The sequence below is a fragment of the Arthrobacter sp. JUb119 genome (assembly GCF_024807995.1).
Classification (GTDB): Bacteria; Actinomycetota; Actinomycetes; order Actinomycetales; family Micrococcaceae; genus Glutamicibacter.
In genome coordinates this window covers 1-213,777 of record NZ_JANUFE010000006.1, presented here as the reverse complement: position 1 = coordinate 213,777, position 213,777 = coordinate 1, and the positions used below count along the sequence as shown (strand labels likewise).

Annotated in this window: 223 protein-coding genes, 2 tRNA genes, 1 other RNA gene and 2 pseudogenes; 104 read left to right on the top strand and 124 right to left on the bottom strand. The window is 61.4% G+C overall.

Going from position 1 to position 213,777, the window contains the following annotated elements; genetic code table 11:
- A partial coding sequence (locus M2368_RS16015; protein WP_498724710.1) for a fatty acid desaturase family protein occupies nt 1-390 on the top strand: 390 nt, incomplete at its 5' end.
- Between the two features lie 22 nt (nt 391-412).
- On the opposite strand, the gene M2368_RS16010 is transcribed toward M2368_RS16015, so the two are convergent.
- From M2368_RS16010 to M2368_RS15980, 7 genes are all read right to left on the bottom strand, one after another.
- Complete coding sequence (locus M2368_RS16010; protein WP_498724709.1) at nt 413-829, bottom strand: META domain-containing protein; 417 nt, start codon at nt 827-829, stop codon at nt 413-415.
- A 45-nt stretch (nt 830-874) separates the two neighbouring features.
- Nucleotides 875-2,431 carry an MFS transporter gene (locus M2368_RS16005; RefSeq protein WP_332488224.1) on the bottom strand — a complete coding sequence of 519 codons (1,557 nt, stop codon included), beginning with the start codon at nt 2,429-2,431 and terminating at the stop codon, nt 875-877.
- 98 nt (nt 2,432-2,529) lie between these two features.
- Nucleotides 2,530-3,285, bottom strand: a complete 756-nt coding sequence (locus tag M2368_RS16000) for a TetR/AcrR family transcriptional regulator (protein ID WP_105662609.1) — start codon at nt 3,283-3,285, stop codon at nt 2,530-2,532.
- A 63-nt stretch (nt 3,286-3,348) separates the two neighbouring features.
- Nucleotides 3,349-4,338: a hypothetical protein gene (locus M2368_RS15995; protein WP_332595165.1), complete on the bottom strand. Its 990-nt coding sequence runs from the start codon at nt 4,336-4,338 to the stop codon at nt 3,349-3,351.
- Nucleotides 4,339-4,439: 101 nt separating this feature from the next.
- Nucleotides 4,440-5,354, bottom strand: a complete 915-nt coding sequence (locus M2368_RS15990; RefSeq protein WP_105658448.1) for a sugar ABC transporter permease — start codon at nt 5,352-5,354, stop codon at nt 4,440-4,442.
- Nucleotides 5,354-6,949 carry an ABC transporter permease subunit gene (locus M2368_RS15985; RefSeq protein ID WP_498724708.1) on the bottom strand — a complete coding sequence of 532 codons (1,596 nt, stop codon included), beginning with the start codon at nt 6,947-6,949 and terminating at the stop codon, nt 5,354-5,356. Before M2368_RS15985 ends, M2368_RS15990 begins: the two co-directional genes overlap by 1 nt.
- Nucleotides 6,950-7,065: 116 nt before the next feature.
- Nucleotides 7,066-8,334 (bottom strand): sugar ABC transporter substrate-binding protein, encoded by a 1,269-nt coding sequence (locus tag M2368_RS15980; RefSeq protein WP_498724707.1) that lies wholly within the window; start codon nt 8,332-8,334, stop codon nt 7,066-7,068.
- A gap of 266 nt (nt 8,335-8,600) precedes the next feature.
- On the opposite strand from M2368_RS15980, the gene M2368_RS15975 reads away from it, so the two are divergent.
- Both M2368_RS15975 and M2368_RS15970 read left to right on the top strand, forming a co-directional pair.
- Entirely contained in the window at nt 8,601-10,289 is a 1,689-nt protein-coding gene (locus tag M2368_RS15975; RefSeq protein WP_498724706.1) for a glycoside hydrolase family 13 protein, read from the top strand.
- A 112-nt stretch (nt 10,290-10,401) separates the two neighbouring features.
- Entirely contained in the window at nt 10,402-11,409 is a 1,008-nt protein-coding gene (locus tag M2368_RS15970; protein ID WP_105658460.1) for a LacI family DNA-binding transcriptional regulator, read from the top strand.
- 199 nt (nt 11,410-11,608) lie between these two features.
- On the opposite strand, the gene M2368_RS15965 is transcribed toward M2368_RS15970, so the two are convergent.
- On the bottom strand, nt 11,609-12,949 hold the full coding sequence (locus M2368_RS15965) for an MFS transporter (protein ID WP_498724704.1): 1,341 nt from the start codon (nt 12,947-12,949) through the stop codon (nt 11,609-11,611).
- Nucleotides 12,950-13,216: 267 nt separating this feature from the next.
- Between M2368_RS15965 and M2368_RS15960 the strand changes: the two genes are divergently transcribed.
- Nucleotides 13,217-13,912, top strand: coding sequence for an IclR family transcriptional regulator (locus tag M2368_RS15960; protein WP_400290815.1), 696 nt, complete (start codon nt 13,217-13,219; stop codon nt 13,910-13,912).
- 115 nt (nt 13,913-14,027) lie between these two features.
- Here the strand turns inward: M2368_RS15960 and M2368_RS15955 are convergent, their stop codons facing one another.
- The 3 genes from M2368_RS15955 to M2368_RS15945 all read right to left on the bottom strand — a co-directional run bounded on the left by M2368_RS15955 (nt 14,028) and on the right by M2368_RS15945 (nt 19,671).
- Nucleotides 14,028-15,302 (bottom strand): MFS transporter, encoded by a 1,275-nt coding sequence (locus M2368_RS15955; RefSeq protein WP_105658442.1) that lies wholly within the window; start codon nt 15,300-15,302, stop codon nt 14,028-14,030.
- A 113-nt stretch (nt 15,303-15,415) separates the two neighbouring features.
- Nucleotides 15,416-18,508: an AAA family ATPase gene (locus tag M2368_RS15950; protein ID WP_498724703.1), complete on the bottom strand. Its 3,093-nt coding sequence runs from the start codon at nt 18,506-18,508 to the stop codon at nt 15,416-15,418.
- Nucleotides 18,505-19,671 (bottom strand): exonuclease SbcCD subunit D, encoded by a 1,167-nt coding sequence (locus M2368_RS15945; RefSeq protein ID WP_388025326.1) that lies wholly within the window; start codon nt 19,669-19,671, stop codon nt 18,505-18,507. The genes M2368_RS15950 and M2368_RS15945 overlap by 4 nt, the downstream gene beginning before the upstream one ends.
- 51 nt (nt 19,672-19,722) lie before the next feature.
- Here M2368_RS15945 and M2368_RS15940 point away from each other — a divergent pair, with 51 nt between their 5' ends.
- Nucleotides 19,723-20,661, top strand: coding sequence for a hypothetical protein (locus M2368_RS15940; RefSeq protein ID WP_498724702.1), 939 nt, complete (start codon nt 19,723-19,725; stop codon nt 20,659-20,661).
- Between the two features lie 77 nt (nt 20,662-20,738).
- On the opposite strand, the gene M2368_RS15935 is transcribed toward M2368_RS15940, so the two are convergent.
- The 5 genes from M2368_RS15935 to M2368_RS15915 all read right to left on the bottom strand — a co-directional run bounded on the left by M2368_RS15935 (nt 20,739) and on the right by M2368_RS15915 (nt 24,653).
- A complete protein-coding gene (locus M2368_RS15935) occupies nt 20,739-21,740 on the bottom strand; it encodes a 3'-5' exonuclease (RefSeq protein WP_105658459.1) in 1,002 nt (333 codons plus the stop codon).
- Between the two features lie 227 nt (nt 21,741-21,967).
- Nucleotides 21,968-22,465 (bottom strand): SRPBCC family protein, encoded by a 498-nt coding sequence (locus M2368_RS15930; RefSeq protein WP_498724700.1) that lies wholly within the window; start codon nt 22,463-22,465, stop codon nt 21,968-21,970.
- Between the two features lie 189 nt (nt 22,466-22,654).
- Nucleotides 22,655-23,350 carry a hypothetical protein gene (locus M2368_RS15925; protein ID WP_105658437.1) on the bottom strand — a complete coding sequence of 232 codons (696 nt, stop codon included), beginning with the start codon at nt 23,348-23,350 and terminating at the stop codon, nt 22,655-22,657.
- Nucleotides 23,347-24,264 carry an ABC transporter ATP-binding protein gene (locus M2368_RS15920; protein WP_498724699.1) on the bottom strand — a complete coding sequence of 306 codons (918 nt, stop codon included), beginning with the start codon at nt 24,262-24,264 and terminating at the stop codon, nt 23,347-23,349. Before M2368_RS15920 ends, M2368_RS15925 begins: the two co-directional genes overlap by 4 nt.
- A gap of 29 nt (nt 24,265-24,293) precedes the next feature.
- The gene (locus tag M2368_RS15915; protein ID WP_181148913.1) at nt 24,294-24,653 is read right to left on the bottom strand and encodes a GntR family transcriptional regulator; all 360 of its coding nucleotides are present in this window, start codon (nt 24,651-24,653) and stop codon (nt 24,294-24,296) included.
- A 383-nt stretch (nt 24,654-25,036) separates the two neighbouring features.
- Here M2368_RS15915 and M2368_RS15910 point away from each other — a divergent pair, with 383 nt between their 5' ends.
- Nucleotides 25,037-26,164 (top strand): HNH endonuclease signature motif containing protein, encoded by a 1,128-nt coding sequence (locus M2368_RS15910; protein WP_332488199.1) that lies wholly within the window; start codon nt 25,037-25,039, stop codon nt 26,162-26,164.
- 66 nt (nt 26,165-26,230) lie between these two features.
- Here the strand turns inward: M2368_RS15910 and rdgB are convergent, their stop codons facing one another.
- From rdgB to M2368_RS15895, 3 genes are all read right to left on the bottom strand, one after another.
- Complete coding sequence (rdgB, locus tag M2368_RS15905; RefSeq protein ID WP_105658434.1) at nt 26,231-26,863, bottom strand: RdgB/HAM1 family non-canonical purine NTP pyrophosphatase; 633 nt, start codon at nt 26,861-26,863, stop codon at nt 26,231-26,233.
- Nucleotides 26,860-27,594, bottom strand: coding sequence for a ribonuclease PH (rph, locus tag M2368_RS15900; protein ID WP_498724698.1), 735 nt, complete (start codon nt 27,592-27,594; stop codon nt 26,860-26,862). The genes rdgB and rph overlap by 4 nt, the downstream gene beginning before the upstream one ends.
- A gap of 89 nt (nt 27,595-27,683) precedes the next feature.
- Nucleotides 27,684-28,340, bottom strand: a complete 657-nt coding sequence (locus tag M2368_RS15895; protein WP_498724697.1) for a helix-turn-helix transcriptional regulator — start codon at nt 28,338-28,340, stop codon at nt 27,684-27,686.
- 88 nt (nt 28,341-28,428) lie between these two features.
- Between M2368_RS15895 and M2368_RS15890 the strand changes: the two genes are divergently transcribed.
- Entirely contained in the window at nt 28,429-28,893 is a 465-nt protein-coding gene (locus M2368_RS15890) for a hypothetical protein (protein WP_286134697.1), read from the top strand.
- A gap of 228 nt (nt 28,894-29,121) precedes the next feature.
- Here the strand turns inward: M2368_RS15890 and M2368_RS15885 are convergent.
- The 4 genes and pseudogenes from M2368_RS15885 to clpS form a co-directional block, all read right to left on the bottom strand.
- A pseudogene (locus M2368_RS15885) lies at nt 29,122-29,916 on the bottom strand (MBL fold metallo-hydrolase); the annotation flags it as partial.
- Entirely contained in the window at nt 29,913-30,836 is a 924-nt protein-coding gene (gene murI, locus M2368_RS15880) for a glutamate racemase (protein WP_105662596.1), read from the bottom strand. The gene murI and the pseudogene M2368_RS15885, both read right to left, overlap by 4 nt.
- A 3-nt stretch (nt 30,837-30,839) precedes the next feature.
- On the bottom strand, nt 30,840-31,418 hold the full coding sequence (locus M2368_RS15875; protein ID WP_105662595.1) for a DUF2017 domain-containing protein: 579 nt from the start codon (nt 31,416-31,418) through the stop codon (nt 30,840-30,842).
- 2 nt (nt 31,419-31,420) lie between these two features.
- The gene (clpS, locus tag M2368_RS15870; protein WP_105658428.1) at nt 31,421-31,705 is read right to left on the bottom strand and encodes an ATP-dependent Clp protease adapter ClpS; all 285 of its coding nucleotides are present in this window, start codon (nt 31,703-31,705) and stop codon (nt 31,421-31,423) included.
- Between the two features lie 142 nt (nt 31,706-31,847).
- Here clpS and M2368_RS15865 point away from each other — a divergent pair, with 142 nt between their 5' ends.
- On the top strand, nt 31,848-33,146 hold the full coding sequence (locus M2368_RS15865; protein ID WP_105662594.1) for a nicotinate phosphoribosyltransferase: 1,299 nt from the start codon (nt 31,848-31,850) through the stop codon (nt 33,144-33,146).
- A gap of 104 nt (nt 33,147-33,250) precedes the next feature.
- Nucleotides 33,251-33,844, top strand: a complete 594-nt coding sequence (locus M2368_RS15860; RefSeq protein WP_105658426.1) for an isochorismatase family protein — start codon at nt 33,251-33,253, stop codon at nt 33,842-33,844.
- A 78-nt stretch (nt 33,845-33,922) separates the two neighbouring features.
- Here M2368_RS15860 and M2368_RS15855 read toward each other — a convergent pair whose 3' ends face one another.
- The 6 genes from M2368_RS15855 to M2368_RS15830 all read right to left on the bottom strand — a co-directional run bounded on the left by M2368_RS15855 (nt 33,923) and on the right by M2368_RS15830 (nt 41,354).
- A complete protein-coding gene (locus tag M2368_RS15855) occupies nt 33,923-35,689 on the bottom strand; it encodes a DEAD/DEAH box helicase (protein ID WP_105658425.1) in 1,767 nt (588 codons plus the stop codon).
- A gap of 55 nt (nt 35,690-35,744) precedes the next feature.
- On the bottom strand, nt 35,745-35,996 hold the full coding sequence (locus M2368_RS15850; protein ID WP_105658424.1) for a DUF3039 domain-containing protein: 252 nt from the start codon (nt 35,994-35,996) through the stop codon (nt 35,745-35,747).
- Between the two features lie 301 nt (nt 35,997-36,297).
- Nucleotides 36,298-37,863 (bottom strand): transporter, encoded by a 1,566-nt coding sequence (locus M2368_RS15845; RefSeq protein WP_105658423.1) that lies wholly within the window; start codon nt 37,861-37,863, stop codon nt 36,298-36,300.
- The gene (locus M2368_RS15840; RefSeq protein ID WP_105658422.1) at nt 37,845-38,603 is read right to left on the bottom strand and encodes an ABC transporter ATP-binding protein; all 759 of its coding nucleotides are present in this window, start codon (nt 38,601-38,603) and stop codon (nt 37,845-37,847) included. Before M2368_RS15840 ends, M2368_RS15845 begins: the two co-directional genes overlap by 19 nt.
- A 139-nt stretch (nt 38,604-38,742) precedes the next feature.
- On the bottom strand, nt 38,743-39,654 hold the full coding sequence (locus tag M2368_RS15835) for a co-chaperone YbbN (RefSeq protein ID WP_105662593.1): 912 nt from the start codon (nt 39,652-39,654) through the stop codon (nt 38,743-38,745).
- 5 nt (nt 39,655-39,659) lie between these two features.
- Nucleotides 39,660-41,354, bottom strand: coding sequence for a hypothetical protein (locus tag M2368_RS15830; RefSeq protein WP_402697280.1), 1,695 nt, complete (start codon nt 41,352-41,354; stop codon nt 39,660-39,662).
- Nucleotides 41,355-41,515: 161 nt separating this feature from the next.
- Between M2368_RS15830 and M2368_RS15825 the strand changes: the two genes are divergently transcribed.
- Entirely contained in the window at nt 41,516-42,883 is a 1,368-nt protein-coding gene (locus tag M2368_RS15825) for an AI-2E family transporter (protein ID WP_105662591.1), read from the top strand.
- Nucleotides 42,884-42,907: 24 nt separating this feature from the next.
- On the opposite strand, the gene M2368_RS15820 is transcribed toward M2368_RS15825, so the two are convergent.
- Nucleotides 42,908-43,279 carry an Rv1322 family protein gene (locus tag M2368_RS15820; protein WP_402697277.1) on the bottom strand — a complete coding sequence of 124 codons (372 nt, stop codon included), beginning with the start codon at nt 43,277-43,279 and terminating at the stop codon, nt 42,908-42,910.
- A 59-nt stretch (nt 43,280-43,338) separates the two neighbouring features.
- Between M2368_RS15820 and nucS the strand changes: the two genes are divergently transcribed.
- From nucS to nagA, 3 genes are all read left to right on the top strand, one after another.
- On the top strand, nt 43,339-44,034 hold the full coding sequence (gene nucS, locus M2368_RS15815) for an endonuclease NucS (protein ID WP_105662590.1): 696 nt from the start codon (nt 43,339-43,341) through the stop codon (nt 44,032-44,034).
- Between the two features lie 176 nt (nt 44,035-44,210).
- A complete protein-coding gene (locus M2368_RS15810; protein WP_146112977.1) occupies nt 44,211-44,957 on the top strand; it encodes a DUF4126 domain-containing protein in 747 nt (248 codons plus the stop codon).
- A 129-nt stretch (nt 44,958-45,086) separates the two neighbouring features.
- Nucleotides 45,087-46,295, top strand: coding sequence for an N-acetylglucosamine-6-phosphate deacetylase (nagA, locus tag M2368_RS15805; RefSeq protein ID WP_402697275.1), 1,209 nt, complete (start codon nt 45,087-45,089; stop codon nt 46,293-46,295).
- Between the two features lie 23 nt (nt 46,296-46,318).
- Here nagA and M2368_RS15800 read toward each other — a convergent pair whose 3' ends face one another.
- Entirely contained in the window at nt 46,319-47,305 is a 987-nt protein-coding gene (locus M2368_RS15800) for an NAD-dependent epimerase/dehydratase family protein (RefSeq protein WP_483561362.1), read from the bottom strand.
- On the opposite strand from M2368_RS15800, the gene M2368_RS15795 reads away from it, so the two are divergent.
- Complete coding sequence (locus M2368_RS15795; RefSeq protein WP_181148912.1) at nt 47,304-47,441, top strand: hypothetical protein; 138 nt, start codon at nt 47,304-47,306, stop codon at nt 47,439-47,441. The genes M2368_RS15800 and M2368_RS15795 overlap by 2 nt on opposite strands.
- A gap of 131 nt (nt 47,442-47,572) precedes the next feature.
- On the opposite strand, the gene M2368_RS15790 is transcribed toward M2368_RS15795, so the two are convergent.
- The 20 genes from M2368_RS15790 to argS all read right to left on the bottom strand — a co-directional run bounded on the left by M2368_RS15790 (nt 47,573) and on the right by argS (nt 69,026).
- Nucleotides 47,573-48,001: a DUF2550 domain-containing protein gene (locus M2368_RS15790; protein ID WP_105658413.1), complete on the bottom strand. Its 429-nt coding sequence runs from the start codon at nt 47,999-48,001 to the stop codon at nt 47,573-47,575.
- Between the two features lie 8 nt (nt 48,002-48,009).
- On the bottom strand, nt 48,010-48,279 hold the full coding sequence (locus M2368_RS15785; RefSeq protein WP_038990466.1) for a F0F1 ATP synthase subunit epsilon: 270 nt from the start codon (nt 48,277-48,279) through the stop codon (nt 48,010-48,012).
- A 2-nt stretch (nt 48,280-48,281) separates the two neighbouring features.
- Complete coding sequence (gene atpD, locus M2368_RS15780; RefSeq protein WP_133834459.1) at nt 48,282-49,727, bottom strand: F0F1 ATP synthase subunit beta; 1,446 nt, start codon at nt 49,725-49,727, stop codon at nt 48,282-48,284.
- A 35-nt stretch (nt 49,728-49,762) separates the two neighbouring features.
- The gene (locus M2368_RS15775; protein ID WP_133834460.1) at nt 49,763-50,656 is read right to left on the bottom strand and encodes a F0F1 ATP synthase subunit gamma; all 894 of its coding nucleotides are present in this window, start codon (nt 50,654-50,656) and stop codon (nt 49,763-49,765) included.
- A 76-nt stretch (nt 50,657-50,732) separates the two neighbouring features.
- Entirely contained in the window at nt 50,733-52,370 is a 1,638-nt protein-coding gene (gene atpA, locus M2368_RS15770) for a F0F1 ATP synthase subunit alpha (protein WP_133834461.1), read from the bottom strand.
- Nucleotides 52,371-52,495: 125 nt separating this feature from the next.
- The gene (locus M2368_RS15765) at nt 52,496-53,308 is read right to left on the bottom strand and encodes a F0F1 ATP synthase subunit delta (protein WP_133834462.1); all 813 of its coding nucleotides are present in this window, start codon (nt 53,306-53,308) and stop codon (nt 52,496-52,498) included.
- A complete protein-coding gene (locus M2368_RS15760) occupies nt 53,308-53,862 on the bottom strand; it encodes a F0F1 ATP synthase subunit B (protein ID WP_013348622.1) in 555 nt (184 codons plus the stop codon). Before M2368_RS15760 ends, M2368_RS15765 begins: the two co-directional genes overlap by 1 nt.
- An 80-nt stretch (nt 53,863-53,942) precedes the next feature.
- Complete coding sequence (locus tag M2368_RS15755; RefSeq protein ID WP_013348621.1) at nt 53,943-54,155, bottom strand: ATP synthase subunit C-like protein; 213 nt, start codon at nt 54,153-54,155, stop codon at nt 53,943-53,945.
- Between the two features lie 107 nt (nt 54,156-54,262).
- Nucleotides 54,263-55,054 carry a F0F1 ATP synthase subunit A gene (atpB, locus tag M2368_RS15750; RefSeq protein WP_105658410.1) on the bottom strand — a complete coding sequence of 264 codons (792 nt, stop codon included), beginning with the start codon at nt 55,052-55,054 and terminating at the stop codon, nt 54,263-54,265.
- Nucleotides 55,055-55,339: 285 nt separating this feature from the next.
- Nucleotides 55,340-55,720 (bottom strand): hypothetical protein, encoded by a 381-nt coding sequence (locus M2368_RS15745; protein WP_133834463.1) that lies wholly within the window; start codon nt 55,718-55,720, stop codon nt 55,340-55,342.
- A gap of 223 nt (nt 55,721-55,943) precedes the next feature.
- The gene (locus M2368_RS15740) at nt 55,944-57,065 is read right to left on the bottom strand and encodes an MraY family glycosyltransferase (RefSeq protein ID WP_498724696.1); all 1,122 of its coding nucleotides are present in this window, start codon (nt 57,063-57,065) and stop codon (nt 55,944-55,946) included.
- A complete protein-coding gene (locus M2368_RS15735; RefSeq protein WP_105658407.1) occupies nt 57,062-57,745 on the bottom strand; it encodes an L-threonylcarbamoyladenylate synthase in 684 nt (227 codons plus the stop codon). The genes M2368_RS15740 and M2368_RS15735 overlap by 4 nt, the downstream gene beginning before the upstream one ends.
- A gap of 34 nt (nt 57,746-57,779) precedes the next feature.
- Nucleotides 57,780-58,637, bottom strand: coding sequence for a peptide chain release factor N(5)-glutamine methyltransferase (gene prmC / locus M2368_RS15730; protein ID WP_498724695.1), 858 nt, complete (start codon nt 58,635-58,637; stop codon nt 57,780-57,782).
- A gap of 7 nt (nt 58,638-58,644) precedes the next feature.
- Complete coding sequence (gene prfA / locus M2368_RS15725; protein ID WP_105658405.1) at nt 58,645-59,718, bottom strand: peptide chain release factor 1; 1,074 nt, start codon at nt 59,716-59,718, stop codon at nt 58,645-58,647.
- Nucleotides 59,719-59,906: 188 nt separating this feature from the next.
- A complete protein-coding gene (gene rho, locus M2368_RS15720) occupies nt 59,907-62,168 on the bottom strand; it encodes a transcription termination factor Rho (RefSeq protein ID WP_402697268.1) in 2,262 nt (753 codons plus the stop codon).
- Between the two features lie 335 nt (nt 62,169-62,503).
- A complete protein-coding gene (gene thrB / locus M2368_RS15715) occupies nt 62,504-63,436 on the bottom strand; it encodes a homoserine kinase (protein ID WP_105658403.1) in 933 nt (310 codons plus the stop codon).
- A gap of 129 nt (nt 63,437-63,565) precedes the next feature.
- Entirely contained in the window at nt 63,566-64,666 is a 1,101-nt protein-coding gene (thrC, locus tag M2368_RS15710; RefSeq protein ID WP_105658402.1) for a threonine synthase, read from the bottom strand.
- 1 nt (nt 64,667) lies between these two features.
- On the bottom strand, nt 64,668-65,954 hold the full coding sequence (locus M2368_RS15705) for a homoserine dehydrogenase (protein WP_105658401.1): 1,287 nt from the start codon (nt 65,952-65,954) through the stop codon (nt 64,668-64,670).
- Entirely contained in the window at nt 65,955-67,376 is a 1,422-nt protein-coding gene (lysA, locus tag M2368_RS15700) for a diaminopimelate decarboxylase (RefSeq protein ID WP_498724694.1), read from the bottom strand. It abuts the gene before it with no gap.
- Between the two features lie 6 nt (nt 67,377-67,382).
- Entirely contained in the window at nt 67,383-69,026 is a 1,644-nt protein-coding gene (argS, locus tag M2368_RS15695; RefSeq protein ID WP_105658399.1) for an arginine--tRNA ligase, read from the bottom strand.
- 166 nt (nt 69,027-69,192) lie between these two features.
- Between argS and M2368_RS15690 the strand changes: the two genes are divergently transcribed.
- The 4 genes from M2368_RS15690 to M2368_RS15675 all read left to right on the top strand — a co-directional run bounded on the left by M2368_RS15690 (nt 69,193) and on the right by M2368_RS15675 (nt 71,997).
- Nucleotides 69,193-69,268 (top strand) — tRNA-Arg (locus M2368_RS15690).
- 181 nt (nt 69,269-69,449) lie between these two features.
- Nucleotides 69,450-70,286, top strand: coding sequence for an SDR family NAD(P)-dependent oxidoreductase (locus M2368_RS15685; RefSeq protein ID WP_332487232.1), 837 nt, complete (start codon nt 69,450-69,452; stop codon nt 70,284-70,286).
- 276 nt (nt 70,287-70,562) lie between these two features.
- Complete coding sequence (locus tag M2368_RS15680; protein WP_146112314.1) at nt 70,563-71,045, top strand: hypothetical protein; 483 nt, start codon at nt 70,563-70,565, stop codon at nt 71,043-71,045.
- A gap of 826 nt (nt 71,046-71,871) precedes the next feature.
- Entirely contained in the window at nt 71,872-71,997 is a 126-nt protein-coding gene (locus M2368_RS15675; RefSeq protein ID WP_286134315.1) for a hypothetical protein, read from the top strand.
- A gap of 261 nt (nt 71,998-72,258) precedes the next feature.
- Here M2368_RS15675 and M2368_RS15670 read toward each other — a convergent pair whose 3' ends face one another.
- The 3 genes from M2368_RS15670 to M2368_RS15660 all read right to left on the bottom strand — a co-directional run bounded on the left by M2368_RS15670 (nt 72,259) and on the right by M2368_RS15660 (nt 75,055).
- Nucleotides 72,259-73,050, bottom strand: a complete 792-nt coding sequence (locus tag M2368_RS15670) for an ABC transporter ATP-binding protein (RefSeq protein ID WP_133834474.1) — start codon at nt 73,048-73,050, stop codon at nt 72,259-72,261.
- Nucleotides 73,043-73,960 (bottom strand): ABC transporter permease, encoded by a 918-nt coding sequence (locus M2368_RS15665; protein ID WP_133834475.1) that lies wholly within the window; start codon nt 73,958-73,960, stop codon nt 73,043-73,045. Before M2368_RS15665 ends, M2368_RS15670 begins: the two co-directional genes overlap by 8 nt.
- A 99-nt stretch (nt 73,961-74,059) precedes the next feature.
- Nucleotides 74,060-75,055: an ABC transporter substrate-binding protein gene (locus M2368_RS15660; protein WP_105658395.1), complete on the bottom strand. Its 996-nt coding sequence runs from the start codon at nt 75,053-75,055 to the stop codon at nt 74,060-74,062.
- A gap of 398 nt (nt 75,056-75,453) precedes the next feature.
- On the opposite strand from M2368_RS15660, the gene hrpA reads away from it, so the two are divergent.
- Nucleotides 75,454-79,413: an ATP-dependent RNA helicase HrpA gene (hrpA, locus tag M2368_RS15655; RefSeq protein ID WP_498724693.1), complete on the top strand. Its 3,960-nt coding sequence runs from the start codon at nt 75,454-75,456 to the stop codon at nt 79,411-79,413.
- Here hrpA and M2368_RS15650 read toward each other — a convergent pair.
- Together M2368_RS15650 and M2368_RS15645 are read right to left on the bottom strand one after the other, a co-directional pair.
- On the bottom strand, nt 79,408-79,731 hold the full coding sequence (locus M2368_RS15650) for a branched-chain amino acid transporter permease (RefSeq protein WP_332504321.1): 324 nt from the start codon (nt 79,729-79,731) through the stop codon (nt 79,408-79,410). The two genes, hrpA and M2368_RS15650, sit on opposite strands and share 6 nt — an antisense overlap.
- Nucleotides 79,721-80,497: an AzlC family ABC transporter permease gene (locus M2368_RS15645; protein ID WP_105658392.1), complete on the bottom strand. Its 777-nt coding sequence runs from the start codon at nt 80,495-80,497 to the stop codon at nt 79,721-79,723. Before M2368_RS15645 ends, M2368_RS15650 begins: the two co-directional genes overlap by 11 nt.
- An 81-nt stretch (nt 80,498-80,578) precedes the next feature.
- Here M2368_RS15645 and M2368_RS15640 point away from each other — a divergent pair, with 81 nt between their 5' ends.
- On the top strand, nt 80,579-81,013 hold the full coding sequence (locus tag M2368_RS15640; RefSeq protein ID WP_105658391.1) for an Lrp/AsnC family transcriptional regulator: 435 nt from the start codon (nt 80,579-80,581) through the stop codon (nt 81,011-81,013).
- Here M2368_RS15640 and M2368_RS15635 read toward each other — a convergent pair.
- From M2368_RS15635 to M2368_RS15615, 5 genes are read right to left on the bottom strand one after another with little or no spacing between them, the layout of a single operon-like run.
- Complete coding sequence (locus M2368_RS15635; RefSeq protein ID WP_498724692.1) at nt 81,010-81,390, bottom strand: hypothetical protein; 381 nt, start codon at nt 81,388-81,390, stop codon at nt 81,010-81,012. The genes M2368_RS15640 and M2368_RS15635 overlap by 4 nt on opposite strands.
- Before the next feature lie 3 nt (nt 81,391-81,393).
- On the bottom strand, nt 81,394-81,822 hold the full coding sequence (locus M2368_RS15630) for an HIT family protein (RefSeq protein WP_105662573.1): 429 nt from the start codon (nt 81,820-81,822) through the stop codon (nt 81,394-81,396).
- Between the two features lie 29 nt (nt 81,823-81,851).
- Nucleotides 81,852-82,688, bottom strand: coding sequence for a sulfurtransferase (locus M2368_RS15625; RefSeq protein WP_105658388.1), 837 nt, complete (start codon nt 82,686-82,688; stop codon nt 81,852-81,854).
- Nucleotides 82,685-82,942, bottom strand: coding sequence for a hypothetical protein (locus M2368_RS15620; protein ID WP_498724691.1), 258 nt, complete (start codon nt 82,940-82,942; stop codon nt 82,685-82,687). Before M2368_RS15620 ends, M2368_RS15625 begins: the two co-directional genes overlap by 4 nt.
- A gap of 9 nt (nt 82,943-82,951) precedes the next feature.
- Entirely contained in the window at nt 82,952-83,389 is a 438-nt protein-coding gene (locus M2368_RS15615; RefSeq protein ID WP_498724690.1) for an MBL fold metallo-hydrolase, read from the bottom strand.
- 152 nt (nt 83,390-83,541) lie between these two features.
- Between M2368_RS15615 and M2368_RS15610 the strand changes: the two genes are divergently transcribed.
- Both M2368_RS15610 and M2368_RS15605 read left to right on the top strand, forming a co-directional pair.
- Nucleotides 83,542-83,967 (top strand): Fur family transcriptional regulator, encoded by a 426-nt coding sequence (locus tag M2368_RS15610; protein WP_105658386.1) that lies wholly within the window; start codon nt 83,542-83,544, stop codon nt 83,965-83,967.
- 114 nt (nt 83,968-84,081) lie between these two features.
- The gene (locus tag M2368_RS15605) at nt 84,082-85,542 is read left to right on the top strand and encodes an HNH endonuclease (protein WP_498724689.1); all 1,461 of its coding nucleotides are present in this window, start codon (nt 84,082-84,084) and stop codon (nt 85,540-85,542) included.
- 45 nt (nt 85,543-85,587) lie between these two features.
- Here the strand turns inward: M2368_RS15605 and M2368_RS15600 are convergent, their stop codons facing one another.
- The 5 genes from M2368_RS15600 to M2368_RS15580 all read right to left on the bottom strand — a co-directional run bounded on the left by M2368_RS15600 (nt 85,588) and on the right by M2368_RS15580 (nt 90,509).
- Nucleotides 85,588-86,217 (bottom strand): maleylpyruvate isomerase family mycothiol-dependent enzyme, encoded by a 630-nt coding sequence (locus M2368_RS15600; RefSeq protein ID WP_133834480.1) that lies wholly within the window; start codon nt 86,215-86,217, stop codon nt 85,588-85,590.
- A 78-nt stretch (nt 86,218-86,295) separates the two neighbouring features.
- Complete coding sequence (locus M2368_RS15595) at nt 86,296-87,153, bottom strand: metal ABC transporter permease (RefSeq protein ID WP_105658383.1); 858 nt, start codon at nt 87,151-87,153, stop codon at nt 86,296-86,298.
- 9 nt (nt 87,154-87,162) lie between these two features.
- Nucleotides 87,163-87,996 carry a metal ABC transporter ATP-binding protein gene (locus tag M2368_RS15590; RefSeq protein WP_105662569.1) on the bottom strand — a complete coding sequence of 278 codons (834 nt, stop codon included), beginning with the start codon at nt 87,994-87,996 and terminating at the stop codon, nt 87,163-87,165.
- A 130-nt stretch (nt 87,997-88,126) separates the two neighbouring features.
- The gene (locus M2368_RS15585; protein ID WP_166650811.1) at nt 88,127-89,200 is read right to left on the bottom strand and encodes a hemolysin family protein; all 1,074 of its coding nucleotides are present in this window, start codon (nt 89,198-89,200) and stop codon (nt 88,127-88,129) included.
- The gene (locus tag M2368_RS15580; RefSeq protein ID WP_498724688.1) at nt 89,193-90,509 is read right to left on the bottom strand and encodes a hemolysin family protein; all 1,317 of its coding nucleotides are present in this window, start codon (nt 90,507-90,509) and stop codon (nt 89,193-89,195) included. Before M2368_RS15580 ends, M2368_RS15585 begins: the two co-directional genes overlap by 8 nt.
- 429 nt (nt 90,510-90,938) lie before the next feature.
- On the opposite strand from M2368_RS15580, the gene M2368_RS15575 reads away from it, so the two are divergent.
- The 3 genes from M2368_RS15575 to M2368_RS15565 all read left to right on the top strand — a co-directional run bounded on the left by M2368_RS15575 (nt 90,939) and on the right by M2368_RS15565 (nt 95,691).
- The gene (locus M2368_RS15575) at nt 90,939-94,697 is read left to right on the top strand and encodes a multifunctional oxoglutarate decarboxylase/oxoglutarate dehydrogenase thiamine pyrophosphate-binding subunit/dihydrolipoyllysine-residue succinyltransferase subunit (RefSeq protein ID WP_105658380.1); all 3,759 of its coding nucleotides are present in this window, start codon (nt 90,939-90,941) and stop codon (nt 94,695-94,697) included.
- Between the two features lie 215 nt (nt 94,698-94,912).
- Nucleotides 94,913-95,518, top strand: coding sequence for a GDSL-type esterase/lipase family protein (locus tag M2368_RS15570; RefSeq protein ID WP_105658455.1), 606 nt, complete (start codon nt 94,913-94,915; stop codon nt 95,516-95,518).
- A gap of 98 nt (nt 95,519-95,616) precedes the next feature.
- Entirely contained in the window at nt 95,617-95,691 is a 75-nt protein-coding gene (locus M2368_RS15565) for a 50S ribosomal protein bL37 (RefSeq protein WP_369299107.1), read from the top strand.
- A gap of 72 nt (nt 95,692-95,763) precedes the next feature.
- On the opposite strand, the gene rsrA is transcribed toward M2368_RS15565, so the two are convergent.
- Nucleotides 95,764-96,024 carry a mycothiol system anti-sigma-R factor gene (gene rsrA / locus M2368_RS15560; RefSeq protein ID WP_105658379.1) on the bottom strand — a complete coding sequence of 87 codons (261 nt, stop codon included), beginning with the start codon at nt 96,022-96,024 and terminating at the stop codon, nt 95,764-95,766.
- 1 nt (nt 96,025) lies between these two features.
- Nucleotides 96,026-96,679 carry a sigma-70 family RNA polymerase sigma factor gene (locus M2368_RS15555; protein WP_166650812.1) on the bottom strand — a complete coding sequence of 218 codons (654 nt, stop codon included), beginning with the start codon at nt 96,677-96,679 and terminating at the stop codon, nt 96,026-96,028.
- Between the two features lie 295 nt (nt 96,680-96,974).
- Here M2368_RS15555 and aroA point away from each other — a divergent pair, with 295 nt between their 5' ends.
- The 7 genes from aroA (at nt 96,975) to crcB (ending at nt 102,245) form a co-directional block, all read left to right on the top strand.
- Nucleotides 96,975-98,291, top strand: coding sequence for a 3-phosphoshikimate 1-carboxyvinyltransferase (gene aroA, locus M2368_RS15550; protein ID WP_498724711.1), 1,317 nt, complete (start codon nt 96,975-96,977; stop codon nt 98,289-98,291).
- Nucleotides 98,291-99,382 (top strand): ribosome small subunit-dependent GTPase A, encoded by a 1,092-nt coding sequence (gene rsgA, locus M2368_RS15545; protein WP_105658377.1) that lies wholly within the window; start codon nt 98,291-98,293, stop codon nt 99,380-99,382. Before aroA ends, rsgA begins: the two co-directional genes overlap by 1 nt.
- A 14-nt stretch (nt 99,383-99,396) precedes the next feature.
- Nucleotides 99,397-100,203, top strand: a complete 807-nt coding sequence (locus M2368_RS15540; protein ID WP_105658376.1) for an inositol monophosphatase family protein — start codon at nt 99,397-99,399, stop codon at nt 100,201-100,203.
- A gap of 14 nt (nt 100,204-100,217) precedes the next feature.
- Nucleotides 100,218-100,847 (top strand): metal-dependent transcriptional regulator, encoded by a 630-nt coding sequence (locus tag M2368_RS15535; RefSeq protein WP_105658375.1) that lies wholly within the window; start codon nt 100,218-100,220, stop codon nt 100,845-100,847.
- 74 nt (nt 100,848-100,921) lie between these two features.
- Nucleotides 100,922-101,407 carry a universal stress protein gene (locus M2368_RS15530; RefSeq protein WP_166650813.1) on the top strand — a complete coding sequence of 162 codons (486 nt, stop codon included), beginning with the start codon at nt 100,922-100,924 and terminating at the stop codon, nt 101,405-101,407.
- Entirely contained in the window at nt 101,404-101,865 is a 462-nt protein-coding gene (locus tag M2368_RS15525; RefSeq protein WP_105658373.1) for a CrcB family protein, read from the top strand. The genes M2368_RS15530 and M2368_RS15525 overlap by 4 nt, the downstream gene beginning before the upstream one ends.
- Nucleotides 101,865-102,245 carry a fluoride efflux transporter CrcB gene (gene crcB / locus M2368_RS15520; protein ID WP_105658372.1) on the top strand — a complete coding sequence of 127 codons (381 nt, stop codon included), beginning with the start codon at nt 101,865-101,867 and terminating at the stop codon, nt 102,243-102,245. Before M2368_RS15525 ends, crcB begins: the two co-directional genes overlap by 1 nt.
- A 47-nt stretch (nt 102,246-102,292) precedes the next feature.
- Here the strand turns inward: crcB and M2368_RS15515 are convergent, their stop codons facing one another.
- The 14 genes from M2368_RS15515 to M2368_RS15450 form a co-directional block, all read right to left on the bottom strand.
- Entirely contained in the window at nt 102,293-102,766 is a 474-nt protein-coding gene (locus M2368_RS15515; protein WP_166650814.1) for a DUF2568 domain-containing protein, read from the bottom strand.
- A 177-nt stretch (nt 102,767-102,943) separates the two neighbouring features.
- Nucleotides 102,944-103,312: a transfer-messenger RNA gene (gene ssrA / locus M2368_RS15510) on the bottom strand.
- Between the two features lie 113 nt (nt 103,313-103,425).
- Nucleotides 103,426-103,905, bottom strand: coding sequence for an SsrA-binding protein SmpB (smpB, locus tag M2368_RS15505; RefSeq protein WP_105658370.1), 480 nt, complete (start codon nt 103,903-103,905; stop codon nt 103,426-103,428).
- A 54-nt stretch (nt 103,906-103,959) separates the two neighbouring features.
- A complete protein-coding gene (locus M2368_RS15500; RefSeq protein WP_498724687.1) occupies nt 103,960-105,423 on the bottom strand; it encodes a peptidoglycan DD-metalloendopeptidase family protein in 1,464 nt (487 codons plus the stop codon).
- Between the two features lie 53 nt (nt 105,424-105,476).
- Nucleotides 105,477-106,391 carry a permease-like cell division protein FtsX gene (ftsX, locus tag M2368_RS15495; RefSeq protein WP_105658368.1) on the bottom strand — a complete coding sequence of 305 codons (915 nt, stop codon included), beginning with the start codon at nt 106,389-106,391 and terminating at the stop codon, nt 105,477-105,479.
- Nucleotides 106,388-107,185: a cell division ATP-binding protein FtsE gene (ftsE, locus tag M2368_RS15490; protein WP_105658367.1), complete on the bottom strand. Its 798-nt coding sequence runs from the start codon at nt 107,183-107,185 to the stop codon at nt 106,388-106,390. Before ftsE ends, ftsX begins: the two co-directional genes overlap by 4 nt.
- 280 nt (nt 107,186-107,465) lie before the next feature.
- Entirely contained in the window at nt 107,466-108,581 is a 1,116-nt protein-coding gene (gene prfB, locus M2368_RS15485) for a peptide chain release factor 2 (RefSeq protein WP_105658366.1), read from the bottom strand.
- Nucleotides 108,582-108,972: 391 nt separating this feature from the next.
- Complete coding sequence (locus M2368_RS15480; protein ID WP_133834484.1) at nt 108,973-109,428, bottom strand: hypothetical protein; 456 nt, start codon at nt 109,426-109,428, stop codon at nt 108,973-108,975.
- Complete coding sequence (locus M2368_RS15475; RefSeq protein ID WP_105658364.1) at nt 109,421-109,867, bottom strand: hypothetical protein; 447 nt, start codon at nt 109,865-109,867, stop codon at nt 109,421-109,423. Before M2368_RS15475 ends, M2368_RS15480 begins: the two co-directional genes overlap by 8 nt.
- On the bottom strand, nt 109,860-110,279 hold the full coding sequence (locus M2368_RS15470; protein ID WP_402697262.1) for a TadE family protein: 420 nt from the start codon (nt 110,277-110,279) through the stop codon (nt 109,860-109,862). Before M2368_RS15470 ends, M2368_RS15475 begins: the two co-directional genes overlap by 8 nt.
- A 141-nt stretch (nt 110,280-110,420) precedes the next feature.
- Nucleotides 110,421-111,845, bottom strand: a complete 1,425-nt coding sequence (locus tag M2368_RS15465; protein WP_498724685.1) for a recombinase family protein — start codon at nt 111,843-111,845, stop codon at nt 110,421-110,423.
- Nucleotides 111,846-111,935: 90 nt separating this feature from the next.
- Nucleotides 111,936-112,337, bottom strand: a complete 402-nt coding sequence (locus M2368_RS15460) for an ImmA/IrrE family metallo-endopeptidase (RefSeq protein ID WP_498724684.1) — start codon at nt 112,335-112,337, stop codon at nt 111,936-111,938.
- Between the two features lie 75 nt (nt 112,338-112,412).
- Nucleotides 112,413-113,645, bottom strand: coding sequence for a hypothetical protein (locus M2368_RS15455; RefSeq protein ID WP_498724683.1), 1,233 nt, complete (start codon nt 113,643-113,645; stop codon nt 112,413-112,415).
- A 44-nt stretch (nt 113,646-113,689) separates the two neighbouring features.
- Nucleotides 113,690-114,313 (bottom strand): hypothetical protein, encoded by a 624-nt coding sequence (locus M2368_RS15450; protein ID WP_498724682.1) that lies wholly within the window; start codon nt 114,311-114,313, stop codon nt 113,690-113,692.
- A 248-nt stretch (nt 114,314-114,561) separates the two neighbouring features.
- Here M2368_RS15450 and M2368_RS15445 point away from each other — a divergent pair, with 248 nt between their 5' ends.
- From M2368_RS15445 to M2368_RS15370, 16 genes are read left to right on the top strand one after another with little or no spacing between them, the layout of a single operon-like run.
- Entirely contained in the window at nt 114,562-114,825 is a 264-nt protein-coding gene (locus M2368_RS15445; RefSeq protein WP_498724681.1) for a helix-turn-helix domain-containing protein, read from the top strand.
- Nucleotides 114,822-115,199, top strand: a complete 378-nt coding sequence (locus M2368_RS15440) for a hypothetical protein (protein WP_498724680.1) — start codon at nt 114,822-114,824, stop codon at nt 115,197-115,199. Before M2368_RS15445 ends, M2368_RS15440 begins: the two co-directional genes overlap by 4 nt.
- Nucleotides 115,196-115,519 carry a hypothetical protein gene (locus M2368_RS15435; RefSeq protein ID WP_498724679.1) on the top strand — a complete coding sequence of 108 codons (324 nt, stop codon included), beginning with the start codon at nt 115,196-115,198 and terminating at the stop codon, nt 115,517-115,519. Before M2368_RS15440 ends, M2368_RS15435 begins: the two co-directional genes overlap by 4 nt.
- Nucleotides 115,520-115,531: 12 nt before the next feature.
- Nucleotides 115,532-115,666 carry a hypothetical protein gene (locus M2368_RS15430; protein WP_498724678.1) on the top strand — a complete coding sequence of 45 codons (135 nt, stop codon included), beginning with the start codon at nt 115,532-115,534 and terminating at the stop codon, nt 115,664-115,666.
- On the top strand, nt 115,663-115,980 hold the full coding sequence (locus M2368_RS15425) for a hypothetical protein (RefSeq protein WP_498724677.1): 318 nt from the start codon (nt 115,663-115,665) through the stop codon (nt 115,978-115,980). Before M2368_RS15430 ends, M2368_RS15425 begins: the two co-directional genes overlap by 4 nt.
- Entirely contained in the window at nt 115,973-116,428 is a 456-nt protein-coding gene (locus M2368_RS15420) for a hypothetical protein (RefSeq protein ID WP_498724676.1), read from the top strand. The genes M2368_RS15425 and M2368_RS15420 overlap by 8 nt, the downstream gene beginning before the upstream one ends.
- Nucleotides 116,425-116,724, top strand: coding sequence for a hypothetical protein (locus M2368_RS15415; RefSeq protein WP_498724675.1), 300 nt, complete (start codon nt 116,425-116,427; stop codon nt 116,722-116,724). Before M2368_RS15420 ends, M2368_RS15415 begins: the two co-directional genes overlap by 4 nt.
- A gap of 5 nt (nt 116,725-116,729) precedes the next feature.
- Entirely contained in the window at nt 116,730-116,939 is a 210-nt protein-coding gene (locus tag M2368_RS15410; protein ID WP_498724674.1) for a hypothetical protein, read from the top strand.
- A 44-nt stretch (nt 116,940-116,983) separates the two neighbouring features.
- On the top strand, nt 116,984-118,492 hold the full coding sequence (locus tag M2368_RS15405) for a ParB/RepB/Spo0J family partition protein (RefSeq protein ID WP_498724673.1): 1,509 nt from the start codon (nt 116,984-116,986) through the stop codon (nt 118,490-118,492).
- A 2-nt stretch (nt 118,493-118,494) separates the two neighbouring features.
- Complete coding sequence (locus tag M2368_RS15400) at nt 118,495-118,779, top strand: WhiB family transcriptional regulator (protein ID WP_498724672.1); 285 nt, start codon at nt 118,495-118,497, stop codon at nt 118,777-118,779.
- Nucleotides 118,780-118,788: 9 nt separating this feature from the next.
- Entirely contained in the window at nt 118,789-119,532 is a 744-nt protein-coding gene (locus tag M2368_RS15395) for a hypothetical protein (RefSeq protein WP_498724671.1), read from the top strand.
- A gap of 49 nt (nt 119,533-119,581) precedes the next feature.
- Nucleotides 119,582-120,373, top strand: a complete 792-nt coding sequence (locus M2368_RS15390) for a BRO family protein (protein ID WP_498724670.1) — start codon at nt 119,582-119,584, stop codon at nt 120,371-120,373.
- Complete coding sequence (locus M2368_RS15385) at nt 120,370-120,648, top strand: glutaredoxin family protein (protein ID WP_498724669.1); 279 nt, start codon at nt 120,370-120,372, stop codon at nt 120,646-120,648. Before M2368_RS15390 ends, M2368_RS15385 begins: the two co-directional genes overlap by 4 nt.
- On the top strand, nt 120,645-120,878 hold the full coding sequence (locus M2368_RS15380; protein ID WP_443437701.1) for a hypothetical protein: 234 nt from the start codon (nt 120,645-120,647) through the stop codon (nt 120,876-120,878). The genes M2368_RS15385 and M2368_RS15380 overlap by 4 nt, the downstream gene beginning before the upstream one ends.
- Nucleotides 120,875-121,138, top strand: a complete 264-nt coding sequence (locus tag M2368_RS15375; protein WP_498724668.1) for a hypothetical protein — start codon at nt 120,875-120,877, stop codon at nt 121,136-121,138. Before M2368_RS15380 ends, M2368_RS15375 begins: the two co-directional genes overlap by 4 nt.
- Entirely contained in the window at nt 121,117-121,557 is a 441-nt protein-coding gene (locus M2368_RS15370; RefSeq protein ID WP_498724667.1) for a hypothetical protein, read from the top strand. Before M2368_RS15375 ends, M2368_RS15370 begins: the two co-directional genes overlap by 22 nt.
- Nucleotides 121,558-121,611: 54 nt before the next feature.
- Here the strand turns inward: M2368_RS15370 and M2368_RS15365 are convergent, their stop codons facing one another.
- The gene (locus M2368_RS15365; protein WP_105661338.1) at nt 121,612-121,872 is read right to left on the bottom strand and encodes a GlsB/YeaQ/YmgE family stress response membrane protein; all 261 of its coding nucleotides are present in this window, start codon (nt 121,870-121,872) and stop codon (nt 121,612-121,614) included.
- A 109-nt stretch (nt 121,873-121,981) separates the two neighbouring features.
- Between M2368_RS15365 and M2368_RS15360 the strand changes: the two genes are divergently transcribed.
- Nucleotides 121,982-122,281, top strand: coding sequence for a hypothetical protein (locus M2368_RS15360; protein WP_498724666.1), 300 nt, complete (start codon nt 121,982-121,984; stop codon nt 122,279-122,281).
- Nucleotides 122,282-122,349: 68 nt separating this feature from the next.
- Nucleotides 122,350-122,562, top strand: a complete 213-nt coding sequence (locus M2368_RS15355; protein ID WP_498724665.1) for a hypothetical protein — start codon at nt 122,350-122,352, stop codon at nt 122,560-122,562.
- A gap of 381 nt (nt 122,563-122,943) precedes the next feature.
- Here M2368_RS15355 and M2368_RS15350 read toward each other — a convergent pair whose 3' ends face one another.
- A complete protein-coding gene (locus tag M2368_RS15350) occupies nt 122,944-123,951 on the bottom strand; it encodes a DUF4062 domain-containing protein (protein ID WP_498724664.1) in 1,008 nt (335 codons plus the stop codon).
- 161 nt (nt 123,952-124,112) lie between these two features.
- Here M2368_RS15350 and M2368_RS15345 point away from each other — a divergent pair, with 161 nt between their 5' ends.
- The 24 genes from M2368_RS15345 (at nt 124,113) to M2368_RS15230 (ending at nt 143,440) form a co-directional block, all read left to right on the top strand.
- Nucleotides 124,113-125,495 carry an HNH endonuclease gene (locus M2368_RS15345; RefSeq protein ID WP_498724663.1) on the top strand — a complete coding sequence of 461 codons (1,383 nt, stop codon included), beginning with the start codon at nt 124,113-124,115 and terminating at the stop codon, nt 125,493-125,495.
- Complete coding sequence (locus M2368_RS15340; RefSeq protein ID WP_498724662.1) at nt 125,495-125,851, top strand: VRR-NUC domain-containing protein; 357 nt, start codon at nt 125,495-125,497, stop codon at nt 125,849-125,851. Before M2368_RS15345 ends, M2368_RS15340 begins: the two co-directional genes overlap by 1 nt.
- Nucleotides 125,838-126,575, top strand: coding sequence for a hypothetical protein (locus M2368_RS15335; protein ID WP_498724661.1), 738 nt, complete (start codon nt 125,838-125,840; stop codon nt 126,573-126,575). Before M2368_RS15340 ends, M2368_RS15335 begins: the two co-directional genes overlap by 14 nt.
- Before the next feature lie 117 nt (nt 126,576-126,692).
- Complete coding sequence (locus M2368_RS15330; RefSeq protein ID WP_498724660.1) at nt 126,693-127,025, top strand: hypothetical protein; 333 nt, start codon at nt 126,693-126,695, stop codon at nt 127,023-127,025.
- Between the two features lie 270 nt (nt 127,026-127,295).
- On the top strand, nt 127,296-127,811 hold the full coding sequence (locus M2368_RS15325; RefSeq protein ID WP_498724659.1) for a hypothetical protein: 516 nt from the start codon (nt 127,296-127,298) through the stop codon (nt 127,809-127,811).
- A 262-nt stretch (nt 127,812-128,073) separates the two neighbouring features.
- A complete protein-coding gene (locus M2368_RS15320) occupies nt 128,074-128,838 on the top strand; it encodes a hypothetical protein (RefSeq protein ID WP_498724658.1) in 765 nt (254 codons plus the stop codon).
- Nucleotides 128,835-129,425, top strand: a complete 591-nt coding sequence (locus M2368_RS15315) for a terminase (protein WP_498724657.1) — start codon at nt 128,835-128,837, stop codon at nt 129,423-129,425. The genes M2368_RS15320 and M2368_RS15315 overlap by 4 nt, the downstream gene beginning before the upstream one ends.
- A gap of 16 nt (nt 129,426-129,441) precedes the next feature.
- On the top strand, nt 129,442-130,896 hold the full coding sequence (locus tag M2368_RS15310) for a phage portal protein (protein ID WP_498724656.1): 1,455 nt from the start codon (nt 129,442-129,444) through the stop codon (nt 130,894-130,896).
- Entirely contained in the window at nt 130,893-132,128 is a 1,236-nt protein-coding gene (locus M2368_RS15305; RefSeq protein WP_498724655.1) for a hypothetical protein, read from the top strand. Before M2368_RS15310 ends, M2368_RS15305 begins: the two co-directional genes overlap by 4 nt.
- Before the next feature lie 54 nt (nt 132,129-132,182).
- Complete coding sequence (locus M2368_RS15300) at nt 132,183-132,878, top strand: hypothetical protein (protein ID WP_498724653.1); 696 nt, start codon at nt 132,183-132,185, stop codon at nt 132,876-132,878.
- A 54-nt stretch (nt 132,879-132,932) separates the two neighbouring features.
- Nucleotides 132,933-133,889 carry a major capsid protein gene (locus M2368_RS15295; RefSeq protein ID WP_434690848.1) on the top strand — a complete coding sequence of 319 codons (957 nt, stop codon included), beginning with the start codon at nt 132,933-132,935 and terminating at the stop codon, nt 133,887-133,889.
- Nucleotides 133,890-133,901: 12 nt separating this feature from the next.
- Nucleotides 133,902-134,219: a hypothetical protein gene (locus M2368_RS15290; RefSeq protein ID WP_498724652.1), complete on the top strand. Its 318-nt coding sequence runs from the start codon at nt 133,902-133,904 to the stop codon at nt 134,217-134,219.
- A gap of 27 nt (nt 134,220-134,246) precedes the next feature.
- Nucleotides 134,247-134,633 carry a hypothetical protein gene (locus tag M2368_RS15285; protein WP_434690851.1) on the top strand — a complete coding sequence of 129 codons (387 nt, stop codon included), beginning with the start codon at nt 134,247-134,249 and terminating at the stop codon, nt 134,631-134,633.
- A 3-nt stretch (nt 134,634-134,636) separates the two neighbouring features.
- The gene (locus tag M2368_RS15280) at nt 134,637-135,029 is read left to right on the top strand and encodes a DUF6093 family protein (RefSeq protein WP_483561397.1); all 393 of its coding nucleotides are present in this window, start codon (nt 134,637-134,639) and stop codon (nt 135,027-135,029) included.
- Nucleotides 135,026-135,421: a hypothetical protein gene (locus M2368_RS15275; RefSeq protein WP_498724651.1), complete on the top strand. Its 396-nt coding sequence runs from the start codon at nt 135,026-135,028 to the stop codon at nt 135,419-135,421. Before M2368_RS15280 ends, M2368_RS15275 begins: the two co-directional genes overlap by 4 nt.
- Nucleotides 135,418-135,843 carry a hypothetical protein gene (locus M2368_RS15270; RefSeq protein ID WP_483561399.1) on the top strand — a complete coding sequence of 142 codons (426 nt, stop codon included), beginning with the start codon at nt 135,418-135,420 and terminating at the stop codon, nt 135,841-135,843. The genes M2368_RS15275 and M2368_RS15270 overlap by 4 nt, the downstream gene beginning before the upstream one ends.
- A gap of 18 nt (nt 135,844-135,861) precedes the next feature.
- A complete protein-coding gene (locus tag M2368_RS15265; RefSeq protein WP_483561400.1) occupies nt 135,862-136,038 on the top strand; it encodes a hypothetical protein in 177 nt (58 codons plus the stop codon).
- The gene (locus tag M2368_RS15260; RefSeq protein ID WP_483561401.1) at nt 136,035-136,547 is read left to right on the top strand and encodes a phage tail tube protein; all 513 of its coding nucleotides are present in this window, start codon (nt 136,035-136,037) and stop codon (nt 136,545-136,547) included. The genes M2368_RS15265 and M2368_RS15260 overlap by 4 nt, the downstream gene beginning before the upstream one ends.
- Nucleotides 136,548-136,649: 102 nt before the next feature.
- On the top strand, nt 136,650-137,234 hold the full coding sequence (locus M2368_RS15255; RefSeq protein ID WP_498724650.1) for a hypothetical protein: 585 nt from the start codon (nt 136,650-136,652) through the stop codon (nt 137,232-137,234).
- 41 nt (nt 137,235-137,275) lie between these two features.
- Nucleotides 137,276-137,572, top strand: coding sequence for a hypothetical protein (locus tag M2368_RS15250; RefSeq protein ID WP_498724649.1), 297 nt, complete (start codon nt 137,276-137,278; stop codon nt 137,570-137,572).
- 15 nt (nt 137,573-137,587) lie between these two features.
- Nucleotides 137,588-140,683: a phage tail tape measure protein gene (locus tag M2368_RS15245; RefSeq protein WP_498724648.1), complete on the top strand. Its 3,096-nt coding sequence runs from the start codon at nt 137,588-137,590 to the stop codon at nt 140,681-140,683.
- The gene (locus M2368_RS15240) at nt 140,676-141,422 is read left to right on the top strand and encodes a phage distal tail protein (RefSeq protein ID WP_498724647.1); all 747 of its coding nucleotides are present in this window, start codon (nt 140,676-140,678) and stop codon (nt 141,420-141,422) included. The genes M2368_RS15245 and M2368_RS15240 overlap by 8 nt, the downstream gene beginning before the upstream one ends.
- 8 nt (nt 141,423-141,430) lie before the next feature.
- Nucleotides 141,431-142,498, top strand: a complete 1,068-nt coding sequence (locus M2368_RS15235) for a hypothetical protein (RefSeq protein ID WP_498724646.1) — start codon at nt 141,431-141,433, stop codon at nt 142,496-142,498.
- Nucleotides 142,499-142,510: 12 nt separating this feature from the next.
- The gene (locus tag M2368_RS15230; RefSeq protein WP_498724645.1) at nt 142,511-143,440 is read left to right on the top strand and encodes a hypothetical protein; all 930 of its coding nucleotides are present in this window, start codon (nt 142,511-142,513) and stop codon (nt 143,438-143,440) included.
- Here the strand turns inward: M2368_RS15230 and M2368_RS15225 are convergent, their stop codons facing one another.
- On the bottom strand, nt 143,441-143,839 hold the full coding sequence (locus M2368_RS15225; RefSeq protein WP_498724644.1) for a hypothetical protein: 399 nt from the start codon (nt 143,837-143,839) through the stop codon (nt 143,441-143,443).
- Nucleotides 143,840-143,860: 21 nt separating this feature from the next.
- Here M2368_RS15225 and M2368_RS15220 point away from each other — a divergent pair, with 21 nt between their 5' ends.
- From M2368_RS15220 to M2368_RS15200, 5 genes are all read left to right on the top strand, one after another.
- On the top strand, nt 143,861-144,043 hold the full coding sequence (locus M2368_RS15220; RefSeq protein ID WP_498724643.1) for a hypothetical protein: 183 nt from the start codon (nt 143,861-143,863) through the stop codon (nt 144,041-144,043).
- A 29-nt stretch (nt 144,044-144,072) separates the two neighbouring features.
- Nucleotides 144,073-144,531 carry a hypothetical protein gene (locus M2368_RS15215; RefSeq protein ID WP_498724642.1) on the top strand — a complete coding sequence of 153 codons (459 nt, stop codon included), beginning with the start codon at nt 144,073-144,075 and terminating at the stop codon, nt 144,529-144,531.
- A 4-nt stretch (nt 144,532-144,535) separates the two neighbouring features.
- On the top strand, nt 144,536-146,425 hold the full coding sequence (locus M2368_RS15210) for an SGNH/GDSL hydrolase family protein (RefSeq protein WP_498724641.1): 1,890 nt from the start codon (nt 144,536-144,538) through the stop codon (nt 146,423-146,425).
- An 11-nt stretch (nt 146,426-146,436) separates the two neighbouring features.
- Nucleotides 146,437-146,619, top strand: coding sequence for a hypothetical protein (locus M2368_RS15205; protein WP_498724640.1), 183 nt, complete (start codon nt 146,437-146,439; stop codon nt 146,617-146,619).
- 90 nt (nt 146,620-146,709) lie between these two features.
- Entirely contained in the window at nt 146,710-147,138 is a 429-nt protein-coding gene (locus tag M2368_RS15200; RefSeq protein ID WP_498724639.1) for a DUF2746 domain-containing protein, read from the top strand.
- Between the two features lie 8 nt (nt 147,139-147,146).
- On the opposite strand, the gene M2368_RS15195 is transcribed toward M2368_RS15200, so the two are convergent.
- Nucleotides 147,147-147,668 (bottom strand): hypothetical protein, encoded by a 522-nt coding sequence (locus M2368_RS15195; protein ID WP_498724638.1) that lies wholly within the window; start codon nt 147,666-147,668, stop codon nt 147,147-147,149.
- A 103-nt stretch (nt 147,669-147,771) separates the two neighbouring features.
- Between M2368_RS15195 and M2368_RS15190 the strand changes: the two genes are divergently transcribed.
- The 4 genes from M2368_RS15190 to M2368_RS15175 all read left to right on the top strand — a co-directional run bounded on the left by M2368_RS15190 (nt 147,772) and on the right by M2368_RS15175 (nt 150,396).
- Complete coding sequence (locus M2368_RS15190; protein ID WP_498724637.1) at nt 147,772-147,906, top strand: hypothetical protein; 135 nt, start codon at nt 147,772-147,774, stop codon at nt 147,904-147,906.
- 2 nt (nt 147,907-147,908) lie between these two features.
- Nucleotides 147,909-148,847 (top strand): VldE C-terminal domain-containing protein, encoded by a 939-nt coding sequence (locus M2368_RS15185; protein ID WP_498724636.1) that lies wholly within the window; start codon nt 147,909-147,911, stop codon nt 148,845-148,847.
- 13 nt (nt 148,848-148,860) lie between these two features.
- Nucleotides 148,861-149,103 carry a hypothetical protein gene (locus tag M2368_RS15180; protein WP_498724635.1) on the top strand — a complete coding sequence of 81 codons (243 nt, stop codon included), beginning with the start codon at nt 148,861-148,863 and terminating at the stop codon, nt 149,101-149,103.
- A 303-nt stretch (nt 149,104-149,406) separates the two neighbouring features.
- On the top strand, nt 149,407-150,396 hold the full coding sequence (locus M2368_RS15175) for a hypothetical protein (protein WP_498724634.1): 990 nt from the start codon (nt 149,407-149,409) through the stop codon (nt 150,394-150,396).
- Between the two features lie 317 nt (nt 150,397-150,713).
- On the opposite strand, the gene M2368_RS15170 is transcribed toward M2368_RS15175, so the two are convergent.
- Nucleotides 150,714-151,520 carry a hypothetical protein gene (locus M2368_RS15170; protein WP_498724633.1) on the bottom strand — a complete coding sequence of 269 codons (807 nt, stop codon included), beginning with the start codon at nt 151,518-151,520 and terminating at the stop codon, nt 150,714-150,716.
- A 78-nt stretch (nt 151,521-151,598) separates the two neighbouring features.
- Here M2368_RS15170 and M2368_RS15165 point away from each other — a divergent pair, with 78 nt between their 5' ends.
- The gene (locus M2368_RS15165) at nt 151,599-151,763 is read left to right on the top strand and encodes a hypothetical protein (protein WP_498724632.1); all 165 of its coding nucleotides are present in this window, start codon (nt 151,599-151,601) and stop codon (nt 151,761-151,763) included.
- A gap of 216 nt (nt 151,764-151,979) precedes the next feature.
- On the opposite strand, the gene M2368_RS15160 is transcribed toward M2368_RS15165, so the two are convergent.
- From M2368_RS15160 to M2368_RS15150, 3 genes are read right to left on the bottom strand one after another with little or no spacing between them, the layout of a single operon-like run.
- Entirely contained in the window at nt 151,980-152,921 is a 942-nt protein-coding gene (locus tag M2368_RS15160; RefSeq protein WP_105662566.1) for a type II secretion system F family protein, read from the bottom strand.
- Nucleotides 152,918-153,769, bottom strand: coding sequence for a type II secretion system F family protein (locus M2368_RS15155; protein ID WP_105662565.1), 852 nt, complete (start codon nt 153,767-153,769; stop codon nt 152,918-152,920). The genes M2368_RS15160 and M2368_RS15155 overlap by 4 nt, the downstream gene beginning before the upstream one ends.
- A 2-nt stretch (nt 153,770-153,771) precedes the next feature.
- A complete protein-coding gene (locus M2368_RS15150; protein WP_105662564.1) occupies nt 153,772-154,992 on the bottom strand; it encodes a TadA family conjugal transfer-associated ATPase in 1,221 nt (406 codons plus the stop codon).
- Nucleotides 154,993-155,241: 249 nt separating this feature from the next.
- Between M2368_RS15150 and M2368_RS15145 the strand changes: the two genes are divergently transcribed.
- From M2368_RS15145 to M2368_RS15135, 3 genes are all read left to right on the top strand, one after another.
- Nucleotides 155,242-159,051: an FHA domain-containing protein gene (locus M2368_RS15145; RefSeq protein ID WP_498724631.1), complete on the top strand. Its 3,810-nt coding sequence runs from the start codon at nt 155,242-155,244 to the stop codon at nt 159,049-159,051.
- 638 nt (nt 159,052-159,689) lie between these two features.
- Entirely contained in the window at nt 159,690-159,938 is a 249-nt protein-coding gene (locus M2368_RS15140) for a WhiB family transcriptional regulator (protein ID WP_013348560.1), read from the top strand.
- A 202-nt stretch (nt 159,939-160,140) separates the two neighbouring features.
- Entirely contained in the window at nt 160,141-162,357 is a 2,217-nt protein-coding gene (locus M2368_RS15135) for a Stk1 family PASTA domain-containing Ser/Thr kinase (RefSeq protein WP_105659068.1), read from the top strand.
- 71 nt (nt 162,358-162,428) lie between these two features.
- Here the strand turns inward: M2368_RS15135 and M2368_RS15130 are convergent, their stop codons facing one another.
- Both M2368_RS15130 and M2368_RS15125 read right to left on the bottom strand, forming a co-directional pair.
- Nucleotides 162,429-163,832: a class II 3-deoxy-7-phosphoheptulonate synthase gene (locus M2368_RS15130; protein WP_105659067.1), complete on the bottom strand. Its 1,404-nt coding sequence runs from the start codon at nt 163,830-163,832 to the stop codon at nt 162,429-162,431.
- Nucleotides 163,833-163,903: 71 nt separating this feature from the next.
- Nucleotides 163,904-164,575 (bottom strand): lysophospholipid acyltransferase family protein, encoded by a 672-nt coding sequence (locus M2368_RS15125; RefSeq protein WP_105659066.1) that lies wholly within the window; start codon nt 164,573-164,575, stop codon nt 163,904-163,906.
- 135 nt (nt 164,576-164,710) lie between these two features.
- Between M2368_RS15125 and M2368_RS15120 the strand changes: the two genes are divergently transcribed.
- The 3 genes from M2368_RS15120 (at nt 164,711) to M2368_RS15110 (ending at nt 167,840) form a co-directional block, all read left to right on the top strand.
- Nucleotides 164,711-165,484 carry an alpha/beta hydrolase gene (locus tag M2368_RS15120; RefSeq protein ID WP_105659065.1) on the top strand — a complete coding sequence of 258 codons (774 nt, stop codon included), beginning with the start codon at nt 164,711-164,713 and terminating at the stop codon, nt 165,482-165,484.
- Complete coding sequence (locus M2368_RS15115; protein WP_105659064.1) at nt 165,481-165,915, top strand: hypothetical protein; 435 nt, start codon at nt 165,481-165,483, stop codon at nt 165,913-165,915. Before M2368_RS15120 ends, M2368_RS15115 begins: the two co-directional genes overlap by 4 nt.
- A 113-nt stretch (nt 165,916-166,028) precedes the next feature.
- Nucleotides 166,029-167,840 (top strand): AMP-dependent synthetase/ligase, encoded by a 1,812-nt coding sequence (locus M2368_RS15110; RefSeq protein WP_105659063.1) that lies wholly within the window; start codon nt 166,029-166,031, stop codon nt 167,838-167,840.
- On the opposite strand, the gene M2368_RS15105 is transcribed toward M2368_RS15110, so the two are convergent.
- Entirely contained in the window at nt 167,813-168,355 is a 543-nt protein-coding gene (locus M2368_RS15105) for a hypothetical protein (protein WP_332487293.1), read from the bottom strand. The two genes, M2368_RS15110 and M2368_RS15105, sit on opposite strands and share 28 nt — an antisense overlap.
- Nucleotides 168,356-168,453: 98 nt before the next feature.
- Nucleotides 168,454-171,906: a pyruvate carboxylase gene (locus M2368_RS15100; protein WP_332487295.1), complete on the bottom strand. Its 3,453-nt coding sequence runs from the start codon at nt 171,904-171,906 to the stop codon at nt 168,454-168,456.
- Between the two features lie 351 nt (nt 171,907-172,257).
- Between M2368_RS15100 and M2368_RS15095 the strand changes: the two genes are divergently transcribed.
- Nucleotides 172,258-173,073 (top strand): ParA family protein, encoded by an 816-nt coding sequence (locus tag M2368_RS15095; RefSeq protein ID WP_105659072.1) that lies wholly within the window; start codon nt 172,258-172,260, stop codon nt 173,071-173,073.
- A gap of 93 nt (nt 173,074-173,166) precedes the next feature.
- Here M2368_RS15095 and M2368_RS15090 read toward each other — a convergent pair whose 3' ends face one another.
- From M2368_RS15090 to M2368_RS15075, 4 genes are all read right to left on the bottom strand, one after another.
- Nucleotides 173,167-173,760 carry a MerR family transcriptional regulator gene (locus tag M2368_RS15090; protein ID WP_105659060.1) on the bottom strand — a complete coding sequence of 198 codons (594 nt, stop codon included), beginning with the start codon at nt 173,758-173,760 and terminating at the stop codon, nt 173,167-173,169.
- Nucleotides 173,761-174,002: 242 nt separating this feature from the next.
- The gene (locus tag M2368_RS15085) at nt 174,003-174,485 is read right to left on the bottom strand and encodes a bifunctional nuclease family protein (RefSeq protein ID WP_105662558.1); all 483 of its coding nucleotides are present in this window, start codon (nt 174,483-174,485) and stop codon (nt 174,003-174,005) included.
- A gap of 40 nt (nt 174,486-174,525) precedes the next feature.
- Nucleotides 174,526-175,281, bottom strand: a complete 756-nt coding sequence (gene ftsR / locus M2368_RS15080) for a transcriptional regulator FtsR (RefSeq protein ID WP_286134412.1) — start codon at nt 175,279-175,281, stop codon at nt 174,526-174,528.
- A gap of 74 nt (nt 175,282-175,355) precedes the next feature.
- Nucleotides 175,356-175,808: an FHA domain-containing protein gene (locus M2368_RS15075; RefSeq protein WP_105659058.1), complete on the bottom strand. Its 453-nt coding sequence runs from the start codon at nt 175,806-175,808 to the stop codon at nt 175,356-175,358.
- A 267-nt stretch (nt 175,809-176,075) separates the two neighbouring features.
- Here M2368_RS15075 and M2368_RS15070 point away from each other — a divergent pair, with 267 nt between their 5' ends.
- Complete coding sequence (locus M2368_RS15070) at nt 176,076-176,438, top strand: DUF488 domain-containing protein (protein ID WP_133834491.1); 363 nt, start codon at nt 176,076-176,078, stop codon at nt 176,436-176,438.
- Nucleotides 176,439-176,674: 236 nt separating this feature from the next.
- Here the strand turns inward: M2368_RS15070 and M2368_RS15065 are convergent, their stop codons facing one another.
- A complete protein-coding gene (locus M2368_RS15065) occupies nt 176,675-178,564 on the bottom strand; it encodes an FAD-binding monooxygenase (RefSeq protein ID WP_105662555.1) in 1,890 nt (629 codons plus the stop codon).
- A 211-nt stretch (nt 178,565-178,775) separates the two neighbouring features.
- Nucleotides 178,776-179,087 (bottom strand): hypothetical protein, encoded by a 312-nt coding sequence (locus tag M2368_RS15060; protein ID WP_332487303.1) that lies wholly within the window; start codon nt 179,085-179,087, stop codon nt 178,776-178,778.
- A 36-nt stretch (nt 179,088-179,123) separates the two neighbouring features.
- Here M2368_RS15060 and M2368_RS15055 point away from each other — a divergent pair, with 36 nt between their 5' ends.
- Nucleotides 179,124-179,576 (top strand): hypothetical protein, encoded by a 453-nt coding sequence (locus tag M2368_RS15055; protein WP_332487305.1) that lies wholly within the window; start codon nt 179,124-179,126, stop codon nt 179,574-179,576.
- Here the strand turns inward: M2368_RS15055 and abc-f are convergent.
- The 10 genes from abc-f to M2368_RS15005 all read right to left on the bottom strand — a co-directional run bounded on the left by abc-f (nt 179,569) and on the right by M2368_RS15005 (nt 189,574).
- Nucleotides 179,569-181,275 carry a ribosomal protection-like ABC-F family protein gene (gene abc-f / locus M2368_RS15050; protein ID WP_332487307.1) on the bottom strand — a complete coding sequence of 569 codons (1,707 nt, stop codon included), beginning with the start codon at nt 181,273-181,275 and terminating at the stop codon, nt 179,569-179,571. The two genes, M2368_RS15055 and abc-f, sit on opposite strands and share 8 nt — an antisense overlap.
- A gap of 209 nt (nt 181,276-181,484) precedes the next feature.
- The gene (locus M2368_RS15045; RefSeq protein ID WP_400343255.1) at nt 181,485-182,327 is read right to left on the bottom strand and encodes a PhzF family phenazine biosynthesis protein; all 843 of its coding nucleotides are present in this window, start codon (nt 182,325-182,327) and stop codon (nt 181,485-181,487) included.
- A 100-nt stretch (nt 182,328-182,427) separates the two neighbouring features.
- Nucleotides 182,428-182,501: transfer RNA gene (locus M2368_RS15040), tRNA-Pro, on the bottom strand.
- A gap of 101 nt (nt 182,502-182,602) precedes the next feature.
- Nucleotides 182,603-184,135: a ribosome biogenesis GTPase Der gene (gene der / locus M2368_RS15035; RefSeq protein ID WP_105659051.1), complete on the bottom strand. Its 1,533-nt coding sequence runs from the start codon at nt 184,133-184,135 to the stop codon at nt 182,603-182,605.
- A gap of 65 nt (nt 184,136-184,200) precedes the next feature.
- Nucleotides 184,201-184,896 carry a (d)CMP kinase gene (cmk, locus tag M2368_RS15030; RefSeq protein ID WP_105659050.1) on the bottom strand — a complete coding sequence of 232 codons (696 nt, stop codon included), beginning with the start codon at nt 184,894-184,896 and terminating at the stop codon, nt 184,201-184,203.
- A complete protein-coding gene (locus M2368_RS15025) occupies nt 184,878-185,978 on the bottom strand; it encodes a prephenate dehydrogenase (RefSeq protein WP_133834497.1) in 1,101 nt (366 codons plus the stop codon). The genes cmk and M2368_RS15025 overlap by 19 nt, the downstream gene beginning before the upstream one ends.
- Nucleotides 185,979-185,981: 3 nt before the next feature.
- On the bottom strand, nt 185,982-187,091 hold the full coding sequence (locus M2368_RS15020; RefSeq protein ID WP_105659048.1) for a pseudouridine synthase: 1,110 nt from the start codon (nt 187,089-187,091) through the stop codon (nt 185,982-185,984).
- A gap of 101 nt (nt 187,092-187,192) precedes the next feature.
- Nucleotides 187,193-187,783 carry an SMC-Scp complex subunit ScpB gene (gene scpB, locus M2368_RS15015; protein ID WP_105659047.1) on the bottom strand — a complete coding sequence of 197 codons (591 nt, stop codon included), beginning with the start codon at nt 187,781-187,783 and terminating at the stop codon, nt 187,193-187,195.
- Nucleotides 187,776-188,678, bottom strand: a complete 903-nt coding sequence (locus M2368_RS15010) for a segregation and condensation protein A (RefSeq protein WP_332498103.1) — start codon at nt 188,676-188,678, stop codon at nt 187,776-187,778. The genes scpB and M2368_RS15010 overlap by 8 nt, the downstream gene beginning before the upstream one ends.
- Entirely contained in the window at nt 188,678-189,574 is an 897-nt protein-coding gene (locus M2368_RS15005; protein ID WP_013348536.1) for a ParA family protein, read from the bottom strand. Before M2368_RS15005 ends, M2368_RS15010 begins: the two co-directional genes overlap by 1 nt.
- Before the next feature lie 186 nt (nt 189,575-189,760).
- On the opposite strand from M2368_RS15005, the gene M2368_RS15000 reads away from it, so the two are divergent.
- The 3 genes from M2368_RS15000 (at nt 189,761) to M2368_RS14990 (ending at nt 190,776) form a co-directional block, all read left to right on the top strand.
- Nucleotides 189,761-190,141: a hypothetical protein gene (locus M2368_RS15000; RefSeq protein WP_498724630.1), complete on the top strand. Its 381-nt coding sequence runs from the start codon at nt 189,761-189,763 to the stop codon at nt 190,139-190,141.
- A 44-nt stretch (nt 190,142-190,185) separates the two neighbouring features.
- Entirely contained in the window at nt 190,186-190,356 is a 171-nt protein-coding gene (locus M2368_RS14995) for a maleylpyruvate isomerase N-terminal domain-containing protein (RefSeq protein ID WP_133834507.1), read from the top strand.
- 69 nt (nt 190,357-190,425) lie between these two features.
- Nucleotides 190,426-190,776: a VOC family protein gene (locus tag M2368_RS14990; protein WP_402697187.1), complete on the top strand. Its 351-nt coding sequence runs from the start codon at nt 190,426-190,428 to the stop codon at nt 190,774-190,776.
- Nucleotides 190,777-190,792: 16 nt separating this feature from the next.
- On the opposite strand, the gene M2368_RS14985 is transcribed toward M2368_RS14990, so the two are convergent.
- The 3 genes from M2368_RS14985 to M2368_RS14975 all read right to left on the bottom strand — a co-directional run bounded on the left by M2368_RS14985 (nt 190,793) and on the right by M2368_RS14975 (nt 193,270).
- Nucleotides 190,793-191,236 (bottom strand): cytidine deaminase family protein, encoded by a 444-nt coding sequence (locus tag M2368_RS14985; protein ID WP_105662547.1) that lies wholly within the window; start codon nt 191,234-191,236, stop codon nt 190,793-190,795.
- Nucleotides 191,237-191,245: 9 nt separating this feature from the next.
- The gene (locus tag M2368_RS14980) at nt 191,246-191,857 is read right to left on the bottom strand and encodes a DUF459 domain-containing protein (protein WP_402697185.1); all 612 of its coding nucleotides are present in this window, start codon (nt 191,855-191,857) and stop codon (nt 191,246-191,248) included.
- 114 nt (nt 191,858-191,971) lie between these two features.
- Nucleotides 191,972-193,270, bottom strand: a complete 1,299-nt coding sequence (locus M2368_RS14975) for a cation:dicarboxylate symporter family transporter (RefSeq protein ID WP_105659041.1) — start codon at nt 193,268-193,270, stop codon at nt 191,972-191,974.
- 167 nt (nt 193,271-193,437) lie between these two features.
- Here M2368_RS14975 and M2368_RS14970 point away from each other — a divergent pair, with 167 nt between their 5' ends.
- Entirely contained in the window at nt 193,438-195,144 is a 1,707-nt protein-coding gene (locus M2368_RS14970) for a sensor histidine kinase (RefSeq protein ID WP_166650818.1), read from the top strand.
- Nucleotides 195,145-195,158: 14 nt separating this feature from the next.
- Nucleotides 195,159-195,908: a response regulator gene (locus tag M2368_RS14965; RefSeq protein ID WP_332503127.1), complete on the top strand. Its 750-nt coding sequence runs from the start codon at nt 195,159-195,161 to the stop codon at nt 195,906-195,908.
- A gap of 13 nt (nt 195,909-195,921) precedes the next feature.
- Here the strand turns inward: M2368_RS14965 and M2368_RS14960 are convergent, their stop codons facing one another.
- Complete coding sequence (locus M2368_RS14960) at nt 195,922-197,838, bottom strand: AMP-binding protein (RefSeq protein ID WP_332498096.1); 1,917 nt, start codon at nt 197,836-197,838, stop codon at nt 195,922-195,924.
- Nucleotides 197,839-198,026: 188 nt separating this feature from the next.
- Between M2368_RS14960 and M2368_RS14955 the strand changes: the two genes are divergently transcribed.
- The 6 genes from M2368_RS14955 to M2368_RS14930 all read left to right on the top strand — a co-directional run bounded on the left by M2368_RS14955 (nt 198,027) and on the right by M2368_RS14930 (nt 203,248).
- Nucleotides 198,027-198,680 (top strand): GntR family transcriptional regulator, encoded by a 654-nt coding sequence (locus M2368_RS14955; protein ID WP_332487334.1) that lies wholly within the window; start codon nt 198,027-198,029, stop codon nt 198,678-198,680.
- Nucleotides 198,677-200,194 carry an MmgE/PrpD family protein gene (locus M2368_RS14950; protein ID WP_498724629.1) on the top strand — a complete coding sequence of 506 codons (1,518 nt, stop codon included), beginning with the start codon at nt 198,677-198,679 and terminating at the stop codon, nt 200,192-200,194. The genes M2368_RS14955 and M2368_RS14950 overlap by 4 nt, the downstream gene beginning before the upstream one ends.
- Before the next feature lies 1 nt (nt 200,195).
- Complete coding sequence (gene prpB / locus M2368_RS14945; protein WP_332487338.1) at nt 200,196-201,125, top strand: methylisocitrate lyase; 930 nt, start codon at nt 200,196-200,198, stop codon at nt 201,123-201,125.
- 95 nt (nt 201,126-201,220) lie between these two features.
- A complete protein-coding gene (locus M2368_RS14940) occupies nt 201,221-202,360 on the top strand; it encodes a bifunctional 2-methylcitrate synthase/citrate synthase (RefSeq protein ID WP_498724628.1) in 1,140 nt (379 codons plus the stop codon).
- 178 nt (nt 202,361-202,538) lie between these two features.
- Nucleotides 202,539-203,036, top strand: coding sequence for a DUF2975 domain-containing protein (locus tag M2368_RS14935; protein ID WP_105662543.1), 498 nt, complete (start codon nt 202,539-202,541; stop codon nt 203,034-203,036).
- A complete protein-coding gene (locus M2368_RS14930) occupies nt 203,036-203,248 on the top strand; it encodes a helix-turn-helix domain-containing protein (RefSeq protein ID WP_105659032.1) in 213 nt (70 codons plus the stop codon). The genes M2368_RS14935 and M2368_RS14930 overlap by 1 nt, the downstream gene beginning before the upstream one ends.
- A gap of 14 nt (nt 203,249-203,262) precedes the next feature.
- Here M2368_RS14930 and M2368_RS14925 read toward each other — a convergent pair whose 3' ends face one another.
- The 10 genes and pseudogenes from M2368_RS14925 to M2368_RS14880 all read right to left on the bottom strand — a co-directional run.
- Nucleotides 203,263-203,769, bottom strand: coding sequence for an 8-oxo-dGTP diphosphatase (locus M2368_RS14925; protein ID WP_388025414.1), 507 nt, complete (start codon nt 203,767-203,769; stop codon nt 203,263-203,265).
- A complete protein-coding gene (gene xerD, locus M2368_RS14920; protein WP_388025416.1) occupies nt 203,769-204,692 on the bottom strand; it encodes a site-specific tyrosine recombinase XerD in 924 nt (307 codons plus the stop codon). Before xerD ends, M2368_RS14925 begins: the two co-directional genes overlap by 1 nt.
- Nucleotides 204,689-205,333: an NUDIX domain-containing protein gene (locus tag M2368_RS14915; protein ID WP_105659029.1), complete on the bottom strand. Its 645-nt coding sequence runs from the start codon at nt 205,331-205,333 to the stop codon at nt 204,689-204,691. Before M2368_RS14915 ends, xerD begins: the two co-directional genes overlap by 4 nt.
- Nucleotides 205,334-205,453: 120 nt before the next feature.
- Nucleotides 205,454-207,133 (bottom strand): CTP synthase, encoded by a 1,680-nt coding sequence (gene pyrG / locus M2368_RS14910; RefSeq protein WP_332487349.1) that lies wholly within the window; start codon nt 207,131-207,133, stop codon nt 205,454-205,456.
- A gap of 107 nt (nt 207,134-207,240) precedes the next feature.
- A complete protein-coding gene (gene recN / locus M2368_RS14905; RefSeq protein ID WP_498724627.1) occupies nt 207,241-208,995 on the bottom strand; it encodes a DNA repair protein RecN in 1,755 nt (584 codons plus the stop codon).
- Nucleotides 208,996-209,112: 117 nt separating this feature from the next.
- On the bottom strand, nt 209,113-210,138 hold the full coding sequence (locus M2368_RS14900; protein ID WP_105659026.1) for an NAD kinase: 1,026 nt from the start codon (nt 210,136-210,138) through the stop codon (nt 209,113-209,115).
- Nucleotides 210,139-210,212: 74 nt separating this feature from the next.
- Complete coding sequence (locus tag M2368_RS14895) at nt 210,213-211,001, bottom strand: TlyA family RNA methyltransferase (RefSeq protein WP_105659025.1); 789 nt, start codon at nt 210,999-211,001, stop codon at nt 210,213-210,215.
- A gap of 172 nt (nt 211,002-211,173) precedes the next feature.
- Nucleotides 211,174-212,181 carry an HAD-IIA family hydrolase gene (locus M2368_RS14890; protein WP_105659024.1) on the bottom strand — a complete coding sequence of 336 codons (1,008 nt, stop codon included), beginning with the start codon at nt 212,179-212,181 and terminating at the stop codon, nt 211,174-211,176.
- A 48-nt stretch (nt 212,182-212,229) separates the two neighbouring features.
- Complete coding sequence (locus M2368_RS14885; protein ID WP_498724712.1) at nt 212,230-213,069, bottom strand: hypothetical protein; 840 nt, start codon at nt 213,067-213,069, stop codon at nt 212,230-212,232.
- Between the two features lie 318 nt (nt 213,070-213,387).
- Nucleotides 213,388-213,777 (bottom strand): annotated as a pseudogene (locus tag M2368_RS14880) (DEAD/DEAH box helicase); the annotation flags it as partial.

Sequence of the window (213,777 nt, the reverse complement as noted above, 5' to 3'; positions counted from 1 at the left end):
GGCGTCTACATGGGTGCCTCCTTCGCCCCGAACCACAAGGGCATGCCGATGGTTCCCCAGGACGCCCGCATCGACTTCTTCTCCCGCCAGGTACTGACCGGACGCAATGTCATGGCCAAGTCCAGCTGGGGAAACCGCGTGCTCTCCCACGTCTACGGCGGATTGAACTACCAGGTGGAGCACCACCTGTTCCCGTCCATGCCGCGCGCCAACCTGGCCGGCGTCTCGCGCATCGTGCGCCAGTACTGCGACGAGCACCAGGTCCCGTACACCGTGGCCAGTGTCCGCGAATCCTACGCACAGGTGATCACCTACCTGAACAAGGTCGGGCTATCGGCCCGGGATCCTTTCGAGTGCCCGATGATCTCCGGTTACCGCGTCAGCGCATAGTTCAGGCTGAAGCAGCAAAGAGCTAGGATCCCTTGCCACCAAAGGCAAGGGTTCCTAGCTCTTTCCCGTCTGCGTCAAGGACAAGCATCTTTTCGCCGTCCTCCAGCTTGGCGGAGGCAGCGCGCGAGAGCCAGTCATCCACGCCTTCGCAGAACATCTTGGTCGAAGCCAGCGCGGCGAATTCCAGGTCTTCGGATGCACTCCAGGTACCGGCGAGGCGGTTGCAGCCATCGCTGCCGGTGATCTTGCCGTCTTCGGCAAGCGCCAGCCACGGCTGGCCTTGCTCCTTGCTGCCCCACAAGCCGACCGGATCCTGGAGTATCACGCTGGTCTCGCTTTCAGTTGGCTGGCTGGCGCCCGGCTCGCCCGGGGTCGCCCCGCAGGCGGCAACACCGAAAGCCAAAGACAGTGCCGCGGTGCGCAGGAAGAATCGCTTCATATCCCCCAGCCTAGGTCTTCGGCCCACCCGCTGGCCAGTACCGGATTACGGCTGGGAGTCTACTGGCTGGGTAGGCTCCTTCGGCCCGACAACCTCGATTGCCCCGGTCACCGTACGCTGCACGCCGGTGCTGACGGGAACGACTTCTTCGGCAACTGGCTTGCTGCGGGCAGCATGGCTATGGCGCAGATCAAGGATACCGACCAGCAAGGTGGCCAGGACCAAGAGGGAAATGGCAGCGAATGAGAGCGCCATGGCGATCGAGTACCCGGCTACGTGGTTCATGCCGTAGAAGACAGCGGTAATCACCGCAATGCCCACCGCAGTGCCCACGCGCTGGGAAGTCTGCATCAAGCCGCCGGCACTGCCGGAGTTGGCCACGGGAACTTCCATGAGGGTCAGCGCCTGGTTAGGCGAAATAATGAAGCCCTGGGCTACGCCGATGAAGGCCAGCGAAAGCAGCATCCACCAGATGTTCAGCAGCCCGCGATCCTCCAGGACCACCACGGCAATGGTGGCCAGCAGGCCGAACAGGGCGCTGAGAATGCCGCCGATGACCATTTTTCGCCCCACGGTCATGACATAGCGTCCGGCGATGTCGGAGCTGAAGGCGGAGAGCAGGGCCGCGGGAAGGCAGATCAGCCCTGCCTGCAGGGCACTGAAACCCTGGGATTGCTGGACGTAAATGGCCACCAGCACCCAGACGCTGGAAACACCCATGAAGTACAGGCCCGCAATGAGCGTGCCGTTGGTGAAGCTGCGGATCTTGAACAGGGCCAATTCCACCATTGGTTCGCGCCCGAGCTTCTTGTACTTCTTCTCCCACCAGACCCAGAGCACCATGACCAGCACTGCCAAGGCCAGCAGCGACCAGAGCCATGGGGTTTCGCGGCCCTGGACGAATGGCAGGAGCAGGGCGAAAATGCCAACCGCCAGCAGGAGGCCGCCAACCGGGTCCAGATCCACCTTGCCCGCTGGCTTGTTGAACAGCGGCTTAGGCAGCCACAGCAGCGCCAGGACAATAGCCAGCACGCCGACCGGGACGTTGATCAAGAAGGTGGCGCGCCAGCCGGCGTCTTCGCCAAACCAGTTGATCAGCAATCCGCCCAGCACCGGCCCAATAGCTACCGAGAAGCCGACGGCGGTGCCCAGCAGCCCGTAGGCCCGGCCGCGGGCCGCGCCACGGAAGTGCTGCTGGATCATGCCCATCACTTGGGGGTTGAGCAGGCCTGAGCCAACGCCCATGATGAAGCGGGCAATGTTCAATACCAGTGGATCCGCGGCCAGCCCTGCGAGGATGCTGGCGGCTGTGAAGATCGCCAAACCCGCCACGAACATCACGCCACGGCCCAGCAGGTCGCCGGCGCGTCCGGCAGCAACCAGCACCACGCCGAAGGTCAGCGCATATCCGGCCAATACCCACTGCAGGTCCGCTTCGGTGGCGTGCAGGGTGGAACCGATGGCAGGAAGAACCACGTTGACGATGCTGACCGAAACCAGCGACATGAACATCGCTGCCAGCAGCACGCCCAGCAATCGCCATCGTGCTCCGGCCGAGAGTTCTTCAGCAACTGGTACCGGATGCGGCTTGCTCTGGGACATGGGCCAACTTTCAAACGAATTCCAGGCCGCACAATCCTGCGGTCCTTCAACCTACAGCGTTGGCCAGCTGGCTAATATTCCCTGTCGAGGTGCTTATTTCACTCTTTGTGGTCTTCGGCGGCCCGGTTGAGCTCGAGCATCTGCGCAATAGCCAGCAACCGCAACTCGACGACTTCCCCGAAAAGGTCATCGCTGTCCTGCTGCGGCAGCTCGAGCGCTTGGCGTGCCAGCGGTGTCGGAACTTCCGGGTAGGCGTCAAGCAATTGGACCGGCACCAGCGAGCTCACGTAGTCCGGGCTGTCCTTCGAGCGGCGGTCATAGTAGTAATCCACATGCATCACGAAACCCAGGACATCCCGTTCCAGGGCGCGGACCATGGCCACTGCCTGCTTGAGCGTCAGCCCGATATCCACGAAGAAGGCGAGGATCCGTTCCATCAATTCATTGCGGAACGGGCCGGGCTCCACCTTGAGCTTTTCGTCGAGCGTCAATTGCGAGGCCCGGGGGTAGGCCCGGTAGGCCCGGCGCGTCGCGTTGTACGCTTCGGTCACCCCGAGCTTCCAGTCGTTGCAGTCGAACTCGATCAGCGGATTGATCGAGATGAAGCGCCCCACCGCCAGGTTGATGACTTCTTGGCGATCCGCCACGTAGTTGTACAACGCCCGCGGGGTGACATTGAATTCGGCCGCAAGACGGTGCATGGTCAGCGCGTCGTAGCCCTCGGCACCGGCGATTTCCAGAGCCTTCTGGGCCAGCTGCTCTTTGCTCAGGGACTGGAATTCAGAGTCCTTGCGCGGGCGCCCGCGACCACGTTTTGTCGGTTCAGGAGAGGAATTTTCCTTATTCTCGGCCATGTCACGAGGATATACGCATTTTCTCTGTAAATTCCCATTAAGCGCCTACAAGTATTGAAACTCCTAAAACAGGGCCAGCAATTTCCTGGCTCGTTCGTGCCACATGCCGGCAGCTAGCGCGAGATGTCCTACGGCGAAGCTCATGCCGCCAGCCAGCCACGGCCAGGCCAGGACCGCCCCGTAGGTTCCTGGCAGCGCAGCGACGAATCCAGCGGCCATCACCAGCAGGCCGGCTGCGACCAGCGCAATATGAGCCAGCTTCCAGCGGAAGGGCAACAGCATCGCCAGCACGGCCAGCAGCGCGGCCGGAGCCAGGATCAGCCATGGCGCAGCGCTGAAGCTGGCCAGGCCTTGGTAGCTGGCATACCCCAGGACCAGGATCAGCAGCACCGCCGCGCACACCAGCCAGCCGGGCCCGGGGCTTGCCATGGAACCGCGCATCATCAGCAGCGGGGTGAAAACCTGTGCCCAGAGCAGCACGGTCACCGGAATGAAAAAGAGCGAGAGCTGTCCGCCACCGGCCGCGCAGATAACGGTCATGATCACAGCCCCGAGGATGTGGATGGTGGTGCCGGCACTATTGGGCAGCCACAAGGGAACCAGGCTGAGGATGACCGGAATGAACGCCAGCCAAATCAGCTGGGATCCGATCAGCAATTCGAGTTGCCCCAGCAGCCCGCCAACTCCCCCGGCAACAAAGCCGAAGCTCTGTTCGTTGGCCAAGGCGGCTTGCGGCGGGGCGAAAAGCACCACCATCAGGGTCAGCAGTGCGAGAGCGAAAATTGGCCACGCCAGAATACGCGTCAAGAAGTACTTGCCGCTGCCCACTTCCAGGGCTTCGGGCTCATGGCGTTCGAATTTGAGCGCGCGCGAGGCAGGCTCGCCGAGCAAGCGGATCAAATCGCTCTTGCGGCGTCCGCCGCCAGGCAGGCGGAGAATCTCCTGCTTGGTGGTTTCAATGACTTCGTTGCGTTCTTGCAAAGACAAGAAATCCAGCGCACGGCGAAGTTGCTCCAAGTAGTTGCGGGCGGCGCGCGGCAAGTAGGGCTTCATGCCTTTTACTCTACGTGCTCCGGCCCATGGGCTGACGCAGGCAAAATGGGGCAACGCCAGTGGCGTTGCCCCATCTGCCCGAAGCGGTCAGTTGCTGCGGGCTACTTGCCTGCGCCGGCGGTCAGGCCGCCGACAATGTACTTCTGCAAGAACAGGAACAATGCCATCACCGGGATCGCTGCCAGTACCGCACCGGCAGCGAAGACCGACCAGTTGGAGGTGAATTCCTCCGAGACGTAGGAGTACAGTCCCACAGCCAGCGTCTGGTTCTCCGGGGAGACCAGGATGACCGAGGCGATCACGAAGTCCGAGGTGCTGGAAATGAAGGACAGCAGGCCCACGACGGCCAGGATCGGTGCCACCAGGCGCAGGATCATGGTGAAGAAGATGCGGGCATGGCCAGCACCATCGATCTTCGCCGCTTCATCGATTTCCACCGGAATGGTGTTGAAGAAGCCGTACATCAGATAGGTGTTCACACCCAGTGCCCCGCCCAGGTACACCATGATCAACGCGATCTGGTTATCGATGCCCAAGACCGGGAAGACATCTCCCAGCGAGGTGAGCAGGATGAAGATCGCCACTACGGCCAGCAGCTGCGGGAAGATCTGCACAATCAGCAAGCTGACCAGGCCCACGCGGCGGCCGGTGAAGCGCATCCGCGAGAAGCTGTAGGCAGCCAAGGCGCCGAGGAACACCGAAGCGGCCGCCGTGGTCAGGCCGATCACCAAGGTGTTGATGAACCAGGCGCCGAAGGGACGCTGCTGATTCTGGAACAGCTCCACATAGCTGTTGAAGCCGATGGTGGTGAACAATCCATTGGAAGACAGCAGGGTTCCATTGGGGTTCAGCGAGGCCGAGAGCACGTAGAGCAGCGGGAAGGCCGCATAGATGCACAGGGCCACGCCGATCAGGTGGCGCCAGCCGGTGGAGGCGAACCATTTGCCCAGGCCCTGGCGCCCCGCGCGTCCCTTGGGTGCGCCGGCTACCGGCCTGCCGGTGATTTCGGTGCTCATTAGTTCAGCTCCTCCAGTGCCTTGGTCTGCTTGAAACTGATAATCGAGATGATCGCGACGATCACGAAAATGATGATGGAGAAGGCGCTGGCCAGCCCATAGTCGCGCTGGGAGCCAACGAAGGCCACCTTGTAGACCATGGAGATCAGGATGTCGGTGGATCCCACGTTCAGTCCTGCATCCTGCATGCGCGGCCCGCCTTCGGTGAGCATGTAGATCACGTTGAAGTTGTTGAAGTTGAAGGCGAAGGAGCTGATCAGCAGCGGAGCCACCGAGACCAGCAGCAGCGGCAGCTTGATCAACCGGAAGATCTGGAACGGCTTCGCCCCGTCGATGGTGGCCGCTTCGGAGAGTTCATTCGGAATGGACTGCAGCGCCCCGGTGCAGACCAGGAACATGTACGGGAATCCGAGCCACAGATTCACCCAGAGCACGGAGAACTTCGCCAGCCACGGGTCGGTCAGCCAAGGGATCTGCGCTCCGCCCAGGAGCACCTGGTTGACGAACCCGAAGTCGCGGTTGAGCATGCCGGCCCAGACCAGCCCGCCCAGGAACGCAGGGAATGCGTAAGGCAGGATCGAGATGACGCGGTAGACCTTCCGCCCCTTCATGCGCATGTCGTTGAAGACAATCGCCAGGAACAGCCCGAGGAAGAAGGTGGTCGCCACCGACAGGAAGGCGAAGGCGAAGGTCCACACGGTGACAGAGAACAGGGCGTTGCGGATCGAGGAATCGGTGACCGCACGGGTGAAGTTCTCGAAGCCCACGTTGATGGACCAGCCGGGCATCAGCTGCGAGCCGTCTTGCGCGGTATACGCGCCCACGCCGGTGTCCCGGTACACCACGCCGGTCTGCTGATCGGTCATGGTGTCCGCGGCTTCATCATGCTTGATGGAGGAAGTGTACTGGTAGGCGGTGCGGCCATCGCTGGTGCGCACGGTGCCATCTGCCGGGTTCTCGGTGAATGGAACGGCCAGCGAGGTGACTTCCTGCTGGCGGCCCAGCAAATCGGCGAAAGCCAGTTCGGAGTAGTCCCCCAGGCCAGCGGGGTCTACCGGGACGAAAGGATCATCCGCATCGCCGAGCAGCTGCTGGCCATCGCGCTCAATGAGCATCGCCAGCCCGTCTTGCCCCTCGAGGATGGACACCGGGTAGCCGGCTGATCCCTCGACGCGGTTCTGGTTGGATTGCAGCAGCGCGCTGATCGCGTCATCCTTATCCGAGTTGTGCCCCGAACCGTAGTTGGTGAAGGCGATATACCCGGTGTAGCCGATCACGAAGACCTGGAAGATCAGCAGGAAGATGGTGCCCGGCAGCAGGTACTTTGCCGGCAGCCATCCGCGCTTGAAGTAGACCACGTTGATCAGCACGGTAATGGCCGCGATCACCGCGGCGATCGCCCAGGCTTCGCGCCCCAGTGCGGTGAAGACCGCGAAGAGCGCGGTCGCATCGACGATCGCCACCAGGATGATCTTGGCGAGCATGGCCCCAATGGAGGTGCTTGTGGCATTCGCGAAGCGCCTAGCTGCCGGTGACAGCTTGGGCTTCGTCTCCTCGGTGCCGGGTTGCGGCCCTTGGCGGGCGGTCTTTGTCATCTTCCAGATATCCCTGTCGATCAAGTGCAGTTAGCGCTGGTGAATTGCAGGCGCTGGGGCCCGGAAGAGTTCCTCCCGACCCCAGCGCCCACCGTTGTGCCTGGTGGCAGGTGTTCCTACTTCGAGATGGCCTTTTCGATATCCGAGGTCATCTGCTTCCAGCGCTTGGCTGGATCAGCCTTGCCGGTGATGATCTCGGCCTCGGCTACGCCCCAGAACTCCCATACGGCAGCCATTTCCGGGATGTTCGGCATCGGCACACCGTTGGCGCCGACCTCGCCGAAGGCAGCGATGGTTTCATCGGCCTTGGCCGCTTCGAATGCCGCGTTGTTTGCCGGCGGGCGGTTGCCTACCTCGTACAGTTCGGTCTGGACTTCTTCGGTGCCGATGTAGTTGGTCAGGAATTCGGTAGCGGCCAGCAGGTTCTCGGTCTTCGCGGAAACGAAGAAACCCTGCACGGCGACGAATGGCTGGGCCTGTTCTCCACCGGCCGATGGAATCGGGTCGATTTCCAGGTTGATCTCAGCTTCTTCCACTGCTTCCACGTTCCATGGACCGGTCAGGAAGAATGGCGAGTCGCCGGAGATGAACTTCTCCTTGGCAATGTCCCCGTCGAGGCTGGTCTTCAGGTTGCCTTCTTCGCCCTCTTCAGCCAGCCACTTGGCGAACTCGATGCCGCCCTCGTTGCCGATCTGCAGATCTGCCGGGTCGTAGGCGCCCGTATCATCGGTGCCGAACACCGGTGCGCCGAAGGAGGTCTGGAACGGGTAGGCGTGGAATGGGTCGCCGACATCAGAGACCTGCACCAGGAACGGGAATTCGGTGCCGGCCTTCTCGCCGGCGGCAATCATGTCATCGAAGCTCGTCGGAGCTTCCTTGACCAAATCCGCATTGCGCAGCAGGGCCAGGTTCTCGGTGGCGTAGGGAACGCCGTAGGTGTTGCCCTCGTAGCTCATGGCGTTGACGGCGACGTCCTGGAATTCGCCGGCCTTGTCGCCCAGCTCAACTGGCTGCACGACACCGTTGTTGACCAGGTTGCCCAGCCAGTCGTGGGCGCCGATGGTGATATCCGGGCCTTTGCCGGTAGGAACCTGGCGCAGGAAGTCTTCCTGGATCTTGGAGAAGTCCTTGATCACCAGGTCCACCTTGACCCCGGACTGCTTCTCGAAGTCCGCCGCGGCCTCCTTCAGCACTGGTTCGCGGTTGGCATCCACCCATACGGTCAGTTCGCCGCCGGAGGCGGCTGCCGGGGAGGATTGCGCCGCTGCGGGGCTGGAAGAAGCTGCTGGCTCGCTGGTGCCAGACCCGCCGCAGGCGGTGAGCGAGAGTGCGGCAATGGCCGTCAGTGCTCCGCCGAGAAGCCAAGGGTGCTTATTCACCTTCATGGGATGTCCTTTCGTGACAACTGTGTCATCAGGGACCGGGTCGGCCGCGATTTCCGCTGAACCTGCCGGTCGGGTCTTTAGTGGTGCGAGTAACACATTGATTGTAAGCGTTTACAGCGTGGCACAGATCATGAAAATTGACAACAATGCCGATAAAATCAGTTTTATCGGCCGAGGCGCGAATTCTGACCTCACCATGGAACGAAGGCTTTGAAGCATAATTGCAAGCGTTTACAAACTCTGGTGAATCATTTATCGTTACCGTCATGACTTCAATTCGTTCAGCAGCTGATTCCCTTGTGCAATCCGAAGACTCGCAGTGGTGGCGCTCCTCGGTGATCTACCAGATCTACCCGCGCTCCTTCGCCGATTCCAATGGCGATGGGATGGGCGATCTGCGCGGCATTACCCAACGCCTGGAAAGCATCGCTCAGCTTTCGGTCGACGCGATTTGGCTGTCGCCATTCTTCACTTCCCCGCAGAAGGACGCCGGATACGACGTATCGGACTACTGCGATGTGGATCCGCTGTTTGGAACCCTGGAGGACTACGACGCGATGGTCGCCAAGGCCCACGCATTGGGCCTGCGCGTCATCATCGACCTGGTTCCGAACCACTGCTCGGACCAGCACCCGTGGTTCCAGGAAGCGCTCAAGGCGGCGCCCGGTTCCCCCGAACGCGACCGCTTCATCTTCAAGGACACCCCGGCAACCGGGCGCCCGAATAATTGGGATTCGGTCTTCGGCGGCCCGATGTGGACCGAAACCAGGAATCCTGATGGCAGCGCCGGCCAGTCCTACCTGCATATCTTCGACTCCTCGCAGCCGGACTTCAATTGGCACAACGAGGAAGTGCGCGCGATGTTCCGCGACGTCCTGCGCTTCTGGCTGGACCGGGGCACCGACGGCTTCCGCGTTGACGTGGCCCACGGGCTGATCAAGGCCGAGGGCTTGCCGGACTTCACCCCGGACCCATCCGGAGCTTCCATGGGCGGCACCGACGAACTGGCTCCGTGGTGGGGCCAGGATGGCGTGCATGAGATCTACCGCGACTGGCGCAAGGTCATGGACGAGTACGACGGCGAGCGCGTGCTGTGCGCCGAGGCTTGGGTCAATCCCCTGTCGCTGATGGCCAAGTGGGTGCGCGAGGACGAGATGCACCAGGCTTTCAACTTCCCTTACCTCTCCTGCGACTTCGATGCCCAGCAGATCCGCGAAACCATCGACCAGTCCCTGGAGGAGTTCGGCAAGGTCGGCGCCCCGAGCACCTGGGTGCTCTCCAACCATGACGTGGTGCGCCATGCGACCCGCTTGGCGCTGACCGATGAGAACCCGCAAGGCGAGGGCATCGGCCTGAACACCCCGAACCTGCCGGAAGCTGCCGTGGGATTGCGTCGCGCTCGTGCTTCCAGCGCGTTGATGCTGGCCCTGCCAGGTGGCGCCTACATCTACCAGGGCGAAGAGCTGGGCCTGCCAGAAGCCGTTGAACTGCCAGATGAGGCGCGCCAGGATCCTACCTGGTTGCGCACCAATGGCGAGCGCTACGGACGTGACGGCTGCCGGGTGCCCTTGCCTTGGGAAAGCGGCAAGCCCGCTTTCGGCTTCAGCGCGACCGGTGAAAGCTGGCTGCCGCAGCCGGAAGGCTGGGATTCCTATGCCCGCGATGCGCAGGTCGATGACCAGTCTTCCACGCTGAACCTGTACCGCCGCCTGTTGCAGCTGCGCCAGGATCACGCACTGGGCACCGGCACCCTGGATTGGGTCGAAGGCACTGCGGATGATGTTCTGGCTTTCACCAACGGCACTGTGCTGGTCGTGGCCAACTACGCTGCAACTGCACAGCCCTTGCCTGCCGGTGCGCAGGGCGCCACCGAACTGGTGCGCAGCCAAAGCGAGATTTCGGCGGAACCGGGAATGATTCCGGGCGAAACCACGCTCTGGTTCCAGTTGCCGTAGCCGGCCATCTGATGACCGGATGCAGCCGCACCGGGTAATGTTGGGCAGGAGCCGTGGCCAGGGGAAGGAATTTCCCCTAGCCACGGCTGTGCCCATGAAGGAAGGAAGAGAAGTGGCCGGGATCAAAGACGTCGCACAAGCCGCTGGCGTATCCATTGCCACCGTCTCGCGCGCATTATCTGGCCGGGGTTCTGTCTCCGCGTCCGCGCAGGAGGCTGTGCAGCGCGCCGCCACTGAGCTGGGCTATGTGGTCTCATCTTCCGCGTCCGGGCTGGCCTCGGGACGCACCCGCAACATCGGCGTGCTCGTTCCGGTGATCAACCACTGGTTCTACGCTTGCGTGCTGGAAGGCATTTCCAGCCGCTTGATGGACGAGGGCTATGACACCACCCTCTATCAGCTGACCAAGGACCGCACCCAGCGCGAGAAGATCTTCTCCGATTTCCTGCTGCGCCAGCGCGTGGATGCGGTGATCGCGGTCAACGTCGAGTTGGCTGGGGACGAGGTCCAGGCGCTGCTGGCCATGGACAAGCCCCTGGTTGGCGTGGGAGGACCGCTTCCCGGTGTGCCGACCCTGCACGTGAATGACGAAGCGATTTCTGCCCTCGCGACCGGGCACCTCATCTCCCTGGGCCATGAACGCATTGGCTTCATCGGCGGCAACGCGGAAACCGATGTGGATTTCATGGTGCCCACCCACCGCCGCACCGGCTACGAGCGGGCGCTGGCCGAGGCTGGACTTGAACTGGATGAGTCGCTGTTCGCCAGCGCGGACTTCTCCATGGCCCAGGGCTACGCGGTGGCCAAGCAGCTGCTGGGCAACCCGGCATCCCGTCCGACGGCAGTGTTCGCAGCCAGTGATGAAATGGCCATTGGCGCGATCCTGGCCGCCCGCGATCTCGGTTTGCAGCTGCCCCATGACCTGTCGGTCATCGGCGTGGACAATCACGACCTGGCCGAGCTCTTCGGCTTGACCACCGTCGAGCAGCGTCCGCATGAGCAGGGGCAGCTGGCGGTCGCCATGCTGCTGCGTGCTATCCGCGGCCAGGAACCGGCGCAAGCCCACGAGTTGGGTCATCGGCTGATCGTGCGCTCCTCCACCACCCGCCCCGCCCAATAACCGGCCCAGGAATTCCCCGGGCCCAAACGCCGGCGGCCTAGGTGCAATCGATGGCGGTGGCCGGAATTTGGCCGTGCAGCAAACTGCCCGCTGCATCCGCCCACTGATCGGCAAACCACCGGTCGCCAGACGCGCAAATGCCCGCGCGGGCCAGGATCGCTTGATCGCTTGCCTGCGCGGGCATTGTACTGCCGCGAAACTAGTGCGCCACGCGCGAGTCGGCCTGTTCGCCCTCGATTTCTTCCACGTGCAGGTTGCGTCCACGAGTCTCGCCCACCCAGAGCACCGCTGCCACGGAAATGATGGTCAGCACCATGATGTAGATGGCAATCGAGATCGAAGAACCTGTGGTCTCCAGCAGGATCTGCGCCACGGTGGCCGCGAAGGCACCGCCCAAAATAGCGCCAATGGCGTAGCCAATGGAGATGCCCGAGTAGCGGATCTGCGCCGGGAACATCTCCGCGTACATCGCCGACTGCGGGCCGTAGGACAAGCCCAGGCCAACGGTCAGCACGAAGATCGCAATGGTGTACAGCACGATGTTTCCGGTGTCGACCATCAGGAACATCGGGATCATCCAGATGAACACCAGCGCGTAGCCGATCACGAAGGTATTGCGGCGCCCGATCTTGTCCGAGAGCCAGCCGCCGACCAGGGTGAAGATCAGCCAGCCCACCGAACCGATGGTGGTGGCCAGGAGGATCGGCGCCACCGGCATCTCGAGGACCTTGGTGGTGTAGGAAATGAAGAACGCGATCACCAGGTAGCCGGCGGCGTTGTTCGAGATGAAGATCAGCGCGGCCTGCAGGACCTGCTTGGAATGGCTGGTCATCAGCTCGCGCAGCGGGGTGTGCTCGGAAGCCTTGCGCTGGGCGAGCTGCTTGAAGACCGGGGATTCCTCAACCGCACGGCGGATCATGTAGCCCACGAAGATCAGCGCAATGGAGAGCAGGAACGGAATGCGCCAGCCCCATGCGGCGAACTCTTCCGGGCTCATGGCAACGCGCAGGATGTAGAGCAGGCCTGTAGCCAGGATCATGCCGATGGGCACGCCGATCTGCGGGTAGGCGCCGAAGTAGCCGCGGCGATCCTTTGGTGCGTGCTCTACCGCCATCAAGGCCGCACCGCCCCATTCGCCACCGGCCGAGAAGCCCTGGACCACGCGCAGGAGCACCAGCAGGATTGGCGCGGCCACGCCGATGGCCGCGTAGGTTGGCAGCAGGCCGATGGCCGCGGTGGCAACGCCCATGAGGATCAGGGTGAGCACCAGGATGCGCTTGCGTCCGTAGCGGTCGCCCAGGTGGCCGGCAACCACTGCGCCCAGGGGACGGAAGAAGAAGGAGATGCCAATCATTGCGAAGGAAAGGATCTGCGCGACACCCGGATTCGACTGCCCCAGGGGCTCGAGGAACAACGGGGTCAGCAGGGTCGCGGTGAGCTGGGCGAAAATGAAGAAGTCGTACCACTCAATGGTGGTGCCCACCAGGGTGCCGGCAAGAACCCGGCGCTCCTCCTGGGTGCGAGTGACAGTCGATGACATGGTTTGGCCTTTTTGCGAGTTGTTTACCGACCGTTCGGACGGTTTATGTCGCACACCATCATATGCCCACAGTGAAGCAGATCACAAGATCTATCCAAATCGTGACCAGCTCCAGCCAGGCACTCTCTCCCGCAACGGGCTGGGAATTCGGTGTTCTAATAGAGAACGACTAAAATCGGATATAGATCACCGACCGCCAGGTCCCCCGGTTCACTACGAAGGCCCTCGACGACGTTCCAGCAGCGCCGCACGCCAGATTGAAGAACAATGCCTACCTCCCAGACGCTTTCGCGTGGAATCCGCGTCCTTGAAATCGTCGCCAATTCCCCGGTCAATCTTTCCATCGCGGAAATCGCCGCGAAACTGGAAGTCCACCGCTCCATTGCCTACCGCATCATCCGCACCCTGGAGCAGCATCACCTGCTCAACCGCGATGAGGCCGGGCATATCCGTTCCGCTTCCGGCTTGGCCGTGCTCGCCCGCTCGGTCCAGCGCGACCTGCAGGCGGCCGCCACCCCGGAACTCACCGCGCTGGCCAACGAGCTGTCGATGACTGCTTTCGTGGCCGTCTGGGAACACGACCTGTGCACCACCTTGCAGTCGGTCTCCCCGTTGAACTCCCAGCGCGCGATCGTCCACCGCCCGGGCTCGGCGCACGGCATGGATGTGGGAGCAGCCGGCATCGCGATCCAGTCGCGCTATGCCAAGGCCGAGTGGGATGCCCTGGACACGGGCATCGAGTACCGCGAAGCTGCCGTCGCGGCCCGGGTTGACGGCTATGCCACCAGCGAGAACGAAGTCATCCAGGGCGTGACCTCCATTGCCGTTCCGATCCAGCATTCCGGGCAAACCCCGGCGGCCTTGGCCGTCGTCTTCGCCGCCAGCACGGTCGGCGGGTACGAACGCATGATCGAGGAACTCAAGCACGCAGCAGCGCGCATCAGCGAAAAGCTCGCGCACTAGCAATTCCCGGCGGGGAAAGAAGCATCCCGCTGCCTTTCGCCTGCTGGGCGAGGTGCAACGGGATGCTTCTTATCCAGCTTTGCTGGCCGGCCGCAAGATGCGCAGAGTTCTTGCCCTAGCGGACGCGGGCCAGCGACGGGGACTTCGCGACAACGATCTTCATCGCCACAGCGGCCAGGAAGATCACCAGTGCGCCACCGGTGGAGACCCAGAAGGCGCCGAGGTAGCCCAGGGTCTCGGCGAAGACGCCGGCCAAGCCGTTTCCGATCGCGGTTCCCACAACAATGCCGGCAGAGAGCATGGTCATCACGGTGGACAGGCGCTGCGGCGGAGCGACTTCGCCGCCCAGGGTCATGACCGTGACGATCACCGGCCCTACCGCAAATCCTGCGATGAACAGGGCAACCAGCATCAGCGGGACATTGCCGGCCACGTGCAGGCCGAAGCTGAGCACGGTCAGTGCTGCGCCGCACAGGATCCAGCGGTTGATCTGCTTGAAGGCCTGCGGCCAAGCGGCCACGGAGATCGCGGCAATCGCGCTGGAGAAGCCCATAGCGCCATAGAGCAGGCCGCCGGAGTTGGAATCGCCCTGCGCCCCGGCAAAGGCCAGGGTACCGGCCGCCGAGGAACCGAAGACCGTGCCCAGCGCCATCATGCCCAGGACCAGGGCACCGATCGCGGCAACCTGCGCGCCGCTGATCGAGACCTTGGGAGTGTGCTCGGCGGTTCTCGCCGGCTTCACCGCATTGCCGGTACGGTGCGAGGCGAACACCGGCACCAGCACCAGGGTCAGCAGGGCGGCAAGGTAGAGCGGCAGCACCGGATCCACCAGGGAGGCCAGCAGACCCACGGCAACCGGGCCGAAGACGAAGCCCAGTTCATCGAACATGGACTCCAGGCTCAGTGCCGCCGAAAGGACCTTGTGGTTCTTCTTCTGCTGGCGGGTGATTGCAATCCAGCGGACGCGGGACATCGGGCCGACCTGCGGGCCGGTAGCACCGGCGGCCAGGCACATGATCGAGAGCAAGGCCGCGGACATGTCCGGTCCCGAATCGGCAAACAGCGTCAGGGCAACCAGCAGGATGGTGTGGATGACCGCGACAGTGGTCAATACCGGGCGCTGGCCCACCCGGTCAGCCAGATAGCCGATGCTCGGACCGCCAATGGCGGACCCCAGGCCAACCATGGCCGCGGCCAAGCCGCCCATGGCATATGAGCCGGTGGTAGCAGTTACCAGGGTCATGGACCCGATGGTGAGCATCGCCAGTGGGAGGCGTGCAAGGAAAGTAAGCGGCAGGAAGGGTGCTCCCACCAAAGGAACTAACGCGGAGTATCCGGACATCTTCTCGGATTCCTCACTGTTTTCCTTCGACAAAGTAGGCTGAGTCAACAAAACTCCATGAAGAAGCGTGCGTCGTCCCACACCCCCCGACGCACAAAATTTCCCAGGCATGCCTGATGGCACTACTTTCAAGATAGCTACTGCCCTGGGGCAAGTCCAATCTATCCAGCCAAGATCACAGTGCCATCGCGTTCAATGGTGGAACCGTGCTGGGTCTTGCTGACCGAAATCCGATTGGTGATGCGCTGCTTCATTTCTGCCACGTGGGAGACCAAGCCGATGGTCCGTCCCCCGGCACGCAAGTTTTCCAGCGCCTGCATGACTTCTTCCAGCGTCTCGGCATCCAGCGAACCGAAGCCTTCATCGACGAAGAGCGTCTGCATGTCCACTGCCCCGGAATGGTGCGAAATGACATCCGCCAGGCCCAGTGCCAGGGCCAGCGAGGCCATGAAGGTCTCGCCTCCGGAGAGCGTCTGGGTCTCCCGGCGCTTCCCGGTCCACGAATCGAGCGCCTGCAGCCCCAACCCGGACTTCGAATTGCCCTGCTTGGAATCATCATGGTGCAGCGAGTAGCGGCCGCCGGACATCATGCCCAGGCGCTGCGTTGCGGCGATGGCCACTTCCTCCAGCCGGGCAGCGAGCACATAGGTGCTCAGCGTCATCTTGTAGAGGTTCTCTCCCCCGCCACGAATCACTTCAGCCAATCCGCGCAGCCGGCGGTAGGCTTCGATGACCGGGCCTGCCTCGGTCCGCTGGCGTTCAAGATCAGTGGCTGCTTGCTCGTGGCGAACCAGCTGGGTCTGCGCCAGCACTTCTTGTTCCCGCGCCGCTTCGAAGCGTTCTTCGGCGAGGGAAGAGAGCAGCTTCGCTTCGGCAATCCCTTCTTCGCTTGGCCCTTCTAGGCCCTGCGCGGATAATTCCTGGGCCTTGAGGCAGTCCTGCGACGCTTCAAGCGTGGCAATGGCACTGGCCAGGTCGGCATCGGCACGCTGCAGCTGGCGCAGGCGCTCGCGTTCGGCGCTGTCCAGCAAGGCGGCCTCGAAGGCAGCCGGATTCTCGAAACCGGCGGCCGTGCGCTGGCTATTCCAGGTGGCCTCGGACTTCTCCAGCGCCTCGTCCGCCTCGAGGAAACGGCGCAGGTTCTGCACCGCACTGGCCAAGCCCTGGGACGTAGCGGACAGCTGCGCCACAAGTTCGGCCAGGTTCTCCCGGCCTTGGCGCAGCTGCTCCAGCTTGGCGTCGAGTTCTGCCAGCTGGGTTTGCAGGGACTGCGCACGCTGCTTCGCGGTGGCGTGCTCGAGTACCGCCTGGGATGCCCGCGCGTTCTGCTGCTCGGTACGCTGGCGCACCGCATCCAGCTTTGCCACGCGGGCAGCGATTTCTCCTTGCTGCTTCTGCTCCCGTTCCAGCCCGGCCTGCGCCGTGGCAAGCTCCGTCCGCAGGTCCGCGACCGGGGCATCGCCAGCGGCTTCCTGCGCGGCCTGGAACTTGGCCATCAGGGTGTCGCGCGCCTGCGCGGCCCGTTGCCCGGCAGCTCTTGCCGCAGCCACCGCGGCTTCCAGCGCCTGGATCTGCTCATCGTCGATCAGCGGCGCATCGGCATCCGCCCGGGCCGGGGCGGGATGCTCTTGCGCACCGCAGACCAGGCACGGTTGCCCGTCTTCCAGCGCGGCAGCCAATCGCAAAGCGCTCTGGGCCAGCTGCTCGGTACGCAGGTCAAGCAAGGTATTGGCTACGCCTACAATCTCCAGCTCTTGTGCGCTGGACTGCTCCCGTGCGGCCAGCGCCTGCTTCTCCAGGGTGTCGCGCTCGGTGGCATGCTGGATCCTGGTCTCCAGCCCCTTCACCTGTTCCTTGGCCTGCTGGACCTTGCCGCCGGCGGCTACCTGGTCGAGGTCCGCGGCTTCCAGCGCAGCACGTTCGGCCTTGAGCAAGGCAACTTCGGCTTCGGCCTGGGCACGGGTCTCTTCCTGCGCAGCGGCCAGTTCGGCGGCCTTGCGTGCCTGGCCGGCCAGGACGCCGCGGCGCTTTTCATCGTCCAGGCCCGCCTTGGCCACCGCTAGTTCTTCGGCCGCTTGCTGCGCCGGCAGGCGCAGCTGCTCCAGACCGGCAGCGTCGGCGCTGGGGTCCAGCCCCTGTTCGGTTTCAAGCCACAGCTTGCTGTCCAGCCAGGTTGCCTTGGCCTGCTCCTGGGCGACGGATGCCTCCTGGAGCTGGGCCTGGTAGGCACGCACCGCGCCTGCCTTGGCATCGCTGTCCAAGCGCGCGGCAGCCGCTGCGGCCGCTTCATGGTTCTGGGCATAGCCGGCCTGCATGCCGCGCAGCTCGGCCAGGCGCGCGAAGATCCGGCGGCGTTCCTCCAGGGCCTGCGCCTGCTCGCGGGTGCGGGTCATCTCGGTGCGCAGTTTGGCCGCTTCTAGGGCCGAGTCCCGGTGAACCGCCGCGATCCGGCGGTGATAGCCGGCGAACTGCTCGGCACTGCTCAGGTCCACCGCCGCGGCCTGTCCAGCGCCATCGGCGTCGGCGTTCGCTTCGCCGTCGGCCTCGGCGGGCTCATCGCTGGCTTCGCGGCCAGCGAGGAACGCCCGGGCAGCGGAATGGATGGCCTCTTCGCTGGCGCTCAGGCGTGCTTCCAGGCTCTCGGTTTTCTTGCGCTCTTCGGCCAGCCGAGCGGCGAATTCATCCTCGATCCGCGCATAGCCGCTGGTATCGAAGAGATTCGCCAGGAGATCTTCGCGGTCCTTGGCCTTGGCCCGCAGGAAGTCCGCAAAGCCGCCCTGCGGCAGCATGACTACCTTGGTGAACTGCTCGCGGTCCAGACCCAGCAGGCTGCCCAGGACGTGGCCCACCTCGTCGTTGCGGGTGGACAGTTCCTTCCAGCCCGAACCGGTGAACTCGCGCAGGAAGCTGGCGGCCTTCTGCTCGGTGGTCTTGTTCTTGCCGCGCTTGGACGGGCGCATCCAGGCCGGCGAACGGGTGACCTCGAAGCGCCGGTCGCCGATGGTCAGCTCGCAGACCACTTCCGGAGCCAAACCGGCCGGGGCATGGTCCGAACGGATCTGCCGGCTGCCGGCGCGGCTTCCGGGCAACGCACCGTACAGGGCGTAGCAGATCGCATCCAGGATGCTGGACTTGCCGGCACCGGTGGGGCCATCAAGCAGGAACAGCCCGCCTTCGGCCAATTCATCGAAGTCGATCTCTTCGGTGCCTGCGAAGGGCCCGAACGCCTGGATCTGGAGTTTGTGGATTCTCACTGGCTGGCCTGTGCCTCTCGGGTGGCTTGGATGACGGCGCCGATGACTTCCCGTTCCAGTTCATCGGCCGCGCGTTCGCGGACATGTTCCATGAAGTCCCCCACCACTTGTTCGGTGCTGGCGGCCTTGGCCATGCGCTCGGCATAGCTCGCCGGCTTGGCATCCCCGCCGGCGTGATCGGGGGCGAAATTCAGCACCACGGTGTCGGGGAAACGGGTTCGAATCGTTGCCATCGCGTCGGCGGGGCGCTCGCTATCGGTCAGCGTGACCTGGCACCATGCATCGACGGCGGATTCCAGTTCCGGATCCGCCAGGAGCTCAGCGAGCTTGCCCTTGAGGATGGCCAATTTCTTCGGCACCGGAAGCAGGACTTCCTGCACGGACTCTATGCCCCGGGCGTTGGTGTCGATCAGCCATACGCCCTTGCGCTGCGTTGCCTCGGAGAAGGAGTATGCCAGCGGAGAGCCCGAATAGCGCACGTGCTCCTTGACCTTCTGCCGTCCATGCAGGTGCCCCAGCGCCGAGTAGTCGAAGCGCTCGAAAAGCTCTGCCGGAACCACGTCGAGGTTGCCGGTGCTCAGCTCGCGTTCGGAGTCGCTGCCGTAGCCGCCGGCGGCGAACAGGTGGGCCATCGCGATGGAAACTACCGGTTTTTCCCCTGCCCGCAGTTGCGCAAGATCTTCTTCGATCTGCGCGATGGCCGCACGGACCACCGCTTCGTGGCTGGCCTTTTCCACGCCCAGGCGTTCCATCACCATGCGCGGTTCCAGGTACGGGATGCCGTAGATGGCCACCCGGTGATCGCCGGCATCGTGGATAACCGGCAGCAGCATGCGCTGGAGGTCGGCGATGATGTGCACCCCGGCGCTGTCCAAGAGCTCTGCGCCGAAGCCCAGACGGGAGGCCGAGTCGTGGTTGCCGCTGGTGACCACGACGGCGGCCCCGGTGGCGCGCAGCTCGCGCAGCACCCAGTTGCACAACTGGACGGCATCCACATGCGGCAGCGCGCGGTCGTAGATGTCACCGGAAATCAGCACCGCATCAACCTGCTGATTAATCGTGATGTCGATGATTTCCTGCAGCACTGCGCGCTGCGCTTCGATCAGGGAGGCCCCGTGGAAGGTCCGTCCCAAATGCCAGTCCGAGGTGTGAAGCAATCGCATGTGTCCAACCTTATGCAATGCCGCGGACAACTTGGACATTAGAATGGTGATGTGAATGAAACCGGTGAAACTGCACTCCTGCCAGAGAACTACTCAGACAAGGTGTTTGCGATCCTCCTCGGCCTAGCCGATGGCGCAACCCACGCCCGTGACGAAATTGACCCCGGGGCCACCGAAATCCTCCCGCTCTACCTGGCCGACGGCCTGCTGGAAGCGCTGGAATGGGCCAAGGACGGTGTCGCCAGCGACGAAGCGGCCTGCATGTGGCTTGCGGCCCTGCGCGGCTACAGCAAGATCGCCGGCTCCTTCCCGGAACGCGCCCCGCAACCTCTGGGCCGCTGGATCGACAAGGACTTCGCCAACGTCGAGATCTTCGAGAAGATCCTGGACGGCGATCCGCAGAACCTCGCCGGCCTGGACAGCCCCGACATGGGACAGCCGGGGCGTCCCACCGGCGCTGGCGCCGACTCCACCGGCGTGCTGCCGCGTGCCGCGATTGCCGCGCTGCTGGCTCGGGTCCCTGTGGGCACCACCGAGACCCTGGCCCGTTCGGCCGCCTTCCTGACCCACGACGACCAGGCGGCCAAGACCGCCATTGCCGCGGCGAAGATCATCCGCTCGGCGATGGAACGCTCCGAGGCCGCCGCCGGCGAATGGGCCGAGCTGCTCGTTGGCCTGCAGGGCCCGTCGGCCGATGCGCTGCGCGAGGTGGCCACCAGGATCGCCGAGAACATCTCGCTGTCCCCCGAAGAGGCCTACGCGGCGTACTTCGGCGAGCATTCCGCCGAGCAGGACGGGGACTCGGACATCGAGGCCGCCCCGGCGGCAACCGCCGAAGAAGAAGCTGCCCGGGATCCCGAGGTCGACGCCTACGCTGTAGCGCTGCTGGCTGCCATCTACGGCACCGAAGCCGTCGGCGAGCGCCCCGCGAGCGCACTGGATGACATCATCTCCGAGCTGCATGACCGCTGGATGGCGCTGCTGGTCTAGGAACCGCGCCCAGGACCAAGTGGCAGAAGCCCGGCCGGCACAGATTCGAACTGTGCCGGCCGGGCTTCTGCGGTTTGCTAGGCGGTCAGGCCGAACCCGCCAACCATCTGCATGAACTCGCCTTCGGAGATGATGCTGACCCGCTGGCCCTTTTCGCGCAGCCGGAGTACGTGCTTGGCCTTGTTGGTCAGCCGCCCGTTGGCCAGATCCTCGGGAACGAAGCCGTCTCCGACAACCAGCGCCGTGGTGGCGCGGGTGACCCGCGAGGCGGTCTGCGCGCCGTGTTCGGCGGCCAGTTCCTTGGCCTTGGGGCGCGGCATGGACAGGTTGCCGGTGAACACCATGATCTGGCCGAACAGCGGATGGCTGGGATCCGCGTTGTCGCTCGGCTTCGGGTTCGGCCCTTCCTGCGGCCAGTTGTTGAAGGAATCCTGCGGCGGCAACGGGTTGCCAGCAGCCAGCCAGCCCTGGGCGTCGCGGGTGGCGCGGGACAGTTCGTGGCCTGGCTGCCACGGCTGGGTCAGGCTCAGCCGGACGCCATAGTGGTCTGCCGTCTCCAACACGGACTGCTGTCCGCTGCGCCCGGCGATATCGATCATTGCCCAGGCACAGGCCACAGCGTCAGCCAGGGCCTCGTGGTGGTTTTCGATAGGGTGCCCGGCTTCTTCGGCAACGAACGGCAGCGAGTAGCTGGGCAGATCATAGGCCTTGCGGGAGAGCTTGACGGTGCACAGGTGCGCAATTTCCGGTACCGGCAGTTCGCCGGCTTCGCACGCCGCGCGGATCACTCCGGAATCGAACGACGAATTGTGGGCCACCAGCACGTCGGATCCGATGAATTCCAGCAGTTCCGGAATCCTGTCGGTCACCCGTGGCGCGGCGCTCACCATGTCGGGGGTGATGTGGTGGATCGAGACGTTGCGCGGGTCGAAGTGGTCGAAGCCTGCCGGCGGCTGCATGAGCCACTGTTCGGTTTCGACGATTTGCCCGGAGCGTACCTTGACCAGGCCCACCGAACAGGCGGAGCCGATAAAACCGTTTGCTGTCTCAAAATCTACTGCTGTGAAGTCCAATGCCACGCCCAATAGCTTACTCGCTTAATCGCTGGCACCGGCATGCGTGACATTCGCGCACCGTGCACCGCGCGGTGACCGCCGGGCGATAACGTGCCAATAATTCGCTGCAACCCGATTTTGACCTGTATCGATCAAGTTATCGGCGGCCTGGCTGGCTTGGGCGCAAGGCAGGTCATCTCACAATCATCAGCCGGCCGCATTGAGCGAGTCGAACCCTGCACGCAGGGAACTCAGTGCCCGAACAGCTCCTCGTAATGCTCGCTGAGCGCCGGATAGTAATCGGCCTCGAAGTCCACGCTGTCGGCATCGGCTCCGTTCACCACGGCTGCCAGGCGGTCCAGGTAGTAGTCCCAGCCCGGCCCGACGGAGCCGGCGAGCTGCGGGTCAAGGCCCGGCATCCGGAAGACCAGGGAACTGCCCTCGCCGCAGGACTGCACCGCGAGCTCCAGCCGCCAGGCCGAGGGGCCTGTTCCAAGTTGCACCTGCAGGTGGTGCATGCGCGAATCGCAACGCAGGATTTCGACTCGTTCGGTGGGTGAACCGTCCTCGAGCAGCATCACCACGTCCACCGCGCCGCGCTCCGGGTCCCCGTGCCATGGGCCATACCAGAGCGCCAAGCACTGGGAGTCTGCCAGATAGCGCCAGATCCTGCTCGGGGATTGGGTGAACTCGCGGCGCAATTCCAGCGCTCCGTCTGCGGTTCGAATTCCGGTCGGCGAGGCGCTCATGATTTCTCTCCTGGGTTGCTCCCCTGCCGCCGCGGCACGGGCGGCTCCAGCGCCTTCACCGGCAGTCATTGAAGAATAGCAAATCGCGGTCCCGGGCCGCTGGGCGCCTTCTTGCAAAAGCAGGCACCGGTTCCCTTCCCCCAAGGGAAAGGGAACCGGTGCCCATATGCCCTGCATTTCGGACCCGGGTTAGGCGGTTGCCTTGCGCAAGGTGAGATAGGATCCTCCTGCCATCAGCAGGGCCACCAGGCCGCCCCACAGCGTGATCCCCGCGGCGGTCCAGGTCAAGGCCCAGCTCCAGAACTGGTCCCAGTAATTGCCGAAGGTGAACAGGGCGATGATTCCCAGCACCACCACACCCAGCAGGGTGAAGAAAACCACCATGCCCGTGGTGCGCCACCTCATGTAGATGGTCGCTATCAGGAAGCCGACCATGAACAGCAGCACCATCAGCACGAAGTAGAACAGGATCTGGACCAGCCAGTTGTTATCCGCAATCCATTGCAGGGCGAAGAACTGGCCGCCCATGCCCCAACCACCGGTGGCGACTTCCAGCAATCCAATCAGGTAGTAGAACACCGACAGAACCAGTGCGCAGACGGAGAACAGTGCCACGGTTCCCAGATAGAAGGTACGCCGCGAAATGCTCATGGCCATGGAGAACGGGAAAGTCAGCGTCAGCGCCTGGATACCCAGGGCCAAGAAGTACCACATCGGCGCTTGGGCGCCACCGCTGTACAGCCCTTCGTCGCTGCCGTTGCGCCGGACCAGCCACCAGATGGCCAGTGTGAAGAGGAACGATCCACCCAGGATTATCAGCGGGATTCCAATGAAAGTGGCTTTGTTGATCAGTTGCATGCGGGCGACTTTGATGATGCGGTTCATTTTCTTGCCTCCGTCCGTTCGTCGATCCCTGTTTCGGTGGTGCTGCTCAAGGCGCTGCGGACTACCAGTTGCTGCAGCGAGACCGGACTCAGGTCCAGGCCCATGAGCTTCGCTTGTTCGCGCTGCTCCGAATCCAGCTTGGCCTTGATGGTGACGCTGGCCAGGGCGCCGAGTGCATCACGATGGATTATCTGCGCGGAGCCGATGAATTCCTGGACCTTGGCGTCCTCGCCAGTTACCGTTACCGCTGTGCCGCGCAGCTCTTCGGCATCCGAGTCGATGACGATTCGCCCCTTGTCGATCACGATGACGTGTTCGAGCAGGTTGGCGACTTCATCGATCAGGTGGCTGGAGAGCACGATGGTGCGTGGATATTCCGCGAAGTCTTCGACGAGGCGGTCATAGAAGATCTGCCGCGCTACCGCGTCCAGGCCGAGGTAGGGTTCGTCGAAGAACGTGATGTCCGCCCGCGAGGCCATGCCGATGATCACGCCCACCGCGGACAGCTGCCCGCGGGAGAGCTTCTTGATCCTGCGCCTGGTGGGCAGTGCGAACGCCTCGACGAGATCCTGGGCCAGTTCCTCATCCCAGTTCTCGAAGAACAGGGCTGCGGATTTGAAGGCCTGGTGGACCTTGAAGTCATCGGGGTACTTCTGGGATTCGCGGATGAAGCAGATGCGCGAGAGCGTCGGATCATGCTCGAAGGGGGCGTGGCCGAAGATTTCGGCGGTGCCTTGGTCCGCATAGTTCTGCCCGGTCAGGATGGACATGAGCGTGGTCTTGCCGGCCCCGTTCCGTCCAAGCAGCCCGTAGATACGGTCGTGTTCCAGTTCCAGGCTGACGTTGTCGAGCGCTCGCACGTCCTTGTAGGTCTTGCTCAGCTCGCGTGTGGCGATTGCTGTCGTTCGTGGCATGTCGTTCCTCCCTGCCTAGTAGAGATGTTTCAAGAATCCGAACCGGTCTTGATCATGGCGACCAGCTCATCCAGGCCAATGCCCAGCTTGGAGGCTTCTGCGGTCAATGGGGTGATGAATTGCTGTTGGAATTTCTCGCGGCGCTGTTCTCGCAGCCGCCGCGGTGCACCTTCGGTGACGAACATGCCGATCCCCCGCTTCTTGTAGAGCAGTCCGTCTTCCACGAGCCGGTTGATTCCCTTGGCTGCTGTGGCCGGATTGATCCGGTAGAACGCTGCGAATTCATTGGTTGATGGAACTTGCGCTTCTTCTGCAAGAACACCAGAGATGATGTCGTTCTCAATCAGCTCAGCAATCTGCAAGAAGATCGGTTTTGAATCATCAATCATGCTGGCTCCTCTCCGTGCTCATTTCCACTAGGTTAGTTAGTGGGTTAGTTACTCATGTAACTAACCATAGAACCTCGTTCGGTTCTGTGCAATAGCGGGGCGGCAAAATATCCACGGAAAATCCGGTACCCCAAACTGTCCGCCTCGCTATCTATGCTGGGAACTGTCGACGGGGCTGCCTGGAACGGGCACCGGCGATGGTGCGTTCACCGTGGTGAGCACGGAAATGGAGCTGCAGACCGAGACAACGCATGGCGCAACCCGAAACCGGGAAGGGCTGGCGATGGCTACGAATAATTTGCAGTATCTGGCCCAGGAAAATAGTGATCGCACGCTGGGCAATGACCGCAATCCACGGATTGCAGGCCTTTATGGGAGGGACCATGCAAGAACTTTTCAATCGCCTTGAGGCTCCGGATCCGCTTCTCGGAGCATTGGATCGCCAGATCCTGCTCGGGCTGTACAAGGTGCTTTTCCCCGAATCCACCGGTGAAGAAATGGCCCGCGCTACCCGGCGCGAGCTGATCGCCAGAATCCAGGACTCGCGCGCTGGCACCATGCAGCGTCCCGGCCGCAATATCCTGGACTACCCCTTGCGCCGCCCGAACCAAGCGGCATTGAATCGCGCACTGCTCACCGGCACGAAGGGCCAGCCGGTATATTGGTGCCGCCAGGCAAATGCACTGGCTTCCGCGGCGGCCCTGGGGCAGGAGAACGAGTCATTCCGCTGGAATTTGGAGGAACCCCTGCGGGCAGGCGATCTCGTCCTGACGGCATTGGAGGGCACTCCAGCGTTGATTGCCAGCCTTGAAATCACCGAAGCGGATGAGGCGGAGCGGCTCACCTTCACCAATTTGGCGACCTTCACCGACCCGATCTCCGTGGCTGAGCTCGAGTCCATGATCGGCGCAGAACTTCCAGGACGCTCGCAGTATTTGGCAGATTCCCTTGCCCAGAAGCTTCTGGGCAGCATCGGGGATCTTCTCGAACGCCCCCGCCCGATATTCGTCACCGCCGGACCTTGCACTCCCTCGCAGCCTGCGAAGGCCAATGAGGTGCTGGGCGTAGTGGCCATCCTCCAGAAGGCTTCACCGTATGAACCGCTTGCTTGCGAAATCTGCGATCGGGATATTTCTGCCAGGCCCGAGGTCCACCTGCCGCAGAGCCATCACAACGGCCTGCGTTGGGAGATCCAGGACCATGCCGATGAGGTGGTGCTGCTTTGCCGTGGCTGCCACGACATGGCCCACCAGCCAACCCTGGAACAGCTCCGGAAGTTCGCGAAGCCTGCCTGCCCGGAATGCGGGGAACGCAATCCGCTGAAGATCATCTGGGGAATGCCAAGCTTCATGCCCGATGACGACGAGTACGTCACCGCTGGCTGCATGATGCCTGTGGGGCCTCCCGCACAGTGGCAGTGCCGCGCATGCGAAACCCAATACCTGGTGACCGAGTTCGACGAGCGGCCCTACCTGGCCCTGGCACGGTCCGGCGAGAACTTCCCGCACTAGCGCAAGAACGCCTGCAAATCCGTTTCAGGATTTGCTGGCGTTCTTGTTCTATCCAGGACTTGGAGGCTACTTGGCCAAGGCCTTGGTGACCTCGTCGATAATGCTGGGCAGCAACGCGGCGAAGGCGCGAGCCCGGTGCGAGATCGCGTTCTTCTCCTCCGGAGTGTGCTGGGCCATGGACTTGCCGGCACCGGCCGGTTCGAAGATCGGATCATAGCCGAACCCATGCTCGCCGGCACGCTCGGTGCGCAGCACGCCTTCGACCTTGCCCAGTTCCACGTGCTCGGCACCCTCTGGGGTAGCCAGTGCCGCGGCGCAGACGAACTGCGCTGCGCGGTGCTCGGCAGCAATATCGCCGAGCTGCCCGAGCAGCAGATCGATATTCGCTTCGTCATTGCCGTGCACCCCGGACCAGCGCGCCGAGAAGATTCCCGGCGCTCCCCCGAGCACATCCACGCTCAAACCGGAATCATCGGCCAGCGCCACCAGGCCGGTGGATGCCGAGATCTCGCGGGCCTTTTTCAGCGCATTGCCCTGGAAGGTGACCTGGTCTTCAACCGGATCGGCAGCCCCAGCGGTGGCGGCGTCGATGACCTGGCTGTCAACATCCAAGCCCGGCACCTGCCCGCGCAGCAATTCGCGCAATTCGCGCAGCTTGCCCTGGTTGCGCGAGGCAAGCACCAGTACCGGCTTGCTCATTTGGTGCTGCTCAGGGTTTCACGCTGGATCTCGGCCAGCTCGTTGGTACCGCCAAGGGCCAGGTCCAGCAGGGCATCCAGCTCCTTGCGCTTGAATGGAACCCCTTCGGCGGTGCCCTGGACCTCGACGAAGTCGCCGGATCCGGTGACCACGACGTTCATGTCGGTCTCGGCGCGAACATCTTCCTCGTAGGGCAGGTCCAGCATCGGGGTGCCATCGATGATGCCCACCGAGATCGCGGCGACCGAGTCGGTGAGCACCTTGGCGTTGGCCTTCACGATGCCCTGCGAACGGGCCCAGGAAATTGCTTCTGCTAGTGCCACGTAGGCACCGGTGATGGCGGCAGTGCGGGTGCCGCCGTCGGCCTGCAGGACGTCGCAGTCCAGCACGATGGTGTTTTCGCCCAGGGCCTTGGTGTCCACGACGGCACGCAGCGAGCGGCCGATCAGGCGGGAAATCTCATGGGTGCGGCCCGAGAGCTTACCCCTGACCGATTCGCGGGAGTTGCGGGTGTTGGTAGCACGTGGGAGCATCGCGTATTCAGCGGTGACCCAGCCGGTGCCTTCGCCCTTGAGCCAGCGTGGCACGCCCTCGGTGAAGGACGCGGTGCACAGCACGCGGGTGTTGCCGAATTCGATCAGCGCCGAGCCTTCGGCCTGAGCGGACCAGCCACGGGTGATGGTAATGTCTCGAAGTTGCGCGGCTCCTCGGCCGTCAGCGCGTAAAGTCATGCTTCCATCCTAACCACGCGCACCGCGCGATCTGTACGGGTGAACCCGCGAGTTACGGTGAAATGCACCTCGTGGCGCATCCTTGGCAGCTACTGAGGATGCACCACAACGCAGCATCGCCCGGGACGCGGGCTCAGCTCGGCCCGGCTGCAATCCAACTGGCACCCCTCCAAGACGCCTGAAACCAGTTCATAGTTCATGGAGCAGACCAGTTCGGTCTGCTGCTGCGCGACCAGATGGAAGGGGCAGTTCCCCATGGAGATCTCTCCTCGCTCGTCTGCTTCAGGCGCATAGCCCAGCTCGTCCAGCAGCGGCACGAGCCCGTCACCGGCCTGCCCCAGATTCTGCCCCTCGCCTCGTGCCGCCTGACGCAGCGCCTGGAGCACAACCCCCGAGGCATCGGCACTGGCCGCGTTGGCCAGCAAGCTGCCCAAGAGGCGGTAATTGCGCGCTGGCAAGCTCACGGAGACTTCCTCTTGGGCGAGCGCGTAAAGTTTCGCGGTGCGCCCGGCCCCCGGACCGTTTTTGCCCTCCGGCCGCGCGAAAGTCACCGCCAGCAATCCTGCGCTTGCCAGCCGGTCCAGATGGTAGGCGGCCAGGGTCCGGCTGATTCCTGCGGCCTTGGATGCCGCGTCGCGTCCTGCCGGTTGCGGGCTTTGCGAAATGAATTCGAAAAGTCGCCGCCGAACCGGATCGTTGAGCGATCTGAGGACCGCATCTTGTTGCAAGCTCAGTTTTGTCGACATGCCAGAATTCTATCAACAATGGATATTGACAAATAGGCCCGAGAGGCGAATTCTGGGTATACGTTCAAACCTTTGGAGGGTGATCGCCATGAGCGCCTCATGGAGCGAGAAGCATCCGGTCTCGCACATACGGGCAACAACAGCTGCACGAGTCAACACCGACCCGTCGTTGAGCGCATTCTGGATCCTGCGCATTGGATTTGTCGTCCTGCCCCTGCTGATGGGACTGGACAAGTTCGCGAACGTCATGACCTACTGGCCGGAATACCTGGCCCCGTGGATCATTGACATCATGCCGTTCTCCGCGCAAACCGCCATGCATTTCGTTGGCGTGGTGGAACTGGTTGCCGCCGCATCGATGATCATCAAGCCGCGCTACGCGAGCTATGTGCTGTCACTGTGGCTGCTGGGCATCATCGTCAATCTGGTCTCGATGGGCGTCTTCCTCGATGTCGCCCTGCGCGACGTGGGACTGCTGGTCGCCGCATTGGCCCTGACCCGACTGGCCAGCAAATACGACAAGCCCTGGGGCGCCAAGCACGGCGCCGGCTAGGCTGCTTCCGGGAACGCGAAAAGCACCGGCGCAGAGGATATTTCTTCCTGTCCGCCAGTGCTTTTCTCCGGTTCCGCGTGCCTACTTCTTGCGTTTGAGCAAGGGGAACTTGCGGGTCTTCTCGTACTTGATGGTCGGCATGGTGCCTGTACGGGTCTTCAGGTAGTCGGTACCGCGCTCCCCCTTGAACAGGGCCGGGTCCTTGTCTTCCTTCAGGCTGCCGGAGTACACGCCGTAAGTCACCCCGGAAACGGCAACAGCGATCCCGCCGTCGTAGGTTTCCTTGGCTTCTTCGACTACCTTGTTAATGTCGGTCCATACCGGAATGTGCGTCAGCAGCATGCGCTCGGCACCGGCCGCGGTCGCCATTTCGCCAGCACGCTTGCCCGTCAGGTGCACGCCGTCGATATGGTCATCGCGGCCCTCTTCGAAGGCCGCTTCGCACAGGAACATGTCAGCGCCGCGGGCTGCCTCAACCAGGCCATCGCAGCTGTCGGTGTCCCCGGAATAGGTCAGCACGCTGGTCAGCAGCTCGCCGTCGGGCCCCGGCTCGTGCGCTTCCACGCGCAGCGCGTAGGCTTCCTTGATCGGGTGGCGCACTGGGTAGGGAGTGATGGTGAAGGGACCGATGTTCACCGGCTGCAAGGATTTCCAGACCTGGAAGTCGTAGTCCTTGGCCATGGTGTCGCCATCGGGCAGGGAGTAGGCCGTTTCAATGCGTTCGGCGGTATCTTCCGGACCGTGCACCAGCATCCGGTCCCGGCCCCAGCCCGTCGGATCCCAGCGAATCGCCACATGCAAACCGCAAAGGTCCATGCAGTGATCCGGATGCAGATGGGAAATCATGATCCCGTCAATGTCTTTTAAATCGGTGTAACGCTGAAGCACGCCCAACGCGCCGGAGCCCAGATCCAGCAGGATCTTCCAGTCGCGCGTGCCATCAAAGGCCGACACCAGGTAGCAGGAAGCGGGCGATCCCGGCCCTGGGAATGACCCGGTGCATCCAATGATGGTCAGCTTCATTCGTTACTCGCTTTCGACGCGGCAATCATCTGCGGGGTAATCCGCGAAATAGCTCCGGTCGGATAGTGGGCGGCTACATGGTCCACGTGGCGCACCTGCAGCACCTCGGGTCCGAGGAATCGGCGAGCCAGTACACCAAAGCTATCAGCGTTGCCTGTGGCTAGGAACTCATGACGCGCCGCGGCGCCGTCGTTGCGCACCAGGGCATGGCGGGTCAACGCCCGGAAAACGTCCTTTGCCGTTTCCTCGGCACTCGAAACCAAGCTGACCGAATCCCCCATGACATAGGAGATCACGCCGGTCAGCAACGGATAGTGCGTGCATCCCAGAACCAGGGTGTCTACATCGGCGGCCTGCAGCGGCGCCAGGTATTCCTGCGCGATCTCCAGCAGCTCGGCACCGGCGGTAATGCCGGACTCCACGAACTCCACGAAGCGCGGGCAGGCCACGGTGGAGACCTGCAGGTTCGGCGCGGCCGCAAAGGCGTCCTCGTAGGCGCGTGAACCAACAGTCGCCTGGGTGCCGATGATGCCGATCTTGCCATTCTTCGTGCCGGCTACCGCACGGCGCACCGCCGGCTGGATGACCTCGACGACCGGGATGCCATAGCGCGCGGTATAGCGCTCGCGAGCATCGCGCAGCACTGCGGCAGAGGCCGAATTGCAGGCAATCACCAGCAGCTTCACGCCACCATCTACCAGCTCATCCATCACCCCCAGCGCATTGGCCCGAACCTGGGCAATGGGCAGCGGGCCATAGGGAGAGTTGGCGGTATCCCCCACATAGATCAGCGATTCGCCCGGCAGCTGGTCAATGATCGCGCGGGCCACGGTCAGCCCGCCAACGCCCGAGTCGAAAATGCCGATGGGGGTATTGGCCTCCGGGGCCGAGACCTGCCCGGTAGCAAAGTAGGAATTCATGGATTAGAACTCCGCATCCATCAGTGCAGCCATCAGGGTATCGAGGACCCATGAAATCAGGTTGTACACCAAGGACATGTATTCGTCCGGGGTGTTCACCTCGGATGCATCGAGCACCTCTGCGACCCGGGCCGAATCCTCTTCACTGCGGATTTCCAGGCGCTCTGCGAGCACCAGGCGCACGTCGTTCAGCGCTTGGGCAAAACGCGTCGCGGTGTCCTTGTCCAAGACCAGCTTTTCGGTGTCCAGCAGCATCTGGGCCTCGCGCAGGCGGCCAACCTTTTGCGCGATCAGGTCGGCTTCGGTCAGCCGGCGATGCTCCGCGGCGGCCACTGCGTCATCGCTGGCATCCGGCAGCAGCCTGGCCAGCGCTGGATCGGAAACCGGCGGCAGGTCCATGGACTCGGGCCGCATGCCGGTCAGGGCGTAAAGCGGATCAACATCTTCGGGCAGCTGGTGCAGCTGCGCACGCTCCTCGAGCATTCCAATGACATCGCCGAAGAGTTCGCGGATCAGTTTTCGTTCTGCGGAGTGCAGTGTTCCGGTAATGCCCTTGGAACCGTTCTTGAAGGCCTTCGCCACGTTCAGGCTCCCTGGGTCATCGTTGCGTTCAGGCCGAATCCGTGCATTGCCTGCACATCGGATTCGATAGCTTCGCGGCTGCCGCTGCGCACCGTGCAGAAGCCGTCATGGTGCACCTGCAGCATGAGCTTCTCGGCTTTTTCCGCGCTGAAACCAAAGTAGGAACGGAACACGTAGGATACGTAGCTCATCAAGTTCACTGGATCATTCCACACGACCAAGCGCCAGGGCTTGTCTTGGGATACCAGGGTTTCAAATTCGGAAAGTACATCGGGCATTGCGGTCATGGCTTCCATTTTACGCTTGGAAGCTGAACGCAACACCGGACACGGCAAATATCACCTTGAGCGTGAGCCGTTATACAGTAAAACCGGTCTGCTTTCCCAAGCAGCACCGTATAAGGCCTTTTCCGATCATCAGGAGCGTCACATGCGCACCAGTCTCTTCACCGACCACTATGAGCTGACCATGCTCCAAGCAGCGCTGGGATCCGGTGCAGCTCACCGCCCGTCTGTCTTCGAGGCATTCGCTCGCCGCTTGCCCGAGGGCCGGCGCTATGGCGTGGTCGCAGGTACTGGTCGCGTGCTCGAAGGGTTGGCAAACTTCCGCTTCGATGACGAACAGCTGCGTTTCCTCAGCGACAACAAGGTAGTCAACGCGGAAACCATCAAGTACCTGGAGAACTTCCGCTTCACCGGCAGCATCTCCGGCTACGCCGAGGGCGAGTTGTACTTCCCGAATTCGCCGCTGCTGACCGTGGAGTCGACTTTCGCTGAAGCCTGCGTTATCGAGACTTTCCTGCTCTCGGTCATGAACCATGATTCGGCCATCGCTTCGGCGGCATCGCGAATGATCGCCTCGGCCGGCGAACGCCCATGTATCGAGATGGGCTCGCGCCGCACCCATGAGGAATCAGCAGTGGCTGCCGCGCGGGCCGCCATGATTGCCGGATTCACTTCAACGTCCAATTTGGAAGCCGGTGCCCGCTATGGCTTGAAGACCGTTGGCACTTCGGCCCACTCGTTCACCCTGCTTCACGACACCGAGCGCGCCGCCTTCGAAGCGCAGGTTGCCTCGCTGGGCAAGGACACCATCTTGCTGGTGGATACCTACGACGTGGAGAAGGGCGTACGCACCGCGGTTGAAGTTGCGGGTCCGGAACTAGGCGGAGTCCGGCTGGACTCGGGCGACCTGGTGCAGCAGGCAGGCTGGGTTCGCGAGCTGCTTGATGACCTGGGCAACTGGAACACCAAGATCACCGTGACCTCGGACCTCGACGAGTACGCGATCGCCGCCCTGGCCAGCGCCCCGGTTGACGCCTATGGCGTCGGCACGGCATTGGTCACCGGCTCCGGCCATCCGACCGCGTCGATGGTTTACAAGCTGGTTGCCCGCCAAGACGATTCGGGGCAATGGATTCCGGTCGCCAAGGCCGCGGCGAACAAGGCCAGCGTGGGCGGGCGCAAGTACGCGGTGCGCCAGCTCAATGAACGCAACCGCGCTGTCGCTGAAATCGTCTCCACTTCCGAGTACACCACCGGCGGCCCCGAGCGGGATCTGGTGGTCCCGTTGGTGCGCCATGGCGAGATCGATCAGGCGTACGTGGGTGCAGCTGGCGTCAAGCTCGCCACCGAGCGCCACTTCGCATCGGTCCAGGAACTGCCAGGCGTGGCACGCAAGATGCAGCGTGGCGAACCGGTCATCCCGACCGTCATGATCCAGGACTAGTCGAACACACGAAAATCCCAGCTGCGGGACGTAGGATCCAGATTCAAGGATCCTGCGGTCCGCAGTTTTCCAATCTCTACACTTCCCCCAGCCAGGAGGCAGCGATGAGCAGAGCCCTGTTGATCATTGATGTCCAACCCGACTTCTGCGAAGGCGGAGCCCTGGCCGTGACCGGCGGCAACGCCGTCGCAACGGCCATTGCCGCGGATATTGCCGAACGCCGCGATGCCTACTCGGCAATCGTCACCACCCAGGATTGGCATATCGAGCCCGGGAATCATTTCTCGGAAACCCCCGACTTCATTGATTCCTGGCCGGTGCACTGTGTCGCCGGAACATCTGGCGCCGCCCTGCATCCGCAGCTCGCCGAGGTGCCCCTGGATGCGCACTTCGCCAAGGGGCGCTTCACCGCAGCCTATTCGGGTTTCGAAGCCAGAGTGCTGGATCCATCGGCTGACCAGGCTGATGAAAGCGGAGAACTGCTAGGTCCATGGCTCAAGGCCAGAGGCATTGACTCTGTAGATGTCGTAGGGCTCGCCGCGGATCATTGCGTAAAGGCGACCGCCTTCGATGCAGCTGAAGCAGGATTCACCACGACCATCATTTCTCCGCTGACCGCAGCAGTCTCGCCGGAGAATCTGCCGGCGATACGCGAGGAACTGAGGGCAGCCGGGGTAACGGTGATTTCGCTGGGTTGATGATCCCCCGGAAAGCAGAAACGGCTTTGCTCCTGACCGAATTTTCCGGTCAGGGGCAAAGCCGTTCTCTCGTGGAACCTATTTTCGCCCGACGAACCAGTCCTGCAGCTTGTCAATGCGCGCCTGCAGCTGGTCAGCAGTAGCCTGCGGCACGGCAGGCCCGCCGCAGACGCTGCGCAGCTTGTTGTGGATCTGCCCGTGCGGGGTGCCGGTGCGGGCGGCCCATGCCGAGACGTTCTTCGACAGCTTGGTGCGCAGCTCCATCATGCGGCGGTGATCCGAGACCGGCTCGGGCTTGGTGCCGCCCTTGGAAATCTGCTTGTTCTGCTGCTTGCGCAGCAGCTCGGAAACCTGTTCGGTATCCAGCAGGCCCGGGATCCCCAGGAAGCCGAGTTCTTCTTCACTGCCGATGTCGGCGCCGGTACCGAATTCGCCGCCGTCGAAGAGCACGCGGTCAAAGGAGGCCTGCGAGTTCAGCGCCTCGAACTTGTTGCGCGTCAGCTCGTCGCTGGCCTTGTCTTCCTTGTTCGCCGCTTCCAGCAGCGAATCGTCCAGCCCGTCTTCGTCCTTGGAACCTTCACGGTCCAAGGCGTGGTCGCGTTCGACTTCCATCTCGTTGGCCAAGGCCATCAGGATCGGCACCGAGGGCAGGAAGACCGAAGCCACCTCGCCGCGCTTGCGGCTACGCACGAAGCGGCCGACCGCCTGGGCGAAGAACAACGGAGTGGAGGTGGACGTCGCATAAACGCCCACGCAGAGACGCGGAACGTCCACGCCTTCGGACACCATGCGCACCGCAACCATCCAGCGCGCGTCGGATTCGGAGAAATCGTCGATCTTCTGCGATGCCTTGGGGTCATCGGAAAGAATGGTGGTGACCTTCTCGCCACAGATCGCTTCGAGCTGGGCCGCGTAGCCGCGCGCGTCCTCGTGGTCCGTGGCGATGATCAGGCCGCCGGCGTCCTTCACGGTGCGGCGGACTTCCGAGAGCCGCCGGTCAGCGGCCTGCAGCACCGACGGGATCCAGTCGCCGTGCGGATCCAGCGCGGTACGCCAGGCATGGGCGGTGACATCCTTGGTGAAGCCTTCGCCGAGGTTTGCTTCCATCTCCTCGCCGCCGGAGGTACGCCAGCGCATATTGCCCGAATAGGCCATGAACAGCACCGGACGGACCACGTGGTCGGCCAGGGCGCTGCCGTAGCCGTAGGTGTAGTCCGCCTTGGAACGGCGAATGCCATCGCCCTCGTCCACATACTGCACGAAAGGAATCGGGGCCGCATCGGAACGGAATGGGGTACCGGTCAGGGCAAGCCGCCGGGTAGCCGGTTCGAATGCTTCACGAATGCCATCGCCCCAGGACAGGGCATCGCCGGCGTGGTGGACCTCATCCATGATCACCAGGGTGCGGGCATCTTCAGTTTTCGCGCGGTGCACCGCGGGCTTCAGCGAGACCTGGGCATAGGTCACCACCACGCCCATGTAGTGCGAGCCGTGCCGGCCGTCGGAGTTCTTGTAGTTCGGGTCCAGTGAGATGCCCACACGCGCCGCCGCATCCGCCCACTGCTTTTTCAGGTGGTCGGTGGGCGCGACAACGATCATGCGGTTGATCTTGCCCGAGTCGATCAGCACTTTGGCCAGGCGCAGCGCGAAGGTGGTCTTACCTGCGCCAGGGGTCGCCACCGCCATGAAGTCCTTGGGCTCCGTATCGAAGTACAGAGCCAAGGCCTCGGCCTGCCAGGCACGCAGCTTCGGCCCAGTTCCCCAAGCCGCACGTTCCGGATACGCTACCGGCAGCTTGTCTTCTAGTGGAAGCTTGTCGCCAAAATCAAAGAGTGTCTCGGTCATTTACCTTTTCCCGGCCGCGTGCATTGTGTGAAGTAGTGCTAGTTCATTCGCAGCACTACCCCATCATGGAGTCGTAGACTTCCTTGCACTCGGGGCATACCGGGAACTTCTGCGGATCTCGGCCTGGCGTCCAGACCTTGCCGCACAGAGCGATCACTGGGTCGCCGGTCATTGCCGACTCCATGATCTTTTCCTTCTGCACGTAGTGAGCAAAACGCTCATGATCTCCGGCCTCGACACTCTGGGTTGTCTCGGTACGTTCAATCGTGGCAGTGCCACCGCGGGTTTCTTCAGACTGTTCCACCATGCCTCCAAGTCTAATACGGATTGCCACTGCTGTCCGCGTGGCAAGCATGGGAGCTTGTCCACATTGACTTTGCCGCGCTGCACTAGGCCGCCCCATCGATTTCTTCCTCGCTGCAAGTCAACAACCATTTTTCAATGTTCTTGCGATGCGTTGCGGTGCCGTTGGAAGTCGATATTGCGCCAATTGGGCGCGACCCGATCAATATCCTGTGAACCTCCTTGCACCCAAGGCAGGCAAACGGCCGCCTAGCGGAAAACAGCGTCCCGCTAGACGGCCGGAGGCAGCAATTCGGCTGCTGCGCCTACTTATTGAGGATGACCGACTGCATCAGCTCAGGAGTGCGCTTTTCGTACCATTTGCCACCGAGGGCAATGCCGCCGAGCATCAGCCCGATACCCACGGCCAGGCCCGCGCCCAAGGTGATGAAGCCGAAGGACTGCGACTGCTTCACCCAGCCGATGATGTAGGGAATGAGAACCGGGATCAGCAGGAGGCCCATGGCAAGCATGATTCCCAGCTGGGTCAGCGCAATGCGCATGCCATTGCCCGGAGGGGTCTTCATCGGGTTATCACCCGGCAGCGGCACCGAATAGGTGTAGCGGGCCGAGGACACCGACGCGACGCCCAACGCGATGAGCAGCCCCGCCAGTGACAGGCCCAGGTCTCCCGGGATGCGCCACAGCGCACCGGAGATGAGGCCCGGCAAAATGGCCGCCGCCAGGACCGGAACGATGGCAATCAGGAAACAGGACAGCACTCGCCCTGCCCGATCAGCACGTCCGGAAATACCGGTCAGCGCGTGCAGCGCAAAGGCGGTGTTGTCATAGGAAATGTCGGCCGAGATGGAGAAGCCCATCAAGATGCCGATCAACGGGCCCAGCAGGAACATCATCACGTAGCTGCCGGTCTGGTTGCCGGTGAACCAGAAGAGCAACGGCAGCATCGGCACAATGAGCACGCCAATGGCATAGCGCGGATCCTTGAACCAGTAGGTCAGTGCGCGGGCAGCCACTGCGCCCGTTGGCGTGGCCGGCATCAACTTGAAGAAGCCCAGCCCCTTGGCCGTGGCAGCGCGCTGCTCTGGCGGCGGGGTCACCGTGGCTTTGGCGGTAGCTCGAGCCAGCAGCAGGTAGAGTCCGCCAAGATAGAGCAAGCCCAGCGCCAGATGGATCGCCATCTGGCCGTAGTGCGCCGAGGCAAAAGCCCCGGGAATCGCGGCAAAGGCACCCAACGGGGTGTAGCCCAAGACCGAGGCAATCGGCTGGATCCAGTCGCTCATGCTCTGCGCGGCAGCCAATGCCGAGGTCACGATCGGCCCCAAGGCGATGAGCACCACGAACAGCAGCACGAAGGTCAATTCACGGAATCGGCGCTTGGCCCGCAGTGCGGTCGCCATGATCACCAGATACTGGCAAAGAAGAATCGCCATCACCGCGGTCGCCACCGCTGCCAGCAGGGCCAGCATGAGCGCGCCCGCATCGAAGCGCCACATCAGCGAGGCGCCGAGCAGGCCCGCAATGGTCAGCACCGCGGGAATCGAGATGAAGCCAGCCAGCACCAGCGCTGGCCCCAAGGTCTTTTCCGGAATCCCGAAGTGGACAAAGCGTGAAGGTTCCAGGGTGAGGTCAACACCGGTCAGCAGCGGCGGGATGATGGCCCAGCCCAGCACCACGGCCGAGCCGATCAGGGTGAAGATTTCGCTCTGGAAAGGAATATCGCCGGCGGTAAACCACATGGCCAAGGTCAGCATGGTGATCATGCCCAGTGCGTACAGGCCACCGATAATGACGCCGATGAGCTGGCCGACGGAGCGCTTGAAGCCGTTGGCGAGCAAGCGCAGTTTCAGGCTTAGGACGTGCGCAACCATGACAGCCCCTCATTATTGGCGCGGCCGCCCACCAGATCGACGAAGCGATCTTCCAGGCTCATGCCGCCGCGGACTTCATCCACGGTGCCCTGCGCCTTGAGCATGCCATCGGAAATGACCGCGACATGCGTGCACATGCGCTGGACGAGGTCCATCACATGCGAGGAAACGATGACGGTGCCGCCGAATTCAACGTAGTTATTCAGGATGTCGCGGATATTCGCCGCAGATACCGGGTCCACCGCCTCGAACGGCTCGTCCAGAACCAGCAGCTTTGGCGAGTGGATCATCGCGGTAGCCAAGGAAATCTTCTTGGTCATGCCGGCCGAGTAGTCCACCACCAGCTTGTCGCCGTCATCGAGCAAATCCATCACGCGCAGCAGGTCTTCGGTACGCTGGGCAACTTCTGCGCGTTCCATGCCGCGCAGCAATCCCGAGTAGGTCACCAGCTGGCGGCCGGTCAGCCGGTCAAACTGGCGCACGCCATCAGCCAGGACTCCCAACGTGGCCTTGGCCGCTTGCGGATCAGCCCAGATATCCACGCCGTTGACCAGCGCTTGGCCTGAATCCGGGCGCAGCAATCCAGTGGCCATGGAAAGCATGGTGGTCTTGCCGGCACCATTGGGTCCGACAAGACCGTAGAAGGAACCCGCAGGAACTTGCAGGCTGACGTTGTTCACGGCAATCTTGGCGCCGAATTGCTTGGCAAGACCCCGAATGTCCAGTGCGATCTGATTCATAGCTTAAGGCTAGCAATGCCCCTAGTCAGAACGCATCATCCTTTGGAGTTAAACCCAGGTCTAAGACAACCGCCGCGACCCAGGGAAAAACCCTGGGCCACGGCGGTTGAACTGCTTGGTCCAGTCCCTGGACGTCAGCCTAGAAGAGTACGCGTGCCAGTTTCTGCCGCGAGGCAGCCACGCGTGGATCGCTGTTGCCGATTACCGCATAGAGCTCAATCAGGCGACGGCGGACCCGCTCGCGGTCTTCATCAGCCAGGCGGGAGATCAGCGAAACCAGTCGGGCGAAGGCATCTTCGACATGCCCGCCCACCACGTCCAGATCTGCTACATCCAGCTGGGCTGCGATGTCTTCAGGGTTCTGCGCGGCTTGCTCGCGGGACTTGTTCAGATCCAGGTTGTGCGTACGCGAGAGCAGTCGAACCTGGTACACGCCGATCTGCGCGTCCTTGTCGTTCGGCTTCTCGTTCAACGCTTCCAGGTAGGCGGCCTCGGCGGCGGCGTAGTCCCCGGCATCGATGGCGTCCACGGCCTTCTGGTGCAGCGGCGGCAGCTCTGGTTCAGGTTCGCCGGCCTGCCCGGAGAATGCCGGGGCGGTACCGCTCATGCCCTGCTGGACTGCGAGCTGTTCAAGCTGTGCGAAAACCTGGACAATCTGCTGTTCCTCGGCAGGACCCTGGAACAGCGGCACCGGCTGGCCCTTGATCAGCGCCACCACCATCGGGATCTGCTGGGCCTGGAAGGCCTGGGCGATCTGCGGGTAGGTTTCCGCATCCACCAGGCCGAGGATGAATTTGCCGCCCTTGGCATCCACCAGCTTGCGCAGCGTCGCATCCAGGTCTGCCGAGACCTGCACGCGAGGCGAGCCGAGGGAAACGATGGCAGGTACCTGCTGGGACATGCCGACGAACTGCTGGAACGCAGCCTCATCCAGATTGGTGGTCCAGCTTGCCGGACCAGCCGGCATGCTGCCGGTAGCTTCCGGGCCTTGGCTGGCCAGGGCGGAGAGATCTACCGCACCGCGGGTTGAGGGAATGTTCTGATCAGTCATGGGGGTTAGTCAACTTCCTTCACATCGAGCAGGATCTGGCTTGCAGAGATCAGCTGGATCTTGTCCTTGGAACCGTCGGCTGGCAGGTAGAACATCACCGGTTCGGCGTAGGTGCTTTCCACGTCGCCGTTCGAGGAGCTGGATCCCAGCAGCTGTTCGGTCAGCTTGTCGGTGCTCTTGAGCGGGTCAGCGTCTTCGGTGCGCACGAAGAGCGCCTTGTTGTTCAGCTTGCCGGTAACAATCGCTCCGCCATCCGGGGTGGAAACCACCTTGGTGTCGCCCTTGGTGACCGTGCGGTTGTACTTGACGTCCGCCTCGTTGGCTTCCTTGGACTCATCCTTCTGGGCTGCGTGCACCGCCTTGATGAAGTCCGATTCGGCAAACTTGTCCTTGTCCTTGGCATTGCCATCGGTCAGCACTTTGCCCAGTGCTTCCAGGGCCTTCTCCGGGGTCATCTGCAGGCCCTCGGCGTTGGCAGCAAGCTGCTTGGTCGACGGGTCGCCAACGGCGATGCCCGGGAAGGTGGAGTTCGGCAGCATCTGGCCGGCGAAGACCACCTTGAAGTTATCGCGGGCGTTGGCCTGCACCAGGGTCAGCGCCTGCGGCAGGGTGTCGGCATCATTGTTCTTCGCGGTCACCACGGAGATTACGCGGGGGAACTTGGCTTCATTCGCATTCGGCACAGCGGCCGAGCGGATGACCTGGGTATTGAGCGCCAGCGGCTTGTCTACCTCGAACTTCTCCTTGAGCATGTCGTAGCGCTTATCGCGCAGGTACTTGAACGCACCGGCGGTGCGTGGTTCCAGGGCCTTGGCGTCGCTCTTCTCATCGGCCTTGGCTACCTGCTTCTGGGCATCAGCCAGAACGCGCTTGAGCTGCTCTTCGGTGATGACCGGGAAGCTGGATACTTCTCCAACCGAGGAAGAGGCGGACTCGGAGCCCTTGGCATCATCGGACGCCTTGGCGTCCTGCGACTTCTGCTCGGATTCCGAAGGCTTGGCGCTGGACTCGTCGCTTGGCGCCATGGGCAGAGAAACACCGGAGATCGCCAGGGCCACCACGGCCACGGCGGCGACCGAGTGCTGGGTGTTCGCCCCGCTCTTCGGCTTGCCCGGGCGCATGACCAGCAGGGCCAGTCCGAAGACCAGCAGCAGCGAGCCGGCAATGATCAGCGGCAGGGCAAATGGCATGGCGTCGTCGTTCGCGTAGGTTACCGAGATATCCACCGGAGCGGCATCCTTTCCGCCTGCGGCCAGCAGCAAGGACCAGTCGCCGGAATCCGGAGCGGTCCAGCGGTAGGTCATGGTCTGATCCGCGGTCTGCGAGTCGAAGAAGATGTCATCACCGGCGGGATTAGGCGCATCGGCCTTGCCCTTGGCGTGCTCGGCGATCATCTTGTGGTTTTCGGTGTCGATGCCGGTGACCGATACATGCGATGCATCGCCGATCCACGCCTCGACGTCATAGTCGCGGCCCAAGGAAGCAGTGAATTCACCCTTCGACTTGATCACCAGTTCCACCGGGTCCAGCTTGGGGTCGTTGACCGAGGATTCAATCAAGGTCAGCGGTGCCTCATCAGCTAGTTGCGGCATGCTCGCGGTCACCGTTTCGGGCGGGGCCCAAAAGGTCTTCTGTCCGATGCCGACTACCAGGGCCGCGGCCCCCAGCAGCATCGCGATCACGGAGATTACTTTTCGCACAAGTTCACCTATTCGCCTACGTCTCACAGCTGTTCTTTGACAAGTCTAACGAGTTGCGGCCGATCATGGTTCCGATCCTCGCCTGTGAACTGGCTCAACAACGCAACAGCACGGTGTCTTGAACCACTTAACAGTGGCCGATGCGCGATATGCTCTGACCCATGGAGCCTGATCAGCCGCACCCGCATCGCGATAAGCACGTACCCGAGCAGCGTTCCGACGCTTCGGATCGCTCTTCCGGGCCGGCAACCTCCGGCCCGGAATCCACAGCGCATTCCCAGCCTCATGAGGGCAATTCCCAACCGGAATCACCTGCGGCCGCCAGCGCGCAGGCCCGTTATCCGGGCGCTGCGCCGACGGGCGCTAATCCGTCCCGCGAGGGCTGGTCCAAGAAGATCGCCGAACGCGTGGGCAAGATGCTCAACACCCCGCAGCGCAGTGCGGCCCTGGGCGAGGAACCGGAGCATCCGCTGGATGGCTCGCCGGAACCGATTCCGGCGCTGCACCCTATTTCCATGGGCTTCTTGGGCACCATTGGCGTGGGCATCGCCCTGGGCGGCTACTACCTGCTGACCAACGTCGGTTCGCTGATGACCTGGATTGCCATTGCGCTGTTCATCGCCTTGGGCCTTGATCCGATTGTGCGCTTCATGATGCGCAAGGGAATGACCCGTCCGCTGGCCGTGGCCGCGACCATGGTCAGCTTGCTGGCGATCTTCGGCGGCTTCATGGCCTTGATCATCCCTACCCTGGTCAACCAGATCACCGCCTTCATCACGCGGGCGCCTGAAATCGTGGATGATTTCCTCAATAGCGATTGGGTCCGGGAAATCGACCGGCAATACGCGATTTCCCAGCGCATCACTACCGAGGTCGACCGTTTCTTTGGCGATTCGGGCGCGGTGACCAATGTGTTCGGCGGCGTCCTGGGCGTATCGCAGACCGTCGCCCAGTCCATGTTCGGCGTGCTGATCGTGCTGGTGCTGGCCATCTACTTCCTGGCTTCCCTGCCAGGGATGATGGGCTTCTCGCTGCGCCTGGCCCCGCGCTCCAAACGCGACCGCGTGGCCGAATTGACCGTGCGCATTACCCGCTCCGTGGGCAATTACGTGATGGGCCAAGCCACCGTGGCCATACTGAACTGCCTGGTGGCGCTGGTGCTGATGAGCATTCTGGGTGTTCCATTCACCGCGCTGCTCACCTTGCTGGTGGCGATGCTGGCCTTCATCCCATTGGTCGGCGGGGTGATCGCCGGCGTGCTGGTTACCTTGGTGACATTGTCACTGGGCTGGCAGACCGCCCTGATCTACGCGGTGTGCTACTTCGGCTACCTGCAAGTCGAGGCGTATTTCGTTTCGCCGCGCATCATGCGCCGTGCGGTGGCAGTGCCCGGCGCGGTCGCGGTGATCTCGGTGATTGCCGGCGGCACCTTGGCCGGGGTCACCGGTGCGCTCATGGCCATCCCGGTGGCAGCCAGCGCCATGATCCTGCTGCGCGAAGTCTTCATCGCCCGGCAGGACCGCCGCTAGCACCTGCCCCTCCAGGCAGCTGGCCTAGTAGCGGTAGGAACGGGTTTCCCAGCAGTGCGGATGCCAGTGGCGGCGCGCGTTGGCCGCGGCGTCATCGCCCGACCAGTGGTCCGCGCGCCAGGCAACAACATGGGCAACTCCAACTCCGATGGAACGGTGGCACCCCGGGCAGGAATAGGGCTTGTTGGCGTTCATCGGCGCAATCTTGCGCACATGCCATTGGCCGTCGGGGGCATCCTGGCGCAGCACCACGCCGAAGCGGGCACGCTGCATCCACTCTTCCTGGCCCGAACCGTAGCCCTGCTCTTCATCCCCGGAACCGTAGCCGGAGCCGGATTTCCGGCCTTGGGCGGGTCGGGAATTCTTGGAGCGGCGCGGGCGGTTGGAACGTGGCATGTCTTTAATCATGCCGTATCTCCCGGCACAAGTCGCAACCAGCTAGTAAAGTGTGTGGGGTGCGTTTAGTGGTAGCGAAGTGTTCAGTTGATTACGAGGGCCGTCTTCGAGCCCACCTTCCGTTGGCGACCCGCTTGATCATGGTCAAGGCCGACGGCTCGGTACTCATCCACTCGGACGGCGGCAGCTACAAGCCGCTGAATTGGATGAATCCGCCGTTGATCCTGCGTGAGGCAGATCCCGATGAGGACGCCGCTGCGTTGGGTGCCACCGCTACCTGGACCGTGTCCAGTGCGAAGACCGATGACAAGCTGACCATCCACTTCCATAGCTTCGAGCACGACTCGGCCCACATCCTGGGCACCGATCCGGGGCTGATCAAGGATGGCGTCGAAGCCGACCTGCAGCGCCTGCTGGCCGAGCAGATCGAGTTGCTCGGCGCTGGCCACCAGTTGGTCCGCCGTGAATACATGACCGCCATCGGTCCGGTGGATATCCTGGCCCGTGATGCCAAGGGCGCCACGGTTGCCGTAGAGCTCAAGCGCCGTGGCGATATCGACGGAGTGGAACAGCTGACCCGCTATCTGGAGCTTCTGAACCGCGATCCGCTGCTCAAGCCGGTTACCGGCATCTTCGCCGCCCAGCAGATCAAGCCGCAGGCCCGCACCTTGGCCGAAGACCGCGGCATCCGCTGCCTCACCTTGGATTACGACGCAATGCGCGGAGTCGACGACTCGGCAGGACGCCTCTTCTAGGGTTGCGGGTCCTCCCCGGGCTGCCTGGCCCTGGCGCATCCGCCTCCGGCCGGATGCTGCTGCCTGGCAGCCTTAGCTTGGCCCTGCAGAAAACTGCATCCCGACTGCTAGTCTGATCTCCTCTACCAAAAGCGCTCGGTGCCGCACGGCCCGGGCCGCCAGGCTCGGGAGGTCCATTGGATCCGCTGACAGCTTCGCTCATGGCCATTGGCAGCGGTTCCGCTGCGGGCCTGCGGCCGTATTTCACGGTATTGGCCCTGGGCATCGCGGGACTCGTGATCCCCGATACCGCACCTGACATGATCGCTTCTGCGGCACGGCAGATTCCTGAAAGCATCACCAATCCGTGGGTCCTGGCGATCTGTGCCGTACTTGCCATCGGCGAGGCCGGCCTGGATAAGATCCCTTTCCTCAATCTGTCCATGGAAACCATCTCGGTGTGGCTGCGACCTGTTTTCGGCGCCCTGGTTGGCATCGGCCTTGGCGCCAATTCGGGAGTCGAGGTTGCCGTCCTCACCGGACTGCTCGGTGCGGGCTCCGCGCTGTCGGTGAGCCTGGGCAAATCGTCGATGACCGCGGCGACCAATGCCGTGCCCGAACCCATCACCCAATGGGTGCGCAGCCTGGCAGAAGATCTTGGCGCGCTGGTTCTCGTCTTCGCAGCTGTGCTGGTTCCGGTACTGGCCGCCGTGCTCGGACTCGTTGCCATTGCCATCGGCTTCTTCCTCTACCGCATGTTCCGCCGGGTCTACCGGTCAATGAAGAACCGGGTCGGCAGCATCAGGCAGAACCGGGCCGCCGCGCACTCCGCGCGCGAAGCGCAGCTGGCCTCCGGCACGAAGACCAGTACGCTGCAGGCGCTGCAGGCCCTGGCCACCGGCAACGCGCCGGCTTCCGAAGATCCTGCGGGCAAGGGCAGCTAGCTCCTTGCCGTGGCCAGGCGCCCGGCGCGCTGGGGCTGCTGCGTTCCCGGTTCGCTAAATGCCAAGTCCGCTGAGAAAATAATCCGTCGAGTCGGTGACTGGACGCGTTCTCTCTTCTAAGCTGGGAACATGACTACGACGCGCTACGCCCTTCATGCCACCCTGATTTCCGATGGCCTCAAGGTCACCGATGGCGTGCTCGCCGTGGAAGGCGACCGCATCCGCTTTGCCGGCAACCGCGATGACTTCAACGCCCTGGCCGATGCTGCCGACTACCCGGTACGCGAGGTAGCCCCCGGCTCCATCATCATCCCGGGCCTGATCGACCTGCATTGCCATGGCGCCCTCGGCGCGGACTTCTCGGCACCGGATCATTCGAGCGTCACCGAAGCGGTGGAGTACCTGCACCGCTCGGGCACCACTACCCTGCTCGCGTCGCTGGTCACCGCAGAGCCCTCGTCCATGATCGAGGCCGCCGAGCTGCTCGCCGAGCTGGCGGAGGCCGGCCAGATTGCCGGCATCCATGCCGAAGGCCCGTTCCTCTCCGTAGACCGCTGCGGCGCCCAGGACCCGCGCTTCCTGCAGGATCCGGATCCGGAATTCGTCAGCGAGCTGGTGGCTGCCAGCCGCGGCCAGCTGCGCACCATGACCTACGCTCCGGAATTGGCCGGCAGCGAGGAACTCGTTGAGCAGCTGGTCTCCCACGGCGTGGTCCCGTCGCTGGGGCACACCGATGCCAGCGCCCAGATCACCGCGGATTCCCTGCGCTTTGCCCGCGAACAGCTGCGCAGCGCCGGGGTGGACGGCTTCACCGAACGCCCTACGGTCACCCACCTGTTCAACGGCATGCCTTCGCTGCACCACCGCGAACCCGGTCCGGTGGCCGCCTGCCTGGAAGAGGCGGTGAACCGCAATGCGTTCGTGGAGCTGATCGCCGACGGGGTGCACCTGTCCCCCGATACCGTGCGCCTGGTCTTCCGCTTGGTCGGTGCGGAGAACATCTTGCTGGTCAGCGATTCCATGGCGGCCACCGGCTTGGCCGATGGGCAGTACACCCTCGGCCCGCAGGATGTGAATGTGGCCCTGGGCCAGGCACGGCTGGCCAGCGACAATTCCCTGGCCGGCGGCACCTGCACGCTGCTGGAAATCGTGCAGCGCGCCGTGCAGGCCGGGGTCTCACTGGTCCAGGCGGTCAACTCGGCTACGTCCATCCCCGCCTCGCTGATCGGCCTGGCCGACGAAGTCGGTTCCCTGCACTACGGCTTCGCCGCCGATGCACTGATCCTGGATGCCAATCTGCAGCTGGTCCAGACGATCCGCAACGGGGAATACCTCTAGCCCACTGAAAATCCCGGACTGCGCTAGCCCTGCCGGATCCGCCCGAGCTGGCCGAGCAGCTCAAGCTCCTCGGCCCGGCCGAGGCCAGCACGCCGGGACCGGTCCAGTCCGCGAGCCCGTTCATCGGCCAGCACGTCGCCAAGCAAGTCCTCCAGGTCCCGCTCCGGGCCACCGGCCAAGGCGTACCGCTGGTTGCTGCGCTGGGCGAAGCCGTGGTCCTCCAGCGCAAGCCACAGCGGCAGCGAACGCGCCCCGGCCCAGTAATTGACCTGGCGTTCGCGCAGCCATGCGTCCTGGGCGGTGACCAGTTCCCCGCTGAATCCCGCAATCCGTGCGGCCGTACTGAGGAACTGGGCGAAGCCATGTGATGTTCCGGCCACGTTGAAGGTTCCGGTCAGCGAACGCGCGGTGGCGTCGATAATCCACGCGGCGGCATCGCGCACGTCGATGACCTGCACATGGCGGCCCGCGGTTGGCGGGATGAGGACCTGGCCGGCACCGGCCAAGGCCAAGCGCGAAACCCAGTAGGAAAAGCGGTCGCTGGGATCGCCAGGTCCGGCAATCAGCCCCGGACGGGCAATGAGCAGCCGGTCGGCAACCATCGCCGTGCTGGCCCGTTCGGCAAGGACCTTTGCATGCCCGTAGTCGCCGGGATCGGACGGTTCATGCAGTTGCGCGTCTTCGCCGGCACCGGGCAGCTGCGCGCTGGCATACACCGAGATGGAAGAAACCAGGGTCCAGTGCCGCGCATTCGCGGCCAGGGCCGCCAGCGCTTCGTGCACCCATTGCAGCTCATAGGACAGCTCGATGACCGAGTCGAATCCGATGCCCTGCACGGCATCATAGGCCCCGGGCTGGCTCCGGTCGGCACGCACCAGCTGCGCGCCCTGGGCAACCTCGCCGGAATTGCCGCGCGCCAGGCAGGTGACTTCGTGGCCACTGCGGATCAGCTGCCGCGCCAGCTCGCGGCCGAGCCACGCGGTGCCGCCAAGGATCAAGGTTCGTTTCATGGGAACAGTCAACTACGTCCTGCGCCACGCGCCCAGGCATTTCGCACTCAGCGCAGTTCCTGCCGGCCGTTTCCGGATCGGTGGCTGCGGTGCCCGGGATCCGGAGGTGCTCCCCCAAGCCGCCACGCGCAGCTGAGCAGTGCGCCGAGCACGCAGGCGATCCGCAGCGGCCTCCCCAGCCTGCCAACGCTGCCTGCCAGCATTGACTGGCCAGGGAACGCGAAAACCGCCGCTGCATCTGCAACGGCGGTTTTGCTTTATCAAGTTCTAGATCTGCCAGCTCCCGGCGATCGGCCCGGCTTCGAGCCAGGCCGAGAAGCCGGTGTAGTCGCGGTAGTCCATGGCCAGCAGCAGCTCATCACCGCTGCGCACCAGCATCACGATGATGAATCCTGGCGGGATCCGCGAGGTTTCCTCATCGGTGGGCTGGCGTGTCCCGGTGATATCCAGGCCACGGCGCTCGATCACGAAGCTCGGGACCGGGGAGACAGAGAAAAACCGCAACAGGTCCACATGCGCTCCGCCGTAGCGGCCGATGACCATCATCCATTTGCCCGAAGGCGCCAGGATGGATGCATCGAAGGTGCCCAGCGTGCGCCGCAATTGGATGCGGCGCACGGCCATGGCCCCGAAGAACATGGCGATGCCGATCAGGATCAGCAACGCGATCAGAACTGGTGCGGTTATCTCAAACAATTCATCGCCTACGCTGCGGTACCAAGCACAGCGTTGTCAGCAACGATCACTACGCGATCCGAATCAACAGAGAAGAAGCCTCCGTCGATCTGGACCGAGAAGCGGGACTCGGAAACCGGTTCGATTTCCAGGTCCCCAGCGGCAAGCACGGACAGCATCGGAACGTGACCGGGCAGAACACCGATCTCGCCGTCCACCGAACGAGCCTTGACCAGCTTCGCAGCGCCCGACCACACGAAGTGGTCAGCCGCGACGATTTCGACCTGAAGCTCAGCCATAATTAGCTGGCCTTCTGGATTTCGGCCCACTGGCGCTCGACGTCGTCAAGACCGCCGATGTTGAAGAACGCCTGCTCTGCAATGTGGTCCAATTCGCCATCGCAAATGGCCTTGAAGCCTTCGATGGTGTCCTTGATCGATACGGTCGAGCCCTCGACACCGGTGAACTGCTTTGCGGTGTAGGTGTTCTGCGAGAGGAACTGCTGGATACGGCGTGCACGGGCAACGACGATCTTGTCCTCTTCGCCCAGCTCGTCGATACCGAGGATCGCGATGATGTCCTGCAGTTCCTTGTTCTTCTGCAGAATGGCCTTCACGCGGATGGCTACATCGTAGTGATCCTGGCCAATGTACTGCGGATCCAGGATTCGCGAGGTCGAGGTCAGCGGGTCGATCGCCGGATACAGGCCGCGCGACGCGATTTCACGCGACAGCTCGGTGGTTGCATCCAAGTGGGCGAAGGTTGCTGCTGGAGCCGGGTCGGTGTAGTCATCGGCCGGGACGTAGACAGCCTGCATCGAGGTGATCGAGCGGCCCTTCGTCGAGGTGATGCGTTCCTGCAGCAGACCCATTTCATCGGCCAAGTTCGGCTGGTAGCCCACGGCGGAAGGCATGCGGCCCAGCAGGGTCGACACCTCGGAACCGGCCTGGGTGAAGCGGAAGATGTTGTCGATGAACAGCAGCACATCCTGGTTCTGGACATCGCGGAAGTATTCCGCCATGGTCAGAGCCGACAGTGCCACGCGCAAACGGGTTCCAGGTGGCTCATCCATCTGGCCGAACACCAGTGCGGTGTCCTTCAGGACGTTTGCCTCGTCCATTTCGACCCAGAGGTCGTTGCCTTCACGGGTGCGCTCGCCAACACCGGCGAATACCGAGGTACCACCGAAGTTACGTGCAACACGGGTGATCATTTCCTGGATCAGCACGGTCTTGCCAACGCCGGCGCCGCCGAATAGGCCGATCTTGCCGCCCTTGATGTACGGGGTCAGGAGGTCGATCGACTTGATGCCGGTTTCCAGCATTTCGGTCGAGCCCTCGAGCTCCGAGAACTTCGGAGGCTGGCGGTGGATTGGCCAACGCTCGGTGACCTGGATCTCCGAGTTGTCAACGTCCAGGGCGTCGCCCAGAACGTTGAAGATGTGGCCCTTGACGCCGTCGCCTACTGGGACGGAGATAGCAGCGCCGGTATCGGTCACCGAAGCACCGCGGACCAGGCCGTCGGTGGCCTGCAGCGATACTGCGCGGACCAGGCCCTCACCGAGGTGCTGGCTGGTCTCGAAGGTGATCTTCTTGGTTTCGCCGTTGAGGGTCAGCTCAGCGGTCAGTGCGTTGTAGATAGCAGGCAGTGCGTCGGCTGGGAACTCGACGTCCACGACCGGGCCAGTCACGCGCGCGATGCGACCGATGGCCCCTGCGGTAACCTGCTCGTTGAGTTGGGCAGTCATCTTTCTCACTTCTTGTCTGGTCGGAGTATCGGTAATTAGCTGTTCAGCGCGTCGGCGCCGGCGATAATTTCCGAAAGCTCCTGGGTGATTTCAGCCTGACGGGCATTGTTGAGCAATCGGGTGTACTTCTTGATCAGTTCACCAGCGTTGTCGCCTGCGGCCTTCATGGCGCGCTGGCGGGCAGCGAGCTCGGAAGCAGCGGACTGCAACTGGCAGTTGAACAGTCGAGAATCGATGTAGCGCGGAAGCAGTGCGTCAAGCACTTCTTCCGGCGATGGCTCAAACTCGTACAGTGGCAACAGCTCGTCGGTTGGAGTCTCGGATTCATCCTCGACAACCTCCAACGGCAACAGACGGATGACCGTCGGTTCCTGCGTGACCATCGACTTGAACTGGGTGTAGACGACGTGGATCTCGTCCACGCCACCCTGCTCGAAATCGGTGTCGAAGTCCTCCAGGAGGACATCGCGCAGCTCGCGTGCGGTTTCGAAACGCGGGGAATCAGTTTCCCCGGTCCACACTCGTGCGTACTCGCGTGAACGGAAATCAAAGTAAGCCTGGGCCTTGCGGCCGACCAAGTAGGTCTTGACTTCCTTGCCTTCTTCACGCAGGAGTTCCACGAGGTGCTCTGCCTGCTTCAGAACGCTGGCGGAGTAGGACCCGGCAAGTCCTCGGTCCGAAGTCATCACCAAGACCGCGGCGCGGCGTACCTGCGCCGGCTCGGTGGTCAGTGGATGCTCGACATCGGCCTGGGACGCGACGGCGGTTACTGCACGGGTAATCGCATTGGCATACGGCAGCGAGGCCGAGACACGCGTACGTGCCTTACCAATGCGGGATGCAGCGATCAGTTCCATCGCCTTGAAGATCTTGCGCATCGACTTGGTCGATCCGATCTTCTGGCGGTAGACCCGAATCTGGGCTCCCATGTGTGTCCTTTCCTTATCCCCTACCTCGGGAGGGCGGCGCCGTTACCGGCGCCGCTCCCCCTTGGCAAGGAAATTGTCAGCGCTTCTGCTTGACGATCTTTTCCTGGTCAACGGACTCGGAATCGAGAGCGTCGTGCTCTTCGTGCCCGGCAGCGACAAGCTTGTCGTCGCCTTCGCCGAAGAAGCCGGCCTTGAAGTCCGCAACAGCGGTCTTCATGGCTTCCAGAGTCTCGTTCTCCAGCTTGCCGGTCTGGCCAATCACGGTCAGTACATCGGTGCGGTGGCGCAGGTAGTCGATGAACTCGCCCTCGAAGCGGCGTACATCCTCAACCGGGACATCGTCCAGGTAGCCGTTGGTGCCGGCCCAGATCGAAACGACCTGGTCCTCAACCGGGTACGGGGTGTACTGACCCTGCTTGAGCAGTTCCATCAGGCGCGCACCACGGGTCAGCTGCTGCTTGGAAGCAGCATCCAGGTCCGAGGCGAACATTGCGAATGCCTGCATGTCGCGGTACTGGGCCAATTCCAGCTTCAAGGTACCGGAGACCTTCTTCATGGCCTTGACCTGTGCCGAACCGCCAACGCGGGATACCGAAATACCCACGTCGACAGCTGGACGCTGGTTGGCGTTGAAGAGATCCGACTGCAAGAAGATCTGGCCGTCGGTGATCGAGATGACGTTGGTCGGGATGAACGCGCCCACGTCGTTGGCCTTGGTTTCGATGATTGGCAAGCCAGTCATCGAACCTGCACCCAGCTCGTCCGACAGCTTGGCGCAACGCTCAAGCAGGCGGGAGTGCAGGTAGAAGACGTCGCCTGGGTAGGCTTCGCGTCCTGGCGGACGGCGCAGTAGCAGGGACACGGCACGGTAGGCTTCAGCCTGCTTCGACAGATCATCGAAGACGATCAGAACGTGCTTGCCGCCGTACATCCAGTGCTGGCCGATGGCCGAGCCTGCGTATGGAGCCAAGTACTTGAAGCCGGCTGGGTCGGATGCCGGGGACGCCACGATGGTGGTGTACTCCAGTGCGCCCTGCTCTTCGAGGGTCTGGCGAACGGCAGCGATGGTCGATGCCTTCTGGCCAATTGCCACGTAGACGCAGCGGACCTGCTTGGTCTGATCGCCGGATTCCCAGTTAGCACGCTGGTTCAGGATGGTGTCAACCGCGATAGCGGTCTTGCCGGTCTGGCGGTCGCCAATGATCAGCTGACGCTGGCCACGGCCGATCGGGATCATGGCGTCGATAGCCTTCAGACCGGTCTGCATTGGCTCGTGCACGCTCTTGCGCTGGGTCACGCCTGGTGCCTGCAGCTCCAGGGCGCGACGGCCCTCGGCTGCGATTGGGCCCAAGTTGTCCAGTGGCTCGCCCAACGGGTCGACCACGCGGCCCAGGTAGCCGTCGCCGACTGGAACCGAAAGGATCTCGCCGGTGCGCTCTACCTTCTGGCCAGCTTCGATGCCGGTGAAGTCACCAAGCACAACGACACCGATTTCGCGGGTATCGAGGTTCTGGGCCAGGCCCAGGGTGCCATCTTCGAACTTCAGCAACTCGTTGGCCATGACGGAAGGAAGGCCTTCCACTCTGGCGATGCCGTCGCTCGCGGCGACGACGCGTCCCACCTCGGTGCGCTCTGCCTTACCCGGTTCGTAGGAAGATGCGAACTCGTTTAGGGCATCGCGGACGTCGTTGGCATTGATGGTCAAATCGGCCATCTGCAGTCCCTGCTCTCCTAAATTGTGATCCGGTCCATTGGACCGAATCGAATGTGAATGAAGTCTGTTGTGGTCCTGGCAGCCAGGAACACCAGGCGAAGGATCACTCCCTAGCCCAATGAGTCCTAGCTGGCCAAGGCGCGGCGCAACTCGGCCACGCGTGATGCCACGGAAGCGTCGACAACTTCGTCGCCAACCTTGACTACCAGTCCACCGACCAGCGATGGGTCGGTAGTGGCGTTGAGCTTGAGCTGACGACCGTATAGCTTGTTCAGGCTGGTCTCCAGGCGCGAAAGCTGGGCTTCGGAAAGTTCTACAGAGCTGGTTACCGAGGCAATCCAGCGCTGCTGGCGCTTGGCCACGAGCTCTACGAAACGTCCAACCAAGGCTGCTGGCTTCAAACCGCGGGGGTTCGAAACTGCCTGGGAGATCAAAACCTGCGAGGTCTGCGACGCGTTAGGCACGAGCTTCAGCGCGAGAGTGCGCTTAGCCTCGACTGGGGCCTGTGCATCATCCAACGCACGCTGCAGTTCGTGATTGCCACGCACTGCCTCGATGAAGGAGAACAGATCCTGCTCCAGCTTGTTCAGCCCCGAAGCGCCGTCCTGCTGCTCTGCCACTGCGGTGACCGCAGTGACAGCCAGCGATTCGAGCGCATCGCTAATGTCGCGTTCCGAGCTCCAGCGGGTAGAAGCCAGCTGTGCGACGACGTCCTCGGCGTCAGCCGAGACCTTTCCGTGCAGCAGCTGAGCCAAAAGGCCTGCCTTGTCGGCATTTCCACGGGCTGGGTCAGTCATTGCGCGGCGGAGACCGGCATTTGCATCCAGTACTTCCAGGACCGCGAACAGTTCCTTAGGCAGCTCAATAGATGCCAGTGCCAGCTTGGGTTCCAGGAACGCCAAAGCCTTTGCCAGTGACTCGCTCGATACACTTGCCATTAGTTCGATGCACCTGCGTTCTGCTGAGCTTCCAAATCGGTCAGGAACTTGTCAACCACGCGCTGGGCACGGGCATCGTCCTGCAGAGCTTCGTCAACAACCTTGCTTGCAAGCTCGGTAGCCAATGCGCCCACGTCGGTGCGGAGCGAAGCCAGAGCGGATACGCGCTCAGCTTCGATCTGGCGGTGCGACTGCTCGGTGATACGAGCTGCCTCATCGGTTGCCTTGGTCTTCAGATCCGCAAGGATCTGAGCACCTTCGCTACGAGCTTCCTCACGGATGCGGTTTGCTTCGGTGCGTGCTTCCAGAAGCTGGGCCTTGTACTGTGCCAAGGTCTCCTCTGCTTCCTTCTGCGCTGCTTCAGCCTTCTCAAGGCCACCTTCGATCGCGGTGACGCGATCTTCATAGGACTGCTCGAACTTTGGAGCAATTACCTTGATGACGATGAACAGAAGGACCGCGAAACCAACACCCGTGACGAGAATTTCCCACGGGTTCGGCAACAGCGGGTTGACCGATTCGCTCGCAGCGAGGATGAAATCAGTGCTGTTCATTCTCACTATTCCTTATCTACTAGTTTCCGCTTGTGTGTACGCCTCGCGATAGTGGCGAGGCCACTACAGTTGCGAAAAGACTAGGCGCCGATGACGAAAGCGAAGACCAGGCCCAGGATGGCCAGTGCTTCAGCAAGTGCGAAGCCAAGCATGGCGATTGGCTGCAGGATGCGCTGAGCCTCAGGCTGACGTGCAACACCGTTGATGTAGGCAGCGAAGATCAAGCCAACGCCGATAGCCGAACCGATAGCAGCCAGGCCGTAGCCGATCATATTCAGGGAGCCGTGCAACATGTGATTATGTTCCTTTCAAGATACCGAGCTTTTGCCGGTAGGTTGTGAGGTATTCCTTGAGCGACTCAAGGAAGATCTTTATGGGTTGGAAGAAAAGAAGTGTTGGCCTAGTGGGCGTCGGCTTCGATTGCACCCTGGAGGTAGATCGCGGTCAGCAGGGCGAAAACAAACGCCTGCAGGACCATGATCAGCAGTTCCAGGAAGTACATGGCGACCGAGCCAACGATGACCAGGATGCCAAGGCCGTTCATGGCCAGGGAGTCCTGGACAACGATCAGGTGACGAGCGCCGGCAGCTGCCAGCATCACGATCATGTGACCGGCCAGCATCGTTGCCATCAAACGCAGCGAGTGCGTCAGCGGGCGAACGATGAAGTTAGAAATGATTTCCAACGGAATCATCAGTGGCATGATCCAGCCCGGAACACCGGACGGGACGACGGCCAACTTGAAGTAGCGGATACCGTGGTTCTTCAGGCCTACAGCAATCCAGGTGCCGTAGATGATGATAGCCATCGCGTATGCAGAACCAGCGTGTGAGAACGATGGAAGCTGCAGGAACGGAATCGCGCCGAAGAGGTTGTTCAGCAGTACGAAGAAGAAGGTCGCGAACAGCAGAGGAATCCAAGGACGGAAGTTCTTCTCGCCGATGATGTCGCGGCCAATTCCGTTACGTACAAACGCGTAACCGGACTCAGCGATGTACTGCATCTTGCCTGGAACCAGCTTCGGGTTCTTGATGGCCACGGTGAAGAACCAAGAGATAAGCACGATCGACAAAACGATCATGAGCATCTGCTTGCCGAAACCCGTGCCGTACTCAGCCATCCACGGGAAAAGATCCGGGAGGTGGGTATCGGAAACGGATGGCGGTACGAAGCCGCCTTCTTCTGAGGCCATTGGGAGCGCAAACGCGAACAACGCGCTGTCCTCTCTGCAGTAACGGTCACGGGCAAAAGGCGGTGACTGGCGGTAACTGCCTCTCACCGTGTGAAGAAAAGATCAAACGGGGATCCCATCATGGCCCATGCCAGAAGCATCAACCCTGATGAAGGTCCATCTGCGGGTTACCCCGCGGATGCATATTGCGTATTCCGCCCGCAGTTGAGCGGACGGCCAAAAATGACCCGAAGTAAGCTTATCAAACTCACAGCACCCCACCGACACAAAGTCGCGCGGAATACTCTATTCCTCGTTGTAGATAGCCAGGCGCGCCTTCATGAAAGCACGCACCTCGCCAACCTGCCAGGCAACAAGGGAGATAGCTGCTGCAAGAACGAATCCCTGGCGATTAACCCAATCGGGCAACCCCAGGTTCAACAACACGAAGGCGATGCCAAAAACCTTGATGACAAAGACACCCAAGAACGCGGGCATGGCCCACGAGTGGCGAATTCGCCCTGCAGCTTCGGCAATGAGAATGCCAATCGCGAAAAAGCCAATCACAATCCCGGCAGCCAGCGCGCCAGAAAGCGCGTAGCGAAGATCGGCAACCAACCATGAAATCAGGAAAAATATGGCGGTAGCGATCAGCGAATACACCAGTGACAAGCCAAGAATCGGCAACCAGATGGATTTCGGGGCTGACGAAGCACTGACGCGGGCAGAACCAGAATTCACGTCCGCAACCTTTCTTCGTCAACACCGAGGAACCATCGTGCACCCATCGATGCTGATGAAACTTGAAACTTCCACCTATTCCCTAAAGAGCAGATGAAAGAAGATCCAGATTGAATTCTACACGAGATAGAAACAGATTGCTTGTGCGTTACCCTGCTATTTGATCGGGCTAAGCTTTGCCCATGCGCTTGCGTAAGGCCTCGACCCGCTTGATCACCAGGGGACGCCACGTTGCAACCGCTGCCACTAGGAACAACAGCAAGGCCATCGGGACCACCAGAATGAACGGGATGAAGGCGATGGAAACGACTGAGACTGCAATCACGGCGGCCCACAGGTAGAGCAGAACTACCGATTGGCGCACCGAGTGGCCTTGGGCCAGCATCCGGTGGTGGATGTGCTTGGCATCCGGGGAAAAGGGTGAGCGTTTGTTGGCCAGCCGGCGGAAGACCGAGAGTACAAGGTCCAGTACTGGTAGGAAGACGATCACCATCGGCAGCAGCATCGGCATGTAGGCCGGGATGTTGCGGAAGCGCCGGGCCTCCAGGCCCTGCACATCACCGGTCACCGCCACCGCGGCCACCGAGAGGATCATGCCGATGGCGAGAACGCCGGTCTCCCCCATGAAGATATTCGCCGGGTTGAAATTGTGCGGCAAGAAGCCCAGGCAGGCACCGAGCAGCAAGGCGCAGAGCAAGGCCCCGATGTTCGCGTAGTCATCGGCGCTCACGTGCGTAGCCAGCACATAGGAGTACACGAAGAAGGTCGCCGCGCCAATGGCGGCCAGGCCCGCGGCCAGGCCATCCAATCCATCGGAGAAGTTGATCGCGTTCATGGTCAGCACGATCAGGAAAATGGTCACCGAAATCTGTATCCATTGCTCATCGATCTGCCACGAACCCACGGGCAGGGACTGGATGACGATTCCGTTGGTGGCGACCAGCCAGCCGATCAGGATCTGGCCGGCGAGCTTCAGCCACCACTTCAGGTCGAACATGTCATCGGCCAGGCCCATGAGCACGATGACGCCCAGGGCGTAGGCGATTCCGCGGATGGCGTCGTCATTGCCGAAGACCCCGCGGAAGAAGTGGAAGTTGCTGGCCAGCCATAGCCCTGCGGCGAAAGCGGCGATAATCGCCAGGCCGCCGAACTTCACGATCGGTTTTTCGTGCTGGTCGCGTTCGCGCACCAGCTGGTTGCCGGTGAAACGGTGGCCAAGGGTGCGGATGATCGGGGTGAGCAGGAACGAAACCGTAAAGCTGAATGCTATGAGCAGTACGTATGTTCTCATGCGCCGGTTTCCGGTGCGTCCTGTCCCAAATCGAGAATGCCAGGGACGACCACGCGCAATTCCTCAATGGAAATCGCGCCCGAGCGAACCACCTGCAGGTTCTGGCCGGTGCAATCGATGATGGTCGATGGCAGGACCTCTTCCCCGGCCTCGCCGCGCGGGCCGCCGTCGAGGTAGACATCCACCGACTCCCCGAGCTGCGCGAAAGCCTGCTCGACATCCAGCGCCGCCGCGTTGCCGGTGCGGTTGGCCGAGGACACGGCCAGCGGGCCGGTCTGGCCCAGGAGTTCCAGGGCGGTGTCGTCGTTGGGCACGCGCAGCGCCACGGTGCCGCGGGTCTCCCCCAGATCCCAGGTCAGCGAAGGCTGGGCCTGCAGGATCAGGGTCAGTCCGCCTGGCCAGAACGCTTCGGCCAGCTTGCGCGCGGCCTCGGGGATGTCCCTGGCCAATCCGTCCATGGTGGAACTCTGGGCGATCAGCACCGGCGGGGGCATGGTGCGGTTGCGGCCTTTGGCGGCCAGCAGCATCGCCACGCCCTGGGCGCTGAATGCATCGGCGCCGATCCCGTAGACGGTATCTGTAGGCAAGACGATGCAGCGCTTGTCCGCCAGCGCGGCCTTGGCTGCGGCGATGCCTTCAGCGTGTTCCTGCTCGTTGCTTACCGAAAATGTTGTGCTCACGGGATCATTCTTTCATGCACTGGGTGTGGTTTGGTTATTGCGGCGCGTAGCCGGATGTGGCGCGGGCGCGCCCGGTCAAATCTTCATGGCCAGCCACCTGCGTGAAACCGGCCGCGCGCAGCATGGCTGCCGCGGTTTCGCGCTGCACTTCGGCGTGTTCCATCACGTAGTAGCCGCCGGGACGCAAGAGCTTCATGGCTTGGGCGGTAATGGCTCGCGGAATGTCCAGTCCGTCCTCCCCGAGCCCGTACAACGCCATTTCCGGGTCGTGCTCGCGCACTTCCACTTCGCGCGGCACCGCGTTGGGCGGAATATACGGCGGATTGGAGATCACCAGGTCCATGGTGCCTTCCAGCTCCCCGGGAACTTGCGTGGCATCCTGGTGCAGCACGGTGACCCGGTGCGGCTCGCAGTTGGCCCGGGTGTAGCCGATGGCATCCTCCGAGAGCTCCACGGCCCAGACGCTGGCTGCTGGCACTTCGCTGGCCACGGACGCTGCAATGGCGCCGGAGCCCGAGCACAAATCAATGCACCGCGGGGTGCCGATGCCTTGGGCGGCCAGGAAATCAAGGCCGACCTGCACCACGGTTTCGGTTTCCGGGCGCGGGGTGAATACTCCCGGTCCCACCTTCAGCTCCAGGTAGCGGAAGTACGCCACGCCGGTCAGGTGCTGCAGCGGGATGCGGGTGCGCCGGGCGGCCACCAGGGCGGTGAATTGCTCCCGGGATCCAGGGTCGAGGCCCTCGCCACGCAGTTCGCGCAGCTTCAGTTCCGAGCGGTCGATGCCCAGCACGTGGCACAGCAGCAGGTCGACGTCGACGCCGGGGCTTGGCACCCCGGCGTCGGCCAGCGCCGCAATCGCCTGGCGGCGTACGGCAGTGAGTTCTTCCAAGGCGTCGTTACTCGCCCAGCGCTGCCAAGCGCTCTTCCTCGTCCATCTGGATGCAGGATTCAACCACCGGCTGCAGGTCCCCGTCCATCACGGCGTCAAGGTTGTAGGCCTTGTAGCCGGTGCGGTGGTCGGCAATGCGGTTTTCCGGGTAGTTGTAGGTGCGGATGCGCTCGGAGCGGTCCATGGTGCGGATCTGGCTTGCACGCTGGGCCGAGTTCTCCTTGTCGATGATCTCCTGCTGGTGGGCCAGCAGGCGCGAACGCAGCACGCGCATCGCGGCTTCGCGGTTCTGGATCTGCGACTTCTCGTTCTGCATGGCCACCACGATGCCGGTGGGCAGGTGGGTAATGCGCACCGCGGAGTCGGTGGTGTTCACCGACTGGCCGCCGGGGCCCGAGGAACGGTAGACATCGATCTTCAGGTCGTTCTGGTGGATGTCGACTTCTTCGGGCTCGTCCACCTCGGGCAGGACCAGCACGCCGGCAGCCGAGGTGTGGATGCGGCCCTGGGATTCGGTGACCGGCACGCGCTGCACGCGGTGCACGCCGCCTTCGAACTTCAGCTGGGCGTAGACGCCTTCGGCCGGGTCATTCGATTTGCCTTTGATGGCAACCTGGGCGTCCTTGTAGCCGCCGAGGTCGGACTCGTTGAAGGAGATCATCTCCACCTTCCAGCCCTTGTGCTCGGCGAAACGGGTGTACATGCGCAGCAGGTCGGCTGCGAACAGCGCTGCTTCGTCGCCGCCCTCGCCGCCCTTGACTTCGAGGATCACGTCGCGGCCGTCGTTCTCGTCGCGCGGGATCAGCAGGCGGCGCAGCTTCTCCTCGAGCTCTGGCAGGGCGGCGGTGAGGGTTTCCACCTCTTCTGCGAAGTCCGGATCCTCGTCAGCCATTTCCTTGGCTGCTTCCAGGTCCTCGGTGGCGGCGTGCCACTTGTTGTAGGCCTCGACGATGCCGTTCAGCTGTGCCGAGCGGCGGCCGAGCTTGCGGGCCAGCGCCTGGTCGGCGTACACCGCTGGATCCGAGAGCTGCGCCTGGATTGCGGCATGCTCTTCTAGTAGCGACTTGACGGACTCGAACATGGTGGGTGTGCTTCCTTGTTGGCGTTTTCCGCGCAGTGCCGCCGGCTATTGCGGCTGGGGCACTGCTGGAATTCAATTCTAAACGCTGCGCCGGCCGGGGCCGGCGTGCGAGGTGTCACTACGCGCCGATGGCGTCCAGCCAGCTGCCGGTGCGGCAAGCTGGCTGGACGCCATGGCGGTGGGTGGTGCTAATCCTTGTTTGGAGTGGTCTTGTTGACCAGCATCAAGAATTCCGCGTTCGATCCGGTTTCGCGGATCTTCCCGGTGAGCACTTCCAGTGCCTGCTGCGGATCGATGCCCGAGAGCATGCGGCGCAGGCGCCACATGATGCGCACCTCTTCGGCACTCATCAGCTGCTCTTCGCGGCGGGTCGAGGAAGCGTTGACATCCACTGCCGGGAAGATGCGCTTCTCGGCCAGCTGGCGCGAAAGGCGCAGCTCCATGTTGCCGGTGCCCTTGAATTCCTCGAAGATGACCTCGTCCATCTTGGAACCGGTCTCCACCAGGGCGGTAGCCAGGATGGTCAGCGATCCGCCATTCTCGATGTTGCGGGCTGCACCGAAGAAGCGCTTCGGCGGGTACAGCGCTGCCGAGTCGACGCCGCCGGAGAGGATGCGGCCCGAGGCCGGAGCGGCCAGGTTGTAGGCACGGCCCAGGCGGGTCATCGAGTCCAGCAGGACCACGACATCCATGCCCATTTCCACCAGGCGCTTGGCGCGCTCGATGGCCAGCTCGGCCACGGTGGTGTGGTCATCGGCCGGGCGGTCGAAGGTCGAGGCGATGACCTCGCCCTTCACGGTGCGCTGCATGTCGGTGACTTCTTCGGGACGCTCATCAACGAGCACCATCATCAGGTGCACTTCCGGGTTGTTGATGGTGATCGCGTTGGCAATGGCCTGCAGGATCAAGGTCTTGCCGGCCTTCGGAGGCGAAACGATCAGGCCGCGCTGGCCCTTGCCGATTGGCGCGACCAGGTCGATGACGCGCGGGCCGACCAGCTTCGGATCGGTTTCCAGGCGCAGGCGCTCGGTCGGGTACAGCGGGACGAGCTTGTTGAACTCGACGCGTTCGCGGTTGTCCTCTGGCTTCTTGCCGTTGACCGAAGTCAGCTGCACCAGGGCGTTGAACTTCTGGCGGGGGTTCGGGGTCTCGCCCTCGCGTGGCTGGCGGATCGCGCCAACGATGGCGTCGCCCTTGCGCAGGTTGTACTTCTTGACCTGGCCCAGGGTGACGTAGACGTCGTTCGGGCCGGGCAGGTAGCCGGAGGTGCGCACGAAGGCGTAGTTCTCCAGCACGTCCAGGATGCCGGCGATCGGCAATACGACGTCGTCCTCGCTCAGCTGCGGCTCGTCGTCATCACGGCGATTGCGGCGGTTGCGGTTGTTGCGATCGTTGCGGTCGTTGTTGCGATCGTTGCGATCATTGTTGCGCTCGCGGCGGTTGCTGCGGTCATTGCGATCGTTGCGGTCGTTGTTGCGCTCGCGGCGCTCGCGGCGGTCATTGCGGTCGCCACGCTCGGAACGGTCCTCGATGTTCTCCGAGTCGTTCGAGTCGTTGTTGCGCTCGTTGCGATCATTGCGATCGTTGTTGCGCTCAGCACGATCGTTGTTGCGCTCATTGCGGTCGTTGTTGCGCTCGTTGCGGTCGTTGTTGCGCTCGTTGCGGCGGTTGTTGCGCTCGCGGCGCTCTTCGCGGCGGTCGGTGCGCTCTTCAGCGTTCTCCGACTCGGCAACTTCGGTGCGCTCGGTGCGCTCGGTGTTGCGATCGCGGCGGTTGCCACGCTCACGGCGGTTGCCGCGCTCGCGGCGCTCTTCGCGTGCTTCGCCGTTGCTCTCGGCGTTCTCCGCCGGTGCCTCGGCCTGCTCGGCCGCCTGCTCTGCTGGCTGGTCAACCGGCTTGTTGTTCCGCGAGTTGCGGCGCTGGCGTGGAGCCTTGGACTCCTCGGCTGCTGCCTGGTTCTCGGCTGGAGCCTCAGTAGCGGCTTCGTTGGCTTCGGCAGGAGCCGCAACCTTGCCCGAGTCGGTCACACGGCGCGAGGTGCGGCGTGCGCGAGCTGGCTTTTCAGCCGGAGCTTCAGCAGCCGCGCCGGCCTCTGGTGCGCTCTCGGTCTCAGCCTGCGCCTGGGCCGCGGCCTTTGGCGCACGACGTGCACGGGTCTTGGTTTCCTTGGCCTGCTCAGCTGGAGCTTCAGCCTTCGCTGCGGGAGCTTCGGTCTTGGCAGACTTCGCTTCCTGTGCGGCCTTGGCGTCCTTGGCGGCAACGGAACCACCGCGCTGGTGGTCGCCGATGGCCTTGACCAGATCAGCCTTGCGCATCCGCGAACCGCCGGTGATACCCAGCTGCGAAGCCAACTGCTGGAGCTGGGTCATTTTCAAAGAGGCCAGTCCGGCGCTCTTGTTTTCGGAAGTCTTGGTGTCCACGCCTTCGTTGAGGCTCGTGGTTTCGGTCACGAAAGTTCCTTCTGACTCGTAGGATGGGCCGCTTCAAGGCAGGCCCACTATGCCGTAAATGATGTTCAGCAGCCGAAGATTTCGTGGCTACTTCACTTTCTCCCCGCAAGATGGCCCAGAATTCGAGGCAAAACTGCAGTGGATTAGAGAGACTGACATCTCCTAGGCACGAAGACGTACCTGAATGCGGGATATCAAAGTTGCTGCGAACTGCAGGAAGATCCGGGACGGCTGGACGGATGAAATGGGGTTCGAGAACCGAATTTATCCGCATCAACACTGGCCACAAAGGATTCGGACCGGGCTACTGCCCAGCTATCCGGCCTGCCATGGTGTTACAGCACTTCTACTGTAACACCGTTGGCGGCCAGCTTGGGAACTTCAGCACGCCATGACACTGGAGATCCTGCAGAGAATTCATCGATGGCCGCTTGCACGGCAGCGACCTGTTCATCGCAGGCCACCAGGGTCAACACGGTCGGTCCGGCACCGGAAACCACTGCGGCCAGTCCTGCGCCGCGCAGCTTGGCAATCAGCGCCGCGCTTTCGGGCATGGCCGCGGCGCGATAGTCCTGGTGCAGGTAGTCCTTGGTGCCGCCCAGCAGCTGGCGCGGATCGTTGCTCAGCGCATGGATCAGCAGCGCGGCGCTCGCGCTGTTCGCCGCGGCTACCGCGTGGTCGACCTGTGCAGGCAGCGCGCCGCGCGCGACCTCGGTGGACAAGCCGTTGGACGGGATCGCCAGCACTGCGCGCAGGTCCGGGTGCAGGGGCACCTGCACCGAGCTGAAGCTGCCGGCGGCATCGGTGGCAGAGATGCTCAGCCCGCCAAAGACCGCCGGAGCCACATTGTCCGGGTGCCCTTCCCACGCTGCAGCCGCCTGGAAGATCCGCTCGGTCCCGCCACGAGCTGGGGCTGGAAGCAGCGCATCGGCGGCGGCGTAGGCCGCGACAATCGCCGCGGCCGAGGATCCCATGCCGCGCGCGTGCGGGATGTTGTTGTGCGCGACCAGCTGGACGCCAACCGGTTCAAAACCGGCGTCTTTCCAGTAGCGGTGCATTTCCTTGATGATCAGATGCGACTCATCGCGTGGCAGCTCCTGCGCCCCATCGCCGAAAATCTCGACACTGCTGGACCGCGCGGTGCGCACTTCGAGGCGGTCGCGGTATTCCAGGGCCAGGCCCAGCGAATCGAAGCCAGGACCGAGGTTGGCTGAGGTGGCCGGCGGGGAAACGATCAACTTCTGGCCCAGGGCGATCTGCTGCGTCATGGTTCCTTCAAGAATTCGGTGCGATAGGTATCAGGTGCGCAACGGCCCGCCGCGATTGGCTCCCCCGGTCCGGGAGAGCCAATGACGCGGCGGGCCGTCGTGCTGCCGGCGGCTGGCCGGCGAAAGCTGCTAGGCCAGGCCCAGCGCGCCGGCGACCTCGACCACGTCGAAGGCCACCTTCTTCGGCGCAACTTCCGAGCCGTCGGCCTGCTTCAGGGCCCAGTCCGGGTCCTTCAGGCCGTGGCCGGTCACGGTGATCACGATCTTCTTGCCGGTCGGCGCAGTGCCGGCGGCGTGGTGCTTGAGCAGGCCGGCCACACCGGCTGCCGAAGCTGGCTCCACGAAGACGCCTTCGCGGCTGGAAAGCCAGCGGTGGGCTTCGAGGATCTGCTCGTCGGTGACCGAGTCGATCTGCCCGCCGGACTCGTCGCGGGCGGCTTCGGCCTGTTCCCAGGATGCCGGATTGCCGATGCGGATGGCGGTGGCGATGGTATCCGGTTCGGTGATCGGGTGGCCGGCCACGATCGGGGCGGCCCCGGCGGCCTGGAAGCCCCACATGACCGGGTTCTTGGTGGACACCGGCTGCAGTTCCTTGCCGGCTTCGTTGGTCCACTTGGAGGAATACTCCTTGTAGCCCTTCCAGTACGCGGTGATGTTGCCCGCGTTGCCTACCGGCAGCAGGTGGTAATCCGGGGCGTCGCCCAGGAAGTCGACGACCTCGAAGGCGCCGGTCTTCTGGCCCTGGATGCGGGCCGGGTTCACCGAATTCACCAGGAACACCGGGTAGTTCTCGCTGAGCTTGCGCGCAACTTCCAGGCAGTTATCGAAGTTGCCGTCGATCTGGATGATGTCCGCACCGTGGGCGATCGCCTGGGACATCTTGCCCATGGAGATCTTGCCATCCGGCACCAGCACCGCGCACTTCAGCCCTGCCTGGGTAGCGTAGGCGGCGGCCGAAGCGGAGGTGTTGCCGGTGGAGGCGCACACCACGGCCTTGGCGCCGGCAGCCACCGCGGCCGTCATCGCCATGGTCATGCCGCGGTCCTTGAAGGAACCGGTCGGGTTCATGCCCTCGACCTTCAGGTACACCTCGTTGCCGGTCTGCGCCGACAGTGCCGGGGCGTAGACCAGCGGGGTGCCGCCCTCGCCCAGGGTGATGACCTTGGTGTTTTCGTCTACTGGCAGGCGATCGGCATATTCGCGGATCACTCCGCGCCACTGGTGAGCCACGTTAGTTTCCTTCAACTCGCATAACGGATAGAACAGAGTGCACCGCGTCCAGCGCGGTCAGCGCCTCGACGGTGCTGGCCAGGGCCGCTTCGGTGCCCTGGTGGGTCAGGATGCGCAGCTGCGCGCCGGCTTCGGCGTCCACCTGCTGGCTCATCGACTCGATGGAAACCCCGTGCTCGCCGAAGACGGTGGCGATGGCGGCCAGCACGCCGGACTGGTCCTTGACCGACAGGCCAATCCAGTAGCGGGTGTCGATGGCCTCGAAGTCCAGCATCCGTGGCGCCTGGTTAACCGAGCCGTTGGGCAGCGGGGCTCCGGCAGCGATCTGGCGGGCCACGGCAACGACGTCGCCCATGACCGCCGACGCGGTCGGGTTGCCACCGGCTCCAGCCCCGTAGAACATCAGGTCGCCGGCGTTCTGCGCTTCGACGAACACGGCGTTGAACGCGCCATGCACGGTAGCCAGCGGGTGGCTGCGGCGCACCAGGGCCGGGTAGACGCGCACCGAAATCCCAGCTTCGGCCTGCTCGGCGATGGCCAGCAGCTTGATCACGTAGCCGGCGGCGGCCGCGGCCGCGACATCGGCGGCGCTGACTTCGGTGATGCCCTGGGTCCAGACCTGGTCCGAGGACACGGTGGTGTGGAAGGCCAGCGAGGCCAGGATCGCGGCCTTCGCGGCGGCATCGTGCCCGCCCACGTCGGCGGTTGGATCGGCTTCCGCGTAGCCCAGCGCCTGGGCTTCGGCCAGCACGTCGTCGAACGCGGCACCGGTGGTGTCCATGGCGTCGAGGATGAAGTTGGTGGTGCCGTTGACGATGCCCATCACCTTGGTGATGTGGTCCCCGGCCAGCGAGTCAGCAATCGGGCGCAGGATCGGGATGGCCCCGGCCACCGCGGCCTCGTAGCGCAGCTGGGCGCCGTTGTCGGCAGCGATCGCGTTCAGTTCGGCGCCCTTGAGCGCAATCAGCGCCTTGTTGCCGGTGATGACGCTGGCACCCTTGGCAAGGGCGGCGGCGATGTATTCGCCGGCCGGCTCCATGCCGCCGAGCAGTTCGATGACCACATCGGCCTGGGCGATCAGCCCGTGGGCGTCGGTGGTGAAAAGCTCCTGGGGCAGCACTGCATCGCGCTTGGCATCCGGGTTGCGCACGGCAATGCCGATCAGCTGCAGGCCGGCGCCCGAGCGGGCAGCCAGTTCGTTTGCATCTTCCAGCAGGATCCGGGCCACTTGGGCTCCGACCGTGCCGCAACCCAGCAGGGCTACCTTCAGGTTCTTTTCGCCGCTCAATTAAACTCCCATGTCACGGGCCAACAAGTCTGTTTCCGTTTCCCTGCGCACGATCAGACGGGCTTGGCCATCGCGTACCGCTACCACCGCGGGGCGGGTGAGGTAGTTGTAGTTGCTCGACAGCGCCCAGCAGTAGGCGCCGGTGGCCGGAACGGCGATCAAATCGCCGGCCGCCACGTCATCGGGCAGGTAAACGTCCTTCACGACTATGTCACCTGACTCGCAATGTTTCCCAACTACACGAGAAATAATTGCGTCGTTTTGCGTCATACGGCTAGCCAGCACGGCGGTATATTGCGCGTCGTAGAGCACCGGGCGCGGGTTGTCGCTCATCCCGCCGTCCACTGAAATGTAGCGGCGCGGGTGCAGCGCCCCTGAGCCGTCTTCCACCTGGACGTCCTTGCGCACGCCGGCCTCGTAGAGGGTGAAGGTGCTCGGGCCGGCGATGGCGCGGCCCGGCTCGATGGAAATGCGCGGGCATTCCAGCTCGAGTTCGGTGCAGGTCGCCGAGACCACTTCGGCCATCTGGCCGGCCAGCTTGGCCGGGGTGGAGGGGTGGTCCTCGGAGGTGTAGGCAATGCCGTAGCCGCCGCCCAGATCCAGCTCGGGCAGGGAAACACCATGGATCGAGCGGATCTTGGCCAGCAGGCCGAGCATGGTGCGGGCGACCATTGCGAAGCCTTCGGCCTCGAAGATCTGCGAACCGATGTGGGCGTGCAGGCCCAGCAGGTTGATGTTCTGCGCCTCGATCGCCTGGGCGACCGCACGCAGCGCAGGAGAAGTGCCGGAGGCATCGTCCAGGATGGACAACCCGAACTTCTGGTCCTCGTGCGCGGTGGCGATGGCCTCATGGGTGGAGGCGTGCACGCCGGGGGTAATGCGCAGCATGACCTGCGCGCTCTGGCCCATGGCGTCGGCGATCGAAATCACCCGGTCCAGCTCGTCCAGCGAGTCGATGACCAGGCGCCCGACGCCCATTTCGATGGCGCGGGTGATCTCGGCTGCCGACTTGTTGTTCCCGTGCAGCGAGAGGTTGGCAGCGGGCACCTTGGCGGCGTTGGCCACGGCCAGTTCGCCCCCGGAGCAGGTATCCAGGCGCAGGCCCTCGTCGGTCACCCAGCGGGCCACCTCGGTGCACAAGAACGCCTTGCCGGCGTAGTAGACGTCGACTCCCCCGCACAGCTGCCTGAACGCGTCGTCGAAGGCGGTCTTGAAACCCCGGGCGCGGGCGCGGAAGTCGTTCTCGTCGAGCACGAACAGCGGGGTGCCGAACTCGGCGGCCAGCTGGGAGACGGGAAGGCCCTGGATGGACAGTTCGCCGCCAGCCTCGCGGGAAACCCCCGAAGCCCACTCGATCTGTCGAAGTGCGTTGATGTTTTCCGGGAATTGCAGCCATTGCGGGGCTAGCGGCGATACGGCCATAAGGTCTTACATCCTCTCTGGGGCGGAAACGCCCAGCAGTTCCAATCCATTTGCCAAAACGGTGGTGGCGGCGTCGTTCAGCCACAGCCGGGTGCCGTGCACCGGCGCGACCGCTTCGCCTTCGCCCACCGGGGTGATGCGGGTTGCGGCGTACCACGAGTGGTAGGCGCCGGCGACCTGCTCCAGGTAACGGGCAATGCGGTGCGGTTCGCGGAATTCCGCGGCACCGGCAACCACCGACGGGAACTGGCCGAGCACGGCCAGCAGCTCGTTTTCGGTCGGGTCGGTCAGCAGCGCGGCATCGAAGCCGTCACGGGTCACGCCCTTGGCGGCGGCATTGCGGGCCGCGGCGCACGAACGGGCATGGGCGTACTGGACGTAGAACACCGGGTTGTCATTGGTGTTCTTCTTCAGCTGCTCGGGGTCCAGCGCGATCGGCGAATCAGCCGGGAAACGGGCCAGCGAGTAGCGCAGCGCGTCGGCGCCGATCCAGTTGATCAAATCGCGCAGCTCGATGATGTTGCCCGCGCGCTTGGACAGCTTGGCTCCGTTGACGGAGATCAGCTGGCCGATCAGCACCTCGATGTTCTTGTCCTTGTCATCTCCCGCGCAGGCGGCGATCGCCTTCAGGCGGTTGACGTAGCCGTGATGGTCGGCGCCCAGCAGGTAGATCTTCTCTTCGAAGCCGCGGTCCTTCTTGGACAGGTAGTAGGCGGCATCGGCGGCGAAGTAGGTCGGCTCGCCGTTGGCGCGGATCAGCACGCGGTCCTTGTCATCGCCGAAGTCGGTAGTGCGCAGCCAAACCGCGCCCTCCAGATCGAAGATGTGGCCCTGTTCGCGCAGGCGGGCCACGGCGTCAGCCACCGCACCGCCCTCATGCAAGGTGGTTTCGGAGAAGAACACGTCGAAGCTGACGCCGAAGTCGGCCAGGGTGGACTTGATGTCTTCGAGCTGCGCCTTGTAGGCGGCGTCGCGCAGGGCAGGAATTGCTTCTGCTTCGTCCAGCTCGCGCAGCTGCGGGGCTTGGGCCAGGACGGCGTCGCCCAGTTCCTTGATGTATTCGCCCGGGTAGCCGCCCTCTGGCACTGGCAGGCCGTGGATGCGGTTGTACACCGAACGGGCGAAGACGTTCATCTGGTTGCCGGCATCGTTGATGTAGTACTCGCTGGTCACCGAAGCGCCCGAAGCGCGCAGCACGCGGGAGATGGCATCTCCCAGCGCGGCCCAGCGGGTGTGGCCGATGTGCAGCGGGCCGGTGGGGTTCGCGGAAACGAATTCCATGTTGACCACGTGGCCGGCCAGGGCCTCGTTGCTGCCGTAGGCGGAACCCGCCTCGACGATGGTGCGGGCCAGCTCGCCGGCAGCGCCGGCTTCGAGGGTGATGTTCAGGAAGCCGGGACCTGCGATGTCCACGGCGCCGACTCCTGGGACCGAAGCAAGTCGGGTGGCCAGGATCTGGGCGAAGTCGCGCGGGGCCATGCCGGCCTTCTTGCCCAGCTGCAGCGCGATGTTGGTTGCCCAGTCGCCGTGTTCACGGCTTTTCGGGCGGTCCACGCGTACGGTCTCTGGCACCTCGACGGAGATTTCGCCGGCGGCTACGGCTTCGGTGAGGCATGCGGATATTGCTGCGGAGAGTTCTTCAGGAGTCACCGTTCAAGAATACCGGCAATTGCCGTGCTTCTTCAGCATTCATGACTTGCATCGACTGTGAGACTGGCCCGACCCGGTGACTTTTGCAACACATGCGTGCCAAGGTGCTGGAATTGCGCAGATCAAGTGACGACCTGATAGTATTTTTCCTGTTGCCCAGCAACACGCCTCTGTAGCTCAGTGGATAGAGCGTCTGCCTCCGGAGCAGAAGGCCGAAGGTTCGATTCCTTTCAGGGGCACCACCTAAATTGCAGGTCCTGGTTACCAGGGCCTGCTTTTTTTCGCTCTTCTTCTCACGCCGCAGCTCGCGCGAGGCCGCGAACAATCTCCTGTCAGCATTTTCTGGCAGCTTCCCCGTCGCCACAACCTTTAGCTTCGGCTAGGCCCTAAACTCGGATAAACCAACAAGCGCTTAAGGGCACCATGAAAAAAACCATTCTCATTACCGGAGCCAGCGACGGGATCGGGGCCGCATCGGCCCGAGAACTGTCACGACAGGGGCACCAGATTGTCGTTGTCGGTCGGTCGCAAACCAAAACCCAGGCCATCGCCCATGAGCTAGGCGCCAGCTATTTCGTGGCAGACTTCAGCCAGCTCGCACAGGTACGCGGCCTGGCCACGCAGTTGCTCCAGAAGTATCCCCGAATTGATGTGCTGGCTAATAATGCCGGCGGGATCAAGGCAGAGCGCGAACTGACCGTGGATGGATTCGAAAAGACTTTCCAAGTCAATCATCTAGCGCCCTTCCTGCTCACGAATCTGTTGTTGCAACGACTAATCGATTCGGGTGCCACGGTCATTCAGACCGCCAGCATGGCTGCGCGTCTCATGGCCAAATTCGACATTGCGGACCTACAGGGCGAAAACAGCTACTCACCGAGGGCCGCCTACGGCAATGCAAAGTTGGCGAACATTCTGTTCACCTCGGAATTACAGCGGCGCTTTGGCGGTTCCGGGATTAACGCCGTGGCGTTCCACCCCGGGATCGTTGGCACCAGTTTCGCCTCGGACTCCAAGGGGTTATTGAAGTTCCTTTACCACGGTCCGCTTAGGCGCTTCTTCACGGTCGACTCGACCAAGGGTGCCGACCAGCTCGTCTGGCTTGCGGAGGCGAAGCCTGGCGTGCAATTCGAACCGGGCGCCTACTACGAGTCGGGAAAGATCGCATCGAAGGTCAACCCGCTGATCCATGATGAGGTACTAGCGAAGCAACTCTGGGACCGCTCGGCGACCTTGCTTCAAATCCAGAACTGCACATAGGGGATCTCGGAGTCGACCCGACCGGCCTATTCGGGAACTACTGCCGGCATGGACCGGGCTCGTCACCAATCCGAGATGGCGATACCCGCATCAAATTGCCCGCGGCCGCTAACTGCCCACCGCTTGATGGAAAGAGCGATACTCCATCCACTCGACACTGAATTCGCATCGCTACCATTCAAGAGTTCCTCGGCAAACTACCCGAGCGAAAACGCGGGAAATCGAAGTACTCTCATGAACTCTTGATTTTATCCCGCTAAAAGATAATCTTGACACATGACGAAACGCCTCTTTGGAATCATTTCACTTGCTTCTGTGATTGCTTTGGCACTGTCTTCATGCAGCCCTTCGACTTCCCCTGAGACAGCGCTTGGAGAGATTCCTTCGTCAGATACGTCGGGCAGCACCTCGGAATCGCCAGATCCCCTAAAGAAGCATGCCGAATTCCTCGCCCAGAGCGAAGACTCCTTCAAGATTCTCAATGAAACTCATTCCGTGGGCTCGACCACTCTGCGCCTCGGGGATCTTCCCGGAGGATTTGATTCAGTTGGCTTCATAATTTCATGTGATGCAACGTCCCCTTGGGAGATTATCCTGCTAGGTGGATCAAAAACCGGTGCGAGTGGTTGCGATTCGAATTCAGAAATATATACGAGCCTTTCTACCCCGGCACATCAAATCAACACCAATGAGGTACAGCTCGAATTCAAAGTGCCGGTGGGAGTCTGGGTCACTGTTTATGCCACGAATGAAGAATAAACAGGCGTTTCCGATGTTTCATTTGGACACTAGGCGAAAAGCCTAAAGACATCGCGCGGCAGCTGACTGTCCGCGCTAATGATTCGGCGAAAGCCTAACCGGCATTGCCGAGAGGGAACCAAAGCTCCACTTAGAACAATAGCCGGGGAAATTTCGCTTTGTATCGCGCTTACGAGATACCCGGATGCCAAGAATCCTGAATCACTAGAATTGCAAAGCTTAGGGATCAACCGTGGATGACTGGGATGCCGGATGCTCGGGCGCAGCAGGATACAGTTCCTCCGGTAGCCCTATAGTGAATCCTTCCTCACGGATACTATGGCCACCGACCCACAGTGAGTGCCGAGCATACTGGTTACCGTCAGTCAGGTGAACGGATACTGCGCTTCCAAACTGCTCTCCAACCACGACCGACACATTTTCAGGTGTAATGCCGTGGTTCTCTAGAATCTGCCGAGTCTGGCTGACCATCTCGTCATCCAAGTTTCCTCCTGGAAATGGCGAAGTAACCCGGCAAACTCCAGTGCGATCGCCAGCATACGCAGCAACTACCAATTCCGTGCCCGCCTGCTCTAACGAGCTGACGGGTTTGTGGCCATCGCAGGTTTCATCGGAGTATTTCCCAGTCAAAGAGCAACCCGACAGCAATCCAGTGATGAGAGCCAGACCGACGACTCCTGTCGCTGCAGCTATGTACGCGCTACGGGTTCTCAATAGTCCACCATTCGTTTCGCAGAAGGTGTTAATCCTAGGCAGGTTTATAGCAATGCATCTTTAACTGCATGAATATTTCTCAAATTCATATTGAGTATCGAAGATCAGCTGCATGAGTAAACCCATTAATGCCACCTACGATGCCAGAGCTGCGGCCGCGCATGTCGCGCTCTCTCATGAGCTAGCAGTTGAAACGGCAGAAATCGAGTCTTCTAGCATGCCGTACCTCGTGAACTAGGATCTTGACAGCGCAGGCAGGCCGACAGGTGTAGAACTGATCCATCCTGCTGGTCACTGCCCCAGCCATGTCCAGTCTGCTTATCGCCAGCAATGCATGTGCCGAGGCGCTCTATCGCCGTTGCGGGTACCAATGGACAGGACAGCAAGTCATCGACCGGAGCTCGGGACGCGTCGAGCACCGCCTGCGCAAACCGCTGACTTAAACCCGACAGGCCCCGCACCCATCGGGTGCGGAGCCTGCACGGATACTGGCCAGCTGCTACTGCAGCATGGTCTTGTCATCGAGCTGTGCGCCCTTGATCTTGCTGAATTCCTCCAGCAGGCCCTTGACGGTCATCTTGGACTTCTCTTCCTGGTCCAGGTCCAGGATGATCTGCCCGTCGTGCATCATGATCAGCCGGGTGCCCAGCTGCAACGCCTGTTCCATATTGTGCGTCACCATCAACGTGGTCAGCTGGTGGCGTTCGACAATTTCCTTGGTCAGGCGCGAGACCAGCGCGGCACGCTGCGGATCCAGGGCCGCGGTGTGCTCATCGAGCAGCAGGATCTTGGGCTTGGAGAAGGTGGCCATCAGCAAGCTCAGCGCCTGGCGCTGGCCGCCCGAGAGCAGGCCCACCTTGGTCTTCAAGCGGCCTTCCAAACCGAGTTCCAGGCTCTTGAGTTCCTCGACGAACAGCTCGCGCCGCTTGGAGCCTACGCCCAGGCCCAGGCCGCGGAAACGGCCGCGGGCGTAGGCCAGCGCCATGTTCTCCTCGATGGACATGGTCGGCGCAGTGCCGGCCATCGGGTCCTGGAATACCCGGCCGATGTACTTGGCGCGGGTGTAGTCGGCCATCCTGGTGACGTTCTTCCCCGCGATGGACACCGAACCGGCATCGGGCTGCAGCTTGCCTGCAACCATATTCAGCACGGTGGACTTGCCGGCGCCGTTGGAGCCGATGACGGTGACGAATTCACCGTCGGACAGGTTCAGGTTGATGTTGCGCAGCGCCTTGCGCTCGTTGACAGTTCCCGGGAAGAACGTGCGCGACAGATTCTTGATTTCAAGCATTGGTGCGAACCTCTTCCTTGGTTTCAACTTCTGCTGGGGTGCGCTTGAAGTTCTTGATGATCTTCTGGAAGCCCTTCCACTTCGGCAGCAGCAGGGCGACGACGACGAGGACCGCGGAGATCAGCTTCATGTCGTTGACCTCCAGGCCTGCCGACAGGGCCATCTGGATCACCAGGCGGTAGATCACTGCGCCGAAGACCACCGCGATGGCGGCCAGCCAGATGTAGCGCTGGGTGAAGATCGCCTGGCCGACGATGACCGAGGCCAGGCCGATCAGGATCAGGCCGATGCCCATGCCGATATCGGCGAAGCCCTGGTACTGGGCGATGACCGCTCCGGACAGCGCCACCAGGCCGTTGGACAGCGCCAGGCCCAGGATCTTCTGGTTGTCGGTGCTCACGCCGAAGGAACGGATCATTTCCTGGTTGTCGCCGGTGGCCCGCATGGCCATGCCCAGCTCGGTGTGCAGGAACCAGACGATCGCTGCCACGAAGACCAGGCAGACGGCAAAGAGGATGGCCACCGACGCCCAGGAGCCGAGCAGGCCCGAGACGCGCATCGGGCTGATCAGGGTCTCCTCCCCCAGCAAGGGGGTGTTGGCCTTGCCCATGATGCGCAGGTTGATCGAGTACAGCGCGATCATGGTCAGGATGCCGGCGAGCAGGCCGTCGATCTTGCCCTTGGTATGCAGCAGGCCGGTAATGACACCGGCAACCATGCCGGCGAAGAAGGCCAGCACGGTGGCCAGCCAGGGATTCATCCCGTTCACGATGCCCACCGAGGCGACGGCGGCACCGGTGGTGAAGCTGCCGTCGACAGTCAGGTCGGGAAAGTCCAGGATACGGAAGGTCAGGTACACCCCGAGCGCCATGATGGCGTAAATCAGGCCGAGTTCAACCGCTGTGATCATGTGTGGATCCTTGAGTTGTAAGTTTTGCAGGTAATCACGACGAAAGGCGAGGCACCAGGTTATGCGCCTCGCCTTGCGTCGGTAAGTTGTTGCCGGGGCTTAGTAGACCTCTACGGCTTCGGACTTCATCTCGTCGGTGAATTCGATGCCTGCCTTCTTGGCGGCATCTTCATTCAGGTAGAGATCGACCTCGGAGATGGTCTCCACCGGCAGGGTTGCCGGCTCGGCCTCGCCCTTGAGCAGCTTCACGGCCATGGCAGCGGTCTGCGCGCCCAGCTTCTCGTAGTTGATGCCGTAGGTTGCGGTAGCGCCGCGCTTGACGGACTCGCCGTCAGCCGAAATGACCGGCACGCCGTTCTTCTCGGCAACCTGCAGCAGGCCTTCCAGGGCGGAAACGACAGCGTTGTCAGTCGGAACGTAGTACGCGTCGACATCCAGCGAGCTGGCGGCCTGCTGGACTTCGCTGGACGCCGAGACTGCGGCTTCTTCAATGGTCAGACCCAGGCCCTTGGCTGCTTCCTTGGCCATCTTCACCTGGACTGCGGAGTTGGCTTCACCCGAGGAGTAGACAATGCCGACCTTCTTGGCATCGGGCACCAGGTCCTTGAGCAACTGCAGCTGCTCGTCGACCGGGTTCATGTCCGACGTGCCGGTGACATTCGCGCCCGGAGCTTCATTGGAGGCGACCAGCTTGGCATCAACCGGGTCGGTCACAGCGGAGAAGAGCACCGGAACCTTGGTAATCGCCTGCGCCGCAGCCTGGGCCGATGGGGTAGCAATTGCCAGCACCAGGTCGATATCCGAATCAGCGGCGAGCTTGCCGGCAATCGAGGTGTTGGTAGCCTGATCGGTTTCGGCGTTGTTCTCGTCGTAGCTGATCTTCTCGCCGGTGTAGCCGGCTTCTTCCATGCCTGCCTTGAAGCCGGTGACCACTGCGTCCAGCGAAGGGTGCGAGACGAACTGGGAGATGCCGATCTTGACGGCCTCGTCACCGCCCTCCGCGGTGCCCTGCTCGCCACTGCCGCCGCAGGCGGTCAGGGCCAGTGCGCCAGCTGCTGCGATGGCAGCGAATTTCATGGCGGTGAAGCTCTTCATTGAAGTTCCTTTCAAAGTTCCCTTGCGAGTGATTCCCACCGATAGCGCGGAAGCCTGGTTATGAAGCGCAACTGGTGCGCAGCATGCGGGAACCGTCCAGGCATCACATCGATGATTACCCCCGATCTTACATGTGAACGACCTCACCTTGCCTACAATCAAGGTCGATTCCTAGACGTTTGCCTCTTGATACGGATTCTTGTGGACACAAATGCTCCGCCGGGAAGCAGAATCTGGAAGTTTTGTATTTACCGGCCCGAACTTGTCGACAATTGCTTGGACAATCTGAAAATTTGACTCATGGAGCAATGCGTCCGGGAGCACATTTCCTGCCCCGAATCGGGCTTCGGCCCGGCGGCCACCACGAAAATGCGTGGCGCGAATAGAATGGGAACATCATGGCGCTCAGCATTACGTATCCCGAAGCCCTTCCCGTTTCAGCCCGCCGCGAGGACATCCTCGCCGCGGTCCGCGAAAACCAGGTCGTGGTAATCGCCGGCGAAACCGGTTCGGGCAAGACCACCCAGCTTCCCAAGATGCTCATCGAGCTCGGCCTGGCCGAGAAGGGCATGATCGGGCACACCCAGCCGCGCCGCCTGGCCGCGCGCACCGTGGCCGAGCGCATCGCCGAGGAAATGGGCACCGAAATCGGCGAGGAAGTCGGCTTCCACGTGCGCTTCACCGGCGAGGTTTCGCGCAAGACCAAGCTGAAGGTGATGACCGACGGCATCCTGCTAGCCGAGATCAAGCGCGACAAGCTGCTCAAGAAATACTCGGCGATCATCATCGACGAGGCCCACGAGCGCAGCCTGAACATCGATTTCCTGCTGGGCTACCTCAAGCAGATCATGCCCAAGCGCCCCGAGCTGAAGATCATCATCACCTCCGCCACCATCGACCCGCAGCGCTTCGCCGAGCACTTCGGCAAGCCGCTGCCCGGCGGCGGCGTCGAGCCTGCCCCGATCCTGGAGGTTTCCGGGCGCACCTTCCCCGTCGAATTGCGCTACCGCCCGCTGCAGGCCGAGCTCGATGTCGACGCGGACGAGGCCGCGGAGAACACGCTGGAGGAAGAACGCGACCCACTGGATGCGGTCACCGACGCGGTCAAGGAACTGAGCGGCGAAGCGCCCGGGGACATCCTGATCTTCTTCTCCGGCGAGCGCGAAATCCGCGACGCGGCCGAAGCCTTGCGCGCCATGGTCACCGCCAATAAGCGCCTGCCGCGCTATGAGGTGCTCCCGCTGTTCGCCCGGCTGTCGCTGGCCGAGCAGCACCGGGTCTTCCACCCCGGTGGCGCCCCGCGCATCATCCTGGCCACCAACGTCGCCGAGACCTCGCTGACGGTGCCGGGCATCAAGTACGTGATCGATACCGGCACCGCCCGCATTTCGCGCTACTCGCACCGCACCAAGGTGCAGCGCCTGCCCATCGAGCGCGTCTCCCAGGCCAGCGCCAACCAGCGTTCGGGACGTTGCGGCCGCGTGTCGGAGGGCATCGCCATCCGCTTGTACTCGGAGCCCGACTACGAGGCGCGTCCCGAATTCACCGACCCGGAAATCCTGCGCACCAACCTGGCCAGCGTGATCCTGCAGATGATCTCCATGGGCGTGGTCGCTTCGGCCGCCGAGGTGGCCAGCTTCCCGTTCGTCCAGCCGCCCGAAGCCAAGGCCATCACCGATGGCGTGAACCTGCTGCGCGAGCTCGGTGCACTGGAGCAGGACAAGGCCGCGAAGCTGACCGAAACCGGCAGGGCGCTGGCGGTGCTGCCGCTGGATGTGCGCTTGGGCCGGATGATCGTCGAGTCCGCACAGCGCGGGGTCGCCAAGGAAGTGATGGTGCTGGCTGCCGGGCTGAGCATCCAGGATCCGCGCGAGCGTCCCAGCGAGGAAACCGGGCAGCGTGATCGTGCGGTGGAGCTGCATAAGCGCTTCGCCGATGACAAGTCCGACTTCATTGCATTGCTGAATTTGTGGGCCTACCTGCAGGAGCAGCAGAAGGACCTGTCCTCCTCCGCTTTCCGCCGGCTGTGCAAGAACGAGTTCATCAACTACCTGCGCGTGCGCGAGTGGCAGGACCTGTTCACCCAGCTGCGCCAGCTGGCCAAGCCGCTGGGCATCACCATGGCGGCCGCCCCGATCGACCCGGCGGCCAATGAGGACCAGGTGCACAAGTCGCTGCTGTCGGGCCTGCTGGGGCACATCGGGCTCTACGATGAGCGCAAGCGCGACTACCTGGGCGCGCGCGGCACCCGTTTTGCGATCTTCCCCGGCTCGGGCCTGTTCAAGAAGTCCCCGACCTGGGTGATGTCCGCCGAGCTGGTGGAAACCTCGCGGCTGTGGGCCCGCACCAACGCGGCCATCTCCCCCGAATGGGTGGAAGAGCTGGCTCCGCACCTGCTCAAGCGCACCCACTCCGAGCCGCACTGGTCCAAGCGCACCGGTTCGGTCATGGGCTACGAGAAGGTCACGCTTTTCGGCCTGCCGATCATCCCGCGCCGCCAGTTCCACTACTGGCGGGTGGATAAGGACCTGGCTCGCGAGCTGTTCATCCGCCACGCGCTGGTGGAGGGCGATTGGCGCACCCACCATAAGTTCTTCGCCAAGAACCGGGCGCTGCTCGAAGAAGTCGAAGAGCTCGAAACCCGCATGCGCCGCCATGACCTGCGCATTTCCGATGAGGACCTGTTCGCCTTCTACGATGCCCGGGTGGGCGCCGAGGTCTACTCGGAGCGCCACTTCGACCGCTGGTGGAAGAAGGCCCGCGCCACCGATCCCTCGCTGCTGGACTTCGACCCCGAGGCGCTGCTGGCCGAGTCCGATGCGGTTGACGAGGCCGCGTTCCCCACCACCTGGCAGCTGGGCAGCATCCACTTGCCGCTGTCCTACGAGTACAACCCGGCGGCCGCCCCGGGAGAAGGCGATGGCGTGTCGCTCACCGTCCCGGTGGTGTTCTTGAACCAGCTGGATCCCGCGCGCTTCGCCTGGCTGATTCCGGGGTTGCGCCACGAGCTGCTCACCGCGCTGATCCGTTCGATGCCCAAGGCCATCCGCAAGAACTTCGTGCCTGCCCCGGATGTGGCGGCCAAGGCGCTGGCCATGCTGGAGGCGGACTTCGATCCTGCCACCGATGACCTGGCCGAATCCCTGGCGCTGGTGCTGCGCCGGCTGCGCGGCATGGTCATCGAGCCTTCGGTATTCGATTTCTCCACGCTGCCCGCGCACCTGCGCTTCGGCTTCACCGTCACCGATGCTTCGGGGAAGGCGCTGGGCAGCGGCGATGACCTGGCCGCCTTGCAGTACAAGTTCGCCGCGGCCAACCGCGCCGCGCTGGCCAGCGGGGTCAACTCCCCCGGTGTCGCCACCGGCAAGCCGGGGGTGCCTGGCAGGCCTGCGGCCGCGTCGAAGGCGCAGTCCAAGAAGAAGGGCGCCGCGGCCACCGCAGCGGCGGCCACCGGCGCCTGGGACCAGAAGTCGCTGGATCATTGGCCGCAGCTGGAATCATCAGGCGAAACCCTGGGCGATACGCTGCCTGCCAAGGTCACCACCACGGTGATGGGCCAGCAGATCACCGCCTATCCGGGGCTGATGGACACCGGCGAAAAGGTCGACCTGAGTGTTTTCCGCACCCAGGCCGAGCGCGATGCGGCGCACCGCACCGGTGTCATCCGGTTGCTGATGCTGCGCTTGCCGCCTGCCGGGAAGTTCGTGATTTCGCACCTGAAGAACGCTGAGAAGCTGGTGTTCACGCAGAACCCGCACGGGTCCATCGAGAAGCTGATTGCCGATTGCACCATGGCCGCGGTAGACCAGCTGGTGCCCGAGAAGCTGCCGATGAACCGCGCCGAATTCGAGGCGCTGTTCGAGACGGTGCGCGCCGAGCAGATCGACACGGTCTTCACGATTACCGCGATCGTGGCGAAGGTCTTCGGCTCCTCGACCCGGATCAACAAGGATCTGAAGAGCACCAACTCCCTGGCGATGTTCGCGGCAGTCACCGATATCCGCTCCCAGCTCGAGCAGCTGATCTATCCGGGCTTCATCGCGGCCACCGGGGCAGCGAACCTGATGCGCCTGCCGCGCTATGTGCAGGGCATCGAGAAGCGCTTGGAGAAGCTGCGCGCAGGTGCGGTCACCCGTGATTCCCCGGCCCTGGTCGTGATCCAGAAGCTGGAAGACGAATACGATACCGCCCTGGATCGGGTTCCGCCCGGAGCCCGGGTGCCGGCGGACTTGGCCCAGGTGAAGTGGATGCTGGAGGAAATGCGCATTTCGCTGTTCGCCCAAGAGCTGGGCACCGCCTATTCGGTCAGCGAAAAGCGCATCCGCAAGGCGATCAAGGATTCGCTGGCGCAGCTATAGCGGCCAGCTGAGGATCCCAACGTAGACGGCGGTGCCGCCCAGCACGCTGAGCACCGCATTGGACTTGAGCAGGTGCAGCACCACGGTGGAAGCCAGGGCGGTGGCCACCGGCCACGCCACGGCCGGATCCGCAATGCCGGCAGGCACCGTGGAAGCAACCAGCACCACCATGATTCCCAAGGGCATGCGCAGCGCCAGGTAGTTGATGAACGCGTTGCTGCGCAACTTGGCGATGAAGGCGAAGGGCAAGGCGCGCAGCCCGAAGGTCACTGCGGTGCTCAACGCGATGGCCGAGAAGAGGTAGAGGCTATCGGGCATCGGCTGCTTCTCCCGCCTGCTGCCCGCCGGCCTGCTGAGCGGTGCCGGTGCGCCGTCGCAGCAGGTAGGCCGCCGCAAGTCCGGCCAGGAAAATCGCCATGGCTACCACCATCATGCTCTGCGGTGCGATCCAGCTGGCCGCCACGGCGCTGATCAGCGCCAGCATGGACAGCGGCACACTGCGGTAGGCCTTGAACGCTTCGATCGCCAGCACGGCAAACAATGCGGTCACCGCGAATTCCAGGCCCCTGATGGATTCGGGGATCATTGCGCCCAGCAGCGATCCGCCCAGCACGCTGGTGGTCCAGCTTGCATGGAACAGGCTCTGGATGGCCAGGATCCGCGTCGAGGAATAGTCCTTCCGCTCGGCCTGCAGGGTCAGCGCATAGGCCTCATCGGTCAGCGCAAACATGCTGTAGAACTTCGCCCCCTGGCCCTTGACCCGGTGCAGCGGGAAAGAGATCGCATAGAATACGTGGCGGAAATTGACTACCAGCGTGGTCAGGGCGATATGGGACAGCGGCGCCACGGCGGCAAGCAGCCCGATCAAGAGGAATTCCAGGGAACCGGCGAACACCAGCCCGGCAAGCAAGGGAGCTGACCACCAGGGCAATCCCGAGCGCACCAGCAGCACGCCCAGGGCCAGGCCCAATGGCATGACCGCCAGACTGGCGGGAAGCACATTTTTCGCGCCCAGCCTGATCTGCTGCCATCGTCCCTCGTCGGACAAAGGCCGGGAACCTTTAATTGCCAGTTTTTCGCTCATGAAGCAATATTAGGAAATTCCAAGCCAAATATGGTTGCCAATTCTAGCCAACGGACGGGTTGGATCGGCAATAATAGATGCATGGATGATCTTGACCGCGCAATTATTGCCGAACTGGAAAATGACGGCCGCATCAGCAACCTCGAGCTCTCGCGCAGGGTGGGCCTGACCCCCGCTCCCTGCCTGCGCCGCGTCCAGCGCCTGGAGGCCGAGGGAATCATCCATGGCTACAAGGCGATCGTCAATCCCAAGGCCTATGGCAGGGGCTTCGAGGTTACCGTGGCCATTGACGTCGAAATGAACAACGAGCACAGCCTCGACGAATTCGAGAAGGCGGTGGACACCGTTGCCGGCGTCACCGAAATACGCCGCCTCTACGGCCAGCCCGACTACTTCCTGCGCATCCAGGTGGCCGATGCCGAGGCCTACGACCGGGACCTGATTCCCAAGCTGACCGCGCTGCCGGCGGTCCGCCGCGTCACCTCCCACATGACCATGCGCCGGGTGAAGGGCTAGGGCACTGCGGGCGTGGCGATCACCTGCACGTCATCTTCGTAGATGATGGTGCCCGGAGCACTGCTTTCCAGCTTCTCCCAGCCGATCCGGTGCGCGTCGAGCAACCGCAAATACGGCTCGACGCGCTCCAGCAGGTGCTGCGCGCTGCCCTTGAACCACGCCACGGCCCCGGGGTTGATCGCATGATCGTAGATTGCCCGATGGGTGCGGCTCGGGTTCGGATAGGCAGCGTCGTACCAGTCGTTGCCCGCACGCCAGATGGCGTGTTCGGCGGCGCTCAGCTTCCCGCCGTGGCCCAGGGAATTGACCAGCGCGAAAATCCCCAGGTGCACGCCGCGGTGATTGGGCTCGGTGCCCTGGTAGCGGATGAATTGCACCGGCTAGGCCTCGGGCACGAATTCCCCGTGGCCATCTTCGCGCAGGCCCGCGCGAAGCGCTTGCGCGTTCTTGTCCATGGCCACCGGATCCGGGTTATCGGCCGCATTGGACAGGTCGAAGTCCGCCAGCGAGTTGGTCGGCCAGACATGCACATGCAGGTGCGGCACCTCGAATCCGGCGATCATCAGGCCCGCGCGCTGCGCGGAGAACACGCGCTTCTGGGTGCGCCCGATCTTGGCCGCGACCAGGGTCAGGTGCGCAACCAGCTCGTCGGAGGCATCGGTGAACTCGTCGATTTCCTCGCGCGGAACCACCAGTGCGTGCCCGTCGGAGAGCGGCCCGATGGACAAGAACGCCACGCAGGTTTCGTCCTCCCACACGAAGCGGCCCGGGATCTGCCCGTTGATGATCTTGGTGAACAGCGTACTCATTGCTGCCTTTCTTGCTCGATGGCTGAATTCTAGTGGCGGTGCTTCTCGTCGCTCGTAGCGACCGGCGCATCCGGGTAGGAGCAGTATTCGGACCAGCTGCCGGGGAAGAGCCCCAGCGGGATCCCGGCACTTGCCGCGGCCAATACCTGGTGCGCCGCGGTGATCCCCGAACCGCAGTAGGCGGCCGATCCCGGCCTGTGGGCACCCAGCGTCACGAAGCTGGAATGCAGCACCTCCGGCGCCCGGAAACGCATCTGCGCGTCGAGGTTGTCGGTGGTGGGACGGTTCAGCGCACCGGGAATATGCCCGGCCACCGGGTCGATGGGCTCCTCGATGCCCAGGTAGCGCGCGGTGGCCCGCGAGTCGATCAGGGTGCCGGGCAAGGTGTCCAGCTCCTCGTACTCCACCACCGGCATCCGGCCCCACGACAGCGAAACGCTGCCCTTGGCGGCCTGCTCGTAGCCCAGCGCCAGCTCTCCGCCGGCGTCCGTCCAGGCCCCGAGCCCGCCGTCGAGCACCTGCACGCGGTCGAATCCGGCATGGCGCAGCAGCCACCAGGCCCGGGCCGCGGCGAGGGCTCCGGAGTTGTCGTACGCCACCACGTGGCTCTGGGCGTTGATGCCCCAGCCGCGCGCGGCCTGCTCGAAGTCCGCCGGCAAAGGCAGCGGGTGGCGGCCGGTATGCTCGCCCGGCGCACCGGAAAGCTCTTTTTCCAGGTCAGCGAACACCGCGCCGGGGATATGCCCGGCAGCGTAGCTCTGCGCCCCGTCGTCGCGGCCCAGGACCCACCGCACATCGAGCAGCACCGGCTGGCCCCCGGCGTCCAGGATTTCGCGAAGCTGCGCGGCGCTTATCAAGGGGTTCATTCGTTGGTGCCTCCCAGCAACTCGTCGAGATGATGTTCGATTCCAGGTTCCAAGCGCACATAGCTGCATCCTGCCCGCTGGGCGATCGCGCCGAGCTGGCGATCGAAAAGCCCCAGTCCGTCGGCGTTGAGCAGCCCGTCGTGGATCGGCATCCAGCACTTCGCATCCACGGCCACCGCGAAGTCGGCAGCCTCGGCCATCTTGCCCCACGGGGCCATCACCGGCAGCAGCAGCACATCCGGCTGCGCCCCCACCGGCACCTGTTAGCTGTCGCCCGGGTGGAAGACCTCCAGCTGGCCTACCGCGCGGTCCCCCAGGAGGTAGCCCACGTTGGCAACCACTGCAATGGAATGGTGGATGGTGGCGTGGGTGCCTCCGAAAGTCCGTACGCGAATGCCGCCGACAATGAAGTCGGCCCCGGCTCGCACCGTCACCACCTGGGATTGGGCCGCTGGCGGCAGCTGGTCGCGCATCGCCTGCGCCAGCGCGGCCGGCGCGTAGAGCTCCAGGATGGAATTCGCCTCCAGCGCGGCGGCAATGGCCGGCTGGTCGGCATGGTCAGCATGCTCATGGGTGACCAGCACGGCATTGATGCCGTCGAACGCGTCGTCAAGCTGCGAAAATCCGCCCGGATCCAGCAAGACCTTGCCGTCGATCGTGCTCGCTTCCAAGCAGGAATGGCCCCTAAGTTTGATGCGCATATCCTTAGCGTAGGCTCAGCGCCCCGCCCATGCCAGAGCCAGACACGCATTGCAACGCAAAGTTGGCTAAAATTGAGGGAAACCGCAGGTGATTGGCCCAGTTCGCTGGCTCATCGCCGGTCCGCAACAAACTCAAGGAATGGTGCACGTCGATGTCCCAGCCAGAAACCCGGGTCACCAAGCAGCGCCTGGCCGTCACCGAGGCACTGGGCGAGGTCGATGATTTCGCCACCGCCCAGCAGCTGCATCGTTGGCTGCAGGATTCGGAGAAAAAGGTTTCGCTGGCCACCGTGTACCGCCTGCTGCAGTCCATGGCCGACGATGGCCTGGTCGATGTGCTGCGCAGCGGAGATGGCGAAGCCCGCTTCCGCCAGTGCGTCACCGAGGTCCACCACCATCATCTGGTCTGCCGCGTTTGCTCCAAAACCGTCGAGGTACTTGCCCCTTCCGTCGAGCGCTGGGCCGCTCGGGTTGCCGCGGAGCACGACTTCTCCGATCCCGAGCACACCGTGGAAATCTACGGCCTCTGCGCCGACTGCCGTGCCAAAGCCAAGGCTGGCGCCCCCGCTGCCTCGTAGCCCTTTCCGCTGCCTGGACCTGGGTCCAGCGGACTGTTCGGCGCCCCAAGAATTCGGTAATCCACAGCTGAATCATTCGAAGACATATTCGAGCAATGGGCGTATACTAGTACTATGTTCGAAGCAAAGGCGCAAGGAAACAGCCTAGCCCGCCCAGCAGATCAGCCGGATTTCGAATCCCACCTGATCCAGCTGCAGAACGACCTGTCATGGTTCCATGACCACGGCGGCAAGGCCGCGTGCGCCCGGGTTATCGAGTCCGTCGAAGGACTGGTCTCATCCTTGCGCTATCAGCAAGCCGGCCTGGCTCACCAGTTGGAGAAGGAAGTCCTGCGCGAGAATGAAGAGCGCGGCACCAACATCGATGACCAGGTCCGCGGAGCGGCCAGCCGCGTTGCCATCGCCCGCAAGCAGACTCAACGCGGTTCCAGGAACTACCTGGCCAATTGCCGCATCCTCTTCGAGGACACCCCGAATATCGCTGCCGCATTCTCCCGTGGTGAATTCACCGAAGCGCAGATCAACGCAATGCTCACCCCGCTGCAGGAAGTCCGGCCATTGCGCCGCACCGAGTTCGATGCGATCTACGGGCAGAATCCAGACATGTTCGAATCCATGGGCCCCAAGCGCATCAAGGAAACGGTCACCAGCTTCACGATCAAGTACGCATCGGACCGGGAAGACAAGAAGCTGAAGGAAGCCAACCAGCAACGCTACGTTCGCTTCCGCACCGATCGGGAAGCAGGGTGCGTCTTCCTCCAGGCCCGTCTGCCTATCGTTGGCGGAACCGGATTGCAGATGACGCTGCGAAACCAGTCATGCAGGATCAAGCGCAAGGGCGATGCCCGCACCCGCACCCAGATCCAGGCCGATCTGCTGGCCCGCTACATGTTCTTCGATGAAAACAATGAGCAGAAGATCAACGTCCAGCTCGGACTGGTCATGACCGATAGAGCGCTGTTCATGGGTGATCGCGAACCGGCCTACTTGGAAGGCTACGGCTTCATCCCCGCGCAGACTGCGCGGGAACTCATTGGCGGCCACCAGATTCCCAACGAGCTGACCTTCGCGGAAATGGAAGCCGAACTCGCCCCCGAGAATATTGAGCGGATCGAAGTGATGACGGAGATAACTCGTCTCTACACCGCTCCCGGGGACCAGGAACTAATCGCGATGGATTCCAAAGCCCGGATCTTCCCGGATAAGCTCAAGAGGTTCATCGGGATTCGCGATCGGCATTGCCGAACGCCCTTCTGCGACGGGCTGGTCGAAGAAACAGACCACGTGCTCCAGTATGCACGTGGCGGCAAGACGACCGTGGCCAATGCCTCGGGCCGTTGCGCGACCTGCAACAAGGCAAAGCAGGCCGACGGCTGGTACGAGTACACCGCTTTCCGCGATCGGCACTCGATGATGATCTGTCCGGGCTCGGCGATGTCCTATCGATCCACTGCGCCACCGGCAACTGGATTCATGCACAAGCCATTCCCGCAACTAATGCGCGACTCGAAATGGTTCGCTGATTTCAAGGAACGGCTCACCGGGCCCGACGGACCAGGAACTACTGAAACCTAGGCAGCGGCGCGCGTTCTGCCGCGCGGCCCCTCCCTATTCTGCAATTTACCGCACGAGGGCCAGCCCCGGACCCGTCAGGCCCACAGCGTGCTTGCCTCGGCCTGAAACCAGCATCAGCAGTTCAAGGCGCGGTCCTGCGATCTGCGGGCCGATGCCCAGCCGGAAGTCTTCGTCTTCGCTGCACAGCTGGACCCTGCTCGCTAATTCCTTGGCACCCCCGACACCCTGCGGGGTCGCTGCCTGGTATTTGATTGCTGGCTCCAGGGATTCTGCAGGATAGGCCCGTTTCAGGCCCACGGCACGACGGATGTCTTCCCCATGGGCGATTTCCTCCACCAACCTGCTGGCAAGCGGAACCGGTGGAGTGGCCCGCAAAGCCGCGACCTCGACGAGCCTGCGCAATGTCCCATCGGGAGTCGCGGCCTTCTCGGCGGCCACGCCATTGTCGTTCTGGCGGTCCAAGCTGAATCCGGCCTTGGCCATCCCGGCAAGCAGGCGGAAGAAAGTCGCACGCGCGTTATCTGCCAAATGAGCAGCCACGTCATGGACGCTCCACCCATCGCACAGGGAGGGAACTTCCCACTGATCCGGATCCAAAGTTCCCAGATCGTCGATCAGGGCCAGGCGTTCGGCATGCACCAATGGCCAGATCTCACTGGCTGGAATTTTGCTCATGCTCCAGCTTGGAGGTTCGGCTGCTTGCTAGTCAACCGGGCCCGGAACCAGCGGGGGCGCGCTGGCCGAATGCAGCTCCTAGACTTGGTGGCGGCGAGGGGAACGCACCGCTTCGATTCCGCGGCAGACCACATAGATCACGAACGAAATCGTGGTCACATATGGACTGATCGGCAAGGAACCAGCCAGGGCAAGAAGGATGCCGCCCACGACAGCCAGTTCCGCGAACACGATGGAGAGCACGACGGTGATGACCGGATTGGAGCTCACGCGCATGGCGGCTGCGGCGGGCGTGATCAGCAGCGCCAGCACCAGCAAGGCACCGACCACTTGAATCGTCACCGCTACAGCCAGCGCCAGGATCATCATGAAGACGATGGACAGGCCAGCAGTGCGCACGCCCCGGGCATTGGCAACCACCGGGTCCACCGAAGCGAAGGTCAGCGGACGCCAAATAACCAGCAGCGCGATCACTACCACCGCCGAAAGGACCAGCATTCCTGTCAATTGCACGTCATCCACGGCCACGATCTGGCCGGTCAGCAGGCCAAACTTATTGGCGCTTCGCCCTTCATACAGCGACAGGAACAAGATGCCCAGGCCAAGGCCGAAAGGCATCAGCACGCCGGTGATGGAATTTCGATCCCGCGCCCGGGTTCCGAGAATGCCAAGGATCAGCGCCGCGATCATGGACCCGAACACCGAGCCAGTCACCACGTCGGCGCCGATGAGCAAGGCGAAGGCCGCCCCCGCAAAGGACAGCTCAGCGATGCCGTGCACGGCGAAAGCCATGTCCCGCATCATGATGAAGATGCCGATCAGACCGCCAACCACGCCCAGGACTGCACCGGCAATCAGGGAATTGGTCACCAGCGGAAGCAGCAGTCCGTAATCCTGGAAGTTGAACGCCTTCTCGATGAGATCCGAAAAGTCCATGTCCTGCTCCTACTTTCCGGTCTCTAGATCGATTTCTTCAACGTGGTCGTGCCCATCGGCCGGCAATGCCCGGTTGCCATCGCCCGAGACCACCACGATGCGGCCATTGACCCGCAGCACCTCGACCGGAGCACCGTAAAGTTCGGTGAGCACCGCAGACTGCATGACTTCATCCACGCTGCCCAGATGGAAGCGACCTTCGGCCAGGTACAAGACGCGGTCGACATAGGGCAGGATCGGGTTTATCTCGTGCGTCACGAAGACTACCGCGCTGCCGCGCTCTGCGGCCTGGCGGTGAATCACTTCGCTGATCGCCTGCTGGTGATTGAGGTCCAGGGAGAGCAGCGGCTCGTCGCATAGCAGGACCCGGGGATCGCTGGCCAAAGCCTGCGCTGCGCGCAGGCGCTGCTGCTCGCCTCCGGAAAGGTCGGACACCGCACGGTTGGCGTAGGCGGTAGCGCCGACCAGTTCCAGCAGTTCGTCGACCTTGTTGCGCACGGCCCTGCGGGCCACGCGAATCCCGGGCCGGGTTCCATCCAGTCCCAGTGCGACCAGGTCGCGAGCGCGCAGGGGAACGTTGTCCCCGAAGGGGCGCTGCTGCGGGATCAACCCCACGGCAGCCGACCCCCGGCGCACGGCCTCCCCGGCGATCGAGACCCTGCCTCGATTGAGCGCGGTGGTGCCGAGCATCGTGTTGATGAAGCTGGTCTTGCCCGAGCCGTTGGGCCCTAGAACTGCAAGGAACTCCCCCGCCGCTATGGATAGGTTGAGTTCATCCCAGAGCACGCGGGAGCCATAGGCAAGGCGCGCGTCTTCAAACCTGACGATGGGGGTCTCTGTCATTGACTGCTTTCTGGATTGCGCTGGCTGAGGATGGGCCGGCAACGAAAAACTGCGGCACCCGCAATGGGTGCCGCAGTCAATCGTATCAGTTGCGAGTCATTCGCAATATGCACTCAGGGGTGAGCTTGAGCTAATTTGCCCGTTTTTCGCTGCGAGGCGGGTTGACGCGTTTTCGCGTGGTATCGGTGATTTCACCGACCAGCACCTCGATCACGTCCTCCAGGAAGAGCACGCCGAGCGTTGCCCCCGACTCGTCGACAACCGCCGAAAGGTGGTTGCCTTCCTGCCGCATCGCTTCCAGGGCGGCCTCGATTTCGGTGTCCTGCTCCAACCGGCCCAGCGGGTGCAATGGCAAATCAAGCAGTGGCTGCGTGGAGTGGGCATCATCGATGAGCATCACGTCCTTCACATGCCAGTAGCCCACCGGAACCTCGTTCTTGGTGATCACCATGCGCGAGAATCCGGTCTTGCCGACCTTCTTCTCGAAAGCGCGCGCGGTCGTCTGCCCGTATTCCAAGGTGAACAGGTCATCCAGCGGAACCATGCAGCTGCGCGCGGTAACCGAGGAGAATTCCAGCGCTTTGGTCAAGCGTGCGGCATCGTCCTCATCCAGCGCGCCTTCCTCGGATGAAGCATCGATGATCGATCGGACTTCAGCGGCGGTATACGAGCTGGCCACCTCATCCTTCGGTTCGATACCGAAGGCGTGCAGCACCAGGTTCGCGACGCCATTGAGCGACGCCGTAATCGGCTTGAGCACCTTGGACAGGCCGACCAGTGGCATGGCCAGCAGCAGCACGGCCTTGTCCGCAACGGAAACCGAAATGTTCTTCGGCACCATTTCGCCGAAGGTCACGTGCAGGAAGGTCACCAGGATCAAGGCAATCAGGAACGCTACGGTGTCCGCAGCTGATTCGGCCATGCCGATCATGGTCAGCGGTTCGGCCAGCAGGTGGTGGATCGCCGGCTCCGAAATATTCAGGATCAGCAGCGAGCAAACGGTAATGCCCAACTGGCACACCGCGAGCATGATCGAAACATGCTCCATGGCGTACAGCGCGATCTTTGCCCGCTTATTGCCCTCGTCGGCCAAGGGTTCAATCTGCGAACGACGCGCACTCATCACCGCGAATTCGCCGGCAACGAAGAAGGCATTGCCAGCCAGCAAGACAATCAGCCAGACCAGGCCCATGAAGTCATTCATTGCCATCCTCCTGCACTGCTGGTTCGAAACGAACCTGCGAGATGCGGCGGCCATCGAGCTCGGTCACCGTGAAGGTGCCGTGATCGGTGGCGACGCGGTCATTGAGTTCAGCCAAGCGGCCCAGTTCGGCGAGCATGAAGCCGCCGATGGTTTCGTAGGTCGACTCTTCCGGGATGACGTCCGTATCGAAGTTCTCGTTGATCTGGTCCGGGCGGTACATGCCCGGGAACAGCCAGTTGCCGTCGGGCTGGGTGACTGCTTCCTCCTCGTCCTCGTCGTGCTCATCGGAAACTTCGCCGACGATTTCTTCGACCAGGTCTTCAAGGGTCACCAGTCCAGCGGTTCCACCGTATTCGTCCATCACGATCGCGACCTGGAACTCGGCGGCGCGCAACTGCTCAAGCAGCACATCCAGGTGAATGGTTTCCGGAACGTACAGCGCGTCGCGGGCGAACTCGCCGACCTGCAGCGCTGCGCGGCGTTCGCGGGGCACCGAGACAATTGCCTTGACGTGGCAGATGCCTTGGATTTCATCGGTGGAGCCGGTGGTGACCGGGAAACGCGAGAATCCGGTGTCCGCGCTGACCTCGATCAGCTCGGAAAGTGCCGCCTCGGAATCAATGGTGGACATCGAGGTTCGCGGGGTCATCACGTCGGCGGCGGTGCGCTCGGAGAATTCAATGGTGGATTCCACGAAGCGAGCGGTCTGCACATCCAAGGTGCCCAGCTGAGCCGAACGGCGGACCAGCGATGCCAGTTCCTGCGAGGAGCGGGCCGCGGAGATTTCTTCCTTGGCTTCGAGTCCGAAGAACTTGCGCAGTACCGCATTCGAGAAGCCGTTGAGCACGATGATGGCCGGCTTGAAGATGGCGGTGAAAACCAGCTGCGGGCGGGCCAGCAGCTTGCCAACCTTCATCGCCTGGGCAATTGCCATGTTCTTCGGGACCAGTTCGCCGATCAGCATCGAAAGCAAGGTGGCAACGACCATCGAGATCACCACGGCAATGGCCAGCGAGCTTGCGGCCGGAATGCCGAATTGTTCCATCAACGGCTCGAGCAGCGCGCTCATTGCGGGTTCAAGCACGTAGCCGGTCAGCAGCGTGGTCAGCGTAATGCCCAGCTGGCAGCTGGACAGCTGGGTAGAGAGGGAGGTGAGGCACTGCAGCAGCGGCTTAGCGCCACGCTCGCCGTCATTTACGGCACGCTGCACGGTGCTTTTATCCAGGGCGACCAGGGAGAATTCCACGGCCACGAAGAAGCCGGTGCCGAGAATCAGCAGCAGGCCGAAAAGTATTGAGAGCCATTCCATAGGCGTTTACCGCCGCCTATTCACTGGCGTGCGAAGTTCAGTTCCAGTGCCGACAGGGCGGCAACTAGAAGGCTCCAAAAGGGAGGCGGAACTTCCTGAACATGGACTGTTGTGGCCGGCACTGCGCCCTTGGGCGGCACACCGGCTTGGAGAGTGGGATTCCATAGTGCGAATTAGTCTATCGAACGAAGGGCCATTGCGCACCACTTCGACACATGCTCGCCCAGCGGTGCTTTGGATACGCTGAACGGCATGTTAGGCGCAACACTTTCGTGACATTACATACGTGCCGTGGCCAAGTGGGCGGAAAAGTCACTAGACTGGTGCGCAGGTCTAGAAATCTTGTGGGCCGCAGTGGTCGTATCACGTCCTCGAAAGACCACCGGCTCAAGCTAGAACAACGTAGAAATCAGGGAAGAGGCGTTGCACGTGCCAGAGCAAGCACACCACCGACTTACTGAAGAGTTTGGTGGAAACGAGTGGCTAGTAGACGAGCTGTTCGAACAGTATCTCGTCGACAAGAACTCGGTAGATAAGAAATGGTGGGATATTTTCGAATCTCTCGCCGCCGAAAAGAAGGCACCAGCAGCACCGGCAGCGCAGCCGGCGCCAGCAGCGGCAGCACCTGCCGCAGCATCTGCAGCCAACGGGCAGGGCGCGCCACGCGCCGCAGCCCAGGCCCGTGCCTCCGAACCAGCACCGGCTGCCAAGGCAGCACCAGCTCCGGCCGCTGAAGCCAAGAAGGCCGAGCCAGCACCGAAGACTGCGCCGATCCCGGCACAGGCTCCGAAGGCTACGCCGTCCACCGAACTTTTCGGTGAGGAAAAGCGCACCCCGCTGCGTGGACCAATGAAGGCCATCGCAACCAACATGGATGCCTCCCTCACCGTGCCTACGGCCACCACCGTGCGTGCCGTACCGGCGAAGGTGATGATCGACAACCGCATTGTCATCAACAACCACCTCAAGCGCGCTCGCGGCGGCAAGATCTCCTTCACCCACCTGATCGGCTTCGCCGTGATCCGTGCGCTGAAGCAGATCCCGTCGATGAACGTCACCTACGACGTGATCGACAAGAAGCCAACTGCGATCCAGCCAGCCCACGTGAACTTCGGCATCGCGATCGACATGCCGAAGCCGGATGGCACCCGCATGCTGGCCGTGCCGAACATCAAGGCTGCCGAGACCCTGAGCTTCAACGAGTTCTGGGCCACCTACGAAGACCTGATCAAGCGCGCCCGCGGCAACAAGCTGACCGCTGACGACTACGCAGGCACCACCGTTTCGCTGACCAACCCAGGCGGCATCGGCACCGTTCACTCGGTTCCACGCCTGTCCAAGGGCCAGGCCGCGATCATCGGCGTTGGCGCACTGGAATACCCGGCAGAGTACCGCGGCTCCTCGGAGAAGACCGTGGCCGCCCTGGGTATCGGCAAGCACATCACCCTGACCTCCACCTACGACCACCGCGTCATCCAGGGTGCAGGTTCGGGCGAATTCCTGAAGCTGGTCGAGTCGCTGCTGCTGGGCGAGCAGGGTTTCTACGACGAGATCTTCGAGCAGCTGCGCATCCCTTACGAGCCGGTTCGCTGGGCCGTTGACAACCAGGTCGACATCGACCTGCAGGTCAACAAGGTTGCCCGCATCCAGCACCTGATCAACTCCTACCGCGTGCGCGGCCACCTGATGGCCGATACCAACCCGCTGGAGTACGTCCAGCGCAAGCACCCGGACCTGGACATCAATTCCTACGGCCTGACCCTGTGGGATTTGGACCGCGAATGGCTGGCCGGCGGCCTGGGCGGCAAGGACCGCGGCCTGCTGCGCGACATCCTCGGCGTGCTGCGCGATGCCTACTGCCGCACCATCGGCACCGAGTACATGCACCTGCAGAACCCCGAAGAGCGCGAATGGTTCCAGGCCAAGCTGGAGTCCGGCTACGCCAAGCCAAGCCGCGAAGAGCAGCTGCGCATCCTGTCGAAGCTGAACTCCGCCGAGGCTTTCGAGACCTTCCTGCAGACCAAGTTCGTTGGCCAGAAGCGCTTCTCGCTGGAAGGCGGCGAATCGCTGATTCCACTGCTGGATGCGATCATCTCCGACGCAGCCGACGAGCAGCTGGACGAGGTCGCGATCGGCATGGCCCACCGCGGCCGCCTGAACGTGCTGACCAACATCGCCGGCAAGACCTACGCACAGGTCTTCCGCGAATTCGAAGGCACCGCAACCCCGGGCTCGGTCCAGGGTTCGGGCGATGTGAAGTACCACCTGGGCACCGAGGGTTCGTACACCTCGGATGCGGGCAACCAGACCAAGATCTACCTGGCTGCCAACCCATCGCACCTGGAAGCAGTCGATCCAGTGCTCGAGGGCATCACCCGCGCCAAGCTGGACCGCCTGAACCAGAAGAACACCGTGCTGCCGATCCTGGTCCACGGCGATGCGGCATTCGCCGGCCAGGGCGTGGTCTCCGAGGTACTGGCCATGAGCCAGCTGCCCGGCTACAAGACCGGCGGCACCGTCCACGTGATCGTGAACAACCAGATCGGCTTCACCACCGCGCCGAGCTCCTCGCGCTCCTCGGTGTACGCAACCGACGTTGCACGCACCGTGCAGGCTCCGATCTTCCACGTCAACGGGGATGACCCGGAGGCAGTGGTGCACGTGGGCCAGCTGGCCTTCGAGTACCGCCAGAAGTTCGGCAAGGACGTCGTCATCGACCTGGTGTGCTACCGCCGCCGCGGCCACAACGAGGGCGATGACCCTTCGATGACCCAGCCGATCATGTACAACCTGATCGAAGCCAAGCGCTCGACCCGCAAGCTGTACACCGAGGCCCTGGTGGGCCGCGGCGACATCACGCAGGAAGAAGCCGAGAACGTGCTGGCCGAGTACAAGGAGAATCTGGAGCGCATCTTCGCCGAGACGCATGCGGCCCAGACTTCGCCGATCCCGATCATCACCCCGGGCTCGACCATCAACGACCTGGAGAAGCCATTCGCCCAGGCTGCCGACGAGAACACCGTCGACGGCGCACGCGGCTCGGCCATCACCGCCCAGACGCTGGCGAAGATTGGTGCCGCCCACCTGGATATCCCGGCCGGCTTCACCATGCACACCAAGCTGAAGTCGCTGCTCGAGCGCCGCGAGAAGATGTCCCGCGAAGGCGGCATCGACTGGGGCTTCGCAGAACTGGCAGCCCTGGGCACCTTGACCATGGAAGGCGTGCCGGTCCGCCTGGCAGGCCAGGACTCGCGCCGCGGCACCTTCGTGCAGCGCCACGCAGTCTTCCACGACCGCGAGAACGACACCGAGTGGTACCCGCTGCACCACCTGGCCGAAGACCAGGCACCGCTGTGGATCTACGACTCCCTGCTCTCCGAATACGCCGCGCTCGGCTTCGAGTACGGCTACTCGGTAGAACGCCCGGATGCACTGGTCATGTGGGAAGCGCAGTTCGGCGACTTCGTCAATGGCGCGCAGACCGTGATCGACGAGTTCATCTCCTCCGCAGAGCAGAAGTGGTCGCAGTCCTCCTCGCTGGTCATGCTGCTGCCGCACGGCTACGAAGGCCAGGGCCCGGATCACTCCTCGGCCCGCATCGAGCGCTTCTTGCAGCTGTGCGCCGAGAACAACATGGTCGTTGCCCAGCCTTCCACCGGTGCAAACCACTTCCACCTGCTGCGCCGCCAGGCCTACGCCCGTCCGCGCAAGCCGCTGATCGTCTTCACCCCGAAGCAGCTGCTTCGCCTGAAGGCCGCGGCCAGCTCGGTAGAGGACTTCACCACCGGAGGCTTCCGCGAGGTCATCGGCGATGCGTCGATCACCGATGCGAACGCCGTGGACAAGGTGCTGCTGTGCTCGGGCCGCGTCTACTACGATCTGCTGGCCGCTCGCACCAAGGCGAACGACACCAAGACCGCGCTGGTACGCGTCGAGCAGCTCTACCCGGCTCCGGCCGAGCAGATCGCTGCCGAACTGGCCAAGTACCCGAACGCCGAGGTGGCTTGGGTCCAGGACGAGCCTGCGAACCAGGGTCCATGGCCGTTCTTCGGCTTGTACGTTGCACCGGCACTGGAGCAGAAGATCACCTTGATCTCCCGCCCGGCATCGGCTGCGACCTCCGCTGGCAATGCAAAGCGCCACGACGCAGAAAACGCAGTGCTGATCCAGCAGGCCTTCGCCCGCTAGACCGCATCGCCTGAACGCTGCTGGCCAACTGTTGCCGGCGAACTATCCGGGGGTTCCACCTCGGAGGTTCGCCGGCAACAGCGCTTTAACCCCGGCGCTGGTTTTTCGCAGGGAATTGTGGGGTTTAACCAATGACCGCCTCCCCCGATGCCAGCGTTCCGACTGCTAAGGTGGGGAGCGATTCATCATTTTTGAGCCAACGAAAGGTCGCCCAGTTGGAGTTACGCACAATCCGAATTACCGCAATCGGAGATGAGCTACTGGCCGGACATGGCGACCCGCGGGGCCTGGGCTGGTTCGGCCGCGTCGTGGCCCGCACCCAGGATCCGGCCCTGCGCCTGCAGTCCTTCGTCTTGGCTTCCCCGGCCGAGGGATCCGAAGCGCTGGCCGAACGCTGGCTGGGGGAAGCTTCCCGCCGATTCAGCGACCAATACGAAAACCGCCTGGTCATCGCGCTCTCGGACCGCGACGTCGATCTGGATGTCACCACCGCGCGCAGCCGGCTGAACCTGGCCAACATCCTGGATTCGGCCTCGCAGATGAACATCAAGGCCTTGCTGGTCGGCCCGGCCCCGGGCCTGGATGATGCGCGCAACCAGCGCGTGGCAGAACTGAACCGCGTCTACTCGGATGTGGCGCTGCGCCGCAACCACCACTACGTCGATACCTTCACGCCCCTGCGTTCCCATGCCCAGTGGCGTGCCGATCTGAACGCTTCCGGCGGGGTGCCCGGCCAGGCAGGCTACGGGCTGATGGCCTGGCTGGTGCTGCACCGCGGCTGGTATTCCTGGCTGGAGTTGCCTGAGCCAGGCGAGGGCTAGGGACCGCCGGTCCGTTAGGAAAATGGGCCGGAAGTGTGAAAGACTATGAGCCGGCCCGAATTTTCGGGAAGCAATATTGTTCCCTCTAAGGAGTCACCATGTCGAAGCGCGCTCGTAAGCGTCGCGATCGCAAGCGTGGCGGTGCCAACCACGGCAAGCGCCCAAACAGCTAAGCGAAGCGAACAAAAAAGAACCCCGTACCCTTCGAGATCAACTCGGAAGATACGGGGTTTCTCTTTGCCGTGCTAGTGGCCTGATTCCACGCGGATCTGCGAGATCCGCGCGATGATGCTGGCCTTCAAGGTCTGCGGGGCATGCTCCTGGCAGCTGCGGCGCACCACCGAGCGGATGATGCACTCCAGATCGTACTGCTCGGTGCATTCCGGGCAGCCATCCAGATGGGACTTGACCTCCTTGAGGTCATCGAGCGTCAGCGCTCCGTCGAGGTACTCGTAGATGCGGACGATGCGGTCATCGGCGCAATCACCCATTGAATTGCAATCCATCTTATTTCGCTCCTCGGTCAGCCTTGGCGGCACTCTTGCTCTGGGTGCCGGTGGCGATCCCACGATCTGCTGCGTAATCGGCCAGCAGTTCCCTCAAGTTCTTGCGTCCGCGATGCAACCGGGACATCACGGTGCCGATCGGCACGCCCAGGATCTCGCTGGCTTCCTTGTAGCTGAAGCCCTCGACATCCACGAAGTAGACGGCCATGCGGAAATCCTCGCCGATCGACTGCAGCGCGGCTTTCACATCCGAATCCGGAAGGTGGTCCAGCGCCTCGGCCTCGGCCGAGCGCAAGCCGGTCGGCGAATGCTCCATGGCCTGGGCCATCTGCCAATCCTCGACCGTATCGGTGGAAGTGCGCAGCGGCTCGCGTTGGCGCTTGCGGTACAAATTGATGTACGTGTTGGTCAGGATGCGGTACAGCCAGGCCTTCAGGTTGGTGCCCGGCTTGTACTGGTGGAAGGCGGAATAGGCCTTGGTGTAGGCCTCCTGCACCAAATCCTCGGCATCCGACGGGTTGCGCGCCATGCGCAGGGCAGCCGAATAGAGCTGGTCCACGTACTGCATCGCGTCACGCTCGAAGCGTTCGCGGCGCTGCTGCTCGGACTCGGAGGCCACATCGGGCAAATTCTCGTCCACACTCTTGTTGTTCATCACTGCCGAGTCTACGCGTTCGAACGGCTTTATGCGCGTGCCAGCGCGGGCCCGGGCCGGCCGCGGTTGCTCGGCGACGGCGCAAGCGGTGCCGCCGGCGTTTGAAGTGTCCTGTCGTATCGTCACAGTAGGTATAACCAGCGGAGCTAAAGCCTTATTCCCGCACCGATCTCGGCTAGAATTAGGCAGTGGGCGCACAGTACTTGCGGTACTGCCAGCGGCCCCGAATTGAAGCCTCGAGCCTAAGGATCTACCAATCAGCACTGCAAGCGCCCCCGGGAGCCCCCTCGATCAGCTGCACGACGCAGAAAAGAACTGGTGGGCAGCGCCCTATGCCGCCGCCGGACTGGATGCAACCGTCCCGGTGCCAGCTTCGAAGTCGCTGACCAACCGGTATCTGATCCTTGCGGCCCTGGCCTCCTCGCCATCCACGATCCACAACACGCTGATCAGCCGCGACACCGAGCTGATGCTCAGCGCCCTGGCCGGATTCGGGGTCGGGATCAAGCGCACCGAGCAGGCCGACGGCTCCACCACCGTGGACATCACCCCGGGCCAGCTGGCCGCCGGACCGCTGGCGATCGACTGCGGCTTGGCGGGCACGGTGATGCGCTTCGTTCCCCCATTGGCTGCCGTCGCCGGCGCCAAGGTGGCCTTCGACGGCGACGCCGCGGCCCGCGTGCGGCCCATGGCCCCGGTACTGGACGCGCTGGCAGCCTTGGGCGCCCGCATCGACTACGCCGGGAGCACCGGCATGCTGCCCTTCACCATTGATGCCAGCGAGCTGAAGCAGGATGCCGAAGTGGTCATCGACGCGTCGGGCAGCTCCCAGTTCATCTCCGCGCTGCTGCTGGTTGGCCAGGCCCTGCCCGGCGGGCTGAAGCTGCGCGCGGCGCCGGGGCCTATCGCTTCCCCGGACCACATCGCGATGACCGTCCAGACCCTGCGCGATTTGGGCGTAGAGGTAAGCGTCGATGCCGGCGCGCGCGGCTGGAGCATCGCCCCGGGCCAGCTGGCGGGCTTCACCGTCACCGTGGAACCGGACCTGTCCAACGCCGGACCGTTCCTGGCGGCCGCGCTGGCGAGCCATGGCACCGTGAGCGTGCCCTTCTGGCCTGCCAGGACCACCCAGGTCGGCGGCAAGTGGGGAGAAATACTGGCCGCGATGGGAGCGGAAGTCAGCCACGGCGGCGACGGCGTGCTCACCGTGCGCGGAACCGGAGTCATCCGCGGCATCGACTACGCCGATGCCTCCGAGCTGGCCCCTACCCTGGCAGCACTGTGCGTGCTGGCCGATTCGCCGAGCAAGCTGACCGGCATCGGGCACCTGCGCGGCCATGAAACCGATCGGCTGGCCGCGCTGGAAACCGAATTGTCCAAGGTGGGCGCCAGAATCACCGCCACCGCGGACGCGCTGGAAATCGTTCCCGGAGCCCTGCAGGCAGCGGATATCGATTCCTACGAGGACCATCGCATGGCGACCGCCGGTGCCCTGCTGGGCCTGGCCATCGACGGGGTGCGCGTGGAAAACATCGCCACCACCGCCAAGACCATGCCGGATTTCCCGCAGCTATGGTCCCGCATGGCGGCTACCGCAAAGGGCCAGGGCTAATGCGCTACTCCGACTACGACGAATCCTCGGTCCGCGTCCGCCCCAACAAGAAGGGCAGCCGTCCGCGCACCAAGGACCGCCCGGCCTACGAACAGGCGGTCATCGGCCGCATCATCACCGTGGACCGGGGCCGCTACACCGCAATCCTGGATGAGGACACCGCCACGGAGCGCATCGTCATCGCCGCCCGGGCCCGCGAGCTGCGCCGCCAGGCGATCGTGCCCGGGGACCTGGTGGGACTGGTGGGCGACACCTCCGGAAAGCCCGATACCCTGGCCCGGCTGATCCGCATCGAAGAGCGCACCACGCTGCTGCGCCGCAGCGCCGACGACACCGACGCCACCGAGCGCGTGGTCGTCGCCAATGTCGACAAGCTGGTCATCGTCGTGGCCGCCGCCAATCCCGAGCCGCGCACCGGCTTCGTGGACCGCGCGCTGGTCGCCGCCTTCGACGCCGGCATCCAGCCGGTGCTGTGCGTGACCAAGGCGGATGTGAAGGATCCGGCCGACTTCCTCAAGCACTACGAGGGACTGGAGTTCCCCGTGGTCATCTCCCGCACCACCACTGCCGACGCCTCCGGCGTGGACGCGCGCGGCGCCGACGGTTCCAGCGCCCGGCTGGATGCCGGCGCGCTGGCCGAACTCGAAGAGATCCTCTCCGGCTGCGTCTCGGTAGTGCTGGGCCACTCCGGAGTAGGCAAGTCCACCCTGGTCAACGCCCTGACCGGTTCGACCCGCGCCACCGGGCACGTCAACGCGGTCACCGGCCGCGGACGCCATACCTCGTCCAACGCCCTGGCACTGCGCCTGGGCGACACCCCTGGATCCTGGCTGATCGACACCCCCGGCATCCGTTCTTTCGGGCTGGGACTGGTAGACCGGGACAATATCCTGGCCGCCTTCGAGGACCTGGCAGAAATCGCCACCGGCTGCCCGCGCGGTTGCACCCATGCCGCCGGCGAGGCGGGCTGCGCGCTGGAAGCCTGGGCCGAAAATGCCGAAGGCACCCAGGCCGCTGACCGGTTGGCCTCCTACCGCCGGCTGGTCACCACCGAGGAAACCACGCACGAAAAGGAGCTCGGCGCGCTCTAGGCGCCCGCAACACCATGGCTGAATACACCCTGCAGCAAGATCTCGACTTCGCCCTGGCTCTGGCCGGGAAGGTCGACGCCTTCACCCTGGCCCGCTACGGCGCCAACGACCTGGTGGTCGAATCCAAGCCGGACATGACCCCGGTCTCCGACGCCGACCGCGGCGCCGAGCAGCTGATCCTGGCCGAGCTGGCCGCCCACCGCCCCGATGATTCGGTGCTCGGCGAAGAATTCGGCGTGCACGGAACCGGCTCCCGGCGCTGGGTCATCGACCCGATCGACGGCACCAAGAACTTCGTGCGCCGCGTACCCGTCTGGGCCACGCTGATCGCGCTGGAGATCGACGGCGAACCGGTGCTGGGAGTCATCTCCGCCCCGGCCATGACCCGCCGCTGGCATGCCGCGAGCGGCCTGGGCGCGTACGTCACCGAACCGGGTGCCACCGCCGGTACCACCGCCACCCGCCAGATCAAGGTCTCCTCGGTGAGCGAGCTGTCTGACTCCTCGCTGGCCTACGCCTCGCTGAACGGCTGGAAGGAGGCCGGCAAGCTCGAGGGCTTCCTGGAACTGCTGGATACCGCGTGGCGCACCCGCGGCTACGGGGATTTCCTGTCCTACGCGCTGCTGGCCGAAGGCGCGGTCGATGCGGCCTTCGAACCCGAACTGGAGCTCTACGACATGGCCGCCCTGGTGCCGGTGGTACGCGAAGCCGGGGGCCGCTTCACCTCGGTGGCCGGAGAAGAGGGCTGCCATGGCGGCAACGCCCTGGCCACCAACGGCAAGCTGCACGAGGCGATCCTTCCCTACCTGAACCGCAGCTAGGCAGCGCGAGGACGATGGCAACTGCACGACGCGGGCCGGCCGGGCTGACCACCAGCGAAGAGGACTACCTCAAGGCGGTGTACCTGCTCACCGAATGGGAAGACACCGAAGTGGGCACCGGCGCGCTGGCCGACCAGCTGGGCTTGTCCCCTGCCTCGGCCACCGCCATGGTGCAGAAGCTCGCAGCCAAGCACCTGGTCCATCACGTGCCGCGCGGGGCCATTACGCTCAGCGGCACCGGCCGGCGCGAGGCCTTGCGCATGGTGCGCCGCCACCGCCTGCTGGAAACATTCCTGCGTGATGAGCTGGGCTACGGCTGGGATGAGGTGCATGACGAGGCCGAGGCCCTGGAGCACACCGTCACCGACCGCTTCATCAACGCCCTGGAAGCCCGGCTGGGCCACCCGCGCCACGATCCGCATGGCGACGCGATTCCCAGCGCGGAAGGGGAACTGCCGGTCTCCGGGGCCATCCGGCTTGACCGCTTCTCCGGTGCCCGGGCCGTCATCGACCGGATCAGCGATGAAGATCCCCAGTTCCTGCGTCGTGCCGCCGCCCAGGGGCTGGTTCCCGGGGCGGTCATCGAGCTGCCGCATCAGCTGGATTTCATTGAGGCTTCGCTGATCTGGGTGCGCAAAGCCTAGCTGATTGCCGGCTGTGCAAGAATTAAAAGCAGCGACGCGCTGCACGGTGCGCCCCACTGCCAAAGGGAGGGCCATTGGAGACACGACCGATCATCCTGGGCATCCCGGATCGCCTCGATCCCCACGTTCTGGACGCAGCCGCAGACCTCGCAGGCGCGCTCGGAGCGCGGTTGCTTTGCGTCCACGTGGATCCCACCCGCTATCCGCTCGAAGAGCTTCCCGATGGCACCATCCGCAGCGCACCGCTGGATCCCGAATCCGGGGACGAAGCAATTGAGCGCTTCCCGGCACGGCTTCTGCAGCAGCTCGAAGCCCAGCTCGGCGGATCGGGACTGGAATGGCAGGCGCATGCCGCGGCCGGTGGCCCCGGTCAGCAGCTGTCGCATCTTGCCCTGCAGCATGATGCGGCGCTGATTGTGCTCGGGGTTCGGGAGCGTTCCATGGCCAACACTATTGGGGAACTGCTCAACGGTTCGGTAGCGGTGCATCTGACCCATCGACAGCGCCATCCGGTGCTCCTCGTCCCGCCACGCCGCGCAGAACAGATTCGCAATTCATGACCCGTCCGCCAACACCCATGGCCCAGCGCCCCGCGCAGGGTTCCTTCCTCAACCCGCGTTTCCTGCTGCTGGTATTCCTTGGCGGCGCTGCCGGTACTGCCTGCCGGCAAGGCCTGGGCCTGCTGCTGCCAGATCCCGGCGGTTTCCCGATCGCGATTTTCCTAGCCAACATGCTGGGGGCGTTCCTGCTCGGCCTGCTGCTCGAGGCGCTTTCGCATCCCGGCCTCGACGAGGGCAAGCGTCACCGGCTGCGGCTGCTGCTGGGCACCGGTTTCCTGGGCGGCTTCACGACCTACAGCGCGCTGGCCACCGGCAGCATGCAGATGTTCGCATCCGGCGCAGCGCTCCATGCCCTGGGTTACGCACTGTTCACGGTGTTCTTCGGTGCATTGGCAACCTGGTGCGGAATCGCCGCCGGTGCTAGGCGCATGGCCCGGAAATCGGGAGGGCTTCACTAGTGCTCTCCCCCGGCTTATTTCTTATCGTTGCGCTCTGCGGCGGCCTTGGCGCCTGCCTGCGTTTCGTGGTCGATGCCCTGATCAAGCGGTGGCTTCCGGCCCCGCTGCCCTGGGGCACGATCCTGGTCAATCTCTCCGGCTCCTTCGCGCTGGGTGCGCTGACCGGGCTGATGGCCCAGCAGTTGTTGTCGGCGCAATGGCTTGCGGCCATAGGTTCAGGATTGCTCGGCGGCTACACGACGTTTTCGGCGGCCAGTTTCGAAACTGTCCGGCTGCTCCAGGCCGGCCGCCTCGCAGCCAGCCTGGCCAATGCATTGGGGACCCTCGCTGGAGCGGTGCTCGCGGCATTGCTCGGCTACCACGTCGCTGGGCTCTTCTAGCCGCAAACGAAAAATGCCAAGCCTTTCGGCTTGGCATTCCATCAGTTCTAGCGTGCTGCCCGGCGTCCCTTGGGAGCACCCGCTCGTGCCCGGCTCGGAACTTGCTTCGGTGGCTGCTTGGTTCGATCGTGCGGGACCACGTATCCGCCGGTGGCGATGACCAGAATGGCGCTGATGCCGGTCAACGCAAGCATTCCGATGGCCCAAATCTGCGATTGATCGTAGAAGGAATGGTCGACGCTCAGCCACAGCACGTAGGCTCCGATGAGGTAAATGATATGGACCAGGAGCAGACGGGTTCGCAGCCTCAACTTGATGACGGCTTTCGGCGAGAAGAAAATCGACCAGAGGATCAGCAGCGGGACAACTACTACAAGGATTGCTGGAATTGTCGGCCATGGGATGAAAGCGATAGCGGCTAGTGCCGCGGCGAAAAGCAATCCTACTTCCAAGAGGAAGGCAACTGCCGCATAGCTTGCTGAAAGGAAAGGCGATACCCGCTGGGAACTGTTTTTACCCATCGACTTCAATCTCACTCCGTTTCTGCACACGCTGTCGTTTCGAAAGCCTTGGACTTTCATTTCAAGTCTATGTGTAAATTCTCCATCCCGCGAACAGGCTCGCGATGTGACTGCGGACTCCGAAACAAACAAAAAGCTCCGGAGCCAGACCTATGGGCCTGGCTCCGGAGCTGGATATTGTGGAGATGGGGAGAATTGAACTCCCGTCCGATGTGGTGTTGCCAGGTCTTCTCCGGGCGCAGTTTGCTGCGGATTTTCTCTGCCCCAACCATCACGCAAACATGTGGTTGATCCGGGCACAGTTGCCTAAATGTGTATCCAGAAGCGGCAACATCCGCTGGATACATTGGCTATCTAAATGACGTTAGGAACAGGGGCGATAGCGTCCCCTGGCTAACGGACCGTCTGGCTGCTTAGGCAGCGAGAGCGAAGTCAGTGCGCTTTGATTCGGCACTTATTGGTTTGCAAAGGGCGTTTACGAGATAACTTTGCGTCCTCGGCCCGCTTCATCTGTCGCGACTCACACCGTCGAAACCGATCATCCCCGTATTTTGTTGTCAGTCCCGGTCTCCCGGGTACAACCACACCCTAGGGCGTGTCTACCAATCATAGCGCACTGCCCGGGTTTCCCCCAATGCGAAATGCGCCACAAGCTAGCCTTATGCGTTTCCGCGGTTGCGTTCGCGCATGGCACGCAACGCCTCGCGATTATCCTGCTTTTCCCTCAGGGTCTGGCGCTTGTCGTATTCGCGCTTACCGCGGGCAACGCCGATCTCCAGCTTCGCCCGACCGGATTTGAAGTACAAGCTCAGCGGGACGACGGTCAGGCCGGCTTCACTGATTTTGCGTTCGATCTTGAGCAGTTCCTGGCGGTGCAGCAAGAGCTTGCGGCGACGACGGGCCGCGTGATTGGTCCACGATCCATTGAGGTACTCGGGGATGTAGACGTTCTCGATGTACAGCTCGCCACGGTAGAACTGGCCGAAACCGTCAACCAGCGAGGCCTTGCCTTCGCGAAGCGACTTCACCTCAGTACCCGTGAGCACCATGCCAGCTTCGAAGGTGTCGAGTATTTCGAAATCGTGGCGCGCCTTGCGGTTGCTCGCGATTACTCGATCTTCTTGATTCTTCTTAGCCACGTTACTCCTTGCATGTCGCGGGCGGATTCCCGCGCACAGATTACAAGTCTAGCGCTAGAGAAGTCCCAAGGGGTTCACATGTGAACCATTGATGATCGTTTCGAAGTGCAGATGGCAGCCGGTCGAATTGCCGGTGGTGCCAACGTAGCCTATAACCTGGCCCTGCTTCACATGCTGGCCGACGCTTACCGCGATGCGGGACATGTGGTGATAGTTGGTGGCCAGGGCCTTGCCCTTGATGACGCCGTGAGAAACGGTGACCTTGTTACCCGAGGATCCGCCCCAACCGGCCATCCACACTTCACCGGAGGCAGCAGCCGTGATTGGCGAGCCGCACTGGCCGCCGAATCCCCAGTCAATGCCTGCGTGGACATAGCCGCCACGGCCGCCATAGTCGATTGTTCCAGCTGGAGTCGGGCGCCACCCGAAGGTCGAGGTCAATCGGTTACTGGAAGTGGGCTTAACCAAACCCCAGCTGCTTGGCTCGGCATATGTCGGTGCCTTTGGCTCGGATTTGGGTGCTACATAGGCCTTCTTCTTGTAGGCCTTTTTCTCTGCGCGAGCTTCTGCTGCCTTGCGCTCCTGCTCAGCTTCGTAGGCCGCCTTTTCCTCGGCGATGCGCTTTCGCTCGGCTTCTGCTTCGCGGCGCGCTTTTTCTTCTGCCTTGCGCTTGCGTTCGGCAGCTTCCCTGATCAAGCGCTCCTGGCGTTCCTTGATCTGCTGGTTGACCGCGGCGTATTCCTTCTGCTGCGATTGCAGTTTCGCCTGGATACGCGGCTTCTGCGCTTCAAGTTCAGCACTGAGTTCTTCGGTGCTGGCAACCAGCGCATCCAGTTCGTTCTTGGCGTTCTGCGCAGCATCTCGCGCCGCCTGCTCCTGCGCCAAGGCTTCCTCAGCCTGGGCTTTCAGGGAGGAAATTTCCTTTTCAACAGCAACCAGGCGAAGCTTGTTGCTTTCATTGCTGGCTTGTTCCTGGGCCAGGTCATTGTATGCGGCATTCTGGGATTCCATGGCGCGGTTGGCCATGTCCAGGCCATCGGCCATCTTGGTCGCCGAATCCATGTTGAGGATCATGTCCAGCCCGCCAGAAACGCCGCCGCGCTTATAAGCCTCAGAAGCGATCTGCGCCATCGCATCTTGAGCGTCGGAAAGCTTAGCCGCGTTTTCCTCGATCTGCTTAGCCACTTCATCACGAGTCGCTTGCGCGCTGATTAAGCGGTTGTTGAGATCGGAAAGGGTGGCCTGTGCATTGGCTACGCGGCTTTGCGCGTCAGCCAATGCCTGCTGGGCTACAGGAACCTGTGCTTGCTGGTCACGCAATTTCCTGTCGGTTTCTTGAATGTCGGCATCCAAGAATTCCATGTCGTTCTCGAGGGTATCGATGTTCTTTTCGACTTGAGCTTTCTTGTCGTCCAGCTCATCGGCGGCTACCAACCCTGCGGGCAGCGTGAGCGCGAGAGCCATTGCTCCACCGATGGAGGCGCGTAAGAATTTACGTCGCACTGCGTTCGACAGCATAAAGCTCCTTTTAGAAATTGCGTACTTCAGTTCAAGCCTAGATAACGTTTCAGCTAAACCTTCAGGTAACGCTTCAACGTTACCACTGATGAAATTGTGGCCAAAACGATACCAATAATCAAGAGTATCGGAGCAACTAGCCATATTTCGCTGGTGGAGATGAACGCTACACCGACGTTTTCATTGGCCAACTTATCCTCGACGAGGAACTTCAGCAGCAACCACAAGGTGCCAGAAGCCAGCAATCCACCAATCAGCGACGCGATGACTCCTTCGATAATGAACGGCAGCTGAATCGTTGCTTTCGATGCACCAACCAGTCGCATGATCGTTGTTTCGAGTCGCCGGTGCATGGCTGAGAGCTGGATAGTCGTACCGGTCAGCAGCACCGCGCAAACAATCATCACGATTGCAACGACAGCAGCGGCGGCGGATGCCACGCGCACCAACTGGAAGACCTTTTCAAGCAGTTCCCGTTGGTCAATGACCGAGTCAACGCCTTGTACCGTGGAGAACGCTTCGTTGATCACCGGATACTTCTCCGGATCTACCAGTGCGACGCGGAATGATTCGGGCAGCTGCTCAGCAGTGACCTGGTCAACCAATGCCGAGTTCTCGTATTGGTCGAGGAAGTTTTCGTATGCCTGGTCCTTCGACTCGTAGGCGAATTCCTTGATATACGGCGCAAGCTGCTCTGATTTGAGCATCTCTTCAATGCTCTGGCGCTGCTCTTCGGAAACCGCGCTACCAGCGCAGTTGGGCGAAGTGCTCGTGTCATCACAGAGGTACACCGCAACTTCCATGCGGTCGTACCAGTAGCCCTTCATCTGGTTGATCTGGAGCTGCAGTAATACCGAGGCACCGACGAAGGTCAACGATACGAAAGTCACCAGCACCACAGAGACGACCATGACGACATTCTGCCGCAGGCCCTTCGCCGCTTCGCGGAGAATAAATCCTAGTCTCACTGGTCCTCGTCTTTCTTGTCCTCAGCAACCTGTGACTCTTCGTCGTACTCCACGGCGGAATCGCCGACGAGCAGTTCGCGCGAACCGTCCTGGTTCACCACGGTGGTCATCGGGGCGTACTGTCCATCAATTTCATCGCGGATGACCTGCCCGCGACTCAGTTCAATAACGCGGTGGCGGTATTCGCTCACCAGTTCATGTGCGTGCGTAGCCATCAGGACAGTCGTACCGTTCTGGTTAATGCGGTTGAGCACGTTCATGACTTCGATGCTGTTCTTGCGGTCGAGGTTACCCGTAGGCTCATCGGCAAGCAGGATCGAGGGCCTGTTCACAATGGCGCGGGCAATGCCGACGCGTTGCTGCTCGCCACCGGAAAGTTCAGTTGGCTTGCGACGCGCCTTATCTTCAAGGCCGACCATTTTAAGTGCATCTGGCACACGCTCGCGGATCTGGGCCCGTGAAGCTCCAATGACCTCCATGGCGAACGCGACGTTGTCGAAGACCGTGCGCTCGCGCAGCAGGCGGAAGTCCTGGAAAACGAAACCGATGTCACGGCGCAGCTTAGGCACACGGCGGCTCGGAATGCGGTTGAGGTTCTGTCCCGCCACGTAGACGGATCCGTCGGTGGAGCGCTTTTCGCGCAGCACCAAGCTGAGGAAGGTCGACTTACCCGAACCGGATTCGCCAACCAAGAAGGCGAACTCGCCACGGTCTATCTCGATGTTTATATCGTCCAAAGCTGCATTCTGCTGCTTTGGCTCGTAAACCATCGAGACGTTTTCGAATTTAATCATGTCTTCAATCGCTAGTCTTCGTCGGGGCGCGACCCACGAATACCAATCTCGAGATCAAACGTCTTTTGGTGCGCCAGTCTTCCAAACACTATCGGTGCCAGGTAGCTAACCAGCCGAAATATAAGGTGTGTTGCGAGATTCATGCCGTACATACAGCTAACGCAGAATGCCCAGCTTAGGCATGACTAGCTGGAATTAGCGAAACGGAGTTCGTAACGGTGATGATACTTACACCCTCTGTGGCAAAAGCGTTTAGACCAGCTGGAATTCGCGATTTCGCTTACTTACTAGGGCGACGCTGTCCTGCACGCCAGCGGATGCCTGCATCAATGAAATCGTCAATTTCACCATCAAGTACTGCCTGGGTATTGCCGACTTCATGTTCGGTACGCAGGTCCTTGACCATTTGGTACGGATTAAGCACATAGGATCGCATCTGATCGCCCCAAGATGCCTTCACATCTCCGGCGAATTCCTTCTTCTGGGCGTCTTCTTGTTCCTTCTTCAGAAGCAGCAACCGCGATTGCAGAACTCGAAGTGCGGCAGCACGGTTCTGGATCTGCGACTTTTCGTTCTGCATCGAGACGACAACTCCGGTAGGAATATGCGTCATGCGTACTGCAGAGTCGGTGGTGTTAACGCTCTGTCCGCCAGGGCCAGAGGAACGGAAGACGTCCACGCGGATTTCAGATTCAGGGATTTCGATGGTGTCAGTCTGCTCAATCAGCGGCACGACCTCCACTGCGGCAAACGACGTCTGGCGACGTCCCTGATTATCGAATGGTGAAATACGAACCAGACGGTGCGTGCCGGCTTCTACCGAGAGTGTGCCGAAGGCATACGGTGCGTCGATTTCGAAGGTTGCCGATTTAAGGCCGGCCTCCTCGGCATACGAGGTATCCATAACGGTGGCCTTGTAACCACGGCGTTCAGCCCAGCGCAGGTACATGCGCAAAAGCATCTCTGCGAAATCGGCGGCATCAACGCCGCCGGCACCGGAGCGAATCGTGACAACCGCTCCGCGAGCATCGAATTCACCGTTGAGAAGGGTAACAATTTCGAGTTCGGCAAGGGACTTCTGGACGCTGACGAGCTCTCTATCCGCTTCGTGCAACGTATCATCGTCGTCTTCAAGTTCAGCAAGCTCAACCAAGACTTCCAAATCGTCGATGCGGGTCTTCAGCCGGGTCAGCCGTTCCAGCTCAGACTGGCGATGCGATAGCTTGCTGGTAACGATCTGCGCGGCGGCCGGATCATCCCAGAGGTTCGGAACGCCAGCTTCCTCCGAGAGGACTGCGATGTCAGCTTTGATCTGCTCGACATCGCTCACGTCTTCAATTGCGGAGAATGTAGAACGCAGTGAGCGGATTTCAGCGGAGAAGTCAGTTTTTGCCATGGTCCTCTAAGACTACGTCATTTAGCCATTGATCAATGAGTCCGGTGCTATCGCCGAAAAGAAGTTCCAATCAAGGTTTTCACTGAAAATCGCGCTGTGGAACCCCTAGCCAACTTGCAAGGCTTGCATCCACGGGTCGATCGGGAATCCGGCCAGTCAGTTCTCGAACAGTATTTCTGAACTGGGATTTGGAGGTGGGGTCCGCAAGCTTCCAAAGAAGCCCGAACTACCGCAAAAATGATGGATCCGGTTGCGCTGGATCCATCCTTCTTGGATTCCGCTCCTGGGGCATACAGCAGCGTTGCTCGCTGACACGTTCTTTCTCTTGCTTCCCCGTACTTGTGCATTTCCCGCTTCCCTGGAACATCCATGCTGCTCTGCGCGGAGGTGTTCACCTGCTCAGTACAGTTCTTGCTGATGAATCTACAGATATTGGTACTCCGTCTGGAACGATCCACCCCACTATCGGCGGTTGCACCGAGCCCTGCAGCACGAGATTCGCGCCTTGCCCATCAGGCGTGATCTGCACCCGGCCAATGCGTAAATTGTCGACGCGGCCGGCCGCACCCACATCCGAAAGGTACTGTTGCACGGCTTGTTGCACGCGCTGCTGGTCCAACTGAATCCTCGGGTCGCCATTGTCCGCAACAAATTCGAATTCATCCACGGCAGCCACGACCGCCCCGTCGGCAATTGACAACAGCTGACGCGCTTTGAGGTTGACTGCGCTGACTGCTAGCACCACTGAAATTGTCAGCAAAGTGATGGCGCACAAGCCGATTGCCAGCACTAAGGATTGTCCATCCTCGTCCCGTGGATTCAGGGCAGCGCGTTTTGTCCTAGCCAAAGCGATCAGTCCTTTGCGAGGCTGAAGAATCCACGGTGAAAGCAGATACCTCTGCCCAGTCGGAAACGAAAGGAAGGGGAACATCCAACGCTACCGTCACAGTGACGACACTGCCCGGACTCAAGCATTCCTTGTCGCAACTAATCGATGTGCGAGCGTCGGCATATCCAAAGTTGTTCATGGTTCTTCGTACGACTGCGTGCGCATCTGACCTTGCCTGGGCGGGGTTATCGGCGGCGGCGAAAACCTTCGCTGCATGATCAGCAGCTCCAACCACGGCATAGCTACCGCCTTGCAGCTGTCCGACGGCCAGAATCAGGTACACCATGGGAATCAGCAAGACAGTTGAAGCAAAAATAAACTCCACTATCGCGCTGCCGCGATCTTCGGCCCGGATTCTCTTGTGCATCGCGGCAGCGAGATACTTGGCTCTACCCATAACGCACAGCTTCTCCCTGAACCTGCAAATCCCACCCGTTGGGCAAGAACCCGATTAAGGGCACCCTCGTGTTAACCGATACGGTTACCAACTGGCTATCACCAACGCGGGTTGTGCTCACAGCAATGTCACGGGCAAATCCGCCATGCAAGCTTTCGGTGATCAACATCCGAGTTCTGCTTCGAGCGTCGGATACTGACCGATTGGCCAAAGCACCGTAATGGGCGCCGTTCGATGCTGCGTCAATCAGGGTGTTGCGCACATGCAGTACCAACGCGAGTTGGATGAGCGTCATTGCGATGACCACAAGCAACGTTGTGACCATGACAAATTCGGCTACAGCAGACCCGTTCTCGCAATCTACAAGTTCCGCAGATTCCGAATTTCCAGGAGACCCCGCATTCGACCACATGCGCGGTCATCCCAATCCGGAAACTCGATCGATCGCTTGGTTGAACAGGTCCTGCAGCCTAGGCCCTGCAATGGCCAGCAAGGCGGCAACCAGCAACGCGGACATGAGTATGACTAGTATCTGATTGCTCCTAGAGTCTGACTAGGAAGTACTCCCCCAGCGAGGGACGATCTGCACCTGACCACGAGGCCGACCAGGCTTCACCACAATCTTCGCCACCACCCTCGCCAACAGCTCACGCTTCACCTCCGCCGGCATCTCACCCCACTGCTCCATCAGATCAGGAGGCAACTTCACGGGCTCAACCCGGGACTCGACGCGAACCGCCATCAGCTGATCCTCCAGAGACTTCTTCTCGCCAACCCACTGATCACGCATCCGCTCGTACACCTCCTGCGGCACTGTCCCATCCACCAGCTTCTCGGTCAGTGCCTCCAACCTGGACTCCACCTTGATCAGCGCTCGCCGGAGTCCGGGTGTGGGGTCGTGGGGCTTAGGTGCTTTGTGGTCCTGGGTGGCCTCATTGATTTCCTCGGCTAGGTCGGACAACCAGGGAAGTAGAGTGGCTTCGATGGTGCTGTTCATGACGTAGCCGCCGGGGTGGAGTTTCCATTGGGCGGCCCCGCTGCAACGGTATTTGAGGGTGTGGTCTGAGCCAAAGAGGCCGGCGTACATTCCATGGCCGCAGAGCTCGCAGAAGATCAGGCCGGTGTATGGGTATTTGCCTTTGGTGCGGGAGCGGGTGACCCTACGGCTCTTGCGGCGCACCTGGAATTGTTCCCATGTCTCTTCGCTGATCAACGGTTCGTGGATCCCTTGGCGGACTTCTCCTTTGGAGATGAAGCGGCCTGAGGCGAAGGGGTTGTCCATGACGCGGCGTACGGTGTTTGCTGACCAGATGCCGGGCTTCGGCCCTGTGTAGCCTTCCCCGGGCTTGGTGGGTCCTGCGTTGAGGTAGTCGGTAATGTCGTAGAAGGAGGCCCCGGCGACGTATTTGCGGTAACACTCCTGAAGGATCGGGCCTTCGATGGGGTCCGGGGTGAAACCGGTCTTCTTGTCGTACTGGTAGCCGAAGCGTTTCTTGCCAGTGGCCGGCAGGCCCTGCTCGATGCGGCGCCGGTGCGCTTCCTTCCAGGTGTCGCCGATGCGTTCGGATTCGAAGGCTGCGAATTCTGCGAGCATGCCGCGGGCGAAGCGTCCGGTGGACGTGCTGACGTCGACTTGCTCAGTCGCGGATTCGATGCGGCCGCCGGCGGCTTCAACCTTGTCGATGGCCACAGCCCAGTCGAGGCGTGCGCGTGAGAGGCGTGACCATTTCCAGAGGATGATGACGTCGGCTTCCTGGTCTTCGATCATCTTCATGACGCGCAGCACTGCCGGGCGTTTCCATGTTCGGCCGCTGATACCGTGATCGGACTCGACTGCGACTACGTCGTAGCCTGCCTGCGTGGCGTAGCGGCGGCCTGCGTCCTCTTGCAGCTCAAGGCTGATGGATTCCTCCTTGGCCACGGATTGGCGCAGGTAGAGGATAGCTCGGGGTCGTGGCTGAGTCTTCTTTGGATTCATCGGTATCACTCCTGTGCTTCGGAGATGCTTCTACTTTGTGCGTTGACACGAATTTTTGGGCGCGACTAATTTCGGGATGGGGATAAGTGGTTAGGCGATATGTTCGCCTGGCGGCCAGAGCGTCTGGATCTGGTCGCCGTCCAGCGTGGCCAGCCGATCCAGGATGACTTGTTCGGTGACGCCGATTTCCTCGGCCATTTCGACCGGGCAGCGTGACCAGCCTGCAACTTCCTGCAGGCTCTCGAAGCTGACAAGAAAGCGCGCTGCCTCTAGGCATACTTGCCGTTCGATGGCTGGAGGCTGGCAGCCGTTGTGGCCGTGCTGGATATGGATTGCTTCGTGCGCCAGGAAGCACTTCCGCTCCACTGCCGTGAGTTTTGGGTCGATCCAAATGCGCCGGCCGTCTGTGGCCGCGACTATGTCCGGGTACGGACGATTCCAAATAATCATGACGTGCGCGAGTGAGCGCAGCATGCCCCATACGTTCTGCATGATTAGAACATATGTTCTAACAAGTAGTGAGACCAAAAGTTACCACTTGGCACGAAGAACTGTCGTAGAGGACTGCTAGGGGGTTGTTGTTTTGGCAGCCTGCGATTGGGCTTTGGCTAGAGCGTCAATCAGAGATGTCAAATCTGACATGGTAACACCCGAACCTTCATCGGATTTTTCCTTAGTCCCATCTGGTTCCGCTCCGAATACTCTTCGGGCAAATTCAAGTCTCAATTGATCTTTGGATGCATCGCCCGCTACTTGTTCGGTGAATGGTGCGAATGTGCGCAACTGGACCTGCACTGCGTTGCTCCATACGGATAACCGACGATGGTAGGACGCGAGGCGAAGCAGATAGGTGCCCACGCTGGAGCCACCAACTAGCACGGATAGCTTCCAAGTTAGATCCGGCCAGCTAAATCCCCGAGTAAATGCCATGGTTGAAAATTCGAAGGTGTAGAACACAGCAAATATTGCCAAGGCTATAACGGTTCCGATGCCGAACTTGAATAACTTCTTAGAGGCGTTGTCGTGATCCGTTGAGAACGCCCCAAAATGCTCAATAAGTTCACTCGAAGATTTCTCCTCATTGAGTTCATTTAGCTGAGTTCGAGCGGCCTCAAAAGACTCGGCTGCCTTCACGGCAGCGCTCGCCTTGTCATCGATTACAGAAAGTAGATCCTCAAGGGTCTTGGTCTTTCGTGCGTTTTCCTGCTCTAACCGTTGAACTGACTCGACTAAATGAGAAGATTTCGCTAGCTCGGATTTCAGGGATTTTCGCATTGCCTGAACTTCGGAGAGGTTTTCGCGGCTAGAGCCGTTTAGGAGTTCAAGTTCTTCAGCATCCAGCTCCTTGATCACGCGGAGTCGCAACAGCCTGATTTCCGTAAGAAGTTCGGTAAGCTCTCGCTCGTTCGGATTGGTTCCCATAACCGAAAAAGTGCGACGAGCAGAATCGAGCGCCGCAACGAAATCGTTTTCTACCCACTCAACCAGGTCATGGAAGTGATCGAAAGTTAGAGCGCTGTCCAAACGGATTGGACTGTAGGCACCTGCAAAGGTGTTTTCAAGGTGGGAAAAATCAGTAGCCTCAAGTACGCCTACAATATCAAGCGCCGCACGTGCGCTCGAGAGAGTAATTTCAATGCCCTCAACCACAATGCGACTGATATCGTGGCGAACACGGGCCATGGCCGCAGTTCCCGATGATTGATTACCCCACCGAGAAAAATCATCACGGATGCTCTTGAGCGCCAATGTGAATTGGTGAAATGCTGCCTGCGTAGAATTCGGAAGTTCGCCCGCCACGTTAATCGGTCCTATCTCGCGTTAGTCTCAGCGATACATTGAGTTTATTCATCCGAAGAATCCTGGGACTCTTCTCCGCGCTGACCGTTGAGGCGTTCGAATTTCTCATATTCAGTTTCAGATTTCGGGTGCGCTGCTAAGGATTCAATAGGTGGCGCCGGGTACTTCTCAGCTTCGACGCCATGGAGTTCCGTAATGCCATACTCCGGCTCGGTCTTCTGTCCAGGGCGAGCGTCACCCGTGGGCGCCACCGCTCGCAGTGCTGAAGTTTCGCTTGCTTGAGATTGGCTTCGTTGTCCATCAGTGCCACTTTCCGCGTCATGCATCGCGGCTACCAGAGACAAAACTAATCGCTGGTCCCGGACGCTTAGATCCGTTGAATAGCGAAGCGAATTTTCCAAAGATGCATCCTGGGCGTCCATCTGGACCCCCATACTGGCAACGGCCGCATAAGCAACCGCCTGCTCTGTGACACCAAGCACTGAAGCTAGGACTTGAATCTGACTGGCTTTGATTGCAACCACAGGTTCAATCTTCAGCCGAGAAAAATTCGAGTGCTTCATCGAGTAGCCGTTTCGCTCAGCCACCCTCTCCATGTCGCGGGTTGACCAACCTTCACGGTCTTGCGCTGCCTGGATGAGGCGGCCGAGTGGGTGTAATTCGTTCACAGCCATAGTCTTTCCGGATCGCATGGACACGCGCAAACAGTGCGGACACTTCTTGTAAGCATGTCGTGGACACTAAGAACTCTAGCTACAAATTGCAAAGAATGCCTGAATCCACGCGGTTCTAGGTAAATCCGTAAAAAAAGAGTGGACACTAAGGGGTGGTTAATGTAATGATTATCTGGACACTTGGAAGAAAGGCTAGTACAGTGAAGGTCGTAAAGTTCCCGATCCAGTTAGGAGATATCTGGATGAAACTCAAGGACAGGAAGAAGCTCCTGACCATCATGGAGATTCAGGAGGTGTCTCGTCGCGAACTCGCCAGCATCGCGGGGTGGAAGTCCCACAGCTACATGAACCGACTCTGCAATGGTGAGGTTGACACTTTGCAGCCAGAGCCAGCGTTGCGAATTGCGAAATTCCTTGGCGTGGCCGTAGACGATCTTTTTTTGACCAAAGTGGAAGAAAAGAGTGGCCAACTGGAAAATAAGTCAGGAAAGGTACGTGCGGCATGAAAAAGAATCTTTCAGTCCTAGCGGTTTCCGTCCTGGCGCTCGCCGGTTGCGCACCAGCCCAGGCAGACGCGAGCCGGGTTGCCAGCACGGCCGCTGTCGAACATCGCCCGGTCGGCAACACCTCGAACAGCATCACCGAGGTACGCAAAGCATTGGAGCGTGGCGACTTGCGAGCCCAGGTTCACGCGAATTTGGATTCGCTGTTGTCCAGCTCCGAGGCGTACGCGACGTCCTTCGAGTTCGAGCGTGATCTGTTCGTCTGCGAGCAGCTACACCCGGTTCCGGCCGACCACGAGACTGATCACCCGGAGTCAAGGCCACTCGCCAATTGCGTGCGGCTCACCTTCGGGGCGCACCAGGCAGGTCAGTCTTGAGTCGGTACAGCGACAACTGCGACCGGGCCAGCGAGAGCTACCGTGCTGCCCGGAACGATGCCATTGAAGCTAACGAGCTTGTCGGCTCTGCCGCGGTGGATATCGCTGAGCAGGTGTTGAAGACCGGTTCCGCCGACACTGCGGTCCTTGACGTCTACGAGAAAGCCAAGGAACTGGCCGGCCAGAAGTCCAAGGCGGCCCGTGAAGCTTGGGAAGTCTACGACCGGGCATACCGTGTCTGGACCGGCCAGGAAAAGGAAATGCCCTCAGCAGGTGCAACTGCTGAGGGCGATGAAACCAAACATTCAAACGGTAAGTAAGGAGTGATTTCAATGTCCAGTGTATCGAACACTGTTGATAGCACACAGACCGAGGCCCGGCCATCGCGGGAGCAGTGCATCCGTGAGGCAGGAGCCGTGCTGGCCAGCTGGCGCGCCGAGTCCATCGTCCAGGTGGTGGCGGCGTGAACGATCTGATTCTCACCATCATCGGTGCAGGCGTCGGCCTGACCGCGATTGGAACGCTCGGCTCGGGAACGTATTTCTTCCTGACCGGCGCGAAGGCCAACCAGAAGACCGCTGAGTTGCGCGATACCGAAGCGGCGTTGAACCGCACTCGGGTGGAGTCCGCGAAGGTGGCGAACCGCGTAGCGAACGAGATGGGCCGCAAGTTGGCTTCGGTGGAAGGCCTGGGCGAGTTCGCCCTTGGCTTCTCCCCCAACGAAGACGGACCGTGCCAGTGCGGCAAGTGCAAAGCAACAAGAGGAGAGACCGATGTCTAAGTTTTGGTTCCGGAAGAATCACCAGTCAGTTTCCCCCGCACGTCTGGCCGAAGCACAGAATCTGGTTACCCGCCAAGAGGCGTACGACCGTGCGAAGGAAGCCACCGTTCACTTGCTGCTTGCTTTGAAGCAGTGGCCAGGCTTCGACTCCACCGGCAACATCAACGGGGCCATCGACCACACGCTAGTGAACATCGACCGCTTGGACGATGCCCTCGACGAGCTGCGGGACCAGGTCGATAAGTTCCGTGGCCAGCAGGTGGCGGAGATGATGCAGCACTCAGACCATCCGTCCATGCGCTCGCCTGAAAATATGATGGTCCAGCCCAGCGAGCAGGCCATTCGCGTATCTGTCGGCGGCTCGGTGGTGGCCACGCCGAAATCAGCCGCCGAACAGGTAACCAAGAAACTCGACGAGGTCTTGACCCGGAAAGGCATAGTGCTGTGAGTCGGGTGGAGGGCCGCGTGGTGATCAATCCGAAGGGCTCCGGCCGGCCGTCTGCCACGCTGCACACGTCCTGGCTGGACTCGCCAAAGAGCGATCGGGCGAAAGCAGCGAAGACGACGGTGAGCGCGTGGGCGAAGAACAAGTACCGCGGATACAGCGTCTATGTGGAGGTCGGAACCATCGCGGACGGCGACAACGGCGTGGGCCACTTGCACGTGAACGGGATGGAGATCGCGGACTTCTCCGCAGTTCTCGCTCCTCCCCCGGTGCCGGCCCAGTCCTTGTTCGAAGGATGATCGCCATGAGTCCTGCAGACGTTCTTCGTTTCGCGGTTCGCCGCATGTTCTGGGTCCATATGCCGACCATCGGGCTGCTGTTGCTGCTCTGCATGCTGACCGTGCAGTTGCCTTCCGGTTTCAGTGGCTTGTGCGCTATTGCCGCGTTCGGCTGGGTTGTCCTGGCTGTTGGCGACTGGGTGGCATCTGACCTTCGCGCTTTCCGCGCCGCATAACTCTTTCTTTCCAAATCTTTCTTACGCACTAGAGGTGTATTTTCTTGGCTAAATTCATCGGCAGACTTGAAGTTCTTGCCCTTTCCGCAGTGCATCAGCACCCCGATAACATCCGTGAGGACTTGGGCGATCTGACCCAGCTGTCCGGCGAGATCAAGGAGTTGGGGCTGCTCAACCCGCTGCTGGTGTACCCGCATCCGGACCGCGAGGGAGACTTCGTGGTGCAGGACGGTAACCGCCGTCGTGCAGCTGCCGCGCAGGCCGGTCTGACTGAGGTTCCTTGCGTGGTTCTTCCAGTGCCGAAGGCCGATCGTGGCCCGCGCGCTGACATCGAGACGATGCTGACCACCGGCCGCAACCACCGCCCACTGTCCGAAGCTGAGGTATCCAAGGGCATCCAGGGCCTGCTGGATCTGGGCTTGGATATCACGACCGTGGGCAAGAAATTCAAGATGTCCCGCAAGGAAGTCCAGGCTCGCGCCAAGGTCGCCCTGAAGAACGATGGCGTATCCAAGGCCTACTCCGCCGGCCGACTGAGCTTGGACGCGGTACAGCGCTTGCAGGAGCTGGAAGAGAAGTCCGATATCCACAACCTGTACGAACGCGCTGTGGAGCGCATCGAGGATATGCCTAACGGTGCCAGCGTGGAGACCGTTGAGCGCGTCATTGCTGAGACCGAGGTGTCGATCAAAAAGACGCAACGGGAAGCTGAGCTGGAGGCGTTGGAAGCGAAGGCAGGGGATTTCAACATTCAGTACGACGCGTCGTGGTCGAAGGTTGAAGACGATATGACCGACGAGGAGCACAAGGCGGCCGGGCACAGCTACTACTTCAGTTATCGCGATCCTGAACCTACCTGGTACGTCAAGGAGAAGAAGGTCAAGCCCGAGCTGACCGAGCAGGAGAAGCACGACAAGGAAACCCAGAACAAGCTCAAGAGCATGCTCAAGATCGTGCAGCGCTCCCGAATCGCGTTCATCAAGAATGCTTTCGAGACCGTGAAGCCGTCGGAGCAGCTGGCGAAGGAAACCATCGCCAAGAAGATCACGGAGCAGATCCTCTACTCGGATGAAGGACGCACCATTATGGGCGAGGTCGTGGGCATCAAAGCCCCCGAGCTGGACGGAATCACCAGCTCTTCCGAACTCCTGGACCGCTGGAACACTGAAGTGCACAAGCACCTGGCGCGCCAGTCCATGGCTTATCTGGGCATGATGCTGGCCTTCGCTGGTTACATCGGCACCGAAGAATCGCTGGGCAAGCTGTCTGGCTTCGAACGCTCAGGGTTTGAAAACGGCAACTACGGCGCTCGCTGGAAGAACGGTCACGCCTACTACAAGTTCCTTACTGAGCATCTCGGCTATGAACTCGACATCGACGAGAAGCTGGCCATGGAGTACTCGGCCATGAATCTGCCTGGCCGCAATCGCGGTCTGGATCTGGTCCCCCTCCCTGACGAAGTCACCGCCACCTGCGGCGGCTGCAATCAGGAAGTCGTGGCCGACTCCCAGTGGCAGGGCCTGTGCATCGACTGCGACGGGGAGAACGAGTAGCCGTGGCAACCAGAAGCATGGCGAGCATTACCCGCCAAGCCCCGGACATGGCCGCCGACGACCGGGACTGGCGAGCCGAAGCGCTCTGCAAGAACTGGGATTTCAAGAAGAAGGGCGATCCCTGGCACCCGGCCAGCGAATCCCGCGTAGCGGCCATCGAAGGCAAGAACCTCTGCGGAGGATGCAAGGTCCGGTTCGACTGCCTCATTGACGCAGTCCAATCTGATACCCGGTACGGCATCCGCGGCGGAAAGACAGCCGACGAACGAAGAAGGCTCAGGAAGTAGGAACCACGAATGCTGCAATTCACAGTAGACCTCCCCGCTTTCCGGTCCGCCTTGGCATCCACCAAGACGCATGTCTCCAACGACAAGGACGATCTGGTCGGCCGGAGCATCGACTGCACGATTCGCCCGAACCGTGAACTGCTCGTCACCGCCACCAACGGCATGACCGCAGCGATTGCCCGAGTACCCATCGACGAAGAATCCTTCCTCGGCGAACTCGGCCAGTTCACCATGACCCCGGAAATCGCCGGCACCATCATCGACATGTTCGCACCAGGCAAAGAGGACTGGAACGTCCAGCTGGAAGTGACCGTCACCTTCACCCAAGAGCAACGGCCAAAACCAGAAGAAGACCTCACCGTGGCCACCATCAAGGTTCGCCGTCTCGGCCAGCTCTTCGGAGGCGACCAGCTCACCGTCACCACCCCAGTGCAATCCAACAAGCACCTGCCCCGCGTCTGGGCAGCAATCGGCCGCGGAGCTCAGCGCAACCGCGCAATGCTCCCAGCGACCAGGTTCGACTTGAAACGCCTCTCAGTGTTCCGCGCAGCGCAAACCACCTACGGCGACCCGCTCACGGTGTGCGCACTCACGAACAACGCTGGCTCGCTGCTCGTCCTGTGCGGCCGCTACTTCATCGGCATGCTCCACGCCGACCGCGTCGAACTCGAAAACAAGGACAAGGACAACTACGAGAACTTGAAGGAGCACTGGGCCACCGAACTGCCCACACCCTTCGCAGTAGTCAGCTAAAACCTTGTCAGGAAATTAACAAACCAAAGACCTTGTATAGGAGGAAACCATGGCCGAAATCCAGACATGGATCTACCAGGCCGAAGAAGTCCGCACGGTGCTGATTGCCGGAGAACCGCACTTCATCGCCAACGACCTTTGCGCAGTACTCGACATCCGCAACGCACGAGATGCAGTAGCCACACTGGACGACGACGAAAAGGGTGTCGTTAGTACCGACACCCTCGGCGGCACCCAGCAAATGACCTGCGTGACCGAGGCCGGAATGTACTCTCTCGTCCTCCGCTCCCGCAAGCCAGAAGCCAAAGCCTTCAAACGCTGGCTCACACACAAAGTCCTCCCCTCGATCCGCAAAACCGGCGGGTACCAGCGCTCGCCGATGACCGAGGATGACATTGTCGCCCAGGCGCTGCAGATCACCAGTGCGCGGGTCAAGGCGCTGGAGTCCAAGGTTGCACAGGATGCTCCGAAGGTGGACTACGTCGATACGTTCGTGGCCGACGAGGATCTGATTACGATCCGCACGCTGGCCTCTGATCTGAAGATCGGCGAGAACGAGCTGCGCGCGATCCTGCTGGAGCGCAAGTGGATCTACAAGCAGGAGTCCTCGCGCTGGTCGGAGAAGGAGCAGCGCAAGAAGTCGATCTACCGGTACAGCTCGATGGCGGACAAGAAGAACTACTTCCACGCAGTCCTCGCGCACGATGCTCCACGGTTCCGTGGCGAGGTAATGCACACGCTGAAGCTCACACCGGAAGGAGCCGTAGCCGTGACGCGATTGATCAGCCAAATGAGAAGAGCCGCGGACGCGCTCATGAGCGTGAAAGGGCCAGCAGCATGAGCAAGCTAGTCACCTTGTACACGAAGCCAGGAACGTGCAACCAGTGCACCAACACCAAGCGTGCACTGAACACCGCCGGCATCCCTTACCAAGAGATCGTTGTCAACGAGTCAGATAAGCAGTCCATCGACGAGTTGAAGCTGATCGCACAGAAGAAGGGCGTCACGGCAACGATGCCCTACGTCCTGGTCATGGATATGGAAACCAAGGAATCTCACGACTGGTTCGGGTTCCAACCGGACGAAGTCAAAAAGCTGAAGGAGCTGCAGGCATGAGCACTGTCATCGAGGCCCGGCGCCTGAACGGCACCGACACCGGCAAGACCGTCGAGTTTGCGCCGACGAAGGGCACGTTGGAGTCCATCACCCACGGATCCTACGACGTCGAAGGCGGCAAGAAGATGAAGTACGTCGGAGTCATGTTGGACGGCCAGCATCACGTCCTCATGCCATCGGACAAGATCACCATCACCGGCCAGATGAAGAAGCCAGAGGTTCAGTCATGACCGCCCCGAAGTCCTACATCACTGAGGACCTGGTCGAGCAGGTGGCCATCATCTCCTACGAGCAGACCAGGATCCAGAATGGCGAGCTGCCGATGCCCAGTTGGGCTGGCGCTGGAGCTTTCAACCGGTATCAGCACAAGGTGGACATCGCAGAAGCGCTGAAGTTGATCGTTCCGGTCATGATCGAGCAGGGCTGGAAAGCGCCCGAGCCAAGAGACGAAATCCAAGGAGGAACCCAATGCCTAACCAGACCCCGCTAAACCAGGACGCGCTTGCTCGACATCAGTGGGCGCATGACTTCAATAGCTGCGATTGTGGCGAGAGCATTCCGACAATCATAGATAGCGAAAATTGCGTCTATGTCCCTAATGACAAGGCCATGGCAATGCACCAAATCGAGATGGCCACCGTCGCCCAGCCGGTAGTGAGCAGCGTGGAAGAACTCGACGCGCTGCCGACCCAAAGCATTGTTGCTTGCATGGGGATCGCGCCGGGAACGCGAAACGTGCCAGTGACCCTTGTTTGGCAACGCGGATCAGTAGATAACGGGGGCTCCGGTTGGTGTATGCCGGACACGCAAGGGCAGATTACTTCTACGGATGTCTTCTACTTCCTGAACGTCAATGAGCTACGGCAAGAGTTGACCGTCCTGTACCGCCCAGCGGTGAACGATGCCTAGGCATAGCGAACGGGGCCTCACCCCGAAAGGTAAGACCCCGTTCTGTCGCGCAAACTACGCCTTCTTGCGTGTGATCAGACCCCAGATAACGAGGACGATCAGCGAGCCGCCGATGGCCAGCAACCATGTAGACAGATCCCAGAATTCGTTTACTCCGACTCCGAAGATCGCGGATCCAATCCACCCGCCAACAATAGCGCCAACAACACCAAGCACCAGGGTAGCGAGCCAGCCGCCACCCTGCTCACCAGGCTTGATCGCCTTAGCGATCGCACCAGCAATAAGGCCTAAAACAATCCAACCAATGAAACCCATAACTTCCTCCTGTTGGGATCGAGTGACTTCGTTCAGCATCAGGACTGAGATGCACAAGGGAAAACAATACAGGTCGAAGCACAGGAATTACTAATCAAAAACATAGGAGATGATTCCCACGGGCACCAATGAGAAGCACGCGGCTACCTACCACGGCGGGGAATATACGCCGAGCACGGAGGCGGTGCGGTCAGCATTCTCGCATCACCGGGACGCGGGAATGGAAGCGTACAACACCGGACTCTTCGACCGCTGCCTTGAAACCGTCCGCGCCGAAGCGAAAGCAGAAGCGCTACGTGAAGCGGCCGATCAAACGCCAGTCCACTGGGACTTCCCGCCACATGCATCCGCACTACAGATCCGCCCGTGGCTCCGTGACCGCGCTAACCAGTACCAGGAGAAAAAGTGACTGAACCAGCAACCCCGAGACGCCCCAGGAGCGATGGGCCAGTCCCACGTCTCGACCCGCTCCGGGATATGGACGAGATCCAAACCGGCCGCCTCAATAACCTCGACCACTTGGGGCTCCACGCCTGCATCAACATTCCGGGAGAATCGCGACTCTACGGGCGTATCACCTACCTCACCCACCAACTCCACGCCACCGTCGTGGAACTCACCTGGAACGGCGTCCAAATCAAGCACCGCAGCGACCCCGAACAAGTAATAAGAATCGAGGCCCACCAATGATGCTCATAAGAGCGCTCACCGACGACTCGGAAAAGATCTACGTCTGCCGAAACCCGAACACCCGACGCTGGATAACTCTCCAACGCGGCAACGCCCTCGCAGACACCAAACACCCCAAAGAAGCGCTCGCCGTAGCCAGAGCTCAAGCCCGGAAGCTCCCGAAACAGAAAGGGGGACGTGCAGGCCAATGAAAACGACAAGGGCATATATGAAGCGACCAACGGTTAGGTGGTACGTGAAGAACGCCCAAAAGCTTAGTTGGAAAACGAACTCACGTTATAAAACCGGCCAGTTAAACGGCAGGCCAATAGTTATCCGCATTCGTAGCTATAAGCCATTGATCAAGATGGGGAGGCGATGTTCATGAAAGACCAGTTGCTACTAGAGCCGCGCCGTTTCGGGCCCTCGATGAGCACGAAGCCCGAAGAACAAATTGCGGCCTCGCGGGGTCAGCATCCAATGATCAGCAATGATGCGTCCGCCGCTGTCAACAGCGTTTGTCAGGATCCCCGCAGCTACGAACTGAATTCGTACGCTTTCGGCAACTCTGAACGACACGGTGAAATCAGAGTATCCACGTCCTCCGTTAGATTCGGCTGCTTTGTCTTGCAGCCGAGCTGCGATATCTTCATCAACGCCGGCGGTGAAGAATGCAGGGCCGACAGTCGCGAGGATTTCGTTCCACGTCATGGTGATTTCTCCTTTTACGTATTCGTAAAAGTCAGGTTCCTGAGCTTGGAACTCAAAAGTAGCTTTTGCCTCTCCAATAGCCAGATCCTCGAACATCGGCCGGCTGTCCTGATCGAGAGAGTCATGAAGCTTGGATTCCGACTCGACCAGACGGGTTTTCAGATCTGCAATCTCGCTTTCCATCTCCGGGGTCATGGCCTTATCACCGCGAACCCAGCCAACCGCTGGGTTGAACTTACGGAGATTGTTCAAAGCCATGGCAGCCATGCCTGGAAGTTCTTCTTTCTGCGTCCAGAACTTCACAGTGCGACCCGTGCAAGCCTTCTCGCGGAAACTTGCAAGCTTCGCACGGAGATCATCATTCTGGTCGGTCGCTGTACCGGGAAGGCTCTCAGGGCTCTTGTGAGCAAAGACGACGATCGGCTTATTTGTTGCGACAGCATAGTCAAACTCCTTTTCCGTGTAACTGATGCCTGTTTCATCAACCGACCCGTATCGACCTGCGATGATCAGCAAATAGTAATCGGAGTCATCAATGATCGACTTGATCAGTTCCCACTGCGACGCATTCGAGGCCGGAAACAACTCCATTCCAGCGGGAAAACAGTCCGCCTCCAAAAGCCCAAAAATTACAGTGTCTCTAGCTTCCTTCAAGTCCTCATAAGTAGAACTTACAAAGACCTGCTCACGCTTGTTCATACGAAAATCCAACTCCCATTCCAAAACTCACAGATAGGCAAAATCCTAACGGATTAATAAATGACAGATCGAAAAAGCTACCCCATTGCGAACCAAAGAGGACCACCAAACGCACAACCCCAAAAGAAGAAAACGATCCATTGTGAAAGGAGGGAAAAGAATTGCCATTCTTCCAAGTTGATGACCAGCTCCACGTCAACCCGAAAGCCTCAGCGCTCGCCGAAGCGGCGTTGCAGGACGATCTGGTGGGCATGGCAGCGTTAGGGCTCTGGACTATGGCGGGAAGCGTCACGCAGGCCGCGTTGACCGATGGCCTCGTCTCCCACGTGCAGCTGATGAAGATTCTGCTCAATAGTGATGCAGTTGATCTCTTGGCCGCGCGGTTGGTTGAGGTGGGGCTGTGGCACGCGGCCGGGCATTCCTGTGAGCAGTGCCCGAAGGTCAAGGAAGGGCATTATCTTTTCCACGACTGGTTCCAGTTCGGGTATGACAAGGGCGTTGAAGTGCGCCTGGCCAGAGCCAAGCGCAAAGAGCTCAACGATCCGCAGATCAAGGCTGCGGTGTGGGCTCGCGATGCCGAAGACTCGAAGTGTTCCAGGGGAAGATGCCGCTATTGCGGCGATATGGTCTTCAAGAAGACCAGCAAGGGCGATAAGCGCCCTGAAATGGATCATGTTGACCCGACGTTGGCCGTCGGGGTTAGGAATATCGTCCTTTCCTGTGCCCAATGCAATCGGGAAAAGGGCAGACGCACCCCAGAGCAGGCCGGTAAGACCCTGCGCCCAGCTCCAGCCCGTGAAACCGCTTCGAATCCGTCGAGCTTGACGATCGCACCTTCGGGTCCGCAGAACGTCGCTCCGGAGACCGAAGCGGAATCACCAGCTGTTGAGCAGGCGCCGCAGAGTCCAGCCGCTCGCTTCGGCCTCAGCCTCTCCAAAACATCAGCTCCAGCGCCAGCTCCGTCGAGCTTGACGATCGCGCCTTCGGGTTCGCAGAACGTCGCTCCGGAACCAGCTGTAGAAGCAGATGCATTCGAAGGTGGAGAGGCCGACATGCCAGCCTGGGCTGTTGAGGAGGACCCTGATATTCCGGCAGCAATGACCAAATTCTCGACCATCGATGGTCAGGCAAGCGCACCATCGATGGTCGAAGAGCAAGAAGCTATCTACGGGCGCGCGCATACGCGGGCACGGGCTGGCAGGGCAGGGCAGGGTATGGAGGGGTCAGGCTCAGGGTCGGCCATGGGTCAGCCTGAGCCACCCCCAGATTCTCCTAAGCCCACAAGATCTAGATCCAGACGTAGACGAGGAAAGAAGAACTCTGCCTCCGGAAACCAGTCCTCTGCAGCTCTGCCTAATCCAGGACCTGCAGCTATCTCTCATGATGCGGGGGAAGCTCCTGGGGTTCTTGCTGGTGGCAGGTTTGGGTCGAGGTACTACGGGGTGAAGGGGCAGAAGGTGGACGAGCCGAATACGTCGTGTGAGGTCCATGGGTTGCAGTTGCCTTGTCGGAAGTGCCAGGACTTGGCAGAAAGGAATTCCTAATGAAGTACAACCAACAGCCGTTCAAGAACCCTGTCCTCTTGTGGAGTGAATCAGAGTTCCAGTCTCATGTGCAGAACCTTGCGAAGTCCTTGGGCTACACGCAGCAGTACCACACCCATGATTCACGGCGTTCAAATCCAGGCTTCCCTGATCTGGTGCTGGTCCATGGCCGGACGAAGAAGTTGATGTTTGCCGAGTTGAAGGCCCAGGCCGGCCGAGTGAGTCCAGCGCAGGAGTCGTGGCTGAATGATCTTCGTTTGGGTGGCCAGGTTGCTGAGGTGTGGCGCCCATCGGATTGGGTGTCTGGCCGGATTCTTCAGGTGTTGCGAGGAGGTGCGACAGTTGTCAGAGCATAAGGATGCTGCGGATTGCGGTTGCTGGGGTTGCCAGTCGATCGCTCGTGAAGGTGCTGGGGTGTGCGTGGTTCATCTGGTGGCGGAGCAGGACAAGGTTGCACCTGCTGCGTCGGCTGATCTGAATCTCTGCCCTACTTGTGATGACCGGATGCGTGCTGATCTTCATCTGGTGGCTGATCGTTGGGATGAAGCCCAGGACGCGTTGCATCCGTCGCGAGGTGGTGACAGTGAGCGTCACGCCCAGCGCACTGAAGCACCGTTGCCGTTTAACGTTTCGGTTTCGGATGCGTTGATGATCGTGCGCGACAACATCTGGTCAGTGGCGCTCAGGCTGATCGATGATCATCCTGGTCTCTCGTTGCCGGCTGATCAGACCACGCCGAGCTTGGCCGAGTGGCTGGCCCGGTGGCAGATGGTGAAGACCGCGGGAGCCACCGATAAGAGCTTCACCCGCCAGGCGTATTGGTGGGTTGCCGAGGCGGCTGATCAGATCGCAGCCAAGACGTACGGTGTCGAGACTACTGCCAAGCTCCCGGATCAGTACTGCAAGCGCCCCGGGTGCAAAGGTCAGCTGTTCATTGCTGAGAGGTCCGATGGTATGAAGACTGTCCGGTGTGCAGCTGATGCCCATCACGCGGTGCAATGGGACACCTGGTCGAAGATGCTGAAGGCGTCTCGGCCACAGCGCCGAGGCGCTCGACCTCCCCGTCTGGGTCGGGTTTGACGGACTTGACTTAGTGGCGTAAATTTACTGATTGAATGGCCTTACTGGCTCAAGCGATAGCCCCGAATCACAGCAGTGGTTCGGGGCTTCGTCGTACCCGGACGCAGTGAGGTGATCATGACACGCATGCGAGTCTGCACCCAGCATGGCTGCCCCGCACTCAGCACCGAGAAGCGATGCCCCGAGCATGCCCGGGCCTACGAGAAGAAGCGCGGCAGTAGCTACCAGCGCGGATACGATGCGGCACATCAGAAGGAACGCCAACGGATCATCAAGGCTGGAGTCCACAACTTCGCCTGCGCCAAGTGCCGCATTCAGTTCGACCACGACGAACCGTTCCAGCTCGGCCACACCGATGACCGCAAAGCCTGGACAGGTCCTGAGCACATCAGATGCAACACCAGGGCAGCTGGATTCGCCTCGCATGCGGTGTTCGAACGACCTTCGTAAGGGGTGGGGCATACCCCCTTCCCGCCCGGGGTGCCCAGTACCGCCGGGGAGGTCTCTAAATAGTTTGTCAGGTTCAAGGAATTCTGAAAACCCTAGTCAGGTTCAAGTTTTATTGGTCTGCCAGGTTCAAATCTGGTTCTGGATTCAGCATCAAAACCAGTAAATCTGAATCCACGAAATGCATTGAAAAGAGTGGGCGCGATGCCCCTCTCAACACACCGCGCGACGCGGTATGGAAGCAGGTATCTCATGGGAAGTGGAGGAGCACGCGTGAACTCTGGCCCGGCGCCAGATCCGAACGCACTTCGCCGGATGCGCAAGGCCGACTCCTCAGGATGGACCACCCTTCCTGCCGAAGGTCGCAAGGGGAACGCACCAGCATTCCCCTTGGAGAAATGGCGTGACCAGGAAAAGTTCAAACCCGCAGAAGAGCGTGACGAGGCCCTAGCTAAGGCGCTGGACGCACGCGAACTAGCTGTGTGGAGGGAAATCTGGAAGACGCCCCAAGCGGTCGCCTGGGACGGGTTGGGTTGGCGTCACGACGTAGGAATGTACGTCCGAGTCCTGGTTGCAGGCGAACGAGGCAACCTCAAGGCAGCAGGAGAAGCACGACAATGGTCTGATCGCCTCGGCCTATCCCAAACAGCGTTGCTCCGTAACCGTTGGCGAATCTCCACCGACGAACTCGGCGAGAAACGCGAAGAAAAGAAGCAGACGAATAACCGCGCTCGCCGTGAGTCTGCCCGTGATCGCATGCATGTAGTGCGCAATGGATCAGGAAAGTAGCGAGTTTGTTGTCGATTTCCCAACGATAGGGTTCCTTGCCGCGGATTGGATCGAGGCTCATTGCCCGATTCCTACCGGTTTCGACCGTGGATTGCCGTTTGTGCACCGTGACTGGCAGTTGTGGTGCACGGTCAACCACTATCGGGTGAAGCAAAAAGCGATTTGGCGTCCGGAACGTCCGATCTTGGCCCCGGCTTTCGAAAACCGTCGTTCCCAGGTCATTGCACCGCAGAAAACAGGCAAAGGTCCTTGGGCTGCTTCGATGACGTTGAACGAGGCTCGCGGTCCGGCACTATTCGGTGGCTGGGCTCATGACGGTGAAGCATTCGAGTGCTCAACATACGACTGCAGCTGCGGTTTCGTGTACGAGTACGAGGAGGGAGAGGCCAAGGGAATCCCCTGGCCTACTCCCCTGATCCAGCTGTTCGCCACATCGCAGGAACAAGTCGACAACACCTACGGTCCGTTGCAGGGCATGGTCAAGGATGGGCCACTGTCCGAGTTCATACGAACAACCGAGAGCTTCGCCAGAATCGGCGAAGACGGGCTGATCCAAGCGGTCACTTCTTCGGCTCTCTCCCGCCTGGGTAACCCGATCACGTTCGGCCTCTTCGACGAGACCGGAACATTCACCGATACGAACAAGCTGAAGAACGTAGCTAAGACAGCTCGCCGTGGCTTGGCCGGCATCGGTGGCCGAGGCATTGAGACCACGAACGCCTACGACCCGTCGCAGGCTTCGACTGCACAGGAAACCTATGAGTCATCCGCGAAGGACTTGTTCCGTTTCTTCCGCCGGCCGCCGGAGCATCTGAAATTCAAGAATGCTCGTGACCGCCGGAAGATCCTCGAGTTCGTTTATCGCGGTTCACCTTGGGTGGATCTGGACGGCATTGAAGCTGAAGCCATGGAAATGATGGAGAAAGACCCGGAGGAAGCAGAACGCTTCTACGGGAACATCCTGTCCCAGGGCAAGGGCGCGTGGATGCCTGAAGGGCTGTGGAGCCGAACGGAGTCTGTTGCGTGAATATCTGCCTTGCATTCGACGGTTCGGAGAAGCACGACTTCACCGCGATTCGTGCCGAAACTCTGGGTGGCTGGCAGTTCACTCCCACCTACGGGCCGGACCGCCGGCCAACCATCTGGGATCCGGCAGAGTTCGGTGGCCGTATTCCACGCGAGGAAGTGCACGCAGCGGTGGAAGAACTATTCGCGGCCCACAAAGTGGAACGCATGTACTGCGATCCGCCCTTGTGGAAGACCGAGATAGAAGCCTGGTCCTCCAAATACGGTGATGAACGGGTCATCCAGTGGGAAACCTACCGGCAAGCACCAATGCACTCCGCATTGGAGCGATTCATCGTTGATCTGGAATCCGGCGCACTGCTGCACGACGGGTGCCCCATCACCGCGCTGCACATTTCCAACGCGCGAATGTTCGCCCGAACCAACCAGCGCTACATCATCCTCAAGCCCTCGGCCCATCAGAAGATCGATGCGGCCGTGACCTCCGTGCTCGCGCACGAAGCTGCCTGTGACGCTCGCGCCGCGGGCTGGTCCACCGGGTGGAAGCCGCAAGACGGCATCTCCCGGCAAGCCTACGGATTCAACTAGACCAAGGAGGTGCTCTGTGCCTGATGCAGAGGTAATTGCACGTGAGCGCCTGGACGTTGGCGAATGGGAGCTCAAGCAGCAGGAGCAGGACTGGGACTACCGGGAACGCTACATTGCCGGCGACCAGGACCTGCCCTACGCCCCGGAAGGCGTGAATGCCGAGTACCGGCAGCTGCAGGACATGTCCATCGCCAACTGGATGGAAATTGCGGTCAAAGCACCCACGCAGCGACTGCAAGTCGATGGCATCAAGACCGGACGCCAAGACACTGCTGACGAAACTGTCTGGAATGAAATTTGGCAGCCGAACCGGCTGGATTCCCGCCAGGCAATCCCGTTCCAGGAGATGTACACCCACGGCCGCGGCGTCATGTCGGTTTCTGCGAACCCGACGAACAAGAAGACCCCGAAGATCCGTCCCGAAAGCGGCCGGCGAGTCTGGCTTGGTGCCGATGCGGAAGATCCATTCACGCATACCTGGGCGGTCAAAATTTTCAGCGTGCAGGAGCGCCGCGGTTCCTCGCTGATACTTCCATCCTCCGTAAAATACTCGGCGTCGAATCGGATCGCTTTCGTCTACGACGAAAACGAATGGTTCAAGTACGAAGCCGCGGGCGGATCATCCGCCTGGACGCTATCCGACTATGGCCGGCACGGACTGGACGCACTTCCTTTCGTCGGATTCGACTACAACCTGAATGCAGACGGCAAACCGAGAGCAGCCATACAAACGCTGATCCCGCAGCAGGACGCATTAAACACCATACGGTTCAATACCCTGCTGGCCATGCAGTTCTCGGCCTACCGCCAACGAGTCTTCACCGGCTACGACCCGGTCGTTCGAGACAACTCGGGCAACCCGATCATCCGCATGGGCACAGACGGAAAACCAGTGCTAGACGGCAACGGCCTCCCGCTGCCGATGCTCAACAGCCCCGGTCGCCTCGGTGTAGACCGAGCATTGGTATTCCCTGGCTCAGACACCAAGGTATTCGACCTGCCGGAGTCCAACCTGGACAACTACATCAAGGTACTCTCCGAATTCCTCACCGACTTCTTCGCAATCGGCCAGATCCCTCCCCAGTACATGCTCTCCCGCATGGCCAACCTCTCCGGCGATGCACTCGCAGGAGCGGAATCCACGCTGCAGGCACTGGTGAAGGACCTCAAGCGATCCGCAGGCGAGTCACTGGAACAAGTCATGCGCCTGGCAAACCGGGCCCGCGGCGAATCCCACGAGGACGCAGGCAGCGAAATCATCTGGGCGGACACCGAGCCGCGTTCTTTCGCGCAAATTGTTGATGCCATCGGCAAGCTCATTGCCGGCGGCATGGCACGCAAGGACGCATGGCTGATGCTTCCAGGCGCGACGCCACCAGCTGTCAAACAGTGGGTGTCGAACTCCGACGCAGAACGCCAGATACAGGACCTGATGATCAATGACCTGGAACAGAAACTGATCCAACCATGATCACCTATTCTGCTGCAGCTACCGAGCACGACCGCCAAATGCGGCTACTCGCACTCAAAGCACTGCGCGTAACCCGCAACGCCTGGCGGAACATCTCCCTCGTGGACCTCGACCGATCATGGACAGAAACAGCGCCGGAACTCACCAGAAGCGTCCAAGCACTCATGACCGCCGCAGCTACCGAAGGAGCCGCCTTCGGGGCCATGGCGCTCGCCGAGCAGGGCGCGTACGTGTTTCCTCAAGGGTTCGTGAATCCACGGGCGTTCGCTTTGTCTGCGCCTGATGGGCGGCCTTTGGAGTCGTTGCTGTATTCGCCGGTGACGAAGACGAAGAGCTTGATTGGCGCGGGCATGGTGCCTCAGCAGGCTTTGGCTATGGGCGGTAAGGATCTGGACAGGATCACTCGGACGGTCTTGTCCGATACAGGCCGTGGGGCTGCTTCTGTGGACCGCGCGTCTCGTGCAGGTGTCGGTTATATCAGGATGCTCAACCCGCCGTCGTGCAGCCGTTGCGCGGTGCTTGCTGGGCGGTTCTATCGGTGGAATGCCGGGTTCCTCCGGCATCCTCGCTGTGACTGTCGCGGGATTCCCGCGCAGGAGTCCCATGCCGATGATTTGCGAGTTGATCCGTACGAATACTTCAATTCGCTGTCGCCGGCGGAACAGGATAAGCACTTCACGACGGCGGGCGCGCAGGCGATTCGTGACGGTTCGGATTTGTTCCAGGTGGTCAACTCCCGCAGAGGCATGTCCTACGCGGGAATTTCTCAGGACGGTACGAGACGCGGCCAGTCTCTTCTTTCGTTGAATACGGATGAAGGCACGACCAAGCGCGGTGATTTCGGTTCCTCCGAGCGGCTCAGGGCCGATTCAGAGGGCTTCGAGCCGGCGGCTCAGAGCAAGTACCAACGAACAGTGCAGAAGCGCCTGACGCCGGAAGCGATCTACGCGCAGAACCTTCCGCGAGAACAGACGCTTGAACAGCTTCGCCGGTTCGGATATATCCAGCCCGGCGGTCAGAACCCCAACGGTGTCATTGCGAACCCATCTAGGCCTGTCTCCACGATGAGCGAGGCCCAGAAGCGTGTGCAGCGAGCCACCTTGGCATGGGATGCGGTGCAGGAAGGCCGTAACCCGTTTGGTAAAGGACCTCTCACCCCGCAGATACGTGCGCAGGCTGAGACGAACTATCGCCGGTGGATCGGTTCCGCTGGCGAGATTTTCACACGGTAACCCTTCTTCTCGGTGCGATGCCGGGAGGACTAACCCTGCGATAGGGGAAAAGAAATGCCTGAATCTACGACTGCACCTGCATTGATGCACGGGTTCATTGACCCATTTGCACCAGGTGGGCTTGAGCAACTGCTTGCGTTCAACCGCGCCAAGTTCGGTGACGCGGTCATGTCCGCGAACGCCGGCGGTGCCGATGGCGATGCGGGTGGAGCCGCCGGCGGAGACAAGACCGGCGGTGGCGACGCTGGAACGGGCGGTGGTGGCGGCGACGCTGGCACCGGCGGTGATGGCACCGGAAATGACGAGCAGCTGGGAGCACCAGGCATCAAGGCCTTGGCGGCCGAACGGGAAACCGTGAAGCAGCTCAAGGCCCAGCTGGCCGAGCGCGAATCGAAGATCAAGGGTTTCGAGGACGCTGGGAAGACCGACGAGCAAAAGCGCGAGCAGGAGCTTGAAGATCTTCGCAACGGCAAGAGCACCACCGAATCGGAGCTGGCTAAGACCCAACTGGCGGTTCTGCAGTACCAAGTTGCCGCTGCCAAGGGCTTGGATCTGGAAGCGGCCGAGCGCTTGCGCGGCAGTTCCAAGGAAGAACTTGAAGCGGACGCCGACGCATGGATCGCGAAGTGGGGAAAGGCCTCGGGCAACGGTGTTGTCCCGGGCGCTGGCCACATCGGTTCCGGAACGGAAGAAGTAGCTCCCGGCATGGCCCGCATGCGCCTGGGCTACTCGCAGTCACCCAAAAAGTAAGACACCTCGGCCGATGGGCCGCGGTGACACGCAACTCTGAAAGGAGAAGCCACCATGGCTCTCACTCTGCCCGAGGCAGCTAAGCTGTCGACCACCCACCTGCAGCGAGGCGTCATCGAGACCTTCGTCCAGGAATCCTCCATCCTGGACCGCATTCCCTTCATGAACATTGAAGGCAACGCCTACGCGTACAACGCTGAAGGCACCCTGCCAGGCGTTGAGTTCCGTGCCGTGAACGGCGCGTACTCGGAGTCCACCGGTACCGTGAACCAGTCGACCGAGTCGCTGGTCATCCTCGGCGGCGACGCTGACGTAGACCGCTTCATCCAGAAGACCCGCAGCGACCTGAACGACCAGCGCGCGGTGCAGACCGCGATGAAGGTCAAGGCCGCGTCGTACAAGTTCCAGAACTCGTTCTTCAACGGCGACGTGGCGACCGAGCCTCTGGGCTTCGACGGCCTGAAAAAGCGTCTCATCGGAGCGCAGGTGCTGGACGCTGACGTTGATGGCGCTCCGGTGCTTGGTACCAACGGCGACGCAGCGCACGACTTCTTCGACATGCTCGACGCGCTGATTGCCCAGGTACCGGGTTTGAACGGCTCCAACGGCGCCATCTACGCCAACGCGCAGATCTCCGGAAAGATCCGTTCGGCCGGCCGCCGCATCGGTGGCACCGAGATTGTCCGTGAGGACCTGACCGGCAAGCGCGTACTGCAGTACAACGGCATCGCGATCCTGGATCCATCCGACGATGCAGCAGGAAACCTGATCCTGCCGCAGTCCGAGACCATGGGCGCTTCCCTCGACACCTCCTCCATCTACGCCGTGAAGTTCGGCCAGGACGAAGGCGACCGAGGCGTAACCGGCCTGACCAACGGCGGCGTGCAGGTCGATGACCTGGGCGAGCTGCAGGAAAAGCCTTCCTACCGTACCCGCATCGAGTTCTACACCGGGCTGGCACTGTTCGGCGGCAAGGCCGCTGCACGCCTGCGCGGCATCAAGAACGCTTAAGGAGCGACAAACATGGCAACTCAGCCAAAGAAGGAACCGACCGAAGCCGAACTGTACGCAGCTGAGGAAAAGGCCCGCGTAGAGGCTATCGAAGCCCAGAAGGCCAAGGACGAGGACGAAGCGGCCAAAGCCAAGTCCGAGCCGAAGCCGGGAGTCAAGGCTCCCGATGCTAAGGCGGCGTCGAAGCCCGCGGCTAATCGTCGCGCCCCGGCCAAGGCCAAGCCAAAGGAACGCGTCGAAGTGTACGAGCAGCGTGGGCCGAAGGGCTTGTTCAAGGTCACCCGCAACATCGACACCGGCGAGACCACCGCCGACCTGATCGAGGACTAGCAAACTCCGCAGAAGAAAGGGGCCGTCATGCCCGTTAGCGTAACTCCTGAGGACATCGCCGGAGTATGGCGGCCTCTTTCCGAAGCGGAATCTGTCATTGTTCCAGGCCTATCCAACCAGGCATGGATCAGGTTGCTCGTGCCACGCCCGGATCTGGAGCAGCACTTGGCTGACGGCACGGTCTCCTTGGAGTCGGTGGCATCGGCCATGATCTCGATGATCATTCGAGTGCTGAAGAACCCGGACTCGGTACGCCAGCTCGCAAAGTCCTATGACGATTGGTCCCGTTCACAGACGTTCGATAATTCGGTATCGACCGGCGAGCTGTATGTCAACGAACACGAACTGGCTCTGGTGACACCAAAGCCAGCGATACTCCCGGCCGGCGCCTACAGCGTCTCGCTCTGGGGGTAGGCAATGGATCTGTTCGACTCCCAGATGATCGCCGAGGGACGGCGAGACGCGCTCTTCGCGATGACCTCCGAGTGCATCGTGAAGCGTCCAAACGGAACAACCTACGACCCCGCGCTGGGGCACGAGGTGGCCACTTACGACACCATCTACACCGGCCGATGCGCTCTGAAAGTGGAGACCGCACAGCCAACCGATCTCCTGCTGGCAGGCGCTAACTTCCAGATCACCAACATGCTGGCCAAGTTGCCCATTCTCTCCGGAGCTGAAAAGGGCGACCTGGTAGAAATCACTTCTTCCCGATTTGATCTGCCACGTCCGGGCACTAAGGCCGAACTGGTCGAACTTGCTGACGGTACCCACCGCACAGCGGAACGATGGAGGGCGGTGTCCTCGTGAGCCTCGATGACTCGGAACTGCGCATGCTTTCCCAAGAACTTGGACTTGTTCCAGACGGACTAGTCCCTAAGGTACGAGGGGTCGTCAAGAAAGGCGCTCTCAACGTCAAGACCGCGATGCAGCAGGACCTTCGAACGTCTAGCTACTTCAAAGTCGCAGCACGTTCTGTCGACTTCGAAGAAGTCAGCTCCGGCGCATTCGGGCAAACCAATATCGCCGCAGAGATCGGGCCCAACAAATCCCGGCACGCAGCTGCCGGACTCGCCGGCATCGCCTACTTCGGCGGCGCCAACGGCGGTGGCGGCACAGTCCGCGACCCAGCCGAAGCGCTCGCCGATGAAGCTCCGAACTTCGAGAAGTACCTGCTGGATGTCTTGGAGGGGCTGATATGAGTCTTGAAGTGTTCCGCGGCATCGAGGCGATGTTCCCTGCTGGCACGCGGGTGCATATCCACGAAGCGAAGTTGTCCAGTCCTCCGAAGCTCTCCGACTTCCCGTACGTGGTGCTGAACGGAGGGTGGGGCGAGGAAACCTCGGGTGAACGCGGCGACCGTTCCAGCGACGACATTCCGGACCAGACGGCGTTCACGTTGCGTTGCACGGTCGTGGCCTTGTCGCTGGAGGGGCTGAACGCGTTGGCCCGCACTTCACGCACGTCCTTGAACCGTCAGCGTCCGGTGGTAGCCGGCTGGCGGTTCTCTCGTCTTCGCCAAGTCGAAGTACTCACGGCTGAACCGGATAACCGGGTCTCCGTGGAAACCACTAACCCCGTGTATCTCGTGGACGAATACCCGTTCATGGGTTCTCGGGTCTGACCGAAAGGACACAACACCATGGCTAAGCCTGGCTTTGTGGAAGCCCGACCCAAAGGGGGCGGGGGCATCCGGCTAGTTCCGGAGCACTACCTGACCAATCCGGCACTCGGCTTCGTCGAAGTGCCATCCATCCGCGACACCGGCGCCAAGGAGAAAGTCAAGCCGGCAAGCAATGCTGAGGGGGATGCCAAGTGAAGTTTTCTTCTGACGGCAAGAAGAAGTGGGCTCTTTCGCTCACTAAGCCTGCAAGCCCGATCCCGACCGCAACCGAGCTGAATGCCATGATCGATCCATCTTGCATGATCTTGGATTCTGACGTGACGTGGTCGCCTACCGCATCGGATCGTTTCAACGAGAAGACCTCGTGCCAGAAGGGCAACTCCCAGGCATTGGGCGCTTCGAACTACGAGACCGCGCTGACCTTCATCCGCGAATGGCTGACCACCGGCACCGGTGCAGACATTGAAGGTCTGGACGCTGCTTACCAGGCAGTGAAGGTCAAGGACACCACCGTGTGGATCTATCTGCGCGAGACCGATAAGGACTCCACAGAGCCGTGGGCTGCGGGAGATGAAATCTTCCTCGGTGGCGAAGTGAAGACCGATTCGCCAACCCGCCCGGGCAACGATGGCAACATCAAGCGCCGTGTGGAGTTCCTGCCACAAAACATGGTCAGCGAAGTACTGGTACCGGCCGGCGCTTAGCCCGACCAGTTCCTCAATCTAGCCCGGTGACGCGGATGGGCTCCGGCGTCACCGGGCTTTCCCATACCCATAAGAGCCCGCAAACCTGAAATGGAGCCCACCATGACTGAACTGAACCCTGCTGAATTCGATTTCGAAGCGTGGATGGATGATGCACGCCTGCCCGAGGATTCGGAGACCGTGTTCAAGCGCGGCGACCTGGTCGCGAAGATCAATCACCTGGCCCGCCAGATCCGCGTCGAGACCGAGGCCATCCACTACGAAGAAGTCAGCGGCGGATCCCCGCTGATGAGGAAACTAAAGAAGGAACGCGAAGAGCTGATGAAGGCCTTCGCCCGATCCGAGGTCACCTTCTACCTGCGCGCACTCCCCCAGTCCAAGATCAAGGAACTGGTCGATCAGCACCCGCTCGCCGATGATGCATCCCGGGAGGACCAGATGGCCCAGCGCGTCGCGCTGAACCGTGCGCTGCTGGCTGAGTCCATCGTCGCGTTCGAGTCCCCGACATTGGAGAAGCGCGACATCAAAATGACGATCCCGCTGATCGCCACCCTGGAAGCGAAGCTCGGAGCGGCCCAGCTCTCCAAGCTCCTTACCAAGCGCCAGCAGGTGCAGTCCGAAGCGCCAGCCCCGGACGCAGATTTTTTGCCCGATGCCTCTGGTACCAGCCAAGACTCCGGCCAGTAGTCAACGTCCTGCGCACAGCCCGCGCCGTCCAGAAGCCGCCCATGCACTGGTTCACCAGCCAGCGCGGCGACTGGACGGACAAGGACTACCTCCTGTCCTTGGTCCTCACCATCTACGAGGACGGCCTGTGCTCCTGTGGCCAGCCCACCGAGCTGGCCCACCACCCGGACAACGACGGCTGGTACACGGCACACAAGAAGGTCTGCCAGTCCTGCGCGGCCCGTGAGCGTTCCACCCAGGGAATCGGCAAAGAGCAGTACAAGCCCGACCCCGGCGAACGGGTCTACACCAGCTACGACAGGCCAGCGGAAAAGCCAATCCGCGACCTGCCGGGATAACCCGAAGGAGGGCACATGGCCGAACGCCGAGTAGTCGCCAGGCTTGAAGCCGTGGTGTCGAACTTCATCAACGGGTTCAAGGACGCGAAGAAGTCCACCGAAGAACTGACCCAGTCCACCCAGAACGCCAACAAGGCGATCCAGGAGAACTCGCGCTTCTCCGAAGAAGCGGCGAAGAAGATCAAGCTCGTTGCCGACGCTGACCAGAAGGCAGCCAAGGCCGCAGGCCTGCTCTACAACGCCAACGGCCAGCTGGTTAACGCCAATGGGAAGATCGTTTCTTCATCCCAGGCCGCGGCGCACGGCGTCGATGCGTTCTCCGATGCCGTGTACCTGGCCAACGTCGAAGCGCAGGATGCAGCTGCCGCCACCAAAGCGGCCGTGGACAAGCAGGCCGAGGCCTACCAGACCCTCGCGCCTGCCGTCACGATCGCCGGTGGCGCGCTCACTCTCGCCTTCGGCAAGATGCTCACCACTTACGCCGACTTCGACAAGTCCATGTCCGAAGTCCAGGCAGCCACGCACGAGACCGCCGGCAACATGAACCTGCTCCGCGAAGCAGCCGTGGGCGCAGGCGCAGACACCGCCTTCAGCGCATCCGAAGCAGCCGGCGGCATCAAGGAACTCGCCAAGGCAGGCGTGGATACCCAAGCCATCATCAACGGCGGGCTGACCGGTGCACTATCCCTGGCAGCAACCGACAACATCGAAGTGGCCAAAGCCGCCGAAATCGCCGCCTCAGCGATGACCCAGTTCAACCTCGCAGGCGAAGAAGTACCCCACATCGCCGACCTGCTCGCAGCAGGCGCCGGCAAGGCCCAGGGCGGCGTCGAAGACCTCGGCATGGCTCTGAACCAATCCGGACTCGTAGCCAACTCCGTGGGCCTCACCATCGAGGAAACCACCGGAGCGCTCACCGCCTTCGCCTCAGCCGGCCTCACCGGCTCCGACTCGGGCACCAGCTTCAAAACCATGCTGCAGTCCCTGACACCGAACTCCAAGCAGGCCGCAGACCTCATGGACGAACTCGGCATCAGCGCCTACGACGCCCAAGGCACCTTCGTAGGCATGTCCGAATACGCAGGCATCCTCCAAAACGCCCTCAAGGACATGTCCGACGAACAACGCAACGCCACCCTGAAAACGATCTTCGGATCCGACGCAGTCCGCGCAGCCAACATCCTCTACGAACAAGGCGCCGAAGGCATCCAGAACTGGGAAGACGCAGTCAACGACGCAGGCTACGCCGCAGAAACCGCAGCCGCCATGCAAAACAACCTCGCAGGCGACCTCGAAAAACTCGGCGGATCCCTCGACACCGTCTTCCTCCAATCCGGCTCCGCAGCCAACGACGCACTCCGAGGCCTCGTCCAAACAGCCGAAGGCTTCATCGACATCATCGGCAACCTCCCCCAACCAGTACTCGCAGCAGGCGGCATCCTCACCGGAATCGCCGGCGGCGCAGCGCTCGCCGGTGGAGCCCTGATCACGTTCATCCCTCGGATACGCGACACCCGTGCAGCACTGCGGGATCTGGCTCCGGACGGCACACGTGCAGGCCGGGCGCTCGATGGCGTATCCAGAGGGATGCGCGGCGCAGCGCGGGCTGCAGGCGCGGCCGGAACCATAATGGCCGCAGGTGTCGGCATCGCGAAGCTCGCGGAGCTCTCCTACACCGGCGACCTGATTGAAGGCACCGGACACGTCGCAGACAGCATCCAGCGCATCGTCAACGAAGCGCCCGGTGCACGCGTAGCACTGGACAGCGTATTCAAGAACCGCAACGGCGAAGGCATCACCGGCGAAATCGACGGCATCAACTCGGCCATCGACTACCTGTTCGCCGACGACCCCGGCCAGAAATTCAACCGCTGGGGCCAGGACGTCGTCAACTCGCTGACCGGCATCCGTGGCGGCAAGCAGATCGCCGAAGAAACCTTCGGAGGAATTGACGCAGAGCTGGCCAGTCTCGTCTCATCGGGCAACGCCGAAGACGCGGCCGAAGTATTCGGCCAAGTCCAGGACCGCTTGAAAGATGCCGGCGTCTCCGCAGAGCAAGCAGCCTATCTCTTCCCTGCATACTCGGATGCACTCAACCGGGCCTCAGCCGAGACCCAGGGAGCCGCAGACGGCAGCGCGGAACTCACCGGCGCACTAGAAGAAGTCGGAGTCTCAGCCGAAGGCGTAGTTGAGGACATGGAAGAATTCCTCGACATCCTCTTCCAAGCAGGCGTCATCACCCGCGACGAACGCGCAGCCTTCCGAGAGTACCAGGCAGCGATCGACGAAATCGGCGCCTCCATCGAGACCAACGGCAAGTCACTGGACGCGCACACCGAGAAAGGACGCGCCAACCAAGCCGCCCTCGATGCCCTAGCCGAAAGTGGCGAAGGATACGTCCGGGCGCTCGCCGCCGGCGGCGCCACCGAGGAAGAACTGCAGGCGGCAATGTCTTCGACTTATGAGTCGTTGATCGTAGCTGCCGGCCAGTTCGATATCACTGGCGACAAGGCCGACGCGATGGCGCGCGAGATCATGGGCATCCCCGATGATGTCAAGGTCGAGTCTTGGATGTCCGAGGCGGCGAAGAAGACCGCTGAGGAAACCAAGGCCGCGGTTGATGCTGTGGATGGGAAGACGGCTAACGTCTGGATCACCACGCATGAGAAATCCATCTACTCGGAGACGCATGTTTCCACCGGTCGTGGTGGCGGTGGTGGCCAGACGAAGGCTACCGGCGGTGCGATCTTCGGCCCTGGATCCGGGACTTCGGATGATGTGCCGATCATGGCTTCCAACGGCGAGCATATGCTCACCGCCAAGGAAGTTCAGCTCATGGGTGGGCACGACAGCGTCTACCAGTTCCGTGCTGCGCTGAATGCTGGGTCCATCCCTGGCCACGCTACGGGCGGCGAGATTGGAGGCACTCCTGTGGGTATCCCTACGACATCGGTCATGCAGTCCACCGCGGCTCCGGTCATCTCGTCCGGATCGAGCCTGCCTTCGATCAGCGTCCAGATCACAGGGGCGACAGATGCCACTCGGGTTGCTCGTGAAGTAACTGACGCGATCAGCCACAAGCTGGCGAAGGTGGGGATGCGCATTGGCTAACGACCTAGTCACACTCGACGGTTATCCGTTGACTGGGATCACTCGCGATGGGGTGTGGAAGCGCCTGGGATCGATCGAGGGGTGGTGGGACAGCCCGCCACCCCGCCGGCAGCGTGCCGACCGGACGAACGGCGACGGCAGCTTCCGCACTCCGATCGAGTACGGAAATCGCCTGATCACCTACGAAGGCCGGATCATCTCGAAGAACCACGACTACTTGCACCAGGCGGCGGGGATCCTCACCGCGTTGGGACACCGTGGCAACACGAAGTTCCTGGTGCAGGGCCATGGGCCAACGCAGTGGGCAATAGTCGATCCTCGCGATTCGGTGAAGACGAGTTTCGAGACCGACTCGTATCTGAACTTCCAGATCCCGTTGGAGGCGATCGACCCGTTCAAGTACGGAGAGTCGTACACGGTGGCGGGTTCTTCGAGCTCTCCGGCGTCTCTGTACCACCGGGGCACGGTTCCTGCGTGGCCGGTGGTCACGGTGACGGGCACGTCGGCCAGCGGTTACACGCTGTCATTGAATGGTCGGTCTGTCGTGGTGACGCAAGCCCTCTCCTCGGGTTCGCCTCACACGATTGATTTCAGGACTGGAATTTTCCGGGTGAATGGTGCCGTTGCTGGGGCGGGATTGGCCAGCGCGAACTTCTCGCCGATCAATCCTGGGCTGCCTCAGAACATGACCATCACGGCGGGCCTGTTCACGGCTAAATACAGCGACACTTTCATTTAGGGGGCGTAGTGACCTACAGGGTATTCACCGTGTCCACGAGTACATGGAAAGACGTGGTCGAGGTAAAGCCCAAGACCACACCGTGGGGCAGGAAACTGGGCGAAGGATCCGGGTATTCATCGGACTTCGTGCTCTCAGACCCGGACATTGCCGCCACGGTCGGGAAGCTGGAACCCGAGTCCCGGGCGCTGATCGTCGATTACGACGGTGTGATCATGTACTGCGGACTGATCACCGATGACGACTACGACCACGACACCCAGACCTTGAAGATCGATCACGAAGATCTGATGTGGATGCTCATGGAACTGCGGTTGATTGCGCAAGACCGGACCTCGTCCATGCCGTCGTGGAAGCAAACCTACTCCGGGTTGGTGTACGACACGATCATCAAGCGGGTGGTGCAGCTGGCTACCACCGGGGCTGGCCGCGATGTGCCGATGGTCTATGAAGCTGACTACGCCGGTGGCCGGTCACGAACTTACAACGGGTACAACGCAGACTCCGCGCTGGACGCGATCGAAGAGATCATGAATCTGGAGAACGGTCCGGACGTTGACTTCCGTCCACGATGGAACGCTGCACGTGACGGTGTGGAGTTCATCCTCCGAACGGGGTTCATGAACCCGGATGGGAACATGATCGAGGTCAATTTCTCGGCAGATCAGTCCCCTGGCCAGCGGTTGAAGCGCAAGCGTTCCGGACAGGAACGAGCCACCCAGGTCATCGCGATTGGCGAGGGCTCCGGCGTGGATATGAAAGTTCGTTCTGCCGGCAGCTCCGGTGCTTTCGCGTTGGAACGGGCAGAGCAGTCGAAGAACATCAAGGACGGCACGCAGTTATCCGAGTTCGCCCAGGGCGAGCTGTCTACCCGGGGCAGCCTGGTCACGCAGTACTCCTGCGATATCGACATGTCTTCACCAGCAATCAAGACCTTCTGGGACTTGCAACCAGGCACAACACTGCGCTGGTACGTGTCCGGAGATCCGGCAATCACCACTGGGTGGCGTGAATCGACGATCATCGAGTTCTCAGGTGACTTGGAATCGGACTTCGTGCACATCGAGATGCAGTAAGGCGGTGCACGAATGGTGAAACGCACGAACCTGCGAAGCCAAAACGTCACCAAGCGGAATCGCCAGGTAAAAACCTACGGCACACAGACACCGTTGTCTTCGGCTGCGGTGGAGCGTGGGTCTACCCGCTGGTTGTCTGGGTCCCGTGTGGACATCGAGGGCATCCTCAACCTGATCGGTACAGGCAACTTCACGGGCACCGTGAACGTCGGTGGAGTGCTGGATGTAACAGGAACCTTGAACGGTTCCGGTGTGACTAACCTCAGCGGTACGAATAACTTCTCCGGGGTGAATCACCTGACTGGGCCGACTGATGTGGCCGGCAACTTCGAGATCATTGCCGGTGGACAGTTCAAGGCTGGCGAGTCGATCATCTACCCGGACGGTTCCGCGAAGTTCGGTGCCCTGGGTATCGCGTCGGACGGCACCATGCAGGCCGGTCTATTCGAGTTGCGTCCTGATGGGTCGGCGAACTTTGGGACTTTGGAGATCCTCGCCGACGGTACGTTGAACGTCAGCAACGACATCAACGTACTCAACACCGGTAAGATCACCGCCGGGCAGGTAGTGATTGACCCATCCAGCGATGGGGGAAGCATAGGCTTTGGCGCCGGTGGAATTACCGCAGGCCTGTTTGGCATGAGATTCACAGGAACAGCAGGAAACGACGCCATAGTGGAGAGCCTCGGCGGACAAGCCCAACTAACAGGAGGCGGGTCCACCGTGACGGCCCGAACCGGAGGGATCGACTTGACGGCCACGAAAATCTGGGCGCGGGGACAATTCGAAGCTACAGGCGTTGCCCGGGTTCCCCAGCTCTTTGTGGGCACTGCAAGCGAGGTAGCAAATAACCGACTCAGAATTGCGGCACTACCGAATACAACGGTAGCCGCAGCCAACGTCCACGTTGATTCAAACGGCATCTTCTACCGAGTGCAATAGTTACTGCGCGGGGCAAAGAGTAGAAATGGACGCTCCCATAAGGACAATCTCCAATTGCCCCTCAGTTGCGTTCTTGAATGTTGGTCGATCCAGTTCCCCCTCAGCCTGCTGCTCGCAGTAAACCTCGCCGCGCTCAACCCAATATTCCTCAGTCATCTTCTCGGCCGGCAGTTCAGCTTCGAGCGCTTCTTCCTTGCCTGCAATCTGTGCTTCTACAGACTCAATGAAAGCTTCTTCGGTTCCGGCGCTCGCCGGTGCTGCTGTCGGCTGTTCTGTTGCTGTCGGATGGACGGAAATTGGTTCGGGCGAAGTAGCCGGTGTTTCCGCTGAAGAGCAGCCGGTCAAGGCAAGCCCGGCGACAGTGAGCAGGGCAATAAATTTTGGGCGCATATTCCACACAATATTCTAAGGAGCCGAAGAATGGCAGACCAGGGCGGTCAAAACCCCGTAACAGAGGACCAGCAAGCAGTGATCGACAATCTGCGTAACGAACTGCAGATCGCGAATCTCATGCTGGCCGACCTCAGCACACAGCTCGCCGGAGAACGCATCAAGCGCTCTCGTGCCGAGGCAATCAACCAGCTCTCTCAACCCACCGCTTAACCGGTGGGTTTTCTAGTTAAGGAGGCGGCATGGCCGTAGTCACTGGGAACTTGAAGGATATTGGCGGGGCTGCCATGGGCAACCGCAACGGGGTCGTGAAGTTCACCCTCAACGCCGGGAACGTCACCGCTTCGGGCGGTGGGCTCAGGCCGGATAGCACGCAGACTGTCACACCCAGTGCCGATGGGACGTTCTCCACCAACCTCGAACCAACTGTGAGCATGCTCGCGGATGCCTGGTACATGGTGCGCATCGAGTGGCTCGACAACGTCGGAAACTTGATCTCTTATCTGGAGTTCCAGATCCGAGTGCCATCCTCTGGTGGTGTTCTCTCCGACCTGATCGAGCTCGGTGCCGGCGGAGCGAATCCGCTGATTTGGTGGGTAGGGCTGACCGCGCCACCTACACGCCGCTACCTGTGGCTGCACATGAACCCAGCAGACAACACGGACCCCGCTGGGACCGGCGACGTAAGACAATGGAGGTAACCCCATGGCATGGGTGACGATTACTAACGTCAAAGGCCCAAAGGGAGACAAGGGCGATCCTGGGCTCGGCGCAGAAAACGCGTTGCAGTTCAAGACCAGTGTCCCGGCAGGTGATGTTTCGACGTGGACTGGGCTGGCTAACGCCGGGATCAACCGTGTTCCAACGCAGACACAGGTCGATGCCATAACTGGCCGCCCGCTTGGCGCTGATCCGGGCAATGTGCTGGTTAGCCCTGTGGGGTCTACGACGAGCATCGTCACGTGGATGGAATACGGTGACGATGCAAGTATCTGGGATCGCACGGTCTCCACTGATGCCGCTCAGGCTACGGGCTGGGTGCGCCGGGTCAAGACGAAGCGTGTCGGCACATCCCTGACTTTGACCGGTGGTTCAGCAGCGCAGACGCGAACTGACTTCGGCGGCCGTCTCCCGGTGAACTTCGGTGTTGATATCCCACGCTGGCGTGCGCATCTGCGCAACTACAACCTGCGTGACAGCTCAGCCCAAACCGGCTCGCTGAATATCACTGGTCTTTCGATTGGTGAGGCGGAGGTTGATGCGAACGGCCAATACACGGGCAACTGGATCGACGGTACCCAAAAGAACTTGTTCTTCAGTGGTTCCACACCGCCCACAGGCTCAGAACTAGTCACCCCGTTCTTCGACTTCCACTTGGACAAGTCGAAGGCCTACCTGTTGTCGTACGCGTTCACTGGTGCCGCCGGCCAGAGTGTTGTTGAGGCGCAGGGCGGTGGGTTCGTTCTGACCAACGGCTCGGTGGCGGTGCACTCCGTGTCCGTTGCATCGACCATGTCGAAGACGATGCCGCTGATGGTGTGGGTCGAAGCTGAAGTGCCCGAAGCAACGCCAGTGAAGGCCGTTGTAGGCGACTCGCTCAGTGTGGGTGTCTCAGCAACGTTGCCGGTGCATGATTCCTGGCTGGCGAAGCTATGCCGCGCCGAGGGTGCATTGCCGATGTTCTGGGCCGCCTCAGGAGACACGTTGGCGAACTTCGCCAATGACCTTGCGTGGAAGTTCCACCAGTGGAAGGCATTGGCTCGCCCGGACGTCACGTACTTCGCTTTGGGGTCCAACGATATATTTGGTGCGTCCGCAACGTTCGCGGATATGAAGACACGGTTCTACAACTCGTGGTTGAAACTTCGCGCATTCACTGGGCCGAACGTTGTCCTGTGTTCGATCTTCCCGCGTTTCAATGGTTCGGCACCTGAAGAAGCGGTACGCAAGCAGTACAACGACTGGCTGGAAACCAGCTTGCCTGGTGGTGCTTCGTACTTCATCGACATGGCTATGGCGATCACGAACCCTGATGGGTCCACGCTGAGCCTGAAGTACGCTGCATCGTCCACGGACATTCACCTGACTTCACTGGGTTACGCACGCGTCACCCAGTTCATGGTGAGCACCGTGGTCTTCAAGGAGCAGCGGTACGTAGTCCGGGAAACAGCCGGACGCACGGTCCTCGTCTGGGACTACATCAACGGGCGTGAGCAGCTGATCTACGGGGATACCGGCGTGCGAGACGTATCTTCGCTGGTGCCAGCCGGGATCACGGTGACGAACCTGCGCATCAGCAGGACGGGGCGAACCGTGAACGTGTCAGCGCAGGCGGTGACAAGCTCCACGGCAGGGAATATGACTATCTTGGACCTTCCACTTGGCTTCCGACCAGATGAAGGATCACAACGCGCAGGGGTCGCGACCTCCCGTGAGAGCAATATCGTGCGTCCCATTTCACCGTTCACGTCACTGTTGCGAATCCTAGCAATGCCAGCAGGAACTCTGATGGAGTTCGGCTGTTCATTCACCACCGCTGACCCCTGGCCATCAACACTGCCGGGAACCGCAGTGGGAACAATCCCGTACCAGTAAGGAGTAACCCAGTGGACTTTTCAGCACTGAACGACGAAGAGCTCGCCGATCACCTGAACCAGGTACTAGCTGAGCAGGAACGCCGTAAGGCGTTAGCGGAGATTCCGGAGCAGATCAGGGAACTAACCGCCAAGTACGTTGCTGGTGGCGGACAGGCCGAAGACCTGCAAACGGAACAACCAGTCGCCGAATAACAAGATCGAAGCGCCTGTGCGGAGGGCGCATTTTTTATGCCATCCGCTCAGGGACCTGATACATCCCAAGTAACCATTGAGGAGGGCGCGATGCCCGGCTGGCTCACTGAAGCCGTGATTGTGCAAGCCATAACTACCCTCGGCATTATCCTCGCAGCTCTTATCGCTGCTTGGTTCCCGCTGAGTTCGAAGCTCAAAGTGATCGGCAAAGACGCGAAAGAAGCTCGCGAACAAGTTAAGAACTCGCACGATACGAACCTGCGCGAAGAAGGCGACGAGAGGCATGAAGCAACCATGTCCGCACTCAAGGAGCTAGGCAGAGATGTGCGGGGACTGCGCGAGGATCACTATGAAACCCGTAAAGATATAGGCCTGTTACATGCGGAGGATAGGGCGGTCCGACGTGAGACCCAAGCGCTTCGCAAGGATTTCTCCGATCACGCCAGGCAAACTGAGGCCTGGACGCCGATGCTTCGGGACCTGCATAACAAGTATTCTGCGAAGCCACCGGCTGAGTAGTTCCAATGTTAGCTATTTGGTGTAGCTCGGATATCCGGATATTCGAGTCCATCTACGCCAATTTTGGGAATTCGCCCGGCTAGGCCCATGAGAGCGCCCGTGGAACGCCCTATTTCCGCGGCAATTATGCGCAATTGTTCCGTTGACGAAGACTGGAAGTTCGAGTTCTTTTTGCCGAACTTTATTCTCATTAAATCAACAGCTCCGTTACTCCCGGTATCGATCCACATTGAGTGCAGTACCTCGTTGCGAGCTGTGGCAGATTGGGTAATTTTCGACTTTAGAGTTTTCAGATCTTGCGCTAGATCCGGCTGATTGGTGTCTTCAGCGTAAATGAGAGTCAACCTGCTGAATAAGTCCAAAAGGCTATTGAACGAAAGAGTAGCCGTGATCTGGGTTCCAATCCGTTGGTCGACCCCGATTAGGCCCCAAATAAGGAAGGCAAGAAGCGATTCCAGAGTGTTGAAATTTGTCGAGATGCGGCCGATTTCCAGGAGATGAGCTTCGTTCGAAGCGATATTTTCATTCATTTTCTGATGCTAACTCACTGGTCCTTCCTTCACGAAAGATAAGAAGTTCCCGCCCAGACCATATTCGTGTCTGGGCTTTTTCTATGTCCGAAAGGAATGCATCATGTCTGACCGTAACCCGATGGAAGCCATCGACCAGGACAACTACGAGGACCCGAACCCGGAGGAAGTCACCGACCCGGGCCACCCGGATTATGTGGCGCCGGCGAAGGGCATCAAGCCGCTAGGAGACAAGTAAGCATGGCGGTCTACAACGGCTATACCGGCGCGACGTCCTGCACCAAGGGGCCAGCCCAGGGCGCACTCGGTGCGATGGCGTGGTTCCTGGCGAAGTACAAGGAGTTGGGCGGCCGTAACTCCGGCATCTACAACTGCCGGCCAGTGCGCGGATCCAACAGCACCACTTCGCTGCATGGCGAGGGCCGTGCAATGGACTTCGGTTTGAAGTGGTACGACAAGATCGAAATCTTCGAAGAGTTCGCCGAGCAACTGCGCCTGAACTCCAAGGAGCTCGGTATCCAGTGCATCATCTTCAACCGCAAGATCTTCTCCGGCGGGTACAAGAACAAGGACTGGTATAACTACATCGGCGTGAACCCGCACACCGACCACCTGCACGTGGAGTTCTCCTGGTCCGCTGCGCGCCGCGACAAGGACGACACCATTGAGCTGTGGGAGCGGGAGCTGGGCGGCAAGCTGACCGGCAAGCCTGTCCCTGTCATGTCACGTCCGAAGGTCAAGGACCAGTCGCCAACCAACGTTCCGAACGGTTCCACGAACTTCCCGGACAACTACGCCGATCTGAAGATCAACGGCAACTTCCTGTCCTGGGAGGTCGGCGCCCTGCAGATCCTACTGGAGAACGTCGTAAACGGTCTCAACAAGCAGTGGGATGGCAAGTTCGAGAGCCTGACCATCACTGACACCATGACGCTGATGCAGCGCAACGGCTACTACCTCAAGACCCCGTTCGCCGCCCGTGGTGTCAAGAAGGGCACCCCGCTCAAGAAGGACGGCGACGACGGTTACTGGTTCTGGGTCGAGTTCCAGCGCATGCTGGCCGATGACCTGGGCCACCGCGGCAAGGTCTACTACGACACCCGCAAGTGGCGTCTGGACGGCAAGCCGTTGAAGGAAACCGGCAAGGCCATCCAGCGATGGCTCAACGACAACAACTAAGGAGGCACCCCTCATGGGAAAGTACGAAGCACAAGGCACGGGGCTCAGCGACCCGGCCACCCGCAAGAAGCTCTACACGGCCGTGATCGTTCTGGCCGCGCTAGTGCTCACCACCCTGATCACGATGGGCATCATAAACCTAGACCAGATCAATGACTTCGTGTCGTTGCTGGTGGTTGTTGTTGGTATCGTAGGCAGCTTGGTGGGTCTGATATCCGCCGCTCTGGCACGAGCCAACGTAGATCCACCGAAGTAGAAAAGAAGAATGCTCCCCACCTTTTCGAGGTGGGGAGCATTCCGTGTTTAAGCTGGCTGTTCGGTACTCCATATGATCGTGATCAAATCGCGAAGACTGATGTCTGCCCAGGAGTAGGTTGAGTATTCCTCATCGGCTAAGAAGGAGGCCGTGTCCTCGACGCTGAGTCGGCATCCCGTGGCACGTTCGATCGAATCAAGAACCTTTTCAAACGGAACATCACGGGAGGACATATTGCAAGTTTAATCCACAAGAATGTAACTATCGAGAGAAATAGGTGTATTCGAAAGTATTCTCTAAATCATGACTCAATTGCCTGACGATATTGTGCACAAGATCCAGTGGTGCGAAAAGCTTCTTGACGACATCGCCGACATGGTTCAGGAGTTCGCGGACAATTTACCGACCTCGCTGGTAGCTTTTGCGAATCCGACCCTGAATTCAAATAGACCGGATGATGGGATGACGTTATGGCAGCTCAAAACAGTATCCACGCTCAAGCCACCGGCTCAACTAACAATGCTGGTCGGTGATTTCGTTCAGAATCTGAGGAGTTCGTTGGACTATCTTGCCCGTGCGGTGGTCATTGCCACGGGAGGCACCCCTGTCGATAAGGGGGCTGGAACGAGCTACCCGATTCTCTTGAAAACTCCGAAAAAGGCAATCTCAATCACCGGATGCGATCATGAGCTAGTGTCGCTTTTACTCGAAGGAACTCAGCCGTATCAAATCCGTGAACCTATGAGGCATCCGTTGGGGCGGCTGAATTTCTTGGCAAATGAGTACAAGCATCGCGAACTGAGAATAGCCGTGGGTTTGGCTGCATTCCCTTCATTCTTCGCGTTGGCTGACAGATCAAGTAAACCATTTCGCGGCGTCGCAATTGCCAACATGCGATTCATGAGCCACGACGACGTATTAGATCCATTGATGTACCCGTTCACGAAAGGTGTAGTACCCGAGGCGATCGGTGAATTCGATCCACTGTTAACCCTCGACACAACTTATACGCCGATCTTGAGTGTTTGGGAGGAATTGAACTTTTATCTGGCTGTTGTAAGGCACGAGGTAATTCCCTTATACAGAGGCTTCTTCGATGGTGCTTGGCCGGAAGAACTTCGACCTGCCATTCTCCCTCAGCCGTACTATCCGGCACGCGTTCCTAATGTCGATGTCATGATCAATGGGATGAAAACTTTTTACCGAGAGAATTTTGGAGAATTTGGAGATTCAGAAGTAAAGGTAATGCCGATGTATGAGGGGCTCAACACGGAGGAAGGTAGAGGCTGGTGAACCAAATATAGTAACGTGGGGAGATTCGAACTCCCGTTCCGCCTTGATCGAGGTTGGCGCCGTATCCGGTACGCGTACCGGTGCCGCAGGTTTGGCCGCTCACTGCAAACACTCCACCATATTTGATTCTAGGTTCCGTGGGGGGATTCGAACTCCACACGAGAATACGCGTTTCCGCACTGCTCTTCCTGGCGCGTTCGTCCAGGCAGCCACCTTACCTATTCGGTGTCACACGGAACCCCGGGCACATAGCCCGGTACGAATAGTATGGCACTTCCTGACGAAAATTAACACAGCGCACTGCAATCACGCATACGTTATGAGCCAGTGCCGTTGTCTTTTTTCCAGTCGACTCTTCGAGCGATGGCGCGGATGATCTTTTCACATTGTTTTCGGTAGGCAAGCGCAGTGTCCAGATTCATTTCGACTGCAGCAGTGTTGTGAGCAATATCATTCCTGATTCGTCGGAGAGAGTTGATCGAGTCTTGTTCGGGGAGAGTAAGTAACTCACGTTCCGCGAGTTCAGAGAGCAGCTGGACCATTTGTCGCGGTCTATGTGATCCGTAATATTTCTTGTTATCGGGAGAACGAGCATCATATGGCTCAAGGCCGTCCAACTCGTCTAATGCTTCAACGACAAAGGATTCGAGCTGGTTGTATGACTCCAGCGCTATGATTCGTGGATCACTGGTCTCTCGGAAACTTACTGGATAGAAATGCAAGCGACTTGAATAGTCGCGGCTTTGGTCAATTTTGGAAACGCGCCGGTTTGACTCTTCTGAGATGCCAAGTGTTGCCTCATTCTGCCGAAGAGTTTCTTGAATTTGCTCGTCGTGCAATACTGCTTCAACACTTCCGAACTTGAATGACTTGAACGTTTTCGCAACGGCAGCCAATCCAGTAGACAACACTCTTCTAATGCCAGGGAAAAGTAAGGCTCCCAATGCTGCGAATATCAACAGGGGCCACGCAACACTCGCGATGAAATCTAGCGCGAGGGTCCACCAATCGTAGGCGGAAGTGACAGGCTGAACGGAGTCAGTCGTTATTGCAGGTACCTCAGGAGGTTCGGGAAGGTTTGATTGTTTGTGAGGCGGCATGGGTATGGGAATGGTCTTGCTCATAGTATGAGCATATCCATTGCTCTCTTGGAGATCGGAACGATTACGAGCCGTACAGCGTAGGTGGCTAGAATTCGCCTTGTGGAAGTAACAGTGAATTACCTGCAAGACGGCGAACCCGGCGCCGTGTCAGTCATCGGTGATGACTACGAAACAACTCGGGACCAAGCATTCGAGCTAGTGCCCGAAGAGGCCGTGCGTCTCAGCATCATGGTGGACCGCTCGTACGGGGGCAGTAACCAGTAGCAATCGGGGCATACTCATGAGTGTAATCATGACCCATCCGGGCACGTCGCCTCTGCTATCCCTGAGTTTCGGGGAAACCTTACGAAAGAGTAGTTCACCGGTTGCAGTGATTTGCAATACCAGTTTGAGCATCATTTCTTGTATGTGATTCATGACGGCCCTTCTAACTTGCTAAAGGATTTCAAAGTGGGAGATTCAAGCTTTTCTATGCTCCGATCAATAACTCATCTCCAATAACGCCAGACCGGGGAATACGGCGAAAACGATCGTGAGAGGAAGAATTCCGAACACGACCGGTACCAGCATGGAAATCTCGCGTTTTCCTGCAACTTCCATAAGTTCTCGTTTGGACGCATCGCGGACATCTTGTGCTTGGTCTCTGAGCACTTGAGCCAATGGTGTGCCTCGCTCTGTTGCAACAACGATTGCATCGACAAATCGCGTCATGGCTCCAACTTGCATCCGGTCGGACATATTCTGCATCGCTTGGACCATCGGTGTGCCTGCGTGAATGTCGTTCAAAGTCTTGGTGAATTCGTCACCGATCACCCCGTGGCAGATTCGTGAAATTCTTTCGATGGCCCCGGTGGTTGATTCGCCTGCGCCGACAGTTAGCGCCAGCACTTCGGCCACGGTTGGAAACTGAGTCAATATTTTCCTGGCCCGCCGATGGATCTGTTCGCCAAGCCACCAACCACGCAATGCATAGCCAACAATCCCGAAACCAATAACGACTAGCACCGATAGGATCAAAGAGACATGATACTGAACGGCGGCAAAGGCCATGAGCGCAGATCCTGCTACTAGGCCTGCCAGAGCATAAACAATTTCTTGAGACCGGTAGTCAATTACGCTCATGTCCAATCCGGCAGCGTTCAGACGCTTCCGAAGAGTACTTGCCGAAGGACTGTGTAGGCTAGCCAGCTTCTTGATTTGCAGCAACATGGGGGCAGCGAGTTGGCCTAAAGCCGAGTGCCCGGAGTCAGAGTGCCATGAGTCTTCCAGCATGCGTGAGCTTCGAACGCCAACGCGAACATGGGGCGCAATACGATCAGCGAAGGCCATTCTTCGCCAGCCCGGCAGGTTCACAAAGACCAGCCAAAGGCCTATGCCAAGTCCCAAACCGCAAAGCGCCGCCCACGGTGTATAGCTGTTCATGCCAGGACTCGTTCTTCTACTGGCAAGGTGCCCAGCCGGAGCATGATTCGATAGCAAACGAGGGAAACCAGCATGCCCAGGCATAGCACTATCACTCCCCCGAACGTCATATATGCATCCTTCGCAGCTTCCTGGGTGCCCAAGACCAACAGCAAGATCCATGGCGCGGCGACTGCCAAACGCGCTGCCGAGACAATCCATGATTGGCGGGCAGCGAGTTCCCCTCGTGTTCTCACGTCATCGCGCAAGAATGCCGACAAAGTTGTGAGCGTATGCCCCAAGTCGGTGCCCCCGACTTCACGCGTAATCCGCAATGTCGTGAGAATCTTGTCGGCTACCGGGTCTGCCAAGCGTTCGCCCAGCTGGTCCAGCGCCACGGAGAAGTTCGCTGTGGCTCGATAGTCCAATGCGAAATCCCGAAATAGCGGACGCAATACCTGCGGGCCGACGACAGCCAATTGGCTCAATGCTTCGGGAAGAGATAGGCCCGCCCGGATGGCACTTCGCAAGTGATCAACCACCTCTGGCCATTGTTCTTGCAATGCTGTGCGGCGCTTGGTGGCTTGATGGCGCAGGTAGACCCATGGTGCGAATGAACCGAAGATGCTAAACACCAAGGCGAAGAGCCACGAAGCGGTGAGTCCCAACGTCACCAACGCGGAAGTCAGCCCGCAGACCAGGCAAATCACGATGAATTTTGCCGGAGCCAGATTGCTCATTCCTGCATGCAAAAGAGCATTCTTGATGGCCGAGCTACGTTTGGGCGATTTTGCCCACGGGGCGAAGAGCAACCAGTCAACCATGAGGGCAATGCCTAGCCCGCCAAGGAGAGCAAAGAAAGCAACCACCGCTACACCGCCATCAATTCGGCAATATTGATTCCAGCGACATCAAACTTTTCATGGGACCAATCGGCTCCCCGAGCCGGCAGCAGGCGATCGGCTTGCCGCTCGAATAGCGTCGAGGACTCAATTTGCCCTTCCTCCACGCGGTTGCGCACGCTGAGAATCTCGTTGACATAGCGATGGCCCTGTGGACTCCGCACGCAATGAACCACAAGGTCAATGCATGCAGCCACGGTCTTGATGGTGAAGTCGCTGGTGATATTTGGTCCTGCAAGCAACGGCAAAGTGCAAATTTTTGTGATAGCGTCGCGGGCAGAATTCGCATGCAAGGTACATAGCCCCGCGATTCCCGAGTTCAGGGCAATGAGCATATCCAAGGACTCTGCTTCGCGGACCTCGCCGATAATGATCCGTTCCGGGCGCATGCGCAAGGCCTCCTTGACCAGCCGGCGCATCGTGATTTCACCGGTGCCTTCAAGATTGGCGAGGCGAGTTTGCATGGCAACGACATCTCTTAGTGAAAGATTCAGCTCAAAGATTTCCTCGATGGTGATAATGCGTTCCCTGGGGCCGATCGCTGATGCCAGACAGTTGAGCATTGTCGTTTTGCCGGCTTGTGTAGGGCCAGTAACGATGACATTCAGACCGGCACTGATCGCCGTAGAAAGGAACCTCGCTGCTTGTTCGCTCAAGGCTCCCAGCTCAACTAGATCTTCAAGTTTTCCCGCGCGAGCAATGAACTTACGAATGTTGATGGCCCAATGCTCATGGGTGATGTCTGGAATCACGACGTGAAGACGAGACCCATCAGGCAATTGGCAGTCGACGAATGGCTGGGAAAGGTCCAGACGCCTGCCCGACGTTTTGAGCATGCGTTCTACTAGAGCCGCGATTTCTGCCGATTCCATGCGTATGTGGGTCAGTTCGCTTTGGCCACCTCTGGCGCAAAATACTTGATGTGGAGAATTTACCCAGATCTCTTCAACAGAAGGATCATCCAATAAGGGTTGCAGCGCTCCGAACCCGGCCACATTATCGAATACTGAACGTTGGGCGGCCTCTAGCGATCCAAGTGAAGGCACGGCGCCAAGCAATGCGCGTTCGTCGTAGTCGCGAATGACCTCTTCAATAAGTGATCGGATCATCGCTGGCTGCTTTGCCGGGTCCAATCCACGCCGGCGAACCAGCTCGCGTACTTCGTCTTCGACAATGGACAGCGCATCCACGACTGACTCCTTTGGCTTCCCTACTGGAGGATCCCGATCTCGGGGACTATCGGCGAGCGCGTCGTCGGTGCAGCATACCTATTCGTATGACAAGGGATGCTATCTGCAGCAGAGACCGCTTTCAAGAGGTTCCCGAAGTTGTGGATAGTTCTTGGTACTTTCTCCACACCAAGATTCTTATCTTCCAGCGCCGCCCTCAATGCTGGTTTAGATGGGAACGACAACATTCCATTACATTCAGGAGACCTCATGGTCCGCTATGAATTACTTCTGATTTCCCGAAAATTCCAGCATCCGCGGCAATTCGAACTTGTCATGTCCGGACGAATATCGGGCGAGCAGCTCGCCGCACTGCTGCAGCAGCATTTCCCGGGACAACGATGGTATTCGGGAATAACGCGGATAGAAGAGTTGGGGATCCTGCATGCGTCTGAACGTCTTCTGCTCAATGAATTGCCCCAACCTGTTCGCGCCACAAGCACCACAGCTTCGTGCCTCAAGTTATATGTAGTTCGCGGCCCCGACGCTGGTGCCTGGATTCCGCTCACAAAGGGAGAACATGTCATCGGCAGAACCGCCCCATTATGGTTAGAAGATCCGCTGGTGTCCCGGGTTCACGCGAAGTTATTCGTGACAACCCGGAGCTTGCGCCTGGTAGCCTGCTCTGAGCAGCAACTTGCCATGCCAGATGGCAGCCGCTGCGAGTCCGTGGAATTGGAACACGGATCGCGCTTCTTTCTGGGCAACACTGAATTCGCTGTCGGCGATCCATTAACCGCCCAATCCGGTCAATTGGTAACCCCCGAACAATTGGAAATCCAAGTACCTTCCAAGCCCGAGCTGTCCCGCTTAATTGCTCTGGTCCTCGCAGCATTCGTTCCGATCATCTCCGGCGTCTTGCTTGCCTTGGTTACCGGTTCGATGCTCTTTCTGATCTTGAGTGGCGTTTCGGCCCTTATGGGTATGGTGCCTGCCGGTCAACTGTTCGTGGAGCATCGCGAATGGAAAAGGGAAATGGAAGTGCAACGAGCTTCCGCCATTATCGCGAGAAGTAAATATTCTCCGGCTCTCGGAGAATCGTTCGTAGCCGGACTGGATTCCGCTTCTTTGGGACTGTCGCATGCCCGGATACCACCACTGGTTTGGGGCGAGGGACTGTGGTCTCCGCAGGACACCTCTCGTTCTGATCCCACGGGGATCCGCAAAGTATTTCGTAGCCTCAGGAAGACGAAGTCGGACGCGCCCTGGTTCGGTCCAGTATTTTTCCCGAGTACCCCGAGCGTCTGGCAGCTGAATTCTGCACAAGGGCAAAGCGCTGGGGCTATTCTGGCCGCAGTACTTGCACGCTATCTCCCGGCCATACATTCCGGCCAGATACGGCTCGTGCTCGATCCCAGTGTCAGGTGTCTTCCGGCGTCGCTGCTTTTGGTGAGCAACGTTTCCGTGGCCCACCTGTCGATTCCCGAAGAATCGAGCTTCACCAGGAAAGAGGAAACCAACCTGGCGACGTTGTACGTCACTGCCCAGGAACCTCAACCTATTTCCGGCGCCCTGGTGCTGGGCGTTTCACCGGTGCTGGCCGAATCCGTGGAGAATTGGATTGTTCCAAGCCCCGTGTCCTCGCGTTTGCCCGACGAACGCTTAGTGCTGCAGAACCTAAGCACGCTGAGCCTTTCGCGGTTCGACAGGATGGTGCAGCAGTATGTGCAGCTGCAAAAGCAGGCAATAACCAAGAACGCAGAATCCATTGCATCCCCGTCACTAGCCGTACGGGCACATCTGGGCCTCGATGAACAGCAAGAGGACGTGTTCCTTGATCTTCATGAGGATGGTCCGCATGTACTGATTTGCGGCACTACAGGGTCAGGCAAGTCAGAAGCGCTCAGGCGCCTGATTGCTGATTTTGCCCGGAACTACCCGCCGACTCAGCTTGCCTTCGCACTTATTGATTTCAAGGGTGGAGCTGGACTAGGCGTCTATGCAGGTTTGCCCCATGTCCAGCTCTTCGCAAGCGACCTCGATGAGGCAGCGGCTCAGCGCACGTTGGAACAACTAGAACATGAGGTGCGGCGGCGCGAGGAGCTTCTGGCAGCACAAGGCTGCAGCGACATTGCGGAATATCAAGATCTCGACGAATCAGGCCCGATTCTGCCTCGCTTGCTGGTAGTCATTGACGAATTCCGTGTTTTCGTCGAAACGCTTCCTCAAGCCAGCGCCAGAATTGATCGTTTAGCTGCGGTGGGTCGAGCTCTAGGAATCCATCTGATTCTCAGCACGCAGCGTCCGGCTGGCGCTTTGACGGGACAAACCAAGGCGAACTTAAACACGACAATCGCATTGAGGGTAAACGACCCGGGTGAGTCCGTGGAACTGGTGGGCTCCACCGAGGCGTCCAAACTCCTCCACCCCGGACAGGCGATCATCAAGGGCGCTTCCAAGCCCACTAGGAACATGCAATTCCAGCTGGCCATCGAGCCGCCACTGCACGGCGAACTATTCGAGCGGAATCGTCAAGATCTCAGCCTTCGTCCGTTGTGCCGATTCGAAAAGAGCATCGCGTCAGTCGCTGGAGATCGCTTGCAAAACCATGCAGCAGAACTTTCCTCACAGTGGTCCACTTCGGAGCTCCCGGTATCTGGTTTTGCTCCAGCGTTGCCTCGGCCAGCAGAACCAACGCACTCGCCAGATACGTGGGATGGGAAGGAACGAGGAACGATTTACTGCGGCGTTGCAGATAATCTGCATTTGGCCCGGCTTGAACCTTTGATTCTTGACCCTGCCCGTTCACGATCAACATTGATCTGCGGCTTGCCAGAAGCCGGTGCCCGAACCCTGTTCGCTTCCCTCGCCCGTTCGCCCAGAAAAATACTTTGCTTCGGTCCGTCGCCGATCCCGGATGCCACTGAAAACGTCAAGGTTGTCACGGGTGAGGATCCCTATGGCTTTTTCGATGCTGTCGACTTCCTGGAATCCATGCCCAGTGATCCAGCATTGATCATTCTCGTTCATTCACTGGCCCAGTTGCAGTCCAATATCCACCCGCAACATTTCCAACGCCTGGACGAAGCACTCGGTACGCTATTGCGTTTCGGCGGCCCGCAATCGCCTATGGTGATTTGTTCAGTTGACCGCGACCAAAACGCGTTGAAGTCCACCGGTCTTTGTACAGAGCAATGGTTCTTCCCATTCAACGCTACCGAGTCATTAAAGATGATGTGGCCCAAGATCCCGGCCTGTTCGCTTTTGCCGGGTCGAGGGGTCAAGCTGAGTTCGGGGCATCCTCCGCAGGTCTTCCAACTCACCGAAGTTCAATTAGCTGAAATCCCGGGAAGCACCTGGCCCGAAGTGCCTTCGGCTTGGCAGATGCCTTCAGGTTCTGCCCTTCAACCGGCAAACTTTCTGGGATACTCGCCCTTCGATGGTGAGGCGGTCCCTCGACCAGCAGGTCCGATGGTTGTTGTGCTGTGCCCCGATACGCAACAGCGCCGGCAGCTGACTGCCGTACTCGCTGTGCGTTGGAACTCCCCGCATATTTGCGGCCTACCGGACTTTGAACGGTTCGTACGTTCTCTCGAGGACGGCTCGTACCGTGTTCGGCAGGACTTGCTTTGCCTCTTCCTCGAAACCACCAATGACTCTCGGTTGCCACCGCTCTTGAACGCTCTGAATTCGAGGGGAATCGGTGTCGCGCTATTCGTTCCGCCGTCCAGCAGGATGGCCTTCGACCTGGGATTGAGCGCCAACGGGTTCGATGATCGCCAGGTAGTCGCTGTCGAAGCCCATCATCCGCAAGATCTTCAACCGATGAATTGGCAGCCAATCCATCAGGTGCCTCATCAAGGAGCCAAAGACTATTGGTGCGCGGTCATCTCCAAACGAGGCAAACCGCGGATGATTCATATTCCGTACGAATTATCTGCTGGCAATTCAGCGGTTTGGCCGGTCTCCGAGGAATGCGGTGGTCTTCGGCGCGAAGAGCATCACCACAGTGGTTCCGGCGACCACGATGGAAAGTACCGCCGCGGCCGTCACCATCGGGATATTGGAGCTCAGGAATGAAACAGAGAGGATGAGCTGGAATAGTTGCCAAACGACAATCGGAGCACGAGTGAACGCTTTTCCCTTGAAGAAGTTGACAGCTACCGAGCCTTGCCAAACGGCAAGAAGCAAGCACAGGGCCAGCATGAATAACTGCCCGCCCATATTGACTGTTCCGTTGGTGTCGAGGTTCAACATGTAGCTGATGGCGTACGCCAGAACAGCCAGGGCCTCAATTAGGACAAGCGCGGCAACCACGAAAACACTGGTTGGGCGGGACGAGATTGCATTTTCGTTGCTCACATCAACAATTTTCGTTGACCTTCTGCAGGAACTCAAACCGCAACAATTGACTTTTGCTGTTGCTCGCGCCACACCTCTGATAACTAGCGGATCCTAGTGCCAAATGCCATGTGAGAAAGCACTCAGGCATTCAGCAACATTTCGCTACCGTGACTCTTGTTTACTTCCGCGTTACATGAAAACCTTATGTGGTCGGTTAAACGAAGTGCCCGAATGGACTTCTCCGACCTTTCGAGACGCCAGATGTTAACCGCTAGGCAACCAGGATTTCATTTCACTCCTAGTTATTTTTTGCCTGTGTGTTGATTGTCGTTGGTGTTTCACACCCTCTCAGATTTCAAGGAGCATCAATAAGCATGGATTGGCGTAGCCGCGCGGCGTGTCTGGAAAAGGACCCGGAACTGTTTTTCCCAGTGGGAAACACCGGTCCGGCCCTGTTGCAGATCGAAGAGGCCAAGAGCGTCTGCCGTCGATGTGAAGTAACCGAAACCTGCCTGCAGTGGGCTATTGAGTCCGGCCAGGATGCAGGCGTCTGGGGTGGCATGAGCGAAGATGAGCGTCGTGCCTTGAAGCGTCGTGCAGCACGAGCTCGCCGCGCTTCCTAATTAAGCTGCGCTCGAGGTAATTCTCGCAACCCGAGACGCTATACGAAATCCGCCAGAGGTAAACACCACTGGCGGATTTCGAGTTTAAGCGACAAATTGTCAGCTCAGCTAGGTACATTAAAAGTAGTATTCATGTTCGAAAGGATCCGTTAGTGACTCTGGCCCGCTTCGCGTGCACCGTTCAGGCAGGTGCGACCGCAAAATGAGCCCGGCCCTGACCGACCCCAACCTGGGCAAGACGCTGGATGGTCGATACCGACTGGACCATCTGCTTGCCCTGGGTGGCATGTCACGCATCTACCGCAGCATGGACAAGCGCCTGCATCGAGCGGTTGTCGTGAAGATCCTGAACGACAACTTCTCCAGCGAGCATACAGTGCGTGAGCGATTCGAATCCGAAGCTGTCATCGCTGCGAATATCACTCATCCGAATGTGGTCTCCATCCGCGATCACAACGTGAGCGATAATCTGGTGTACCTCGTGATGGAGTATGTTCGAGGACGGAACCTCGAACAGGTCATTGAAGAACGCGGCCGCTTTACTCCGCGTCAGGCGCTAAGCGTCCTTGAACAAATTTGCCACGGTCTCAGCGCCGCGCACAGCGAGGGAATCATCCACCGGGATATGAAACCGGCAAATGTGCTGCTCTCCGATACCGGCGAAGTGAAAGTTACCGACTTCGGCTTGGCCCGTGCTGCCAGCGCCCATACCCAGTCAGCCACGCTCGTCGCCACGCTGTCCCATGTCTCCCCCGAACTAGTTTCAGGGGCACCAGCCGATTCGCGCAGCGACATCTACGCACTGGGCATCATGATCTACCAGATGCTGACTGGACAAGCACCGTATACCGAGACCAATGCCGCTGCATTAATGAAGCATCATCTGGACTCCCCCATGCCCATGCCCTCGGACTTGGTTCCGGGATTGGCCGAAGATCTCGATGAGTTGGTTCGATGGTGCACCGAGAAGGATCCAGAGAAGCGCCCGCAAGATGCTTCGCTGCTGCTGGAGGAGATCATCCAGATCCGCTCAACGCTCAACGATGCGCAACTGGACCTGGGCGCCGAGGACCTCGGCGGGATTGAAGATCTCACCCCGCAAACTATGGCGCAGATGCCCACTACGCTGCAGCAGCGTCTTGATGCGATGCAACGCGAGCGCGAAGATGAGCGTGAACAGCTATGGCTGAAGCGGAATACTGCTCAGCACGAGGACAGCTACGTTATCGATGATGCCCCCGCCGATCCTGACCAGACAACCGTCATTGCCGCGGTTGACGCCACCGAAGTCTTGGATCTTCGCGATGCGCAAGCCACACTGGCCCAGCCTCGTCCCACTGATCTTGCCGCTGATTCTGGCATAGCCGCAACGTCGGTGTACACCCGCGGCCGCGATCTGGAACCGGCCCACGAGAATGACGCCGATTCCGAAGCACCGCTGTCGGTACGTGGCCAAAAGCGTGCGCAGAAGCAGGCTGCAAGAAAGTGGCGCAAGGAAGCACAGGTACCCACCCACCGGTTGCGTCAGCCTCGCTCGGGTACGCAGAAGTTCGTCATCACCGTGATGTGGATCCTCATCGTGGCTCTGGTCGCAGGTGCCGGATGGTTCTTCGGCCGCGGCCCCGGAACCGTCATCCGCATCCCGTCATTGACCGGCATGCTTCAATCGCAGGCAGTCGCGCAAATGGATGGCCAAGGTGTTCCAGTTCGGGTAGGCACGACCTACAACGATGAGATTGCCATCGGCAGGGTGGTCGACTCGCAGCCGGGGACCGGCGAGAACATCATGAAGTTCCAGGGAATCGATCTGATCGTTTCGCAAGGCCCTCAGCTTTTTGCAGTTCCGGATTTCACCGGGAAAACCCTGGATCAGGCCACCAAGTTGCTCGATGAAATCGGTTTCGAAGATGTCCAGGAAGCCGAGGCCTACTCGGAATCGGTGACGAAGGGCGAGATTATCAGTTCCTCCCCTGCCGCCGGCAAGAAATTGCCGCGGAAGAACATCATCACCCTCACTGTTTCCAAGGGACATGCTCCGGTTCCTGTTCCTGCGGTCATTGGTCTTGGCAAGGATGCGGCCAAGGAAAAGCTTGAGTCCATGGGCTTGAAGCTGGAAACCGGTGAATCCGTCCATTCCACGACGACCGAAAAAGGCCTAGTCGCCGTCCAGGACCCGGCCCAGGGCACCGTTGCGTACGGCAGCACCGTGACAGTGAATCTCTCGGAAGGACCAGAATACGTCCAGATCCCATCCGTGCTCGGCATGGGCGTCGAGGAAGCACTCTCTGCACTGGAAGCCGCCGGCTTTTCCGTGAAGACGCACAATGTCTTTGGCGGTTTCAGCCAGACCGTTCGCATGCAGTCTCCATTGCACCAGCAAGCCGTGCGCGGCAGCGAGATCAGCATCTACGCCTTCTGAGGCCTGCGCCGTTCCCCAGGCATAAAAATAATCCGGTTCCCGCTGTCGGGAACCGGATTATTCTCTAGCTGCTAGCGGTTTCGGCTGCGGCTCTGCAGTGCCGAGGAGACCAGGAAGGCCATCTCCAGGGACTGGCGGTGGTTCAGGCGCGGGTCGCACAGCGACTCGTACAGCGAGTCGAAGTCTTCCTCGCGGATCGGATCCGCTCCGCCGAGGCACTCAGCCACATCGTCGCCGGTCATCTCCACATGCAGGCCGCCTGGGAAGGTGCCCAGCGCGTCGTGCACTTCGAAGAAGCCGCGGACTTCGTCCATGACATCTTCGAAGTTGCGGGTCTTGTAGCCGTTCTGGCTGGTGACCGTGTTGCCGTGCATTGGGTCCGTAACCCACAGCACCTGGGCGCCGGAGGCCGTGACCTTTTCGATCAGGTTTGGCAGCTTCTCGCGGATGTTCTTCGCACCCATGCGGGTGATGAAGGTCAGGCGTCCTGGTTCGCGGTTCGGATCGAGCTTTTCGATCAGCGCGAGGACATCTTCCGGATCCGAGTTCGGGCCCAGCTTCACGCCGATTGGGTTGCGCACGCGCGAGAGGAAGTCCACATGTGCGTGGTCCAGCTGACGGGTTCGTTCACCGATCCACAGGAAGTGGCCGGAGGTGTCGTACGGCAGGCCGGTCCGCGAATCGGTACGCGTCAACGCACGCTCGTAGTCCAGCAGCAGTGCTTCATGGGAGGCGAAGAACTCGGTGCGCTTGAGCGCCTCGAAGTCTGCACCGCAGGCATCCATGAAGCGGATGGCCGAGTCGATCTCGCCGGCCAGCTGCTCGTAGGCGGAGTGCGCCGGGTTGGCCATGAATCCGCTATTCCACGAGTGCACGCTGCGCAGGTCTGCGAAGCCGCCCTGGGTGAACGCGCGGATCAGGTTCAGCGTGGCCGATGAGGTGTTGTAGGCCTGCACCATGCGCTTCGGATCGTGGGCACGGGAATCGGGTGTGAAGTCGAAGCCGTTGACGATGTCGCCGCGGAATGCCGGCAAAGTAACACCATCTCGGGTTTCGTCATTCGAGGAGCGCGGCTTGGCGAACTGGCCAGCCATGCGTCCCATCTTGATTACCGGCATCGATGCGCCATAGGTCAGCACCACAGCCATCTGCAAGATGGTGCGAACTCGCGAGGAGATCTTGTCGGCGGTTGCATCGGCAAAGGTTTCGGCGCAGTCGCCGCCCTGCAGCAAGAAGGCCTTGCCCTGGGCTGCTGCGGCCAAGCGTTCGCGCAGTACGTCGACTTCGCCGGCAAATACCAGTGGCGGACGCGAACCCAATTCGTTGATGGAGGACTGATAGTCCTTGTGCTCACGCCAAGTCGGCTGCTGGGCAATTGGCAATTCACGCCACAAATCTAGTTGCGGATCGGTGGCGGGGCCGGCTACGGAGGAGCCTGGCAATGGGGTTCGGTTTTCTTCGCTCACCTTGCCCATTCTACGTGGCATCAGCTCAAAGGACCGCGATGAATGTAACAAGTCGCCGTAACACTGCGCATAGCGGCCTGCTACTTCTTTGGTTTGCGTGGAGCATAGATGTCGACGTAGCTCTGACCTGACAGGACATTGATTGCCTTGCGGATCTCGTCGGCGCAAGCGCGAAGCGTTTCAGGATTCGCGGACCTGCCGTTCAGGTGCTCGAAGGTCAGCGGCTTGCCGATCTTGATCCCGATCCGGCCCGGATGCGGCAGGCTTTGGCCGATGGGCTGGACCTTGTCGGTGCCAATCATTGCAATTGGTATCACCGGGGCACCGGTTTCCAGGGCGAGCTTTGCGACGCCGAGCTTGGCCCGGTACAACCGTCCATCCGGTGAACGGGTGCCTTCCGGATAGATGCCCAGCACCTGGCCCTGCGCCAGTGCGTTCTTGGCACTGGCCAGCGAAGCAGCCGATTTCTGCCCGCCTGAACGGTCCATGGGCAGCTGGTTGATATTGCGGAAGAACCACGCGGTGATCCGGCCCTTGATGCCCTTGCCGTTGAAGTACTCGTCCTTGGCCAGGAAGATCACGGTACGATCCAGCGCCGCTGGGAGGAACACCGAGTCGCTCACCGACAGGTGGTTGGAAGCCAAGATCGCCGCACCGGTTTCAGGCACATTGCCGATGCCCTGGATCTTGACGCGGAAGAAAATTCGTATTAGCGGCCGGACAGCGAAACGCTTGAGGAAGTCGTACAGCACAGCGGGAAAATTCCTTCTTCTAGTTGACCAGCTACGCGGGAAGAGAAACCGCGACCTTACTGGTCGAAGCGCACTCCGCACCCTTCAATTGTGCACTACGCTCGAAGGTGAAGGCAGAAATCCGGAGGGTTCACGATGAAACTTGATGCAGGCAATACTCCGCTGGACGAGCGCAAACGTCCATGTGCAGTACTTATGATCCACGGTTTTACCGGCTCCGCTGTTTCCATGCAGCCATGGGCGGATTCCTTGGAGCAGGCCGGATTCGACACGGACATTCCCCTTTTGCCCGGGCACGGAACGCAATGGCAGGACATGGTCGGTCGAGGTTATGGCCAGTGGATCCACGCTACCGAAGCGGCTTTTGACAGGCTCGCGCGCACGCACGAGCAGGTATTCGCCGCTGGCCTTTCCATGGGTGGCGCCCTGGCCCTGCATCTGGCGACCCGCCGCAATGTAGCCGGTGTTTCGCTGGTCAATCCGGGCCTGGTCGTGGACTCCCCCTTGTCCCCCTATACTCCTTGGCTCAAGCATGTAGTGCGCAGCGTTGCCCCTATCAGCAATGACATCGCCAAGCGCGGTGTCGATGAAGGGGCCTACCCGCGCACCCCGGTAGCAGCCGTAGCCGAACTCCGTTCGCTCTTTGCCCAGACCCGCCGGCGCTTGGAACTGGTGAACGCCCCGGTGCAGCTCTTCCGTTCCACCGTCGACAACGTAGTCTCAGAGCAGTCGGTGCGCGAGCTGGTCGAGGGCCTGAACTCAGGCACCCTGGCCGAGCACCACATGCTCTTGCACTCCAAGCACGTAGCCACACTGGACTACGATGCGGAGCAGATTTTCCACGAATCCGCTCGCTTCTTCGCGCAGCTGGCCGCCACGGAACAGAAGCGCAAGGAGGAGCGCGCATGAATCCGGAAGATGCCCATCCTTCAAACCAGAATGATCCGCAGTGGGATGAGCTAGTCGAGAATTTCCGTCAGCTTGATGCCTCGGCACCCCGCGAACCCAGCGCCGACGAGCGCGCGGCGAGACTGGAGAAGCTCTTCAACACCGGGCCTGCCGCGGTTCGCGGACCGCGCGACTATGTTGCTGAGCAGACCCCGGAAGAGTTCGTTCCAGAAGAACCCGCCGCGCTGGGTTCGGGTGATCCGATGCTGAACCTCGCCTGGGTTGGCGCCGCTGGCGGTCCGCTTGGGTTGCTGCTGTGCGTGGTGTTTTTCCGATCAGCTCCGGTGTTCATCTATTTCGGACTGGCACTCGCCGCCCTGCTCGGAATCGCCTACTTGCTCAAACGTCTTCCCACTGAACGCGATCCGGGAGATGATGGGGCTCAAGTATAGAAAACGGCTTTGAGTACACCACACGGTAGGTTACTCTATAGTAATAAAGATGTGATGCGGGTTACCCGCTATTGCTAATGGGGTCCCACAGAGTTTCAGGAGTTGAAGACCAGATGCGCGAATACAGCTCGCCAATTCGCATTCATTCGCCACAGCAGTCGAATATTACAGATCTGCTATTACGCCACGCGAATTCAGCGGCCAACCCGGCATTGTTCTCAAAGCCGGGAACCGACGGAACGTGGAATGATGTCACGGCATCGCAGTTCGCTGCCGACGCCCGGGCCATTGCGAAGGGGTTCATCGCCAATGGCATCGAAGCTGGCGACCGCATCGCGTTGATGGCCAAGACCCGCTACGAGTGGACGCTGGTTGACTTCGCCATCTGGTTCGCCGGCTGTGTCACTGTCCCCGTCTATGAAACTTCCTCCCCTAGCCAGGTTGCCTGGATCGTTTCCGATTCCGGTGCCAAGGCCGTCGTCGTTGAGGCCGCCGCCCAGGAAGCCGTGGTGCGCCGCGCCGCCCATCAGGAACAGCTCGACGGACTGGATCACGTCTGGCAGTTCGATGGCGGGCTGGAACAGCTCTCCGAAGATGGCCGGAACGTCGATGACCAGTTGCTCGAAGCCCGCCGTTCGGGCGCAGCATTGGATGACATCGCCACGATCATCTACACCTCGGGCACCACCGGCCGTCCCAAGGGCTGCGAGCTGACCCACGGCAACTTCGTGGAGCTGGCGGAGAACGCTGTGGCTACCTTGCCCGGCGCCGTTTACCCGGGCGCATCGACCATCATGTTCCTGCCGCTGGCTCACGTTTTCGCCCGCTTCATCTCGGTAGTCAACATTGCCGCTGGTTGCCGCACCGGGCACACCCCCGATGTCAAGCACCTGCTCGAGGACCTCCAGTCCTTCAAGCCGAACTTCATCCTCGCTGTGCCGCGCGTCTTCGAGAAGGTCTACAACTCGGCCATGCTCAAGGCTGAAGATAGCGGCAAGGGCAAGATCTTCCACGCCGGCGTTGACGTTGCAGTGGCATACTCCCGCGCCAAGCAGGAGGGCAAGGTTCCGCTGGTGCTGAACCTGAAGCACAAGCTCTTCGACGCCCTGCTCTACCAGAAACTGCGCACCGCGATGGGTGGCAACATCCGCCATGCGGTCTCCGGCGGAGGTCCGCTGGGCGAGCGCCTGGGCCACTTCTTCAACGGCATCGGGGTGACCATTCTGGAAGGCTACGGCCTGACTGAAACCACCGCACCGATCACGGTGAACACCCTGGACCGGATCAAGATCGGCACCGTAGGCAAGCCGCTGCCGGGCAACGCCGTGCGCATCGCCGCGGACGGAGAGATCCTCACCAAGGGCATTTGCGTGATGCGCGGCTACCGCAACCGTCCAGAGCTACAGGATGAGACCTTCACCGATGGCTGGTTCCGCACCGGGGATATCGGCGAACTCGACGCCGACGGATTCCTGAGAATCACCGGGCGCAAGAAGGAAATCATCGTCACCGCCAGCGGCAAGAACGTGGTTCCTGCGCTGCTTGAGGACCAGATCCGCGCCGACGCGCTGGTTTCCCAGTGCGTGGTCATCGGCGAGGGCCGCTCGTTCATTGCGGCCCTGGTGACCTTGGATCCAGAAGCCCTGCCAGGTTGGCTGGCCCGTCACCAGATGGACCAGAACCTGTCGCTGGACGAGCTATCGACCCATCCAAAGGTGCTCGAAACCGTGCAGGCGGTCATCGACAAGGCCAACACCTCGGTATCCAAGGCCGAGGCGATCAAGTCCTTCCGCGTTGTGCCTGCTGACTTCACCGAGGAAACCGGTCATTTGACTCCCTCGATGAAGATCAAGCGTGCAGTAGTGCTCAAGGACTACGAGGCCGTGATCGAAGGCATCTACTCGGCGCCCAAGCCGACAGCATAGTCCAGCACTGCATTAGCCAGCTCCCACGATTCGCGAGCTGAGGCGGCCCAAGGCAACTTGAGGCCGCTTTGCTGTGTTCGGGCATAGTAGCTGCGCGGCAATACCACGCGGCTGAATGCCTGGGTGGCGTGATTCTGGTGCTCGTGGCCAAGCACCGCGTAGATCAGGTTCCCAGCCAGGTCCTTGCGGCCATTGGCCAGCAGCCATTCGACCAATTCCATGAGCCGGTCTTCCGAGTCGGCACTGGTATCGCCCACAACCACCAACACGTTGGTGGTTGTGAATTTCCCGTCCATCACCGATTGCACGCGCTGCGGTCCGGCCGTGGCCACCTGGGCCTTGCAATCCAATTCGCCGAATTGTTCGGCCAGGTGCTCTGCGATTTCGCAAAACGGAAGATGCGTGTCGAGGGTGAAGACCAGTACCGTGATCGGCTGGCCCTTGGATCCCAGCTCGGCAACCTGCTGCCTCAGCCGGGCGGGCACAGCCCCGGGCGTCATCTTGCTTGGGCGCATCACAGCTCCTTCTGCTTTGTGGTTCGCACGATTAGTTGGCAGAGCGCAGGGGCCCGCAACCTTGGTCACGAGCCCCCGTGCTCTGGGTACTGCGGATGCTACTTGGGTTCGATCACCAGCAGCAGATCGCCACCCTGTACCTGGCTGGTGCCATTCAGGGTTACCTGGCTGACCACGCCACCCGCGTTGGCAGTGATGCCAGCTTCCATCTTCATTGCTTCGATGGTGGCCACAGACTGGCCGGCCTCGATCAGGTCGCCGACCTTGACGTTCACAGTCACCGCTCCCGCGAAGGGTGCAGCGACGTGGCCGTTGTTGTTCGGATCGGCCTTCGGCGCGGACTTCACGGTGGATTCTACCGATTCGTCGCGGACCTTGAGCTGGCGGGACTGGCCGTTGAGGTTGACCACGACGGTGCGCAGGCCCTTCTCATCGGCTTCCGATACCGATACCAGCCTGACCAGCAATCGAACACCGGTACCCAGCGAAATGACATGCTCAAAGCCGGGAACCAGGCCGTAGAGGTAGTCGCGGGTGTGCAGGACGGACAAATCGCCGTAGTTCTCCACCGACTTCTCGAAGTCACGGGTTGGGCCAGCGAAGAGCAACCGGTTCAGGGTACCGCGAATCGTCTGCGAATCCGCCTGCAGCGCTGTCAGGTCCTCTGCCGAGAGGTCCTCGACATGGGCCTTGACATTGCGTCCCTGCAACGCCTTGGTGCGGAACGGTTCCGGCCAACCGCCTGGAGGGTTGCCCAGCTCGCCCGAGAGGAACTGGATGACCGAATCCGGGATGTCGTAGTTCTGCGGGTTCGCTTCGAAGTCCGCGGCTGGGACTCCGGAACCCACCAGCTGCAAGGCCAGGTCGCCGACGACCTTGGACGATGGAGTCACCTTGACCACATTGCCGAGCATGTCATTGACCGAGGCGTACATCGACTCGATCGCTTCGAAACGCTCGCCCAGGCCCAATGCAATGGCCTGCTGGCGCAGGTTCGAAAGCTGGCCGCCCGGAATCTCGTGCTGGTAGACACGGCCGGTTGGCGCTGGCAGTCCGGATTCGAATGGCTTGTACATGGCGCGCACTGCTTCCCAGTACGGTTCCAGCGACGCCACGGCATCCAGTGACAGGCCGGGATCACGCTCGGTGAACTCCAGCGCTGCGACCAGTGCAGAGGCCGATGGCTGCGAGGTGGTGCCCGCCATGGCCGCGCTGGCCACGTCGACGGCGTCCACACCGGCGTCGATGGCAGCCATCAACGTCGCCAGCTGCCCGCCGGAGGTGTCGTGGGTGTGCAGGTGCACCGGAAGATCGAAGCGTTCGCGCAGGGCCGTGACCAGCTTGGTTGCTGCCGCTGGGCGCAGCAGGCCGGCCATGTCCTTGATTGCGAGGATATGCGCGCCAGCGTCGACGATCTGCTGTGCCAGCTCCAGGTAGTAGTCCAGGGTGTACAGCTTCTCGTTGGCATCCAGCAGGTTGCCGGTGTAGCACAGGGCCACTTCGGCGACTGCGGTGCCGGTGTCGCGTACCGCCTTGATGGCCGGAGCCATCTGTGAAACATCGTTCAGCGCATCGAAGATGCGGAAGATGTCGATGCCTGCGGACGCGGCTTCCTTCACGAAAGCGTCGGTGACCTCGGTTGGGTATGGAGTGTAGCCCACGGTATTGCGGCCGCGCAGCAGCATCTGCAACGGGATGTTCGGCAGCTCCGCACGCAGCAGCTCCAGGCGCTTCCAGGGATCTTCGCCCAGGAATCGCAGGGACACATCGTAGGTGGCACCGCCCCAGACTTCCATGGAGAACAGCTGCGGGACGTTGTGCGCGTAGGCCGGTGCTGCCGCGAGCAGGTCGCGGGTGCGGACGCGGGTGGCCAGCAGCGACTGGTGCGCATCGCGGAAGGTGGTATCGGTGATGCCCACCGCTTTCGACTCGCGCAGGGCCTTGGCGAATCCTTCCGGACCGAGATCCAGCAGCTTCTGGCGCCAGCCATCGGCCGGCACGGCGGACTTGGAGGGGCCATCGAATGGCGAACGCTCTGGCTCGTCGGTCTTGTCACCCGGGAAAGCAGGAAGCTTCTTGCGCGGGTCGATTCCCTCGACACGGCTGCCATTTGGCTGGTTCACCGTGACATGGGCCAGGAAGTTCAGCGCCTTGGTACCGCGGTCCTGGGATTCATTGCCGGTGAGCAGATCCGGGCGGGAGTCGATGAAGTCGGTAGCGACATCACCGGCCAGGAACTGCGGATCACTGAGCACATTCTGGATGAACGGGATGTTGGTGGCCACACCGCGCACGCGGAACTCGGCCAGCGCACGGCGGGCGCGAGCCACAGCCGTCTGGTAGTCACGGCCACGGCAAGTGAGCTTGACCAGCATCGAGTCGAAGTGCGGGGACACCTCGGCGCCGGTGTAGATCGTGCCGCCATCCAGACGGACACCCGAGCCGCCGGCGGAGCGGTAGACGGTAATGGTTCCAACATCCGGACGGAAGCCATTGGCTGGATCTTCGGTGGTGATGCGGGACTGCAAGGCCCAGCCACGCACCTGGATGGTGTCCTGGCTGATCTCCAGATCCTTCAGCGACTCGCCAGCAGCGATGCGCATCTGCGCCTGCACCAGGTCGATGTCGGTAACCTCTTCGGTCACCGTGTGCTCAACCTGGATGCGCGGGTTCATTTCAATGAATACGTGCTGCCCGGCGCGGTCGCCCACGGTATCAACGAGGAATTCGACGGTGCCTGCGTTCTGGTAGCCCAGAGTCTGCGCGAACTTCACGGCGTCCCGGAACAGCGCCTGGCGAATCGATTCATCCAGATTCGGTGCTGGAGCGATTTCGACAACCTTCTGGTGGCGGCGCTGCAGCGAGCAGTCGCGCTCATGCAGGTGGACAATGTTGCCCTGCTCGTCGGCGAGGATCTGCACCTCGATGTGGCGCGGACGCAGCACTGCTTGTTCCAGGAAAACGGTGGGGTCCCCGAAGGCGGTGCCGGCTTCGCGCATTGCCGCGCCCATCAGCTCCGGCAGGTCTTCGCGCTTGTCGACACGGCGCATGCCGCGACCGCCGCCGCCGGCTACAGCCTTGACGAAGATCGGGAAGCCGATGCGATCGGCCTCGGCAATCAGGTAATCAACATCATCGCTTGGCTCGGAGGATTCCAGTACCGGAATGCCTGCCTCGCGAGCAGCCTTCAGCGCCGCTACCTTATTGCCGGCCAGTTCAAGCACGTCCGCCTTTGGACCGATGAACTTGATGCCTGCTGCTTCGGCAGCTCGTGCGAGGTCAGGATTTTCCGAGAGGAAGCCGTAGCCCGGGTAGATTGCATCCGCGCCGGCTTCTTTGGCAACGCGGATAATCTCGTCGATATCCAGGTAGGCGCGGACCGGATGGCCCTCTTCGCCGATCTGGTAGGCCTCTGCGGCCTTCTGACGGTGGATCGAATTGCGATCCTCATGTGGGTAGACAGCAACGGTCTTTGCGCCCAGCTCGTAGCCGGCGCGGAAAGCGCGAATCGCAATCTCACCGCGGTTGGCGACCAAGATCTTTTCAAACATAGTGTCCCTACATCGAATCTGTACACGCTGGTTCAACGGCACAATCAGGACTGTTCCCCTCAGGTGCAGGCCCGCCATCCCAGCGTGTCGGGTCTCGAAAAGCAGCTAGCATTTGCCACTTCTGTGAAACACACTACACGGGGATTCTCCAGAACGTCCAAACATTTCGCCTTGTGGTCAGACCACATGAAATAATTGGATCTTTGAAGTTTTAATCACTAACTGGTGCCTAATGGCAAAAACTGACGTTGCAAAGTCGGAGAAACACGGCTCGGCACACTATGATGATGAGAGACTAAAAATTCGGTGGGACGTTTAAACTAACGAACAGTGAAAGGCGTGGTCTGGTCCGTGCACGTAGTGAGCATCAGCAGCCTCAAGGGTGGCGTAGGAAAAACCTCCGTGACACTCGGATTGGCTTCAGCAGCACTTGCCGCCGGCATTCCGACTCTCGTCATTGACCTGGATCCCCATGCGGATGCCAGCACTGGCCTTGGAGTCCGGGCTAATGGGAAGCAGCCAATTGGGCAAATGCTCAAGAACGCTCGTCGCGCCCGTCTGCAAGATCAGGTTGTCGCCAGCGCTTGGCAGTCCAAGGCAGCAGAGAAGAAATCCCGTACCCGCATTCCAGTGCTCGATGTTGCCGTTGGCGACGCATTCACCGGCATCTACGATCGACCAGATCTGCGGACCCGCGACCTACGCCGCCTCTCCCAGCTTCTGAGCCGCACCAGCGGTTACCAATTGGTTCTCATCGACTGCCCGCCATCGCTGAACGGCTTGACCCGCATGGCATGGAGCGCGTCGGATCAGCTCGTGCTAGTGGCAGAACCCAGCTTGTTCTCCGTGGCCGGCACCGAGCGCACCCAGCGCGCATTGGAACTCTTCCGCCGTGAATTCGCTCCTTCCCTGGGACCGGTACGTGTTGTCGCCAACCGCGTCCGCAAGGACTCCGCGGAGCATACCTTCCGTTTGGGCGAAATGCGCCAGATGTTCGGCGACTCCATGGTCAAGCCCGAGATTCCCGAACACCCGGAATGGCAGCAGATCCAAGGTGCCGCGTACTCGGTGCACCAGTGGCCTTCCAAGGCTACTGCTCCGATGCTGGCGCAGTTCGACGCGTTGCTCAAGGAAGTCATGTCCGCAGCAGGCCCGAACAACACCTAGGCCCGGATACGGATAGCAGCTTAAGCAATTGACCGGATCTTCCTTCAAGGAAGATCCGGTCAATTGCTTAAGCTCTTGAATTATCTGCCGGCCCTAGCCGACGTTGCGCGCCGCCTTGGCAGCCCGACGGGCAGCCAATTCATCTTCTGGCAGGGTCTGCTGCACAGAGCTCTCTGAAGGCAGCTGGGCAAGGGAACCTTCCACCTCGCGCCAAACACGGCCTACGGCGATGCCGAATACGCCCTGGCCCTTCTGGACAAGGTCAATGACCTCGTCGGCGCTGGTGCATTCGTAGACCGAAGCTCCATCGCTCATCAACGTGATCTGGGCAAGGTCCTCAACGCCGCGTTCACGCAGGTGCAAAACGGCCGAACGGATCTGCTGCAGGGATACTCCGGTGTCCAGCAGCCGCTTGACAACCTTGAGCACGAGGATATCCCGGAATGAATAAAGGCGGTGGCTGCCGGATCCCTTGGCTCCGCGCACTGCCGGCTCTACCAGGCCAGTACGTGCCCAGTAGTCGAGTTGGCGGTAGGTAATGCCGGCTGCCTTGCACACAATTGGACCGCGGTAGCCGGCATGTTCATCCAGCTCAGGCAGGTCATCGGTGAAGAGCAGTCCCTGGGTGCTGGATTGCTTGTTGCCACCGTCGACCCCATAGTGAGGCCCAGTCTGGCGAGACTCCATCCAATTGCTCCTTGCGTGTCAGCACGTTCCTAAACGATTATCCAGGGACCGAATGAGAACCGCGCAGATGCGAGTGATGACCATCAAAAAACAGCTCTTTTTAAATGTCCCTATGCAAAGACGGTACGGCGATAACGACTAATGGTCAAAGACCTTCAAGCTTAACTTTAAGGCGTGTCGCGCAGGCTTGGGGAATTACCCAATTCAAGGCCAATATTCCACTGAAACCAAACGCGCGATATCTACGAAGAAAAATCTTCTGGATCAATATTGTCCAAGAATTCACGGAATTCGCGCAACTGCTCTTCGGGTGCCTCTTCGCCGCCAGTTTCATTCTCGATGGCCACGCCAGCTTCTTCCAGGACGTGCTCGGCGCACATGATCGGGCACTGGGCGCGCACGGCAAGGGCGACGGCATCCGAGGAACGGGAATCTACGCGTTTGCCGTTGGAAAGGACAAGCTCCGCGACGAACACGGCATTGTTTACCGAGACTATTTCGATCCGCTCAAGCTTCACGTCCATGCTTTCAATGACGCTGAGCAGCAGATCATGGGTCATCGGCCGAGGCGGAGTGAGCCCTTGTTCAGACATTGCGATGGCCGAGGCTTCGGGCGCACCTATCCACAGCGGAAGGTAGAGATTACGCTCAGGGTATTTGAGCAGCAACAGCGGCTGATTCGCCGGCAATTGAATACGGATTCCGGCAAACTCCAGTTCCAGCATGCTAGCCCCTTAGAGTTGTTGTTGCCTGTTCGAATTCAGCCTAGCGATCCAGTTGGGAAATAGCACGTTGCACCAGGGCCTCGTGAATTTCCAGGCACTGGCGCGAGATTTCCTGGGCCTCTTCCGCAGCGCGGGCACGAGCGGAGACTTCAGGCTTCTTCAGTTCGTTGCCGACAATCGATTCAATCAGCGAGAACTCGCGATCAGCTGCGGTACGGAACTGCCGCAGGTGGCGAGGTTCAACGCCATGGCCCGCCAGCTGAACGGCCGATTTGGTGACCTTGATGCTGTTGGCGTCGAACAGGCCAGCAACCGGTTCGATCAAGCCGAACTTTATCAATTCGCCAACGAGCTCCTCGCTGGCACCGGTCAGCCCCTGCAGTTCAGCCAAGGACACCGAACGGGTTTTGCGCTCCACGGCCTCAGCCATGTCATCGTTGACCGCCTGTGGCGCCACCGGGGCTCCCCCAGGCAATGCTGCTGGCGCTTCACCGCGATCCACCGAGTCGAGATGGTCCTTGATGACCTTCAACGGCAGGTACTGGTCGCGCTGAACCGAAAGGATGAAACGCAAGCGGCTCACATCCGACGCGGAGTACTTTCGATATCCAGCGGAGGTACGTTGCGGGATGATCAGTCCCTTGTCTTCCAGGAAGCGGATCTTGGACGCAGTGACACGTGGGAACTCATCCTTGAGTTCCGAGAGCACCTCGCCGATATTCAGCGCGGCCTGCCGGAAGGTCTCGTGGCGTTGAGCCTCGAGACGTGGGCTGCGGGCTGCGTCAAAGATCGGCAAAGGGTCTACACCTCGGATGTATGGATATGTCGGCGTGCCAGACGCCGGCGGACAAAACCTCGAACTCTACTAGTTTAAAGGTTCGGAACGCTTTGGTAGAAATTCAGGCGGAATTTGCCGATCTGAACCTGAACACCAGTGCTCAACGGGATCTCGTCGATACGGTCGCCGTTGATGTAGGTACCATTCAGCGATCCGATGTCGCTGAGCGTGAACCTCGCGTCCGTTCGGGAGAACTTGGCATGCCGACGCGAAACGGTCACATCGTCCAGGAAGATATCCGCGTTTGGATGGCGGCCTGCGATGCTCTCGTCGGTGTCCAGCAAGAAGCGTGCGCCCTTGTTTGGTCCGGAATGGGCAATCAGCAGCGCAGAACCAGCTGGCAGGGCGTTAACTGCGTTTTTCTCATCCTCACTCAGGGTGTAGATGACCGAAGGTTCAGCACCCTTGTGCACCGCAGGAAGAGCGATATTGGTCGTCTCAGAGGCAGACTCGTTGTGCGGGTCAACCGGCCGATGTTCCGACATTATGGGGTCCTCCAGAAAATTCTGTTAACAGTTCGTGCGTGACGACCTTGAGTTCTGTGTTGGCACAGTCAGTAATACCAAACTATTTACAGATTAGCCTACTCACTGCCCAACTGATAACAGAAAAGTACATATTTTCCGCTGCAAGGGATTGCCAGTGTGGCAAGATGCCAAGAGAGACGATGATGCCTTGGCAGCCCCTGCACTTCGATCCTTTCCCACAGATGGAGGCGATGCAATGAGAATTCAGGAACTTTCAGGTGAATCATGACGAAGATACTTCTCAAACGCGCGTATACCGCGCCCAGCGTCGAGGACGGCTACAGGATCCTGGTTGACAGGCTCTGGCCGCGCGGGAAGAGCAAGGCTGCCCTTCAGCTGGATCACTGGGCCAAGGCCTTGGCACCGAGCACCGGGCTTCGCAAAGGCTGGGATCACGATGCCGACCGCTTTGGCGAATTTGCGCAGCACTATCGCGCCGAGCTAGATCAGAACCCCGCTGTCGATGGCTTTCTGGAAGTACTGGACCAGCATCCCGTGGTCACTTTGGTCTACGGAGCAAAAAATGAGCAGGCTAATCATGCTGTGGTGTTGCGTGACTATCTGCTCGATCAGCTCTCTGGTCCGTAGGCGGCACGAAGCACACGCCGTCGGCACACACCATATCCGAATCGACCACCTGCTGAAGGTCAAAGCTGAATTCCTGGCTCACCGTGGCACCTTTCATCGAAGTCCTGTCCCTTGGTGGTTCAACCACGTTGCGCCGAAAAATATTCCGCACTTCCACGCGACGCCCTGCGCAGGGAAACCGATGGCACCGCGAGATACTCGCGGTGCCATCGGTGATATGTGGAGCGAGGGCGCTACTAGTTCTGCTCCAGCAGGATCGGCTCGAAGAAACGGGCCAGCTCGTTGGCCGCATCCAATGGCAGGATGCTGGCAACATACATATCCGGACGGACGATCACGATCGCGCCATCGCGGGAGATCTGGCGCTCCTCGAAGATGTCCGAGCCGTCCAATGCGGTGTAGACCTTCTCGTAATCCATCAGGCCGAACACGCCGGTGTCCGGACGGAACACCTTCGGCGCGTCATTCACGTTCATCGTGGTGTAGTCCTGCTGGTAGACCACCTTGACATCGAACAGCGCGTCGGCGTCGGCACCCTTCGGCGTGAAGCGAACCAGTGGCGAGCGCTCATTCTCCAGCAGCCAACTCGACAAGGCGGCAATTTTCTGGGACTCTCCCACCGGCTGCTGATCAGCAAAGACGTAGATGCGGTAGCGGCCGTCGGCACGATGGTGGTGGCCCAGGTGCGTTGGGTTGGCATCGGCCAAGCGCATGACTTCCGAAGAGCGGAAGCGCTTGCCCACGGGGAATCCGGCGGCCAGCTCCTGGTGCTCCTTGCCGGCGACCAGCGCAGATGCCGCGTACTCGGTCATGAAGCCGGCAGGGAATTCGGCCGTGCGTACATAGAACTCGGCAACGCCTTCTTGGCCTTCAAGCTCCTTCGCAGTAGCAGCCATGATGGAGGACCACTTCTTGTCGAAGTCGATCAGGTCCTTGGCGATCACCTTGCGCTCGTCCGAGTAGGTGCGCAGCAGGCTTTCCGGAGCTTGGCCCGAGAGCACATAGCCGATCTTCCAGGCCAGGTTGAACCCGTCCTGCATGGAGACGTTCATGCCTTGGCCGGCCTTGGCCGAGTGGGTGTGGCAGGCGTCGCCGGTAATGAACACGCGCGGCTCACGGGTACCGATCTCTTCAACCGGCACATCATCGAAGCGGTCAGCCAGCCGGTGGCCTACTTCGTAGACGCTGTGCCACGCGACGTCCTTGACCTCGAGGGTATAGGGATTCAAAATCGCCTTGGCGCGCTCGATGATTTCTTCCAGCGGAGTCTCGCGGACCTTGCCGTTATCCCCTTCCGGAACTTCACCCAGGTCGACGTAGAGGCGGAAGAGCTGCCCGCCTTCGCGCGGAATCAGCAGGATCGAACCAGCCTTGGAATGGATGGCGCACTTGGTGCGCACATCCGGGAAGTTGGTCAGGCCCAGGGTGTCCATGACGCCCCAAGCGTGATTGGCCTTGTCACCGGAGAGCTTCGCGCCGATCGAGCGGCGGACATTGCTTCTGGCCCCATCGGAACCGACCACGTACTTGGCACGCACTACACGCTCAATGCCGTCATTGCTCTCGCCGCAGCCGATCAGGGTGACCTTCACCGGGTACTCTTCGCCGTCTTCAACGACCAGTTCCTTGAAGTCCCACCCGTAGTCCGGGACGGTGCGAGCTGGGGAGTTCGCCGCGAAATCAGCGAAATAGTCGATAACGCGCGCCTGGTTGACCACGAGGTGCGGGAATTCGCTGACGCCGGTTGGATCATCGGCGGTGCGGTCGGTGCGGATGATCTGATCCGGGTTCTGCGGATCAGGGTTCCAGAAGGTGGTTTCCTTGATGATGTAGGCCTCGGCGGTGATGCGCTCGGCAAAACCGAAAGCCTGGAACGTCTCCACCGTGCGTGACTGGATCCCGTCGGCCTGGCCGATTTCCAGGCGGCCGGGCCGTCGGTCGATGATGCGGGTGTGCACATCAGGGAACTGGGAAAGCTGGGCGGCGGTGATGATGCCTGCGGGACCGGCACCGACGATCAGCACATCCATGACATCGGGCATCTCCATGGGACGGTTTATGCCCACGCCAGCCGCTGGCTGCACCCGTGGATCGGCTGAAATGTATCCGTTGTGGTGAAACTGCACCGTTTCATCCCCCAATTCCCTGTGATGACCTCAGTCAATAAATATGATGTTCGATATTAGAACTGCATGATCTTTTATCGCACACTAATCATATACAATCTGTGAGCTCAGGCACAAGTTCACGCACGCTGCGCCGGCCACCCTAAGCCGCAGATGGGCAGAAGCCCCGGCGCAATAACCTCGCGCCGGGGCCCATCACTGATGCCAGCTGCTACCGATGCTCCCACTCGGGTCCGGCATACTCCAGCATCTGCTCTTCATTAAGTTGCGAACGCCCATAGGCTCCGTGCACCGCGTTGAACTTCCCGCCAATCTCCAAGTCGCGCGAGGACGAGATATCTCCGACCAGCCACGGCTTCCATTTGGTGGCCGACAGATAGGGGCGGATGATGCTGGCCGTGGCAGCGCAATCCGCGGCAAATCGCAGGATCGCCGATGGTTCCCGATCCGCTCCCTCGCGAATGATGGCCAGGACCAGGCAGCACCGGTCTTGCGCGAGGCCCTGGGCCTGGCCCAACTTCACGATTCGCGCACCGAGCTAGTGCCTTATCCGCTGATCGTGCCAGCCCCGAATTCGCCGCATGCCGGTCAGCAGCGCATCAAAATGCGTGATGTCCTGGTCGATCAGGCGGATGAGCAGTTGGGCGATGCCATGGCGCAGTCATTGGCCCATCGGGCCAGCCTGGTCGGCGAATTGCGGGCCTTGGGCGGTGCCGTAGCCCGGGTTCCGGCCCACGCCACCGCCTGGGGGTCGCGGCATCAAGAAGTGCTGGCAGCTACCTGGATCCACCCGTTGGGCATCGCCGAGCAGGACCAGTCGTTCGCTGCCCTGCAGGTTCTGGGCACCGGCGCGTACGGCGCCTACTCTTCGGACGTTCGCCGTTCGGCTGCCGAGCTCGCCTGGCCTGGGCAGACCGGAACCCGGCTGCGTGCCCTGTCCGAGAGAACTGACCCGCAGCACCTGTTTGATGGCGGACTGAACTTGAGAAGCCAGAACTCCAGCGCTACCTGATCAGCTCGACGCGTCCTGCTTCCACCCCGAGCCGATGCACCACCGAATGCTCGCGCATTTTCTGCTGCCAGCGCCGGTCGTGGCTGACCGTGACCACGGCGCCCGGATATTCCGCCAGCGCTGACTCCAGCTGCTCCACCAAGGCCGGTGAGAGATGGTTCGTCGGCTCGTCCAGGAACAGCATCTGCGCTTTGGTGCTGACCGCAATAGCCAGTTCCAGGCGGCGGCGCTGGCCTACCGAAAGCGCCATGGGGTGCCGCAGGAAATCCTGCGGCGAAAACAGGCCCAGCTGGGCCAGGGACGCACCGGCGTCCTGGACATACTGGCCGGTGGCCGCGGCGAAGGCTTCAACCAGGGTGCTGCCAGGAAAAATTCCGACTTCCTGGCGGAGCCAACCGCAGTGCAAGTTGGCAGCGCGCTCGATCTTCCCCTCGGCGCATTCCAGTTCTCCGGCGAGCATTTTGAGCAATGTGGATTTGCCAGCACCATTGGGGCCGGTGACTAGCCAGCGCTCGCCGAGCTTGATGTCGAAGCGTGGCGTGGACAGTTTCGGATCCGAGCCGCGCCAGGCGTTCATCACCTGCAGCAAGGTTTCGCCACCAGCCTGGTCCTGGGTGCTGCCGGGCATCAAGAACGACAGCTCAGCAGCCGGCTCGGGTGCCCGGTGGGTTTCGAGGTCTTCGATTCGGGATTTTGCCTGGCGGATCTTGGAGGTCGACCCATGGCTGGAATCGCGGGCCCGGAAATTTCCATGTCCAAAACTGGATTTCTCCTGCTTGCGCGGAATGGCGCTGACGCGTGAAGCATACTTATCAACCAAGTTCTGTGAACGCTCAAGCTCCTGCACCCAATTTTCGTAGGCGACGCGGATCGCGATGCGCTCCTGCTCCTTGGCATGCAGATAACCGTCATAGCCATTGCCGTAATGCGCGACCGACCCGTCGGCAACCTCAACGATGGATCGGGCAAAACGCTTGAGGAACATCCGGTCATGGCTGATCAGCACCAGCGCACCGCGATGCTTATCCAGGGTGCGCTCCAGCCAGTTCATGGCCGCCTCGTCCAGGTCGTTCGTTGGTTCATCGAGCAGGAGCAATTGCGCACCCGAACACAGGACACAGGCCAGCGACAGCCGGGATCGCTGCCCACCGGAAAGTTGGGACACAAGGCGCTGGCGATCCAGATCTCCTAGGCCCAGCTGCTCCAAGGCGCTATCCAGGCGCGGAGCCAGCGAATAGCCGTCGGCCGCCTCATACAGGTCGGTAACCTGCTGCAGCTGCTTCATCAAACGTTCGGCGACAGGTTCTGGAGCATCTTCGAGCTTGGCCGAGACGACGCGCATCAAGCCTTCCAGTTCACGGAAGCGCCGATGATAGGAATCGATCACCTGTTGCACGCTCATGTTCGCAGCGAAGCTCGGGTTCTGCGCAGCGTAGGCAACGGCACCGGGCGCGTTCATCTTCCGCTGCCCGTGGTCGGGTTCGAGATTCCCTGCAATCACGCGCATCAGCGTGGATTTTCCCGAACCGTTATCGCCAAGTACTGCGATGCGGTCGGTACCGGAAATTGCAAGGTCGATGCCGGTCAGCACATCCCGTTCGCCGAAACTGACTGCGATGCCTTGCAATGAGCATACGTAGTCCGGTTCGGTTTCGCGCTCATGCTGGGAAGACTGGTGGATATTTTGGGACTGGGTCATGGGAGTTTCCTGCCTAGCACCGGTTCGCCGAGTAATCAGGGCCGGTGCGGTGCTGGTGGTTGGCGGGCACCACAAAGGTGCAATGAATATGGCGTCAGCGGAGCGAAGCTCGACACTGGTTACCGCCTAGAGGAAATGGACTCCATGAATTAACGTTCCCACCATTCAAGGCTAAGCCCAAGCCATCACAACAGGCAAGGTTTTGCGCACTACAGCTCGATGATGCCCTCAATCAGGACGTTCGCGGCCCCGCCAACCCAAAGCTGGCCGTCGGCCAAGTCCAGATGCACATGCCCATCGCGTCCGACTTTCGCACCCTGCCGGTTGACCAGTGGCGCGGTGGCGTGCCCGGTGGCCATCAGCCATTGCGTGGCCGCTCCATTCAGGCTTCCGGTGACCGGATCCTCGCGCAAGCCCCCGTTTTCGATGGCCAGAGCTCGGACTTCGAATTTTTCCGGTGCCGACGACTGCGGCAGTGCGCCGAAGACCCCGATTTTCCAGCGTCCCGGCCTATTGGGGATCCGCGGTGCGATGTCCAAAACCTGCTGCGAGTTTTCCAGCAGCACCGCGGCCCACCCCGGCCCGTTGTCCGTCCACTGCGAATCCACAATCTGCTCGGGCTCAATGCCCAGGATCTGGATCATTTCCGTCAGTTCGTGCGGCGCAATTGCACCGGTTCGAACAGCCGGCGGCGAAGCAAAGGAAAGCGTTTCACCTTCGATCCTGATCGGTACCAAACCAGCTTCGCACTCGACGACCAGCTGCTTCGGATCCTGCGGCACTCCTCCGGCCTGCAGCCAGGCACGCGCTGTGCCCAAGGCAGGGTGGCCGGCAAATGGGAATTCGCGTTCGCGCGCAAAGATGCGGAAACGGTAGTCGGCCCGCTCATCGCTGGCCGGCAGTACGTAGGTGACCTCGGAGAGATTGGACCAGAGCGAGTAGTCCTGCATCGACTCGGTATCCAGGCCCTGCCCGTCGAGCACCACGCCTAGCGGGTTGCCCTTGTACGGGGTGGCGCCGAAGACATCGACCTGCTGGAATCTGCGTTGCATTGGACCATCTTCCGGATCTTCGCCGTGGGTGTGGAATTCTGGGGAGGCACGGCAAAACCCCGCCGAGAGAAACTCTCGACGGGGTTTTCCGATTGGATCGTCGGGCTAACAAGATTTGAACTTGCGACCTCCTCACCCCCAGTGAGGCGCGCTACCAAGCTGCGCCATAGCCCGATGCCCTCGCAGCCGTTATCCCCAAGTCGTGAGAACCAAGGGTGCCGTCTGCGAAAAGCTCCTTTATTAGCCTACACCAAGTGAAGGGCTAAATTCGAAATTTAGCGATTGCGTCCGCGGCGCTCGCGGATTCGCATCGAAACCTCGATGGGGCTTCCTTCGAAACCGAAGGTTTCGCGCAGCCGCCGGGTGATGAAGCGGCGGTAGCCTGGATCCAGGAAGCCGGTGGTGAACAGCACGAAGCGCGGCGGACGGGCCGAAGCTTGGGTGCCGAACAGGATGCGTGGCTGCTTGCCGCCGCGCACCGGGTGCGGGTGGGCTGCGACAAGTTCGCCCAGGAAGGCGTTCAGCTTGCCCGTTGGAATGCGCTTGTCCCAGGATTCCAGCGCGGTATTCAGTGCGGGAACGAGCTTGTCCTTGTGCCAGCCGGTCTTCGCCGAGATATTCACGCGCGGTGCCCACTCGATATGGGCAAGGTCGCGCTCGATCTCCTGGTCCAGGTAGTAGCGGCGATCCTCATCCACCTCATCCCACTTGTTGTAGACGATGACCATCGCGCGGCCGGCTTCGATGGCCAGCTGGATGATGCGCACGTCCTGCTCGGAGATGGTTTCATTGGCAGCCAGCAGGATGACGGCGACTTCGGCCTTCTCCAGCGCCGTCTGGGTACGCAACGACGCGTAGTAGTCCGAGCCGACGGCCATGTGCTGGCGGCGGCGGATACCGGCGGTATCCACGAAGCGCCAGACTTCGCCGCCCAGCTCGACAAGTTCGTCCACGGGATCGCGGGTGGTGCCGGCCAGATCGTCGACAACTACGCGCTCGGAGCCGGCCACCTTGTTCAGCAGCGAGGACTTGCCCACATTCGGACGGCCGATCAGCGCAATGCGGCGCGGACCGCCCGATGGGATCATGCCGCCGAAAGCCGAATGGGCCGGCATTTTCTCCATGACAGCGTCCAGCAGGTCGGCGGTGCCGCGGCCGTGCAGGGCCGAGACTGGCCATGGCTGGCCGAATCCCAGTCCCCACAGCGCGGCGGCTTCGGCTTCCTGGTTGAAGTCGTCGACCTTGTTGGCCACTAGGAAGACCGGCTTGCCCTTCTTGCGCAGCATCTTCACCACAGCCTCGTCGGTTGCGGTCGCGCCCACGTGGGAGTCGACCACGAAGAGGATGGCGTCAGCGACGTCGGCGGCAATTTCGGCCTGGTCGGCAACCGAGGCGTGGATGCCCTTGGCATCGTGCTCCCAGCCACCGGTATCGACGATGGTAAATGGGCGTCCCACCCACTCGGCGGAATAGGACACGCGGTCGCGGGTGACGCCCGGGGTATCCTCGACTACCGCTTCGCGGCGGCCCAGGATGCGGTTGACCAAGGTGGACTTGCCGACGTTAGGTCGTCCGATAACAGCCAGGACCGGCGGAATGACAACGTCTTCATCGTCGTCATCGAAGCTATCCAGGCCTGCAAGCAGGGCGGAGTCCTCTTCGTCCAGTTCGTAGTCTTCCAGTCCGCTGAGCAGGGCCTGGGCGCGAACCGCGGCCTCTTCCTCGCTCAGTTCGGCCAGGCGCTCGGCGATATCGTCGTCTCCAACGGGGATGTATTCCTCGTCGTGGGTGGAGTTGTTCTCGCTCATGATTTTCCCTTCACAGCGATCGTAATCTTCATCGGCTCTCGCCGAGGATGGGCACCAGCTTTAGGCTAGTTTTTCGTTGCAGTGCCGACTGCGTCAAGCACTGCGTCGATGGTCTGCTCGAAATCCAGGTCCGAGGAGTCTACGGTCATTACTCCGTCGGCAGCCTGGGTGAAGTTCACCACGGTGGAGTCCTTCGCATCGCGCGCCAGCACCTGGGTAGCCAGCTGCGACTCGTTCTGCGATCCGCCCAGCTGCAGGCCGCGGCGGCGCAGGCGGGCTTCTTCCGATGCGGTCAGCAGGATGCGCGCATCGGCATCCGGGGCGACCACGGTGGTGATGTCGCGGCCTTCGGCCACGATGCGGGTGTTGGCCGCAATGATTTCCTGCTGGCGGCGGACCAGTTCGGCACGCGCGTCCAGATTGGTGGCAACGGTGGAAACCTGCTCGGAGATGCGTGGTTCGCGGATTGCCGCGGTCACGTCTACACCGCCGATTTCAACCAGTTCAGCATCAGGATCGACCGAGATGGACAGCTTGGCATCGCGCACGGCCTGGGCAATGGCCTCGGCGTTGGACAGATCGGTGCCATCGGCGAGCACCGAGTAGGTGATCGCACGGTACATGGCGCCGGTGTCCAGGTAGGCTGCGCCCAGCTTGCGGGCGACGGCCTTGGAGACCGAGGACTTGCCGGAGCCGCTAGGGCCGTCGATGGCAATAACCAGCTTGTCGTTGTTCAAGGTGCTCACTGGGCTACCTTCCATCCGTTCTTGGTCAATACATCTATCAATTCATCGCGCCGGCCGGGCACGACCGAAACATCCACCATGCCGACCTGATGGCCCGCGGAGTGCTCCATGCGCAAATCCTCGATGTTGATCTGCGCGTCGCCGATTTCGGTCAGCAACTGGGCGATCTGCCCCGGCCGGTCATCGATCACGACGGTGACCAACGCGAACGCCTGCGGCGGTGCGCCGTGCTTGCCCGGAATCCGGGCCTTGCCGGCGTTGCCTTCGGTCATCAGCTGCGAGAGGTCCAGCAGCGCGCCGGGGCCCTGCGGGTTCTGCAGCGTGCTGATCAGCCGGTCCAGATCTTCCTTCATCCCGGTCAGGATCGGCACCAGTGCGGCGGCATTGTGCGAGAAGATCTGGATCCAGAGCTTCTCGTCGCTGGCCGCGATGCGCGTGGTGTCGCGCAGCCCGTTGCCCGCCAAGGCCAGCTGGTGGCTTTCGGCGTTCAGCAGGCGCGAGGCGATCATCGAGCTGGCCGCTTGCGGGAAGTGGCTGATCAGCGCGACGGACTCATCGTGCTCGGCCACGCTCATCCGGTACATGGTCGCACCCAGGTCGATGGCCAGGGATTCGGCGGCTTTGACCCGCGAAGCCTGCGCGCCTTCATGGGCGCAGATGACCCACGGCATGGAGGTGAACAATTCGCCACGGGCCGCGGCCGGTCCGGACTTCTCCCGGCCCGCCATCGGGTGCGTCCCCACATAGCGGGAAGTCTCGGCCTCGCCCAGCCGCTCGTCCGCCAGCACGCCGGCCAGGATCGAGCCCTTGACACTGGCGATGTCCACCACGGCCGCGTTCGGATAGGCCAGCAGCGCGTCGCCCACCAGGGCGGAGGTGACATCCGGTGGAGCACCGATCACGACCAGTTCCGGGGCGATCTGCTGGTGCTCCAGCAGCACCCCGGCGCCAATGTCCTGGGCTACTCCGGCAGCGGTCGGCGAAATATCCGACAGGTAGACGTGCACGCCCTTGGCGCGCAGGCCCAATCCCACCGAGGTGCCCAGCAAGCCGGTGCCGATGACCAGCACCGGGCCTGCAAGGTGAGAAGACGCCATGGGCTACATCCCCACCATGGCCATGAGGTGCCCGACTTCCTGGTTGCCCAGGGAGCGGATGGTGCCCTGCTTCTGGTCGCCCAGCAGCACCGGACCCACGGCAACGCGCACCAGGCGCTGGACCGGGTGGCCTACGGCGTCGAACATGCGGCGCACGATGCGGTTGCGGCCCGAGTGCAGGGTCACCTCGACCATCACGTGCTTCGGGGTGGTGGCGATGATCTTCAGGTCATCGACCTTGATCCAGCCATCTTCGAGCTTGATTCCCTCGCGCAGCTGGTTGCTTACCGCACGCGGCAGCGGGCCGGGGATCTGCACCAGGTAGGTCTTGGGGACTTCGTACTTCGGGTGCTGCAGGCGGTTGGCCAGCTCGCCGTCGTTGGTCAGGATCAAGACGCCTTCGGTCTTGTAGTCCAGTCGGCCAACGTGGAACAAGCGCAGCGAGTGGTGCTCGTTCTTGAAGTAGTCGGCGATGGTGCGGCGGCCCTCCGGGTCATCCATGGTGCACATCACGTGCTTCGGCTTGTTGAAGACGAAGTAGCGGTTTGCCTGGTTCATCTGGATGCGCATGCCATCGACGTGGATGCGGTCCTTGGCTGGATCCACGCGCGAACCCAGCTCGACGACCAGGTTGCCGTTGACCTCGACGCGGCCTTCGAGGATCATCTCCTCGCAGACGCGGCGCGAGGCCACCCCGGCGTTGGCCATGGCCTTCTGCAGGCGGATGCCGTCCTGCTGCTCGCCGTTGATCTCGCGAGCTGCCTGGCTTTCGGCACGAGCCTGGGCGCGGGCGCGCTGGGTCGGGCGCGCATAGTTGGTCGGCACGGAGTTGCCGAAGCGTTCCTTGCCGAAAGCACGCTCGGAGTTCTTGCGCGGTGCTGCGGTGTTGCGCTTGGCCGAATTCGACTTTTCCCCTGGCTTGCCCGAGGCGGACTTGCCATACGGCTTCTCGCCGAATGGCTTCTCGCCGAAGGACTTGCCACCGGTGCGGCCTGCACCGCCTGGCTTGCCGTAGGCCTTGCCGCCGGTAGTGCCGCGGCCGCCTGCTGGCTTGCCGCCGAAGTTTGAATTGTTGCCGCGATCGTTGCGGCCTGAGGATGGTCCCCTGCTCATGCTTGCCTGTGTCCCTTGCTGTTACGTGTTCGCTGCGCGAGCCCGCCAGTCTTGGGGCTTCACGCGTGGTTGGTCCGTTGTAGCTGCCGGCTGGCAGCTACCTAGTCGTCGTAGGTTGCCGAATCGAGCGATTCGAGGTCGGCCACCCCGGGAAGATACGGGGACAGCGCAGGCAACTCATCAAGCGAGCCCAGTCCCAGTCGTTCCAGGAAGTATTCGGTGGTTTGGTACAGCGTCGCTCCGCCATCCCCAACTTCCGGATACTCCGTGATCAATCCGCGGGTGAGCAGCGTGCGCACCACTGAATCGACGTTGACACCTCGAATCGCCGAAATACGTCCACGCGAGACCGGCTGTCGGTAAGCGATGACAGCCAGGGTTTCTAGGGCGGCCTGTGACAGGCGTGCTGTCTGCCCGTCGAGCACATAACTGGAGACGAAATCGGCGTAATCGGCCCGCGAATAGAAGCGCCACCCGGAGGCGACGCGACGCAGTTCAAATCCGCGCGGGCGATCCTTACTATCATACTCGGTAGCAAGGGTCTCCAAAGCGGCGGCAACCCTGGCGGTGGGGACTTCGAAGATTTCGGCCAAACGCGCCGAAGATACGGGGATATCGGCGACCATCAGCACCGCTTCAAGGCCCGATTCCAGGCCTCCTGGCAGCTGGTCAATGGGTGCAATCTCACTCATGATCCACCTCACCACCACTCCCCTCGTAGTCGTCTTGCACGGCCTGCGCATCGAAACTGGACTCCTGGACCAGCGAGATCAGCAGCGGGCCGAGCGGATCTTCCTGCGCAAAGCTAATGGCTTTCTGCCTGAACATCTCCAACAATGCCAGAAAACGCACGACCACCACCAGCTGCGCATCCGCGTCTGCCACCAGCTCGGTGAATGCCAGCGTGCCGCGGGCTTCGAGCAGGGCGGTGATCGCATCGGCTTCCTCGGCAATGGTGACGTTCGCCCCGTGCAGGTGCCCGATGCCGACCTCTGTTTCCGGTTCCGGCTTCGGCGCCAGCGCCTTGGCCGCCATCGCGGCCAAGGCGTCGGGCCCGATGCTGAACACCAGTTCCGGCAGCAGGGCAGCGAACTGCGGTTCCAGCGAGACTTCGCGGGGATGGCGCGCTCCCTCGATTCCGTAGCGTTCGCCCAAGAACTCGGCGGCCTGCTTGAAGGCCTTGTACTGCAGCAGCCGCGCGAAAAGCAGGTCGCGGGCTTCGAGCAGCTCGAAGTCCTCCTCATCGGCCATTTCGCCGCGCGGCAGCAAGCGGGCCGCCTTCAAATCCAGCAGCGTGGAGGCGACCACGAGGAATTCGGTGGTTTCATCGAGCACCTTCATCCCGTCGCTCCCCTCGGCGGCACTGGTGGCTTGCAGCTCGCGCAGGTAGGCGATGAATTCGTCGGTGACCTCTGCCAACGCGACCTCGGTAATATCCAGCTCGCGTTTGGTAATCAGGTGCAGCAGCACATCGAAGGGCCCGTTGAAATTCTGCAGGGCAAGGCGAAAACCGCCAGCCGATTCCTGCTCAGCTCCTGCTGGCGTGGTGGAATCGGTGGCGGCTTCTTCGCTGAGCGTGGCGCTCATTACGGGGCACCACCACGCCAAATCAGTTCGCGGGCGAGGTTGCGGTAGGCCTCAGCGCCCGGGTGGTTGGCGGCGTAGGAAGTAATCGGTTCGGCGGCCACGTTCGCGTCGGCGAACTTGATGGTGCGCTTGATGACGGTCTCGAAGAGCTTGTCGCCGAAGGCCTCATCCAGCCGGGTGATGACCTCGCGGCTGTGCAGGGTGCGGGCGTCGTACATGGTGGCCACCACGCCGTCCAACTCCAGCACCTGGTTCAGCCGGTCCTTGACCTTGTCGATGGTTTCCATCAGCAATGCCACCGCACGCAGCGCAAAGAACTCTGCGGTCAGCGGGATGATCACGCCATGGGCGGCGGTGAGCGCGTTGATGGTCAGCAGGCCCAGCGATGGCTGGCAGTCGATGAGCACCACATCGTAGTCGTCGATGACATTGCGCAGCGCACGTTCCAGCACCTGCTCGCGGGCGACCTCGTTGACCAGCTGCACCTCGGCTGCGGACAAATCGATGTTGGCTGGCAGCAGATCGATGTTCTCGACGTCGGTCTTCACGATGGCGTCGGTGATCTTCACCTTGCGGTCCATCAGCACGTTGTAGACGGTGATGTCCATTTCATGCGGGTTGGTTCCGAAGCCGGCAGACAGCGCGCCCTGCGGGTCGAAGTCCACCAGCAGCACCTTGCGGCCGTACTCGGCGAGCGCGGCGGCGAGATTGATGGTGGAGGTGGTCTTGCCAACGCCGCCCTTCTGGTTCACCATGGCGATCACGCGTGCCGGGCCGTGCGATGGCAACGGTGCTGGCACGGGGAAATCTGTCAATGGCTTGCCAGTAGGACCCACTGGGCGAGGCTCCTTGAGCATCCCCGCTCCGCGGTGCTTGTTTCCCTGTTCCTCGCTCACGATGGGTAAACCACACTTCCCGTTCGATAAACCTGATTCTTCGAGCTGTAAGCTCTTTTCAAGGTTATCGGTCGAAGCAAAAGATCTTGGTTTTTTGGGTTCTTCCACGGCGAGCCTTTACCTTGAACCTTAGCTCTAATGTTGTATGCGAGCTGAACGCAATCTGGCATTTACGGGAAGGGCGCGATGCGCACCATTGAAAAGCTCGCCAGCTGGGCGGAAGCCGAGCCAGGCAGCAAGCAGGCAAGGGTCCGTGTGCTCCTCCAGGCCCAACTGGACGACTGGCTATTCATCGTGGTGCTCGACGACCGCGGATGGTCCAGCAGCGAAGAATGGGCGCAGGTGACGCCGGCCGGAATCCGCGAAACCGCGTTGGTTGTGGTGGGCCCGGATGAACCGGCACCGGGGTGGACACGGGCCGAGGAGCTGCATGCTTATTGGGAGTACATCCAGTCGATTCTCGCTGCGCAACAGCTGCACGCGTCGATCGACGAGCTGATGGCTCTGGATCATGAGGTCCAGTTCGGCCCGCGCCTGCAGCGCCTGCTCACCGCGGCCGGCCACTGACCTGTGTGCTTCTGGGCCGAAAACCGGAATCATCATGAGCCAGGATTCCCGCGCCATGCACCGCTTGGACGGTACGCGACCTGCTCGACCACCCCTGCGATCTGGCCCAAGCCACCGGCCAGGCACTGGAGGGTGATCCTGCCGTGGAGTCCCCGGCTGGGCAGCGCCCTGGTGCCCAGCCCGATCATCCGCTGGCTATTCGGATAAGTTCTTGATCCTGGCGCATTCCGGTGGTCGAATGGTTCCACACGCGCCGGCATCCGGCGGCATAAGGGGCGAGGCAGATGTTCACGGGAATGCTCAGCAATTGCACGGTATCGAATTTGGCCCGAGCCGAGCACTGGTACGCGCGGCTCTTCAACCGGGCGCCGGACCAGCTGCCCATGGACGGGCTGCTCGAATGGCATCTGGCCCCGGGATTCGGAGTCCAGGTCTTCGCGGAGCCCGACCGTGCCGGATACAGCACGCTGGTCCTGGAAGTGGCCGACCTCGACGCGCAGGCCGCGCGCCTGCTGGATGCGGGCATCGGGCATCACGGCCCGCAGCCCGGCGGCGGAGCACGGATCGTGCAGCTGCAGGATCCCGACGGCAACCGGGTGGTGCTCGCTTCGCCCTTGCCCGGCCTCTCGCGCTGAGCCGGGCATCAGGCTCTCAGGCTTGCTCGGCCAACCAGTCGAAAGACAACGGCAGCAGCTCGCGAATGCCGATGCTGCGCGCCCCGTGCGGGGTATCGACGATGACCCGCAGCCACGGATAGCTATCAGCCATCACCTGGCGGCAGCGCCCGCACGGGTTTTTGATGCCGCGCCCCTGGTTGCCCACTGCCACCACCACCTGCGGATCCCTTGCCCCGGCCGCACGGGCCGCACCGAAGGCCACCAGCTCTGCACACGGGCCTCCGGTGAAGTGGTAGAAATTCACGCCGGCGTGCATGGCGCCGTCGGCAGCCAGCACCGCGGCACCCATGGTGTGCACCCCGTCGCCGCCATCGGGCGCGTCGGTTGCTGCCTCAATGGTCCGCCGGGCGAGTTCGACCAGTTCTTCTTCGGCGTCTGCCAGTGCACGATACTGCTGCCGGTGCGGTGTCCCGTTCATTGCTCCAGCCTAGCTGCCCAGTTCCGCAAGCCACGGGTCCCAAGCCTGGCTGGCCATCCCCGCCAGCAGGTCATAGCCTGCTGCGCGCGGGTGCGCTCCATCATCGGCGGCCACTTGGCGGCGCCACAGCTCATGTCCCGCGAGATCCCCGAACACGCTTAGATAAGGCACATTCCTCGACGCGCACCGTGCCCGCATTTGCGCATCCAGCTCGCGCAGTTCCGCGTTCAATGCATCATCGGCGATCGGCGGCGGACCGATCATGAGAACCGGCCAATTGCGTTCCTTTGCCGCATCCAGGATGGCCTCGAGGTTCTGGATCCGTTCTCCGGCGGCCACCCGCGGCTTCGCGTCCCAGCGGATCACGTCGTTGACCCCGAAGCAGAGCACCACGCCTGGCGCGTAGTCCCCCGGCAGAAAGCGTGCGGCGCATTCAGCTTCGAATCGCTGCCGGATCATGGCGCTGGTATCGCCGCGAACACCGAGGTTGTAGCCGGTGAGCCCATGGCCCCGTTCGATTCCCCGGGCGACCAGCCGCCCCGCCCATCCGCGATGGGTTTCATCGCCGACTCCTGCGACGAAGGAATCGCCGACAAAGCACACTCGTACCGCTGAACCCATGATGCCTTTCCGCCTGCTGGCTGCTGCGCCCGGCTGGCCCTATCTTGCCAAAGGCGCCCAGACGCAGAAAATCCGTTACCCGAACCTGTCGGATAACGGATTTCCAGCAAGGTCCTAGTGGCCTTCGACGCTGCTCTCGTCGAATGGAAGGCTGCCCGCCAGTACGGCCTTGGCCTGGTCCATGTCGATCTCCCTGGTCCACTTGCCGATCAGCAAGGTTGCCACGGCGTTGCCGGTGAAGTTGGTCAGCGCGCGGGCCTCGGACATGAACTTGTCGATGCCCACGATCACGCCCATGCCGTCCAGCAGTTCCGGGCGGTGCGACTGCAGGCCGGCTGCCAGGGTGGCCAGGCCGGCGCCGGTCACGCCGGCTGCGCCCTTGGAAGCGATGATCATGAAGACCAGCAGGCCGATCTGCTCGCTCAGGCTCATGGGCATGCCCATGGCCGTTGAGACGAAGAGTGCCGCCATGGTCAGGTAGATGGCGGTGCCATCGAGGTTGAAGGAGTAGCCGGTAGGCACGGTGATGCCCACGACGGGCTTGGACACCCCTGCGTGCTCCATCTTGGCGATCAGGCGCGGCAGTGCCGACTCGGAGGATGAGGTGGAGAAGATCAGCAGGTATTCGCGAGCCAGGTACTTCAGCAGCAGGAAGATGTTCAGGCCGGTGACCAGGCGCAACAGGGAACCGAGGACGACGACGATGAAGAGCGCGCAGGTGACGTAGAAGGCACCCATGAGGATCGCCATCGAGCCGATGGCGGCCCAGCCGGTAGCGCCGACCACTGCGGCAATGGCACCGAAGGCACCGATCGGGGCAGCCCACATGATCATCATCATCAGGCGGAAGACCACCGCCTGGATGTGCTTGACTGCGTTGAGCACAGGCTCGCCGGACTTGCCCATGGACTGCAGCGCGAAGCCGACCAGCAGGGCCAGCACCAGGGTCGGCAGCACGGGGATGTCGCCCGGAATCATTTCCAGCAGGAAGGCCACGGTGGAGTTCTCCCCGCCGCCGGATCCCGACTCGTACGGCTCGAGCTTCAGACCCGAACCCGGGTGGATGATGTTGCCGACGACCAGGCCGATGGCCAGCGCAAAGGTGGACATGGTGATGAAGTACAGCAGCGCCAGGCCGCCGACCTTGCCGACGGTTGCCGCCTTGGCAATGGAACCAACGCCCAGGACGATGGTGCAGAAGATGACTGGACCGATCAGCATCTTGATCAGTGCGACGAATCCGGTGCCCAGGGGCTTGAGGGCCTTGCCCACCTCCGGGGCCAGCAGGCCGACCGCTGCGCCGAGCACCACGGCGGCAATCACCATGATGTACAGCCAGTGGGTCTTGTCTTTCTTCTTCGTTCCGGCCTGCGGCGAATTGCCTGCCGGCGGCATCTGGTCTGTGACAGCCATGGTAGTCCTACCCTTGTGAGCGCATGGAACCGAACCGTGCACCCTTGCACAGCCGGCATTACGTAGAATCGTTCTGTATCCATGGTGCGGTTCGAAGTGATCCGCATCTCCATTGCGTTCATATTGGTCACGCGGTGAACAGTACAAGGACCAGGCAGCACAAGGAGATGAGCGCAGTGACCGATCATTTCACCGACCTGTCGCTGGCCCGCCCCACCCGCGAGGCCGCCTCCCCCGCACCGCTCAGCCGCGACGGCTGGTCCCTGGCGGTAGTCATCTTCGCCGCCCAGATGCTGGTGGTCATCTTCGTCGTCGTGGGCCTGGCGGTCGCCACCTACCAGCACCAGGCGCAGGTGATCCAGGATGACAAGCAGGCCACGGTGGCCACGATTTCCATCACCCTGGCCAACGATCCTTTCGTGTCCCAGGCCCTGGCCGGCGATCACCCCACCGAGCAGCTGCAGCCCTACACCGACAAGATCCTGGACCGCGGGCAAGGCGTGGATTTCATTACGATCATGACCCCCGATGCCCTGCGCGTCACCCACCCCGACCCCGAGCAGCTGGGCAAGGGATATTCGGGCAGCATCAACCAGGCGCTGGCCGGCCAGACCCACAACGAGGTGGCCGCGGGCACCTTGGGCCTTTCGGTGCGCACCATCGCCCCGGTCTACCACGACGGCGAGCTGGTGGGGATGGTCTCTTCGGGCATCACGCTGGAGAGCCTGGAGTCGATCTACCGCAGCGAACTTCCGCAGATCATGACCGTTTCGGCGCTGGCCCTGCTGCTGGCGGGTTTCAGCTCATGGTCCTTCTCCCGCTACGTCAACCAGGCCACGCTCGGCTTCGGCCCGCACGGGCTGCGCCGGCTCTACGCCTTCTACTTCTCGGCCCTGCACTCGGTTCGCGAGGGCCTGGTCCTGCTGGACCGGCGGCACCGCATCGTGCTCTACAACCAGGAAGCTTCCAGATTGCTCGGCTTCCCCGAGGAGGTGCCTTCCGGCGGATTGGACCTCGACCAGGTGCAGATCCCCGAAACCCTGCGCACCCTGATGGCGACCGGACGCAGCTGCAAGGACGAAATCCATTTGGGCACCCACACCGTGCTGTCCATTTCCCAGGGCCCGGCCCGCCTGACCAACGCGCGGTTGCCCCGCCGCGGCGGGCTGCCGGCCCGCTGGTTCGGTTCCCAGCCGGTGACCGGCCAGGTCATGACGCTGCGCGATTTGACCGAAGTGCAGGAACTGGCCGGCGAAGTGCAATCGCTGAAGACCTTCTCCACCGCCCTGCGAGCGCAAACCCATGAGCATGCCAACCGCCTGCACACCATTGCCACGCTGATCGAAAATGGCCAGAGCGACAAGGCGCTGGCCTTCGCGGTCGATGACCGCCAGCATTCGCAGAAGCTCACCGATGCGATCGTGCATTCCATCGACGACGTCTATCTTTCCAGCCTGCTGGTGGCCAAGGCCGCCCAAGCCCATGAGCGCGGCGTGAAGCTCGATATCAACGCGCAGGGCATGATTCCGGGCAATGCCTTTGCCGCCACCGACATCGTCACCATCGTCGGCAACCTGCTGGATAACGCGCTGGATGCTTCGGCGGGCACCCAGGACGCGACGGTGTGGGTGGAAGTGGCCGCGGCCGATGACGAGCTGATCATCGCGGTGGCCGATTCCGGCCCGGGCATCGAACCCGAGTTCCTCGATCAGCTGCTGCGCTTCGGGGCCAGCACCAAGGCCGGCGGCCAGCCGCGCGGCCTGGGGCTGGCACTGGTGCAGCAGGCGGTGCTGCGGCTAGGTGGCACAATGGGTGTTGATAACGATGCCGGCGCAATCTTCACCGTCACCTTGCCCTTGAGAATCAGCGACTAGCCCAGGAGGGTACCGTGCACGAATCCCCTGCAGCCACGCCCCCGCCGGGCACCGCCTCGCACAGCTTCAAGGTGCTCGTGGTCGACGACGAGCCGCAAACTGCCGCCTCCCACGCCAAGTACGTCAACCGCGTTCCGGGATTCGCCACCGGCGCCATTGCCGCCAACGGCCAGCAGGCGCTCGGGCTCCTGGCCGCGGCCCGCGATGCCCAGGATCCCTTTGACCTGGTCCTGCTGGATATGACCCTGCCCGACCTGCACGGCATCGACGTCGCCAAGCGCATGCGCGGCCGCGGGCTGACCACCGACATCATCGCCATTACCGCGGTGCGGGATTTGGCTGTGGTGCGTTCGGCGGTAGCCACCGGAATCACCCAGTACCTGATCAAGCCCTTCACCTTCGCGGCGTTCACCGAGAAATTGGAGAACCACCGGCGGTTCATTTCCGAGATCAGCTCCACCGGCCCGGATACCAGCCAGGCCGCGCTGGATAATGCGTTCTCGGCCCTCCGCACCACCAGCGCTTCCGCGTCCCTGCCCAAGGGGCTGATTCCGGAAACGCTGGCGCAGATCACCGACCATCTGCGCAGCAAGCCCGATACCTGCCTGTCAGCGACCGAGCTCGGAGAAGAGCTGGGTATCTCCCGGGTCACCGCCCGGCGCTATCTGGAGCATCTTGCCGAGGTCAAGGCCGTGGTCAAGCAGCCCCGGCATGGCACGCGAGGCCGCCCGGAATACGAATACCGGGCAGCCTCGCGCAGCTAGGCTCTGGTTTCCCCTAGGCTTCGGGACGCAGTAGCGGCACCAGCTCGTCGAGCACCGCGGTGTCCTCGATGGTCGACGGGACCGAGTATTCCTTGCCATCGGCAATCTGCCGCATGGTCTTGCGCAGGATCTTGCCCGAACGGGTTTTGGGCAGCGCCGCCACGACGGTGACTTCGCGGAAGTCGGCCACCGCGCCGATATGCTGGCGCACCAGCGCGACGATTTCCTTCTTCAGCGTTTCCTCCTGGATCTGCACACCGGACTTGAGCACCACATAGCCGCTGGCCCGCTGGCCCTTGAGCGCGTCGGCCAGGCCGATCACCGCGCATTCGGCCACGGCGGGATGGCTCGCCAGCACCTGCTCCATGGCACCGGTGGACAGGCGGTGCCCGGACACGTTGATCACGTCATCGGTTCGCCCCATGACGAACAGGTAGCCGTCGTCGTCCAGGAAGCCGGAATCGCCGGTGAGGTAGCACCCCTGGATCTGCGAGAGGTAGGTGTCGATGAAGCGCTGGTCGTTGCCCCACAGGGTGGTCAAGGCGCCGGGCGGCAAGGGCAGCCGGACAACGATGTTGCCTTCCTGGTTCGCGCCTAGCTGCTCGCCCAGCGCATCGCGGATCTGCACGTCGAACCCCGGTACCGGGGTGGTCGGCGAACCGGCCTTGGCAGGCAGCTCTTCCAGGCCCAGCGGGTTGGACGCGATCGGCCAGCCGGTTTCGGTCTGCCACCAGTTATCCACCACGGGGATGCCCAGCAGCTTCGAGGCGAAGTGGTAGGTATCCGGATCCAGCCGCTCGCCGGCGACGAACAGCGCACGCAGCGATGACAGATCGTGGCTGGCGATCATCGCGCCTTCCGGGTCGGCCTTGCGCACCGCGCGCAGCGCAGTCGGCGCGGTGAACATCGTGGTGACCTTGTGGTCCTCGATGATCCGGCCGAACGCGCCGGCATCCGGAGTCCCGATGGGCTTGCCCTCGTAGAGCACCGTGGTGGCCCCGGCGATCAGCGGCGCATAGACGATGTAGGAGTGTCCGACCACCCAGCCCACGTCGGAGGCGGTGAACATGGTATCTCCCGGATGCACGTCGTAAACCGCGTTCATGGAGTACTGCAGGGCCGTGGCGTAGCCGCCGGTGTCGCGCACCACGCCCTTGGGGGCACCGGTGGTTCCCGAGGTGTAGAGCACGTAGAGCGGGTGGGTGGATGGCACGGAGACCGGCCCGGCCGGCGAGGCGGTCTTCGCCTGCTCTTCCCAGTCCAGCCAATTGATCTGCTGGCCGTTGACCGGCTTTGCCTGGTATTCGTCCAGGCCGTGCTCGAAGCCATCGCGGTGGGCAACGATCACGTCCCTGACCGCAGGCTCGGCCAGGCCCAGCGCTTCGGCCACTGCCGGCAGGTATTCGATGCGGCGGCTTGGCTCGATGCCGCCGGAGGCGGTAATGATCGCGACCGGGGCGCAGTCGGTGATGCGGGCCGCCAGTTCCTTGGGCGCGAAGCCGCCGAAGACCACCGAGTGGATTGCACCCAGGCGTGCGCAAGCAAGCATCGCGATGGCCGCCTGCGGGATCATCGGCAGGTAGACCAGCACGCGGTCACCGGCCTTCACGCCGCGTCCGTCCAGCACGCCGGCGAAGATTTCCACTTCGCGCAGCAGTTCGGAGTAGGAGTAGGTGGTGGCGGTGCCCAGCATTGCCGAATCGTAGACCAAGGCGGCGCTCTCTCCGCGTCCGGCTTCGACGTGGCGGTCCAGCGCATTGGCCGAAAGGTTCAGCATGCCATCCGGGAACCAGCCATACAGCGGCTTGCGCGAATCATCCAGCGCAATCCGCGGCGCCTTGTCCCAATGGATATCCCGGGCAGCTTGCAGCCAGAATGCGGCGGGGTCATTGGTGGCTTGGTCATAGGCCTGGCGGTATTCCTGCACCATGGTTCTCTCCTCCTGGCACCGGGGCATCATCATCCGGCACCTGTGTGGTGGTTGAGGTCGTCCTCTTGGCGTTAACTGTATGAGTACGATCACATCACCGCAACCACTTTGTATACAGATTTCGAAAAAATACCAAAAGAATTTGGCGCAACTCACACATTTTCGGGTTTCATGTATACACTGGAGCCATGAGAGCAAGCGACAAGGTTTACGAGAGCCTCCGCGCCGACATTGTCGAATGGCGCCTGGCTCCAGGGACCGTCCTGGCCGAAGTGGAACAGTCAGAGCGCCTGGGCGTTTCCCGCACTCCGGTGCGCGAGGCCTTGGGCCGGCTGGTCGCCGACGGCTTGGCGGTTCAGCATCGCGGACGCGGCGCTGTCGTCTCCGAGGTCAGCGAGGACCACGTGGAAGACCTGTTCGTACTGCGCTTGGCATTGGAATGCGCCAGCGCACGCGAAGCTGCCAAGTCCGCGCAGCGATCGGCCTTCACGCAGCTGGCCAGCCGCTTCGAAGCAGCTCTCACGGAGGTGGAGCTTCCCGGATCCCGGGAGTCCTACTACCAGCTGGTGCAGCTGCTGGACGAGTCCATCGACGAAGCAGCTGGCAATAATTACCTGTCCAACGCCCTGCGCACCTTGCGGGTGAACCTGCAACGGGTGCGGCGCATGGCCAAGGACAATCCCGAAAGGCTCAAGGCTTCCGCTTCCGAGCACGCGGCCATCGCCAGGGCAATCGCCAGCGGAAACCCAGAGGTCGCGGCCGCGGCCACCACAGTTCACCTGCACGAATCCTTCACCCACATCATGGCCCATGCGGCCGGATCAGAAAGGCAGTTACCATGATCAACCACCCCGTACGCGTATACCGCTCAGAGGAAAACCTGGCTCGCGAAGACCAGCTGGCACATAAGATCGCCACGGTTGCTGCCGATCCGGTAGAGGTCACCGCAGAAGTGGCCGGCATGATCATTAACCGCATCATCGACAATGCTTCGGTCGCGATCGCTTCGCTGAACCGCGGGCCGATCGTTGCCGCCCGTGCCCAGGCACTGTCCCACGCGCCATCCACCGGCGGTGCGGGCGCCAGCGTCTTCGGCATTTCCGAGAAGGTTTCCCCGGAATGGGCAGCGTGGGCCAACGGGGTGGCCGTGCGCGAATTGGATTACCACGACACCTTCCTGGCTGCCGAGTACTCCCACCCGGGCGATAACATCCCGCCGATCCTGGCGGTTGCCCAGCACACCGGAGCTTCGGGCAAGGACCTGATCCGCGGCATCGCCACGGGCTACGAGATCCAGGTGGACTTGGTCAAGGCCATCTGCCTGCACAAGCACAAGATCGACCACGTAGCGCACCTGGGCCCATCGGCCGCTGCCGGCATCGGCACCCTGCTGGGGCTGGATGTCGAGACCATCTTCCAGGCCGTTGGCCAGGGCCTGCACACCACCACCGCCACCCGCCAGTCGCGCAAGGGCGAAATCTCCACCTGGAAGGCCCATGCCCCGGCCTTCGCCGGCAAGATGGCCGTCGAGGCTGCCGACCGCGCGATGCGCGGCCAGACTTCCCCCGTGCCAATCTACGAAGGCGAAGACGGCGTGATCGCCTGGATGCTCGACGGCAAGGATGCCGCCTACGAGGTGCCGCTGCCAGAGGCCGGCGAAGTCAAGCGCGCCATCCTGGACACCTACACCAAGGAGCATTCGGCCGAGTACCAGGCGCAGGCCTGGATCGACCTGGCCCGCAAGCTGCATGGCGAGCACCCGGAGGCCACCGACCCGCAGAACGTCAAGTCGGTGCTGATCAAGACCAGCCACCACACGCACTACGTCATCGGTTCCGGAGCCAACGACCCGCAGAAGTACGATCCAACCGCATCGCGCGAGACCCTGGATCACTCGATCCCGTACATCTTCACCGTCGCCCTGCAGGATGGCGCATGGCACCACGTGGATTCCTACTCGCCAGAGCGTGCCGGCCGCGCCGACACCGTGGAGCTGTGGAACAAGGTGGCCACCGAAGAAGATGCCGAATGGACCCGCCGCTACCACTCGCTGGATATTGCCGAGAAGGCTTTCGGCGGCTCGGTGGAAATCACCTTGAACGATGGCACCGTGATCACCGACGAAATCGCCGTTGCGGACGCGCACCCGCTGGGCGCCCGTCCCTTCGCCCGCGAGCAGTACATCAACAAGTTCCGCACCCTGGCCGCCGGCCTGGTGGACGACGCCGAGATCGACCGCTTCATCGCGGCCGCGGAAAACCTGGAAAACCTGGCCACCGGCGAATTGGACCAGCTGAACATCGCCGCCGCAGCGGGCGTCATCGACGCCGCGGCCGCACCGAAGGGCCTGTTCTAGCATGCTGTACTCGACCAGGACCCCCGCAGAAAAGCGCCTTGCGCTGCGCGAGATGCTCACCCCGGGCGCTGCCCGCCAGTTCCCCGGAGCCTTCAACCCGCTCTCGGCCAAGCTGATCAGCGAGAAGCAGTTCGACGGAATCTACATCTCCGGTGCCGTGCTGGCCAACGACCTGGGCCTGCCGGATATCGGCCTGACTTCGCTGACCGAGGTAGCAACCCGCGCCGGGCAGATCGCGCGCATGTCGGACCTGCCGGCGATCGTGGATGCCGACACCGGATTCGGCGAGCCGATGAACGTGGCGCGCACCATCCAGGAACTCGAATACGCCGGCCTTGCCGGCTGCCACATCGAGGACCAGTTCAACCCGAAGCGCTGCGGGCACCTGGATGGCAAGAATGTGGTGGATACCGACACCATGCTCAAGCGCATCGCCGCTGCCGCTGATGCACGCATCGATGAGAACTTCCTGATCATGGCCCGCACCGATATCCGTGCGGTCGATGGCCTGGATGCGGCGATCGACCGTGCCAAGGCGATGGTCGATGCTGGTGCCGACGCGATCTTCCCGGAGGCGATGAAGAACGTCGCCGAATTCGAGGCAGTATGCAACGCGGTCGACGTGCCGGTACTGGCGAACATGACCGAGTTCGGCAAGTCCGAGCTGTTCAACCGCCAGGAACTGGCCGATGCAGGCGTCGCGCTGATCATCTATCCGGTCACCTTGCTGCGCAGCGCCATGGGCGCGGCTGAACGCGTACTGGATGCCATCAGCGAGGATGGCACCCAGGCCCGTGAAGTGGATAGCATGTTGACCAGGTCACGTTTGTACGAGCTCGTGGACTACGAGGCATACAACCGCTTCGACACCGGAATCTTCAACTTCCAGGTCCCAACCCTGGACATTGATTCCAACAGCGCGAACCTCTAGGCTCGCAAGCACCTACTACCCCCTGCGCCGGCCGGCACCCGCCGGCCGGCGCGACCCAAAGCATTATTATTCTCCGGCAATGAAGAGGAGCAAGAATGACTGCCACCGAGGAAATCAAGAAGGGCCTAGCAGGCGTCGTCGTTGACTACACCGCCGTCTCCAAGGTCAATCCAGACACCAACTCGCTGCTCTACCGCGGCTACCCGGTCCAGGACCTGGCCGCGAACAAGTCCTTCGAAGAGGTCGCCTTGCTGCTCTGGACCGGCGAGCTGCCAACGCAAAGCGAACTGACCGAGTTCAGTGCTTTCGAGCGGGCCAACCGCGCGCTGGACCCGCGGGTGAAGGCCGCCATCGACCTGCTTCCAGCTGACTGCCATCCCATGGATGTGGGCCGTACCGCCGTCTCGGTAATCGGCGCCAACCACCCCGAGGCCGAGAACTCCTCCCCCGAGGCAGAGCTGCTCAAGGCCAAGGAGCTGTTCGCGGCCTTCCCCGCAGTGGTTGCCTACGAGCAGCGCCGCCGCCGCGGCCAGGACGCGGTAGCACCGCGCGGAGATCTGGATTACTCCTCGAACTTCCTGTGGATGGCCTTCGGCGAAGAAGCAGCCCCCGAGGTTGTCGACGCGTTCCGCGTATCGATGGTGCTCTATGCCGAGCACTCCTTCAACGCTTCGACCTTCACCGCCCGCGTGATCACCTCGACCCTCTCCGACCTGCACTCGGCCGTCACCGGGGCGATCGGCGCACTGAAGGGCCCCCTGCACGGCGGCGCCAACGAAGCTGTCATGCATACCTTCAACGAGATCGGCATCGACAAGGAAGAATCCCGCGAGGATGCCGCCAAGCGCGCCAAGGCGTGGATGGAAGAGGCACTGGCCGCCAAGAAGAAGGTCATGGGCTTCGGCCACCGCGTCTACAAGCACGGCGACTCCCGCGTGCCAACCATGAAGGCCGCGCTGGATCGCATGATCGAGCACTACGGCCGCCATGAGATGCTGGGCTTGTACGACGGCCTGGAGGCAGCCATGGACGAGGCCAAGTCCATCAAGCCGAACCTCGACTACCCGGCCGGCCCTACCTATCATCTGATGGGCTTCGACACCGAGATGTTCACCCCGATCTTCATCGCGGCACGCATCACCGGCTGGACCAGCCACATCTTCGAGCAGCGTGCAGCCAATGCGCTGATCCGCCCGCTTTCGGCTTATAACGGCGTGGAGCAGCGCTCGCTGTAGACGCTTCGACTCACGGCATTGGCCGCGGGTATGGCATAGCCGTGCCAGCCCGTGGCCATTGCCGTGCCTGCTGCGAGACGGCATCGGCTTGCCATCGTTGCCCAAGGTTGCAGTCCCAGGCCAATGGGCCTATCGTTTAACGATAGATGCATTCCGAAGAACGATAAGGTCTATTGCCATGGGAAAATTCAGCATTATCGGTTTGAAGGTAGTTCTGGCCGTGATCCTGGCTGGCACGCTTTTTGTGCAGCTGTTCATGATCCCGATGATCTTGATCCACGAGTCGCCGAGCAACGGCACCGACAAGTTCTTTCAAGCCTCTTTCCTCGGCTACTTGCTTCTCGCCGGGCTCATCATTGAAACCTGCGTCTACAGCGTGTGGAAACTAGCCACGAGAGTTAAACGCGGCACCGTTTTCGATCCCGCTTCCCTGGGCTATGTAACGCCGATCATCATTGCCTTCACGATCGGCGCCCTATCCACTTTTGCCCTCGGAGCGATCTTCGCCGCCAGCACGGAAATTGCACCCGGAGTCGTGCTTCTTGTTGGTGGAGCCGGGGTGCTGATGATCGGCATCAGCATCATCGTGCTCGTACTGCGGCAGTTGCTCGCACAAGCGGCGATGACCGAAGCCCAAGCCGATGCGCTCCGTACCGAACTGGGCGGCGTGATCTAATGGGAATCCGCGTAGATATAGACGTGATGCTGGCCCGCCGCAAAATGGCCGTCGGCGAGTTGGCCGAACGCATCGGCATTACCCCGGCCAACCTCGCGGTGCTCAAGAACGGGCGCGCCAAGGCCGTACGTTTCAGCACACTTGAAGCCCTCTGCCGGGAATTGGAATGCCAGCCCGGCGACCTCTTGATCTTCGAAACCGAACAGGACTAGATGCAGCTCGCTGGCTAGTCCCAGTTCTCGAAGCTGATGCTCTGCACCGAGGTGTTGTCCTGCGCCAGCACGATCTCGACGGTAAATTTCCCGCCGGCTACGAGTTGCGGCAGCCACAACGGGGAATCCTGCCACATCTGCTCCAAGGGCAAGGCCGCCGGATCGGCCCACAGCGGCTCGAGCTCCTCGGTGATGTGCAGCTGGCCCGATGCCTTCCGGGCAATGAAGGTGGCGCATTCCATGTCGGCTGCCGGCTGGGCGGGGAACCGGAAATTGACCTGCGCCGCAGGCTCCAGATCCTCCGGAGCGAGGAGCAGTCCGGTTTCCTCGGAGAATTCCCGGATGGCCGCTTGCCGCGCGATCTCTGTCTGCTCGATCTTGCCGCCGGGCAACACGATATTGCCCTTGCCGAATCCGCGACGCTTGCGTCCGAGCAACACGTGCAGCCGTCCTTCGCGCTCCTGCAGCAGCGCCACGAGGGCTACCTGCTTGGCAGAACGCACTTGGTGGCCGGCGACCACTAGTTCACCCTCGGGTGGGCCAGCTGGTAGGCCTCACGCAGCGAATCCACGGTGACCTTGGTGTAGATCTGCGTGGTGGTGACCGATGCATGTCCCAGCAGCTCCTGGACCACCCGCACATCCGCGCCGCCCTCCAGCAAATGAGTGGCGAAGGAATGGCGCAGCGTATGCGGAGAAACCTCGGTGGTAATCCCGGCGCGCTCGGCTGCCTTCGAAAGCAACAGCCACACCGATTGGCGGGAAAGCCGTCCCCCGCGCTGGTTCAGGAACAACGCTGGAGTTCCCTTGCCCTTGGTGGCTAGCCCGGGACGGGCACGCACCAGATAATCGCTGACCGCACGCTGGGCATAACCGCCGACCGGAACGACGCGTTCCTTGGATCCCTTGCCGAACAAGCGCACCACGGCGTCTTCGGCAAAGTGCAGGTCATCGACGTCCAGGTCCACGACTTCGGAAATGCGCGCACCGGTGGAGTACAAGAACTCCAGGATCGCGCGATCCCTCAGCCCGGCAGGGGTTTCGATGCTCACCGATTCGAGGATCCTGGTGACCTGATCGATGGAGATCGCTTTGGGCAGGGATTGCCCGATGGCGGGGGGCTGGATCTCGCGGGCCGGGTTAGGCGCGCAAATCCCTTCGAGCTCCCAGTACTTGTGCAGTTGGCGGATGGCTACCGAATGGCGAGCGACGGAGCGGGCGCTCAACGGCTTATGCTCCTCGTCTCCGCGGGATAGTTCCTGAAGGTAGCCGCTGATGGCCAGCTCGGTAATCTGCTGCGGTTGCGCGACACCGGCTGCCTGCAGCGCTTCAACGTAGCGAAGCAGATCCCTCCGGTAGGAAGCCAGGGTATTCTCGGCCAGCCCACGCTCGATCGCCAGATGCTGCAGGTAGCGCTTGAGCGGGGTCTCGAAGTGGTCGCTCATCCTTCGCGCAGGTATGGGTGCACATCGAATGGCTCGTTCGCATCGCGCAGGTCCAAGTACTTGCTGGTACGGGCTGCATGAGCGGCAAGGATCGCGATTGTCGCGGTGGGATTATGGATCTTGCCTGCCAGCACGGCTGCGACGGCTTCCTCCAGCGGCACCCAGGTGCTGATCATTTCAGCTTCCTCCTCGGTACGCTCATGGCGCTGATCGGCGGCAACCAGTTTCGCATCGCGCGCGAGGTAGACTCGCACTGCCTCGGCCGAGGAGCCCGGGCTCAAGAAGACATCGGTGAGGATCGACCAGTGCTCGGCGGTACGATCCGCTTCTTCCCATAATTCGCGCTTGGCAGCTTCCAAAGGTGGTTCTCCAGCCACATCGAGCAGCCCGGCAGGGATTTCCCACAGCCGCATGCCTACCGGGTGGCGGTACTGGTTGACCATCAAGATGCGTTCTTCCGCATCCATGACCAGAACGCATACAGCACCGGGGTGGTTGATGTAATCGCGTTCAATGGTCGCCCCGGATTCGGAGAGCTTCACCGTGTCATGGATGACGTCCCAGATCCGTCCCTCGTACACGGTTTCACGGTTCAGCAATTCACGTGGTGAGAATTCATCGGCTATAGGATGCAGCGGCACGAGGATCGTCCTTCGGTAGAAAAAGCTGGTCGGTATTCTCCAGCTTAAACAGCTACGCGCCGGTCAGTAACGACCGGCGCGCAGTGCCTTCAGAGTTTTACCTCCGGCAAGCTGTATTACTTATTTGCGCAGCTCCAGAGCTGCCTCGACCAGACCTGCAAACAGCGGGTGCGGGCGAGTCGGGCGGCTGGAGAGCTCAGGGTGAGCCTGCGTTGAAACGTAGTACGGGTGTACTTCCCTTGGCAGTTCAACGAACTCGACCAGGTTGCCATCTGGCGAGGTGCCAGCGAAGACCAGGCCAGCCTCTTCGAGCTGCGCGCGGTACGAGTTGTTGACCTCGTAGCGGTGGCGATGGCGCTCCGCAACCTCGGTCTTGCCGTAGGTCTCAGCCAGAACCGATCCCTCAAGCAGCTTTGCGTCGTACAGGCCCAAACGCATGGTGCCGCCCAGGTCGCCCTTGCCTTCAACGATGTCCAGCTGCTCTTCCATGGTCGCGATGACCGGGGTCGAGGTTTCAGGATCGAATTCGGTGGACGATGCATCGGTGAGGCCAGCCATGTTGCGGGCGTATTCGATGACCATCGACTGCAGTCCCAGGCACAGGCCCAGGGTTGGCAGCTTGTTTTCGCGAGCGAAGCGCAGCGCGCCTAGCTTGCCTTCCAGACCGCGGATGCCGAAGCCACCGGGGACGCAGATTGCCTCTGCACCCTCAAGCGCCTTGGCGGCCCCTGCTTCGGTAGCGCAGTCATCTGCTGGTACCCAGCGGATGTTGACCTTGGCGTTGTTTGCGAACCCGCCGGCACGCAGAGCTTCGGTGACCGACAGGTAGGCGTCGGGCAGATCGATGTACTTGCCCACCAAAGCTACGGTCAGCTCGGTTGCGGGGTTGTGCACGACTTCGAGCAAGCGATCCCATGAAGCCCAGTCGACGTCGCGGAACTTCATCTCCAAGGTCTGGACGATGTAAGCGTCCAGGCCCTGGGAGTGGATGACCTTTGGGATGTCGTAGATGCTTGGAGCATCGGCGCAGTTGATCACTGCTTCGGTGTCCACATCGCAGGTACGGCCGAGCTTGGCGCGCATTTCTGCCGGGATTGGACGGTCCGAGCGGATTACCAGCGAATCTGGCTGGATACCGATCGAACGCAAAGCGGCAACGGAGTGCTGGGTAGGCTTGGTCTTCAGTTCATGGCTTGGGCCGATGAATGGAACCAGGGAAACGTGTACGAAGAATGCGTTCTTGCGGCCGATGTCCTGGCGGACCTGGCGTGCTGCTTCGAGGAATGGCTGGGATTCGATATCGCCGACGGTGCCACCGATTTCCGTGATGATCACGTCAGGTGCCGACTTGCCGGCCCCTGGTTCGGTTGCTGCCAAGCGCATACGACGCTTGATCTCATCGGTGATGTGAGGGATGACCTGAACGGTATCGCCGAGGTATTCACCGCGACGTTCGCGTTCAAGAACGGTCGAGTAGACCTGTCCGGTGGTCACGTTGGCGGTACCCGGAAGGTTCTCATCCAGGAAACGCTCATAGTGTCCGATATCCAGATCGGTTTCTGCGCCATCGTCAGTAACGAAGACTTCACCGTGCTGGAAGGGGTTCATAGTACCTGGATCGACGTTCAGGTACGGGTCGAGCTTCTGCATGGTCACTGAGAGACCACGAGCTCGAAGTAGATGTCCAAGGCTGGATGCCGTCAATCCCTTACCCAGGGAAGAGGCCACACCGCCGGTGACGAAGATATGCTTTGTCGTTTCAGACGACCGAGAATCACGAGTTGAATTACGCTGCACCACGGGATTTCATCCTATCACCATTCCAATATTTCGCATCCTCATAAGACTCTAGTGCACCTCCGGCCAATGCCCTAGCATTGCCGTAATTCAGGGGCTCACCAAGACTTTTAGGCTTTCGCCATTTTCTTGGAGGTGAGCGATGACACTAGGTTCTGCGCTTCTTCAAGCAACTCCTCAGCATGCGCCTGCGCCGTGCCGGATTCCTCTTGGCCGGCGAGCATGCGCGCAAGTTCCTTGACGCGGGCTTCCTGATCCAAGCTGATGACATCGCTGGCAGTGTAGCCAGCTCCCGCCTTCGACTTGGCATCTGAATTCTTGATCACACGAATGTGCCGATCCGCATAGGCGGCCACCTGGGGCAGGTGGGTCACGACGATGACCTGCACATGCTTTGCCAGCATCGCCAGGCGCTCGCCAATGGCCACCGCCGCTTTGCCACCCACGCCCTGGTCCACCTCGTCAAAGACGAAGGTCGGCACCGGGTCGACCGCCGCTAGGACGACTTCAATGGCCAGCATGACGCGGGAGAGCTCGCCGCCGCTGGCACCCTTGCCCAGCGGTCGCGGCGAGGCTCCGGCATGCGGGGCCAGCAGCATGGAAATCGCGTCCTGGCCGAAGGCACCTGGTTCTTCCAGTTCCTTCACCTCGATGACGAGCTTGGCATCCGGCATCGCCAGGGCCTTGAGCTCGGCTGAAACCTGCGCGGAGAGTTTCTTGGCAGCCTTGCGGCGCGCGTCGGAGAGGCCCGAGGCCAGCGAGGCCACCTTGTGCTCCAATTCAACGACTTCTGTTTCCAGCTCCTCGATGCGCGAGTCATCCCCACCGAGTTCTTCCAGACGGGTACGGGATTCGGCAGCCCAGGCGAGCACCTGATCAATGCTCGGTGCATACTTGCGCATGAGCTTGCTCAAATCGGCACGGCGGGCTTCAATCTGCGCCAAGCGCTCCGGGCCTTCTTCATCGAGGTCGGCAACGTAGGCGGCAAGATCACTGGAGAGTTCCGAGGCGAGAATGCCGAGTTCCGCTGCCCGCTCCGCGAAGGCGGCCAGCGCAGTGTCATCGTCACTGGCCTGGGCCAGCACGCCGCGGGCGGTCTCCGCCAGGGTGGTAACGCCCGGGTTCTCGAAATCCTCCGAGTCGATGACGGCTTGCGCCTGCCGGCCGGCGGTGCGCAGGGACTCGACATTGCCCAGCTTCATGGATTGCTCGCGCAAGGCTTCGTCCTCGCCCGGCTGCGGATCCAGGGAATCGATCTCGTCCAGCGCCAGGCGCAAGTTTTCTGCTTCGCGAACACGGTTGCGCGATTCGGTTTTGAGCCCCGCCAGCTCCTTGGAAGCCGATCGCCACTGGCGGTAGGCTCGCTGGTAGTTGCTTAGCGTGCGCGACAGCGAGCTACCTGCAAAGCGGTCCAGGGCATCGCGTTGCGCCACCGGCTCTTTCAGGCGAATCTGGTCCGATTGGCCATGGACGGCCACCAGATCGTGCCCCAGCTCGGCCAGCAGGCCGACAGGGGCGCTGCGTCCGCCGATGGTGGCGCGTGAACGGCCTTGGGCCGAGAGCGAGCGGGAAAGCAGCAGTTCACTGTTCTCCCCCGCTGGTTCGATGAATGCGCCTGCCTGGCCTGCGGCATCGAGCACGTGGTGATCCGGCGGCAAGTGCACCACGGCTTCAGCCAGAGCGTGCTTGGCGCCGTTGCGCACCGCACCGGCATCGGCCCGGCGCCCGAGCAGCAGGGACAAGGCGGTGATCACCATGGTCTTGCCAGCGCCGGTTTCACCGGTGACTACCGTGAGTCCCGGACCAAGCGGAAGCGTGGCCTCGGTGATCACCCCAAGGTTGGATATCTGGATTTCCTGAATCAATGCCTGCTCCCGAATGTCGAGTTCAAGTCGTACCGTGCGCTTTTAGTATATGTGTTCTAACCCTATTTTTCGTAACTATGTTCGAGCATGTGGAAAGTTTTTCTTCGAGGCCGCTATTCAGTCCTGGTCCTCGGGGCGTCCCACCATGGGAATGCCCGGTTCATCGCGGTAATGCGGATCGACGCTTTGCAGGCCTGGTCCGATCACCGGCAGTGCCGTAGTGGCCGGACGGCGCGCCTCTTCCTTCGCTGGTCCGCGCCAACCGGTAATGGGCAGCTCGAACTTGTTGACCAGGCGCTCGGAAAACGGCGTCGTGTTCAATCGCGCCATGTACACCGGGCGGTCACTGCGCGTTACTTCCACACGGGCTCCCGGCGGCAGCTCGATGGTGCGCCGTCCATCGCACCAGAGCACGGCCCCGGCATCGGTGCGGGTCAGCATTTCGACGGCCATGATCGAATCCGGGGAAATGACCAGGGGCTTGGCGAACAGTGCGTGTGCGGAGATCGGCACCATGATCAGCGCCGCCACGTCCGGCCAGACCACCGGGCCGCCGGCGGAGAAGGAGTACGCGGTGGAACCGGTAGGCGTGGCCATCACGACACCATCGCAACCGAAGGTGGAGATCGGCCTGCCGTCGACCTCGATCACGACCTCGACCATGCGTTCGCGGTTGGCCTTTTCCACCGCGGCCTCGTTCAAGGCCCAGGTCTCGGCGAGGCAGACGTTGTCCAGCCACACCTTGACCTCCATGGTCATGCGTTCTTCCACGGTGTAGGTCTCATTGACCAGTGCTTCCACGGTGGAGGCCAGTTCGCTGCGTTCAGCTTCGGCGAGGAAACCCACATGCCCGAGGTTTACCCCCACCAGCGGCATCGGGGATTCCCGCACCAATTCCGCGGCACGCAACACGGAGCCATCGCCACCGAGCACCACGCCCATGTCGACGTCCTCGATCTGGCAATCCTCGCCGAGCACCTGCACCGAAGGCACAGCCGCGCCGATCGCTTCGGTCATCGCCAGCTGGTCCTTGCCGCGCATCACCGGGATAGCTCCGGCGGCGTTGAGCAGGGCGCAGGTTTCTATGGCCGCGGTGATCGCTTCTTGGCGTCCGGTATGGGTGAAAATCAGGATTCGGCGCAAGGCGGTCGGCCCCTCTCAGCATCGCGAGGTGCAAAATGACCGTGGTTATCGACCACGGCTAAAACACGTCACTACTAAGAATAGTCAACATCCTGCCCGATGCGTGGAACATCGGCAGGCTGTGGATCCTCTCCTGCGGCAAGCCAAAGGAAGAATTCGACATTGCCGTCCTGTCCCGGCAGCGGGCTGCGTGCCAGCCCGCGCAGGTGCAGTCCCGCGGCTTGCGCGCTGGCGACCACCGCTTCAACGGAGCTGCGGCGCAGGGCGGGATCGGTGACCACGCCGGTGCGGTTCAGGTGTTCGCGCCCGACCTCGAACTGCGGCTTGACCATCAGCAGCAGGAAGCCGCCGTCCTTGGCGGCCCCGGCCAAGGCGTCGATCACCAGGCGCAGCGAAATAAAGGACAAGTCGGCTACTACGAGGTCGACTGGTCCCCCAATATCTTCGGGGGCCAGATAGCGGACGTTCAGTCCTTCGTGGACCGTGACGCGGGGGTCTTCGCGCAGCTCGTCGACCAGCTGGCCATGGCCTACATCGGCTGCGACCACAGATTTCGCACCGCGGCGCAACAGCACGTCGGTGAAGCCGCCGGTCGAGGCACCGGCGTCCAGGCAGTGCAGGCCAGCGGGGTCAATAGTCGTAAAAGCATCTAGGGCTCCGGCGAGCTTATGCCCGGCACGGGAGACGTATTCTTCGCCTTCGCTGGGCACCAGCGCCAGCTCATCGGTGGCGGAAACCTTCTTGGCGGCCTTGGTGGCGGCCTGCCCGTTCAGCAGCACCCGCTGGGCATCGATCAGCTTGGCTGCTTCGGTGCGCGAGCGCGCCAGCCCACGGGTGACAAGTTCTTGATCCAGGCGATTCACGCGCCGTGCTCCGTACGATTCAGTTCTTGCTGCAGGCCGGCGAGCAGTTGCTCATAGATTCCGGCATGCTCGGTAATGTCATGGTCGGCCAGGGAAGACAGCGCCTGCTCCACTGCTGCATCATCCGGCCCGCGAGGGCCAGGGCTCGGAAGAGGATTCTGCGGCTGCATGCTTAGCCCCGGATCTTGCGCAGGGCATCGAGCCCGCGTTCGGTAAACCGGATTTCCGGTTCTTCGTGCCCCGACTGGCGCGGATGGGCCAGCCACCAGGCATGGCAGGCGGCGCGCCAGGCATTCAGGTCCTGGTCGCTGCCCGAGACTTCGATCGCGCCGTTATCGACCTTGGCAACCGCGTCGCCGACCTGCACACCGTAGCCCAGTACCTTGATGGTCGGGTACGGCCGGTACAGATCAGCCATCGAATTGATGAGGTAGTTGGGGCGCTGCTCGACCGGTGCGCCCAGTGCTGTGCGCGGAGTGTCCACACCGGTCAGCACCAGCGCGGTGGAGAACCCGGCACGGAAGCCGCCAAGGATGTCGGTATCCAGGCGGTCGCCGACGACCAGCGGGCGCTGGGAATCCAGTCGGTCCGCGGCCCGAGCGAACAGGTAGGATTCGGGTTTGCCCGCCACGCGTGGTTCCACGCTCGTGGCCAGTTTCACCGCATTGACCAGCGATCCGTTGCCCGGGGCCAGGCCCTCGGCGCGCGGAATCGTCAGGTCGGTGTTGGTGGCAACCCATTGGGCACCGTGATTGATCGCGTAGCTGGCCTCGGCCAGGTTCTTCCACGAGATGTCCGGGTCGAACCCCTGGATCACCGCTACGGGTTCTTCCTTATGGGATTCGACGACTTCCAACCCGCGCACGGCAATGCATTCGCGCAGGTAGGGGGAACCCACCACCAAAACCTTGGATCCCGGATTCAATTCGCGGGCCAGCATCTCCGCACCGGCGTCGGCAGAACCGAAAACCTGCTCAGCGCTGGTTTTCACGCCCAGCTGGCGCAGGTGGGCCGCGACGGACATCGGCGAACGCCCAGCATTGTTGGTAATGAACGCCAAGGTGACATTCACTTCCGCGAGGGTGTTCAGCGACTCCACGGCGTCGTCAATGGCGTTCGGGCCAGCATAGACGACGCCGTCCAAGTCGGAGAGGACGGAATCAAATCCGGAAATCAGCATTCGGTGGTGGTTCCTACTACTTGAGGTGTTTGGCTACTACGCCAAAGCTTACTTCGCCGATTCTTCTTCCACGTCAGCTTCGCCAGCTTCCGTGTCGGATTCGATGACTTCGTTCAGGTCATCTTCCTCGTCGATGCCGGTCTGCTCGGCTTCTGCCTCTTCTGCTTCTTCGGCCTCGGCGTCGGCATCTGCTTCTTCAGCTTCCGAAGGCTCGATCAGATCCTTGGCGCGTGGGGTTTCCTCTTCCTCATCCATCTCCGGAGCCAGGTCCATGATGAAGGATTCGGTTTCACGCTCGATGCCCAGGGCGCTTTCTGCAACCTCGACCTGAGCGTTCCAGCGCTTCGCGTCTTCTGCACGGCCGGCAGCCGACAGCAGATCAGCGTAGGCAGTGAACAAACGTGGGCTGAAGGAGAAGGCACGGTTGAAGTTCAGCTGTTCCAGCGACTCCAGCTCAGCCAGTGCCTTATCCAGCTTGCCCAAGTCACCATACGAACCGGCAGCAACCATCTGCATTTCAACCTTGACGGCGCTTTCCAGATTGGCGCATTCCTCGGACTGGGCGAGCTCGATTGCCTTCTCTGGGCGGCCCAGGCCACGCAGCGAGTCAGCGATCAATGGCAGGTTGTAGTCCGAACCGGAAATACGACGGTGGGTACGCAGTTCGCGCAGTGCATCGGCGTACTTGCCAGCGTGGTAGGCAGCGATGCCAACGGCCTCGCGAACCACCGCGACACGGCCGCCGCGGCGCGATGCTGCCAGGGTGTGCTCGTATGCCAGCTCTGGGTCGTCTTCCAGCAGGCGGCCAGCCATCACCAGGTGCTTTGCGACCCAGCTTGCCGAGCGCTCTTCGAGGTAACGCAGCTGGGCGCGTGCTACGCGGTCCAACTCCTTACCGGTAACATCCTCATCGATATCTGGGGACTGTTCACGATCGGCACGGTTCGAGATGCGAAGATCGCCAGGATTATGTGCGCGCGGTGCGTCACCGCGCTTATCAGCAAAGCGGTCTTCACGTGCTGGGTACTCACCCTTCGAGCGACGGTCGTCGGCACGCTTGAAGCCACCATCACGGTTGTCATCACGCTTGAAGCCACCGCCACGGTTATCGTCACGCTTGAAGCCGCCACGATCGTCATTGCGGAAACCGCCACCACGGTTGTCATCACGCTTGAAGCCACCGCCACGGTTGTCATCGCGACGCTCGCCGCGGAAACCACCACGGTCTTCATTGCGGAAACCGCCACCACGGTTGTCATCACGCTTGAAGCCGCCACGGTCATCATTGCGGAAACCGCCACCGCGGTTGTCATCACGCTTGAAGCCACCGCCACGGTTGTCATCACGCTTGAAGCCGCCACGATCGTCATTGCGGAAACCGCCACCGCGGTTGTCGTCACGCTTGAAGCCGCCACCGCGGTTGTCATCACGCTTGAAGCCGCCACGATCGTCATTGCGGAAACCGCCACCGCGGTTGTCGTCACGCTTGAAGCCGCCACCGCGGTTGTCATCACGCTTGAAGCCGCCACGATCGTCATTGCGGAAACCGCCACCGCGGTTGTCATCACGCTTGAAGCCGCCACCGCGGTTGTCATC

Bases quoted from the DNA above. Each gene is read 5' to 3' on its own strand.
- M2368_RS15300 (WP_498724653.1), top strand. From the start codon at position 132,183: ATGCCTGAATCTACGACTGCACCTGCATTGATGCACGGGTTCATTGAC.
- M2368_RS15670 (WP_133834474.1), bottom strand. From the start codon at position 73,050: ATGCTTGAAATCAAGAATCTGTCGCGCACGTTCTTCCCGGGAACTGTC.
- nagA (WP_402697275.1), top strand. From the start codon at position 45,087: ATGACTACGACGCGCTACGCCCTTCATGCCACCCTGATTTCCGATGGC.
- M2368_RS15990 (WP_105658448.1), bottom strand. From the start codon at position 5,354: ATGAGCACCGAAATCACCGGCAGGCCGGTAGCCGGCGCACCCAAGGGA.
- xerD (WP_388025416.1), bottom strand. From the start codon at position 204,692: ATGAGCGACCACTTCGAGACCCCGCTCAAGCGCTACCTGCAGCATCTG.
- M2368_RS15865 (WP_105662594.1), top strand. From the start codon at position 31,848: ATGCGCACCAGTCTCTTCACCGACCACTATGAGCTGACCATGCTCCAA.
- M2368_RS15960 (WP_400290815.1), top strand. From the start codon at position 13,217: ATGCCTACCTCCCAGACGCTTTCGCGTGGAATCCGCGTCCTTGAAATC.
- M2368_RS15840 (WP_105658422.1), bottom strand. From the start codon at position 38,603: ATGAATCAGATCGCACTGGACATTCGGGGTCTTGCCAAGCAATTCGGC.
- M2368_RS15630 (WP_105662573.1), bottom strand. From the start codon at position 81,822: ATGAGTACGCTGTTCACCAAGATCATCAACGGGCAGATCCCGGGCCGC.
- M2368_RS15390 (WP_498724670.1), top strand. From the start codon at position 119,582: ATGGCCGAAATCCAGACATGGATCTACCAGGCCGAAGAAGTCCGCACG.
- M2368_RS15795 (WP_181148912.1), top strand. From the start codon at position 47,304: ATGGGAACAGTCAACTACGTCCTGCGCCACGCGCCCAGGCATTTCGCA.
- M2368_RS15760 (WP_013348622.1), bottom strand. From the start codon at position 53,862: ATGAACAGCACTGATTTCATCCTCGCTGCGAGCGAATCGGTCAACCCG.
- M2368_RS15445 (WP_498724681.1), top strand. From the start codon at position 114,562: ATGAAACTCAAGGACAGGAAGAAGCTCCTGACCATCATGGAGATTCAG.
- M2368_RS15460 (WP_498724684.1), bottom strand. From the start codon at position 112,337: ATGCAGAACGTATGGGGCATGCTGCGCTCACTCGCGCACGTCATGATT.
- M2368_RS15835 (WP_105662593.1), bottom strand. From the start codon at position 39,654: ATGACTGATCAGAACATTCCCTCAACCCGCGGTGCGGTAGATCTCTCC.
- M2368_RS15195 (WP_498724638.1), bottom strand. From the start codon at position 147,668: ATGAATGAAAATATCGCTTCGAACGAAGCTCATCTCCTGGAAATCGGC.
- M2368_RS15860 (WP_105658426.1), top strand. From the start codon at position 33,251: ATGAGCAGAGCCCTGTTGATCATTGATGTCCAACCCGACTTCTGCGAA.
- M2368_RS15215 (WP_498724642.1), top strand. From the start codon at position 144,073: ATGGCCGTAGTCACTGGGAACTTGAAGGATATTGGCGGGGCTGCCATG.
- M2368_RS15740 (WP_498724696.1), bottom strand. From the start codon at position 57,065: ATGAGAACATACGTACTGCTCATAGCATTCAGCTTTACGGTTTCGTTC.
- M2368_RS15270 (WP_483561399.1), top strand. From the start codon at position 135,418: ATGAGTCTTGAAGTGTTCCGCGGCATCGAGGCGATGTTCCCTGCTGGC.
- clpS (WP_105658428.1), bottom strand. From the start codon at position 31,705: ATGACCGCAATGCCCGATGTACTTTCCGAATTTGAAACCCTGGTATCC.
- M2368_RS15975 (WP_498724706.1), top strand. From the start codon at position 8,601: ATGACTTCAATTCGTTCAGCAGCTGATTCCCTTGTGCAATCCGAAGAC.
- M2368_RS15845 (WP_105658423.1), bottom strand. From the start codon at position 37,863: ATGGTTGCGCACGTCCTAAGCCTGAAACTGCGCTTGCTCGCCAACGGC.
- M2368_RS15930 (WP_498724700.1), bottom strand. From the start codon at position 22,465: ATGAGCGCCTCGCCGACCGGAATTCGAACCGCAGACGGAGCGCTGGAA.
- prfA (WP_105658405.1), bottom strand. From the start codon at position 59,718: ATGTTCGAGTCCGTCAAGTCGCTACTAGAAGAGCATGCCGCAATCCAG.
- M2368_RS15160 (WP_105662566.1), bottom strand. From the start codon at position 152,921: ATGAACAGCTATACACCGTGGGCGGCGCTTTGCGGTTTGGGACTTGGC.
- scpB (WP_105659047.1), bottom strand. From the start codon at position 187,783: ATGAGTGAGATTGCACCCATTGACCAGCTGCCAGGAGGCCTGGAATCG.
- M2368_RS15190 (WP_498724637.1), top strand. From the start codon at position 147,772: ATGTCTGACCGTAACCCGATGGAAGCCATCGACCAGGACAACTACGAG.
- M2368_RS15395 (WP_498724671.1), top strand. From the start codon at position 118,789: ATGCTGCAATTCACAGTAGACCTCCCCGCTTTCCGGTCCGCCTTGGCA.
- M2368_RS15370 (WP_498724667.1), top strand. From the start codon at position 121,117: ATGCCTAACCAGACCCCGCTAAACCAGGACGCGCTTGCTCGACATCAG.
- M2368_RS15665 (WP_133834475.1), bottom strand. From the start codon at position 73,960: ATGATCACAGCGGTTGAACTCGGCCTGATTTACGCCATCATGGCGCTC.
- M2368_RS15375 (WP_498724668.1), top strand. From the start codon at position 120,875: ATGACCGCCCCGAAGTCCTACATCACTGAGGACCTGGTCGAGCAGGTG.
- M2368_RS15010 (WP_332498103.1), bottom strand. From the start codon at position 188,678: ATGAGCGCCACGCTCAGCGAAGAAGCCGCCACCGATTCCACCACGCCA.
- M2368_RS15910 (WP_332488199.1), top strand. From the start codon at position 25,037: ATGCAAGAACTTTTCAATCGCCTTGAGGCTCCGGATCCGCTTCTCGGA.
- M2368_RS15675 (WP_286134315.1), top strand. From the start codon at position 71,872: ATGAGTAAACCCATTAATGCCACCTACGATGCCAGAGCTGCGGCCGCG.
- M2368_RS15305 (WP_498724655.1), top strand. From the start codon at position 130,893: ATGATCACCTATTCTGCTGCAGCTACCGAGCACGACCGCCAAATGCGG.
- M2368_RS15365 (WP_105661338.1), bottom strand. From the start codon at position 121,872: ATGGGTTTCATTGGTTGGATTGTTTTAGGCCTTATTGCTGGTGCGATC.
- thrB (WP_105658403.1), bottom strand. From the start codon at position 63,436: ATGACGCAGCAGATCGCCCTGGGCCAGAAGTTGATCGTTTCCCCGCCG.
- prpB (WP_332487338.1), top strand. From the start codon at position 200,196: ATGCTGTACTCGACCAGGACCCCCGCAGAAAAGCGCCTTGCGCTGCGC.
- M2368_RS15250 (WP_498724649.1), top strand. From the start codon at position 137,276: ATGCACTGGTTCACCAGCCAGCGCGGCGACTGGACGGACAAGGACTAC.
- M2368_RS15280 (WP_483561397.1), top strand. From the start codon at position 134,637: ATGGATCTGTTCGACTCCCAGATGATCGCCGAGGGACGGCGAGACGCG.
- ftsE (WP_105658367.1), bottom strand. From the start codon at position 107,185: ATGATTAAATTCGAAAACGTCTCGATGGTTTACGAGCCAAAGCAGCAG.
- M2368_RS15430 (WP_498724678.1), top strand. From the start codon at position 115,532: ATGTCCAGTGTATCGAACACTGTTGATAGCACACAGACCGAGGCCCGG.
- M2368_RS15475 (WP_105658364.1), bottom strand. From the start codon at position 109,867: ATGGGTAGAGCCAAGTATCTCGCTGCCGCGATGCACAAGAGAATCCGG.
- M2368_RS14935 (WP_105662543.1), top strand. From the start codon at position 202,539: ATGGGAAAATTCAGCATTATCGGTTTGAAGGTAGTTCTGGCCGTGATC.
- M2368_RS15765 (WP_133834462.1), bottom strand. From the start codon at position 53,308: ATGGCAAGTGTATCGAGCGAGTCACTGGCAAAGGCTTTGGCGTTCCTG.
- M2368_RS15895 (WP_498724697.1), bottom strand. From the start codon at position 28,340: ATGTCGACAAAACTGAGCTTGCAACAAGATGCGGTCCTCAGATCGCTC.
- M2368_RS15330 (WP_498724660.1), top strand. From the start codon at position 126,693: ATGACACGCATGCGAGTCTGCACCCAGCATGGCTGCCCCGCACTCAGC.
- M2368_RS15115 (WP_105659064.1), top strand. From the start codon at position 165,481: ATGAATCCGGAAGATGCCCATCCTTCAAACCAGAATGATCCGCAGTGG.
- M2368_RS15000 (WP_498724630.1), top strand. From the start codon at position 189,761: ATGCGCACCATTGAAAAGCTCGCCAGCTGGGCGGAAGCCGAGCCAGGC.
- M2368_RS15185 (WP_498724636.1), top strand. From the start codon at position 147,909: ATGGCGGTCTACAACGGCTATACCGGCGCGACGTCCTGCACCAAGGGG.
- M2368_RS15825 (WP_105662591.1), top strand. From the start codon at position 41,516: ATGGAGCCTGATCAGCCGCACCCGCATCGCGATAAGCACGTACCCGAG.
- rph (WP_498724698.1), bottom strand. From the start codon at position 27,594: ATGACTTTACGCGCTGACGGCCGAGGAGCCGCGCAACTTCGAGACATT.
- M2368_RS15605 (WP_498724689.1), top strand. From the start codon at position 84,082: ATGTTCGAAGCAAAGGCGCAAGGAAACAGCCTAGCCCGCCCAGCAGAT.
- rdgB (WP_105658434.1), bottom strand. From the start codon at position 26,863: ATGAGCAAGCCGGTACTGGTGCTTGCCTCGCGCAACCAGGGCAAGCTG.
- M2368_RS16000 (WP_105662609.1), bottom strand. From the start codon at position 3,285: ATGGCCGAGAATAAGGAAAATTCCTCTCCTGAACCGACAAAACGTGGT.
- M2368_RS15540 (WP_105658376.1), top strand. From the start codon at position 99,397: ATGGCTGAATACACCCTGCAGCAAGATCTCGACTTCGCCCTGGCTCTG.
- M2368_RS15255 (WP_498724650.1), top strand. From the start codon at position 136,650: ATGACTGAACTGAACCCTGCTGAATTCGATTTCGAAGCGTGGATGGAT.
- M2368_RS15500 (WP_498724687.1), bottom strand. From the start codon at position 105,423: ATGCTGTCGAACGCAGTGCGACGTAAATTCTTACGCGCCTCCATCGGT.
- M2368_RS15120 (WP_105659065.1), top strand. From the start codon at position 164,711: ATGAAACTTGATGCAGGCAATACTCCGCTGGACGAGCGCAAACGTCCA.
- M2368_RS15220 (WP_498724643.1), top strand. From the start codon at position 143,861: ATGGCAGACCAGGGCGGTCAAAACCCCGTAACAGAGGACCAGCAAGCA.
- M2368_RS15290 (WP_498724652.1), top strand. From the start codon at position 133,902: ATGGCAACTCAGCCAAAGAAGGAACCGACCGAAGCCGAACTGTACGCA.
- M2368_RS15685 (WP_332487232.1), top strand. From the start codon at position 69,450: ATGAAAAAAACCATTCTCATTACCGGAGCCAGCGACGGGATCGGGGCC.
- M2368_RS15660 (WP_105658395.1), bottom strand. From the start codon at position 75,055: ATGAAGAGCTTCACCGCCATGAAATTCGCTGCCATCGCAGCAGCTGGC.
- M2368_RS14975 (WP_105659041.1), bottom strand. From the start codon at position 193,270: ATGGCTGTCACAGACCAGATGCCGCCGGCAGGCAATTCGCCGCAGGCC.
- M2368_RS15130 (WP_105659067.1), bottom strand. From the start codon at position 163,832: ATGGGCAAGGTGAGCGAAGAAAACCGAACCCCATTGCCAGGCTCCTCC.
- M2368_RS14970 (WP_166650818.1), top strand. From the start codon at position 193,438: ATGAGCGCAGTGACCGATCATTTCACCGACCTGTCGCTGGCCCGCCCC.
- M2368_RS15785 (WP_038990466.1), bottom strand. From the start codon at position 48,279: ATGGCTGAGCTTCAGGTCGAAATCGTCGCGGCTGACCACTTCGTGTGG.
- lysA (WP_498724694.1), bottom strand. From the start codon at position 67,376: ATGGCCGTATCGCCGCTAGCCCCGCAATGGCTGCAATTCCCGGAAAAC.
- M2368_RS15200 (WP_498724639.1), top strand. From the start codon at position 146,710: ATGCCCGGCTGGCTCACTGAAGCCGTGATTGTGCAAGCCATAACTACC.
- M2368_RS14960 (WP_332498096.1), bottom strand. From the start codon at position 197,838: ATGGTGCAGGAATACCGCCAGGCCTATGACCAAGCCACCAATGACCCC.
- M2368_RS15595 (WP_105658383.1), bottom strand. From the start codon at position 87,153: ATGGACTTTTCGGATCTCATCGAGAAGGCGTTCAACTTCCAGGATTAC.
- atpD (WP_133834459.1), bottom strand. From the start codon at position 49,727: ATGACTGCCCAACTCAACGAGCAGGTTACCGCAGGGGCCATCGGTCGC.
- M2368_RS15145 (WP_498724631.1), top strand. From the start codon at position 155,242: ATGGTCCGCTATGAATTACTTCTGATTTCCCGAAAATTCCAGCATCCG.
- M2368_RS15535 (WP_105658375.1), top strand. From the start codon at position 100,218: ATGGCAACTGCACGACGCGGGCCGGCCGGGCTGACCACCAGCGAAGAG.
- M2368_RS15800 (WP_483561362.1), bottom strand. From the start codon at position 47,305: ATGAAACGAACCTTGATCCTTGGCGGCACCGCGTGGCTCGGCCGCGAG.
- M2368_RS14930 (WP_105659032.1), top strand. From the start codon at position 203,036: ATGGGAATCCGCGTAGATATAGACGTGATGCTGGCCCGCCGCAAAATG.
- der (WP_105659051.1), bottom strand. From the start codon at position 184,135: ATGAGCGAGAACAACTCCACCCACGACGAGGAATACATCCCCGTTGGA.
- M2368_RS16010 (WP_498724709.1), bottom strand. From the start codon at position 829: ATGAAGCGATTCTTCCTGCGCACCGCGGCACTGTCTTTGGCTTTCGGT.
- M2368_RS15625 (WP_105658388.1), bottom strand. From the start codon at position 82,688: ATGAACCCCTTGATAAGCGCCGCGCAGCTTCGCGAAATCCTGGACGCC.
- M2368_RS15615 (WP_498724690.1), bottom strand. From the start codon at position 83,389: ATGCGCATCAAACTTAGGGGCCATTCCTGCTTGGAAGCGAGCACGATC.
- M2368_RS15140 (WP_013348560.1), top strand. From the start codon at position 159,690: ATGGATTGGCGTAGCCGCGCGGCGTGTCTGGAAAAGGACCCGGAACTG.
- M2368_RS15980 (WP_498724707.1), bottom strand. From the start codon at position 8,334: ATGAAGGTGAATAAGCACCCTTGGCTTCTCGGCGGAGCACTGACGGCC.
- M2368_RS15965 (WP_498724704.1), bottom strand. From the start codon at position 12,949: ATGTCATCGACTGTCACTCGCACCCAGGAGGAGCGCCGGGTTCTTGCC.
- M2368_RS15085 (WP_105662558.1), bottom strand. From the start codon at position 174,485: ATGCTGGAACTGGAGTTTGCCGGAATCCGTATTCAATTGCCGGCGAAT.
- M2368_RS15640 (WP_105658391.1), top strand. From the start codon at position 80,579: ATGGATGATCTTGACCGCGCAATTATTGCCGAACTGGAAAATGACGGC.
- M2368_RS15465 (WP_498724685.1), bottom strand. From the start codon at position 111,845: ATGAATCCAAAGAAGACTCAGCCACGACCCCGAGCTATCCTCTACCTG.
- M2368_RS15645 (WP_105658392.1), bottom strand. From the start codon at position 80,497: ATGAGCGAAAAACTGGCAATTAAAGGTTCCCGGCCTTTGTCCGACGAG.
- M2368_RS15890 (WP_286134697.1), top strand. From the start codon at position 28,429: ATGAGCGCCTCATGGAGCGAGAAGCATCCGGTCTCGCACATACGGGCA.
- M2368_RS15180 (WP_498724635.1), top strand. From the start codon at position 148,861: ATGGGAAAGTACGAAGCACAAGGCACGGGGCTCAGCGACCCGGCCACC.
- M2368_RS15585 (WP_166650811.1), bottom strand. From the start codon at position 89,200: ATGAATGACTTCATGGGCCTGGTCTGGCTGATTGTCTTGCTGGCTGGC.
- M2368_RS14990 (WP_402697187.1), top strand. From the start codon at position 190,426: ATGTTCACGGGAATGCTCAGCAATTGCACGGTATCGAATTTGGCCCGA.
- M2368_RS15380 (WP_443437701.1), top strand. From the start codon at position 120,645: ATGAGCACTGTCATCGAGGCCCGGCGCCTGAACGGCACCGACACCGGC.
- M2368_RS14985 (WP_105662547.1), bottom strand. From the start codon at position 191,236: ATGAACGGGACACCGCACCGGCAGCAGTATCGTGCACTGGCAGACGCC.
- M2368_RS14940 (WP_498724628.1), top strand. From the start codon at position 201,221: ATGACTGCCACCGAGGAAATCAAGAAGGGCCTAGCAGGCGTCGTCGTT.
- cmk (WP_105659050.1), bottom strand. From the start codon at position 184,896: ATGGAAGGTAGCCCAGTGAGCACCTTGAACAACGACAAGCTGGTTATT.
- M2368_RS15135 (WP_105659068.1), top strand. From the start codon at position 160,141: ATGAGCCCGGCCCTGACCGACCCCAACCTGGGCAAGACGCTGGATGGT.
- M2368_RS15075 (WP_105659058.1), bottom strand. From the start codon at position 175,808: ATGTCGGAACATCGGCCGGTTGACCCGCACAACGAGTCTGCCTCTGAG.
- M2368_RS15650 (WP_332504321.1), bottom strand. From the start codon at position 79,731: ATGCCCGATAGCCTCTACCTCTTCTCGGCCATCGCGTTGAGCACCGCA.
- M2368_RS15420 (WP_498724676.1), top strand. From the start codon at position 115,973: ATGTCTAAGTTTTGGTTCCGGAAGAATCACCAGTCAGTTTCCCCCGCA.
- atpA (WP_133834461.1), bottom strand. From the start codon at position 52,370: ATGGCCGATTTGACCATCAATGCCAACGACGTCCGCGATGCCCTAAAC.
- M2368_RS15295 (WP_434690848.1), top strand. From the start codon at position 132,933: ATGGCTCTCACTCTGCCCGAGGCAGCTAAGCTGTCGACCACCCACCTG.
- M2368_RS15410 (WP_498724674.1), top strand. From the start codon at position 116,730: ATGAGTCCTGCAGACGTTCTTCGTTTCGCGGTTCGCCGCATGTTCTGG.
- M2368_RS15245 (WP_498724648.1), top strand. From the start codon at position 137,588: ATGGCCGAACGCCGAGTAGTCGCCAGGCTTGAAGCCGTGGTGTCGAAC.
- M2368_RS16005 (WP_332488224.1), bottom strand. From the start codon at position 2,431: ATGTCCCAGAGCAAGCCGCATCCGGTACCAGTTGCTGAAGAACTCTCG.
- M2368_RS14980 (WP_402697185.1), bottom strand. From the start codon at position 191,857: ATGGGTTCAGCGGTACGAGTGTGCTTTGTCGGCGATTCCTTCGTCGCA.
- M2368_RS15320 (WP_498724658.1), top strand. From the start codon at position 128,074: ATGACGTTGAACGAGGCTCGCGGTCCGGCACTATTCGGTGGCTGGGCT.
- M2368_RS15210 (WP_498724641.1), top strand. From the start codon at position 144,536: ATGGCATGGGTGACGATTACTAACGTCAAAGGCCCAAAGGGAGACAAG.
- M2368_RS15175 (WP_498724634.1), top strand. From the start codon at position 149,407: ATGACTCAATTGCCTGACGATATTGTGCACAAGATCCAGTGGTGCGAA.
- M2368_RS15680 (WP_146112314.1), top strand. From the start codon at position 70,563: ATGACGAAACGCCTCTTTGGAATCATTTCACTTGCTTCTGTGATTGCT.
- M2368_RS15915 (WP_181148913.1), bottom strand. From the start codon at position 24,653: ATGATTGATGATTCAAAACCGATCTTCTTGCAGATTGCTGAGCTGATT.
- atpB (WP_105658410.1), bottom strand. From the start codon at position 55,054: ATGGCCTCAGAAGAAGGCGGCTTCGTACCGCCATCCGTTTCCGATACC.
- M2368_RS15850 (WP_105658424.1), bottom strand. From the start codon at position 35,996: ATGGTGGAACAGTCTGAAGAAACCCGCGGTGGCACTGCCACGATTGAA.
- murI (WP_105662596.1), bottom strand. From the start codon at position 30,836: ATGAATTCCTACTTTGCTACCGGGCAGGTCTCGGCCCCGGAGGCCAAT.
- M2368_RS15610 (WP_105658386.1), top strand. From the start codon at position 83,542: ATGTCCCAGCCAGAAACCCGGGTCACCAAGCAGCGCCTGGCCGTCACC.
- M2368_RS15600 (WP_133834480.1), bottom strand. From the start codon at position 86,217: ATGAGCAAAATTCCAGCCAGTGAGATCTGGCCATTGGTGCATGCCGAA.
- M2368_RS15945 (WP_388025326.1), bottom strand. From the start codon at position 19,671: ATGCGATTGCTTCACACCTCGGACTGGCATTTGGGACGGACCTTCCAC.
- M2368_RS15985 (WP_498724708.1), bottom strand. From the start codon at position 6,949: ATGACAAAGACCGCCCGCCAAGGGCCGCAACCCGGCACCGAGGAGACG.
- M2368_RS15100 (WP_332487295.1), bottom strand. From the start codon at position 171,906: ATGTTTGAAAAGATCTTGGTCGCCAACCGCGGTGAGATTGCGATTCGC.
- M2368_RS15820 (WP_402697277.1), bottom strand. From the start codon at position 43,279: ATGCCACGTTCCAACCGCCCGCGCCGCTCCAAGAATTCCCGACCCGCC.
- M2368_RS15090 (WP_105659060.1), bottom strand. From the start codon at position 173,760: ATGGAGTCTCGCCAGACTGGGCCTCACTATGGGGTCGACGGTGGCAAC.
- M2368_RS14890 (WP_105659024.1), bottom strand. From the start codon at position 212,181: ATGCTGATTTCCGGATTTGATTCCGTCCTCTCCGACTTGGACGGCGTC.
- M2368_RS15355 (WP_498724665.1), top strand. From the start codon at position 122,350: ATGGACGAGATCCAAACCGGCCGCCTCAATAACCTCGACCACTTGGGG.
- M2368_RS15995 (WP_332595165.1), bottom strand. From the start codon at position 4,338: ATGAAGCCCTACTTGCCGCGCGCCGCCCGCAACTACTTGGAGCAACTT.
- M2368_RS15590 (WP_105662569.1), bottom strand. From the start codon at position 87,996: ATGACAGAGACCCCCATCGTCAGGTTTGAAGACGCGCGCCTTGCCTAT.
- abc-f (WP_332487307.1), bottom strand. From the start codon at position 181,275: ATGACCCAGTCCCAAAATATCCACCAGTCTTCCCAGCATGAGCGCGAA.
- M2368_RS15070 (WP_133834491.1), top strand. From the start codon at position 176,076: ATGACGAAGATACTTCTCAAACGCGCGTATACCGCGCCCAGCGTCGAG.
- M2368_RS15265 (WP_483561400.1), top strand. From the start codon at position 135,862: ATGGCTAAGCCTGGCTTTGTGGAAGCCCGACCCAAAGGGGGCGGGGGC.
- M2368_RS15555 (WP_166650812.1), bottom strand. From the start codon at position 96,679: ATGAACAACAAGAGTGTGGACGAGAATTTGCCCGATGTGGCCTCCGAG.
- M2368_RS15920 (WP_498724699.1), bottom strand. From the start codon at position 24,264: ATGCCACGAACGACAGCAATCGCCACACGCGAGCTGAGCAAGACCTAC.
- M2368_RS15360 (WP_498724666.1), top strand. From the start codon at position 121,982: ATGATTCCCACGGGCACCAATGAGAAGCACGCGGCTACCTACCACGGC.
- M2368_RS15105 (WP_332487293.1), bottom strand. From the start codon at position 168,355: ATGCGCCCAAGCAAGATGACGCCCGGGGCTGTGCCCGCCCGGCTGAGG.
- M2368_RS15340 (WP_498724662.1), top strand. From the start codon at position 125,495: ATGAAGTACAACCAACAGCCGTTCAAGAACCCTGTCCTCTTGTGGAGT.
- M2368_RS15580 (WP_498724688.1), bottom strand. From the start codon at position 90,509: ATGGAATGGCTCTCAATACTTTTCGGCCTGCTGCTGATTCTCGGCACC.
- hrpA (WP_498724693.1), top strand. From the start codon at position 75,454: ATGGCGCTCAGCATTACGTATCCCGAAGCCCTTCCCGTTTCAGCCCGC.
- prfB (WP_105658366.1), bottom strand. From the start codon at position 108,581: ATGGCAAAAACTGACTTCTCCGCTGAAATCCGCTCACTGCGTTCTACA.
- M2368_RS15775 (WP_133834460.1), bottom strand. From the start codon at position 50,656: ATGGGAGCCCAGATTCGGGTCTACCGCCAGAAGATCGGATCGACCAAG.
- M2368_RS15045 (WP_400343255.1), bottom strand. From the start codon at position 182,327: ATGCAACGCAGATTCCAGCAGGTCGATGTCTTCGGCGCCACCCCGTAC.
- M2368_RS15515 (WP_166650814.1), bottom strand. From the start codon at position 102,766: ATGGGTAAAAACAGTTCCCAGCGGGTATCGCCTTTCCTTTCAGCAAGC.
- M2368_RS15385 (WP_498724669.1), top strand. From the start codon at position 120,370: ATGAGCAAGCTAGTCACCTTGTACACGAAGCCAGGAACGTGCAACCAG.
- M2368_RS15285 (WP_434690851.1), top strand. From the start codon at position 134,247: ATGCCCGTTAGCGTAACTCCTGAGGACATCGCCGGAGTATGGCGGCCT.
- rsrA (WP_105658379.1), bottom strand. From the start codon at position 96,024: ATGGATTGCAATTCAATGGGTGATTGCGCCGATGACCGCATCGTCCGC.
- M2368_RS15855 (WP_105658425.1), bottom strand. From the start codon at position 35,689: ATGACCGAGACACTCTTTGATTTTGGCGACAAGCTTCCACTAGAAGAC.
- M2368_RS15440 (WP_498724680.1), top strand. From the start codon at position 114,822: ATGAAAAAGAATCTTTCAGTCCTAGCGGTTTCCGTCCTGGCGCTCGCC.
- rsgA (WP_105658377.1), top strand. From the start codon at position 98,291: ATGCGCTACTCCGACTACGACGAATCCTCGGTCCGCGTCCGCCCCAAC.
- M2368_RS15470 (WP_402697262.1), bottom strand. From the start codon at position 110,279: ATGTGGTCGAATGCGGGGTCTCCTGGAAATTCGGAATCTGCGGAACTT.
- M2368_RS15350 (WP_498724664.1), bottom strand. From the start codon at position 123,951: ATGAACAAGCGTGAGCAGGTCTTTGTAAGTTCTACTTATGAGGACTTG.
- M2368_RS14955 (WP_332487334.1), top strand. From the start codon at position 198,027: ATGAGAGCAAGCGACAAGGTTTACGAGAGCCTCCGCGCCGACATTGTC.
- M2368_RS15110 (WP_105659063.1), top strand. From the start codon at position 166,029: ATGCGCGAATACAGCTCGCCAATTCGCATTCATTCGCCACAGCAGTCG.
- M2368_RS15525 (WP_105658373.1), top strand. From the start codon at position 101,404: ATGACCCGTCCGCCAACACCCATGGCCCAGCGCCCCGCGCAGGGTTCC.
- M2368_RS15025 (WP_133834497.1), bottom strand. From the start codon at position 185,978: ATGGCGTCTTCTCACCTTGCAGGCCCGGTGCTGGTCATCGGCACCGGC.
- M2368_RS14950 (WP_498724629.1), top strand. From the start codon at position 198,677: ATGATCAACCACCCCGTACGCGTATACCGCTCAGAGGAAAACCTGGCT.
- M2368_RS15230 (WP_498724645.1), top strand. From the start codon at position 142,511: ATGGTGAAACGCACGAACCTGCGAAGCCAAAACGTCACCAAGCGGAAT.
- M2368_RS15170 (WP_498724633.1), bottom strand. From the start codon at position 151,520: ATGAGCAAGACCATTCCCATACCCATGCCGCCTCACAAACAATCAAAC.
- M2368_RS15020 (WP_105659048.1), bottom strand. From the start codon at position 187,091: ATGAGCAGGGGACCATCCTCAGGCCGCAACGATCGCGGCAACAATTCA.
- M2368_RS15925 (WP_105658437.1), bottom strand. From the start codon at position 23,350: ATGAACCGCATCATCAAAGTCGCCCGCATGCAACTGATCAACAAAGCC.
- M2368_RS15755 (WP_013348621.1), bottom strand. From the start codon at position 54,155: ATGTTGCACGGCTCCCTGAATATGATCGGCTACGGCCTGGCTGCTATC.